Source organism: Rhodoferax sp. (assembly GCF_018780565.1).
Classification (GTDB): Bacteria; Pseudomonadota; Gammaproteobacteria; order Burkholderiales; family Burkholderiaceae_C; genus Rhodoferax.
The window spans coordinates 1-230,686 of record NZ_JADMJN010000005.1 but is presented as its reverse complement, the minus strand read 5'-3'; the positions used below and the strand labels follow the sequence as shown (position 1 = coordinate 230,686).

Below are 230,686 nucleotides of genomic sequence, written 5' to 3'. Positions count from 1 at the left end.
ACCGCCATCGTGATCACGCACAATGCGGCCATCGCCGGCATGGCCGATCGAGTGCTGCATCTGGGCGGTGGCCGCATCCAACGTATTGAGCGCAATGCCCAAAAGCTGAAGCCCTCCGAGCTCTCGTGGTGAAGGTACCTTGTGAAAGCCCTTGACCGCAAACTGCTGCGCGATCTTCGCCTGATGTGGAGTCAAGCCATTACCATCGCTTTGGTGGTAGGCAGTGGTGTGGCAGGTTTTATCACCTGCTTCAGCGCATACGATGCCCTGTCGTGGTCACGCGACCTGTATTACGCCGACGCCCGCTTCGCTGATGTTTTTGCCACCCTCAAACGCGCACCACTGTCGCTGGAACGTCAGCTGGAAACGATTCCCGGTGCCGCCCACGTACAGACATCGCTGTCCCACATCGTGCCGATCACCATACCCAATGTGGCCGACCCGATTGTCGGACGGCTGATCGGACTGGACGTTCGCTTGCCTCAGCGGCTGAATATAGTCAATTTACGCAGCGGACGAATGGTGGCTCCGCACCACAATGGCGCGATTGAGACGCTGGTATCCGAGGGATTTGCGCTTGCGCGCCAACTCAAGCCTGGCGACCGGATCAACGCGCTGATCAACGGCAAGCGCGAGGATCTTCTGATCGTGGGGATCGCACTTTCGCCAGAATACATCTTCGCAGGCATGGGCGGATCCCCAGACCAACAGGGCTTCGGCGTGTTCTGGCTGGACCGGCGCGCGTTGGCAGCCGCATACAACATGGACGGCGCTTTCAATCAGGTGGCCGTTCGCTTGGGTCCCGGCGCTACAGAAGGGCCTGTGATCGACCAGCTGAATCGGATGCTGGAGCCCTACGGCGGGATCAGCGCACATGGTCGGGATCTGCAGATGTCCCACATGATTCTGAATTCGGAAATCAAGGAGCAACGTGTGCTGGGAACGGTGCTGCCCAGCATTTTTCTGGCCGTGGCCGGCTTTCTCCTGAACGTGGTGCTAAGCCGGCAGATTGCCACACAACGCGAACAAATCGCTGCGTTGAAAGCTCTAGGCTACGACAACCGGGCAATTGGTCTGCACTATTTGAAGCTTGTGCTGGTGATTGTCGTGGTGGGTGTGGCCATTGGCCTGGGTCTGGGTGCCGCGCTGGGACACTGGTTCGTAGGTATCTATGCTGATGTATTTCGCTTTCCCGAGCTGCGCTACCGCCTTGACCCGGCGCTGATTTGGGCCGCCGTCGGTGTCGCCATGGCCGCTGCCGTACTGGCCACCCTCAATGCCATTCGTGCCACCGTGAAACTCTCGCCCGCAGACGCCATGCGCCCGCCATCGCCGGGTGTTTACAAGCCGATGCTGATTGAGCGCTTGGGCTTGCGCCATTGGTTCTCACCCGCAGTACGCATGATTTTGCGGACCATGGAGCGCCGCCCCCTGCGCACAACGCTCACCGTATTTGGCGTCGCAGTGGCCATGGCTATTGTGATCACCGGCGCATTCTGGCGCGACGCCATTGCTCTCTTGATGGACACCCAGTTCAATCAGGTTCTGCGGGGCGATGTGTCGATCGCGCTCCTGGAAGCCACGCCCGCACGGGTCCAGCATGAGATCGCCAAGCTGCCCCACGTGAGTGCTGTTGAGGGTGCCCGAAGCGTGCCAGTCCGACTGGTTCATGCCAACCATGCGTGGCGCGGCGCAGTCCAGGGCAAAGCTGCGCAACCCGAGCTGCATCGTATCGTCGATCTGGGGCACCAGGTTTTCACTCCGCCGCGTGACGGCCTGCTTCTAACCGACCGGCTGGCTGAACGTCTGCGGGTAAGACCTGGCGACACCCTGCGCCTGGAATTTCTGGAAGGACGCCGGGAGGTAGTTCACCTGACCGTGGCTGGCACAGTTGCGGAGATGATGGGCATGAACGCCTACATCGAACGCAACGCCCTCAACAGGCTGCTGCGCGAGGGTGACATGGTGAACCAGATTACCGTTGCCGTGGATCGAGGCTACGAACCCGCGCTGCTGAACAGGATCAAGGAGCTCCCACGGGTGGCGGCCGCGGTAAGCAAGTCCGTGATGGCCAGAAATATCGAGGAAATTACCGCACGCAACGTATTGGTGTTCAGCGCCATTCTGACCGGGTTTGCCACAATCATCGCGATCGGCGTGGTCTACAACAACGCCCGCATCGCCTTGGCTGAAAGAGCCTGGGAGCTCGCCAGCCTTCGCGTGCTGGGATTCACCCGCGGTGAAGTCTCCGCTTTTCTATTGGGGGAGCTGGCCATTGAAATTGTATTGGCTCTGCCCCTGGGCATGATCTTTGGCTATTTTTTGGCGTCGGTCATTGTTACGATGATTGAAACAGATGAGTTCTATTTTCCCTTTGTCATTCAGCCAGCGACCTATGCCTTTGCGGCCTTGTGTGTACTGGCGGCAGGGGCCATGAGCGCGCTAATTGTTCGTCGACGGGTAGATACGCTGGATCTGGTGGGTGTCCTCAAGACACGCGAATAGAGAATAAGGAAGACCGAATGAAAATGAAGCTGTTGATTGGACTGCTCGTGCTATTGGGGCTTGCACTGATCGCATGGGCATTCATGCCAGCCCCAACTGATGTGGAAGTTGCCACCGTGGAACAGGGCTTGTTTGAACGCGCCGTGCAAGAGGACGGCAAGACACGGGTGCGCGATAGGTATGTGGTCTCAACACCACTGACGGGCCGCGTGGCGCGGATTCACCTGAAACAGGGCGATGCTGTGCAAAAAGATGCCGCCGTGGCGACCCTGTGGCCAGTTGCGCCAGCCTTGCTGGATGAACGAACCCGTGCCGAGCAGGCGGCGCGGATGGGCGCCATGCAGGCCACCGTGGGGCGCGCGCGGGCCAATGTGGAGCGGGCCGCGGCAGCACTGGACCAGTCAAGAGCCGAACTCAAGCGCAGCGAAGCTTTGGCCCAACAAGGCTTTGTTTCACCGACTCAGAATGAAACCGGAAGACTCAGCGTTCGCCTGCGTGAGAAAGAACTGGAAAGTGCCCGCCAGGAAGAAGATGCTGCACGCCATGAGCTGGAGCAATCACGCGTTGCCTTGAAGCAGTTTTTCCAAACCACCCCCGGGGTCCAGCAGCGGGAGTACCAGGTCAAGGCGCCAGTCTCGGGCAGGGTCCTCAAAGTACTGCAGCAAAGCGAAGGCCTCGTGATGGCCGGCACGCCGTTGATGGAACTGGGCGACCCTACGCAACTTGAAGTGGTGGTGGACGTTCTGACCGAAGACGCCGCGCAGATCCGCCCAGGCACCAGGGTTGAACTCTCCAATTGGGGGGGGCCCGATACCCTGACCGGACAGGTACGCTTGATCGAGCCGGCAGCGTTTACCAAAGTTTCCGCTCTGGGGGTGGAGGAACAACGGGTCAATGCCATCATTGATATCACGACGTCACCCGAGAAATGGCAGACCTTGGGTGATGGGTTCAAGTTGGATATACGGGTGCTGGTCCAGGTCGTCGAAAACGCCATCAAGGTTCCTGTCAGCGCCTTGTTTCCGGTTGGCGCGCGCTCGGGACTGTTCGTACTGGACAAGGGGCATGCACGTTTGCAGGAAGTCGAAGTTGCAGCGCGCAACGGGGTGCAAGCCTGGATCAAGGCCGGTCTGGACAAAGGTACACAAGTGATTGTGTACCCTGATACGAAATTGAAAGATGGTGCCGCGGTCCGGCCGCGTTAAGGAACGAAAACTGCAGCGTCTCCCAAATGCACTACGCAGTTTCGTCCTTTGCGCTTCGCCTCATACAAGGCCCTGTCGGCCCGCTCCACCAGATTCATGGTGCCATTCGCTGAAGTGGTGGTAGCCACGCCCACACTGATCGTGATGGGCCTGTGACGCCAGTCAAATTCCTGAACCGCCCGGCGAATTCGCTCAGCAACCACCATACAGGCATCGATTCGGGTATCGGGCAGAATCACGGCAAACTCTTCGCCGCCATAGCGGGCTGCATGATCGTAGGCACGCGCATGCGATTGCAACATCAACGACACCTGTTGCAGTGCTTCATCGCCCGCCACGTGACCAAATTCGTCATTGAACGACTTGAAATGGTCCACGTCAATGATGGCCAGTGCCAGGGATGAATGAGAGCGCTCGGTTCGAGAGGATTCCTCATTCAGGATGCGATCAAACGCACGGCGATTCTTCAGGCCCGTCAATGGATCCGTTGTGTTCTGCTCCACCAGCACCAGGTTCAAATCTTCCAAGCGCTTTTGATAACCCTCCAGTTGCTTCTGACGGTGTTGCTGTGCGTCGGAGAGAAGTTTCAATTCCGCCAGAGAATGGCGAAGCTGAAGCAATGACACCACCTGACGGGAGAGTGCCTTCAGTGCATCCACCATCCGTGGCTCCAGCGTTCTGGGCACCCGGTCCGCCACACAAACAGTTCCCAATGCTGCACCGGACGAGGTCACCAGAGGCGCACCAGCATAAAAGCGTATGTTTGGATCAGCGGTGACCAGGGGGTTTTCGGAAAAACGTGGGTCCAGTGAGGTGTCCTGGACCTGCATCACCTCATGGGGATCGAGAATTGCATGGGCACAAAAGGCATCTCCGCGGGGCGTCTGCAATATATCCACACCCACCCTCGCCTTGAACCACTGGCGATCTTCGTCAATCAGGGTAATCAACGCCATGGGGGCATCGCAGATGTAAGAGGCCAAGTTGACAATGTCATCGTAAGCCTGCTCTGCAGCCGAGTCCAGGATGACATAGGAGTGCAACGCTTCCAGGCGCTTGGCTTCGTTGCGAGGTTTGCGAGCATCCATGGCGAGTACTCCTGCCGGTTCCAATCTGCCGAATGATAGCCGCTTGTCCGGCGTTCAAGGGCTCACGCACCACGGCGCAGCATTATGGAAAAAGCCCATCCAAAGCGCCCATGCCGAACTGGCAGCCAAAGCGATGCCGGCAAGACGCACACCCCAGTCACCGGTATCTGCGCCACGCAAACGCAGCCAGAGCCAGGGACCGGCCATCATGGACACGCTGGTCCCCAGGGCAAACAAGGCCATGACATAGGCCCCTTCCGTCGCCCTGCCCGTCAAGGCCGCGACCAGCAGGGCCGAATACAAAAGTCCACAGGGCAGGAACGTCCAGAAAATGCCGATCACCAAGGGTGCACCCCTGCCCCATGCCGAAGCCAGTGAGCGTGCGCCAGACCAAATTCGTCGCCCCGCCTGCTCCAGCCAGACCGGTTGCCTCGCATTCCATAAAAGCAACATGCCAAGGACCAAGGTGGCGACATGAAATAGCGTCCATACGGGCCGCAAGGCAGCCGACTGGACCGTCAGCCAACCCAAGCCCTGCATCGAGGCAGCAGCCAGGGCACCCAGGGCCGAATAGCCCACAACCCGCCCCGCCTGGAAGCTCCATAGGGCAGAATTTTTTCGTGGACCTGCGGCCTGTCCGATGCCGGCACAGGCTGCACCGCACATGGCGACACAGTGCGGGCCACCCGCCAAGCCCATGAGAAGCGCCGTCACGGCGAGAGAGGTTTGCATCGAACGATGCTAAATGATCTTCGAAAACTTGGCGCGCGTACGGTCAGTTTGCAAGTAACGATCAAAAACCATGGCCACCGCCCTGACAAAAAACCAGCCCATGGCAGTGACCTGAATGCCCGATTCATCCACGGTGACCAATCCCTGCTCAGCCAGCTGGTGCAAGGACTCGATCTCGGTAGCAAAGTACCTCTGAAAATCGACGAGATAAGCCAGTTCAATGGACTCGAACAGCACCTGCCCCTGGCACATCAAGGCCATGATGACTGCGCGCCGGACCAGATCGTCACGTGACAAACCCAAACCACGAACGACAGGAAAACGGCCCTGATCCAGGAAATCGTAATACTCTTCCAGCGTCTTGGCGTTCTGGCTGTAGGTGGCCCCAATGCGACCAATCGACGACACCCCCAGGCCAATCAGATCGCAATCCGGCTGCGTGCTGTAACCCTGAAAATTTCGATGCAAACGCCCCTGGCGCTTGGCCACTGCCAGCGCATCTGTGGGCAAAGCAAAGTGATCCATCCCCACATACACGTAAGACGCCCCCATGAACGCGGCCATAGAGCGTGCAAGCATCGCGACTTTGGCCGCCCCGCTGGGCAATTCGACGGTATTGATGCGGCGCTGGGGTTTGAAGCGCTCGGGCAAGTGAGCATAGGCGTACAAGGCAATCCGGTCTGGCCGCAAGGCCACGACCTGCGCCAGCGTGCGGTCGAAGGACTCCGGATTCTGCTGCGGCAGGCCATAAATCAGATCAACGTTGATCGACTCAAATCCACGTTGGCGGGCCGCCTCGACCAGGGCAAAAACCTGCTCAGCCGGCTGCACGCGATGGACAGCCTTTTGCACCGCAGGGTCAAAATCCTGCACCCCAAAACTCAATCGGTTGAACCCCAACTCGGCCAGCGTATCCAGCCGTTTGGCATCAATGGTGCGCGGATCAACTTCAATCGAGTATTCACCACCCGGAGTGAAAGTGAAGTTGCGCCGTAGCATGCCCATCAGTTCACGGAGTTCGTCATCCGACAGGAATGTGGGAGTGCCTCCGCCCAAGTGCAACTGTGTAACAGTCTGCCCGACACCCAGATGCTCGGTATGCAAATCAACTTCACGACTCAAGTAGCGTAGATAAGGTGTTGCGCGATCATGGTGTTTGGTGATGATCTTGTTGCAGGCACAGTAATAACACAGGGATTCACAAAACGGGATGTGCACATACAAGGACAGCGGCAAGGTCATGGCCGCAGCCCCGGAGCGCCGCTGTTTCAGCGCCTGGGTGTAATCCTCGACAGAAAAGGCCTCAACAAAGCGATCCGCTGTCGGATAGGAGGTATAGCGCGGACCGGACACGTCAAATCGACGTAACAGGTCTTCGGAAATGGGGGCGGCAACAGCGGCATTCATGAATAATCCTTCGCAAGCTTGCCGAATATGCCTCAAAGGATCAGAATATTGCTTGATCTCAGTCAAATGAGTGCTGAATCCACATCAGGAAGATTTGATCAACATCAGGGCTGCCACCTAATCAGTGCCAAAATCTACATCATGACCCCTCAATCCATCAAAGTCGCCTGCTCCAACTGCAATATGCGAGAGCTCTGCATGCCCATGGGCCTGAGTTCGGACGAACTCGATCGCATTGACGAGGTGGTGGCAACCCGACGCAAAGTGAAGCGTGGCACGACGCTTTTTCGAAATGGCGAAAAATTCACGAGTCTGTATGCCATTCGAACCGGGTTCTTCAAAACCTGTGTGGCCTCGGAAGACGGCAGGGATCAAGTCACCGGCTTTCAGATGGCCGGCGAAGTCATTGGCCTTGATGGCATCGTGAATGACCATCACACCTGCGATGCCGTGGCATTGGAGGATGCCGAGGTCTGTGTCATGCCCTTTGACCGCATAGAAGAGCTTTCTCGCGAGGTCAATGTACTGCAACGTCATGTGCACAAAATCATGAGTCGCGAAATTGTGAGGGAGCACGGCGTGATGCTTCTGCTGGGCAGCATGCGGGCAGAAGAGCGGCTTGCGGCCTTCCTGCTGAACCTGGTTCAGCGACTGCATGCCCGTGGCTTCTCCCAATCGGAATTGGTGCTTCGGATGACCCGTGAAGAAATTGGCAGCTATCTGGGTTTGAAACTGGAGACCGTCAGCCGCACATTCTCAAAATTTGTTGAGGATGGCATTGTGGAGGTCAAGCAACGTCACGTCCGGATCCTCAATACGGACGCGCTCAGGGATATCGTCAACCCCAAAGCCTGTACCGAGTAAGTCGACTGCATGAAACAGTGCTGTTAGCAGGGTCCTTGCTTGGGGCAACCGTCCGGTCGGGCATCTGGAGGCAAAGGGCAACGATTGACTTCAAACGGCGACATCGACAGCAAAGTCGTCAAGCCACTTGATAGCATTGCGATCAGCCAAAACACAAAAAATGCGAGGGTATAAACACCTTGTCGAGAAATAGCCACCGGTTGCCCGAACCAGTGCAGATCTTGCGGATCAACCATCGCAAAAACCAGCACTTCAAGGATGCCGGCAACCAGAAAGGCCGGCCAGACAATCCACATCCATCGTTGTGATGCCATAGTAAGGCCTCCTGTTTATTGAAGCAAAAAGTCAGGGCTGAGTGGTAACAGTTTTTGACCTTGGCACAACCCCGGTCTGAGCGTGGTTGCGAGCCTGTATGGCGGGCGCGAGACTGGCATCCGTTTCCAGGGTTTTGTTGATTTCAATTCCCTTGCGGTAATAGTCTTCCGTAACGACCGGATCAGGCCTTGTAACGGCAAGATAAAGCGTTACGAAACCGGCGACGACAACGATGGCAGGGCCCGACAAAACCAGCCAGACATGTCCAAATTTCCACCAAGGCGCGCTTGAACCAAGATTACTTTGTGACATAAATATCCTTATCGGGGTATCAAAAATGCTGACTTCTCGGTCAAATGACCGGGTGAATCCACTGAATCAATTTGGAACTGAATGGTGTGCGAGCCCGGCGCTGCCGTATCAAAAGGAGCCTGCACACGCACCGCAACCCAACGCGACTGAGTAGACTCCACCATGACGAGACTGTCGGACGCCACCACCAAACCTGGCAAGCCGGTCACTGCAATTTTGTACCGCTGATTTGATTCCGTAGCATTCATCACTTGCAAGCGGTACACATTTTCGATTTTGCCGCCCGGCACAATGCGCGCCATGACACCACGGTCGCGCACCACGTCGACCTTGAACGGGACTCGCAGCGACAGACTGACCAGCATGGCAATCACGATCACACCCAGAATTGCGGTGTAAATCAAAACCCTCGGCCGTAACACATGACGCCACGTCTGCGCCCGACTCCAGTGCTGACTCATCGCGTTTTCTGTGGTGTATTTGACAAGGCCCCGCGCGTAACCCATTTTGTCCATCACGGTGTCGCAGACATCAGCACAAGCGCCACAGCCAATGCATTCATACTGCAAGCCCTTGCGGATATCAATCCCGGTGGGGCAAACCTGCACACACAAGCTGCAATCCACGCAAGCACCCAGATTCAGGCTTGCCGGGTCGGCCTTGCGCGATCTGGCGCCGCGCGGCTCACCCCGTTCAGCGTCATAGGTAACGATCAACGTGTCCTTGTCAAACATGGCGCTCTGAAAGCGCGCATATGGGCACATGTGTTTGCAGACCTGCTCACGCATGAAACCGGCATTGCCATAGGTGGCAAAACCGTAGAAAAAGGTCCAGAAAACTTCCCATGAACTCATGCTCATCTGCAAAAATTCCAAGCCAAGGTCCTTGATTGGCGTGAAATATCCCACGAAAGTGAAGCCGGTCCAAAGTGCCAGGGAAATCCACAGAAAATGCTTCAGGGCTTTGCGAGTCAGCTTATCTGCCGACATCGGCTTGGCATCACGCCGCATTCGCGCCGAGCGATCACCCTCCACCTTCTTCTCAATCCAGAGAAAAATCTCCGTATAAACCGTTTGGGGGCACGCATAACCACACCAAAGGCGCCCCGCTACTGCCGTGAACAGGAACAACGACAGGGCAGAAATAACCAGAATACCAGTGAGATAGATGAAATCCTGCGGATACAGCACCAATCCGAAGATATAGAAACGCCTGGAGCCGAGATCAAACAACACGGCCTGACGCTGGCCCCACTCCAGCCAGGGCAAACCATAAAACACCAACTGGGTCAAAACAACCATGCCCCAGCGCCAATTGGAGAAAAATCCAGAAACGCTGCGCGGATAAATTTTTTCGTGCGACGCGTACAGGGAGACCATAACCTCATCCGTCTCTTGCGGGACGATGGGAATGATCTTTCTGTGACTGGACTCCTGATTGTTCAAACTTATTCTTTCGATTACTTGGAAACAGCACCAGTTTTGACTTTATTGGAAAGTCCCCATACATAGGACGCAAGAACGTGAATTTGCGGTTCAGTCAATTTGTCCGCTTGGGCGGGCATCTGGTTGACTTTGCCGCCATTGATCATGGCAATAATGGCCGCCTCACCATAACCGTGCAGCCATACGTCGTCGGTAAGATTGGGGGCACCCAAAGCCTGATTGCCTTTGCCATCCATGCCATGACACGCAGCACAGCTCGCAAATTTTGACTTGCCAAGCGAGGCTTGCAGGGAGTCGTGAGGACTGCCGGACAGGCTCAACACGTACTGGGCCAAATTCTTGACATCATCGGCAGAACCGACTGCCGCACCCATGGGCGGCATATTGCCCACACGGCCTTTGGTCAGGGTTTCCTTAATGGTCGCTGGCGCACCACCATGCAACCAGTCGCCATCGTTCAAATTGGGAATGCCTTTGCTTCCTCCTGCATCGGAGCCGTGACACTGGGCGCAATTGTTCATGAACAATCGCTCACCAATGGCCATTGCCTGTGCGTCGCCCGCGACTTCTTCAGGTTTCATGTTGGAAAATTTGGCATAGAGCGGTGCGACATCTGCATTGCCCTTGTCCACCTCGGTCTGGTGCTGCCCCGTCGATGACCAACCGAGCTTGCCGGCATAAGTACCCAAACCAGGATACAGAGCAAGGTAGACGAAGGCAAAAACGATCGTAATGACGAACAACCAGGCCCACCAACGCGGCAAGGGATTGTTCATTTCCCGTAAATCGCCATCCCAGACATGCCCGGTGGTGTTGTCGCTGGCTGTCATGGCCTTGGCTTTGCCACTGAACCACAGCAACAGAAGACAGGCCAAGATGCTGACCAAGGTGACCCCGGCTACGAACAGTGACCAAAAATTACTTGTGAAGTCGCTCATTTTTTTTCCTTGTGTTGCGGTTCGTCAGTCTTGTTCAAAGGGCAGCTTGGCAGCCTCATCGAAATCGGCGGCATTTCGGCGGGAATAGGCCCACACGATGATGCCAATAAACGTGATGAAGCTGGCCACCGTGGCCAAAGAACGAAGGGTGTTGATATCGAGTTCCATCCGAGACTCCTTCCGCTTAACGAACCAGCGTACCTAAAACCTGCAGATACGCAATCACCGCGTCCACTTCCAATTTGCCCTTCACCTCTTCGGCAGATTTTGCAATCTGCTCATCGGTATAGGGCACGCCCACTGTGCGCAGTGCCTTCATGTGCGCCGGCATGGAGGTCGCATCCACCGTGTCCTTGAGCAACCAGGGGTAGGCTGGCATATTGGATTCCGGCACCAGATCGCGTGGATTGTTGAGGTGATCACGGTGCCACTGATCACTGTACTTTCCACCCACCCGGTGCAGGTCAGGGCCTGTGCGCTTGCTGCCCCACTGGAAGGGATGGTCATAGACGAATTCGCCAGCGACCGAATAGTGGCCATAACGCAGCGTCTCGGCACGGAAGGGACGGATCATCTGCGAATGGCAGTTGTAGCATCCTTCACGGATGTAAACGTCGCGACCCGCCAGTTGCAGCGCCGTCAGGGGCTGCAAGCCTTTGACGGGCTCGGTCGTGGACTTCTGGAAGAACAGAGGAACGATTTCCACCAGACCACCAACCAGCAACACCAGAAGGATCAAAACGATCATCAAGAAGTTGTTGGTCTCGATTTTTTCATGCGACAGTCCGCCGCTTGTCTTGTTGTTTGCCATGTTATTTTTCCTTCTCAGGCGTGGGCGACAGCGGCCGGGATGGTCACGGTGACGGAGCGGCCATTGGTTGCCGTCTTGAGTACATTCCAGAGCATGATCAACATGCCACCGAGATAGAGCAAACCACCCAGCAAGCGCAATACATAGAACGGGAATGTTGCTTTGACAGACTCAACAAAGGTGTAGGTCAGTGTGCCGTCGGTATTGATCGCGCGCCACATCAAACCCTGCATCACACCGGCAATCCACATGGCAGCGATATAGATAACGATACCAATCGTTGCTGCCCAGAAATGAATCTCAATAGCTTTGACGCTGTACATCTGCTTCTGACCAAACAAACGGGGGATCAGGTAGTACATGCTGCCCATGGTCACCAGACCAACCCAACCCAAAGCACCTGAGTGGACATGGCCCACGGTCCAATCGGTGTAATGGGACAATGCATTCACGGTTTTGATGGACATCATTGGACCTTCGAACGTGGACATGCCATAGAACGACAGGGACACGATCAGGAAACGCAGGATCGGATCGTCGCGCAGCTTGTGCCATGCACCCGACAAGGTCATGATGCCGTTGATCATGCCACCCCAGCTTGGCGCCAGCAGAATCAGCGAGAAGACCATACCCACCGACTGGGTCCAGTCAGGCAAGGCCGTGTAATGCAAATGGTGCGGACCCGCCCACATGTAAGTGAAAATCAGCGCCCAGAAGTGAACGATGGACAGGCGATAAGAATAAACCGGACGTTCAGCCTGCTTGGGAATGAAGTAATACATCATGCCCAGGAAACCGGCCGTCAGGAAGAATCCCACGGCATTGTGACCATACCACCATTGCACCATGGCATCCTGCACACCGGCATAGGCGGAATAGGATTTCATGTACCCGGCGGGAATCGCAGCGCTGTTGACCAGATGCAACAAGGCAACGGCAAGAATGAAGGCTCCGAAAAACCAGTTGGCCACATAAATATGGCGCACTTTGCGGGTACCGATCGTGCCGAAGAACACCACGGCAAATGCCACCCAGACCAGCGTAATCAGAATGTCAATTGGCCACTCCAACTCGGCGTATTCCTTGCCCTGGGTGTATCCCAAGGGCAGCGAAATAGCGGCGGCCAAAATAACAAGCTGCCAACCCCAGAAGGTGAAAGCGGCCAGCTTGTCGCCGAAGAGGCGCACCTGGCAGGTTCGCTGGACAACGTAATAGGCACTGGCGAACAAACCACATCCACCAAACGCAAAAATCACCGCATTGGTGTGCAGGGGTCGCAATCGACCATAACTCAACCAGGGGATACCCAAATTCAACTCGGGCCAAGTCAACTGCGCGGCAATGATGACGCCGACCAGCATACCGACCACACCCCAAACCACGGTCATGATGGCAAACTGCCTGACGACCTTGTCGTTATAGGTGCTTGCTTGCGCATTGGGAAATATCATTTTCACCTCTTCTAAGTTTGTTTGAGTCGAGTTTCCTATGGAAAACCCGAGTATCGTTTGACGAAGGTCAACCCTGGCCAAAAATTCTTATGAATCCTTAAGAATTCGCTCTCCTTCGGACTCCACATCCTCAAATTGGCCACGGTATACCGCCCACCATAGTCCTCCAAGAATGAAAAAAACCAGGATAACGGACAGCGGAATAAGCAAATACAGGACATCCATTACGTTTTCTCCAATGATGGAATACTTTTTGACAGGCGCAATGCATTGAGCACAACCAAGAGGGAGCTGAGCGCCATGCCCAAACCAGCCAACCAGGCCGGTAACCAGCCAACAACGGCCAAAGGTACACATACCGCGTTGTAGATTGCCGCCCACCACAGATTCTGGCGCACAACCCGCAGGGTCTGACGGGCCAGTTGAACACTTTTTGCCACATCGCCAAGCTGATCGCCCAGCACCACGAAATCTGCCTGGGCTTGCGCCAATGGTACGGCCCGGCCAAAAGCGAATGAAACATGGGCACCCGCCAGTACCGGACCGTCATTGAGCCCATCCCCCACCACAGCCACCTTATGCCCCTGTGCCTGGGCGTTTTGCAGGAAATCGAGCTTGTCCTGCGGAGAGCAGTCCCCTTTCCACTGCGCTATGCCCACCCGGGCGGCCACACCTGCGGCCGCCCGGGCGCCATCGCCAGACAACAGATGCACCTTGATGCCCGCCCCCTGTAGGTTCGCGATCGTGTCCAACGCATCCGGACGCACATCTTCATACAACTCAAAAGTGGCCAGCCAGCCCAGACTGTCAGCCAGGCAAGCCTGCACTGAATCTGTTTGGGCGTGCGTCACCCCGCAGAAGGTTGCCGATCCAAGGCGCAGTTCATGGGTCTCATGCGGTGCATCCTCACGCTGCACTTGACCCGACACCCCGGCGCCCGCGACCTCCTTCACGGAATCAGCTTTCCATAAACCGGTTAGACCGCCCTCTGCCGCCGCAGCAGCCAGCGCTTTGGACACCGGATGCAATGAATGCGCCGCCAGGCCAGCAGCCATCGCCAATGCCTGCTTGGCGGTAATCCCCTCGCGCAGACGGGAGACACCCAGAACCAGGGCATCGCGTGTCAATGTCCCTGTCTTGTCAAACACAATCGTGTCGATGGCAGCCAAAGCCTCGAAGGCTTCCAGCCGACGCACCAGTACGCCGCTTCGCGCCAAGGCACCCGCTGCAGCCAGCATGGCCGCCGGCGTGGCCAGGGACAAGGCGCAGGGACATGTGACGACCAGCACCGCCACGGCAACCATCAAGGCGTGGCCGGGGTCTCGACCCCACCAAAAGGCGCAGGCCAGGCCAGCCGCCAGCAGGACGCCCATCAGAAACGGCTTGGCAATTTGATCGGCCAGCCGAGCCAATGGCGGCTTGCTGGTGGAGGCGCTTTCCATCAGCGTCACGATCTGGGCGAATCGGGTTTGATCGCCAGTTCGCTCCACCCGAACCAGGACCGCATTGGTGAGGTTATGGCTACCCGCGATCACCACGCCGCCAACCCCGCGCGCAACCGGGCGGGACTCGCCCGTGAGCAAGGCCTCGTCAACCGCCGTATCGCCATGCTGCACGACGCCATCAGCGGGAAAACTTTCGCCAGGCAAGATGCGTATCACATCACCCGGCTGCAAACGACGCACCGGAACCCGCTCAAATTGATCATCCTGCCCGCGCCGCAATACGCTGTCGGGCAATCGGTTCATCAGGGCTTCAAGAGCGCCTGCTGTTCGATCGCGCAGTCGCAATTCCAGCCAACGCCCCGCCAGCAGGAAAAAAACAAACATCGTGAGCGAATCGAAATACACCTCGCGACCAAAATTCCCTTGGGGATCAAAGGTGCCGACAGAGCTCACTGCAAAGGTAATCAACATGCCCAGCGCGACGGGCAAGTCCATGCTGACACGACGATGCATCACATCACGCAAGGCACTACTGAAAAATGGACCGCATGAAAACAGGATGACCGGCAAGGTCAATACCCAGGAGGCCCAGCGTAAAAGTTGCTCCATCTCGGCGGACAGATCCCCTGGCACCGCCACATAAGCCGGGTAGGCGTACATCATGACCTGCATCATGCACAGCCCGGCCACCAGCAAACGCCAGAGGGCCTTGCGGGCCTCGCCCTTGCGACGCTCCCGGGCAAACGCATCATTGGCAGGCACGGCACGGTAACCCGCTATTTCAACTGCACGCATCCAGGTCGAAGGGAGGACCGTGTTTGGCGACCAGACGACACGGGCACGGTGGCTACCGGCACTGACCTCGGCACTGACGATTCCTGGCACGCCCAGCAGAGCATCCTCCAGAGTCAGCGCACAAGCCGCACAATGCATGCCCTCAATCAACAGGTTGGATTCCCAACAGTCGGCGCGGCGGGGATCAGGCCGGCTGAAGACCGGCCACTCTTGCGGGTCGTCCAGCAGGTGCAGCAAGTCCTTTGCCCCACCCGTATCCGGTGAATTCATTGGGTCCCTGCCGGTCGTTTCACCCTGCTTTTGGTGCAACGCGACGAAGACTGGCGGGCTTGGCAATGACATAGGCCTTGAGCTTACCCTTCGATGAGACGTGTTTAATTGACAAAGATCAAGATAGCCTGGAGGGACAAGCGTAAGCTCAAGCGTCTCAATCAACCGGAGAAATACATGTACCAAAGAATTTTAGTGGCCACCGATGGATCTACCTTGTCAAAAAAGGCTGTTGCCAGTGCCATTGGCCTGGCAGTCCTGACAGGGGCAGAGCTGGTGGCCCTGAAGGTCATTCCTCGTTACCCACAAAGCTATTTTGAAGGTGGATTGGCCCTGCAGGCAGCAGAGGTGAGCCGGGTCGAAAAGCAGTGGGCACAGGACGGACAGGCTATCGTCGATGCGGTGCAAAAATCGGCCCTGGCCAAAGGTGTCAAAACCAAGGCTGTCACGGTCAAGTCCGATCTGGTGTCCGAAGCCATCATTTCTGCGGCGAAGAAACAGAAATGCGACCTGATTGTGATGGCGTCCCATGGCCGCCGTGGCATCAAACGCCTGTTACTGGGCAGCGAAACTCAGCAGGTTCTGACGCACTCCCACATTCCGGTTCTGGTCCTGCGCTAACACCTGGAACAACCTGGGAAGGCCTGTAACGGGGGATACGTCACTGGGTGCGTGGTCATTCCATGTCATCCTGGAAGCGCTGGCGTATTTCCAGCACTTCATCCCAATGCGCCATGAAAACGGCCACGCAAGCCGGATCGAAGTGACTGCCAGCGTTGGACTCCAGGTGCTCCACGGCCTGCTCCAGCGTCCATGCCTTCTTGTATGGACGCTCGGATGTGAGTGCATCAAACACGTCCGCCACGGCAACGATTCGACTGAATATGGGTATATCCTGGCCCGCCAGGCCTCCCGGATAGCCGGTACCGTCAAACTTTTCATGATGCGCCCTGGCAATCGCCGCACCCGCCTGCAGCACCTTGGATGAACTGCCCTTGAGAATTTCATAGCCAAAAATGGCGTGCTGTTTCATGATCTCAAACTCGTCCGGTGTCAGCCGTCCAGGCTTGAGAAGGATGTTGTCGGCAATGCCCACTTTGCCAATGTCATGCATGGGCGCAGCCTCCAGCAGAAGCTCCTGATCGGCCACGGACAAGCCAAGCCCTCTCGCGATCAACTCCGAGTAGTGGGCCATACGCAAAATGTGCGCACCGGTTTCAGGGTCGCGGTACTCTGCAGCCTTGGACAGGCGGATCACCGTCTCACGCTCACGCTGAACAATCTCTGAGGTCGCTTTACGTACTTCTTCGGCCAGCCACTCGGCCCGGTCGGCCAGTTTTTTCCTGGCGTCGCTCAAGACAAGCATATTGCTGGCTCGGGCCAGGAATTCAATCTTGTCCACGGGTTTGGTGAGAAAGTCCGTGGCACCCGCGTCAAGCGCACGGTAACGAACCTGCTTTTGATCATTGGCGGTGATCATCAGAATAGGGACACTCTCCTTGCCGGGTGTCTGCCTAAGGCGGCGAATGAACTCGATGCCGTCGAGCTCCGGCATCATGTAGTCAACGATCACGAGATCCGGATCATTGCCCTGCGCCCAGGCCAATCCATCAGCCGAACGGGAGAATGTCTTGGACTCAGTTTCCGCCATCTTCTTGACCAGGGCCTCAAACAGGATCAGATTGATTTCGGTGTCGTCAACAATGAGTACCTGGTGTGTCATGGCTTCTCCATTCTTGATCTGGCATTCATCGTATCGCAATAACCCGCTGCAATACTGCGACCAGTTGATTGCCCTCAGTCGCAAGTGCGTCAACCAGATCCGCCAGGCCTGCTGTGTCGCCCCGGGTTGCCAGGATCTCTACCCTGAGTGCCAGCTCTACTGCGGGCCGGGCACCAAACATGGCCAGTGTGCCTTTCAGAGCGTGCGCAATATGCAACATGGGCTTGAGATCGTGCTCATCCAATGCCTGTTTCATGACCTGCAGATCGCGCGGCCACTGTCCGACGAAGGCTTCTGCAATGATGTCAACAAGCTCTTGATCCATGCCCGCCAGCGCATCTTGATAGTCGAAACCGCCCGCGCCAGAGGCCGCAGTGTCACGAACTGCGCCGTCAAATGAGAATTCCGCATCGCCGTGATCCGACGCATACTGCTGTAACAGCTGCTGCAACACGGCTGGTTCGATCGGCTTGGAGATGTAGTCGTCCATGCCAGCGGCGATGCAACTGTCGCGGTCACCCTCCATCGCATTGGCCGTCATGGCGATGATGGGTGTGTGCCGCTGCGTCGACTCGGTTGCTCGAAAACGTCGCGTAGCCTCCAACCCATCCATGACAGGCATCATCATGTCCATCAAAACCACGTCAAAACTTTGCCTTCCCAATAGATCGAGTGCAAGCTGGCCATCTTCGGCCAAAGTCACCCGATGACCCCATCGGTTCAGCAAGGTGATGGCAAGTCGTTGATTCACCATGTTGTCTTCAACCAGCAAAATGCTCAGAGACACCTGCTCGTCCTTGATGGAATGACGTGTAACGAGCTTGGCAGATACAGACACAGCAACATTCATGACGCGTAGCAGGATTTGCAGCAATTCATCGCGGGTGAAAGGCTTTGACAGGTAGGCGGCGAAGCCCAAGTCACGCGACCGTTGAGCGTCACCCTTGAGTCCTCCCGAAGACAACATCACCAGGGGAATCCTGGCACACTGGGGCAGCTCGGCAATCCGTTGAGCCGTGGTGAAACCATCGAGCCCCGGCATATGGGCATCCAGCAGGACCAAATCCCAGGCACCCTCGTCAATAGACTGCGATAACAAGATAAGGGCCGCTTCACCGGAGTCAGTCTCCCGCACATTGGCGCCCACGCTCTTCAACAGGCGCATCAAGACTGCGCGATTGACCTGATTGTCATCAACCACCAGTACCTGCATGCCTGTCAAATCCAGCGCACCGGGCACGTCATCATCGCCTTGATCATCGACAGACAGTCGTATGGCGAAATAAAACTCGCTTCCACGCCCCACCGCGCTCTTGACCTGAAGGCGGCCTCCGAGTGCTTCAACCAATCGGCCGGAGATGCTCAGACCCAAGCCGGTTCCACCATACCTGCGCGTGATTGAACTGTCTTCCTGCGAAAAAGCATCAAAAATGGAGGCAAGCTTGGTCTCGGGGATGCCAATGCCTGTGTCGGACACGGTGAACTGAAAAGCAATCTCTCTGTCATTGACGGGCGTAACCTCAACCCGCAGGACAACCTCGCCCTTTTCGGTAAATTTGATAGCGTTGCCCACCAAATTCATCAAAACTTGTCGCAAACGCCCTGGATCACCCAACACCGGCATAGGTACATCAGGCGCAATGTCACAAACCAGTTCAAGACCTTTGGCCTGTGCCTGCACGGACAGCACTTTGAGCATGTCGCCTATGGTGCGCCCAAGGTGGAACGGTACGGTTTCGATCAGAAGATGCCCGGCTTCAATCTTGGAGAAATCAAGAATGTCATTGATCACCCGAAGCAGGGATTCCGCCGATGACTTCACAACGGTCATGTACTCGCGCTGCTCATCGTCCAAATCAGTATCCAGCGCGAGTTCCGTCATGCCAATAACGCCATTCATGGGAGTGCGGATCTCGTGGCTCATGTTCGCCAGGAAGTCGGACTTGGCCCGGTTGGCAGCCTCGGCATCTTCTTTGGCTCGGCGCAACTCCTCCGAAACCCTCATGGATTCGGTGATATCTGCAAAATAGCCATTCCACAAACGACGACCGTCTGCCATCTGTTTCAGCTGCGACTCGCCGTGGATCCAAACCGCTTCACCCGTCACTTTATGCATGAGACGGAAATCGGCACTCCAGGCCGTCTTTCGTTCGACGGAGGTAGCCAATGCTGCCAGCACAATGGGCAGGTCCTCTGGATGGATCAGTCCGAAAATCGCCTGCGCATCGGCCATGATCGCATCAGCCCCCACGCCACATATGCGTTGAATCGCAGGGCTGCAGAATGGAAACGATTGATGACCGTCTGGCGACAGGCAATATTGATAGACGGCAACCGGAATATTCTCGGTAACTTCGCGCAGGCGCGCTCCGGCTTCTTTCAAGACAGTGACATCCTGCCAAATGCCGGTAAAGATGGTCGCGCCATCCTCTGCAAGTTCCGGCTCGGGGCGGATTTCCCCTCTAAGCCAGCGCAAGGAGCCATCCGGCATCACGATTTGATAATCGTCGGTCCAGCGCTCGCGGCGCTCAGCAGCCGCCAGCACGTCCTGCACACAGCGCTCGCGGTCTTGAGGAACGATTTGGAGCGCGGAAATACTGCTATCGGCCAGCAATGCGGCAGGGTCAAGACCTCGAATTTCCTTGAGTCGATCACTGACAAATGTGTAGCGTGTCTTTTGCTTACCAACCTCACATCGGTAAACCACCCCTGGCACCGTATTGGCGATCTGACGCAGGCGGGCTTCGGCTGCCTTGATCTCGGCTTCCATGAGCTTGCGCGCCGTGATGTCGGTACGAATCGCGATGAATTGAGTGGGCGCCCCGGTTTCGTCGCGAAGCGGCACGATGGTGGACTGCATCCAGTACAGGCTCCCGCTGCTGGCTCGGTTGCATATTTCGCCATGCCATACCTTGCCAGCCAGCAATGTCTGCCACAACTCGGTAAAGAACGCCTTGGAGTGAACGCTGGATTTGACAATCCGGTGGTTCACCCCCAGGAGCTTTTCACGCGGGTAGCCACTGATTTCACAAAATTTGTCATTGGCGTAAATAATTCGCCCACCCACATCGGTAATGCTGACGATGCCATGTTGATCGAGGGCAAATTTCTGATTGGCGAGGTCCACCAGGGCCGCTTGCAGATCTTTTTGACTTTCTTCACGTTGCTGCACCAGATCTGACATCAATCGCGACAAGGATTCCAGGTTGTCATCCAGCAGCGGCGGAAGATCCACATCCATCGTCTCCATCAGTGCACTGGCTGTTGCACGCAAGGAATCCATGGCCCGGGTTCGGCTGGCGAGCTCGGTTCGGATGTGATCGTTGGTGTGGGTCAGTTCAATCGAACTGAGTTGCAGGCTTCGGGTTTTTAGATCCAGGTCACGATCGCTTTGCTCATAGGCGCCATCAACCCGCTCGAGAAAATCGCCAAGTCCGCTCAACACGGAGGCAGCCTGCGGCGACAGGCCATGGAAGCTCGATATTCTTTTCAGCTCATCAAGCACGGCGGACAGCGGTGCCTCACCCGTGCCAAGCAAGCGTTTCGTCTGACGGGCAAGAAGCTTATGCATACGCAGGCTCAATCCAAGGTGTCGAAATTGCAGAGGTATCGGATTTAAACCTCCGAAATATGGGTGATCGTCATGGTCTGATTGTGCAATTTGCACTCGGCGTTGTGCGTAAAGGGGCTGATCTCGCCATTGGAATAAAAACCGGTCAGCGTGGCGCCCTGTCCAAAAACTTCGCCCACCGCCTCAACCTCCTCGTCCACGCGGCCACCCATTACCAGTTTGCGCCCCACACAACTCACCAGCAAGGCCAGGCCCGTTCCATCTCCCGTTCCCATGGTTTTGGCCGCCTGCGCAGCCGCCTCGGCGCCATCGATCAAAGCGTCGGAACTGGCGTGCATCAGCCGAAGGTAGCCGTCAGGATCAATGTCACCGGCCAGGGTCAAGCTGCCGGCCTGCCCGTCCACGCCCAAAATGGTTCGAATCAGGCCCACTTCGGTGTGATCGCTTCCCAGCATGGCAAAGGGGAACAGCAGACCGGACGCGGGAAGGTCTTTGGCATGATCGCCCAAGTAACGCTTGTAGATGTCGAGGGCTGGCTCGCCATCGAGCTCAAAGAGAACATTGTTGTCGCAACGTGTCACTTTTCTGGTCGGGCCAAACGGCGACCAGCCGCCAAAAGAACCATGCGAAAAGCTCAATGCTTCGCCATAAAAACCCAGGCACACCAGGCTATCGTTATGAACGCCAGTGTTGTCCAGAACCCATGTTTCCCTGAATGCGGCGGCGTCTCCGGCAAGGCCGCCAGTGATGGGAACCGAAGACCCAAGTACCTCTGCCATCCCCGCTATGAGCGAACTGCCATTGATCGCCACGCCCTGTCCCAGAACCAGCACCGCGCGCAGGCCTTCTTTGGGCAATTGCTTACCCAGACGCTGGCCGGCAGAATGCGAATCCTCCATGCCCATCAGGCGCGTCGATGACGCCATCATCCTGGTCTTGTCAAAGCGAACCGCCGTGACAACGCATGTGCCGTCACTTACACCCGCCCGGGAAATTTCTCCTGCGGTGGAGCAACCGGCCCGCGTGGCCGAAGGAAACAGTGTCGCCAAGGGAGCCACCACACTTTTTAGCAAGTCAATGGACGAGAAAACCAGCACCAAGTTGGGCGCCAGTGCCTTGAGCGATTCAAGCTCCGCCGACATGTTCTGACTGCTGCTCAAGGTAACTTGCGCGACTTGCATGGCGTGTGTCCTTTAACGACAGTTCTTTGGGAGGGCGTGAATACAAAAGATATTACATCGGCTGCCCTGCACTGTACTGTGCACGCAGCACATTTTTTTGAACCTTGCCCATGGTATTGCGCGGCAAGGCCTCCACTACAAAACATTGCTTGGGTACCTTGAAGTTCGCCAGCTGTGACTTCATGCTTGCAATGATCTGAGCAGGATCGAGCGTGGCACCCGGCTTGGCAATGACCACCGCTACCCCAACTTCACCGAAATCAGCATGAGGAATACCGACCACGGCACTTTCCGCGACGCCGGGCAATTCGTTGATATAGCCTTCAATCTCCGCGGGGTAAACGTTGTAGCCGCCACTGATGATGAGGTCCTTGCTGCGGCCCACAATCGTCACATAGCCCAGAGTATCAATTCTGCCCACATCGCCAGTCTTGAAGTAGCCATCGGCGGTGAACTCTTCCGCTGTTTTTTCCGGCATGCGCCAATAGCCCTTGAACACATTGGGTCCCTTGACCTGGATGCCACCGATTTCGCCCACGGGTACAGGATTCCCGTCGTCATCCTGCACTCTCAAACTGACACCTGGCAGCGGATAGCCGACCGTGCCACCACGCCGCTCGCCCTGATCCGGAAAATAAGGATTGGAGGTGAGCATGGCCGTCTCGCTCATGCCGTAGCGCTCCAGAATAGTGTGGCCGGTTCGGTTCTGCCACTCGGTGAAAGTTTCAATCAGCAGCGGTGCCGACCCGGCGATGAACAGGCGCATATGGCGTGCCGCCTCCCGGGTCAGCCCGGGCTCGGCCAGCAGGCGCACGTAGAGCGTGGGCACACCCATGAATACCGTGGCCTCAAGCATCTTCCGAATCACCAGTTTGGGGTCAAACCTGGACAGCCAGATCATTTTGCTGCCGTTGATCAGCGCGCCGTGAATCGCCACGAACAGGCCATGCACGTGAAAGATGGGCAATGCATGAATCAGCACATCATCGGCTCGCCATCCCCAATACTCTTTCAATACCAGGGCGTTGCTCAGCATGTTGCCATGGGTGAGCATGGCACCCTTGGACCGACCAGTGGTGCCGCTGGTATACAAAATGGCGGCCAGGTCATCGGCGTGCCTGGTGGCCACCGCATGCTGGTCGGAACAGTGTGCGGCACGATCAAGCAGTGAGCCAGTGCGATCGTCGTCGAGCGTGAACACATGCAGCGTGCCAGCCTTGAAAGCAATTTTGCTGACCCATCCGAAATTCTTGGCTGTGCACACGACCACGGCCGGTTCGGCATTGCCAATGAAATACTCGATTTCAGCGCTCTGATACGCCGTGTTGAGTGGCAAAAAAACAAAACCGGCGCGCAAGGTCGCCAAATAGAGCACCATGGCCTCGACGGATTTTTCCACTTGCACCGCAATGCGGGAGCCTTCCGGCAGACCCAGGGATTCCAGCAAGTTGGCCATCATAGCGGTGGCACGGTCCAGATCGCGCCATGAGTAATACAGGCCGTTGTCGGTTTCAACCGCAACAGCATCCAGGTTCTGTGGAAAGGCTGCGCGCAACGCCGCAAAAAGATTGCCGTTGCTCGGGCTGATGGTGGTGTTCTGTGTGCGCATATCAATATCAGTATGTGAGGGAAATGAATCAATGACGCCGAAGGTTCAGAATGCGGGTTTTCTCTTCTGCAAGAAAGCCAGAATACCCTCGCGGTGCTCCGCACTGTCCGCATAAGCGTAGGCGTTGGCAACGTGATTTGCTGTTAAATCCGTAGCTAAAGCAGAACTATCAATGGGGGGGGTGGAGCCAATTATTGCCCGAAGTGTCTGTTTGTTGAGTCGGGCCGCCTGGGGCGCCAAGGCAGCGATGCGCGAGGCGGTGGCCTGCGTCTCGGTGGCCAGGTTTCCCGGCGCCAGCACCTGACTCAAAAAGCCGGCGGCCTTCATGTCGGTTGCGCTGAAAATTGCGGCCTCCAACAGCATGCGGCGCGCCGTGACCAATCCAGCTTCACGCGCCACCAACTCGGCCTCACGCGGCGCCATGGGAAAACCAAGCTTTGCAATGGGTGCGCCAAATTTCGCAGTGTCGCTGGCCAGACGAATGTCACAGCAGCTGGCAATCTCAACGCCTGCCCCCATGCAATTGCCCTCAATCCGGGCAAGGATCGGTACATCGCAGTTCAGCATGGCCTGCAAGCCACCCCAGACATCGTTTTCATGGAAGTCACGCAAGCTGGATTCGTGAAACCGAAAGTCGGTGTATTCGGAGATATCACCACCGGAACAAAAGTTGCCTCCGTCCCCGGCAATTACCACGCAACGCAGGTCTGCGCTGCTTTGTACGCTGTCGAAGACCTTGCGCAATTCGCGCCACATGGCGCGCGACATGGCGTTGAAACGGGATGCATGGCAAATGGTCACCTGCCCCACACCCGCCATTTTTTCAAATTGAATACTGCCGCCCATGCGCGCCCTCAATCCAGTTTGGCACCAGAGGCCTTGACCACCACGGCCCAGCGCTTGACCTCCGAACTGACAAAGCTGCCAAACTGCGTCGGGGTCAGGCTGCCAAACTCGGCGCCATTGCTGGCCCAGATGGCCTTCAGCTCCTCGGTGGCCGCAGCACGACGCATCTCGTCAACAATGCGGGCCTGCACATCAGCCGGTGTTCCCTTGGGCGCCCACAGGCCATACCAGGTGGACACGGTGTAGTCGGGCAAGCCCAGCTCAGCGGCGCAGGGCACGTTGGGGAAAGCTGGATTGCGCTTGCCGCCGGACACCATCAACGCCTTGATGCGACCACTCTTGATGTGGACGGCGGACGAACCGAGTCCGTCAAACATCATGTCCACGTTGCCGGCAATCAGATCCTGCAACGCCGGACCGGCTCCGCGGTAGGGAATATGGGTGATGAAGGTTTTGGTCTGCAATTTGAACAGCTCCCCCGCCAAATGGTGCGAGGTACCGCCACCCGCAGAACCGTAGTTCATGCGGCCCGGATTTTTTTGCACCTGCGCCATAAAGTCCTTGAACTCACCTGGCACCAGCCTCGGGTTGACAACCAGCACCTGCGGCACATTGGCCATCAGGGCCAGTGGCACGAAGTCCTTTTCGATGTCGTAGTCCAGTTTGGGGTACATCGAAGGTGCAATCGCGTGATGCACGGCACCCATGAAAAGCGTGTAACCATCGGCTGGCGCCTTGGCCGCGATGCTGGCACCAACGGTGCCGCCGGCGCCGCCACGGTTGTCGATGATGAGTTGCTTGCCGGTCAATTTGGAAAATTGCGCAGACAATGGCCGCGCGAACGCGTCGGTGCCTCCCCCAGCCGGAAAAGGCACCACCAAGGTCACAGGCTTGGTCGGCCAGGTCGCCTGAGCCAAGCCCGGCAAAGAACTGCCGGCGACGCTGGCTGCGGCAAGGCGCAAAAGATCGCGGCGCGTGTTGAATGTCTGTCGTGTGAATGTCATGTCTGTCTCCTGTTGTTCATTCTGCTGAAAATCAAAGTGGCCGGTCAAAAACGCAAGTCCTCGATATCGCCTGAAACCGGAATTTTTCCCAAGGCCAACTGCGCCCGGTATTTGTTCAACCGTTTCAGGTCATAGAGGTAGTTGACCATCATTCCGTAAGACTGCTTGAGTCCCTTGGATGAAGGATCGCCTCCCCAGTTCAGGCGCTCTATGCGCGCGCCGTTGCCCAAATGAAAGCGGGCCACTGCATCAAGCGGCTTGCCGTCCACCAGCTCATGGCCAAGATACTGAGCCGCACATTGCAAAAGCATGTGACGCACGGGCGATTTTCCATCCAGGTCCAACGCCCGTTCTGCCGCACTCAGCAAATGCGTGGCGGTCACAGGCTCAAAGCCGACGGCACGTCCAAGCTCTGCACGGGCTTTGTCGTCAAGCTGCTCAATCATGGCTTGGGCATTTTTGCCAAGCCAGGCGCGAAAACCGGGGATTGGCGAGAGCGTGGCAAAGATCTTGAGGCGAGGAAATTCGGCCTTGAGGGTTTCAACCACACGCTTGATCAGCGAGTCGCCAAAACTCACACCACGCAGACCGGTCTGCGTGTTGCTGATGGAATAGAAAATGGCGGTGGTGGCTTTGTTGAGATCCTCCACGGCGGCCGACTCGTCAAGCAGGGGCGTGATGCCCTGCGCCATCTCGTGCAGCAATGCCACCTCGACGAAGATCAGTGGCTCATCCGGCAGACGGGGATGAAAGAAGCCATAACAGCGCCGGTCCGAGTCGAGCCGGTTCTTCACGTCGTTCCAGCTCTTGATGTCATGCACGGCCTCGTACCGGATCAGCTTCTCGATCAGGGACGCGGGGGAATCCCAGCTGATGCGGCGCAGGTCCAGAAAACCCACATCGAACCAGGTTGAGAACATGTACTCCATCTCGACATCCAGCGCCTGCAATCGCTTGTCGGATTTCAGGAAAGGCAGCATCTCGGCACGCAGGTCCACCAGAAAGCGTATGCCCAGGGGAAAGGCGCTGAATCGTTGCAACAAACGCCTGCGCGGCGATACGGTTGCACGGCGGTAGTGAACCTCGGCCGCGGCCTCGTCGGGCGTGCCCACTGCTGTTGCGTACTGAGCCTGCGCCCGCTTGACGACCTGCGGATCGGCTACGAACTGCTCGCTCATCAACAGCCACACGTCACGTCGCTGCTCCAGCGTGGCGCGGGCATACCACTGGGCAAGCGCACTGGCGCGACGCCCCCCTTCCACTTCGCTGACATGGTTGTCCACCACGGCCTGCAACTCCGCCAGCGCACGGCGCAGTACGCGGGGCGAAAGAGCCTCATCCTGCTGACGCAGCGTGGCGGCCAGACGCTCCCGGGTGGAACGCGTGGGCTGGCGGACGCTCTTCGATGCAGGCGCCACACCTGGCCGAGCTGCCATCCGGGCGGGCGCCGATACTTCGCTTTTTGCTATTTTTTGAATAGCAAAATCTGCAACATCGGCAGGGGCTACATCGATGTTTTTTGCCAAACCTTTGGTAGGCAACAACCTCGACACCTTGCTACTGATCCAGTCCGAGGTATTCATGCCAGCAAGCTGCTTTTCTTGTCACGCGCCAATGCGCGCAAGGCTTCACGCTGGCGCGTGAGGTGGGTGCGCATGGCCGCATCGGCCCCTTCGCAATCGCGCGCACGCAAGGCGGCATACACCGCCAGATGCTCGCCCAGGCTTTGTTCAAGCCGCCCCGGCGCATGAAGTTGTTGCAGGCGCGCCAGCTTCAGGATCTTGCGCAGGTCGGAGATCACCTGAGCCAGCCAACGGTTGTTGGCCAGGGTAATGATGGCCTCATGGATGGCGAAATTGGTTGCGTAGTAATCGTTGATGCGCCTGGCCTTGGCATGCTTTTCCAGCCGTTCATGGAGCACATCCAGCGCAGCGATATCGGCATCACTGGCGTTGCGCGCCGCCTCGTAGGCGCAACGCCCTTCCAGCAAGGCAATCACAGGAAAGATTTCATCCAGGTCCTGCTCGGTCACCTCGCTGACGAAACTGCCCCGGCGCGGCTCATGGCGCACCAGACCTTCCGCGCTGAGCACCTTGAGCGCCTCTCGCAGTGGTGTGCGGGAGATTTTCAGGCTGGCGCACATCGCAGCTTCGTCAATGAAGCTGCCGGGCGTCAGCGTGCCGGCGAAGATCTGGTCTCGCAACAATACGGCAACTTCGTCGTGCAGGGAATTGTGAACCAGGCGCATGGTGCTGTTGAGTTTCTTGTTCGGGTGACGTTGAGGTGGCGCTGTGATTTTCAATAATTACCGGTAATTATTGAAAATTTCAAACAACTGCGCAAGACGTATCACCCCCGTACTAACCCGAGGGTGATGGCTCCATGGCTCATTCAGGACGCTATCGGGCGTTGAGCCCAGCGCCACAGCATGACGCCGCCCAGGATCATGGGGACGCAAAGCCACTGCCCCATGCTCATGCCCAGTGACAGGATCCCCAGATGCGCATCCGGCTCGCGGAAAAATTCGGCGATGAAACGGAAAAACCCGTAGCCAAGCAAGAAGGCTGACGCCACCTCGCCCTGTTTGCGAGGCTTGCGGGCGTAAAGCCACAGCAGAACAAACAACAACAGCCCTTCCAGCAGAAACTGGTAAACCTGCGATGGATGACGCGGCAGGTCCCCCGCCCCACGGAACACCATGCCCCAAGGCAGGTCCGAGCTGCTCACACGACCCCATAACTCACCGTTGATGAAGTTACCCACCCGACCTGCTGCGAGACCCGTCGGCACGCAGGGCGCTACAAAGTCAGCCACCTGCAGCCAGGGCTTGCCCCGCGAGCGGGCAAACCAGATCATGGCCACGATCACACCCAGCATGCCGCCGTGAAAACTCATGCCACCTTGCCAGACCGCGAAGATTTCCAGCGGATGGGCGAAGTAGTACAGCGGCTTGTAAAACAAACAGTAGCCGATGCGCCCACCCAGCACCACGCCCATCACACCCATGAAAAGAATATCTTCCACATCCCGGCGCGACCAGGCACCCGTGCCTGTGATGGAGGCAAAGGGCTGATGCCGCAAGCGGCGAACGCCCAAAAACATGAACAGACCAAAAGCGGCCAAATAGGTCAAGCCATACCAATGAATGGCCAGGGGACCGAGCTGCAGCGCAACGGGATTGATTTGAGGATGAATCAGCATGGGCGCCATTGTGCACGCAAGCGCCAGCGCAGGGCGCCAGACCTCACTCCAGTTGCGCCCTGGCGAAAGTGACGAACCGCTCCAGTGTCGGACTCGCATGGTCCGGGCGCCATACCAGACTGGTCTCGCACCCCGGCATGGCACCGCCCTGCGCCCGGGCTGCAAGCACTTCGCGGTAAACCACCCCGGATCGCTGGAACTGGCGGACGCTGGCGGGCACCCAGGCCACACCCAGACCCGCCGAGACCAGGTTGATGATCGTCTGCATCTGGATGGCCTCCTGCGCCACCTGGGGTGAACTTCCGGCCGCATGGTACAGGGCAAAAATAGCATCAAACAGAGACGGCACAATGCGCCGCGGAAAGATGACCATGGGTTCGGCCAGGACATCCTTCAACGCTAGCGTCCCGGATTTCGCCAGGGCATGCTGCTCGGGCAACGCCAGCACCAGCGGTTCCTGCGCGATCAGCAAGTGCGCCAATCCTGGTGAGACAAACCCGGGGGCGTGCAGCATGAAGCCAGCGTCGATCTCACCGCGCTCGAACCCCTGCAATTGGACGTCGCCCGTGGCTTCCAGCAGGTCCAACTGCACCTTCGGGTACCGCACCCGAAACGCCCTCACCCACTGCGGCAACAAGTCAAAACCCACGGTAGACACAAAGGCCAGCCTCAGGCGCCCTGCCTCGCCCTGGGCTGCAGCGCGGGCCTGTGCTGGCAAAGCCTGCGCGCGGGCCAGCAGATCCTGTACCGCGGGCACAAGGGCCTGCCCTGTGGTGGTGAGCTGCACACTGCGTTTGGTACGGTCAAAGAGGCGCACCCCCAGCATCCTTTCGAGTTGGGCAATCGCCTGCGTCAAGGGTGGCTGGGTCATGTGAAGGCGTACGGCGGCATGACCAAAATGCAGTTCTTCTGCAACGGTCAGAAACTGACGCCAAAGCCGCAACTCAATCAAATGCGAACGCTGGGGCGACGCGGAAGATGCATCAGGCAAGCCTGGATTGAATTCACTCATATGAAAAATATATTAATTAGTACTTAAAAATATATTGGAACAACATAATAGCCCGGCGCATACTCCGATCTGAAAAAATCCAACCCTCTTCACGAAAAAGCTCTTATGGACACCAAACCCGTCATCCTGAACCCGCGTAGCAAGAACATCACCGAGGGCAAGTCCCGCGCGCCCAATCGCTCCATGTACTACGCGATGGGCTACAAAGAAGAAGACTTCAAAAAACCCATGATCGGGGTTGCCAATGGTCACAGCACGATCACGCCGTGCAACAGCGGCCTGCAAAAGCTGGCGGATGCGGCCATTGCCGCGATTGAAGAGGCAGGTGGCAACGCCCAAGTGTTCGGCACGCCCACCATCTCGGACGGCATGGCGATGGGCACCGAGGGCATGAAGTACTCGCTGGTCTCCAGAGAGGTGATTTCCGACTGTATTGAAACCAGTGTGCAGGGCCAGTGGATGGATGGCGTGCTGGTGGTGGGCGGCTGCGACAAAAACATGCCCGGCGGCCTGATGGGCATGCTGCGCGCCAATGTGCCAGCCATCTTTGTTTACGGCGGCACCATCCTGCCCGGCCATTACAAAGGCAAGGACCTCAATATCGTGAGCGTGTTCGAAGCCGTGGGCGAAAATGCAGCCGGCCGTATGAGCGACGAAGATCTGCTGGAAATTGAACGCCGCGCCATCCCCGGCACGGGCTCCTGCGGTGGTATGTACACCGCCAACACCATGTCGTCTGCGTTTGAAGCTCTTGGCATCTCGCTGGCTTATTCCTCCACCATGGCCAACCCGCATGACGAGAAGGTGAACTCGGCCAAGGAATCGGCACGGGTACTGGTTGAGGCGATCAAAAAGGACCTGAAACCCCGTGACATCGTCACCCGCAAGTCGATTGAAAACGCCGTCGCCGTCATCATGGCCACCGGTGGCTCCACCAATGCCGTGCTGCACTTTTTAGCCATTGCCCACGCGGCCGGGGTGGATTGGACCATTGAAGACTTTGAGCGCGTGCGCGTCAAAACCCCCGTGCTGTGCGACCTCAAGCCCAGCGGCCAGTACCTCGCGGTGGACCTGCATCGCGCAGGCGGCATTCCCCAAGTCATGAAAACCCTGCTGTCAGCAGGACTGCTGCATGGCGACTGCATCACCATCACCGGCCAGACCATCGCCGAAGTGCTGAAGGATGTTCCGGATACCCCGCGTGCCGATCAGGATGTAATCCGCCCCTTGAGCAACCCGATGTACGCCCAGGGACATTTGGCCATTCTGAAAGGCAACTTGTCGCCCGAAGGCTGCGTGGCCAAAATCACGGGCTTGAAGAATCCTGTGATGACCGGCCCGGCCCGTGTGTTTGACGACGAACAGTCAGCCCTGGCCGCCATTCTGGCGAACAAAATCGTGGCCGGTGACGTGATGGTGCTGCGCTATCTGGGCCCCAAAGGCGGACCCGGCATGCCCGAAATGCTGGCGCCAACCGGTGCGCTGGTAGGACAAGGTCTGGGCGAGTCTGTGGGACTGATTACGGATGGCCGCTTTTCTGGTGGCACCTGGGGCATGGTGGTGGGACACGTGGCGCCCGAAGCTGCTGCCGGTGGCACCATTGCCTTCATCCATGAGGGCGACTCGATCACCATCGACGCGCACAAGTTGCTGCTGCAACTCAATGTCAGCGACGAAGAAATTGCCAAGCGGCGTGCGGCATGGACCGCCCCCAAACCACGCTACACCCGTGGTGTGCAGGCCAAGTTTGCGTTCAACGCATCAACCGCCAGCAAGGGCGCCGTGCTGGATAACTACTGATCCAGCAGAGCCTCATGAAAAAAGCCCACCGGATTGACCCGGTGGGCTTTTTTTTGGATTCAGCGGCGTTTCTTCTTGTTCAGCGTGCCGATGGCCTCGCGATTGCTGTCAATGCGTGCCTGCCGACGGGCATCTTCCCGCTCCATTGCTTTCCTCTTGGTATAACCTGATGAATCAGCCCAGGCCCACCAGGCAACGGCCAAGCCAAACGGCATCAGGACGACCCACCAGTCCCAGGCGGCTACCGGACCGATTTCCAGATACTTCATCGCCAGCAAAACCAATCCCAGTCCCAAAAAATACATACCGTTCTCCTGATATTTCCAATTCACCTTATTCTGACCCGTGTCAACCGCAGTCATTACAATGACGTTTAGTGAATGTAACTCAACCCACGAGGAAAAATGATGAAACGTGCTCTCTTTGCTTTGGTTGCCGCGGTCTCCGTAACTGCTCCTGCGTTTGCCGATCTGGCCTTGGCGACTTCCAAGAACTGCATGGCTTGCCACGCGGTTGACAAAAAGCTGGTTGGCCCGGCTTACAAAGACGTCGCCGCCAAATACGCTGGTCAAAAAGACGCTGCTGACAAGCTGGCCGTCAAAATTATCAAGGGTGGTTCTGGTGTTTGGGGTGCCATTCCCATGCCGGCGAATGCGCAAGTGAACGAAGCTGAAGCCAAGAAACTGGCGGCCTGGATTTTGGCAGCCAAGTGATCCACTGACCTGATTCCAAAAATCAAAAAGCCCGCATCAGCGGGCTTTTTTCATTGGCGCATCCTACCGATCAATAGGTCTGACCCAACTGACCCAAAATCGCCGGATTTTCCAGCGTCGAAGTGTCCTGGGTAATGGTTTCACCCTTGGCAAGTGAGCGAAGCAGGCGACGCATGATCTTGCCGGAACGGGTTTTGGGCAGGTTTTCACCAAAGCGAATGTCTTTCGGCTTGGCAATGGGACCGATTTCCTTCGCCACCCAGTCACGCAATTCCTTGGCAATGGCTTTGGCTTCATCGCCCGTCGGGCAAGGACGCTTAAGCACAACAAACGCGCAAATGGCCTCGCCGGTCAGGTCATCCGGACGCCCCACCACAGCCGCCTCGGCCACCAGATCCGTCTTGGCCACCAGTGCCGACTCGATCTCCATGGTGCCCATGCGATGGCCGGACACATTGAGCACATCGTCGATACGTCCGGTGATACGGAAATAACCGCGATCGGCACTGCGCACAGCGCCGTCGCCCGCCAGGTAAATCTTGCCACCCATTTCTTCCGGGAAATAACTCTTCTTGAAGCGATCCGGATCGTTCCAGATGGTGCGAATCATAGAGGGCCAGGGCCGCTTCACCACCAGCATGCCGCCGGAACCGTTGGGCACATCGTTACCGACTTCGTCCACGATGGCGGCCATGATGCCTGGCAATGGCAAAGTGCAGCTACCTGGAACCAGTGGCGTCGCACCCGGCAAAGGGGTAATCATGTGGCCGCCGGTTTCGGTCTGCCAGAAGGTGTCCACAATCGGGCAGCGCTCACCACCCACGTGTTTGTAGTACCACATCCAGGCTTCCGGGTTGATGGGCTCACCCACCGACCCGAGAATGCGCAGGCTGCTCAGGTCAGAACGGGCTGGATGGACTTTCTCATCACTCTCGGCCGCCTTGATCAGCGAACGAATGGCGGTCGGCGCCGTGTAGAAGATAGTGCACTTGTGGCGCTCAATCATCTGCCAGAAACGACCGGCGTTCGGGTAGGTCGGAATGCCTTCAAAAATGATCTGGGTGGCCCCTGCCGCCAGCGGACCGTAGGCCACATAGGAGTGGCCGGTAATCCAGCCAATGTCAGCCGTGCACCAGAACACATCGCTGGGCTGGAGGTCAAAAGTCCAGTCCATGGTCAGCTTGGCCCACAGGAGGAATCCCCCTGTCGAATGCTGCACACCCTTTGGCTTTCCAGTGGAACCCGAGGTGAACAAAATGAAGAGCGGATGCTCGGCCCCCACTGACACGGGCGCGCAAACAGTGCTCTGACCGGCCAGTGCGTCGGCAAAAGTCTTGTCCCGACCCGCCACCATGTTGCAGGCAGTCGCCGTACGCTGATAAACGAAAACTGTCTTGATCGACTCGCAGCCGCCCATCGCCAGGCCCTCGTCCACAATCCCCTTCAAAGGCAACTCTTTACCGCCGCGCATCTGATAATTTGCAGTGATGACGGCCACCGCGCCTGCGTCAATGATGCGCTCCTGCAGTGCCTTGGCCGAGAAACCGCCAAACACCACGCTGTGGGTGGCGCCAATGCGGGCGCAGGCCTGCATCGCGATCACACCTTCCAGTGTCATGGGCATGTAAACCAGAACCCGGTCGCCCTTCTGGATGCCATTGGCTTTCAGCGCATTGGCAAACTGGCTGACCTTGGCCAGCAGTTCCTTGTAGCTGGTTTTGGTCACCACGCCGTCATCCGCTTCGAAGATAACAGCGGCTTTATTCTCCACGGGCGTGCCCATGTGCTTGTCCAGGCAGTTGGCAGAGGCGTTCAACTCGCCGTCGTCGAACCATTTGTAAAAAGGTGCATTGGACTCGTCCAGCGTCCGGGTAAAGGGCTTGGTCCAGGTCACGTTCTCACGCGCGAGTCGAGCCCAGAAGCCCTCGAAGTCCTTTTCGGCTTCTGCGCACAGGGCGTTGTAGCCATCCATTCCGGAAATACGCGCGGCCTTCACAGTTGCCGCACTCGGTGGGAAAACGCGGTTTTCCACCAACACGGACTCGATGGCGGACGATGGTGCACTCATGGTTCAGTCTCCTCAAATAGATAAAAGCTGCCCGCGACTGTCAAGGTTCGCACTTACAAGCCACTGACTGCCCTCAAACGCCGCCCATGCACCCTCCAGTGTCAGCGCCAAGGCTTCGAGCCCTACAATATTCCAACCCTACAACACGCTTCGGCACCAGCATGACAACCCCTACTCCCGAAAACCAGCCCAAACTTCGCCCGCTGCCAAAATTTATTTTTGCCAGCCGTTGGCTGCAGTTACCTCTTTACCTGGGCCTGATCGCCGCACAAGGCGTGTATGTATTCCACTTCTGGATTGAGTTGGTACACCTGCTGGAAGCGGCCTTTGGCAACCAGACGGCCCTGCAGGCGCTGATTACCAGTATTGGCTACAAGGAAACCGGTCCGACCGCAGCCCTGAACGAAACCATCATCATGCTGGTGGTGCTGGCGCTGATCGATGTGGTCATGATTTCCAACCTGCTGATCATGGTGATCGTGGGTGGCTACGAGACCTTCGTGAGCCGCATGGACCTGGAAGGCCACCCCGACCAGCCCGAGTGGTTGAGCCATGTGAATGCCTCGGTTCTCAAGGTCAAACTGGCAACCGCCATCATTGGCATCAGCTCCATCCACCTCCTTAAAACCTTTATCAATGCAGCGAATTACGACGAAAAAGTGCTGATCGCCCAAACCGCCATTCACATCACGTTCCTGCTCTCCGCCATGGCCATTGCCTACACCGACCGTTTGATGGCGCGGACCCAAAACGAAGCGCATTGATTTTTAACCCTCTGACATTTCATAGCACCATGACCTCCATTCGCCAAGCCGACCTGATCGAGTCCGTTGCCGCCGCCCTGCAGTACATCAGCTACTACCACCCAACCGACTACATTGCCCACCTGGCCCGCGCCTACGAGCGCGAGAAAAGCCCGGCGGCCAAGGATGCCATTGCGCAAATTCTGACCAACAGCAAGATGAGCGCCATCGGACACCGCCCCATCTGTCAGGACACCGGCATCGTCAACGTCTTCCTCAAGGTCGGCATGGATGTGCGCTGGGAAGGATTCACCGGCAGCCTGGACGACGCCGTCAACGAAGGCGTACGCCGCGCCTACAACCACCCCGACAACACCCTGCGCGCCAGCGTGGTGGCCGACCCGCAGTTCGAGCGCAAGAACACCAAAGACAACACACCCGCAGTGATCTTCACTGAAATCGTGCCGGGCAACACCGTGGAAGTGACTGTGGCCGCCAAAGGCGGTGGCAGTGAAAACAAGAGCAAGATGGTCATGCTCAACCCCGGCGACTCGGTGGTGGACTGGGTGCTGAAAACCGTACCGACCATGGGCGCGGGCTGGTGCCCACCCGGCATGCTGGGTATTGGCATTGGTGGTACCGCAGAGAAAGCCGTGCTCATGGCCAAAGAAAGCCTGATGGACGACCTGGATATGTACGAGTTGCAGGCCAAAGCAGGCAGCGGCGCCGAATTGACCAAAACCGAGGCATTGCGCCTGGAGTTGTTCGAAAAGGTCAACGCCCTGGGTATTGGTGCGCAAGGCCTGGGTGGCTTGACGACCGTGCTGGACATCAAGATCAAGATGTACCCCACCCATGCAGCCAGCAAACCGGTCGCGATGATTCCCAACTGCGCCGCCACCCGCCACGCGCACTTCTGTCTGGACGGCAGTGGCCCGGTGTACCTCGACCCACCGTCGCTGGACCTGTGGCCGGATGTGCAGTGGACCCCCGACTATGTCAAGAGCAAAAAGGTGGACCTCAACACGCTAACCAAGGAAGAAGTCGCCAGCTGGAAACCGGGCGACACGCTGCTGCTCAATGGCAAGATGCTGACGGGCCGGGACGCAGCGCACAAGCGCATCCAGACCATGCTGGCCAAAGGCGAAAAACTGCCTGTGGACTTCACCAACCGGGTGATTTACTACGTGGGCCCGGTCGATCCGGTCAAAGGCGAGGCGGTCGGTCCGGCTGGCCCCACCACCGCCACGCGGATGGACGATTTCACCGAGATGATGCTGAGCCAAACCGGCTTGATCTCCATGATCGGCAAGGCCGAACGCGGCCCGGTGGCGATTGAGGCGATCAAAAAGCACAAGAGCGCCTATTTGATGGCGGTGGGCGGTGCAGCCTATTTGGTGAGCAAGGCTATCAAATCGGCCAAGGTCGTCGGGTTTGCCGACCTCGGCATGGAAGCCATTTATGAATTTGACGTAATCGACATGCCCGTGACGGTGGCCGTGGACTCCGGCGGTACCAGTGCCCACATCACTGGCCCTGCCGAGTGGCAAAAGAAAATTGCCACGGGCGAGTTCAAAGGGATTTCCGTCGCAGCAGTGTGAAACACGCACCGGTTGGCGTCTTTGACAGCGGCATCGGCGGCCTGAGCATTCTCAGGGCCCTGCGTGCCGAACTGCCGCATGAAGATTTTGTCTACATCGCGGACAGCGGTCATGCGCCCTATGGTGAGCGCGATGATGTACATGTGATCGAGCGCTCGCGCGCGATCACTGCGCACCTGCGTGCTCAATACGGCATCAAGGCACTGGTCATTGCCTGCAACACCGCCACAGCGGCAGCCATCCATCTGCTGCGCGCCGAACACCCGGACCTTCCCATCATCGGGGTTGAGCCCGCGCTCAAACCGGCCGTTACGCACAGCCACACCGGGCGCATTGGGGTCATGGCCACCCGCGGTACCTTGAGCAGTGCGAAATTCCGCAGTCTGGTTGAATCGCTAGCCGGTCAAGCCGATTTCGTTTGCCAACCCTGCGATGGTCTGGCTGATGCCATCGAGCGCGAAGACACTACAAAAATAATAGCACTGTGCGCAGATTACACCAAGGCCATTGGTCAATTTGGCACTGAAATTGGGCAAATCGACACGCTGGTGTTGGGCTGCACCCACTACCCGTTTATCGGCGAACACTTGCGCAAACAGGTGGGGCCCGATGTTCAATTGATCGACAACGGCGAACCGGTCGCACGTCAGACGCGCCGGATGCTCAAAAGCCTGTCTGCCACTGACGCGCCGGGGCAATGCACACTGCTCACCACCGGGGATCCCACCGTTCTCCAGCAAGTCGCCCGACACTGGCTGGCATTTGAACGCCCGGTGAAGTTGCTTGCGATCTAGGGGCACGCCCCTTTTTAAGTCATGGATTACGGCGTGGAGCCGGCGCATACTGGGCACTCCCGCTTCAGGCGCTCAACAGGAATACCCATGACACTTTGCCCCATCGCCGTCGTCGCCGGCTGCCAGAAATGCCCTGCCTTCAAGATCTGCCCGCTCAAGGGTGTGATTGGCGATGCGCCCAAGGCCAGCGCAGAGAAACCGGTGTCCAAGCCGGCATCCCCCCGTAAAAAGACAAAAAAATAACCCGCCACTGCTGACCTGAGAGCTGTTTTCGCGGCCAGGCTGTCGCCCAGGCGGGATAATCCCTAGCCATGAACCCCTTGCTTTCCCGTTTACAGCCCTACCCCTTCGAGCGGCTGCGCCAGCTTTTTGCCGGCATCACCCCCAACCCCGACCTGCGGCCCATCAGCCTGGGCATGGGTGAACCGAAACACCCAACGCCTGCCTTCATTCAACAGGCCATGATGGATGCCATCGTGAGCACGCCCAGTGGCCTGGCGGCCTATCCCGCCACGGCGGGCGAACCCGGACTGCGCAACGCCTTTGCGTACTGGCTCAAACAGCGCTATGAGCTGGACGTCGACCCGGCCACCCAGATGCTGCCGGTGAACGGATCACGCGAGGCCCTCTTTGCGCTGACCCAGACCATCGTCAACCCCGGGCCAGGCGGTCCCCTTGCAGCGGCGGATCAGGCTCCGGTGGTGGTCTGCCCTAATCCCTTCTACCAAATCTACGAAGGCGCAGCCCTGCTGGCTGGCGCCCAACCCTACTTCGTGCCCAGCGATCCTGCCCGCAACTTCGCCCAGGACTGGGACAGCGTGCCCGACGCCGTATGGGCTCGTACGCAATTGCTGTTTGTCTGCTCGCCGGGCAACCCCACTGGCGCGGTGATGCCGCTGTCCGAGTGGCAGAAACTGTTTGACTTGAGTGACCGCCACGGCTTTGTCATCGCGTCCGACGAGTGCTACAGCGAAATTTACTTCCGAGACGAGCCGCCGCTGGGTGGCATGGAAGCGGCCGCCAAACTGGGCCGGGCCGACTTCAAGAACCTGATCTCGTTCACAAGCCTGTCCAAGCGCAGCAATGTCCCGGGCATGCGCAGCGGCTTCGTGTCTGGTGACGCGGCCATCATCAAGCAGTTTCTGCTCTACCGCACCTACCATGGCAGCGCCATGAGCCCGGTGGTGCAGGCTGCCAGCACGGCGGCTTGGCGTGACGAGCAACATGTGATCGAAAACCGGGCCATGTACCGCAGCAAATTCGCCCAGGTGACGCCTTTGCTGGCCGAAGTCCTGGACGTGGCACTGCCCGATGCCGGCTTTTACCTCTGGGCCAAAGTGACCGGCAATGACACCGATTTCGCGCGTGAATTGTTCGCTCTTTACAATGTGACTGTTTTGCCCGGTTCCTATCTGGCCCGTGATGGCCAGGGTTTCAATCCGGGTGCACAGCGAATCCGCATGGCCCTGGTGGCCGAAACCGCCGAATGTGTTGAAGCCGCCCAGCGCATTGTCCATTTTGTCAAATCCAGAAACTGAAACTGAGAGAAGCCTTTCCATGACACAACAACTGCAAAAAATCATTGATGCCGCGTGGGAAGACCGCGCCAATATTTCCGTCAAATCAGCGCCCAAAGAAGTGGCAGATGCCGTTGAGCAGGTGATTTCCCAGCTCAACACCGGACATTTGCGCGTGGCCACCCGCGAAGCCATGGGCCAGTGGACGACCCACCAGTGGATCAAGAAAGCTGTGTTGCTGAGCTTTCGACTCAAAGACAACATGATCATGAAGGCCGGTGACCTGGGCTTTTACGACAAGGTTCAGACCAAGTTCGCCCATCTGGACGAAGAAGGCATGAAAGCCACTGGCGTTCGGGTGGTGCCCCCTGCCGTGGCGCGCCGCGGCAGCTACCTGGCCAAAGGTGTGATCCTGATGCCGTCCTTCGTGAACATCGGCGCCTTTGTGGACGAAGGCACCATGGTGGACGCCTGGGCTACCGTGGGCTCCTGCGCACAGATCGGTAAAAACGTGCATTTGAGCGGCGGCGTTGGTATCGGCGGCGTGCTGGAGCCGATGCAGGCCGGCCCCACCATCATCGAAGACAACTGTTTTATCGGTGCCCGCTCCGAAGTGGTCGAAGGCGTGATTGTTGAAGAAAATTCGGTGCTGGGCATGGGCGTGTACCTGGGCCAGAGCACCCCCATCTACAACCGCGACACCGACGAGGTGAGCTACGGCCGCGTGCCCAGCGGCTCGGTGGTGGTCAGCGGCAGCCTGCCCAAAGCCGGTGGCAAGTACAACCTGTACTGCGCCGTCATCGTCAAGCGGGTCGATGCGCAAACACGCTCCAAGACCAGCATCAACGACCTGCTGCGCGACTGATCATTTTTTCCGCACTACAAGGGCTGAACCATGGCAACGACGAACGGCACATCGGGCACGATGGAACGAATTCTTCGCTTGATGAGCGAAAAGAAGGCCTCTGACGTCTATCTGTCGGCCCATTCGCCGGCCCTGATCCGGATCAACGGACAGTGTGTGCCCATCAACAGCCAGATACTGCCACCGGACGCACCGCGCAATTTGCTGGCCGAGGTGCTGCCACCCGAACGCATCGAAGAACTTGAGGAGCTCAACGAGCTGAACATGGGCTTCCCCCTGCCGGGTGTTGGCCGATTCCGTATCAGCGCCATGCGCCAGCGCGGGACCATTGCAGCGGTCATTCGCTTCATTTCGATGGACATTCCTGCCTTGTCCACCTTGTCGGTGCCCATGAATCTGGGGGACCTGATCATGGAAAAGCGGGGTTTGCTGCTGATGGTGGGCGCCACCGGCGCCGGTAAAAGCACAACGCTGGCCTCCATGCTGGACTACCGCAACGAGAATGCATCGGGCCACATTCTCACCATCGAAGATCCCGTCGAGTTCCTGTTCAAGAACAAGCGTTCGGTGGTCAACCAGCGCGAAGTCGGCACCGATACCCAGTCGACCCAGACCGCACTCAAGAACGCATTGCGACAGGCCCCCGACGTGATCCTGATTGGCGAGATCCGTGACCGGGAAACCATGTCGGCGGCGATTGCCTATGCCCAGTCAGGCCACCTGTGCCTGGCCACCATGCACGCCAACAACAGCTACCAGGCGCTCAACCGAATTTTGAGCTTCTACCCGGTCGAAGTGCGCCAGACCATGCTGGGCGACCTGGCTGCGGCCATGAAGGCCATCGTGTCGCAACGGCTGTTGCGCACCATGGCCGGTGGCCGGGTTCCTGCCGTGGAAATCATGCTCAACACCAAGCTGGTGTCTGAGCTGATTGAAAAAGGCGACTTCTCCGGCATCAAGGAAGCGATGGAGAAATCCATGGCCGACGGTGGACAAACCTTCGAGCAGGACATTGCCCGCTTGATCAGCGAAGAAATCGTCGAGCGCAAGGAAGGCCTGGCCAATGCGGACTCGCCCACCAACTTGATGTGGCGTCTGCAGAACGACTTCACCGCCCGCGCCAAGCCGCAGGAGCAGGCCGAGGACCCGGATGACCAGCCCTCTTTCACGGAAATCACCCTGGACGTGAAACACTGATGTCGCGCACGCTTCGCCTTACTGAACAACTGATTTCACGCCCCTCGGTCACACCAGACGATGCCGGCTGTCAGGAAATCATTGCCGCCCGCCTGGCCCCTCTGGGGTTCATCTGCGAAACCATCAGCAGCGGGCCAGACACCTTCCGCGTCACAAATTTATGGGCAAAACGACCGGCAGCCCCCTCGAAACATGGTCTTTCAGCTACTGAATTGATAGTATTTGCGGGCCACACCGATGTCGTGCCAACCGGCCCGCTGGATCAATGGTCCAGCGCCCCTTTCACGCCCACGCATCGCGACGGCAAGCTGTATGGTCGCGGGGCCAGCGACATGAAGACCTCGCTGGCAGCCTTTGTCGTGGCCACTGAAGAATTTGTAGCGGCTCACCCCGACACTGCGTTGCAAATCGGTTTTTTGCTGACCAGCGACGAGGAAGGACCCGCCACCGACGGCACGGTGGTGGTGTGCGAAGCCCTCAGGCAGCGCGGCGAAAAGCTGGACTATTGCATCGTTGGCGAGCCCACCTCGGTTGAACGCACCGGCGACATGATCAAGAATGGCCGGCGCGGCACCATGAGCGGCAAGCTCACGGTCAAAGGCATACAAGGCCATATCGCCTACCCGGACATGGCCAAAAATCCGATCCACTTGGCAGCACCAGCGCTGGCCGAACTCATCACCGTCGAGTGGGACAAGGGCAACGACTTCTTCCCGCCCACCAGCTGGCAAATCAGCAATATTCACGGTGGCACGGGTGCCAGCAATGTGATCCCCGGCCATGTGGTGATCGATTTCAACTTCCGTTTTTCCACCGAGTCCACCCCGCAAGGCCTGCAAACCCGCCTGGAGTTGATTCTCAAGAAGCACGGGCTTGACTTCGATCTGGCATGGACGGTGGGTGGCCTGCCTTTTCTCACGCAGCCTGGCACGCTGGTCGATGCGGTGTGCGCTGCGATTCGGTCAGAGACCGGCATTGACACCGTGCTGTCCACCACCGGTGGCACCAGCGATGCCCGCTTCATTGCCAAAATCTGCCCCCAGGTGGTCGAAGTGGGCCCACCCAATGCCACCATCCACAAGATTGACGAGCACCTGCAGGTGACGGATATCGAACCACTGAAAAACATCTACCGTCGTGTGCTGGAAAACCTCCATGCACGCCTGGCCGCATGAAGCTGCTGGAACTGATCCATGAAAGTGCCCGGCAACTGACCGACGCTGGCGTGGCGTTTGGCCATGGCACGACCAACGCCTTTGACGAAGCCGCGTGGCTGGTCTTGTGGCAACTCGGCCTGCCGCTTGACACCCCGCTGGAGGGTCCGGATTCACTGGGAAATGAACCTGTGCCCCCAGAAAAACAAGTCCAGGTAGCTACACTTTTACTAGCAAGAATCAACACCCGAAGACCCGCGGCTTACCTGACCCGGGAAGCCTGGCTGCAGGGACTGGCGTTTTACGTGGACGAGCGCGTCATCGTGCCACGCTCATTGATTGCCGAGTTGCTGGTCGATGGCGGCTTCGACTACTGGCTGAGTGAGAACACGCATCGGGTGCTGGACCTGTGCACCGGCAATGGCAGCCTGGCTGTTCTGGCGGCACTGAGTTACCCGGATGTCGAGGTCACAGCGTCCGACATCTCGGATGATGCTTTGGCCGTAGCGCGCATCAACGTCGACAAGCATGGCCTGCAGGATCGCATCACGCTGCTGCACTCCGATGGCCTGGCGTCAGTGGGCGGACCTTTTGACCTGATTGTGTGCAATCCGCCCTACGTCAATGCACAAAGCATGGCGACCCTGCCCGCTGAATACCAGGCCGAGCCGGCGCTGGCACTGGACGGCAACATGCACGGCGGCAGCGATGGCATGGACTTCATTCGCCAGCTGTTCACAGCGGCACCCCAGCACATGAGCGAAAACGCCGTAATGGTGCTGGAGATCGGCAACGAACGTCCCAACTTTGAAGAAGCTTTTCCGAACCTGGAGGTGGTCTGGCTGGCGACCAGCGCAGGCGAGGACCAGGTACTTCTCGTGAGCCGGACTGCGCTGCTGAACAACATTATTCCAACTTGATCGATTCCCTTGATAACTCTTAAAAATGTCACCCTGCGCCGCAGCGCGAAGGTACTTCTCGACGGCGCCTCAGTCACTCTCAACCCCGGCGAAAAAGTAGGCTTGGTGGGGCGCAATGGTGCGGGCAAGTCTTCCCTGTTCGCGCTGCTCAACGGCAGCTTGCACGAAGACCAGGGTGAGTACTACATTCCGACCCAATGGCGCATGGGCCAGGTGGCCCAGGACATGCCGGAAACCGATCAAAGTGCCACTGACTTCGTGGTGGAGGGCGACACATCCCTGCTGGCCGCCCAGCAGGAAGTAACGGCGTCCGAAGCTACCGAAGACTACGAACGCATGGCCAACGCCTACATGGCGTTGCAGGACGCAGGTGCCCACGATGCACCGGCGCGCGCGCAAGCCCTGATTCTGGGTCTGGGCTTCAAGACCACCGAGCTGACCAACCCCGTCAACAGCTTTTCCGGCGGCTGGCGCATGCGCCTGCAACTGGCCCGCGCGCTCATGTGCCCTTCGGACCTGCTGCTGTTGGATGAACCCACCAATCACCTGGATCTGGACGCCTTGGTGTGGCTGGAGGCCTGGCTCAAGAAATATGAAGGCACCATGGTCGTCATCAGCCACGACCGGGAATTTCTGGACGCCGTGACCAACGTGACCCTGCACATTGACGCCGGAAAGCTGGTGCGTTACGGCGGCAATTACAGCAAGTTTGAAGACATGCGCGCCGAACAAATGGCGCTGCAGCAAAACGCCTTCGCCAAGCAGCAGGACAAGATTGCGCATCTGCAAAAATTCATTGCCCGCTTCAAGGCCAAGGCCAGCAAAGCCAAGCAGGCCCAAAGCCGGGTCAAGGCCCTGGACCGCATGGAGAAGATCGCTCCGCTGCTGGCGGACGCCGACTTCACCTTCGAATTCAAGGAACCGGCCAATCTGCCCAACCCCATGTTGTCCATGACCGGCGTGAGCTTTGGCTACCCGCCACCCGAAGGCTCTCCCGCGGGCACACCGCCCACCGTGATCGTGCAAAACGTCAGCCGCTCGGTGCTGGCAGGTCAGCGCATTGGTATCCTGGGTGCCAACGGCCAGGGCAAGTCAACATTGGTGAAAACTGTTGCCCGCGATCTGCAAGCCATTGGTGGCGAAGTCACCGAGGGCAAGGGCCTGAATATTGGCTATTTCGCCCAACAAGAGCTGGACGTTCTGCGTCCGGCCGATACCCCGCTGGAACACATGATTCGCCTGGTCAAGGACATGACTGCCGCCGGAAAAATAGCGGGTCAGGCCACACGCGAACAGGACTTGCGCAGTTTCCTGGGCACCTTCAACTTTGGTGGCGACATGGTCAAGCAGGCCGTGGGCAGCATGAGCGGCGGTGAAAAGGCGCGCTTGGTGCTGTGCATGATCGTCTGGCAACGCCCCAACCTCTTGCTGCTGGATGAGCCCACCAATCACCTGGACCTGGCCACCCGCGAAGCACTGGCCATGGCCCTGAACGAGTTTGAAGGCACCGTGATGCTGGTCAGCCACGACCGCGCCCTGCTCCGCTCGGTGTGCGACGAATTCTGGATGGTCTCACGCGGTGGGGTTGCCCCCTTTGACGGTGATCTGGACGACTACCAGCGCTACTTGCTGGACGAGGCCAAGCGTCAGCGCGAAGCCATCAAGGAAGCCAGTAGTGCCGCAGCCAAGGCCGAGCGCAAGGCCCTGGCCGCAGCCCCCGTGCCGGCCAAGACCAAACCAGCGCCTGTGGGTTCGCTCAAACGTCAGCTCGACGATATCGAGGCGCAAATGGCCGTGCTCAACACGGAAGGCACCGCCTTGGAAGCCCAACTGGCAAAGTCAACGCACCCGACTGAAATCGCCGACATTGGCAAGCGCCTGAAAGCGGTGAACGATGAACTGCAGAGCCTGGAAGAACAATGGTTGACGGTGTCAGGCAAGCTTGAAGAACACGCGGCGTGAAAACCGCGTGACGCCAGGCTGAAAGGAACTACTTTTTAGCGCCGGCCATATGGGCCACTTTTTGGTCCAGCAACACCTCGGGCGCTTCAGCCTCGATCCAGCTCTCGTTGTTCAAGCCAGCTTCCAGACGCTTGGTATCCAGTTCGCCAGTCCACTTGGCCACCACGATGGTGGCCACACCGTTGCCCACCAGGTTGGTCAGTGCACGCGCCTCGGACATGAAACGGTCGATGCCCAGCACGACAAAGACAAATATCAGGCAGGTCAAATAGAAAGTGCCCATCAGCTTGCCCAGCGAGAACAGGGAGCCAATACCGTACTTGCCAATGGTGAACGCCATCGCGCCAAACGCGCCCACAGGGGCCACCTTCATGATGATGCCCACGATGTCAAACAGCACATGGGATGTTTTCTCGATGAAATCAAACACCATGGTGCCGCGACCGCCGAAACGGTGCAATGCGAAGCCAAACAAAACTGAGAACAACAGGACTTGCAGAATTTCGCCCTTGGCAAAGGCATCAACCACTGAGGTCGGAATCACATTCAGCAAGAAATCGACTGTACCCTCCATCTTGCCGGAGCCGGTGTAGGCTGCAATGCTTTTGGTGCCCAGGGTTGCCACATTGACATTCATGCCAGCACCTGGTTCAACCAGGTTGACAATCACGAGACCCACAATCAGCGCCAGCGAACTGACCACTTCAAAGTAAAGCAAGGCCAGCCCGCCAGTCTTGCCGACCTTCTTCATGTCTTTCATGCCGGCAATGCCAATCACCACGTACAGAAGATGATCGGGGCAATGATCATCTTGATCAGTTTTTATGAAACCGTCGCCCAAAGGTTTCATGTCCGCACCCACTTGCGGATAGAAATGTCCGAGTAACACGCCGATGGCCACCGCCGTCAGCACTTGAACGTACAGTGATTTATAAAGTGGGCGCTTTGGCACTGATTGGGAAGAACTCATGAGCCAGTCCCGTTAGCTTGGTAAAAAATCCTACTGTCATCCTGTCTCCGTGTCGCCGCAATTGTGGGAAACCACAATCCTCGCCTGAGGGGTCGTCTGGCCCAAGCACTCGCTTAGCGAGGAACATTGAAAGTCGACTTTTCCTCCGTGCTGATGATTCGACCGTCGATAGTGGTTTCAACCACGAAGCTGATCGGATGGACGCGGCCACGATAGTTCTGTGCGACTTGCGGCGGCAAACGAAGTCGGACGGGGAGAGAACCGATCTCCGTGGGTCCCACGGTGACTTCCGGGTTTGTGTCGAGAATGAGATCCGGAATACCGTGCACGCTCGCGCGGTATTTTTGCGTCTGCTCCGTGCCATTCATAATTTGAAGGCGGTAAACGTTTTCAATGTAACCCTTGCCGCTTTCTCGGGCCATTGCACCTCTGTCCTTCAACACATCGACAGAAAATCCCTTTCGCACAGACAAGTTGAGGATGAAAATCATGCTTAAGGTGAGTAGCAAAAATCCATAGATCCATACCCGTGGCCGCCATACCCGCTTGACCATTTGCCTGGTCGTCAATTCTTTGGCGATGCCGTTGCCAGATGAGTAGCGAATCAATCCCGGCGGGTAGCCCATTTTCCCCATGACATCGTCGCAGACATCAATGCAAGCCGCGCAGGCAATGCATTCATTTTGAAGTCCGTCACGAATATCGATGCCTGTCGGGCAAACCTGTACACAGAGTGTGCAGTCGATGCAATCCCCCAGGCCCAAAGCATTCGGGTCTGCAGAGCGTGGCCGGGAGCCTCTGGATTCTCCGCGCTTGGCGTCATAGGCAATGACCATGGAGTCCATATCGATGAGCGCGCTTTGAAACCGCGCGTAGGGGCACATGTATTTGCAGACCTGCTCGCGCATATAGCCCGCATTGCCATAGGTTGCAAACCCATAGAAAAGCACCCAGAACCATTCCCATGGCGAAAACGACAGCGTGATCAGCTCGCCCATCAGCACCCGGATCGGTGTGAAATAACCGACAAAGGTAAAGCCGGTAATGAGGCCAATCCCAATCCATAGAGCTTGTTTGGAGCCCTTGCGAGCAAGCTTTTTCAAAGTCCATCGAGATGCATCCAGGCGCATGCGAGCAATACGGTCACCTTCGGTATGCCGCTCCACCCACATGAAAATCTCGGTGTACACCGTCTGCGGACATGCGTAGCCGCACCACAAGCGACCGACCACTGCGGTCACGAAGAAAAGCGCCAATGCCGAAAGAACAAGCAGGGCTGTCAGATAGATCAAGTCCTGCGGATGCAAGACCAGCCCCAGTACAAAGAAGCGCCGCTCCGAAAGATCAAAAAGTACAGCCTGCCGACCATTCCATTGCAGCCATGGCAAACCATAGAAAAACAGTTGCGTGGCCCAGACTGTGACCCAGCGCCAATTGGCAAACCATCCCTTTACCGAGCGCGGATAGATCTTGATTTGTTTCTCATACGCAGAAAACAAGTCATCCGGATTTGCATCAACCGGAACTGAGTGAATGGGAATAGTTTTCTTCGAAGCCAATTTACACACTACCAATAACAATGGTGACCAGGGCGGACGAGTCCTTGAGCGCGTGAAGCGCATGCGGAGCTGCAGCTTCGAGATGTACGAAATCACCCGGTTCCAGTACATGCAAGGTCTGCGGCGTCTGGAACTCAATGCAGCCTTCCAGGCAATGCACAGTCATCTCACCGGGCACATGGTGTTCTTTCATCCGCTTGCCCGCCAGCAGAACAATTCGCACGACTTCCAGTTGGCGCCCCTTCACGACGGCAGTAGTACGTGCCGCCCCCAGGGCTATGCCAAGAGGGGAAAGATTCATTTTGGTGCCGGGTTCCAGGTGTTTTTGTGCCATGAGATGCTCCAGGTGAAGAATCAATAAAGCAGGCGGCAGCGAATCGTTTCCGGGACAGCGCTGAGCGCCTCCAGTGCCGTCTGGCTGGCTGCACGGTCCACGTCAATAACCACATAACCAATGGTGTCGCGGGTGCCCAAATATTGGGCCGTGATATTGATGCCGCCAGCCGACAGACGCTCATTGACCTGAGCCAGCACACCGGGCACGTTCTTGTGAATATGCAGGATGCGGCTGTCACCGGTGTGCTCGGGCAGTGCGACCTCCGGAAAATTGACCGCCGAGGTGGTGGAGCCGTTGTTGCTGTAACGAATCAATTTGGCAGTGACCTCTTTGCCGATATTGACCTGCGCCTCCAGCGTGGAACCACCAATGTGGGGCGTGAGGATGACATTGTCAAACTGGATAAGGGGCGAGGTGAACGTCGCATCGTTGCCCTGCGGCTCCACCGGAAACACATCAATCGCAGCACCATGCAGGTGCCTGCTCTGCAGCGCAGCGGCCAGCGCATCAATGTCCACGACGGTACCGCGCGATGCGTTGATCAGATGACTGCCCGGCTTCATCATGGCTATCTGCGCAGGCCCTATCAGGTTGTCGGTTTGCGGCGTCTGTGGCACATGCAGGGTGACGACATCTGAGACTGCCAGCAGGGCTTCCAGACTGTCCAGCTCGGCTGCATTGCCAATGGGCAACTGGGCCGCGATGTCATGAAAGACAACCGACATGCCCAGTTGCTCGGCCAGCACGCCGATTTGTGTGCCGATGTGTCCGTAGCCGACGATGCCCAGGGTCTTCCCGCGCACCTCATAAGAATCAGCGGCACTTTTGGTCCATCCACCCCGGTGCAGTATGGCGTTCTTCTGCGGTATGCCCCGAACCAGCATGATGATCTGCGCCAGTACCAGCTCTGCCACGCTGCGGGTATTGGAGAAGGGTGCATTGAATACAGGGATACCCAGACGCATGGCTTCGTTCAGGTCAACTTGGTTGGTCCCAATGCAATAGCAGCCAACAGCCGTCAGCAGCCCGGCATTTTGAAGCACCTCGGCGGTAAGTTGGGTGCGCGAGCGCACGCCCAGAAAATGGGCTTCGCGCACGGCATCGCGCAATTCCGCGCCGGACAGTGCTTTCTCGTGCGTCACGATACGGGTGTATCCGTCACGCTTGAGCGCCTCCACTGCCGAGGGGTGAATGCCTTCAAGCAACACAGCCAGGCGCTCTGCCTTGGGTTTTTGAGGATAGTTTGCACTCTGAACCATGATGCCCTTGTAACTTTCAATTTGAATGACTCATCTTGTGGAACGCATGCCCTGAGGTTCTTGACCCGTAAGTACCCTGGCCACATAACCGCACCAAAAGATTCATTTAATATGCATATTATAAAAAATATGACTTCAGTCAACGAAAAATGCACTATTGACCACGCCGATGACGTGGGTAGAGGAAACCCGGGCCGCAAGCCCGCCTCTGTCAACCGGCCGAAGCCTCGGACAGGGCAATGCGCTTGTACAGTGCGGCCAGCATGTCTGACTGGGTCACGATGCCGACCACCTTGCGCTTGGCATCCACCACGGGAATGTGAGGAAGTCCTTTCTCGGACATTTGACGCACCAGTTCGGAAATGGGGGTGTCCGGGTTCGCATGGAACACATCGGCGGTCATGATCTGTCCCACAACTTCTGCCTTGTCCGAGTTGATCCCGGGTGTGCGTCTGAGCAAGCCCTGCAGACGCACAGCCAGACCCGCAGCCGTGGTGGCATCCAACTGCCGCAGAAAATCAGCAACGGTCACGATGCCAATAAGGCGTTGGAAATGGTCCACCACTGGAAGCGACTTGACCTTGTGAAATCGCAATTCATTCCACGCGACATCCAGATCGGTGTCAAAGTGCGCAGTCACCACGTCGCGCGACATGACATCCGAGCATGTCAATCCGACATGCCGACCAAAAGCATGGTCGACCGCGAGGTTATAGATTTCAACCAGCTCTTCCTCCTGTACGTCGACAAAGGTATTCAATGCTTTCACAGCGCTTTCAAGATCCGCATGCACCAAGCCGGTCCGGTTGATCGGCGTCGCGTCATTGGTCTTGTGCATGTTCCTCCCCGTGGTCAGGGTGCTGTAGGGGTAGCGGCGACGCAGAATCAGGTTATTGACCACCAGCGCGGCCGCCAGCAAAGCCGCGACATTGACAGCCACAAGTGCGGCAGTCTGCACGATTCCCCCGGGAGATTGCGGACCATTCAAAACAAGTAACAGGGCCACGGCGCCCCCAGGCGGATGAATGCAGTTCAATCGGGCCATGAGCCAGATACTCATTGCCACAGCCAGCGCCGCCGCAACCTGAGGCATGGGAATCCATTGCACACACATCAGGCCGACCGCAGTGGACGCCGCGTAGCTTCCAATGACTGACCAGGGCTGCGCCAATGGACTATGGGACTGCACAAACAGAATAACAACGCTCGCACCAATAGGGGCCAGCAGCCAATGGGTATGCAGCGGCATGGCATGCAGCAGAAAGCCGCACAGCCCTAAACCCAGGAAGGCACCCAGGCTGGAGCGCATCCGCTCGGCCGGCGACAGGGTGAGGATATTGGACAACAGGGCCTGGCGTATCCAGTTCACAACGCGTTCAGACATATTTCCAGCTCAAGTAACAAATTTTCAAAGCTCTGGGCCAAACAAAAAACCCGCCGAGGCGGGTTTTTTGTTTTTATCACACGAATGAACTCAGCCCATGTGCAAGCCGCCGTTGACCGAAAAGTCAGCGCCGGTAGAGTAGCCGCCTTCGTCCGACGCCAGCCACGCAATGATGGAGGCAATTTCGCTGGGCTCGCCCAAACGCTTGACCGGTACCGTGGCAATGATCTTGTCCAGCACATCCTGGCGGATTGCCTTGACCATGTCGGTGCCAATGTAGCCCGGGCTCACGGTGTTGACCGTCACGCCCTTGGTGGCCAGTTCCTGCGCCAGCGCCATGGTGAATCCATGCATGCCGGCCTTCGCGGCGGAGTAGTTGGTCTGGCCCGCCTGACCCTTCTCACCATTCACTGAGGAAATGTTGATGATGCGGCCCCAGCCTTTTTCAACCATGTCAGCCACCACTTGCTTGGTGACATTGAACATGGAGTTCAGGTTGGTTTCGATCACGGCATCCCAGTCTTCGCGGGACATCTTCAGAAACATGCGGTCACGGGTAATGCCGGCGTTGTTCACCAGCACATCAATGCTGCCATGCTCGGCCTTGGTCTTGCTGAAGGCCTCCACGGTGGAATCCCAGTTACCCACATTGCCCACTGATGCGTAGAACGTGTAACCCAGCGCCTTCTGTTCAGCCAGCCATTTGGCATGATCCCGGGTAGGACCTGAGCCCGCGATGACTTTGAAACCTTCCTTGTGCAGGCGCTGGCAAATAGCGGTACCGATACCACCCATACCGCCGGTGACGTAGGCTACTTTTTGATTCATTGTGATTTCCTCGTTGTTAAATTGCGCCAATTTCCATTGTGAACGCTAAATCAGCGCTCGATAGTTAGGGCAACCCCCATACCGCCACCGATACAGAGGCTGGCAATGCCCTTTTTGGCATCGCGACGCTGCATCTCGTGCAGGAGTGTCACAAGAATGCGGCAACCGGACGCACCAATGGGGTGCCCGATGGCAATCGCTCCACCGTTGACGTTGACTTTGGACGTATCCCAGCCCATTTGCTGGTTGACCGCGCAGGCCTGAGCGGCAAAAGCTTCGTTGATTTCCAGCAGATCCAGGTCTGCAGCCTTCCAGCCGGCACGGGCCAGGGCTTTTTGCGATGCCGGCACCGGCCCCATCCCCATCAATGCGGGATCGAGTCCACTGGTGGCAAAGCTGGCAATACGACCCAGGGGCTTGAGGCCCAAGGCGGCCGCCTTCTTCGCGGTCATCACCATCACAGCAGCGGCACCGTCGTTCAGGCCCGACGCATTGCCAGCCGTCACACCGCCGGCTTTGTCGAATGCGGGACGCAAGCCTGCCAAAGCTTCGGCATTGGTCTTGCGGTTGAGGTACTCGTCAACCGAGAAAACAAGCGGATCGCCCTTTTTCTGGGCGATGCTGAAGGGCACGATTTCGTCCTTGAACTTGCCCGCATCCTGGGCCGCGGCTGCCTTTTGCTGGCTGGCCAGGGCCAATGCGTCCTGCATCTCGCGGGTGATGCCATATTGCTTGGCCACGTTCTCGGCAGTGATGCCCATGTGATACTGGTTGTAGACGTCCCACAGGCCGTCCACGATCATGGTGTCAACCATTTTCCAGTCGCCCATGCGCTGGCCGTCACGTGAGCCCTGCAGCACGTGCGGCGAACCACTCATGCTTTCCTGGCCACCGGCAATCACAATCTCGCTGTCGCCGTAGGCCACTGCCTGCGCCGCCAGCATGACGGCCTTCAGGCCCGAGCCGCATACGGCATTGATGGTGAGTGCCGGGGTCTCCTTGGCCAGACCACTCTTGATCAGCGACTGGCGTGCAGGGTTTTGTCCCACACCGGCGGCCAGAACCTGGCCCATGATGACTTCTCCGATCTGGTCGGCACCGACACCGGTGCGGGCCAGCAGGTCCTTGATAACCGCAGCACCCAACTCGGTGGCCGGCGTCTTGGCCAGGGTTCCGCCAAATTTTCCAACAGCGGTGCGTGCCGCAGAAACGATAACGATGTCTTCCATTTTTCTCTCCTGAGTAAGTAACTAAGCTTTTGCCTTCACGTAGCGGCCAGGGGCTGCTTCGATCGATTTGTATTTGCCTTTGCCGTAGGTCTTGGGCGCAGGCATCTGCTTGCCGGCCTGGGCCTTGAGCCAATCGGACCAGTCGGTCCACCAGCTCCCGGGATGCTCCCTAGCACCTGCCAGCCATTCGGTCTGCGTCTTGGGCAACTTGCCATCCTCGCGAATCCAGTGGCTGCGCTTGCCTTTGGCTGGCGGGTTGATCACACCGGCAATATGACCTGAGGCTCCCATGACAAAACGCTTTTTGCCAGGCAAAACCTGGGTGGACGCGTAGGCACCGCCAATCGGAACGATATGGTCTTCACGCGAGCCGTAAATATAGACCGGCATGTCGACATTGCGCAGATCCACCTTCTCGCCACACACCGTCGTCTTCCCCGGTTTGACCAGGTTGTTTTCCAGATAGGTGTTGCGCAAGTACCAGGCGTAGAACGGTCCCGGCAGGTTGGTGGAATCGCTGTTCCAGTAAAGCAGATCAAATGGTGGCGGTGTTTCGCCCTTGAGGTAGTTGCCCACCACGTAGTTCCACACCAGATCATTCGGGCGCAAGAAGCTGAAGGTGCTCGACAGATCCTGCCCCTTCATCAAACCGCCCTGGCCCATTTCCTGTTCCCGGTATTTGACAAAGGCTTCATCGATGAAGACGTCCAGGATGCCGGTATCGGTGAAGTCAAGCAAGGACGTGAGGAAGGTGGCACTGGCCACGGGCTTTTGACCGCGCGCCGCCAGCACAGCGATGGCGGTGCCCAAAATGGTGCCGCCCACGCAGAATCCCAGGGCATTGATGGTCTTGGCCCCCGTGATTTCCTGGGTTACAGCTATCGCTTTGATAGCAGCGTCTTCAATGTAATCATCCCAGGTTCTATGGGCCAGCGAGGCATCCGGGTTACGCCAGCTCACCACAAAGGTACGGTGACCCTGTGCCACCACATAACGAATGAGGGAATTGTCCGGCTGCAGGTCCAGGATGTAGAACTTGTTGATGCATGGCGGAATGAGAAGAAAGGGCTTCTCATAGACCTTGCCCGTGAGCGGCTTGTATTCGATCAGCTGGAACAGTTCATTCTCGAACACCACGGCGCCTTCGGTAGTCGCCACGTTCTTGCCCACTTCAAAGACGCTTTCATCCGTCATGGACACATGGCCCTGGCGCATGTCGTGAAGCAGGTTTTGCACGCCCTTGGCAATGCTCTCGCCCTTGGTCTCGATTGCCTTCTTCTGAGCTTCGGCGTTGAAGGCCATGAAGTTGCTGGGTGCCGCTGCAGCCGTCATCTGCTCCACGGCAAAGCGGATCCGGGCACGCGTCTTGGCATCGGCCTCCACAGCATCGGCCATGCCCATCAATGTGCGCGTGTTGAGCAGGTAAGCGGCTGCCGAGAAGGCCGCTACCGGGTTGGAGCCCCAAGCCTCGGCAGAAAAGCGCTTGTCACCGGTTGGGGACGTGCCACCCAGACCCTGGGTCCAGAGCGCCGCCGCCTCCTTGATGTACTGCTGTTGCAGTGCCTGCAGTTTGTCTGACGAGAAGCTGATGGCCGGCGGCATGCTCACCGGCCCCGCCTTGGCACCGGTCACGCCGCCCAGATCCATATTCTGGAAAGACTGAAAGGCCTTGGACCAACTTTCCCCCAAAGTTTGTTGCAATTGCTGGGCAGACTGAGCCCAAAATTCAGGAGAATTTGTTGTCATTCGGTGTCCTCTTTATACTTGCCTATCAGTACAAACCCCAGTATCTCAGGTCTAGACCTTCGGAAAACTGACATTTGCCAAAACACTACTGCGCCCATCAACTATGTACATTGTGCCCATTGCCTGGCTCTACGTCGCCCTCATGATGGCGGTGGCCGAAGCCACCAACTCCAATGGCACGCTGCTGGGTGCCATCATCACCTTTTTGCTGTATGGCTTGGGGCCCGTGGCCTTGGTGGTCTACCTGATGGGCGCACCCGCACGACGCCGCGTCATCAAGGCCAGAGAAGCAAGGGAGATTGCTCAAGCTGCATCACTCCAGCCAGACAGTGGCAGCCATACGGCCGCAGGCCCCGTCGCGCCGGAAAGAAAAGAAGCGTGACGGGTTGCTGACGGTGCACCAGACCTGGCCACCGTCGTTGCCATAAATCTCGGTGACACCCAGAGCGTCCAAACGCAAGCGAGCCAGTCCGTTCAGGTTGGCCAGCCATTTCCCACTATCAGCCGGCGCGAACATCGCCAGGGCGGCAGGGTCGTGCATCGCAAACGCATCGCGCACATCATCGCCCACTTCAAATGCATGCGGGCCGATGCACGGACCGAGCCACGCTATGATTTCAGAAGCATCCTGCGCTTTATCCACGAGGGCTTTATCCCTGAATTCATCCACAACGGCCTCCAGCACGCCATAGCCGCCCACCCCGGCCAGGCCACGCCAGCCAGCATGCGCAGCGGCCACCAGACTACCCTGAACGTTGGTGAACAGCACCGGCAGACAATCCGCCACCATGATGGTGCAGGCCACGCCCGACTGCGCCGTCAGGCAGCCATCGGCAGGCGTCCCATGCGGCGTTTTCTCGGAAAGCCACACCACATCGGCACCGTGCACCTGGGACAGAAAAACCGGACGGGCATGGATGGCCTGGTGCAGGATGGCGCGATTGACCCCCACATCCAGCGGATGATCTCCAACGTGATCGCCCAGATTCAGCGAGTCGTAGGGAGCGACGGATTTGCCTCCCAAGCGCGTTGTGCACACCGCCCGCACATGCGCTGGCGCTGGCCAATGGGGAACAAGCCAGTCGGGGTTCATGGTCAGTCCGCCTTATGCCTCAAAGTCCGGGCAAGCAGAGGGTTGCGCTTTCTGGAATGCGGGCAAGGCCATGCAGGCATCAAACGCCGCCAGGGTACGCGGCAAGCCCTCCAGATTGGCATCAAAGCGGCGGGCGTTGAATATCTGCGGTACAAGGCAACAATCAGCCAGCGTGGGGGTGTTGCCATGGCAATAGATCGACGCCGGCGACTGGGCCAGCTGACGCTCGAAGCTCTCCAGTCCCTCGCGGACCCAGTGCCGGTACCAGGTGTTCTTGGTTTCCTCATCCACCTTGAGCACATTGCTCAGGTACTTGAGTACACGCAGGTTGTTCAGCGGATGAATCTCGCACGCAATCGACTGAGCCAGTGCCCGCACCTTGGCCCGGCCCACCGCGTCACGGGGCAACAAAGCGGGTTCCGGGTGCGTTTCATCCAGATATTCGATGATGGCCATCGATTGGGACAGGCGTTGCCCGTCGATTTCCAGCATGGGAACCAGTGCATCGGCAGCGATCGAAGCATAGGGCTCCTTCTTGTGTTCGCCCCGGGCCAGGTGAACCGGCAGGTATTCGTAGGACAGCCCCTTGAGTTCCAGCGCGATGCGCACACGGAAGGAGGCGGAAGAACGGAAGAAGTTGTGTAGTTTCATGAAACGTAGGATAAACCGGAAATAGGCCCACGAAATCCCAGTCGATAAGATCGGCCTACTAATTTGAAAATCGATTGACATGAATTCCTCAGAAGCGCCATCCACAACTCCGATGACCTCCTTTGGGCAGATGCTATTGCTGAGCGCCGCCGTATTGGTGCTGATCTGGAGCGCAGTGATCTGGGAGGCAAGCCGCATCCAGCATGAGCGCCTGACGGACTTCCGGCAGAACCTGTTGCATCTGACGGAAGTGCTCGACGAAACCCTGGTGCGCCAGTTGCACAACATCGATAACGCGCTGCTGGTGATTCGTACCGAATATGTTGACGACAAACAGCATTTGATGCACGCGGTCCAGTTGCTGCGGCAAGGTCCTTTGAAAAATATGGATGTGCATGTGACCGTCATCGGCCGCGATGGCTACCCCGAAATATCGGACGTTCCCGGCAACACGGCACCGGTTTATCTGGGTGATCGGGCGCATTTCCGCTTTTTTTCCGAGGGTGGTGCGGATCAGCTCTATATCAGCGATCCGGTCATTGGTCGCATCACCCAACGCCAAGGCATCCAGTTGGCACGGTCTATTCTTGATCGCGACGGAAAATTCCTCGGTGTTGTGGTCATTTTCCTGCCGCCAGAGGAATTGACCCGCTTCATGCAGCCACTCGATATCGGCACCGACACCATCATGACCATCATCTCGACCTCCGGGACGCTGTTGAGTCGCTCCAGGGATTTGTCCCAATTTCTAGGTACGCGAATGACGCTTGAGCAAATCGCGGAGTACCGGACTCAGGCCAAAGGCTTCGTCCTGCGCCACTCCACACTGGACCATGTGGAGCGCGGCATAGCTCATCGCTGGATCACCGCTTACCCCTTGCTGCTGGTGGTTGCGCGTACGCCCGATGCGGTCTACGCCGAAATCAGCGAAGTGAAAAAGCTGCTGGTGGTTTTTGGTGGCGGCGCAAGCCTGATCGTTCTGGCAGCCCTGGCGCTGGTGCACAAATCATGGCGGCGGCGAGACAAGGCAGAGTTGCTTTTGCAGCAGCAACATGCCCATCTCGCGGACGCTCAGCGCATCGCCCAGCTTGGCAGTTGGGAGTTGGACATCACATCGGGCAGACTGTTCTGGTCAGACGAGGTTTTACGTATCTTCGAGATTGACAAGCGCCAGATCCATGCATCTCTTGACGCTTTCCACAACGCGACTCACCCGGATGACCGCGAGGCCGTGAGCCGGACCTATGCCGATGCACTGGCACGACGCGAGTCTTACAGCATCGTCCATCGCCTGCTCATGAGCGATGGACGCATCAAATGGGTACGTCAGCAAGGCACTTCGAAATTCGATGACCATGGCAAGCCTGTGCAGTCCTCTGGCACGGTGCAGGACATCACCGAACGCGTGAACGAGGAAACTGAGCGTGAGGCACTATCGAGAGAAAGAATGCTGCTGCTCGAATCCACCGGCGAAGGCATTTACGGCATAGACATTCAGGGAAACTGCACCTTCATCAACCAGGCTGCCGCCAGGATCCTGGGCTACAGCGTACAGGAAATTATCGGGAAAAACATCCATAGCCTGATTCACTATCAACATGCTGATGGCTCTCAATATCCCATGACCGACTGCCCCGTCTATCAAGCCTCTCTTTCCGGACAATCCTGCAAAAAGGAGAATGAAGTTTTCTGGCGCAAGGATGGAACGCCCGTTCCTGTGGAGTACGCTGCACACCCCATTTGGGACGTGAACAGAATCATCGGCACCGTCACGACCTTCTCGGACATCACCCAGCGCAAGCATGCCGAGGTGGAGCTTCGTGTCGCTGAAACCGCTTTCCAGACGCAGGAAGGCATGTTTGTTACCGATGGGGACGGTGTGATCCTGCGTGTCAATGAGGCTTTCACCGCTATTACCGGCTACACACCGGCTGAAGTCGTTGGCAAGAACCCTCGCATGCGCAGTTCGGGACGCCACGATGCCGCGTTCTATGTCTCCATGTGGTCGCACATCAAAAGCACCGGCGCCTGGAAAGGCGAAATTTGGAACCGGCGCAAAAATGGCGAGGTGTACCCGGAATCCATCACCATCACTGCGGTGAAGGGAGACGACACAACGGTCACCCACTATGTTGCCACCATGCACGACATTACCGCCCGCAAGGCAGCAGAGGAACAGATTCACAACCTGGCGTTTTTTGACCCACTTACCAAGTTGCCCAACCGGCGTCTGCTGCATGACCGGCTGCAGCAGATCAGAGTCGCCAGCCATCGCAGCAACGGCCACGGTGCTCTGCTGTTCATTGACCTGGACAAATTCAAGGCACTCAACGACACCCTGGGCCACGATATGGGAGACCTCCTGTTGCAACAAGTCGCCCAGCGTTTGCAGGGCTGTGTACGCGAAGTTGACACGGTCGCCCGCCTTGGCGGCGACGAGTTTGTCGTGCTGCTCGTAGACCTGAGTGAACAAGCGGATGAGGCCCGCACCCAGGCCGAGACTATCGGGCTCAAAATCCTCGCCGCCTTGAACCAGACCTACCAGCTGGGCGAGCACAGGCACGACAGCACGCCTAGCATCGGTGCCACGCTCTTTGGTGCTCAGTCGGACTCAGCGGAAGAACTGCTCAAACAAGCCGATATGGCCATGTACCACGTCAAGGCAGCAGGCCGCAACGCCCTGCGCTTCTTCGATCCGGCGATGCGGGTCGCCACCGGCACCGGCCCACAATAGGCACCCAGCAGGAGCTGACCCTTAGTGGCTTGACCCTGGCCAAACAGATAAAGCGCCAGCAGCTTGACCGGCAACAGCAGCATAGGCACACCAAAGGCCAGCAAGGCCCACAGCGGAATCCGGGCCAGGCGCGCAAATGCTGCGGCCAGAGGTGCCCACCCCCACTCCTCAAACAGCAATACGGCAGCAATCAGCGGCAGGAAGATAGGCCGCAGTATTCTCTTGACAGTGTGCATGCTTCCCGGAAGCAGGCCTGCCAACGCTCAGTTGCTGCGGGCGTGCACCTTGTCATACGCCTGCAACAGTTTCTGGTGCATTTCACACCCCTGCAGCATCAGCCCAGGTGCCGAGAGGCCCATGAACCGGTCGGTTTGCATGATGAGCGCATGGGCCTGCGCCACTGCGCCGGCGCCGTACAGTTGCCGCAGGGCATCCAGGTAAGGCCCGGTGTCGCCCATGTCAGCGAGATTGATCAGGCTTTCAATACAGGCATAAACACGCCGACGCTGGGGGTTGATCTGGTCAAAATGTTTGACCCACTCACAGCCCTCCAGGGTGGCCGCTTCATCGCCAATGGCCAGAGCCAGCAGGGTTTTGAGTTCCCCCACGCGCAGGTCGCTCCAAAACGACCCGGCATCTGCCGCCATGCCGATCACGGCAGCCACCGGTCGCTGGTCCGCCAGGGCGGATTCGTTCAGCGTCTCAAGCAACTCCGAGCACTCTTCGTTGTCCAGATCCGTCAGGTTCAGAATGGCCTCACGAATGTGGTTGCCCACGCTGTTGTTCTCAAACTCCAGGTCATCCACAGGATAAATCTCGGACATGCCCGGCACCAGGATGCGACAGGCGTAAACACCCAGATGGGTAAAGTCTGAAATGTAGATGTCAAAGCCATCCTTGTGGATGCGGTCCACCGCCCAGGCGTAGTCTTCGGCCGTGGTATTGCTGAAGTTCCAGTCGCAAAACTCGTAGTCGGGCACATCCCCGAGAAACTTCCAGTGGATGACACCGCTACTGTCCACAAAGTGAATTTCGATGTTGGTTGAGCTGGCCGTTTCTTCCAGGTCAAACCCGGGCGAGGGGAAGCCAGCCAGCGAATCCAGCGCACGACCCTGCAACAACTCGGTCAGGGCGCGCTCCAAAGCGATTTCAAAGCGCGGGTGAGCGCCAAAGCTGGCAAAGCAACCCTGATCTTCCGGATGCAGCAAGGTCACATTCATCACCGGGTACTGCCCGCCCAGAGAAGCGTCTTTGACCAGAATGCCAAAGCCTGCCTCGCGCAAAGCCTTGATACCCGCAGCGATACGCGGATAGCGCGCAATCACGGCCTCAGGCACATCCGGCAGGCAAATGCCCTCGCTGATGATGCGGCCCTTGATATGGCGCTCGAATATCTCGGACAGCGCTTGTGTTCGTGCTTCGGCCTGGGTATTGCCGGCAGACATGCCGTTGCTCACATAGAGGTTGCCGATGATATTGACCGGAATATAGGCCACAGAACCATCACGCTGGCGCACATAGGGAATGGCGCAAATGCCGCGTTCGACATTGCCGGAATTGAATTCAATCAGGTTGCTGGCATCGATGCTGCCTTCCGGGTTGTAGAACTTGTGCAGCTCCGGGTCCAGGATCTCTTGGGGCCAGCTGCCGTTTTCACCGGGTTCAAACCAACGCTCCTGCGGGTAATGAACATGGTGGCGGTTGGCCACCTGGGGGCCAAGGTAATAGTGAGTCCAGAAATAGTTGGTCGACAGGCGCTCAAAAAACTCGCCCAAAGCACTGGCCAGGCAGGCCAGGCGCGTGGCGCCCTTGCCGTTCGTGAACAGAAGCGGGCAATCGCGGTCGCGGATATGCACCGACCAGATGCCATCCACGGGGTTCAGCCAGGATTTTTCTTCAATGTGAAAGCCACGCGCCTGCAGCTTGGCCTGCATGGTGTTGATGGTGGACTCAAGCGAGGCATCTTTGCCGGGGATGAAGTTTTCGTTTTGCATACGGCCCAGCATACCCCACCAAGACCGCCGTGCTGCGTCGGCGCGACCTCGACACGAGGGCGTCCCTGCTGCCAATGCCGGGCCAGTTTTGAAATTGGTTTTTATTTTTACCCGGGTTTTATTGACTTTATTGTTTTACCCGGATAAAATTTACTTTACTTTGACAATCAGAAAAGGCCAATCCCGTGATCGACTGGAACAACACCCCCTGCAGCGCCTTCGAAGGCAGTCACTGCATCGCCACCGGCGAGCTTCGAGCCGTCGCTCTGGCAGCCAAAGCTGCCATTGACAAGGCCTCTGACTCACAAAACGCCTTGCCGGTTCTCATCTTCAGTGATGCCACCAGCGAAGTCATCGAGCTGGACTGGCGTGGCTCGCTCGCCGAATTTCAGTTGCGATTCGAGCAACTGCTTGCCAAACTCCCACGCAAATCTGGTGGCGACGAAGCCGCTGACATGCCCGATGCATCTGCAGGAGCCCCAGCCGCCGCCGTGGCCGCAGATACGGCGCGCGGCCCCGGGCGACCCAAGCTGGGCGTCGTGGCGCGCGAAGTAACCCTGCTGCCGCGCCACTGGCAATGGCTGGCCAGTCAACCCGGCGGCGCTTCCGTGGCGCTGCGCAAGTTGGTGGAGCAGGCGCGACGCGCATCGGAAGTGACAGACCGTGTGCGCCACGCCAGTGCCGTGGGCTACAAATTCATGTCCACCATGGCAGGGCACGAACCCGGCTTTGAAGAAGCCAGCCGCGCCCTGTTTGCCGGCGACCAGGCGGGCTTCGAAGCCCAAATCGCTGACTGGCCCGCAGATGTGCAAACCCATCTCAAAAAAATACTGCTTGACGCTTTTGCGGCGCCAACACCGAACGAACCCTGAACTTGCCATGAACCCAACAACGACCCATGCAGCCAAAGCACTGGACAACCCCGCATTTCCCACACGCCTGTGGAAAAGCTATCTGACATTTTTAATCCCGCTGATCATTGGCAACATCCTGCAGGCCCTCTCGGGCACGGCCAACAACATCTATCTGGGCCAGATGCTGGGCGTGAGCGCGATGGCGTCGGTATCGGCATTCTTCCCGGTGCTGTTTTTCCTGATTGCCTTCATGATCGGCCTGGGCTCGGGAGCTGCCATATTGATTGGTCAGGCGTGGGGCGCCAGGGAACTGGATCGGGTCAAAGCCATTGCGGGCACAACCTTGATGGTGGGCCTGTATGCCGGCCTGGCGGTAGCCGTGTTTGGCGGCACCTTCACAGAGATGATGCTGCGCGCGCTGGGCACACCTGCCGACATCCTGCCCGGCGCCACCGCCTACGCCCGCATCATGCTGATCGCCGCACCAGGGGTGTTTGTCTTCATTCTGATCACATCCATGCTTCGCGGTGTCAGCGACACCACCACGCCACTGCGCACCCTGCTGATTTCCACCGGGGTGGGGTTGCTGCTGACCCCGGCCTTGATCCGGGGCTGGGCGGGTCTGCCCACCATGGGCGTGACCAGCGGCGCTTACGCGGCCGTGGTGTCCTACCTGGTGGCCCTCGGATGGCTGGCCTGGTATTTGCGGCGCCAGAAACAACACCCCTTGCGACCCAACGCCGCGTTCGCGAAACATCTCACCATCGATCGCGCCCTGCTGGCCAAGGTATTGCGCGTGGGCCTGCCCACCGCCTTGTCCATGATCACCATTTCGATGGCTGAAATTGCAGTGCTCTTTCTGGTCAACCGCTACGGCTCGCAAGCGACTGCCGCCTACGGCGCAGTCAACCAGATCGTGTCTTACGTGCAGTTTCCCGCCATGTCGATCGCGATGACCGCCTCCATCCTGGGCGCGCAGGCCATCGGTGCGGGGCGCGGCCATAGCCTTGGCAAGATTGCACGCACCGGCATCCTGATGAACCTGGTGCTGACCGGCGCCCTTGTGTTGCTGGGCTATCTGTTTTCACGCAGCATACTGGGACTGTTCATCACCGATGCCGCCGTCGTGGAAATGGCTCAAACACTGCTGCACATCATGCTGTGGAGCATCGTCATCATGGGCATGTCCATGGTGTTGTCAGGCCTGATGCGCGCCAGCGGCAACGTGGTGATGCCCACCGCGATTGCCATGCTGGCCATTGGCGGCATTGAAATCCCTGTGGCCTGGGTCTTGAGCGGTCACTACGGTTTGAACGGCATCTGGGCGGCTTACCCGGTGGCATTCCTGGCCATGCTGACCATGCAAACGATTTATTACCGCTTGGTCTGGCGCAAGAAACCAATCCGTCGGCTTTAAGAACAGCGGCCGCGAACGCGCGAATGCATTAGCGCCCGACCACCAGGCGCAACGCAGGCAACTGCTCACTGCGACCCTCGCGCTGCTCCAGGGCCTGGCGCATGTTCATCTGTGCGACCTCGGTATGTTCGATCGCCAGGGCCTGCGCCCTGGCGCCCTCCCCCCGCTTGAGCGCGTCAAACAGCATGTGATGCTGCCGATGGGCATACCGCATCCATTCATGGTCATGCGTCTGGTTGGACTGCATGGGCAACGTGGCCGAGGCGGGAGCAAATGGCAATTTGTCGTTGAGCGACACGGCACGGCACAGTGCACTGTTACCGCTGGCTTGAAGAACCAGACTGTGAAAGCGGTCATTCATGGCGGCATAGCCCGCATAGCTTTCGTAGGTCAACACATCGGCCCCCAGCAAATGGTCACCCTCTTCCAGGCAGGCCTGCAGATCCATTTGCAACTGGCGCGATACACCATGCTCGGCCACCAGCCGTGCCGCCATGCCTTCCAGATGACCGCGCACGGCAATGGCATCGGCCACCTCACGCGGCGTGAACTGGCGCACCAGGTAGCCGCCGGTCTCATTCACCTGCACCAGACATTCCTGCTCCAGCGTGACCAGTGCGGCACGCACCGGCGTTCGCGAGGCCCCCAAACGCTCGGCCAATTGCTGCTCGGCCAGGCGCTGACCCGGGGCAAATTCACCGCGCAGGATCAGATCACGCAGTTGCATCAAAACAGTCTCTTGCAAGTTCATGGCATGAACTGTACACTGAATATTAATTTTGGTATACCGTTTTGCCGCAACCCACATTCACACCACACAGGGAGGCCCATGAAAGCCGAACAGAATGAACTGATCACACGCATTGGACCCCATACACCCTGCGGCAATTTGATGCGCCACTATTGGCAGCCCGTGGCGCTGGTGGACGAGTTCAACCCCGAGCTGGCCCCGGCGATGGCGGTGCGCCCGGTGAAAGCGGTTCAACTGCTGGGGCAGAACCTGGTGCTTTTCAGGAATCGCCCCACGCAAGCCGGTGAAGCCACTGAAGCGGAGTGGGCGCTGCTGGACCGGGACTGCCCCCACCGCGGCGCCGACCTGTCCTTTGGTCGCCTTGAAGAAACCACCAGCGGCAGCGGCCTGCGCTGCCCGTTTCACGGCTGGAAATTCGATGCAAAGGGCCAGTGCGTGGACACACCCGCAGAGCCCTCTGGCAGCAAGCTGTGCGAGCGCGTCAAGCAGCGCAGCTACCCGGTTATCGAGAAAAGTGGCGTCCTGTTCGCCTGGATGGGCCCAGAAGGATCAACACCACCGCCTTTTGCCCCGTTTGACTGTTTCACCGCACCCGGCACACACACTTTTGCCTTCAAGGGCCTTTGGGCCTGCAACTGGCTGCAGGCCTTTGAAGTTGGCATCGACCCGGCACACGCCTCATTTCTGCATCGTTTTTTCAAGGACGAATCATTGGACGAAGCCTATGGGCGCCAATTTCGCGGTGCCAGCGCAGGCAGTATCGATGGCAAGCGCTGGCCCATGACCCGTGTGATGCGCGAGTTTGATCAGCCCGAGATCAGTTTTGAAAGCACCGACTACGGCATGCAGATCACCGCCCTGCGCGCCCTCACCCCCGAGCTCACCCATGTGCGCGTGACCAACGCGATTTTTCCACATGCCTTTGTGATTCCGCTGTCAGAGCACATCACCATCACCCAGTTCCATGTGCCGGTGGACGACACGCATACCTACTGGTATGCCATCTTCACCAGCTTCACCGAGCCGCTGAACAAGGAAGCCATGCGCAACCAGCGCCTCAAAGCCGTCACCCTGCCCGACTACATTCCCATCTCGGGACGGCACAACAACTGGGGCTTTGATCCACAGGAGCAGATCGAGCGCACCTACCTCGGCATGGGCGAAGACGATATCAACGTCCACGACCAATGGGCTTGCGAAAGCATGGGCGCAATTGCCGACCGCACACGCGAACATCTTGGCACCACCGACAAGGTCATCATGGCCAACCGGCGGGTGCTGCTCAAGGCGATTGAAACGGTGCAGGCCGCAGGCATTCCCCCAGGCGTGGCCAATGCCGCCATTGCCACCACCCTGACCGGCCCTGACACGGTGGACGGCATTGCCCCGGCCGCTGGCTGGGATGCCTTCTGGCGGGATACCGCTGCGGCCAAACGGGCCGGCGCACCCTGGCTGGCAAGCCATGCCCCGGCACCGGTGAGCGCCAAAGTGGTCGGTGCCGCTACCGACTACTCGCCACATACCGAAGCCTCATGAGTTCGTTTGCCGAACAATGTGGCGTACACGACAGCACGCGACAAAGTGCACTGGCACACACCACCCGGCTGATCGAAGCCAGTGGCATTGAACTGGTGCGTTTCGCCTGGTGCGACCTGCACGGAGTACTGCGCGGAAAATCCCTGATGGCCAGCGCCGCCGCCAAGGCCATGCAAAACGGTGTTGGCATGGTCAGCACCCTGATGCTCAAGGACACCTCGGACCGCACCGCCTACAAGGTGTTCGAGGCGGGCGGTACATCTGATTTGCCGGGCTTCGAATACGCCAGCAACCTGATGCTGCTGGCCGATCCGGGCAGCTTCAAACCACTGCCCTGGGCCACGAAGACCGGATGGATGCAAGGCCAGCTGCGGTTCCTGGACGGCCGCCCTGTGGAACTCGATACCCGCCATGTGCTCCAGCTTGCCCTGCAGCGCCTGAAGCAGGCCGGGTATGGCATGAAGTGCGGCCTGGAGATCGAGCTGCACGTCTATCGCCTGGACCAGGACTCGCCCGACCAAGCCCTCGATCCGGAGCAAGCGGCCTGGCCAGGACTGCCCCCCAGGGTTTCCATGATCCACCCGGGCTACAGCCTGCTGAACGAGACCTGGTTCGACATGTCGGAGGAACCGCTTCGCATCATCAGGGACACGGCCCTGGCGCTGGGCCTGCCTCTGCATTCCCTAGAGGTGGAGTTTGGCCCCAGCCAGGTCGAAGCCGTATTCGACGCCACCGACGCGCTGACGGCGGCCGACAACATGGTGCTGTTTCGCAATGGCGTCAAGCAGGCGTTGCGCCGCGCCGGCTTTCATGCCACCTTCATGTGCCGCCCGCCTTTTCCCAACATCATGTCCAGTGGCTGGCACCTGCACCAGTCTCTGTTCGAGCTGAACGATGCCGCCTCCAACGCGCCGGATCACGCGCCCCGGCGCAACGCCTTCATGCGGGACCAACCCGGTGCCGGCACGCTGCCGAACGACGCGCAGTACACCTTGTCGGAAATTGGCGAACACTACCTGGCGGGGCTCCTGGCCCACGCGCGCGCCATGACGGTGTTTTGCACACCGACCGTCAACGGGTTTGGGCGCTTTCAGCCCAACGCCCTGGCGCCGCAATCGGTGCTGTGGGGCCGGGACAACCGTGGCGCCATGTTGCGTGTGGTCGGCGGCAGTGGCGACCCCGCCACCCGCATTGAAAACCGCATCGGCGAACCCGCCGCCAATCCCTACCTGTACCTGGCCTCGCAGATTCACGCGGGTCTGGACGGTATACAGCGCCGACTCAAGGCACCGCCTGCCACGGATGCCCCTTACGGTTCGCTTGACACCCGGCTGCCCACCTCGCTGAATGAAGCACTGGACGCACTGCTGGCCGATCAAGTGCTGGTCGATGCCTTTGGCAGCGCCTTTGTCAACTACCTGGTTCGGGTCAAACGATCCGAAGCCAGTCGCTACGAGGAAGCTGTCGACAAGATTGACTTCCAACGGCGCGAATACTTCAGCCGAATCTAAGTTCAGCAATCCATGATCACTATCAAATTCATAGCTAATAGCCAAGAAAAATCAAGGGCCAGTGCCACAATGACCCACACAATTCAGGCCCCAACAGGTCAAAGCCTGATGCAGGCCGCCATCGGCGCCGGGATTCCCGGCATCGAGGCTGATTGTGGCGGCATGCTGACCTGCGCCACCTGCCACGTGCATGTGCATGAACCCTTTGCCAGTCTGATACCGCCAGCGGATACGGAAGAACTTGGCATGCTGGAGTTCACCGCGGAGGCTGCCCAAGCCAACAGCCGGCTCAGTTGCCAGATCCAGTTAAGCGATGCCCTGGATGGCTTGACGGTAGACTTGCCAGCCAGTCAGCATTAACCCCACACTTGGAGACCCCCATGATTCTCGAACTCGCCGACATCCGCATTCATCCCGGTCAGAACGCCGCTTTCGAAGAGGCCATTCAGCGCGGTTTGAAAAGCGTGATCCATGAAGCCAAAGGATTCCAGGGCTACAAGGTCAACCGGGGCATTGAAAGCAGCGAGCGCTATATCCTGCAAATTTTCTGGGACACACTGGAAGACCACACCGTGGGCTTTCGCCAGTCAGAAGCTTTCACGAAATGGCGTGCGATTGTGGGTCCGTTCTTCGCCAGCGCCCCCGTGGTCGAACACTTTGAGTTGGTGAGCAAGTCGGCCTGAGCGCCATCGCCCCCAGCGGTTCGATCTACTGTGCCGCCTCGTGTCCGGCCACCAGCTTGTCCAGCAAGGACATCAGCTGCTCTCGCTCGGTGGCAGTGAGCGGACTCATGATGCGGGTCTGCACCCGGTTGACGGCTTGCTTCATCTGCTGGGCAAGCTGCGCGCCTTCAGGCGTGATCCACAAAAGCTTGCGGCGCTTGTCCAGCTGATCGGCCTCACGCCTGACCCAGCCCTTGGCCTCCAGCCGCCCTATGGCCGAGCCTGATGTGGCCGCATCCAGCGCCACCCGCCCCGCCAGCGTGATCTGATCTGCACCAGGCGTCTCGATCAGCGCGTTCAGTATCGCAAACTGCACGGGGGTGACGTCAAAACCAGTGGTCTCCTCCATGAAGATGCCGACAGATATCTGGTGCGAGCGCCGGATCAAGTGTCCGGGTGCTTGCAGAAAATTGAAACTTTTGGCCATGGCAGGAGTTTAAGCGAGCAAGGGTAAATACTCATCCTCAAAATGATATGTATACTTATCATTATTGAACTGCATCAAGGCAGAAAACCGGAATCCGTTCTATTCACACAAACTTGCCAATCACGCCATGAACTCACAACACATTGTTATCGCCGGCGGCGGCATTGGTGGCCTTGCCGCCGCGCTGGTTCTGGGCCGTCAGGGCTATCAGATCACGGTACTGGAACAGTCAGATGCCTTTGGCGAAATCGGCGCCGGCATTCAGATCGGCCCCAACGCCTTTCGCATGTTCGAGCATCTCGGGCTTACCGATGCCATCGACAAGGTGGCCTATTTCCCGCCTGCACTGCAGATGCGCGATGTGCGCACCGGCGAGCTCGTGGTTCGGGCACCGGTGGGCGACGTCGCGCAGGCAGCCTACGGATTTCGCTACGGGGTGATCTACCGGGTTGACATCCACAATGTATTTTTGAACGCCTGTGCGGCCCTGCCCAACATCACACTGCGCACCAATGCCAAGTTAGCCAGCTACGTGCAGGATTCCGCTGGCGTCCGGGTCAGCCTGGCGGCTGGCGAGACGATACAGGCCGATGCGCTGATCGGTGCCGACGGCCTGTGGAGCAGCGTGCGCCAATCCATCGTCGCCGACGGCAAGCCCAGGGTGTCAGGCCACATTGCCTACCGTGCGGTCTTGCCGGTGGCCGATGTGCCGGAACATCTCTACAGCCCCGATGTGGTGCTATGGGGCGGTGAAAAAACGCACCTGGTGCACTACCCACTGCGCCGGGGCGAGCTGTTCAATCTGGTGGCGGTATTTCACAGCAGCCAATTTGACGAAGGCTGGAACACCTTTGGCGACCCGGCCGAGCTGACCGATCGCTTTGCCAAGGCCGCGCCGCAAGTCAAAGAGCTGCTGGCCAAAATCGATACCTGGAAGATGTGGGTGCTGTGCGACCGCGAGCCGGTCAGCAACTGGTCCGACAATCGGGTCACCCTGCTGGGCGACGCGGCGCACCCCATGCTGCAGTATCTGGCGCAAGGCGCCTGCATGGCAATTGAAGATGCGGTGGTACTGGGCGCAGTACTGAAGCAACACAAGGGAAACTTCGCCACCGCATTCCAGAAATACCAGCAAGCCCGCTACCTGCGCACCGGTCGCGTGCAGTTGACCGCCCGTTTCTATGGCGACATTTACCATGCATCGGGCGTGCAACGCGAGTTGCGCAACCAGATGTTCCAGAGTGGCACCGAAAGCGCCGGTTTTGCCGGGCTATCGTGGCTGTACCAGGGCATTGACCCCCATCAGACTTTTGCATGAGACCCGCCATGAGCCCTATTTCATCCGTGCGTCAACAGCTCTACCAGGACATGGCGCCCCTGAACATGACCCCGCTGTGGGAGGTGCTTCACGCGCTGGTACCACCCCAGCCCTCGTCCCCCTGTGTTCCATCGCTATGGAAATATGAGCAAATCAAGCCCTTTCTGAAGCGTGCCGGAGAAGCCATCACCGCCGAAGAAGCGGTGCGCCGCGTGCTGATTCTGGAAAACCCTGCACTGCGAGGCCAGTCGGCCGTGACCCAGTCACTGTATGCCGGCTTGCAACTCATCCTGCCCGGTGAAGTGGCGCCCTGTCACCGCCATACCCAGAGCGCGCTGCGCTTCATTGTGGAAGGCGAAGGCGCCTACACGGCGGTGGATGGCGAACGCACAACCATGCATCCCGGTGATTTCATCATCACGCCCAGCTGGACCTGGCATGACCATGGCAATCAGGCCAGCGAGCCCGTGGTCTGGCTGGACGGCCTGGACATCCCCATGATCCGTTTCTTCGATGCCGGCTTTGCCGAAAACGACACCGCCCAATCCCAAACCGTCCAACGCGCCGAAGGCAACAGCTTTGCGCGTTATGGCCACAATATGGCGCCGGTTCGGGGTGATGCGCCCTTCGGCGCCACATCGCCGATTTTCAGCTACCCCTATGAGCGCAGCCGGGAAGCGCTGCACCATCTGGAAAGCAACGCCCCGATCGATGACTGGGACGGCATCAAACTGCGCTACATCAATCCGGCCACAGGCGGCTCGCCCATGCCGACCATGGCCACCTTCATGCAACGGTTGCCCGCCGGATTTGAAGGCAAAGCCTCGCGGCAGACCGACGGCGCCGTCTACAGCGTGGTGGAGGGTGCGGGTACTGCGTATATCGAGGGCCCCAACGGGCCGGTACGATTCGACTTCGAGACTCGCGACCATTTTGTTGTTCCGTCCTGGCAGGCCTTGCGCCTGGCATCCGTCAAAGGATGTGTGCTGTTCAGCTATTCCGACCGCCCCGTGCATCAGGCACTGGGCATTCACAAAGAAGAGAGGATTTCATGAGCTACGTTTTCAATCCCGCCCCTGTTGTCTCGGTGCCCGTTCTTGGCATCGCCGAGCGCTTTCCGGTACACCGCATTTACTGCGTCGGCCGCAACTACGAGGAACACGCCAAAGAAATGGGCTTTACCGGTCGAGAGCCGCCCTTTTTCTTTCTCAAGCCCACCGATTCACTGATCGTTGTTCCCGAAGGCGAGACCGGCGCGATGCCCTACCCCAGCCTGACGCACAACCTGCATCATGAAATTGAGTTGGTCGTGGCCATCGGCACAGGTGGCAAAAACATCAAGGCCGCCGACGCCTACAAACACATCTACGGTTATGCCGTGGGTCTGGACATGACTCGCCGCGATCTGCAAAACGACATGAAGAAGCAGGGTCGCCCCTGGTGCATTGGCAAAGCCTTCGACCAGTCAGCCCCGATCGGCCCCATCACACCGGCGGCTGCAGTCAGCGATATCGCCCATGCAGAGATCTCCCTGCAGGTCAATGGACAGGATCGCCAGCGTAGCAACGTGTCCAAGCTGATCTGGAACATTGCCGAGACCATTGAGCATTTGTCCGCCGCCTGGGAATTGCAGCCTGGCGATCTGATCTACACCGGCACACCCGAAGGCGTCGCAGCCGTGGTGGCTGGCGATACGCTGGTTGGCAAGGTAAACACTTTGTGCGAACTGCGGGTCCAGATATACTGAAATGAGATAGCAGCTTGTGGCCCTCCCGTTTCCGAACGCGGCCACAATCCTGCCATGATCTGCCGGGACACGCCGCACAATCTTCATGTGTGGTATTCCGATAACCTGCACTGGAGACGTCGCCTTGCTTTTGCTTGCCAGACTGGCGCGGTATTGCGCCATCACCGCCGGATTACTGCTAACCCTCATCACTTTGGCTACTTGTGCCAGCCTGATTGGTCGCAACACGACAGGCGCTACTTTGGTTGGCGATTTTGAGTTAACCGGCGTTGTCGCCGGAGCCGCCATCGCACTTTTCCTGCCTTGGTGCCAGCTCAAACGCGGCAACATCATTGTCGACTTCTTCACCGCCAAAGCCAGCGACAAGACCAACGCCCGTCTTGACCAATTCGGGACCTTGTTGATGGGCCTCGTCATGGCATTGCTGGCATGGCGAACCGGCGTGGGCGGACTCAACGCCTTTGATACCCGATCGGGCACGATGATGCTGGGATTCCCTGAGTGGATTGTTTACGCAAGCATGGTTCCGCCGCTGCTGTTGACGGCCGTGATCAGTATCTGGCAGGCTTTGAGCGGCAACACCGACGAGGTGCAAGCATGAGCCCGCTGATGCTGACACTGATGATCTTTGCCATCATGCTGGTCCTGATGGCCATTCGAGTCCCCATTGCCGTGTCCATGTTTGTGGCGGGTGGTGTGGGCTACGTTGCCCAGGCGGGCTGGGGGCCTTTGAGCAACTTTCTCAACACCCACGCTTTTGCCCGCTTCGCCAGCTATGACTTGTCTGTCATTCCGCTGTTCATCCTGATGGGGCACTTCGCTACCCAGGGCGGCATTTCCAAGGCTCTGTTTGGTTTCGCCAGTGCGGTGATGTCGCGCTTCAAGGGGGGCTTGGCCATGGCGGCGGTGCTGGCCAGTGCAGCCTTCGGCGCTATCTGCGGATCGTCGGTTGCCACAGCGGCCACCATCACGTCTGTGGCACTCCCGGAAATGAAGCGCCACGGCTATTCCGGGCGACTGTCCACCGGCACACTGGCCGCAGGCGGCACACTGGGTATTCTGATTCCGCCATCCGTTCCGCTGGTTATTTACGCCATTCTGGCCGAGCAGAACATCGCCAAGCTGTTTGCCGCAGCCATGGTGCCGGGCATCATCGCCATGGTGGGCTACATGATTGCCATTGCCATCTACGTCCGTCTCGTCCCGGGGCAGGCCCCTGACAACGACACAGTCCGGGAAAAAATCACCGGGCAGACTCTGATGGGCATCATGCCGATTGCCATCGTTTTCCTGATTGTCTTTGGCGGTATCTACGGCGGTCTGTTCACCCCGACCGAGGGCGCAGCTGTCGGCGCGGCGGCCACTTTTGTGGCGGCACTGCTCAAGCGCGAACTGACCATCAAGAAGCTCAAGTACTGTTTCTACGCAACAGCCGAAGGCTCGGCCATGATCTTCATGATCTTCATCGGCGCTGACCTGATGAACTCTGCGCTGGCCCTGACCCAAGTCCCCAACCAGCTGGCAGGTGTGGTTCAGGGCTGGGGGCTTGCACCGCTGATGGTGGTATCTGCCATCCTGCTGTTCTATGTGGTGCTCGGCGCTGTGATGGACGAGCTCTCGATGATTCTGCTGACCATTCCGATTTTCTTCCCCATGATCATGGGTCTTGACTTCGGCATGCCCAAGGACTCTGTGGCCATCTGGTTTGGCATCATGGTGCTGATGACCGTCGGCTTTGGCCTGCTGGCGCCACCCGTCGGGTTGAACGTATACGTCGTCAACGGCATGGCGAAAGACGTACCGATCTCGGAAAGCTACAAAGGCGTCATGCCGTTCCTGATCAGTGACGTGTTCCGTACGCTGCTGTTGCTTTTCTTCCCCGGAATTTCCTTGTGGCTGGTGAAATTTGTCACGTGAGGGTAAATCCCGTCAACCCTCAAGCCTGATTTCAGTTACCTTCATTGTCAGCAACCTTTTTTGGAGCCCTCATGATTCAACGACGCACCCTACTCAAGTCCACCGCAGCGGCAGCGGCCTTGGGCGTACCAGCCTTCAGCAGCCATGCGCAACAAACTGTCACACTGAAGTTCCATACCTTCATGTCACCGATGTCCAATGTGTGGCTGAACATGCACAAGGCCTGGATGAACAAGGTGGAAAAAGAATCTGGCGGACGCATCAAATTTGAAGCCTATCCGGCCATGCAGCTGGGTGGCACACCCGTGCAACTGTATGACCAGGCCAAAGACGGTGTTGTGGACATCGTGTGGACCCTGCCAGGCAATACGGCCGGACGTTTCCCGCGCATTGAAGTGTTTGAACTGCCCTTCATGATGAACAATGCCGAGGCAACATCCAAGGCCTATTGGGAATATGTGCAAACCGTGGCCCAGGATGAGTTCAAGGACACCCATGTGATCGCATTGCAGGTACATGGCCCCGGCATGTTCCATACCAAGGACAAGCAGATCAAAACCGCCGCCGATCTGAAGGGCCTCAAAATGCGGGGTCCAACACGCCAAATTACCAAGATGCTGGGCTACCTCGGTGCCACCCCGGTGGGCATGCCGCTGCCGGGAATTCCTGACGCCCTGTCCAAAGGCACGATTGACGGCGCGGTGATCCCATGGGAAGTCGTCCCCTCGGTCAAGGTGCACGAGCTCACCAAGTTCCACAGCGAGTTCGACCCCTCAGGTGGCGCCCTGTACACCACCACATTTGTCATGGCAATGAACAAGGCCAAGTACAACTCGCTGCCTGCAGACCTGAAGAAAGTCATCGACGACAACTCCGGCTTGGAAACCTCAGGCTGGCTGGGCAAGGTTCAACAGAACGGCGATATTGCGGGCCGTCAATCGGCCGTCGATCGCAAGAACACCATCTATACCATCCCCTCGTCAGATGCCCAGGAATTCCGCCGTAAAGCCAACCTGGTTGAAGTGGAGTGGATGGAAGACATGAACAAGCGCGGCTTCGACGGTCGCAAGCTGCTCGATACCGCACGGGCTTTGATTGAGAAACACGGCAAGGCAGCAGCGGCCCCCGCCAAGGCTACGCCCGCCAAAGCCGCACCGAAAAAGCCCTGAGTCTTAGGTCAATTTCCGTAAAAGGACTCCAATGGAGTCCTTTTTTTTGATTTCAAATTACACTGCGGGTATATGTTTCGTCAACCCATCAAGCACTGTAAAAACTGTGGCGTAACCGTTGTCTACCGTATTCCGGATGACGGTGACACCAAAGAACGCGCAGTTTGCCAGGCCTGCCTCACCATCCACTACGAAAACCCGCTCAACGTGGTCGGCACCATCCCCTATTGGGGCGACAAGGTGCTGCTGTGCAAACGCAATATTGAGCCGCGCTGGGGCAAATGGACGCTTCCGGCGGGTTTCATGGAACTCAATGAAACCGTGGCCGAAGGCGCTGCGCGCGAGACGGTCGAAGAGGCAGGGGCACAATTCGAGCTGGAAGGATTTTTTTCACTCGTCAACGTCGCCCGCGTTGGGCAGGTCCATATGTTTTACCGGGCACGCCTGCTCAGCGACACTTTTGATCCCGGCGTTGAAACCATCGAGGCCCGCCTTTTCGCCGAGGACGAAATCCCCTGGGACGAGATCGCATTCAGAACCGTCAAGGAAACGCTGGAGCGCTATTTTGCTGATCGCCGTGCCGGCCACTTCGCCATTCATGCCATTGATATTGCCTGACCTTTTTGGCGAACAGTTAACGGACATCAGGGATCGCCTGGAACTGTGGCTCTATCGTATCGGCGCCTACCTGATCATCAACGTGATGGATGATCCTGCCTGGTTGGCGCTGATGTTTTGCTAGTGCCTGTAGCACAAACCCCATGCTGCCCTGCTTCGTCCTGCTTGACCTCGAAACCACAGGCGGCAATCCGGTTCACGACCGTATCACCGAAATTGCGGCCGTGCGCATCGAGAACGGACAGGAAGTAGCGCGCTGGAGCACCCTGGTGCATCCCGGCACCAGCATTCCATCTTTCATCCAGAATCTGACCGGCATCACCGACGACATGGTGGCCGATGCGCCACGCTTCCCTGAAGTAGCGCCCCAATTGCTGGAAATCCTTGAGGGCGCCGTACTGGTAGCCCATAACGTGCGCTTTGATCACGGCTTCCTGCTCAATGAATTCGCACGGCTGGAATGCACGCTGCAAGTCAAAACCCTGTGCACCGTTCGTTTGTCACGCAAGCTCTACCCGCAGTATCGTGGTCATGGACTGGATGCAATCATGCAGCGCCACGGCTTGCGGACCCAGGCACGGCATCGCGCCATGGGCGATGTGGACGTGGTGCAAGCATGGCTGCAGATCGCCTCGAAAGAACTGGGGACAGATCTGATCCGCAGCCAGGCGCAAGCACTTCTGCAAAGCAGCGCCGCCCTGCCCCCACAATTGGAAACCCCGATCAATGACCTGCCCGCGTCGGTCGGGGTGTACCTGTTCTATGGCGAAAGTCCACTGCCTTTGTACATTGGCAAAAGCGTCAACCTGCGCAGCCGGGTGATGTCGCATTTTCAGGCCACGTCCAAACAGTCGCGCGAGATGCGCATCGCGCTGGAGATTCGCCGCATTGAGTGGATTGAAACAGCCGGCGAGCTGGGCGCACTGCTGCTGGAAGCCCGGCTGGTCAAGGAAATGCAGCCGATCCACAACCGCCAGTTGAGACGTGAAAGGACTCTGTGTGCCTGGCGATTGGCCGAGGATTCGCTTACCCAACCCTTATTGAGCATGGTTCGCGGTGACGCGTTGCAGCCGACGGAGTTTGCCCGCATGTATGGGGTTTACCGCTCCAGACGTCAGGCACTGGACAGCCTGCGCGAATTGGCCGACGCCCATGCGCTATGTCCTCAAGCCTTGGGGCTTGAGTCTGGCAAGGGACCATGCTTCGCCCGCCAGATTGGGCGTTGCAAGGGCGTGTGCTGCGGGCAGGAAAAGCCCCAGCTGCATCACCTGCGTCTCCAACTGGCACTGGCTCAGCAGAGGCTACAGGTGTGGCCCTACCCCGGAAAAATTGGCCTGCGCGAACACAACCCGCAGACGGGTCGCACCGACATTCACATTTTTGACCAATGGTGCCATCTGGCTACGGTGCATGACGAGCTCGAACTGGAAGACGCGCTGGGTGCCAATAAAACGCTGTCGTTTGACCTGGATACTTACCGCTTGCTGCTCAAACAGCTTCAGGGCGCGCATTTTGGCGCTGAATTACTCCAGCTGGCAGACAAGCATCGGGCCCACGTAGGAAAAACCACTTGACCCGTCTATGGCTGCGTCAGATACTGATCCACAGGTGCACCACATTTGCTTAAGGCTGATCCATGAATGCTGATAGCAGTTTGAAAATTACGACCAAAGACGTCGCCCCCACCCGGTTCGCGGCGCATGGGATTGTTGAAATATTTTTCGAAAACGACATCCTCTTTTACGAGTGTTTTGGACCTTTCAACAAGGAATTGGTCGACGCAATGGCTGTTGCCCAAATGGAGTTCCTCCAAACCACAGACCGTGATGCAGGTCCTTGGGGCAGCATTTGCCTGATGCGCGGCAGCGCCCTCGCATCGCCGGACGCGATGGTCCGCTATTCGGAAATGATGCACGCCAGCAAGCCCCCGCAATTCACGCCTGTTGCCACTGCATTTTCGGTGGCACCTGAAGTTGAGGGCGGCAGTCTGATGATGCCGCTTTACGCGGACATCTATGCCAGCATCGCCCGCCCTTTCAAGAGCTTCGATGCACTGGACGATGCCAGGCGCTGGGTTCAATCCATGATTGACGCCGAAAAAACGAGATAGGTTGAAAGCGGCCTACTGGCCGATACCCAGTTCTTTCTCATGCATCCACGCAGCATGCTTGGGCGCGCGCTTGGTACGAGACCACTCGGCCAGCATGTCCCACTTGACGTCATCCAGTTTTTTCATCATCTCAGGCGTGGCGGTGTTCGCGGCGAGTTCGAGTCTGTGGCCATTGGGATCGAAGAAATAGATGGACTTGAAGATGGTGTGATCCGTCACGCCAATCACATCGATGCCGCCAGCTTGCAGGCGCGCCTTGGCCGCCTCCAGTTCGTCCACGCTGTCCACTTCCAGCGCAATGTGCTGCACCCAGTCTGGCGTATTCGGGTCGCGTCCCATGACAGGTGAATTGGGCAGTTCAAAAAACGCCAGTACGTTGCCGCCACCGGCATCCATGAACAAATGCATATAGGGGTCGGGCGCATGGGTGGAGGGAACCTGGTCCTCGGCGATGGCCAGCACAAACTTCATGTTCAGGTGCTTGGTGTACCAGTCCACGGTTTCCTTGGCGTCCTTGCAACGGTAGGCCACATGGTGAATTTTCTTGATCGGCATACAAGTCTCCTTGAAAAATATGAAAAAGCGTCAGACGCCCTCGCGGGCCAATTGCATGGCTTCGCGCAACACGGAAATATCGCCAATGTGATTGGCCAGAAGCAAGATCAGCTTGGCATTCACCAGTTCGCTTTGTTCATCAGTGAGATCGCGGTGCGTCTGCAGCAAGGCTTCATAGAAATCATCGCCCGGTGAAAAGTCGCGGAAATAGCGTTTGCCAGGCTCGGCCAGATGGGGTTGCAGTTGCAAAGGCATGAAAGACTCCCTGAGTTTTTAAACGTTGCAGGTGGCTTGCGCCACAGCGGCCTGAATACGCGCCACATCCAGAGTGCGCCAGCGGGCTGCCACGTGCTGGTCAGGACGAATCAGGTAGCAGGTTCCGGCTTGGGCGTCATAACGCCGGGCAACAAGCCCTTCGTCATCGATCACCGCCTCCGCCGCTGCGGTTAGCGTGCCGCCTGCGGCTGAGGCGCAAACCAGCAAGGTCCGCACAGGCAGGGATCCGCTCGCCAGTGTTGCCAATTGCGTTGCCATGGCTTGCGACAGAGCTGGCTCTGCCACGAAACACAACAACTGGAATTTACCGCCCACCTGGTCCAATAGCCAGCCCGCCTCACCCTTGACCTGCACCGGGGCATCGTCCATCGGAGCCCCTGGCACCATATTGCCCGCAAACACATCGCTGTCAGGCGTGTTCAGCGCAGACTCCGTCAGGTAGGACGGCACGCTCAATCGCCCTGAATTCACCAGCTTGCGCGCAAAAGCATGGTGACCCGCCAGCGCCAGGGTGGCATCGCGGAAGGTCTTGCTCACACGGCTCTTGGGTGTGATGAAATCCGTCGAGCGGGTGGAATTCAACAGGTTTTCGTCGGCCGCGAACATACGGTCCTGGCTGTAGGTGTCCAGCAGGCGCTCGGGCGCCTTGCCATCCATGACCAGCTTGAGCTTCCAGATGAGATCGTCCGTATCCTGAATGCCCGAGTTGGCACCCCGCGCGCCAAACGGCGACACCTGGTGCGCGGCGTCTCCCACGAAAAGCAGCCGCCCATGGCGGAACTCCTTCATGCGCCGGCACTGGAAGGTATAGATGCTGATCCACTCCAGCTCAAATGGCCGCTCATCACCCAACATGGCCTTGAGGCGTGGAATCACGTTCTCGGGCTTTTTCTCTTCCTCCGGGTCGGCGTCCCAGCCCAGCTGGAAGTCAATGCGCCACACGTTGTGGCTCTGCTTGTGCAGCAACACCGATTGGCCCGGATGGAACGGTGGGTCGAACCAGAACCAGCGCTCGGCCGGGTAGTCGGCCTTCATCACCACATCGGCGATCAGAAAGCGGTCCATGAAAACCCGACCTTCAATGTCCAGCCCCAGTGAGCGGCGAATAGGGCTGCGTGCGCCATCGGCCACCACCAGCCAGTCGGCCTCGATGTCAAACACACCGTCCGGCGTCTCGACCCGCAGCAAGGTGTAGTCCGGCTTAGGTTGAACCGAGATGACCTTGTGCTTCCAGCGCAGGTCCACGTCCAGCGCCTGGGCGCGGGTCACCAGGTCTTCCTCCAGGTAATACTGCTGGAGGTTGATCATCCCAGGGCGTTTGTGACCTGAATCAGGTACCAGATTGAACTGATAGACCTCATCCTTGCGCACAAAGGTGCGGCCCACGTTCCAGCCTACGCCCTTTTTAACCACCGTGTCGCCCACACCCAGGCGATCCAGTATTTCCAGTGCACGCTTGGCGTAGCAAACCGCGCGGGAGCCGACCGACACGCTGTCATCCTCGTCAAACAGCAGCACGGGAATGCCGTGCAGGCGGGCATCTATCGCGGCGGCCAATCCCACCGGGCCAGCACCCACGATCACCAATGGACGGCGCTGCGGCGCATTCGCCATCAAGTCATCAGGTCGGCGGTAAGCGTATTGCGGATAGACGTAAACACCCATCGGTTTGATCTCCTGGTTTTTTTGGAATTGTAATTCACCATTGTGAAATCAGTTTAACTAAACGAAATCAAATCAACATCATCCGAAAAGTGATCCGCAGCGCTTGCCGCGACATAATGAAACACCATGTCCAAAAAAGCGATTGCCACGGTGAGTGGAGAGCAAGGCCATCCCGGCAAGGTCGGCGATGCCATCCTGGCGCTGGTGCTGCAGGTGCCAGCCTCCGCAGAAACTGCAGTGGAACATCCCGCCGTGCGGGCCAAGGCACTGGGCCGCGCGGCGGCCAGGCAGGCCGGAGTGATGGCCGGCACCCTGGCCTTGCCAGTCGGCTTTCTGGGCTGGTTGACCATCCTGCCAGAACTGCTGGGGGTATGGAAGCTGCAGGCGCAAATGGTGTCGGACATCGCAGCGGTCTATGGCAAGAGCGCATCCCTGGGACGTGAGCAAATGGTCTATTGCCTGTTCAAGCACGTCTCGGCACAGCTTTTTCGCGATGTCGTGGTGCGCGTGGGCGAACGTTACTTGATTCAGCGCGCATCATTGGGCTTTATCCAGTCTGTGGCGCAGGCGCTGGGCGTCAAGGTAACGCAGAGCATCCTTGGCAAAAGCGTGTCCCGATTTGTTCCGTTGATTGGCGCGGTTGGGGTCAGCGCATACGCCTACTTCGACACCACGCAAGTGGCAAAAACCGCCATCGAACTGTTCTCCAAAGAAATCGTCCTGACCCCAGAATCGCCGCAGCCCTGACAGCCCTGAATCCGGATCACGAGGCCGAAGTCACCTCTCCCGGCTGCCCGTCTTCGATCACATCGGTCTGGCTGTACAACAGGTGTGAAATTTCGCGAGTGGCATCAATCATCCGCTGCAAACCCGTCTGCTGCGCATCCAGCACCATCAGGTCACGGTAGGAGCGCAGGCTGGTGAGCACCACATTGTTGAGCTTCTGGGCCGACAGCTCCGACTTTTCCTTGTAATCGTTGATGTCGTACAGGCGCGTCACCGAGCCCTCGGGGGCTTGGCCCGGCTGCCCAGTACGCAGCACCAGCCGGATCATCCGGTTTTTCTGCTGTTCCCTGATGACACGAATCAGGTCCAGGCCGGCGTGGTCGTTTTCCATCACGACATCGACCAGCGCCACCGCAGTGTCCGGATGCGCCAGCAGCAGACGGGCGCCTTCGGCTGCGGAAAAAGCGCTGACCAGGACCAGCCGCCGACCTTCAAAGGAAAACCCGGCCAGTGTGAGCCGGGTCACTTCATGCACGGTTTCGTCATCGTCAATGATCATGACCTTCCAGCTTGCCTGTTCCGGCTCAAGCGCGGCGGGCGTCTCAATCTCTCGGGCGAAGATCATGTTGCCGTCATCACTGCTTGTCGTTTCCATGGTTCTTCCTTCTGCGGTTGCAATGGAATCCTAACTCCAAACCAGTGCCCGTGGCCATATTCTTCACGCGATTGAAAGCCCGATCATTCGACGGGAACTATCCCTGCAGGTATTTCAAAGCCCCCTCGCCTGCCGTTTTTCCGCTTGCAAGGCATGCCGTGAGCAGGTAGCCGCCCGTCGGAGCCTCCCAGTCCAGCATCTCCCCGGCGCAAAACACACCCGGCAATTGCTCCAGCATCAGATGCCGATCAATGGCCTCAAACAACACACCACCGGCGGTACTGATGGCTTCATCCATCGGGCGCGCGGCTACCAGCGTGATCGGCAGCGCCTTGATGGCGACGGCCAGTTGAGCCGGATCGTTCATTTGCTCTTTGCCGAGCAATTCGTACAGGATGCCCGCCTTGATACCCTCTATGTTCAGACGGCTCTTCAGGTGGCTGGACAAGGAACGTGTGCCGCGCGGGTGGCGCACCTCGGCAAGCACCTTTTCTGCCGACATATCGGGCAGTAAATCCAGGTGCAGTGTCACCTGGCCATTTCGAATGATGTCATCGCGCAGCAGGCTGGAGGCGGCGTAGATCAAACTGCCCTCCAGACCGGTGGCGGTGGCCACAAATTCGCCTTTCCGCTGAAAACTCACCCCTTGTGACGTGGCAACACTGATCGCCACGGACTTGAAAGGCTGCCCGGCAAACCGGCTGGAAAAATGCTCGCTCCAGCCGCTTCGCACATCAAAACCACAGTTGGCGGGCAACAAGGGCGCCACGGCCACACCACGCGCTTGCAGCAAGGGCACCCAAGCTCCGTTGGAGCCCAGTCGCGCCCAACTGCCGCCGCCCAGGGCCAGCACAACGGCATCCGCTTGCGCCTGCAAGGGACCTTGTGGCGTGTCAAAGTCGAGATGGGTGCCGCCGGTGCTGCCGGCACTCCAACCAGTCCAGCGGTGGCGCATATGAAACTGCACGCCCGGCCCCTGAACCGGATGGCGCAAGCGGTGCAGCCAGGCACGCAACAAAGGCGCAGCCTTCATGTCAGCTGGAAACACTCGCCCCGAGGTACCCACAAAAGTATCCACCCCCAGCGCTTGCGCCCAAGCGCGCACCCGGGTGGCATCGAAACCCTGCAACAAGGTTTCAATTTGCTGGCGCCGCGCACCGTAGCGTGACGCGAAAATGTCCACCGGCTCCGAATGCGTCAGATTCAAGCCGCCCTTGCCTGCGAGCAAAAACTTGCGCCCCACCGAGGGCATGGCGTCATAGACATGAACCGCCACGCCCGCACTGGACAACACTTGCGCCGCCATCAGACCCGCCGGCCCGGCGCCGATCACTATTGCTGATTTCATGAATTTCCAACTTACTTTGATATGAATGGCCTGCAGTGTAGTTGGCGACACTGCCTGGGGGCTTCGGTGGTAAGTCAGGTATCAGAACGGGAACGGTCACTCTGCTGCGGGGAAGACCAGGAGTGGCAGGGAGCAATAGCAGGGTTGCTATTCAATGGCTACCTTGGCGTCTTTGACAAGTTTCGCGTACTTTTCGGTGTCGTCCTTGATCTGTTTGGCCATCTGCTCCGACGTATTGCCAATGGGCTCCGCGCCAATTTCTTCCATTTTTTTCCTGAAATCCGGAGAGTTCACAATGCGAACAACTTCTGCATTGAGTTTTGCCACAATCTCCCTGGGGGTAGCCGCTGGGGCCAGAATTCCGAACCAGGTCCCCAGATTGAAACCTTTCATTCCGGACTCATCCAGCGTCGGTACATCTGGCAGGGCTGAAGATCGCCTGGCAGTCGTGACCGCCAATGCGCGCAATTTTCCTGCCTTGATGTGAGGCAAGACCGGGGTCATCGTGTCGAAGGACATCGCAATTTGCCCACCCAGCAAATCTGTCGTCAGCGGGCCGCTTCCTTTGTAAGGCACATGCAGGATGTTGACGCCCCCCATGACCTCAAACTGTGAGCCGATCAGGTGTTGTGCCGTTCCGTTGCCGTTGGAGCCAAACGCCAATTTTCCGGGATGGGCTTTGGCGTACGCTACCAGTTCCTGGGCGGATTTCACTGGAGTGACTGTGGGGTTGATCACCAAAACATTGGGGACCAGTGCCACGGTAGAGACCGGTGCGAAGTCCTTCTGAAAATCGTAGGGCAGCTTTTTGTACACGCTGCTTGCAATCGTGTGATGGACGGCACCCATCAAAAGGATGTGGCCGTCGGCCTTTGACTTGGCAACGAAGTCGGCACCCAGAGTTGCCCCTGCGCCTGGCTTGCTTTCAACGATCACCGGCTGGCCCAAGCTCTTGGACAACTCAAGCCCGATAGCCCTGGCCAGGACGTCGGTGGTGCCGCCTGCCGGAAATGGCACCACAAGGCTGATGGCCCGTGACGGCCAGGATTGCGCCATCGCCGCCCCACTGCTTAACCCGAGCGCCAGAACTGAAAGTTGAGCGAACTTTGCGAATCCTTTTACCACCTTGTGCATGTTTGTCTCCAATTATTGGTTTCTGTGGAGCTGAACTATAAAGAGCGGCAAATTTTATGGATGGTCTAAAAGTAACACCATTATTCACTTCAGATTAACAATAATTGCTTATTCTTTTGACGATGTGGAGGCTGAAAACGCCTCGATGACATGGTCAACAAACGCTTTCACACGTGCCGCTGTTTGCAGTCTTTGGGGGTAAACGGCATAGATGTCTGCCGGCGGTGTTTGCCAGTTATCCAGCACCGTTGTCAAACGTCCGCTATGGAGGTATTTGGCAATGTCCCATTCGGCACGCATCAGCAAACCATGTCCGGCCAGCGCCCAATTCACTGCAATCTCGCCGTCGTTGGTGCTCAAGGTGCCGCGAACTTTGACGGTTTCGGTCTTCTGGCCGGCCGTAAGGTGCCAGATACCGTAAGCCTCGTCCCCCTGGCGAATGCCGATGCAGTTGTGTTGCGCAAGGTCATTGGGGGTTCTGGGTGTCCCATATTTTTTCAGGTAGGCCGCTGATGCACAAATCAAGCGCCGGTTTGCGGCGATGCGGCGGGCAATCACGCGTGCATCCGGCGGCTCCCCAAAGCGGATACAGACATCAAAGGCATCCTCGGTCAATGCGGGGGGATTGACCGTTAGTTGAAGCTGCACCTGGACCTCCGGAAACTTCTTGGCGAAGCTGGATATCAACGGGGCAATGTGGGTTCGCCCAAACCCGAGAGTGGCGTTGACACGCAGCAGGCCCTTGGGTGCGGCAATCGAGCTGCTGATGAGCCGCTCCATGTCGTCGATGTCGGTCAGGATGCGCCGCGCGTGTTCAAGATACACCTCACCCTCCGCGGTAAGGCTGATCCGGCGGGTGGTGCGGTTCAGTAGTTGGACTCCCAGCCTGGATTCCATTTGGCTCAAGCGTTTGCTTACGGCAGGCGTCGTGATGTTGAGTTCGCGCGCTGCGGCGGAGAAGCTGCCCAGCCTTGCCAAAAGACTGAAGAAAGCCATCTCGGACGGCGCGGTTGAAGGTGAGGACATTGTTGATTCAAAGTAAACAATGATGTCACTTTAATGCGATCCATAAAACCAGGCAATAGGTACATTTCGTTTCCACCACAACCCACATACGAGACCTTATGAAGACCTACAAGATTGCCTGCATCCCCGGCGACGGTATCGGGAAAGAAGTCGTGCCCGCAGGACAAACTGTTCTGGAAGCGCTGGCCACTGCCGACAGCACTTTCAAATTCGACTTCGAAAACTTTGGCTGGGGCGGTGACTGGTATCGCGCCCATGGCGAAATGATGCCCACCAACGGCTTGGACGCATTGCGCAGCAAAGATGCCATCCTGTTTGGTTCTGCAGGCGACCCGGCTATACCTGACCACATTACCCTGTGGGGCTTGCGTCTGAAGATATGCCAGGGCTTTGATCAATACGCCAACGTGCGTCCCACCCGCATCTTGCCCGGCATCGATGCTCCGCTGAAGCGTTGCAAGCCAGAAGACCTGAACTGGGTGATCGTTCGCGAAAATTCCGAAGGTGAATATTCCGGTGTGGGTGGCCGTGTTCACCAGGGTCACCCCATTGAAGCCGCTTGCGACGTCACCATGATGACCCGTGTTGGCGTCGAGCGCGTGATCCGTTTCGCTTTCAAACTCGCGCAATCCCGCCCTCGCAAGCAACTGACCGTGGTCACCAAGAGCAACGCCCAACGCCATGCCATGGTGATGTGGGATGAAATCGCCCTGCAAGTCTCCAAAGACTTCCCCGATGTGAAGTGGGACAAGGAAATCGTGGACGCCGCCACAGCCCGCATGGTGAACCGTCCTGCCACACTGGATACCATTGTTGCCACCAACCTCCACGCTGACATTCTGAGCGATTTGGCAGCTGCGCTGGCCGGCAGTCTGGGTATCGCCCCTACGGGCAACATCGATCCAGAACGCCGTTATCCCTCCATGTTCGAGCCCATCCATGGTTCGGCGTTCGACATCATGGGCAAGGGCTTGGCCAATCCGGTAGGTACTTTTTGGAGTTGCGTGATGCTGCTCGAGCATCTGGGCGAGTTGGGGGCTGCCAGGAAGTTGATGAGCGCCATCGAACGGGTTACCGCAGACACGTCCCTGCACACAGGTGATTTGGGTGGCAAGGCCACCACTGCACAGGTCACCGCAGCCGTCTGCGCGCGCATTGCGGGATAGGGCACGCCGCCGTCACGCCTACAACGCCACCACAGTTCCCCGCCCGGTCAGAAATGCCGCTTTGACTACGGCACCAGGGTAAATGGTCTGCACCGCAGCGCGGTAGCTGCTCAGTTGCGCAATCAAGGCGGGCTGTTCCTGAGGCGCATGCGCCGACTTGTAATCGAGCACCCACCATTGGCCCGCATGAGCCGCATCCTTGCGTTGCACCAGGCGGTCCAGGCGCAGCGTTTCGCCCTGGACCATCAGATCAACTTCATTGCCCTGCCAACCGACCACCGCCGGGTCCCAAGCCCAGGCGCCGTCTCCCTGCAGGATGCATTGCGCCATGGCTGCGGCTTGTTGGCCTTGTTCAGGCGTCAACTCAAACTCCCGCGCTGCTGCCGCGATATTGGTCGCGCTGGTTTCACCCCATTCCAGCAGGCGGTGCATGGCCTTGCCAATGCGGGCTGTAGGTGAGTCTTCGTCAACTTGCAGCTCAGCTGGCTTCTCGAATGCTTCATTTTTGATAGCATCATCGAAATATTTAATAAGGGCCTGAGGCAGTTCTTTGATATAAAAAGCCGAACTCTCCGTCGCCAGCGCGGGCAAGTATTCATCCGCCTGGACGGCGGGCGCAACATCTGTCGCCTTGCTGGCCAGACGCTGCCACCAGCTGCGCTCGGCCGTGCGGTAGGGCTCGATGCTGGAGATGGCCAGCGTGCTGCGGGCTCGCGTGAGGGCGACATACAAGGCGTTGAGCTCTTCGCGCTGGCGCTCCAGCCGTTCGGCCTCCAGCGTGGGCACGGCACAGGCAGGCGGTGTGCTTTCGCTGGCCAGAAAAACAAACTTTTGCGGCCAGGCGTCTTCGCCCGGCCAGTCCACCAGCACGCCCATGGTGTCCGCGTTGCGCTCGGGGGTGTCGGTGTCCAGCAGCAACACGGTGTGCGCCTCCAAGCCCTTGGCGCCATGGATGGTCAGCAAGCGCACGGCCAGGGGGTTGACGGCGGCCGGCGCCAGCACGCCACCGGCTTTGAGAGCCCGCACAAAGGCGTAGGGTGTGGCGAATCGCCCTCCACCCAGTTGCAGCGACACGCCCAGCAAGGCGGTCAGGTTGGCCAGCACGGCATCACGCTGATTGGCCGGGGCAACAGCCGCAAAACGGGCCAGCAGATCACCGTCAAAGTAAATGGCCTGCAGCGCATCGTGTGGCGGGAGTTGGTCGAGCCAGCCTTTCCACCGTATCAAACAGGCTGAAACCCCACGTTGATCCTGCGTCATTAGCTCTGTTTTTTGTAGCAGATGAAACCAGGGCACCTTGGACTCGCGCTGCTGCAGCGCGAGTTGCACCAGGGCCTCATCGGTCATACCAAACACCGGCGATTTGAGCACCCGCGCCAGTGACAGGTCATGTTGCGGGGACACCAGCACGTCAAGCAGGGCAACCACGTCCTGCACTTCGCAGCAGTCGATGAGGTCGGTTTTTTCGCCAATTTGCGCGGCGATGTGCAGCTTGCGCAATTCGTCCTTCAGGGGCATCAGTCCAGCACGCTTGCGCGACAAGACCATGACATCGGCCGCCTGCAGGCCCGCGCCTTGCCCATGCAGGTGTGACTGCGTGAGCTGCCGGGCAATCCAGTGCGCAGCCTGGCGTGCTTCGAGCGTGCGCAGGGTTTCTTCGGGCACTTCACGCGGGGTGGTAAGGCTGTCGCGCCAATTTTCATCGGCGGTATCCGTCTCAGGGCGTGCCGACCTTGCAATGGGTGGCAGCTTGCACACCCTGCCCGCCTCCACCGCACTGGTGGTGTGGGCGCGAAAACCCTCGTAACCGTCGTCTTGCACCGCTTGTGCCATAGTCTCGTTCACGGTAGCAATCACCCCGGTGGCATTGCGCCGGGTGTGGTCGCAGCTGAGCAGATCACCGCCCAGACCATCGCGCACAAAGGCCTTGGCCGCTTTGAACACCTGCGGCTCCGCGCGACGAAAGCGGTAGATGCTTTGCTTGGGATCGCCCACAATGAACACGCTGGGTGCCCGGCCACCGGCGCCCGCATAGCCACTCAGCCACGAGCGCAGCGCCTGCCATTGCAGCGGATTGGTATCCTGAAACTCGTCGATCAGCAGGTGCTTGATGCGGGCGTCCAGGCGCTCTTGCACCCAGCCTGCCAACACCGGGTCGCTCAGCATGACCAGGGCTGCGCGCTCCACATCGTTCATATCCACCCAGCGGCACTCGCGCTTGAGCGCTGCAAACTCCTGCAGCAGCACGCGGGTGAGCCGCGCCATGCGTTGCTGATAGGTCCAGGCTGCGTGTTGCAGGCGCGCTGCCACCACACGCAGCACCAGGTCCTGCGCCTCACGCACCCGCTCAATGCCGGCAATCTTCTCGCCAAATTTGCGCGGGCTGCCCGTGTTGGTGAGCAAGGCAGCGAACGCTGCATCGATGTCCCCACTGGTGAGGGCTGTTTCCAGCTCCACACCTTTGGCGGCAAACGTTTTGGCACTGGCGCCACCTAATGCCTTGGCCGCATCGAGCAGGGTTTGCCAGCGCAGCGGCTGGGCACTCAAATAATCGTCGGGCGACTCCAGCCAGGCAAAGTCGGGGTACTGGTCGCAAAAGTGCTGTACCGACTGCTCCACCACACCGTGGGCATCGGCCAAGGCAAATTCGGTGCGCTTGTCCAGCGCGGTCTGCAGGGCCTTCTCGGTTTGCGCTCGGCCGTGCGCCAGCACCACCGCTTCGAAGTCAGCGCGCCATCCGGCATAGGGCTCGCCCTCAGTCACGAGCGCTTCATAGAAGCGCCGCCACACCAGGGCTTTGGCGGGCGCGTCGTCTTCCAGCAGTTCGTAGTTGGCCGGCAACTCCATCTGTTGCAACACCGCCAGTGGCGCGCTGCGCAGGAGGGACGCAAACCAGCTGTGAAAAGTGCGCACCTGCACCTGGCGCCCGCAGGCCAGAATGCTTTGGTATAACTTTGATAGCTGCTCAGGCAACAAGGACAAGGGCTGGGAGCCATTTTCCATAGAAACACCGCGATCCTGCAGTTCCTTGACCAGGGTCGCGTGATCCGCGCTTGCGAAATCAGCCAGCCATTTGTACAGGCGCTCGCGCATTTCACTGGCCGCACGTTTGGTGAAGGTGATGGCCAGAATCTCGTGCGGCTGCACTTGAAGGGCGCCGTCCTTCGCGTCGACACCGTCAAGCAAGGCGCGCAAGATGCGCGACACCAGCATCCAGGTTTTGCCGGCTCCGGCGCAGGCCTCCACCGCCACACTGCGGCGCGGGTCACAGGCGATTTTGTAAAACGCCTCGGCACTGACAAGCTTGCCGTTGTGCTCGTAAGCCGGCGCCAGGGCTGAAGACAAACCAGGTGAATCTGAAATCACACGACATCCCAAAAATCTTTGCGGCAAAGCCCGCGCGCAGCGCAAAAATCGCAGGCCTTGCCTTCACCCAAAGCGGGCATCGGCTCACCGTCAGCGATGCGTGCCATGTCGCCCACAATGCCTTCGAGCAACAAATCACGCAAGCCCACGATGTCGGACTGCGGGTAACTCTTGGTGCCGTCTTTCTCACCCACGTTCACATAGGCAGCAGCCAGGGTGTCGTCGGTCAGCAACGCTGCATAAAACGCCAGCTGCGTATCCTCCAGCGGCGCCTTGAGGCGCTGGGCCGTTGTTGCCGGTGCTTCGGTCTTGTAATCCATCACCAAAGCGCTGCCATCGGCCAGGCGGTCAATGCGATCGATCTTGCCGATCAGGGTCAGACTGCCCAAGGGGGTTTCTTTCCAGGCCTCGGCCTGGCTGAAAGTGGCCCCTTGCGCCTCATGGCCGGCGAGCCAGTCCAGATAACCGGTCCGCACGCGAGGCCAGACGGAGGCAAACGGCAAGAATTCACTGCGGGACAAGCCCATTTCCTGCGTTGCCTGCTCCGACGCTATATTCATCATAGCTATCCGATCAATCGGGCTGGCGGATGGCGCCTTCTCCAGCGCTTCATGAAAGAGCTTGAGGACCAGATGCAGCCAGTTACCAAAATCCCGCTTGTCCAGCTCGGCGTCCAGCTCATCCGACTCTTGCAGCTTGAGCTGACGCAAGGCAAAAAACCGGTACGGGCAGCGGCGCAGGTCCTCGTAAGTTGTGCTGGACAAACGGGTCAGCGTCAGCGCATCGCCCTTGGGTGCGGGCATGCGGCCCGGCTGGGGCGTCAGCGCACGCAACACACTGGGGTCGCCCGCCAGCGCAGTAGCACCTTGCAGCTGCAACTCCTGCACAAAGCCACTGGGCATCACGTGCTCGCCACCTTCGCTTTGGCGCCACAACACATCCACATGCGCAAAACGCAAGGCGTAGTCCCAGGATGCACGGGCAACAGCCGCCAGGTCGGCGCGCGAGGGCAGCCCCAGCAAAGCGCGTTGTTCAGGCGTCCACATGCCGGACGGCTCGGGCGACACCGGCAGACGCACCTCGTCACAGCCCGGCAGCACCACTGCCGCCAGCGGACGACCCAGCAGCTGGCTCAATGGCAGCACGACCACTTGGCCAGGTGTTGTTTTTGCCGGGTGTTCCGGCGTGAAACTGGTTCCCTCCAGAGTTTGCGTGACCCACGCAACAAACTCGCTCAGACTCATCTTCGCCAAGGCGTCGGCAAACTCCAGCTCGGCCCCCTCGCGCAAGCGCAAAGTGTTCAGCACAGATTGACCCGCCAGGTCTTCGAGCAAGCCCGGCCATTGCCCGGCACTTTGCAGGGCAGCGCGCAGCGCCCCCAACCAGCGGCTCAAAGGCCGGCCTGATTGCAGGGTTTCACGTACTGCTTGAACCTGAATCGCGATGGCATCGCTCTCGGGCACCGCGCGCCATTCGCGCACGCCCAGCCGACGCCAACTGAGTTCCGCCTGCATGACCTGCGCGGCGTCAAAGGCCGGAGCATTCTTGAGCCAGTCCAGCACCGCATCGGTCGAAGTGCTCCACATCTGGGCGCGCAGCAGACTCATCAGCGAGGCCGCCGCCCGCGTGGTCGAGAGTTTCCAGCCCGTCTCGTCGCGCACGGCAACACCGCGCTCGCCCAGCATGGCGCACACGCGGCGTGTCAGCACCCGGTCTTGCGCCACCAGGCCAATCGGACTGCGACCTGCCGCCAGATGCACCAGCACGCACGCCGCAGCCCGATGCGCCTCGTCTTCGGCATCCTGCGCGGCGTGCAGGGCCGGTGCCGCAGGGCCAGTGCCGGTAGCACGACCCAGGGTCAACACCACTGCCTTGTCGCCCAAGCCCTGCTTCAAAGCCAGATCCATGGCCTCGGTCTGAAAGCCTTCCAATAAAACCAGCAAGTCGGGATTGGCCGAGAAAACACGGTCAGTCGGGTAGCTCGAGTTTGCAGCCCATGCAAGTGCAATGCGTGCCACCGCCGTCTCGAAAGCGAACACCGACGCCTCCATGCCAGAAGCCAGCAGCTCACCGATTCGAACGCCCCACTGCGCGCGCTGTGCCGGCGGCACCGCCGCTGCGGTACGTGCCAGGCTCCAGACGGCTTCCATGAGGCGCTCGGACAGCACGTTTTGATGCGCGCCCAGTCCCGCGCGTGACAACAAGGAAGCCGCCGTCAGGATGTCGCGGGCTGCATCCAGCCGCACATCGTCCCCGCTGGGAGCAAAGCCGCCAAGACTGCGCGTCCAGTTCATGGTGGTCTCGAACCGGGGAACAAAATGCGCTTGCGCCTGTGCATGGCCACTGCCCCGCAGCCAGGCGCTACGGGCCTGCTGCATCAATTGTGCGTAAGGCACGAGGACCACGGTACTGGATGGGTGCACTTGCCGGCGGTCCATCTCGGCGCGAATCCGGGCCATGACCTGATCCCACGCACTGTCGATATCATGGTTTTTTGCTATTTCATTCATAGCTGACGGGCAATGGGTGAAGGGGCTTGGTTTCTGTCACAATTTCCCCACTTTACCTGTACCGATCATTCTTTTAGGAAAACACCATGGCCAGCGAACTCATCAAACACGTCACCGACACGTCTTTCGAAGCGGACGTGCTGCAATCTGCCCAGCCCGTGCTGGTGGACTACTGGGCCGAATGGTGCGGCCCCTGCAAGATGATTGCGCCCATTCTGGACGAAGTCTCCGCCACCTACGAAGGCAAGCTGCAAGTGGCCAAGATGAACGTGGACGAAAACCGCGACATCCCTGCCAAGTTCGGCATTCGTGGCATCCCCACGCTCATGCTGTTCAAGGACGGCCAACTGGCAGCCACCAAGGTTGGTGCCATGAGCAAGGCCCAGATGACCGCCTTCATCGACCAGCAACTCGCCTGATCGGTTCAGCTGACACGGCGTCACTTGCCCCCGCAGCCTTGACATCGCGCCAAGGCTGCATTTTTTCCTGTCATAATCCCATCAGTTCACCAGTTCCTACCCTGAGCTGGTTCGAGTTCCCGGTTTAGAACCTTGAGGTTGAGGATGCCAGTCCGCCTCACCCCAAACCTCCCCTGTATTTCGATCAACTCCCCGTCAAGGGCCAATCCATGCACTTAAACGAACTCAAGGCACTGCACGTGTCGGAAGTACTCAAACAGGCCGAAGAGCTTGAAATTGAAAACACTGGCCGCATGCGCAAGCAAGAGCTGATGTTCGCCATCATCAAAAAGCGCGCCCGCACCGGCGAGCAGATCATTGCCGATGGCGTGCTGGAAATCCTGCCCGATGGCTTTGGCTTCCTGCGCAGCCCCGACACCAGCTACACCGCCTCGACTGACGACATCTACATCAGCCCCAGCCAGGTGCGCCGTTTCAACCTGCACACCGGCGACATGATCGAAGGCGAAGTGCGCACACCCAAAGACGGCGAGCGCTACTTTGCCCTGAACAAGCTGGACAAGGTCAACGGCGGCGGCCCCGAAGAGAACAAGCACAAGGTGATGTTCGAAAACCTGACGCCACTGTTCCCCAAGGAGCAGATGCGGCTGGAACGCGATATCAAGGGTGAGGAAAACATCACCGGGCGCGTGATCGACATCATTGCCCCCATCGGCAAAGGCCAGCGCGCCCTGATCGTGGCCCAGCCCAAGAGCGGCAAGACGGTGATGATGCAGCACATTGCACATGCCATTTCCGCCAACTACCCCGACAGCTACCTGATGGTGCTGCTGATTGACGAGCGTCCTGAAGAAGTGACCGAGATGCAGCGCACCGTCAAGGGCGAGGTGATTGCCTCCACCTTCGACGAGCCCGCTGCGCGTCACGTGCACGTGGCCGAAATGGTCATCGAGCGCGCCAAGCGTTTGGTTGAACTGAAAAAAGACGTGGTGATTCTGCTGGACTCCATCACCCGTCTGGCCCGTGCCTACAACAACGTGGTGCCATCGTCGGGCAAGGTTTTGACCGGCGGCGTGGATTCCAACGCCCTGCAGCGGCCCAAGCGTTTCCTGGGTGCAGCACGCAACGTGGAAGAAGGCGGTTCACTGACCATCATCGCCACGGCACTGGTCGATACCGGCAGCCGCATGGACGAGGTGATCTTTGAAGAATTCAAGGGCACCGGCAACTCCGAAATCCACCTTGATCGCCGTCTTTATGAGAAGCGCGTGTTCCCATCGATTCAGCTCAACCGCAGCGGTACCCGGCGCGAAGAGTTGCTGTTGCAGCCCGAAATTCTGCAGAAAACCCGCATCCTGCGCCAGTTCCTCTACAACATGGACGAAGTCGAAGCCATGGAGATGGTGCTCAAGCAAATGCGCGCCACCAAGACCAACAGCGAATTCTTCGACATGATGCGTCGCGGCGGCTAGGCTATAATCTAGGGTTTTCGCGACAAGTACGCCCGGCTTTGAATTGCACAATGGTTTGTGCGAGGGCCCGACGCGGCTAGCGCAACTGATGGAGAAGATATGAAAGACGGCATTCACCCCAACTACCGCGAAGTTTGCTTCCAGGACATGTCCAACGGCTTCAAGTTCGTGACACGTTCTTGCGCCAACACCAAAGAAATGATCAAGATGGAAGACGGCCGCGAGCTGCCTTTGTACAAGCTGGATACCACCAGCGAATCCCATCCTTTCTATACCGGCACACAAAAATCCGTGGATAACATGGGTGGCCGCGTTGAGCGCTTCCGTAACCGTTTCGGCAAGACTGCAGCCAAATAAGCTGACAGACGCTTCCTGCAAAAGGCAGCCCGGGTTTCCGCGCTGCCTTTTTTCATAGCAAATCCAGTCGTGAATCACCCCACCCCCGCCATCGTCGCCCAAGGCGCAGTGCGCCGCTTGCCGCGCGCAGTGCTGCTGATGTTCTGCATCGCCTATGTGCTGCCGGGCTTTCTCGGTCGCATGCCCTGGAAGGGGGGCGACATGGCGGCCTTTGGCTACATGGTCGAACTGGCCCGCGGGGCAACAGACTGGCTTTCACCCCGAATGATGGGGCTGCCGGCCGACGTTGACGCGCTGCTTCCCTACTGGCTGGGCGCCTGGGCCATGCAGCTTGCCCCCGGATGGATGGCATCCGACTTCGCTGCACGCATTCCTTTCGTCCTGCTGCTGACACTCACTTTGTTTGCCACCTGGTATGGCACGTACTACCTGGCGCGCAATCCCGAGGCACAACCCGTGGCGTTTGCCTTTGGGGGGGAGGCATCGCCGCCTGACTATGCGCGCGCCATGGCCGACGGCGGTTTACTGGCATTCATCGCCTGCCTGGGCCTGGCTCAGTTATCCCACGAAACAACGCCGGCGCAAGTCCAGCTGTGCTTCGCCGCCCTGACCTTTTATGCACTCGCTGCGCTACCCTACCGCACACTGACCCCGGTAGTGGCCGGCGTCGTCGGGCTGAGCGGGCTGGCCCTGTCAGGTGCACCCACCATGGCCATCCTGTTTGGTGCTGGCAGTGCCCTGATTCACCTGCTGGATCGCTCATCCGAACCCCAAAACAACCCGGGCAAGGTTTGGGGGGCCACGGGCATCGCCTTGGTAACCGTGCTTGTGGCCATGCTGGCTCTTTCGCTCAATTTGTGGCGCTGGCGCATTGACCTGCCCGAGGCAAGCTGGCGAGAATGGCGCAGCCTGGGCCGCTTGCTGCTGTGGTTCACCTGGCCAGCTTGGCCCCTGGCACTTTGGACTCTTTGGCGCTGGCGCCGGCAACTCATCCGCGGTGCGGCCCCAAGCCGGCACCTGGCACTGCCACTTTGGTTCATTGGCGTTGCGGTGGGTGCCACACTGACCACAGCATCGGCAGACCGCTCACTGCTGCTGGCCCTGCCCGCCCTGGCAGCGCTTGCCGCATTTGCCCTGCCCACACTGGGTCGAAGTGTGGCAGCGCTCATCGACTGGTTCACCTTGATATTTTTTTCGGGCTGCGCCTTCATCATCTGGGTTGTATGGATCGCCATGCAGACCGGCGTACCCCGGCAACCCGCAGCCAACGTCGCTCGACTGGTGCCGGGCTTTGAACACAGCTTCTCTTACACTCCTTTTTTGATAGCAATTTCGGCAACATTGGCGTGGGCTTGGCTGGTGAAATGGCGAGTAGGCCGGCATCGCGCCGCCATCTGGAAGAGCTTGGTCTTGCCCGCTGGCGGCGCAGCACTGTGCTGGTTGCTCCTGATGACCCTTTGGCTACCCCTGCTTGATTTCGCACGAAGCTACGCACCGCTGGTGCAACGCGCCATCAAAGTCGTGCAGAAACCTGCCTGTGTTCAGGCCCATGGCCTGAGTCGGGGGCAAATTGCCGCCTTTCAATTTCACGGTCATCTGGCGATCAAGCCTGCCAGCACACAAGCGCGTTGTCCCTGGCTGATTGTGGACAAAGATGCCTCATCCACACTGCGTACCACTGTCGACATGACGCAATGGACCTTGCACAGCAGCTTGCCGCGCCCCTCTGATCGGGACGAGGACATCCTGATCTATAAGCGAACCCAACAAGCCGGGCGATAAGACCTTGTCCGAACTGAAAGTCATCTCCAGACATGCGGCAACCGTGCTGGTGGGGCAATTGGCTGTCATGGCGTATGGCGTAACCGATACCATCGTCGCGGGACGCTATGCCGAAGCTTCTCTGGCAGCCCTCTCGGTTGGATCGGCCGTCTATATCAGCGTGTTCGTCACATTGATGGGCATGTTGCAGGCCTTGATGCCAGTCTGGGCACGACTGCGCGGCGGCAAGCAGCACCTGCAACTCGGGCGCTCATTCCGTCAAGCGCTCTATTTGTGTGCCGCAACCATGGTGATCGGCATAGGCCTGCTCCTGTCGCCCGGCCCCGTGCTTCGCCTGACCGAGGTGCCGGTCGCCTTGCAGGGCGAAGTGGAACACTACCTCGCTGTGCTGGCAATCGCCCTGCCACCGTCGCTGCTGTTTCGCATGTTCAGCACGCTTAATCAGAGCCTGGGCCGCCCCCAGCTGGTCACATGGCTGCAAATTGCATCCCTCTTCGTCAAGGTGCCTCTGTCCATCTGGTTTGCATTTGGAGGGCTTGGGCTGGAGCCGCAAGGCCTTGTGGGTTGCGCCTGGGCCACACTGCTTGTGAACTACGCCATGCTGGGTGTCGCCTTGTGGCTGCTCAGAACCCAGGATTTGTACCAGCCCTATGCCATCTGGCATGCGCTTGAGCGTCCTGACTGGAAAGCAATCGCTGCATTTGCCCGCCTGGGTATTCCCGGCGGACTTGCCATCATGGTGGAGGTCACCTCGTTCACGCTGATGGCCCTGTTCATCGCCCGAATGGGAACGGTCGCAGCAGCCAGCCATCAGATTGCCGCCAACATCACAACCGTGCTTTACATGGTGCCTCTGTCGATCTCCATTGCCGCCAGTTCACGGGCCAGCTACTGGCTGGGCAGTGGCGATGCCCGCAAAGCCCGTGCCGCCATCCGCAACGGGTTTCAAATGACCGTGTCTGCCGCGCTATTGATGTCCGCCGCACTTGTTCTGCTCCAGACAAGCATCGCCAACATCTACGCCCGAAGTCCGGACGTCGTCGCCATGACGGTGCCGCTCTTGGGCTGGGTGGCCCTCTACCACTTGGCAGATGCAGTACAGGTTATTTGTGTGTTTCTCCTGCGCTGCTTTGGCGTGACGATTGCCCCGCTGCTGGTGTATTGCTTCTTGCTTTGGGGCGTGGGTCTGGCGGGCGGCTACGTACTCGCCTATCACGGCCTGCCTGGCTGGTCAGCGATGAGCACACCCAACGCCTTCTGGGCCACCAGTGCAGCAGCGCTTGGCCTGACGGCCCTCATTTTTACGCTGATCCTGTCGCGGGCCAGCAGACAAACACGCTAAACGCTGTACCCAAGCGCATGTTCCGAAGCCATCCTGACCCGGCTGGAGGGAAAAATAATCGTGAAAACAGAGCCCTTGCCTGGCGTGCTGTCGATTTTCAGCTCCGCACCATGGCGCTGCAGAACATGCTTGACGATGGCCAGACCCAGTCCCGTGCCGCCAGTGTCCCGTGATCGACTTCGGTCAACCCGGTAGAAACGCTCGGTCAAGCGCGGAATATGTTCGGGCGCGATGCCAGGGCCCGTGTCCGCCACAGAGAAGGCCACGCGTCCGTCAGGCAACAACAAGGCCTGCACGTGTATCTCGCCTCGCGCAGGCGTATAGCGAATGGCATTGCCCACCAGGTTGCCCATCGCACTGAGCAACTCATTGGGTGCCCCTGCAATCTCCACACCCGTCACGGAATCAAACACCAGTTTGTGCAAGCCGTCGGATCGTGGATTCAACACCGCCGACAAAGCGCTTGCATCCTGCTCCAACTGATTGATGAGCGACGACATGGGCATCCAGTCGAAACTACCTGGCGACGGACTCCCCTCCAGACGTGACAGCATCAGCAGATCGCTGACCAGTGCCTGCATGCGATCTGCCTGCTGGGCCATCAATGCCAAATAACGCTCGCGTTCATCGTCGACCAGGGGCAAGGTCTGCAAGGTCTCTACAAAACCGGCCAACACCGTGAGCGGCGTACGAATTTCATGGGACACATTGGCCACAAAATCGCGACGCATGGCTTCTGCCTGCTCCACTGCCGTGACATCGCGCGACAGCAACAACAATCGCCCCTCGCCATACGGGTGAAGATGAACCGACAGCTTGACCGGTCGTGCTGGTGTGCTCTCGCGCCCCGGCATGACGAGTTCGCTTAAAAAATTGTGACTCGCAAAATACGCCGCAAAGCCAGGATCCCGAACCAGGTTGGCAAAATGCTGCAACATGTCGCGCTGGGCATCGAGACCAAAGTGCATCCCGGCCATCTGGTTGAACCATTCAATCCGCCCCTCGGAGTCCAGCAATACCACGCCGTTGGGCGATGCCTGCAGTGCCGCCAGGAAATCCTGCAAACGACTCTGACTTTCACGCGTCATCTGCTCCCTGGCCCGGATCAATCGCCGTGCACGGTCCGACACCTCCCCCCATAAGCCGGACCGAACGGCCACATCCGAGGCATCGCCCACCCGCAACCATCGCAGCAATCGAACACCCCGTGACAGATCAAAAAGGAACCACGCGCTCCCACCCGACACAGCACCGATCAGCGCACCCATTGCACCGCGGCCCGGCGGAGCCAAAAACCAGCCCGCCAGCCCTGCCGCCAGCTGAAAGCAGACGAATGAGAAAAAACGCCAGAACATGGTCACGACAAAAACTCCGGCCGGCGACGCATCAATGCAACAGGCATCAAGCGGTGGTCTGCGTCGCCACAACCCGTGTCGATTGACTCGTCAGGCGATACCCGGCACCCCGTACGGTCTCAACCATGTGACCCGCATCGGCCCCCAGGGCTTCGCGCAAACGTTTGACGTGAACATCCACAGTGCGCTCCTCAATAAACACATGATCACCCCAGACTTTGTCCAGCAACTGCGATCGACTGTGCACGCGCTCGGCATGATTCATCAGGTAGTGCAAGAGCTTGAATTCGGTAGGACCCAGTTTCAACATCTGGTCATTGAAGGAAACCCGGTGCGTCGAAGCATCCAGCGACAAGGCACCGATTGAAACAAGTCCACCAACCTGCTCGGGAGCGCGTCGCCGCAAAACGGCGCGGATCCGGGCCAGCAATTCCTTGGTCGAGAACGGTTTGGCGATGTAATCGTCCGCACCAGCATCCAGCCCCGCCACGCGATCGGACTCGTCACCGCGAGCCGTCAGCATGATGATGGGAACCCCTTTGGTGCGCGGGTTGGCACGCCATCGCTTGGCCAGCGCCAAACCTGTTTCACCCGGCAGCATCCAGTCCAGCAGGATGACATCGGGCAACACGGCATCCAGTTCACGCTGCGCCGACGCACTGTCCATAGCCCAGGTGGGCCGAAACCCGTTGTGACGCAAATTGACCGCTATGAGTTCGGCAATCGCTGACTCATCCTCAACAATCAGCACGCCCGGCATGTGCTTCATTTCACCACCGACTCAATTTGTTCCATGGACGAATGGCGAATGTCCGCGCCCTTGACGACATAGATGATGAACTCGGCAATGTTCTTGGCATGGTCACCAATGCGCTCAATCGCCTTGGCCAGGAACAGCAGGTCCAGGCTGGGCGAAATCATGCGCGGGTCTTCCATCATGTAAGTGATCAGCTTGCGCACAAAGCCGTCAAATTCCTTGTCGATCAAATCATCCTCTTTCAGAATTGAAACCGCCGCTGCGGTATCGAGTCGTGCAAAGGCATCCAGTGCCTTGCGCAGCAAGCCTGAGGCCATATCGGCAGCCACTCGCAATTCCAGAGAGGGCAAGGAACGGGGTGAACCGCTGTTGATGATGGAGCGCACCATGCGGGCAATCTTTTCAGCTTCGTCCCCCACGCGCTCCAGGTTGGCGGTGGTTTTCGAAATCGCAATCAGCAAGCGCAGATCACGTGCTGTCGGCTGACGCCGGGCAATGATGCTCGACAACTCGCGGTCGATATCAACTTCCATGGCATTCACGCGGGCCTCAGTGGCTGTGACCTCGTTCGCAACATCCACGCTGAACTGGGACAGCGCATAAATCGCCTGGCGAATCTGCGACTCAACCAGACCGCCAAGCTCCATGACGCGGGTCGAAACCGCGCTGAGTTCGCTGTCAAACTGGGTAGAAAGGTGTTTTTCAGGCATGTCGATTCCTTAGCCGAAACGGCCGGTAATGTAATCTTCTGTTTCCTTGCGCGTGGGCTTGAAAAACATCTGCTCGGTCGAGCCAAACTCCATCAAGTCGCCAAGGTACATGTACGCGGTGTAGTCGCTGCAGCGCGCAGCCTGCTGCATATTGTGGGTCACGATGACAACCGTGTAATCGCTCTTGAGCTCCGTGATCAATTCCTCGACTTTGGCTGTGGAAATCGGGTCCAACGCCGAGCAGGGCTCATCCAAAAGCAGCACCTCAGGCTTGATGGCGATGCCACGCGCGATACAAAGGCGCTGCTGCTGTCCACCCGACAGACTGGAGCCGCTCTGGTTCAGCTTGTCCTTCACCTCACTCCACAAGGCAGCCTTGCGCAAGGCCCATTCAACGCGCTCTTCCATGTCAGTGGCGTTGAGCGACTCGAACAGTTTGACGCCAAACGCAATGTTGTCATAGATCGACATCGGAAACGGTGTTGGCTTTTGAAAAACCATGCCAACTTTGGCACGCAGCAAAGCCACGTCCTTTTTACTGGTCAGCAGGTTCTCACCGTCCAGCAGTATTTCACCTTCAGCGCGTTGTTCAGGGTACAACTCGAACATGCGATTGAAAACACGCAGCAGGGTCGATTTTCCACAGCCGGAAGGGCCGATGAAGGCAGTCACTTTTTTCTCCGGGATTTCCAGATTGATGCCCTTGAGCGCATGAAACTTGCCGTAATAAAAATCCAGATTTCTCACCGAAATTTTTGATCTCTCGGAGATTGCATTAGCAGTATTCATCTCTAACCTTTTCTTGTGTCTTTGGCAGTGAATCCATCAGGTCTTGCTTCTGGTCAAGACTCTGGCCAGAATGTTGAGACCCAGAACCGATACCGTGATGAGAAACACCCCGGCCCAGGCCAGCTTTTGCCAGTTCTCGTACGGACTCATGGCAAACTTGAAAATTGTGACGGGCAAACTCGCCATGGGTTCACTCAGACTGGAGGTCCAGAACTGATTGCTCAGGGCGGTAAACAACAGGGGCGCCGTCTCACCCGCTATGCGGGCCACCGCCAGCAATACCCCGGTGACCACCCCCGAGCGTGCGGCCCGCAAGGTAATACTCAGAATGACCTTCCATTTTGGCGCCCCCAATGCATAGGCAGCCTCACGCAAACCAGAAGGCACTAGCTGCAACATGTTCTCGGTGGTACGAATCACCACCGGAATAACGATCAAGGCCAAGGCCATGACACCGGCGTAGCCTGAGAACGATTTGAAACGCGTCACAACGACCGCATACACAAACAGACCAATCACGATGGACGGCGCCGACAGCAGGATGTCATTAACAAACCGCGTCGTGGAAGCGAGCCAGCTTTTGGTATCGAACTCAGCCAGGTAGATACCGGCCATGACACCTATCGGTGTGCCCACAAAAGTGGCCAACAGCACCATTAAAAAAGAGCCGTAAAGCGCGTTGGCCAGACCACCCACGTCATTGGGTGGCGGGGTCATCTGAGTCAGGGTATCGAGGGTAAGTCCACCCACCCCCAGCCGGACAGTCTCAAACAAAATCCAGAACAGCCAAAACAGGCCAAAGCCCATGGCCAGCAAGGACAGAACCAGTGCAATGCGATTGACGAACTTTCGCTTTGCATACCGGGCCTGGCGAGTCGCATCCAGAGCTGCCGCATGCAGCAGGGAATCGCCCGTGGTCATGACTTGGCTCCTTCGCTCTTTTTAAGCTGTGACAGCAGAATTTTTGACAGGGTCAGCACAACGAAGGTGATAAAGAACAAAACCAGCCCCAGGTACATCAGGGCCGCCTGGTGCAAGCCATCTCCGGCTTCAGCAAACTCATTCGCCAGTGCCGAAGTGATGCTGTTGGCCGCTTGAAAAAGGCTCAGTGAATCGAGTTGATTGAAGTTGCCGATCACAAACGTGACCGCCATGGTCTCCCCGATGGCACGGCCCAGTCCCAACATGATGCCACCGACAACACCCGCCTTGGTGTAAGGCAATACCACTTTGGAGACCACTTCCCACGTCGTGGCGCCCAGGCCATACGCGGATTCTTTCAGCAACGGCGGCGTGACTTCAAACACATCACGCATCACCGCCGCAATGAACGGAATGATCATGATCGCCAAAATAATGCCGGCCGACAATATGCCGATACCCACTGGCGGGCCGGAAAAAAAGGCGCCCAGGTAAGGTACGCCGCCGAACACCGACTGCAAGGGCTGCTGCACATAAGTTGACAGCAAAGGGCTGAACACCAGCAAGCCCCACATGCCATACACGATCGAGGGAATGGCCGCCAGCAATTCAATGGCCGTACCCAGCGGACGTTTGAGCCAGGCCGGTGACAGTTCTGTCAAAAACAAGGCAATACCAAAGCTGACCGGAACAGCAATCAGCAAGGCAATGAACGAGGTCATCAAGGTGCCATAGATCATGACCAGGCCACCAAACTCCTCTTTGACCGGATCCCAGCTCGTGCTGGTGAGGAAACTCAAACCATACTTGCTGATCGCAGGCCAGGCACCCACCGTCAGCGACGCCAAAATGGCAATCAACATAGCCAGCGTAAAAAGGGCCGCCCCTTTGGCCACCCAGCCAAAGATGCGGTCCGCCATGGGCCCTGAACGGGCCGACTTGAGAGGAGAAGGATTGGTCATGACACGTCCGGAAGATCTTGCAGACTGGTTGTAAGGCATCTCACCTGCCGGGAGTGTAGTGGACACGTGCCGTCTCCTTCGAATCGGAATTGAAAAATGGCAGGTGAATTACTTCAACGCAACGGGCTTGCCGGCTGCATCGGTAACGTGACTCCACGCCTTTTCAATTGCACCAATCACGTTGGCAGGCATAGGAACATAGTCAAGATCGGTCGCACTTTTCCCGCCATTTTTATAGGCCCATGTGAAGAACTTGAAGGCTTCGGTGGCGTTGGCCGGCTTGTCCTGCTTGACATGCATCAGGATGAAAGTGGCCGTTGAAATGGGCCATGCATTCTTGCCCGGCTGATTCGTGATGAGTTGATAAAAAGACTTGTTCCAATCGGCACCGGCTGCTGCCGCCTTGAAAGTTTCATCGTCCGGTGCAACAAACACACCGTCCTTGTTCTTCATGAGCGTATAGGTCATTTTGTTCTGCTTGACATACGAATACTCAACATAACCAATGGAATTAGGCAAGCGATTCACGAATGCTGCAACGCCTTCGTTGCCCTTTCCGCCCGCACCCACCGGCCAATTCACGGCGGCGCCCTCACCCACTTTGGTCTTCCACTCGGGGTGGACGCTGCTCAGGTAGTTGGTGAAATTGAACGTTGTGCCGGAACCATCGGCACGGCGCACCGGCGCGATCGTTGCATCCGGCAGAGCCAGACCAGGGTTCAGCGCCTTGATGGCAGCATCATCCCACTTGGTGATCTTGCCCAGGTAAATATCACCCAGAACCTGGCCATCGAGCTTCATCTGACCGGGGGCGATGCCCTTGATGTTGATCACGGGCACAGTGCCACCAATCACGGTGGGAAACTGAAACTGCCCCTTGGCCTTCAGAACCTCATCGGTTTGCGGCATGTCTGAAGCGCCGAAATCGACCGTCTTGGAGTCGATCTGCTTGATGCCCGCACCTGAACCCACCGATTGGTAGTTGACTTTGACGCCGGTAGCCTTGTTGTATTCTGCTGCCCACTTCGAATAAAGGGGTGCCGGGAAGCTGGCACCAGCGCCGGTGATTTCCTGGGCGCCAGCCACGCCCACATGGGCCATGGACACCATGCCTGCCACGCTGATCAGGGCAATTTTGAAACTCTTTTTCATGTCGATACCTTGTGAATTGAAGGAAAGGAAACTCTTGGCAACGAAGTGAATATAAGAAGATTGTGTGACAGCTATATGACAGTTCGCAAGTTCGACAAACCGGCGTCGCAGCGAATTTCCTTGATTTCATTGCACCGTCATTTGTCACAAACATGTCACAAAAACTACTTATCGTTGACAAACTGTATGAAACGTCACCGCTGGAGTGCAATTTGAACGCAAATGAAGACGATCTGGTCCAGCGCATAAGACGCGATCTGGTGGACAGCTACGATGAAGAGCTTGAACTGGAGCTGGAGGACTGCAGACTTGAGCAACTGACACAAGACAGCGGGGGCGACACGCCAGGGCACTATCAGGCGAGCCGCCGCCAGTACTTCCGTGAATTGTTCCGAATGCAGGCCGAACTGGTCAAACTGCAGGACTGGGTGGTCAAAACAGGCCACAAGGTGGTCATCCTGTTTGAAGGTCGCGATGCTGCCGGCAAGGGCGGTGTGATCAAACGCATCACGCAGCGGCTCAATCCACGTGTGTGCCGGGTCGCGGCACTGCCAGCGCCCAATGACCGTGAAAAAACCCAGTGGTATTTTCAGCGCTATGTATCTCACCTGCCGGGTGCCGGAGAAATCGTACTTTTTGACAGGAGCTGGTACAACCGCGCTGGCGTTGAACGGGTCATGGGATTTTGCTCAGATGAGGAATACGAAGAATTCTTCCGGTCTGTTCCGGAGTTTGAAAGAATGCTGGTGCGCTCTGGCATCCAGTTGATCAAGTACTGGTTTTCCATCTCCGACGAGGAACAGCACCTGCGCTTCCTGGGCCGAATCCATGACCCGCTCAAACAGTGGAAGCTCAGCCCCATGGATCTTGAATCGCGCCGCCGGTGGGAGGAGTACACCAAGGCCAAAGAAGTCATGCTGGAGCGAACCCATACCCCGGATGCACCATGGTGGGTTGTACAAGCCGTTGACAAGAAGAAAGCCCGGCTCAACTGCATTCACCACCTTCTGGGCCAGATCCCTTACGGCGAAATCGAACACCCGGCCATTGTGCTGCCGCCACGCGAACGCAATGAGGATTACGTTCGCCATCCCGTGCCCCAGGAAATATTGGTGCCGGATATCTATTGAATCAATTTTGCAAACAAATGACACGATTCCCGTCAACTCCAAGCCGTCGCAACATTTTGCAAAGCGCCGTCGGCCTCGCCGCGAGCGCATCGTTGCCGGTATGGGCCCAGACTGCACGCTCCCACGGCGGCGAGCGCACTGCAGTGGTCGCCCAGATCATTGACACCAGTACCGGGCAACTCGATGTCTCCAGGGACTTCCTGGTTGGGTCCCGCGTGGCCTGGCAGGACATGAATGCCAAGGGTGGCGTCAACAGCAGCCACATCAAACACATGGTTCTGGAAGTCGACGGCAGCGCAGAAAGCCTGCGCAGAGCCCTTGAGGCCGTGAAGCGAACGCCAAACTGCATTGCACTGTCCGGCACTGCGGGCGACCGCGCTACAAATCAGTTGCTGCCCCTGCTTCGCCAGGAGTCCATCAATCTGGCACACGTTGCGCCCTGGCTACAAGACTCGGACCTCGAAGGGGATGAGTCCACTTTTCCGATCTTTGCATCCCGCCAGACACAGATTGCCCAGGCGCTGAAATCGCTGTCCGTGATGAGCGTGTCGGAAGTTGGCGCCGTCTACGCATCCGAGCAGGAATACGCTCTTTACAAAGATGAGCTTGAACGCACCGGTTTGGCCTTGAAGATCAAGCTGAAGTCTTTCAAGACAACGAATGACTTGGCTCAACTTGGCAGAAAGCTAAGCCCCGATACCCCGCGTATCCTTCTGTTTCTGGGCGGCACACCTGAACTGGTGCTGTTTCTTCAGGGCCTTGAAGCACAGGCCCAACAACGCTTCGTCATTGCCATGGCTGAGGTTAACCTGCAAACAGTGACACAAATGGCCGTGACGCGTCATACATCCATCACGGCGACGCAGTTTGTGCCCTTGGTGAACTCGCCCATTTTGCTGGTGAAGACGTTTCGCGAAGCACTGGCCCGCTATTTTGACGAACCCCCCACACCTCAAAGTCTGGCCGGCTACATTGCCGCGCAGTACACAGGTGCAGTGCTCCATACCATCGAAGGCCCTTTAACGCGGCAAAGCGCACTGAAAAAATTCCAGCAGCGCCAATCTGTTGATCTAAATGGATTTCGTGTCAGCTTCAATGGGCAAAGACGCAGTGGCTCCTATGTGACCTCAAGCATGATCGGCCGCGATGGACGGCTTGTGGGATGAAAGAAACATGCGACTTTACGAATCGCCGCCGAATGCTATGCTGAACCACGAACAACAAAAAAATACAGCAATGGAAAATGGAACTCGCCTGGCCGCCGTCGATTTGGGCTCAAACAGTTTTCGTCTTGAAATTGGACGCATTGATCACGGCCAGTACTACCGTACGGAATACCTGAAGGAAACTGTTCGCCAGGGCAGTGGACTCGACGAGGATCGCAATCTGACACCCGAAGCAATGCAGCGTGGTTGGGAATGCCTGGCCAGGTTTGGCGAACGTCTGGCTGGATTCAATAGCGTCGAAGTCCGTGCCGTGGCAACCCAGACCTTGAGGGAGGCACGCAATCGCGATGAATTTCTGGCGCGGGCCAATGACATGCTGGGATTTCCAATCGATGTCATTTCCGGGCTGGAAGAGGCGCGGCTGATCTACCAGGGAGTGGCCCGCGCGTTGCCCAATGGCAATGAACGGCGCCTGGTGATTGACATCGGTGGTCGATCGACCGAGCTCATCCTGGGCCAGGGCTTTGAACCCAAGCTGATGGAGTCCTTTCGCGTGGGCAGCATTGCCTGGTCGACCCGCTATTTTCCCGACCGTCAATTCACTGCGAACGCATTTCAAATGGCGGAGATCGCGGCCAAAGCGGTTCTGGATGAAGCGCTCCAGGCCTATCGACGCGATGCCTGGGATGTCGCTTACGGCTCAGCGGGTACGGTGGGTGCAGTCGGCGATGTGCTGGCCGCAGCCGGCTGGCCCGCGGGCTCTGTGAGCCGGGAAGGCCTGGATTGGCTACTCGATAAACTGCTCGCCGCGCAAAGTGCCGATCGCATTCGCCTTGCAGGCATGCGGGACGACCGACGCGCCATCATCGGTGGTGGCTTGAGCGTCTTGCGTGCGATTTTTGATCTGCTTCAAATAGACCACATGCAACAGGCCACAGGTGGCTTGCGACACGGCCTGATCTTTGATCTGATGGGCAGTACGCATGACCAAACCGACGTTCGCTCCAAATCAGTGCAAGGTCTCGTCGCCAAATTCGGCGCTGACCCGGCTCATGGCACACGCGTCGGCAAAGTCGCCACCTTGCTGTTTGCCCAGCTTCAGACCACGGTACCAATGTCGCGGAAGGCAGAGAACGAACAGTTGAGCCGCAAATTGAACTGGGCTGCGCAATTGCATGAAATCGGCAGCCAAATCTCACACGACAGTTACCATAAACACGGCGCCTATATTCTGGACAATGCCGACACCTTGGGCTTTGCCCTGACCGAAACCCACAGGCTAAGCCAACTGGTGTTGGGTCACCGGGGGAAGTTGCGCAAGCTGGAAGCGCAGTTCGGGGACAAGGCATTTTTTCAACAATTGCTGGCTCTGCGACTGGCGGTCATTTTTTGCCATGCTCGACAAGAGCCTGATTTACGTGGCATTCAGTTGGGCTGCGACATCAAAGGCGAAAGCAATTTCGTCCTGAGCTGTCGTCCCGGATGGGCTCAGACATTCCCACAATCGGCCCACCTATTGCAGGAAGAGGTTCTTGCCTGGCAAAAGACCCCATGGTCCCTGACTCTTTCGGGATTTTGAATTTCAAGGCTACGGTGATTCGTAGACCGTCATAACGGCGTCACAGAGTCCTCGTACGCTAGTGGTTGTCATCGTCAACACAACCAGTTCTACCAAGACTGCCACGCCATGAGTATTCAATTTCGACTGCCGTTCGATACAAACCGTCATGCCGGCTTCACGACCCCCTTGCGCCTGATACTGGCAACCACAGCGTCGTTGTGGATGGGTGCAGCGCAGGCACAGGCGTTTGCACCCGTCGCACCACGAGCCGCCATGGAATTGCGTTTTCGAGATTTCTTCCAGACACCTTCGGGTTCAACAGAACTGGAAATCAGCGATACGCTGAAAAAGGCAAATGGACAGAACGTTCGGCTGGTCGGCTACATGGTCCAGGAGGATGCTCCCACGCCGGGTCGCTTCAGACTGGCGTCACGCCCACTGAAAATGCATGCAAACGCTGCAGAGCGGCTTGAGACCGCGCTCCCATCCATGGTGGTGATTTACCTGGATGGTACTCAGGAGAACGCTGCCATACCGCATGTCCACGGACTGGTCACGGTACATGGAACTCTTAGCGTGAGTCGCCAGAATGGGCATGAGCGGGGTCAGGTTTTTCTGACCCTGAAATTACCGACAGCTGAAATCTGAGACATCCCGGATAAGCAAGCCTGCGCCATGAATCTTGGCATCATGTTTGGCCCGCGCAGCCGCTGACGCCACCTGCTCAGCGTTGAAATAGTCATCACGATTGATCTTGACGGCGCCGATTGAAATCGTCGTCAAGGGGAAGAATCTCGATACACCGTGGCGGTCCTCGGCATGGATACCCCCGGCCTCCCGAGCTGAACTGTCAAAGAGATCGATCGCACAACTGGCGAACTCATTGACAATCTTCTCGCACTGCAGTTGCCAATCGTCACTCTGGTACAGGATGATGAAGTCATCACCGCCAACATGCCCCACGAAATCGCGCTGCGGGTCACAGTGGGACAAGGCCAGCCTTGCCACGAGACGAATCATTTCATCTCCGCGCCAGTAACCGTATTGGTCATTGAACGGTTTGAAATTGTTCAAATCAGCGTAACAGGCGACAAATTCAACACCGCTTTTGAGGAGTCGCTCAATATGAAGACTGATGGGAACATTGCCAGGAAGGAAGGTCAACGGGTTGGCATGACGCGCTGCCTCCACACGTTTTTCGGTCACCGAACGGACGAGTTGGTCCCCGGTTCCCAATCCTATGTATCGGCCGTTGTGCGTCACAATGAAACCATCTGTCAGGTAGCGTTGATCATCTGACGTGAGAATACCGATCAGCTCCTCCACGTTGTGTTCACGTTCTACCAATCTTGGTTCAAAATTGACATGTTTTAAACAGGTTTTCCGACCTGAAACTTCGCGGTAATACAACTTGCTGTACTCGTTCATGAACCGTGAGCGATTGATGATTCCCACAGGCCGGGTTCCGTCCACAACAGCCAGGCCATGCAAATCCTTGTGATTCAAAAAGAGTGCGGCCAATTCATTGTTGGTGGTGGTCAAGCCCACACAAGGCGCCTCAATCACCGCAGAGCGACGGATTTGGCCGATTTGACTGGCACGGGTCAATTCAGGAAACACCGCGACACGAGGATCCCGCATGACATTCAGGGCAACTGTCTCGATCTGCTCGCGTGGTTGCGCAGCCGGACGCCCAAGCAGATAGCCTTGCCCATAGGTAATGCCCAGGTCGCGTAAAACACGCAAATCGGCCTCTGTTTCAATGCCCTCTGCCACCAGTTCCGTATTAAAAATGCTGGCAATTTGCTGCAGCGCTTGTATCGTTTTGAGTTTGTCAGCGTGCTGACTGATGTCCTTCGTAAAGTACTTGTCGATTTTGACGATCTCAGGTTTGAGCTGCGCCCAGAGTCGCAGGCTAGAGCGACCGTCTCCAAAATCATCCAATGCGAGAGCCACACCCGCACTGCGAATATCGCTCACAACGTTCGCCAAAGCATCCATGTCTTCGACCCGCTCATACTCGGTAATCTCCAAGACCAACATGCGGGGCAATACGCCAAAGCCAAGGACAAGCTGGAGCAGTGCATCACGCCCGAAGTGGGTCAGACATTGAACCAGCACAGCCGCACTGACATTCACGAACAGACGCCCGGACTGACCCAAATTTCCCCAGCGTTTAAGCGCTACGGCAACACAAACGTTTTCAAACTCAAAATTCATACCCTCACGTGCTGCGGCCGACAACAGGGCATCCGGCCCCGCAAGTGCCGTGCCCATAGGCCCCCGAATCAATGCCTCATGCGAATAAATTGAGCCATCACACAACGCCACAATGGGCTGAAACACCGGATACAAACCATCGCCACGCATCAGGTTGGCAAGTGGCCCCTTTCCATTCTGAACCGCCATCGAGCCCCGGCCAATTGGCATAACACCGGCATGCATCACGCTGCATTTTTTAATATCAACTGGGGAAGGCTTGGTTCCAAAATCTTCCATCACCGTCTTCCGCCCAACTATATGCATGAATGTAAATACTCCAAAAAAAATTGATTCAAACCTCTTCGTCGCCCCCTTGATTGCCCACTCATGGCCATTCAACGAGTGGCAGCGGCAGCGGTATCAACATTTCCCCGTGATTCGGAGAACGATGCCCACTGCACGAGCTCCAGCCGGCCATCCACATGTTCGACCAGGGCTGTGCGACTTTCAACCCAGTCACCATCGTTGCAGTACAACGTTCCGTTGATGTCACGCATTTCGGCACGATGAATATGTCCACACACAACGCCGTGATGACCTCGGCGCCTTGCTTCATTCGCAACGGCGACCTCGAAATCAGTCACATAGTTCAGCGCCTTCTTGACCTTGTGCTTCAAGTAAGCCGAAAACGACCAATACGGCAAGCCGAAGCGGGCACGCAAGTGATTGAGGTATCTATTGAGCTTCAATGTGAACTCGTACAAGTTGTCGCCCAGGTACGCCAGCCACTTGGCACACTGGATGACACCATCAAAATAGTCACCATGCGTTACCCACAGCTCGCGGCCGTCAGCCGTGGTGTGAACCGCGTCTTCGACCACCTCGACGCCACCAAACTGGTGCCCAATGAATCCACGTGCGAATTCATCGTGATTGCCTGGCACATAAATGATGCGGCAGCCCTTGCGCGCTCGACGCAGCAGCTTTTGAACCACATCATTGTGGGACTGAGGCCAGAACCACCTTCGGCGAAGCTGCCAGCCATCCACAATATCACCCACCAGATACAAGTAATCACTCGGATGTGATTTCAGGAAATCCAGCAAGGCACTTGCTTGGCAACCGGGTGTGCCCAGATGCAAATCAGAAATGAAAATGGCGCGGAATCGATTGCCATCAGAATCATCATCGTTGACCTCATCGGCCACAGCACTGCCTGGCCACGAACCTATGGCATCAAAGACCGCACGCATGAAGCACCCGGATTTTTTTCATTGAAATCACCTTTGATGTTGGAGCGGCGTTGATAGGTCGAATCACCGCAAGGCAAGGGCCAGATGCGGCAGGCGAAACCGACTGGTCATATCGCGCAGCTCACCCGCCTGCGCCTGCAGCGTTTGCGCCGTAGCTGCCGATTGCTCAACCACAGCGGAATTTTCCTGCGTCATCTCATCCAGACGATTCACAGCCGCATTGATGCTTGAGATCCCCGTGCTGGTTCCACTGGTGTCTGCTGTAATTTCGCCAATGGCGTGAACCACACGATCCACCGAGTCAACAATGGCAGACATGGCGTGGCGCGCCTGGTCGACCTTGATGAACCCCTGGTCCACCTTCTCTGCAGAGGCCCCTATCAACTTCTTTATTTGCATGGCCGCTGCTGCCGAGCGACCGGCCAGCATCCGAACTTCCGCCGCAACAACGGCAAAGCCTTGTCCATGAGTCCCTGCGTGAGCGGCTTCAATGGCTGCATTCAACGCCAGGATATTGGTCTGAAAGGCAATCCCGTCAATCACAGCCGTGATGTCCACCACCCGTCGTGACGCCTCGCTCATGTCTCTCATCATTTGCATGACATCGAACATCGCCGAACTGCCACTGGCAGCATCCTGGGCTGCGGTCTTGGCCAGGGCCTCCCCACGGGATGCGGCATCCAGCGAATGGTGCATGGTCACCGCAATCTCTTCCACGGCAGCAGCCGTCTGCTGCAGAAAAGAGGCCGTCAGCTCGGTTCGGCTTGACGTATCGAGATTGCCCTGCGCGATTTCCTTGGCACCGTTAGCCACATTGTGGCTGGCACCCTGTACCTGGGACACCATGGCATGCAAGGACTCCTGCATCCGCCCCAATGCGCCCAGCAAGCGTCCAGCCTCGTCGCGTTCATGGCCTTCGATTTGTTCCGTCAGGTCCAGTGCCGCCACCCGATTTGCCGTGTCCACCGCCTTCTGTATGGGTCGCGTAATGCCACGAACAAGCCAGATCGACAACACACCACCCAGCAGCAATGCGCACATGCCAAATGCAATCAGCCCCTGCCGCGCCGACAAACTCAATTCATTGATCTGAACTGCGGCGGCATCAATCTTGGCTCGCTGGGAATCACCCAGCCGCGTGACGGTCGTCAACAAGAGCTGCGCCGCCGGCGCAAAGCGGCTTGCGTAGACGCGTTCAATATTCGATGTCAAGCCACCGTCGCGGGCGATCGTCAATTCCTGTCTTGCCTTCAAGAACTCGTTGTTGGCCTCCAACATATTGCGAAAGATCGCCTGCTCCTCGGGCGTGGTCAGCATTGATCCCAGCTTACGCAAAAGCTGGTCTACCAGCACGGTGGTTTGATTGATCTCTGGTAAGAGCGCATCCCCAACCTGGGGCTCTGAACTCAACGCAAACGCTTTGGAACGGGCCACATTGACCGAAATATGACGATACAAATCACCTGCGACCCGTTCATTCACCATCGTTTCATCAACCATCCGGCCGGTCTCATCCGACACACGCAGCAGAGATAGAACGCCCAGTGCAGATCCGATGAGCGCAACCCCAAGCACCAATAAAAATACGCCCAGAATCCGTTGCGAAAAGGAGCCGCTTGTCCTGGAACCTGTCCACCGTCTCATGTATGTCATTGCCTTTGCTCCGCACGAAAAATGTATGTTTGAAATACCAAGGGAAAACCCGAGGTATCGTAGAAGTTCGATATGTCCGCGCCATGACAAACACAGCGCGCTCAGTACCAATCCTGCAAAGCCTGCGCGTGGTAGCCGGCACGAGCCTCGACGCCGGGCAGCCAGAGATGATGACCACTGGCAGCGCGCGACAAAAAATCCAGAAGCAGCTGATGCTGACGAAGCACGCGCTGCTGCCGGTGCTCAATCAGGGGATTGAAGATTCCATGGCGAGAGAAAAGCTGGCGCGGGTTTTTCTTCACCCAAAGCCAGGAGCCCATCTCCAGCGTCAGTGGCAAAAATGTGCGTTGTGGCTGCGCACAAGACTTCAGATACAAGTAGTCCCATAAATCGCCATGGGCCAGGTATTGAAGACTCTGCGGCTCAATGGTGTAGCGGTGATAGCTGTGCGACTGCGTGAAGATGTTCTTGAGCGCATGCATTTCTGCAAGGTGCGTAATAGGCGCACGGGTATGGGCATAGGGAAACCAGATGCGATCACTTGCGCCAAAGCCTGAATGGCAGTCCAGACACATGCTGAACCTCCTCGATAGCAGCTCCTTTGTCACCACATCGCATACCGCCTGGCTCTCTGTCTCCATGGGTGCACCTTCTACCCCCCGGTACCAGGGCAGCACGGCACTCAAGCGCTGTCCACCAATCAGAAAAGGGACGGACTCACGCGCCTCCACCGGCGCATTGCGCATCAAATCGACCCCATTGGGATTGGCCCGCGTGCCCACCGCCATACCACCCGGATTCACGATGGGCATGAAGACCATTCGCAAGGACTCCAGTTGCTTGCGAAGCGTGCTGTCCCATTGAAGGCGCATAACCAGACTTTGCAGATAGGCAATGACGACGCCCGCCCCGATTCGCTCAAGGCCATGGACTCCGCCGAAATATCCCACCGCCGGCACGTCCATATCCGGATTTCCAAGGGTGATGACATACACAGGGCATGAGCTGCCGTCCGCAAGATTGACATTGCAGGCGACACGTGTTTCAAGCTGGTCAGCGCCTAACTCAATAATGCGTTGCAAGGCAAGCAACTCTGGAAGCTTGGCGTGCATCTGCCTGGATCCGCGTGGATCAGCTCCCCAGAAAGTGTTTGCGATAACGCATTGGCAAATCGCCGATGCGCATCATCATGGGAAGGTCGGCTGTATTGAAATCCGGGTCCCAAGCCGGTGCGCCCAGAATCTTGGCACCCAGTCGCAAATAGCCTTTGATCAGTGCCGGAGCCTCCACCACCAGGCTGCCGTCGAGTTGCTCTACCGGTAGAGGCAAACGCGGATGCACATGGTGCTCGATGGGCGCCAGATGGTTTGCCTTGAGTTGCTGCCAGATGCTGGCCGCCACGTCGCCGCTGACAATGCCGTTGTGCAGCATGGGAATGCTGGCACAGCCAATCATGGTGTCGAGCTTGTTGCGCACCATGAACTCGGCAAGCGCCCCCCACAACGCCATGATGACCCCACCATTGCGGTAGTCCGGGTGCACGCAGCTTCGTCCCAGTTCCACCATGCGCTCACGCAGACTGCGCAAGCGCGTCAGGTCAAACTCAAGGTCACTGTAGGTGCTGCCCACGCGCTTGGCCTGCACCGGCGTGAGCACGCGGTAGGTGCCCACCACCTCTTTGGAGATGGCATCCCGCACCAGCAAGTGCTCGCAGTAGTTGTCAAACAAATCAACATCGTGCCCGGGTGAAGTGGTGTCCAATCGGGCACCCATTTCTTCGGCGAACACCTTGAACCTCAGGCGCTGCGCCTGGCGCACTTCGTCGGTATGGCGGGCCCAGGAGACGGTCAATCCACCTCGCTCAAGCTTGGGTGCAAGCGGTTGGGCAGCACTACCAAGGGCCGGGTGGTGGCCATGCTCAGGCCTCTTGCGCAAGGAAACGAGTGACAGGGGGAATGTGGGGTTGGGCAGTTCTTTCATGGCTTTCTCCTTTTGTTGTCTGCCCGAATGGTCGCAATCTTTCATGACGACGACGTTGCACTCCCATGAAGTTTTTGTGACACGCAGCATCGCCGTATGACGGCGATGCTGAAGAAAATTGGCAAACTCTCAATATATTTTAATATTTCATGTATTATTGAAATATGAATACGGATTTGATTCAAATTGACGAAAGCGTGGCGGTGAAGTCCCTGGCCGCACTGGCCCAGGCCCAACGCCTTCGAACCTTCCGGGCCTTGGTGGTTGCCGGTCCCGACGGCCTGACACCCGGGATCATTGCAGAGCAGTTGAGGACGTCTCCAAGCGCGCTGTCATTTCACCTCAAGGAGCTCATGCACGCGGGTCTGGTCAGTTGTGAACCCCGGGGACGCAACCTGATTTACCGGGCCAGCTTTGCGCAGATGTCCCACCTGATGAATTATCTGACGCAGCACTGCTGCGAGGGCACGACCTGTAGCATACAAAACGATGGAAACTTCTGAATGAACTACGCCGAAACCCTGAACAAGGCTTGCATCTGCCGCACGCTCGATTCGCAACGTCTGTACGCGCAACTCGAGAGTGATCCGACATTGGTCGGCTTGGCACAAAGCATTTCGCAGACCCGTCCCCACCTGTTTTCCTCTACGGTTGTATTCATCTCCCGCGCCACCTACGATGCCATCGTGGCCGCCGTGTCAGCCATTGAACGGGTAGCACACCTGCACCTCTACCAGGCGAAGGCATTGGAGCGGGCACCGGCCATCGCACAGCATCCATTCGGCCCCGCAGGGGTCCACATGGGGTACGACTTTCACGTCAATGCGGACGGACCGCGGTTGATCGAAATCAATACCAATGCGGGCGGAGCCCTGCTCAATTCGATACTGGCGCGCGCACAGCACTCGTGCTGCGAGTTAATGGGCAAGACTTTCACAGCCAACACCCTCGAACTGGCACCACTGGCCACACTGGAACAAACCTTCTTCGAGATGTTTCTGACCGAGTGGCGTACTCAGCGCGGTGAACAAACGCTGCGGACGGTTGCAATCGTGGACGATGACCCACAGTCCCAATACCTGGCACCTGAATTCGAACTCTTTCGGAACATGTTCGTCAGTCGAGGCATCCACGCTTTCATTGCCGACCCGCAAGAACTTGCGTGGCGCGATGGCAGTCTGTGGCACGGCGATCAGGCTGTTGACATGGTTTACAACCGCCTCACCGATTTCTACCTGAGTGATACGGCCCATGAGGCCCTGCGCCACGCCTATACCGCCGGCGCAACCGTGCTCACACCCCATCCCCGAGCACATGCCTTGCTGGCGGACAAACGCAATCTGGTGACTTTGAGCAACGATCCCTTGCTCGCGACATGGGGAGTCAGCGCTGCGGATCGTAACGTCCTGGCAAACGCCGTGCCGGCAACCCAACTTGTCACCCGCGAAAACGCAGAAGCCCTTTGGGCGCAGCGCCGCCATTTCTTTTTCAAACCGATGGCTGGTTTCGGTGCCCGTGCGGTTTACCGCGGAGACAAGCTGACACGCCGTGTATGGGACGAGATTCTGGCGGGCGACTATATCGCCCAGGCACTGGTACCGCCATCCACGCGCATGGTGATGGTGGATGGCGTACAAACCGATCTGAAATTTGACATCCGCGCCTACACCTACGCCGGGCAGATTCAATTGCTGGCGGCTCGCACCTACCAGGGGCAAACCACCAACTTCCGGACGTCCGGTGGCGGGTTTTCGCCCGTCGTCGTAGTGCCGCAAATCGACGATGTGGCCAATTTCCTCTCAGAGATGGACGTCACCCGGCCACTCTGACGACAACAGCCTTCCCGCGTCTTCGCATCGATCTCTCAAGGACTTTCACAATGAATCACCCACGTACGAGCTCAATCGCAACCATCGCAGTCTCCCTGCTCCAAGCCTGTTCGGTTGGCCTTGCTTTGACCTCAGTTGGCCAGGCGAGTGAACTGCTGGCATTGGAAAAAGGTTGTTATTCATGCCATGGCAGTGCGCAGAAAACAGGCCTTCCAACCTTTGAACACCTGGCTGCAAAGTATGCCAAATACCAGGGTCAAACGGATGCTGCTTCCAAGCTCGCAAGCAAGCTGCGCGAAGGCCATCTCGTAGGTGGAATCAACGCGCACGAGCAACTGAGCCAGGAAAGCGCCCTCCTCCTGATTCACTGGATCATTGATGGGGCGAAATAAGACAGATGGCATCCAGTACGGATATCAGGCAAGCAATGTGTCCGCAATCCGCTGGGCACAGGCCCGGGCCTGGTCTGCATCACGTGCCTCTACCATGACCCGCACCAGCGGCTCGGTGCCGCTGGCACGGATCAACACGCGGCCGGTTTCGCCCAGTTCGACTTCCACGGCCTTCGTGGCATCGGCCAGGTTGGGGCTGGCCTTCCAGTCCTGACCCGGCTGCAGGCGAACGTTGATCAGTATCTGCGGGAACAGCGTGACATCTGCCAGCAGTTCAGCCAGCGTCAGACGGCTACGCATGCAGGCCTGTAACACCTGAAGCGCCGACACCAGGCCATCGCCGGTAGTGTGCTTGTCCAATGCCAGCAAGTGGCCCGATCCTTCGCCGCCCAACAGCCAACCGCGTTGCTCCAGTTCTTCCAGGACATAGCGGTCACCCACCTTGGCACGCACCAGCTCAACACCTTTGGCCTTGAGTGCAAGCTCTATCGCCATATTGGTCATGAGCGTGCCCACGACGCCGGGAACCGCTTCCCCGTTGCGCTTGCTGACAGCCGCGCCGCCACGTGACAAACGCTCTTTCACCATCAGGTACAGGATCTCATCGCCATTGAATAAACGGCCTTGCGCATCGACCAGCTGCAACCGATCCGCATCGCCATCCAATGCAATGCCGTAGTCGGCGCCATGCGCCTTAACGGCCGCCACCAGGGCCTGCGGGTGTGTAGCACCTACCTCGTGATTGATATTCAGACCATCGGGAGCACAGCCAATGGAGATCACCTCTGCGCCCAGTTCATGAAACACCTTGGGAGCCACCTGGTAAGCCGCACCATGGGCACCATCGACCACGATCTTCACACCCTTGAGAGTGAGGTCATTGGCAAATGTGCTTTTGCAGAACTCAATGTACCGGCCTGCTGCATCCTCAAGGCGACGGGTTCGGCCCAAGCTGGCGGAGTCCGCCCACACTGGCGCCTCGTCCAGAGCGGCTTCCACATCACGCTCCCAGGCATCGGGCAGCTTGGTGCCGTTGGCACTGAAGAACTTGATCCCGTTGTCAGCAAACGGGTTGTGACTGGCGCTGATAACCACACCAAGCGAGGCTCGCTGTGCACGCGTGAGGTAGGCCACACCCGGCGTTGGCAGCGGGCCAAGCAACACCACGTCCACACCGGCAGAATTAAACCCACTCTCCAGCGCACTCTCAAGCATGTAACCGGAGATTCGCGTGTCCTTGCCGATGAGAACGGTTGGACGGGTTTCGACTTTTTTGAGCACCCGCCCCACGGCATGCGCCAGACGCAACACGAAATCCGGTGTGATGGGCGCCTGCCCCACGGTGCCGCGAATGCCATCAGTGCCAAAATATTTTCTACTCATATTGATCCCTTGCCCTTCCTGTATTTAACTTATATGCTATTTATTTTATAGCGCTCAGCACTTTGATGGCCTGCACGGTCTCACGGACATCATGCACACGCACGATCATCGCGCCGCGCTCAATCGCCAGCACTGCGGCCACCACACTGGGAACCATACGCTCATGAACATCGAGCGTTGCCACACTTGCCAGTGATGTACCCGCAACGGCTGCCAGCGATGATTTCCGCGACCAACCCGCCAACAGCGGATAGCCACTGTTGATCAGCTCCTGCTGTCGGGCCAGCAAGGCGAAGTTCTGCGCCACGGTTTTACCAAAGCCGATGCCAGGGTCAATGACGATACGACTCTTCTCAACTCCGAGCCCCAGCAACTCATCGGCAATGCGCTCCAGCAGGTGACGCACTTGAGGGAGTACATCACCTTCCATGGGTGCCATCTGCATCGTCTGCGGCTCGCGGTGCATATGCATCAGGCAGATACCGCACGACGGATGCTGCGACACCACTTGCATGCCACTGAGCTGGATTGGCGCGGGGCTGCTCTCTCGCCATCGCAGGGCCCAGATGTCATTGATGATGTCTGCCCCGAGGTCCAATACGGCCTGCATGACTTGCGGCTTGTAGGTATCGACAGATAACGGCACCCCGAGCTTGACCGCTTCGCGAACAAGGGGCAAGACGCGGGCCAATTCATCCGCCAGGGGCAAAGACAAAGCGCCGGGCCGTGAGGACTCGCCACCAATGTCGAGAATGTCAGCACCCTCTGCAAGCAGCTTTTCGCAATGCCGCATAGCAGCCAATGTGGAGGCGTGCTGCCCTCCATCCGAAAATGAATCAGGTGTGACGTTCACAATTCCCATCACCTTGGGGACGGTCAAGTCAATCGAAAATCGGCTGGTGGTCCATTGCATGAGAAACCTGCTCTGATCAAAACAAAACGGGGCTTATAGCCCCGTTTTGATCAAGTGATACGACTTAAGCGACGGTAGGCGCAGCATCAGGCTTGACGGCCGGTGCACCACCACTGCTATTGTCACTGCCAGAGGACGGCACGCGGGGTGTCCAATCCTTTGGTGGACGGGGCTCTTTGCCCGCCATGATGTCGTCCAGCTGGTCGCTGTCAATGGTTTCCCACTCCAGCAAAGCCTTGGCCATGGCGTGCATCTTGTCCTGGTTGTCCTCAATGAGCTTACGCGCCAGACTGTACTGCTGGTCAATAATGCGACGAACCTCAGCATCCACCTTCTGCATGGTCTGTTCGCTCATATTGGTGGTTTTGGTCACTGAACGTCCCAAAAACACCTCACCCTCGTTTTCCGCATAAACCATCGGGCCCAAGGCGTCCGTCATGCCGTAACGAGTCACCATGTCACGCGCAATGTGGGTTGCACGTTCGAAGTCATTGCTGGCTCCAGTGGTCATTTGCTTCATGAACACCTCTTCAGCAATACGACCACCAAACAGCATGCTGATCTGGTGCAACATGTATTCGCTGTCATAGCTGTAACGGTCCTGGGAAGGCAGGCTCATGGTCACTCCCAAGGCACGACCACGCGGGATGATGGTGACCTTGTGAACCGGATCGCACTTGGACAACAACTTGCCAATCAGCGCATGGCCCGACTCGTGGTAAGCCGTGTTCTGGCGCTCGGCCTCCGGCATGACCATGCTTTTGCGCTCAGGACCCATCAGGATTTTGTCTTTGGCCTTCTCAAAGTCCTGCATTTCCACGGTACGGGCATTGCGACGAGCCGCCATCAGGGCAGCTTCATTGCACAAATTGGCAAGATCGGCACCCGACATACCCGGTGTCCCGCGTGCAATCACGGCTGCATTCACATCCTGCCCCAAGGGCACCTTACGCATGTGGACGTTGAGAATCTGTTCGCGCCCGCGAATGTCCGGCAAGGTGACATACACCTGGCGGTCAAAACGGCCGGGACGCAGCAGTGCGGCATCCAGAATGTCAGGACGATTGGTCGCGGCGACCACGATGACGCCTACGTTGGTCTCAAAACCGTCCATTTCGACCAGCATCTGATTCAGCGTTTGTTCACGCTCATCATTGCCGCCACCCAGACCGGCGCCGCGCTGACGTCCGACCGCATCAATCTCATCGATGAAGATAATGCAAGGCGCATTTTTCTTGGCGTTATCAAACATGTCGCGCACTCGGGACGCACCCACACCGACAAACATTTCAACAAAATCGGAACCGGAGATTGAGAAGAAAGGTACCTTGGCCTCGCCTGCAATACTTTTGGCCAACAAGGTCTTGCCGGTACCCGGGGGGCCAACCAACAACAGACCGCGTGGAATCCGTCCGCCCAGCTTCTGAAATTTTGCCGGGTCTTTCAGGAAGTCCACGACCTCTTTAACTTCTTCCTTGGCCTCGTCGCACCCGGCCACATCGGCAAAAGTCACCTGGTTGGTGTTTTCATCCAGCAAGCGTGCCTTGCTTTTGCCAAAGCTGAAGGCACCACCCTTGCCGCCACCCTGCATCTGACGCATGAAGTAAACCCAGACACCGATCAGCAAAAGCATCGGACCCCAGCTGACCAGCAGCGTCATGAGCAAAGAACCTTCTTCGCGGGGCTTGACGTCGAATTTCACGCCATTGGCGATAAGGTCTCCAACCAGACCGCGGTCAAGGTAGGTGGCAGTAGTTCTGACTTTGCGATCGTCGGTGGTGACGGCAATAATCTCAGTGCCACCCTGACCTTCCTGAATGAGAGCACTCTTGATGCGCTTGCCACGAACCTCTTCCAGGAAATCGGAATAGCCCAGGTTTCCGGCGCTTGATCCCCCTCGTGTATCAAACTGCTTGAACACGGTGAAAAGCACAAGGGCAATAACAAGCCATACGGCAATTTTCGAGAACCACTGATTATTCAAGCGAGGCTCCAATAGGGAAGCGAATTAGAAGACTAAGCACAGTTGGGCTTCATTTTAGGCGTTTCAAGGCGTGCGGGGCAGGATTTTCACGTATTCAGCCACATCGCCGACAGGGAATTCAGCCTGGTTTCAAGCCAAGGCCCACCAGAAAGGTTTCTGAAGATTTGTCGCGGGAAGCCTTGGGCTTGATACGCTTGACCACAAGGAATGTTTCGCTGAACCGCTTGAACAGCTGATCGTAGACACCGCCATGAAAGACCTTGGCCACCAGGGCACCACTGGGCTTCATATGGCTCTGGGCGAATTCAAGCGCCAATTCCACCAGATTTTCAATCCGTGCTGCGTCGGCCGATGCAATACCTGACAAATTGGGCGCCATGTCGGAGACGACCACATCCGCGAGTCGCCCCTGCATTTCGTCCGACAAACGCTGCAAAACAGCATCTTCCCGGAAATCACCCAACAAGAAGGTAACTCCTTCAATCGGCTCCATGGGCAGGATATCCAGTGCAATGATGGTGCCATTGAGTTCCCCCGCCGCGGCACCGCCGCTGGTCGCGGTTTTGGGCGACATCTTGCGCCGAACGTACTGGCTCCATGCCCCCGGCGTAGAGCCCAAGTCCACCACCAATTGACCCGGCTTGATCAAGCCCAGTGTTTCATCAATTTCCTTGAGTTTGTAAGCCGCACGGGCACGATAGCCTTCAAGCTTGGCCAACTTGACGTAGGTGTCGTTGACGTGATCATTGATCCACGCCCGGTTAACTTTGCTGCTTTTCGTTTTGGTTTTCATTTTGACCTTCGTAACCGATAATACTGGCATGCCCCAAATTCAACTAACACCCGCCCAACGCAAAGAACACCGCTCCGAAGCCCACCACCTGGATCCCGTGGTGATGGTCGGTGGCGATGGCCTCACGGATTCCGTCAAAAAAGAAGTGAATGCCGCGTTGAACGCCCACGGCCTGATCAAGGTTCGCGTATTTTCCGATGATCGCGCGGCCCGGGAAGCCATGTTTCAAACGCTGGCAGACGAGCTCAGTGCAGCGCCCATTCAACATATCGGCAAACTTCTGGTGCTCTGGCGCCCCATGCCTGAGCGGGAAAAGGTTGTTGACGAAAATCGCATGCCCGGCCCACGCGATTTCAAGGTACTGAAATACAGCAAACAGTCAGGCCAGCGGCCCGAAGTCAAGACCTTGCGCGTTCTGGGCAATCAGCGCCTCACGGCTGGCGGACAGGTCAAACGCGCCAAGCCCAAACAAACCAGCGTCAAGAAACGCAGTCAAACCTGACGCACGCGGGTTAAACCGCGCTTTGGCGCGGTGCCGTCAGCTTCCAGAATATCGTCGCGGCGCATACCCACTGCAGCACGTACATCCCACTTCCAACACTGTGCCATAAGCGCAGGTTCTCACGCGCCATGATGTGGGGCGCCACCCCAAACTCCGCCAACAAGGCCAGCAACATACCCAAAACAATGAAAACCATGGCCGCCTGAACAGAGGCTGCGGCTGAGGAAGACCTGGTATTGCGGGATTGCAGCAACAGAAAAAATCCACACAGACTCGACACCCATGTTTGGGCTGTAAACAACTTGGCCGCCATACCGCCTGCGAGCGACGGCGTCGGCAGATAAACGAACAGCATGGGGACCACCAAAAACCCGACGGTGCCCAGACTCGCCCACCAGAAGCCTGCGACGCAGATCGAAAGCCTTGACGTCATCTCAGACGTAACTCACCGCGACAACTTCGTAATGCTTGACGCCACCAGGCGCCTGAACTTCTGCGGTGTCGCCCTCCTCCTTGCCGATCAAGGCACGAGCAATCGGGCTACCAATGTTGACCAAGCCCAATTTGATATCGGCCTCGTCTTCGCCCACGATTTGATACGTCACCACATCGCCAGAATCCTCGTCTTCGAGCTTCACGGTTGCACCGAACACGACCTTGCCACCGGCATCCAGTTCGGCGGGATCAATGATCTGGCATACAGACAGCTTGCCCTCGACTTCCTGAATACGGCCTTCGATAAAACCCTGCCGGTCCTTGGCCACCTCGTACTCTGCGTTTTCACTCAGGTCGCCCTGCGCACGGGCCTCGGCAATCGCATTGATGACCCACGGACGATCCACGGTTTTCAGCTTGTGCAACTCGACCCTGAGCTTTTCAGCGCCGCGCTTGGTAATGGGAATGGTAGCCACGTACTGCTCCGTTAGAGAATAAAGGGATTGCACAAAAGGAAACCGCCGAGCGTTGCCGTTCGGCGGTATCTTGATGCGTCAATTATGCCGCGATTATGAGCCTTGAATCAAGCTGCGGTCAGCTGTGCGTGCATTTCCTGAATCGAAATCACACCCAGGTGGTCCATGTGTCTCATGCCCTGCACTGCAGCCTCGGCACCAGCGATCGTAGTGAACGTGGTGACCCGCGCCAGCAAAGCCGATGTGCGAATCTGACGTGAGTCTGCAATGGCATTGCGACGCTCCTCCACGGTATTGATGACCATCGAGATTTCTTCGTTCTTGATCATGTCCACAATGTGGGGACGACCCTCGGTCACCTTATTGACCACTGCGCACGGCACACCCGCAGCATTGATGGCCGCAGCAGTTCCCTTGGTCGCCAACACTTGGAAGCCCATGGACACCAAGGCTCGCGCCACTTCAATAGCACGTGGCTTGTCGTTGTTCTTCACGGTGAGGAACACCTTGCCTTCGCGTGGCAACTTGGTTCCGGCACCCATTTGTGATTTGACAAATGCTTCGCCAAAAGTCCTGCCCACACCCATCACCTCGCCGGTGGACTTCATCTCCGGGCCAAGGATCGTGTCCACGCCGGGGAACTTGACGAAGGGAAACACCGCCTCTTTCACACTGAAATACGGCGGGGTTACTTCTTTGGTGATACCTTGCGACGCCAGCGACTGGCCAACCATGCAACGTGCCGCTACCTTGGCCAACTGAATACCTGTGGCTTTGGAAACAAAAGGCACCGTACGTGAGGCACGGGGGTTGACTTCCAGCACGTAGATAACGTCTTTGCCTTCGATATTCTGAATGGCGAACTGCACATTCATCAGGCCCACCACATTCAGGGCTTTGGCCATGGCAGCGGTTTGACGCTTGATCTCGGTCACCGTCTCGGCGCTCAGGCTGTAAGGTGGCAACGAGCAGGCTGAATCACCACTGTGCACACCCGCTTGCTCGATGTGTTCCATCACACCGCCAATGAAAGTAGCACCATCAAGTCCATCCGAACCCGCATCACGGATGCAATCGACATCGCATTCGATAGCGTCGTTCAGGAAGCGGTCCAGCAGAACGGGGGAGTCGTGACTGACCTTGACCGCCTCGCGCATGTAGCGCTCCAGGTCACGCTGCTCGTGCACGATTTCCATGGCACGGCCACCCAGCACGTAACTGGGGCGCACGACCAACGGATATCCCAAGGCCGCAGCTTTCTCCAGTGCTTCGGGCTCGGTACGGGCCGTGGCATTCGGGGGTTGGCGCAGCTTCAACTCGTGCAACAACTTTTGAAAGCGCTCGCGGTCTTCCGCTGCATCAATCATGTCGGGGCTGGTGCCGATGATGGGCACGCCATTGGCTTCCAGGTCCAGCGCAAGCTTCAAAGGCGTCTGACCGCCGTATTGCACGATCACGCCAACAGGCTTTTCCTTGTCAACGATCTCCAGCACATCTTCCAGAGTGAGCGGCTCGAAATAGAGGCGGTCGCTGGTGTCGTAGTCGGTGGACACGGTCTCAGGATTGCAGTTGACCATGATGGTTTCATAACCATCTTCACGCATGGCCAGGGCCGCATGCACACAGCAGTAATCAAACTCGATGCCCTGACCGATGCGGTTGGGGCCACCGCCCAACACCATGATTTTTTTCTTGGTCGTTGGTGCCGCCTCGCACTCGGAACCCTCGGCCTCGTAGGTCGAGTACATGTAGGCTGTGTTGGTCGAAAACTCTGCCGCACAGGTATCTACACGCTTGAACACCGGTCGAACCCCCAATGTTCGACGCGCGTTTCTGATGGCGGTATCGGTCGTTTTGAGCTGTTTGGCCAGGCGACGATCGGAAAAACCCTTCTGCTTGAGCGCACGCAAAGTGGGTGCGTCAATGGCGTCCAGCGTGGTCGTCTCCAACTCCAGTTCGATCTTCACGATCTGCTCGATCTGAACCAGGAACCAGGGGTCGATCTTGGTCAGCGCGAACACTTCATCCACACTCATACCCTGAGCGAAGGCATCGCCCACGTACCAGATGCGCTCCGGGCCAGGCGCGCCCAGTTCTTTTTCCAGAACCTCACGGTCCTGGGTTTTTTCATTCATGCCGTCCACGCCAACTTCCAGACCGCGCAGGGCTTTCTGGAACGATTCCTGGAAGGTACGACCCATGGCCATCACTTCACCCACCGACTTCATCTGGGTCGTCAGGCGGCTGTCGGCTGCCGGGAATTTCTCGAAAGCAAAACGCGGGATCTTGGTGACCACATAGTCGATACTAGGCTCAAAGCTCGCAGGCGTGGCGCCACCGGTGATGTCGTTGCGCAGTTCGTCCAGTGTGTAACCCACGGCCAGCTTGGCGGCGACCTTGGCGATCGGGAAACCCGTGGCCTTGGAAGCCAGCGCCGAGGAGCGGCTCACGCGCGGGTTCATCTCGATCACGACCATGCGGCCATCCACCGGGTTGATGGAAAACTGCACATTGGAGCCACCGGTGTCCACGCCAATTTCGCGCAGCACGGCCAGCGAAGCATTGCGCAGAATCTGGTATTCCTTGTCGGTCAGTGTTTGCGCCGGTGCCACGGTGATGGAGTCACCGGTGTGTACACCCATGGGGTCCAGGTTTTCGATTGAGCAGACAATGATGCAGTTGTCCGCCTTGTCGCGCACCACTTCCATCTCATACTCTTTCCAGCCCAGGAGCGACTCTTCAATCAGCAGCTCGTTGGTCGGCGAGGCTTCCAGACCGCGCTTGCAGATAATTTCAAACTCTTCCGAGTTGTAGGCAATACCGCCACCTGTGCCGCCGAGCGTGAAGCTGGGACGAATCACCGTAGGAAAGCCCAGGGTTTTTTGTACTGCCCAGGCTTCTTCCATCGAATGGGCAATGCCCGAGCGAGCGGAGCCCAGACCAATCTTGGTCATGGCGTCCTTGAACTTCAGGCGGTCTTCCGCCTTGTCGATGGCCTCAGGGCTGGCGCCAATGAGCTCCACCTTGTACTTTTCCAGTACGCCGTGGTGCCACAGGTCCAGCGCGCAGTTCAGCGCAGTCTGACCACCCATGGTGGGCAAAATCGCATCGGGACGCTCTTTGGCAATGATCTTCTCAACCGTCTGCCAGGTGATGGGCTCGATATAAGTGACGTCCGCCGTAGCGGGGTCGGTCATGATCGTGGCCGGGTTGCTATTGATCAAAATAACCTTGTAACCCTCTTCCCGCAAGGCCTTGCAGGCTTGCACACCGGAGTAGTCGAACTCACAGGCCTGACCAATGATGATCGGACCCGCGCCGATAATCAGAATACTTTTTAGATCTGTGCGCTTAGGCATTCTTCTTCTCCTGAGCCTTCTCCATCAGCGCAACGAAGCGCTCAAACAAATAGGCAATATCGTGCGGTCCAGGCGATGCCTCTGGGTGGCCCTGAAAACAAAATGCGGGCTTGTCGGTGCGGGCCAGGCCCTGCAAGGTGCCGTCAAACAAGCTGATGTGCGTTGCACGCAGATTGGCCGGCAATGTTTTTTCGTCGACCGCAAAGCCGTGGTTCTGGCTGGTGATGCTGACGCGACCGCTGTCCAGGTCTTTGACCGGGTGGTTGGCGCCATGGTGGCCAAACTTCATCTTGAAGGTCTTGGCACCCGAGGCCAAAGCCATGATTTGGTGCCCCAGGCAGATACCGAACGTGGGAATCCCCGTCTCAATCAACTCAGACACTGCGGCAATAGCGTAGTCACAAGGTTGTGGATCGCCAGGGCCATTGCTCAAGAATATGCCATCCGGCTTGTGCTTGAGAACATCGGCTGCGCTGGTTTGCGCAGGAACGACCGTGATTTTGCAGCCCCGCTCGGCCAGCATGCGCAGAATATTGAACTTGACTCCAAAGTCATAGGCCAGCACATGAAACTTTGGCTTCAATTGCTCGCCATAGCCAGGCTTGCCCTGCAACTGCGGGTGGCTCAACTGCCATTCGGTCTGTGTCCAGTCAAAAGCCACCCTGGCCGACACCACCTTGGCCAGGTCCGTGCCTGCCATGCTGGGTGCGGCTTTCGCCAACGCAAGCGCCTTGTCGATGGCCGTCTGCGTAACAGTTTCCCCGGCGGCCAAACCCAGAATGCAGCCGTTTTGCGCACCCTTGGTCCGCAAATGGCGCGTCAACTGACGGGTGTCGAGATTGGCAATGGCAACCGTTTTTTGCTGAATCAGGTACTGGGACAGCGTCATGCTGGACCGAAAATTGGACGCAACCAGCGGCAAATCCTTGATGACCAGACCGGCAGCATGCACGCGCGAGGCCTCGACATCCTGCGCATTGACACCATAGTTGCCAATATGCGGGTAGGTTAACGTAACGATTTGCTGGCAGTAGCTCGGGTCTGTGAGGATTTCCTGGTAGCCGGTCATGGCGGTGTTGAACACCACCTCGCCAACGGTGGAGCCAGCGGCTCCAATGGAATTTCCAACAAACACCGTGCCGTCTGCGAGCGCCAGAATGGCGGGGGGATAGGTTCCCTGTAAAGACAAAAGCACTGGGTTCTCCGGATTGGTTTTCGGGTACGCCCAAACGCGCTCAAGATACAACTCTTGGCTTGCTGCTTAAAGGGAATTGGCTTGGAACGGCTCTGGGCGTACGGGGTGCGGTGAAGCCTCTCATTATAGCCGAGGAGACGATGCCCCCGGCTTACACGACAGCACTGGCATGCAGGCAAATCGCTGCTGCTGCCGCGACATTGAGCGACTCCTCGCCCCCCGGCTGGGCAATGCGGACGTGAAGGCTCGCAAGCGCCTCCAACTCCGCACTCACGCCCTGCCCTTCGTGCCCGAGCGCCCAGATACAGGGCTTGGGCAACTCATGATTAAGCAGTGCCTGATGCAAAAAGGCGCCGCGATGCGAACTGGTTACGATGATCGGCAACGCCAGCGAGGCCAATCCAGCCAGTTCCACCCCCTCCATCAGGTGCAGACCCCAGTGGGCTCCCATGCCGGCACGCAGAACTTTGGGGCTCCAAAGCGCTGCGCTGCCTTTGAGGGCAATGATCTGCTTGAAACCGAAGGCTGAAGCACTGCGCAGGATGGAGCCGACGTTGCCCGCATCCTGCACCCGATCCAGAATAACGGAGGCTACGCCGGACTGCAACGCTGTAGCCACTGGCAAATCGATCACAAAACCCATGCTGGCGGGAGACTCCAATCCGCTGATATCGGCAAAAAAGGCATCTGGAATCACTACCGTTTTAATAGCTGCCTGCGCCCATTCGGCGGGGGCCAGCGGCCAAAAAGACTCTGAAAAAACGCCCACGGCAGGCTGCACGCCGCGTGCCAGTGCGGCTCGGCAGAGGTGATCGCCCTCCACCCAGAATCGTCCCTGCTTGCGATATGCGGTGTTGTCTTGGGACAATCTGCGCAGATCCCTGAGCAAGGCATTGTCCCGTGAGCTGATGTGCTGGGCTTGAGGGGCAGTCACTGCAATGCTCCCAATACATCGGTCACCGGACGAAAAGTCTTGCGATGTTGCGGGCACGCACCATGCTCGCGCAAGGCGGCCAGATGGGCTGCGGTGCCATAACCCTTGTGCTTGGCAAAACCATATTGCGGGAATTGCTGGTCGTACTCAGCACACCAGCGGTCGCGATGAACCTTGGCCAGGATAGAAGCGGCCGAAATAGCCGGCACCAGTGCATCGCCTTGCACAATCGCTTCGGCCTGCATGGCCAATACCGGCAAGCGGTTGCCATCGACCAAAACCAATTGCGGCTTCAGCCGCAAGCCTTCCACCGCCCGGCGCATGGCCAGCAACGTGGCCTGCAAGATATTGAGCTTCTCGATTTCTTCAACGCTGGCCTCGGCTATGGAGCAGCACAAGGCTTTGGCGCGGATTTCATCAAACAGCTTTTCACGGCGCAATTCAGTGAGCTTTTTGGAATCCGCCAAACCCTTGATCGGCCGCAAATCATCCAGAATGACTGCTGCCGCCACCACCGGACCCGCCAATGGGCCGCGCCCCGCCTCGTCCACACCAGCGGTCAAACCCGGGGCATGCCAAACCAGGCTGGCTTGCCTGTCAGGGATTTTGTTAGCTTTCGAGGACTTGCTGGATGGCATGGGCGGCTAAATGAGAGGTGTCCCGTTGCAACTCAAGGTGCAAGTCGGAGAATTTTTTCTGAAGGCTCGCTATTCTCGCAGCCGCAGCGGCGCTGTCATCCAACCAGGACAAAACAGCATCTGCCAGCGCCCTGGGTGTGGCGGCATCCTGCAACAACTCAGGAACGACGAAGTCCCGGCACAGAATATTGGGCAAGCCGACCCAGGGTTGCAGCCTTTTGCGTCGCATGATTTGCCAGGAGAGCCACCCCATGCGGTAGGCAATCACCATCGGCCGCTTGAACAATGCCGCCTCCAGCGTGGCGGTACCGCTGGCAATCAATGTGACATCACACGCGGCTAAAACCGTATGAGACTGCCCCGCCACGATCTGCAGGTGATTCAGCATACCGCTGGCGCGGGCTGCCTCTTCAATTTGTGCCTTGAGCGCGGGTACTGCCGGAACTATGAATTTGATAGCTTTTTTGACTTGTTTAACGAGGGCTGCAGCCTGGAAAAACCGCAAGGCGAGGTGCTTGATTTCAGATTCCCGGCTACCGGGAAGGATGGCAATCACCTGGTCATCAGCCTCCATACCCAGCCGTTCCCGCGCCGCCGCCCGATCCGCAACGATGGGAATGACATTCGCCAGCGGATGACCAACGTAAGTGGCCTGGATGCCATGCTGAGCCAACAAGGCTGGTTCAAACGGAAAGATACAAAGGACATGATCGACGCTTCGGCGAATCTTCTCTATGCGCTCGGGTCGCCAGGCCCACACCGAGGGCGACACAAAATGCACCGTCTTGATTCCTTGGGCTTTGAGGGCCGCCTCAAGATCCAGATTGAAATCAGGCGCGTCAATACCTACGAATACATGGGGATGCTGCTGTAACAGGCGGGCTTTGAGCTGATTCCGGATTCCGACAATCTCGCGGTAACGACGCAGTACCTCCCAACCATAGCCATGGACTGACAACTTATCGTGCGGCCACCAAGCGTCAAATCCGCGAAGTCGCATCTGCGGACCACCGATGCCGGCACAACTCATGTCGGGCCAGCGTTCGCGCAGACCATCGAGCAACAGGCCCGCCAGCAAATCACCCGAAGTTTCGCCCGCCACCATGGCGAATGCCGGACTCACGCCCTGCCCCTCGCGCGCGACGTCACCCACAACGAGAGAGGTGTTCACGCAGGGTCCAGATCAGCGAACGATGCCGCGCTGAGGTGCCACTTGCTCTAAAAATGAGAGCATCATCTGCACATCAGGTGAAGACTCCGGGCTTGACTTACTCAACTCGGAGATTCGCAGACGAGCCGCCTCCAAAGTCAGGTCATCCCGATAAAGCGCCTTGTGCATGGCCTTGACGGCGGAAACCCGTTCCGGAGAAAAACCACGGCGACGCAAGCCTTCATAGTTCATGGAGCGGGCCTGCGCCGGCTGCCCCTGGCACATGACGAAAGGAGGAAGATCCGCGAAAAGCAAAGTACACATGGCGGTCATGCTGTGTGCACCAATCCTCACAAACTGGTGAACCACAGTAAAACCACCCAGAATTGCCCAGTCTCCCACGTGCACATGGCCCGCCAATTGGGCGTTGTTGGCGAAAATCGTGTTGTTGCCCACGATGCAATCGTGCGCGAGATGGACATAGGCCATCAACCAGTTGTCATCGCCCACGCGGGTTACCCCGGAATCCCCTGGTGAGCCGATATTGAAGGTACAAAACTCGCGGATGGTATTGCGATCGCCAATGATCAATTCGCAGGGCTCACCGGCGTACTTTTTGTCCTGCGGAATGGCCCCAAGTGAATTGAACTGAAAAATCCGGTTATCGCGCCCGATGGTGGTATGTCCTTCGATCACACAGTGAGGGCCAATGGTGGTGCCGGCACCCACTTTGACATGGGGACCAATCAGGGTGTAAGCCCCCACCGTCACCGACTCGTCGAGCTCGGCCCCGGGGTCAACAATGGCCGTAGCATGGATCGCGGTCACCTTGAAATCCTTATTTGATGGTGCGCATGGCACAGGTCAATTCCGCTTCCACGGCAAGTTCGTCGGCCACCAGGGCGCGGCCTTTGAATTTGAATATGCCGGCCTTCATGCGCAGCAGTTCAACTTCGAGAATCAACTGATCACCAGGCTCCACCGGACGCTTGAAACGGGCGCCATCAATACCCGCAAAATAATAGACCATTTCGTCATTGGGCGAAGTATCCAGAGCATCGAACGCCAACAGGGCTGCCGCCTGCGCCAGGGCTTCAAGCATCAGTACACCGGGCATCACCGGTCGGTGGGGGAAGTGACCTTCAAAAAAGGGCTCGTTGATCGTGACGTTCTTCAGCGCCTTGATGGTCTTGCCCTTGTCCAGCTCCAGAACCCGGTCTACCAAGAGAAATGGATAGCGATGCGGCAGTTGCTTGAGAATCTTGTGAATATCCATCATGGTTGTTCCAATTTTTTTAGTTGATCTTCCAAGGCCCGAATGCGATCACGCAGGCTGTGCAATTGTTTGAGCGAAGCCGCATTTTTTTCCCAGCTCGCATTGTCGTCAATCGGAAACATGCCCGTGAAATGACCCGGACTTCGAATCGAGCGCGTGACAACAGTCGCTGCAGAGATATTGACATGATCGGCCAGGGCCAGGTGACCCAACACAATCGCACCACCGCCAATCGTGCAATGGGCTCCAATCGTGGCGCTACCTGCCACACCCACGCAGCCGGCCATGGCCGTATGCTTGCCTACCCGTACGTTATGACCAATCTGTATCAGATTGTCCAGCTTCACACCGTCTTCAATGACGGTGTTCTGCAGTGCACCACGGTCAATACAGGTGTTGGCACCGATCTCCACATCGTTCCCAATGGAAACTGCGCCAAGCTGCTCAATCTTTTCCCACGCGCCAGCGTTGGGGGCAAAGCCGAAGCCATCGGCGCCGATGACCACGCCCGGATGCAGCAGGCATCGATCACCGATGACACAATCCTCCCCCACCGTTACACGCGACCTGAGTTCGGTGTTGGCACCAATGCGGGCCCCACGCTCGATCACGCACAAGGCTCCAATCCGGGCATCGGGATGAACAAAGGCCAGTGGATCAATGACCGCGCTGGCATGAACCCGAGGTCGCGCTGAATGCGGCAGATTCCTCTTCCAGAGTTGCGTCAAGCGCGCGAAATACAAATACGGCTGCTCGGTGACAATACAGGCACCACGCAACTGTGCAAGCGACTGCATTTGGGGACTTACGATCACGCATGCAGCCTTTGACGCTGCCAATTGGGTCTGGTACTTGGGATGACTGAGAAAACTCACATGCTGGGGACCTGCGGCCTCCAGGGTGGACAAGCCTTCAATCAAGAGTGCAGCATCACCATGCAGCTCACCGCCGAGCTCTTCAACAATCGAACCTAAACTCAAGCTCACGCTTCGCAGGCCTCGACAGCAATTATTTGGCGCCGCCGGAATTCAAAACCTTGAGAACTTTGTCAGTGATGTCCAGTCTGGGATTGACATAGACCGCATCCTGCAGAATCAGATCAAACTTTTCCGCCTCGGCCACTTGCTTCACAACCTTGTTGGCACGTTCAAGCACCTGCTGTAACTCTTCATTTTTGCGAGAGTTCAGATCTTCCTGAAATTCGCGGCGTTTGCGCTGAAAATCACGATCCTGCTCAACCAGTTGCTTTTGCCGACTGACTCGCTGCCCTTCGGGCAAAGTTGGCGCATCGCGCTCCAATTTTTCCGCCGTTGATTTCAACGAGGCGCCCAGATCGACAAGCTCTTTCTCACGCTTGGAAAATTCCTGCTCAAGCTTGACCTGCGCCGCCTTGGCGGTACTTGCCTCCTTGAATATCCGGTCTGTGCTGACAAAGCCGATACGGGCATCCTGTGCCTGAACATGTACGGAAACAAGCAAACTGCCAAGCCACAAGCCGGCAGCGCATCGACGTAAAAAGTAGTTCATTAGAAAGAAGTCCCGATCTGAAATTGCATAGTCTGTATTTTATCGCCATCAAACTTTTTGATGGGCTTGCCAAATGCCATACGCAGAGGTCCCACAGGCGATATCCAACTAATGCCAACCCCGACCGACGCACGCAAGCTGTTCGCATTTTCATTGATCGCCAAGCCGCCATCCGAACCCGCCACATTGCCGACATCAAGAAAGCCATACATTCTCAAGGTTCGGTCATTGCCCGCACCAGGAAACGGAGTAAGCACCTCAGCGTTCAAATTCAGCTTTCTGGAGCCCCCGACGACCGATCCACTCGAATCCCGGGGGCCCAGGGTGCCCTGTTCGAAACCACGCACAGAACCCAAACCGCCACCAAAGAAATTCTTGAACACCGGATAGGTGCGACCACCTGTTGCAGCACCCCAACCCGCCTCACCATTGAAAGCCAGCGTGAACTGCTTGTTGAGAGGTATGAATTCCTGATATTGGTAAGTGGCTCGCACATACCGCGCTTCACCCGCTGGCGACCATTCGGCATTGACCCGCTGATAACGGCCGGAGTTTGGCGCAAGCGTGCTGTCACGGCCATCACGCGACCACCCCAGGGTCAAGGGTAGCGCCTTGCTGTCATACCCAAACTGGTTGGCGTAATTCTGGTATGACGTCGGCAACGAAGTACCCGGCACAATCGTCGTCTTCTCAATGCCGGCACCAAAATACACCGTATCAATTTCTGTGAAAGGCACACCAAATCGCAAACTGCCCCCTGACGTCACGAGCTGGTAGGCCGTTTGATCTTGGTAAGGACTACTGGTCTTGTGGTAAACGTCGATGGTTCGGGAAACGCCATCGTCTGTGAAATAGGGGTCTGTCGTATTGAAGAGAACAAGGCGGTTCACCTTGCTGGTATTGAGCTGTATCCCCAGTGAGTTTCCGGAACCGAATGCATTGTCCTGCTTCAGTCCCATGGAAAGTCCGAGTCCCTCGCCGCTTGAAAATCCAGCCCCCAAACTCAAGCTTCCAGTGGGCTTTTCGGACACGCTGATGGTCAGATCAACCTGGTCTGGGGAACCTGGCACCTCCTGCGTCTCGATACCGACTTCCTTGAAATAGCCCAAACGATCAACCCGATCGCGAGACAATTTGATTTTGTCGCCGTCGTACCATGCAGCCTCAAACTGCCGGAACTCACGCCGGATAACCATATCGCGGGTTCGGCTGTTGCCGGCCACATTGATTTTTCGGACATACGCCCTGCGGGAGGGATCCGCCTGCAATACCAGGGCAACACGGTTGTTGGCACGGTCGATTTCAGGGCGAGCCTCCACGCGGGCGAAGGCAAATCCAAAATTTCCGAAGTAGTCCGTGAACGCCTTGGTGGTCTTGGCCACTTCATCGGCGTTATAGGCTTGCCCGGGTCGAATCGTCACCAGCGATTTGAATTCATCGTCTTTTCCAAGAAAATTACCCGCCAGCTTGACGCCGCTCACGACAAAACGCTCGCCTTCCGTGATGTTGATGGTGATAGCGATATCAGTTTTGTTCGGCAGAATTGCGACCTGGGTTGAATCCACCCGGAACTCCAGATAACCGCGGGTCAAATAGTAGGAACGCAAAGTCTCAATGTCGGCATTCAACTTGGCCCGCGAGTAGCGATCCGATTTGGTATACCAGCTCATCCAACCACCGGTATCCAGGTCAAACAGTCCGCGCAAGGTTGATTCACTGAAAACCTTGCTGCCAACGATCCGGATTTCACTGATCTTGGCGGGTTCCCCCTCTATCACCGTGAAGGTCAGGTTGACCCGGTTACGCTCAATCGGCGTGACCGTGGTGACGACTTCTGCACCGTAGAGACTGCGGTTGATGTACTGTCGTTTCAACTCCTGTTCAGCACGGTCCAGTTGTGCCTTGTCATAGGGCCGCCCATCGGTCAGCCCGACATCGCGCAATGCCTTCTTCAGCACATCCTTGTCAAACTCTTTCGTTCCGACAAAGTCGATGTCTGCGACGGTCGGTCGTTCCTCAACCACGACCACCAGCACGTCACCGTTGACTTCAATTCGAACATCTTTGAACAATCCCAAACCAAAGAGTGCCCGAATCGCAGCCGACCCTTTATCGTCGTTATAAACCTCACCGACCTGAACCGGCAGCGACACAAAGACGGTTCCCGGCTCCACCCGCTGCAAGCCCTCAATGCGAATATCGCGCACAGTGAAAGGTGCGACGGCCCAAGCCGAATTGGCGACGAAGATCAGGGATGCCACGGCAGATACGGCGCGCAGGCGGAAGCTGTTGATTTGCATTTTTAGTATTGAGAAGTCAAGCCAGCGTCGATAGTCGACACCCAAAATTTAACCAAATAAGCGGTTGATATCGTTGAAAAGCGCAATCGACATCATGACCAGAAGAATTGCAACGCCACCCCGTTGCAGGCGCTCCATCCAGACGTCTGAGACGGGTTTACCCGTAGCGCCCTCCCAAAGATAATACATCAGGTGTCCCCCATCCAGAACCGGCAGAGGCAGCAAGTTCAGTACACCCAGGCTAACGCTGATCAATGCCAGAAACAACAGGTATTGCGTCAAGCCCATACCCGCCGACTTGCCAGCGTAGTCGGCAATCGTCAGCGGACCACTGAGATTCTTGAGTGAAGCGTCGCCCACCAGCATTTTCGCCATCATCTTGAGCGTCAAGGCAGACACCTCCCACGTGCGAACCATGCCGCGCCACAAGCCATCAATGGGTCCATAGCTAACCATGACAAATTCAGGCATTGCGCCTACATAGGCACCGATCCTGCCGATCACAAGCTTACCGTCCTGATGAATTTCGGGTTTGACCAAAAATTCCAGTTCTGTACCAGCGCGAATGACTTTCCACACAGCGGGAACAGCGTCCCCATTCACGACTGAACTTCGAATCAGTTGACGCAACTGCTGCCCGTCAACCACCCGAACCACACCCACCTGGCGCACCAGGTCACCATCACGCAAACCCGCCTTGTCAGCCGCCGCACCGGGCATTACTTCACCAATGACCGGCGGGCTGAACGGACCTGCAATACCGATCCTGCGGAACAACTGAGCATCGGCATCCTTGGCATCCATAGTACTGAGTTTCAACAGTACTTCGCCATTTGCTCCCTGTGTTGGCCCGGTAACCTCCAAGCGCAGGTCCTGTCCCTCCAGAGCCCCCCGCGTCAGATACCAGCGAACATCTTCGAAGGATTCAACAGCCTGCAACTCGCCTCCGGCGAACCCGGCTCGCAGCACTTTTTCTCCTCCCTGCAAACCCGCGCGCTCGGCCATAGAGCCCGCTTCAGGGCTGGCCAGAATCGGGGCAGGAAGCTGAACACCGCTCCAGTTGACGGCCGCGTAGAGCAATATCGCCAGCAACAAATTGGCGATCGGACCGGCAGCCACAATCGCAACACGTGAACGCAAGGGCTGTGTGTTGAACGCGAGGTGTCGCTCCTCCTGCGCCACCGGCGACTCCCGCTCATCAAGCATCTTCACGTAGCCACCCAAGGGAAAGGCGCCAACAACAAACTCTGTCGGCGAGCCCTTGGGCTGCCAACGAAACAGCGTTTTCCCGAACCCGATGGAAAAACGCAGCACTTTGACACCGCAAGCCACAGCCATCCGGTAGTGCCCGTATTCATGCACGGCAATCAACAGCCCCAGCGCAAGTACAAATGCAGCAATGGTCAGCATGGTTGGTCCCAAGTGGCCTCAGACGCCAACGCGGCGCACAATTTCAAGAGCGGCATCCCGGGACAAAGCATCCAGCGCCAGAATATCCTCCAGTGACTGGGGGCTGGCAGGCTGGACCGCCTCGATGGTCTCCAGATTGACGATATGGATTTGATCAAAGCGAATTTTGCGTTCAAGAAACGCAGCTACCGCCACTTCATTGGCTGCATTCAACACAGCCGTCGAACCAGACGGTGCATTCAGGGTTGACCACGCCAGCTTCAAACCGGGGAAGCGCTGTTCGTGTCCATTTGAATCCAGTGATTCAAAGGTCATATCAGCCATTGATCTGAAATCCAGCGCAGCCGCACCCGACGCCATGCGGTCGGGCCAGGAAAGTCCATAAGCGATCGGTACTTTCATATCCGGCGTGCCGAGCTGAGCCACGACGGAATTATCCCGGTACTGCACCATCGAATGAATAACGCTTTGAGGATGGATCACGACTTCAATCTGATCGGGTCTGACGCCAAACAGGAATCTGGCTTCAATGACTTCCAGCGCCTTGTTCATCATGGTGGCGGAGTCAACGGAAATCTTGCGGCCCATCACCCAGTTCGGATGGGCGCAAGCCTGCTCCGGCGTTACGTCGCGCAGCGTTTGGGAATCGCGTTGTCTGAACGGTCCGCCCGAAGCGGTCAGAATGATCTTGTCAATTTGACTTGCCCATGCCGAGGCATCGTCCGGCAAGGACTGAAAAACTGCGGAATGCTCGCTGTCAATGGGAAGCAATTTGGCACCGCCCGTCGCGACAGCCTGCATGAAGTAGTCACCCCCCACCACAAGCGCTTCCTTATTGGCCAGCAGCAGACGCTTTCCCGCCCGAGCCGCGCCAAGACAAGACGCCAGTCCGGCAGCTCCAACGATTGCAGCCATGACCGAATCGACGAGTTCATGCGATGCAATCATTGTGATGGCCTCTGGCCCCCACAGGACCCGCGTCGACAGGCCAAGCGTACGGCATTGCTGTTCGAGTTCACGGCCATGCTGTTCGCTGGCCATAACCGCAAACATCGGTTTGAATTGCACGCACTGTTGCAACAACATTTGAGTCTGTGTGGATGCACTCAAAGCAAACACTTCAAACCGATCTGGATGACGAGCGATCACCCCCAGCGTGCTGACGCCGATAGATCCGGTGGACCCCAAAACAGTGACTCGCTGCTTCGGCTTGCTTCTCAAATCAATCATCAGGGCTTCCACATCGAGTAAAGCATCATGGCCAAGGGCAGCGTTGGCAACAGAGCATCCACGCGGTCCAGGACACCGCCATGTCCGGGCAACAAGCCACTGCTGTCCTTGGCACCGGCGCTCCGTTTGACGAGCGACTCAAATAAATCACCCACCACGCTCATGGCGGCCATGAACACGGCAGCAATCAGCAGCAACCATCCGCCTTGTTGACCGAGGTGGCTGTAAAAACTTGGCGGTGTGATGGCCCATTGGACATCGGCCCAGCGCCAGGCAAACGCCAGCACGATAACACCTGCCATCCCCCCCCAGACACCTTCCCAGCTTTTACCCGGGCTGATTGAGGGGGCCAGCTTGCTCCGGCTAAAACGGCCGCCCAATGCCCGGCCTGCAAAATAGGCAAAGATGTCAGCCACCCAGACCAACACCAGGATCGAAAGCAGAAAGTTGATGCCAATCACCCGGGCTTGAGCCACAGCAAGCCAGGCCAGCCATAGCGCGAACAGACCCAAAACCAATCGCATCGTTCGTGGATGATCCGCCCAGGCAGAGACGCCACTGTGCAGCACCCAGGCGCCCGCAAGCACCCAGGTCGCACCTGCCAGCAACCACAACAGGCTCAGCGATTGCTCCAGCCAACCGAACCACCACGCAGCAGTGCATGCAAGAACACAGACAAGTCCACACATCAGCGATGACATCTGGCCATAGCCATTGAGACGCGCCCACTCCCATGCGCCAGCCGCTATCAGTACAAGGGCAACCGCACAAAACGGCACCGGCGAGTGATAAAACAATGCAGGCAGAAGAATGAGCAGAAGAACCAAGGCGGTGATGACGCGTTGCTTTAGCATTTATTCCTCACGTTTCTGCCGAAAAGGCTGCTTGGGATGCCAGTTGCTCTGATGTTTTGCCAAACCGTCGTTCGCGCTGATTGAAGACGGCGATTGCCGCATCAAGCGCCGCATCATCAAACTCGGGCCAGAGTTTGTCGCTGAAATAAAACTCCGAGTAAGCCGACTGCCATAGCAAGAAATTGCTTATGCGCTGCTCGCCACCGGTGCGAATGACCAAATCAGGATCAGGCACATGGGCCAGAGCCATGGCCCGGCCCAACTCAAGCTCGGTGACCGGTTTGCCCTCAGCTGCCACTTTTGCGGCCGCCTGGACGATATCCCAGCGCCCCCCATAATTGAAGCAAACATTCAGAATGAGACGTGTGTTCGCAGCGGTCGCGCGTTCCGCCTGCTCAATACCTGCAATCACCTTCGATGACAAACCGGCGCGCTCGCCAACAAAATGCAATTGAACGCCATCGGCCTTGAGCTGCGGGACTTCCCTGGTCAAGGCCATCGCGAAAAGGTCCATCAGACCGGACACCTCCTCGACGGGCCGATTCCAGTTCTCGGAGGAAAAGGCAAAGACAGTCAACACGCCAACGCCGCGTTGCGCACATGTCTTCACGCATCGACGAAGTGTGTCGACACCCTGCTTGTGGCCAGCAACCCGGGGAAGAAAACGCTTTGACGCCCATCGTCCATTGCCATCCATCACGATGGCGATATGGTGAGGTACCGGGCTCATGACTTTTGTCAAAGGAAACACCAGCGCAGTGAACGCTGATCGGAGCGTTGCCCGATTCGGGGAAGCAAGCGTCGTAGTGGCGACAACTTAGACCGCCATGATTTCTTGTTCTTTGGCCGTGACCAACTGGTCAATCACCTGAATGTGGCGATCTGTTACTTTCTGGATATCACTCTCAGATCGCTTTTGATCATCTTCAGAGGCCAACTTGTCCTTGACTGCCTTCTTCACCGACTCATTGGCATCACGGCGCAGATTGCGCACCGCAATCTTGGCGCTCTCGCCTTCATTCCTCACCACTTTGGTGAGTTCCTTACGGCGCTCTTCGGACATGGCAGGCATGGGAACACGAATCAACTCTCCCATTGACGAGGGGTTCAGGCCCAGATCGCTGTCGCGAATGGCTTTCTCAATCTTGGCCCCCATACCCTTTTCCCAGGGTTGCACGCTGATGGTGCGGGCGTCGAGCAATGACACATTAGCCACCTGGCTAATCGGCAACATGGAGCCGTAATAGTCGACCTGCACAGCATCCAGCAGTGCGGGATTCGCTCGACCGGTGCGAATTTTGGTCAGATTATTCTTGAATGCGGCAATGGACTGATCCATCTTGGCTTCAATCGTGCTTTTGATATCGGCAATGGGCATTTTTCTCTCCTCACTCAACTGTTGACTGGCGTCCCGATTCAGAGCGCAATTTTGACATGATCAGGCGTAGACCAAGGTGCCTTCATCTTCTCCCATCACCACGCGCTTGAGGGCACCGTGCTTGAATATGGAGAACACCTTGACGGGCAACCTCTGGTCACGGCACAAGGCAAAAGCGGTCGCGTCCATGATGCCCAGGTTTTGAGCCATGGCCTCATCAAACGAGATCTTGCTATAGCGGGTAGCGCTGGGGTCTTTCTTGGGGTCAGCGGTGTAGACCCCATCGACTTTGGTTGCCTTCAAGACGATTTGAGCGCCAATTTCGGCTCCGCGCAAGGCTGCAGCGGTATCCGTCGTGAAGAATGGATTGCCTGTGCCTGCGGCAAAAATCACCACTTTACCCTCTTCGAGGTATTGCAGTGCCTTGGGCCTGACGTAGGGTTCAACCACCTGCTCAATGGCAATAGCCGACATGACGCGAGCGGTCAAACCGGCCTTGTTCATGGTGTCGCCCAGCGCCAGAGAATTCATGACCGTGGCCAGCATGCCCATGTAATCAGCCGTGGCCCGATCCATACCCACCGAACCCCCGGCGACGCCGCGGAAAATATTGCCACCACCAATCACAACCGCCACTTCCACACCAAGGCGGGTAACCTCGGCAACCTCATCCACCATCCGAACAATGGTGTCTCGGTTAATGCCAAACTGGTCGTCCCCCATCAGAGCCTCGCCTGACAGCTTGAGCAATATGCGCTTATAGGCTGGTTTGGCGACGGACATGATGGACTCCTTGATGCGATGACTGATGTGGGCGAATTAGATCCAAATTCAGCCCGGTATTTTCGATCTGAATTGGAACATGGAAAACCGAATGACGAACGGCTGTATAGCTATCAGCTTGCCTGCTGTGCAGCAGCCACTTGGGCAGCGACCTCGGCGGCAAAGTCGTCAACCTTCTTCTCGATGCCTTCACCCACGACGTAAAGAGTGAAACTCTTGACGGTGGTGCTGGCAGCCTTGAGCATTTGCTCAACTGTCAGCTTGTCGTTCTTAACGAATGCCTGGTTGAACAAGGACACTTCCTTGAGGTATTTCTGGACACCGCCCTCGATGCGCTTGGCAACGATCTCTGCGGACTGAACCGGCTTGCCTGCAGCCGTTGCGACTGCTGCGTCTTCTGCCGCCTTGGCGGCCGCAACGGAACGCTCCCTGGCAACCAACTCAGCAGGCACATCGGCGCTGGACAGAGCAACCGGCTTCATGGCAGCAATGTGCATGGCAACGTCTTTGGCGGCTGTTTCATCACCATCAAACTCTACGACCACGCCAATGCGTGTGCCGTGCAGATAAGAGGCCAGCTTGTTGCCAGCGGCAAAGCGGGCGAAACGGCGGAAGCTCATGTTCTCGCCAATCTTGCCGATCAAACCCTTGCGCACATCTTCCAGTGTTGGACCAAAACCGTCTTGAGCATAGGGCAAAGCACCCAGAGCTGCCACGTCAGCCGGATTGTTCTTGGCGATCAGCTCGGCGGCAGCCTTGGCGAGAGCCAGGAAGCTGTCGTTCTTGGTCACGAAGTCGGTTTCGCAGTTGACTTCAAGCAAGGCACCCACGCCGTTGTCAATGAAGCTGGTCACCACGCCTTCGGCGGTGATACGGCCGGCAGCCTTGCCAGCTTTGCTACCCAGCTTGACACGCAGCAACTCTTCGGCTTTGGCCATGTCGCCATCGGCCTCCGTCAAAGCGCGTTTGCATTCCATCATGGGCGCATCAGTTTTGCCACGCAGTTCTGCGACCATGCTTGCGGTAATTGCAGCCATTTTGTTTCTCCGTACTCAGTTCAGTTATTTAAAAAGGGACTAAAAAAAAGGGGCATCGAAGCCCCCTTTTTTGGGGTCGCGAGCAAACTCAGGCAGCAGCCTCGTTCACTTCGACAAATTCGTCAGCGCTCTCAGCGGCAACAGCCTTGACAACATCATCCACCGCATTGGAACGACCTTCGATGATCGCGTCAGCGATACCACGGGCGTACAGAATGACAGCCTTGGAGGAGTCATCGTTGCCAGGAATGACATAGTCGATGCCTTCCGGGGAGTGGTTTGAATCCACCACGGCGATCAGGGGAATGCCCAGTTTTTTGGCTTCGGCAATGGCAATCTTGTGGAAACCCACGTCGATCACGAAAATGGCATCCGGCAGAACGGTCATATCCTGAATGCCGCCGATGTCTTTTTCCAGCTTGATCAGTTCGCGAGCAAACATCAGTTGCTCTTTCTTGTTCATGCTGTCCAGACCAGCTTCCTGCTGGATCTTCATTTCTTTGAGACGCTTGATGGAGGTCTTGACCGTTTTGAAGTTGGTCAACATGCCGCCCAACCAGCGCTGGTCAACGTAAGGCACGCCAGCGCGCTGGGCTTCCATCGCCACGGTTTCGCGGGCTTGGCGCTTGGTGCCAACCATCAGCACGGTGCCGCGCTTGGCAGAAATCTGGCGCACGAACTTGGCGGCCTCCTGGAACATCGGCAGCGATTTTTCCAGGTTGATGATGTGAATTTTGTTGCGATGGCCGAAGATGAACGGTGCCATCTTGGGATTCCAGAAACGGGTCTGGTGACCGAAGTGGACGCCGGCGTCCAACATTTCGCGCATAGTAACTGCCATGATTTAACTCCAAAGGTTAGGTCTAAAATCCAGTTCGTTTTTGCACCCCATGAAGACAATTTCAAATTCACTTTGAAATTGCCCGCAAAAGCCGCAACACCTTGATTAAACTGGTTTGCTGATTTGTTTCCCCAAATGGCCAACCGGCCACTCGGCAAAACCCAAGGACTATAGCACATCGCTGCGCAAATCCATGATTCCAGACCTTCACACCACGCTAGACCTGCTGCGCAGCGGACAGAGCAGTCCACAACTCGAGATTGAAAAAGCCATTGCGGCGGCTCAATCAAATCGCTGCAGCCACGTTTTTCTGACCACCCTGTTTGACCAGGCCCGTGCCACCGCCGACACGCCCGGCATCGTGAGCCGCCCGCTGGCAGGCCTTGCCGTATCGGTCAAAGATCTGTTTGACATGGCCGGACAAACCACGTGTGCCGGCTCGATCGTGCTCCAGAACGCACCGCCGGCTGCACAGGATTGCGCGGCTGTAAGCCGACTGAAACAGGCAGGCGCCAGCATCATCGGGCGTACCAACATGAGTGAGTTTGCCTTTTCTGGCGTTGGAATCAACCCTCACTACGGCACGCCGTCAAACGCCTGTGACACCGATGTAGCGCGTATCCCGGGCGGTTCCTCATCAGGGGCTGCGATTTCGGTGGCCACGGGCGCCGCCTTCATCGGACTGGGATCGGACACGGGTGGCTCAATTCGCATTCCGGCAGCACTCAATGGCCTGGTTGGCTTCAAGAACACGGCGAGACTTGTGCCCAATACCGGCGTCCTGCCCCTCTCCACCACCATGGACACGGTGTGCGCCCTCACCCGCTCCGTGCGCGACGCAGTTTATGCCCATGAACTGCTGTCCCAGCAGCGAGTGACTCGCAGCCCCGCCCCCCTCTGCGCCTACCGCCTGGGCGTACCCCGTACATGGATGCTCGACGGTCTTGACGCCACCGTGTCCCGTGCCTGGCAGCGCACGCTCAAAACCTTGCGCGATGCGGGCGCTCGCATTGATGAAATCCCGCTCGCGGAGATCCACGAACTGCAACAGATCCAGGCCACTGGTGGCTTCTCCGCAGCCGAAAGCTACGCCTGGCATCATCGCTTGCTGAAACACAAAGCCCACCTCTACGACCCTCGCGTGGTCGCTCGCATCCAGCGCGGTGCGACAATGCGCGCTTGTGACTACATAGAGCTTCAGGATGCACGGCGCAGCTGGATAGAACGAATGGAAACCGCCATGCAAGGCTTTGACGCCTTTCTTTCGCCCACCGTGCCCATCGTGGCCCCCCCAATTGCAGATATTGCCCCCGGATCCCAACGCGACGAGGCCTTTTTCCGGGTCAACACCTTGCTGCTTCGAAACACCAGTGTGATCAATATGCTCGATGGTTGCGCGATTTCGATTCCGTGCCATGAGCTTGGCGAACTGCCTGTTGGCTTGATGATCTGGGCGGGCGCCATGCGCGACGACCCTGTGCTCAACATAGCGCAGAAAATTGAGTCAATACTACAAAAATGATAGCTGACCACGCTTTTTATGCGTGGGTTATCGGCCCAAAAGGCCTAGAAAAAAGGGATTCATGAAGATTGCAGTTATCGGCGCCGGCATCATTGGCGTCACCACGGCCTACGAACTGGCCTGCGACGGCCACGAAGTGACAGTGATGGAGCGACGCGCCGCCGCCGCCGAGGAAACCAGTTTTGCGAATGCCGGCATCGTGGCCCCGGGTTACGTCACGCCTTGGGCAGCCCCGGGTATGCCTTCTAAAGTCATCCAGCATTTATTCAGCCGCTACGCGCCGGTCAAGGTGGGCTTGCCCTTGTCCTTGCGCGAACTGGCGTGGATGTGGCGGTGGTACCGCGCCTGCCAACCCGAAACCTATCTGGCCAACCGGGCCCAATTGCAAAGTCTGGCGCTCTACAGCAGAGATCGGCTGCACCACATCACGGCCGATTTGAAGCTGGAATATGACCGCAGCGACGGCTACATGGTGCTTCTGCGCAGCGAAAAAGACAGCAAGCTGGCCCAGCCAGGGCTTCAACTGTTGCGCGACGCGGGACTGACTTTCAAGGAACTCAGCCCGGTTGAGGCTCGCAAGGCCGAGTCGGCACTCAACCCGGATACCTCATTTTTCAGTGCCATCTACCTGCCCGATGATGAAGTGGGAAACTGCCGCCAGTTCGCCCTCATGCTGAAAAATGAGGCGCTGCGAATGGGTGTCAAATTTGCATTCAACACCACGGTCACTCAAATCAACACGTCGGCCGGCGCCACGGTGAGCATTGCCGGCGAACAGGTGCCACGCCCATTTGACGCGGTCGTCATGTGTGCCGGACTGGATTCGACCCGATTGCTGGGACCGCTGGGCCTGAAAATTCCGATGGTGGCCGTTCATGGCTACTCGCTCAGCGCGCCCATTCGCGAGCCGCTGAACGCGCCACGCAGTGCAGTCATGGACGAGCACTACAAAGTGGCCATTTCACGACTGGGCAACCGGGTGCGCGTGGCCGGCGGCGCTGAAATCGGCGGTGCCAGCGACAAAAAACGCGCCAGCTCCGTAGCCACCCTGTACAAGGTCTTGCATGACTGGTTCCCTGGTGCGGCCAATTTGGCAAGTGGCGTCCAACAGTGGAAAGGGGCACGCCCCATGTTGCCCGACGGCCCGCCCATTCTTGGCGCCAGCGGACTCAGTGGACTCTGGCTGAATCTGGGCCATGGCTCCAGCGGCTGGGCACTGAGTTGTGGCTCGGCCAGAGTGCTCGCAGACCTCATTGGCGGACGGACTCCTGGCATGGATGTCGCCGGCTTGGGGGTGGACCGCCTTCGCGCTTAAAGTAGGGTATTGCACAGATTGACACAATGCGCGGTTAACAGACAATCCAAACCATGAATCCAGAACTGTCCCAAAAGCTGGCCGCCGCCGTTGACGGCATGCCGGCGTTTCCCAAAAGCGTCCAGAAAATCCTGGAGTTGACCCGCGATGTCAATTGCACGCCCAAGGATCTGGTGCAGGTCATCGACAAAGACCCCGTGGTCACGGTGAAGATTCTGAAGGTGGTCAATTCGGCGTACTACAGCTTGCCCAAGCAGATCACATCCATCAACCACGCGGTGGTCTACCTGGGCTTCAACACCATCAAGAACCTGGCTCTGAGCATCGCCGCTATTGGCATGCTGCCCAAGGACAACGCAGCCGGCTTCGACGCCCAGCAATACCTGCTGCACTCGCTGGCTACCGCCAGCATTGCCAAGCAACTGGCGCTGCGCCTGGACGATGCCGACCCGATGGACTGCTTTATTGCAGGTTTGCTGCATGACTTTGGCAAGGTGGTTTTTGCCCAGTTCATGCCCAACGAATTTCGCAAGGCCCTGCAAGCCAGTCAGGCCAATGGCAGCTCCCTGCATCTGGCCCTGCAGGAGGTCATTGGCGTTGACCATGCGGTGGTCGGCGCGATGCTGGTCGAGAAGTGGCGCTTTGCCCCCAACCTGATCCAGACCATCCGCCACCAGTACGGTGCGGACCTGATGGACACCGACATGATTGCCTGCGTTTTTGCAGCCAATCAGATCAGCAAGAAGCTCGAGTTTGGCTTTGGTGGCAATCCCTGCATCGAAGAACTCCCCCCCCCATTGGCCAAGCGACTGGGCGGCACGCTGGAGGAAGTCATGGCGTCATTGGGTGATCTGGCACCCGTGTTTGAAGAAGCCAAAATATTTTCAAAAGTTTGAGGACATGGCATGAAAGTCAGATTCTGGGGAGTACGAGGTTCCATCGCTTCACCTGGTCCGAGCACCGTGCGCTATGGCGGCAACACCACCTGTATCGAGATCCGCACCGACAACAACGAGTTGATCATCATTGACGCGGGTACCGGCATCTTCCCGCTGTCCCAAACACTGCTGGCTGAGTTGCCGGTAACAGCCAACGTGCTGATTTCCCATTCGCACTGGGATCACATCCAGGGTTTGCCCTTTTTCATTCCCAACTTCATTCCAGGCAATCTGCTGCGTCTGCACGGGGCATTTGACCCCGTGTCGGGCAAAGGCATCGAACAGGTCATGTCGGTGCAACTGCAATACAGCTATTTCCCCGTGCGCGAGGCGGAGATGAAGGCCCGCATTGAATACGTGACACTGGCGCCGGAGCAAAGCGTCCAGATCGGCTGCGCCACAGTAACGCCCTACCTGATGAACCACCCGGTCATCGATTTCGGCTACCGCATTGAAGCCAATGGCAAATCAGTGTTTTTCACCGGCGACCATGAGCCGCCCCTCAATATTTATGAGCCAGGCGACGAGGGCTATGCCGAGTATCAGACCTTTGTGGATGAAAAGGCCGAAAGCATCCTGCGCGCCATGCAGAATGTCGACGTACTGATTGCCGACTCCTCCTACACCGAGCAGGAATACCCTGCCAAAAAAGGCTGGGGGCATGGCACTTTCAACACCAGCATCCGCTATGCCAAAGAAGCCGGTGCCAAGGTCCTGTTTTGCACACACCATGAACCCACGCGAAGCGACGATGCGTTGGAGGAAGCGTTCCGGCAAGTCATGGCCGAGCATCCTCGGCAAGCCGGGGACCCTGACTATCGCTTGGCCCGCGAAGGCGAAACCTACGAGTTTTGAAGCTCGGCGGCTGGCACCATGCTGAAAATCGACTTCCGCTCGCGCCAGCCCCTGCACAGCATTGAGGCGACCCGCCGTATTGAACAGGCCGCCCCGGCAAAGCTTGCACCCCACACCCTGATGCAACGCGCCGGACTGGCCGTCGCACGATTGGCGCTAGCAACCACACCCCACGCCGAAACCATCTGGGTGGCCTGCGGACCCGGCAACAACGGTGGAGACGGTATGGAAGCGGCCGGGCACCTTCAACGTTGGGGAAAACAGGTGGTGGTGACCTGGCTCGGCAGTCTTGACAAAGCGCCACCGGATGCAGCGAGCTCCTGCCAGCGCGCAATGGAAGCCTGTGTCATGTTTGCCGACGAGCCGCCCCAGAACTACGACTTATGCATCGATGCCTTGCTGGGAATCGGTGCCAGCAACCGCGCACCTGAGGGCCGTATGGCGGCCTGGATTGCACTCATGAACTCGACAAGTGCCCCGGTACTGGCGGTGGACATCCCAACCGGGCTGCATGCCGATACCGGCGCACTCTGGCACCCCTGCGTGAACGCTCGGCACACCTTGAGTCTGCTGACGCTCAAACCCGGCCTGTTCACGGCCCATGGCCGTGACACCTCGGGAACCGTGTGGCTGGACGCGCTGGGCGCTGGACATGACGCAGCGGACACGCCAATCCCACGCGACCCACCCACCGCCTGGCTGTCGGGTGCACCAAAGGACTTGAAACGCGCTCACGCTTCACACAAAGGCAGCTTCGGCGATGTGGCGGTGGTCGGCGGCGCCATAGGCATGACGGGCGCAGCACTGCTGGCCGCATCGGCCGCCTTGCACGGAGGTGCTGGCCGGGTGTTTGTGGGCTTGCTCGATGGCGGCAGCATGAGCGTGGACACCAGCCAGCCCGAGTTGATGTTCAGGCCGGTCAATGCCTTGGACTTCAAGGGCATGACGGTGGTGTGTGGTTGTGGCGGCGGCGAATCCGTTGGAGCCCTCCTTCCACGGATATTTTCAACCCTGTCCCCCGTGGTCATTGACGCAGATGCGCTTAATCTGGTAGCAAACGACGTCCAACTTCAAACCTTGCTGGTCAACCGGAACAAGCGCCTTGCGAACACGGTGCTGACGCCGCATCCGCTGGAAGCGGCCCGCCTGCTGGGCAACTCCACCGCCCAGGTACAGCATGACCGGCTGTCGGCCGCGCAGCAATTGGCACAACGGTTTGGATGCACTGTGGTGCTCAAGGGGTCGGGAACCGTCCTCGCGGCCCCCGACGAAGTTCCTGTGATCAACCCCAGCGGCAACGCACGACTGGCCACTGCGGGCACAGGCGATGTGCTGGCCGGCATGATTGGGGCCCAGCTGGCAGCGGGCAAATCGACTTTTCAGGCAGCTTGCGACGCGGTGTACCAGCATGGGCTGCTGGCCGACAAATGGCCTGAAGATCAGCCTTTGACGGCCGGGTTACTTTCTCGATCGCTATCGTAAATATAGCAAACAATGCTTATTCAACGAGGGGAAGGGCCCCCTGTCTTCAATAAATTTGTCAGCCGCGACCGACAAAAGGCATCTTGGTCGCCATGACTGTGTGAAACATCACATTGGCCTCCAGAGGCAGGCTGGCCATGTACACCACGGATTGCCCTACGATGTTCACATCCATGGTCGGCTCACTGACAACGTTCCCATTGGCCTGCATGATGCCGGCCGACATACGCTGAGTCATGTCGGTCGCAGCATTGCCAATGTCGATCTGGCCCACCGCAATGTCGTACTTGCGGCCATCCAGCGAGGCCGCCTTGGTCAAGCCGGTAACGGCGTGCTTTGTGGCGGTATAGGCAATCGAATTCGGACGCGGCGTGGTGGCTGCAATGGAGCCGTTGTTGATAATGCGCCCCCCCTGCGGTATCTGCGCCTTCATCACCCTGAACGCCTGCTGAAGACACAAAAACATGCCAGTGAGGTTGATGTCCACCACGTTTTTCCAATGCGCCAGCTCAAGGTCTTCAAGGGGAACGGCAGGCGCACCGACGCCGGCATTGTTGAACAGCACATCGACACGGCCAAAGGCTTGCACGGTCTTCTCAAAAAGCACCTGCACCGAGACGGGGTCCGACACATCGGTCGCTATGGCCAGCCCCCGCTCGCCCATACCGCTTTGCGCCAGCACAGCCTGCAGCGGCTCTATCCTGCGCCCGCCAAGCGCGACCCGGTACCCTGCCTGCAGCAAGGCCAGCGTCACAGCCTTCCCTATGCCGGTGCCGGCACCAGTGACAATCGCCACTTTTGAAACTGAAGTCATATGAATTGATATTGGAGTTGTTCGGCTTGCACAGAATCACTTAGCTGCGACGACGCGGCTTGTGACCTCTGCTCTTGTCGGGTGTCTGTTTGGCCGCGGCTTTTGACTTGCGGGCCGATGGACTTCCTTCACGGGCCAGCGGTTCGGATATCTTGCGTACCGCGCGCTTGCCTGATGCCTTGCGGCCCGGGCCGTTGTCCGGCGCGCTGCGCCCCGGACCTTCGCGTACAACGCCCTTGTCTTTCATGGCCCGGTTTTGAAACTCCTCGCCCTCATGCACCAGTCGGAAATCAATCTTGCGTCCATCCAGATCGACCCGGCTGACCTGCACCCGAACGCGTGTACCAATGGCGTAACGCATGCCGGTGCGCTCACCACGCAACTCCTGACGCGCCTCGTCAAAGCGGAAATACTCACCGCCCAGTTCGGTGATATGAACCAGTCCTTCCACATACATGGCATCCAGCGTCACAAAAATACCGAAGCTCGTCGCTGAACTGACCACGCCGCCGTATTCTTCGCCCAGATGCTCGCGCATGTACTTGCATTTGAGCCAGGCCTCCACATCGCGGCTCGCTTCATCCGCACGACGTTCGTTGGCACTGCAGTGCAGCCCGGCTGCTTGCCAGGCCTGGCTTTCCGCGCTGAGCTTCTTGGGCTTTTGTCCAGGCTCGGCAACCTTGGAAGCCAACCCTTTTTCAAGCCGGCGTGACAGCTTCGCATGCGCCTCGCCGGGAGTGGGCAGTGTAGGCAATTGGTAACGCGTTTTGGCCAGGATGGCCTTGATGACCCGGTGCACCAGCAGATCGGGGTAACGCCGGATCGGACTGGTGAAATGCGTGTACGCATCAAATGCCAAACCAAAGTGGCCACTGTTGATCGGCGTATAGATCGCCTGTTGCATGGAACGCAACAGCATGGAGTGAATCTGCTGCGCATCCGGCCGGTCTTTGGTGGCCGCCGCAATGGCCTGAAATTCGCCCGGTGACGGATCATCGCTGATCGACATGCCCACGCCCGTAGCCTTAAGGTAGTTGCGCAAAATCTCCTGCTTCTCGGGCGTTGGCCCCTCATGCACGCGGAACAAACCAGCATGTTTGCTTTGCGCAATGAAGTCGGCACTGCACACGTTGGCCGCCAGCATGGCTTCTTCAATCAACTTGTGCGCATCGTTGCGGGTACGTGGCACGATTTTTTCGATGCGCCCGCTCTCGTCACAGATGATCTGGGTTTCAACCGTTTCGAAATCGACGGCGCCGCGCCGCTGGCGTGATTTGAGCAGGGCACGGTACACATCGTGCAGATTCATCAAATCAGCAATCCTGTCTTTGCGTTTGATCGCCTCGGGACCGCGTGTATTGGCCAGAATGGCCGCCACTTCGGTGTAGGTAAAGCGCGCATGACTCCACATCACCGCCGGGTAAAACTGGTAGGCATCGACCTCACCGTCTTCAGTCACCATCATGTCGCACACCATGCACAGGCGCTCGACTTCCGGATTGAGCGAACACAGCCCGTTGGACAGTTTTTCCGGCAGCATGGGAATCACGCGGCGCGGAAAATACACGCTGGTGGCGCGGTCGTACGCATCAATGTCTATGGCAGAACCGGTTTCCACGTAATGACTGACATCCGCAATGGCCACCAGCAGACGCCAGCCCTTGGCAGCAGATTTACCTTTGCCAATTTTTGCCGGCTCGCAGTACACGGCGTCATCAAAATCCCGGGCGTCCTCGCCATCTATTGTGACCAAGGGCACATCGGTGAGATCAACACGACGTCTCTTGTCCTGCGGACCGACCTTGTCCGGCAGGGTTCGCGCCAATGCGATGCAGGCCTCCGAAAATTCATGGGGCACGCTGTACTTGCGCACGGCGATTTCGATCTCCATGCCAGGATCATCAATCTCGCCAAGTATTTCTTTAACGCGTCCCACGGGTTGGCCGTACAAGGCGGGAGGCTCGGTCAGCTCCACCACAACCACCTGGCCGGGCTTGGCCATGCCGGTGGCGGCCTTGGGAATCATCACGTCCTGCCCGTAACGTTTATCTTCTGGGGCGACGATCCAGATGCCGCTTTCGTGCAACAGGCGACCAATGATGGGCTGCTTGGGCCGCTCAACGATTTCGACCACGCGCCCCTCGGGACGCCCCTTGCGATCGCTGCGCACAATACGCACCTTGACGCGGTCTTTGTGCAGCACGGCCCGCATTTCATTGGGGGGTAAATAGATGTCGGATTCACCGTCGTCACGGGACACAAACCCGTGTCCATCACGGTGACCTTGAACAGTTCCTTCAACTTCGTCCAGCAAGCCGCTGGTTTGGCTAATATTTTTGATACAATAACTCTCTTTCCTGAAATGCCCAGGTGGCGGAATTGGTAGACGCACTAGTTTCAGGTACTAGCGAGTAACTTCGTGGGGGTTCGAGTCCCTTCCTGGGCACCAATATAAATGAAATCCGGGAATCTTTTATGAAGATTTCCGGGTGTTTTTTAGCAAAAAGCCGCTGTACTTCCAGCGGCTTTTTTGTTGTCCTGAAATAGTTCAAATGGCGTGAATCAATAAGGCTGAGCCACGAGATCGTGCCCCTGCGTGCCCACAATGCGGGCCTTGGTGAACTCACCAACCTTCAAGGTCTTGCTGATCTTTTCAGGCGGCAGCAACTTCACCACGCCATCAATCTCGGGCGCATCGGCATAAGAGCGTCCGACACCGCCCTTCTTGCCCATCGCCGGCGCTGAATCGATCAACACCTGCATAGTGGCGCCGATGCGCTGCTGCAACTTGGCCGCAGACACCGCTTCAGCAACCGCCATGAAGCGCGCGCGCCGCTCTTCCCGCAGTTCAATCGGCAACATGCCGGGAATGTCATTGGCCGCAGCGCCATCTACCGGGCTGTAGGCAAAGCAACCTGCTCGATCAATTTGAGCTTCCTTCATGAAATCCAGCAGATGAGAAAACTCTTCTTCGGTTTCACCGGGGAATCCCGCAATGAACGTACTGCGCACCACTATCTCGGGACATATCTCACGCCAGCGCTGAATGCGTTCCAGATTTCTTTCGCCACTGGCCGGGCGCTTCATGCGCCTGAGTACATCCGGGTGGCTGTGTTGCAAAGGCACATCCAGATACGGCAGCACCGCACCGGTGGCCATCAGGGGCAGGACCTCATCGACACTTGGATACGGGTACACATAATGCAATCGCACCCAGGCGCCATAGGGCAAAGCCATCTCGCCCAGAGCCTGCACCAGTTCAAGCATGCGTGTCTTGATCGGCTTGCCGTCCCAGAATCCGGTGCGGTATTTGACGTCAACGCCGTAGGCCGAGGTATCCTGGCTGATCACCAGCAACTCCTTGACGCCGCCTTCAAACAGGGCGCGCGCTTCCTTCAGCACATCACCTATGGGCCGGGACACGAGATCACCGCGCATCGACGGAATGATGCAAAACGTGCAACGGTGGTTACAGCCTTCGCTGATCTTGATGTAGGCATAGTGCCGAGGCGTGAGCTTCACACCCGCCACACCAAATGCGTTGGGCACCAGATCAATGAACGGATCGTGCGGCTTGGGCAGATTGGCATGCACCGCGTCCATCACCTCTTGCGTGGCCTGCGGACCGGTCACAGCCAACACGCTGGGGTGCATTTGCCGCACCAGATTGCCACCGCCCTCGGCGGATTTGGCACCCAGGCAACCCGTGACGATGACTTTGCCGTTTTCGGCCAGCGCCTCGCCAATGGTGTCCAGGCTTTCCCTGACCGCATCGTCGATAAAGCCGCAGGTGTTGACGATCACCAGGTCGGCGCCCTGAAATGTCTTGGAGGTTTGATAACCCTCAGCGCTGAGTTGCGTAAGGATCAGTTCGGAATCGGTCAGCGCCTTGGCGCAGCCGAGGCTGACGAATCCGACTTTGGGAGGGGTGTTGATTTTGGTAATTACTTCGCTCATGTATCGATTGTCCCAGCATTCGCGCCGGTCAGCGTTTGATCCCGAAAGCTCCCAGCATCTGATCGGTCTGCTTTTGCATCTGCTCCTGCATTTGCGCAAACATGTTCTGGGCTTGCTCCAGGTTGCCGCCCATCATTCCCTGCAATGCCGGAGATTGCAGAGCCGAGAACTGTGACCACATTTCAGGCGTGAAACCTTTGGATTGCTCGCCAAATTTGGCATTGATATCACTCAAGGTCTGAATATTTTTTTCAAGGTACTTGCCCATGAACCCTTGCATGGCATGCCCATAAAAGCGGATCACACTGGCCAGCACAGGCGCCGTGAACATCGGCGATCCATTGGCCTCTTCCTCAAGAATGATTTGAAGCAAAATGCTGCGCGTCAGGTCTTCACCGGTTTTGGCATCCCGCACCACGAAGGGCTCGCTGTCCATCACCAGCTGTTTAACCTCGCTCAATGTGATGTAGCTTGACGTATCCGTATCGTAAAGCCGTCGGTTGGGGTATTTCTTGATAACACGCTGAGTAACTTTCGACTCAGCGGTATTCTTGCTCTGCATGGAAGCTCCTCTGGCTCAGGCTGGGCCTGATGTAATGTATTGCACTGCAACACATTCTAAAGAGTGCCCCCCAACCCGGTCCCAAGGTTTACCCTGAGGCTTCGTTAAAAGCAAGACAAAATATTCAGTGATTTCCAGACTTAATTCAAATTAGGACTGAAGTCTGCCTTTCACGAAGCTGACATTATAGCCCGCAGTAGCGCGACGCGGGAATCGCCACAGGTTCAGGACATGAACCGTATACCGGGAATGCCTATGCATGCCGTCGCATAGATTGCGGCTTGACAGGTCGCCATAGTCAGCACTGTGTCGCTCGCTACCCACGCAAGCAGAACCCATGATGGCAGCGTCCAGAGAGAAATACTCTGGCAACTCTGCGCGCAAATAATCCGGCGTGACTGCTTGAACGCGGGTAAAATCCACCAGTTGCTGTGATTTGCTTCCCTTTGCAGTAGCTGTAGTCTGACACGGTCAGTAGCGCTTTACTTGCTGCTCCCGCACCTTTTTGGTCGATAGTTTCGACCCTCCCGGGCGTCAAACTCCCCCAGCGGCGAGCTTTACCTCCGGTCTCAATTTTTCTCCCCGACCGAACCCAAGACCTGTGTCCACGAACTGAATTCAGTTTCAGCTCATGGAGTTCCGGTACTCCTGGACGCTTGGCCATGGCCAAGCGTCATTCCCCCGCGTAGCGCGGTACCTTGAAACTGCGCTCGCATATTTGAAAGATCCCAAAATGGGTAAGAAACTTTACGTCGGCAACCTCTCCTACTCGGTAGATGACCAATCCCTGAACCAAAATTTCTCTGACTTCGGCACCGTATCGTCTGCCAAGGTCATGATGGACCGTGACAGCGGCCGCTCCAAGGGCTTCGGCTTTGTGGAAATGTCGAGCGACGCGGAAGCCCAGGCGGCCATCAGCGGCATGAACGGCAAATCGGTCGATGGCCGTGATATGGTGGTCAATGAAGCCCGCCCAATGGAACCACGTACCGGCGGCTTCGGTGGTGGTGGCGGTGGCCGTCGCGAAGGCGGCGGTGGCGGCTATGGTGGTGGCGGCAACCGCTACTGAAGTCTGCACCTCAGTTGAGAAAACCGGCCAGAAGGCCGGTTTTTTTTGCTTGGATGAATGATGCCAGGTCGCGAAAAACACCGTTGAAAACCAAAAAACCCTTGTAACTCACTGAATTACAAGGGTTTAAATTTGGTAGGCGCAATTGGACTCGAACCAACGACCCCCACCATGTCAAGGTGGTGCTCTAACCAGCTGAGCTATGCGCCTGAATATATCCGAAGCCTCAGATTATAGCGGGAATATTCAGTCAGTCGATTCACGAGCAAAAGAAAAATGAGCCTGGTGTGAATGGGCCATAATTTCCGTTTACGTCAACGTCAATTGTTTTTGGAGATCACATGGACATCGCAGGCAAAGTATTCATCGTCACAGGTGGCGCATCGGGTTTGGGTGAAGGCACAGCGCGTATGCTGGCAGACAAAGGCGGCAAAGTGGTTATTGCCGACATGCAGGTTGAAAAAGGCGAAGCCATCGCCAAGGAAATTGGCGGTGCATTCGTCAAATGCGATGTCAGCAACGAGGCTGATGGCCAGGCCGTGGTTGCCAAGGCAGTCTCCATGGGCAAGCTGATGGGTTTGGTCAACTGCGCAGGTATTGCACCGGCCGAAAAAACCGTGGGCAAAAACGGAGCACACAACCTGGGCGTGTTCACCAAGTGCATTACCGTCAACCTGGTGGGCAGCTTCAACATGATTCGCCTGGCCGCTGACGCGATGTGCAAGAACGACCCCGAAGCCACCGGCGAGCGCGGTGTGATGATCTCCACCGCGTCGGTTGCGGCCTATGACGGCCAGATTGGTCAAGCGGCCTACAGCGCATCCAAGGGCGGCATCGTCGGCATGACGCTGCCCATCGCACGTGATCTGTCACGCAACGGCATCCGCAACATGACCATTGCGCCCGGCATTTTTGGCACACCCATGATGTTCGGCATGCCCAAGGAAGTGCAAGACTCCCTGGCGTCCAGCGTACCCTTCCCCTCGCGCCTGGGTACGCCACAAGACTACGCCAAACTGGCGCAGCACATTTTTGAGAACGACATGCTCAATGGCGAAGTGATTCGCCTGGATGGTGCGATTCGCCTGGCACCACGCTGATCCCGCGAAAACGCATCACGGTCTGATGGCACGGGTTCGCTATCAGACCTGCAGAACACCCATGATGCACACCCTGGCCCTGACGACCCATCTCCAACGCGATGGAGGCAAGCTTGCCTCCATCGCGTTGTTGTTGCTGGCAGGCTGTGCCAGCACGGCAGAGTTCACGTACAGCGTGCCGGTGCAGTCTGAGGCGTCTTCGGTCTATACCGACAAGCCCGGATGGACAACTTCAAAGTTTGCCGTCGCAGCGGCGAATCCACTCGCCACCGATGCGGGCTACCAGATTCTCAAAGCCGGTGGCAGTGCAGTTGACGCCGCCATCGCCGTGCAAATGGTCCTGACCCTGGTGGAGCCGCAAAACAGCGGCATTGGTGGCGGTGCGTTTCTTCTGCATTTCAACGGCCAGGCCGTCGAAGCCTTTGACGGACGCGAAACCGCCCCCGCCGCCGCTGACGAAAATCTGCTGACCGGCAGTGACGGAAAACCCGTGGCGTTTTACGACGCCGTGGTGGGTGGTCGCGCCGTTGGTACCCCAGGCACGGTGGCCATGCTGACGATGGCGCACAAAGAGTACGGCAAATTGCCCTGGGCCCGGTTGTTCGAGCCTGCGATTCGCCTGGCTACGGACGGATTCAAGGTCAGCCCCCGCCTGAGCTCACTGCTGGGTGCGGACAAGCATCTGAGAAAGGACCCTGTTGCCTTTGCCTATTTCTACAAAACCGATGGCTCACCCCATGACGTGGGCCATGTGCTGCGCAACCCCGCGCTGGCAGAAGTTTTGAAGCGGATCGCAACCCATGGCGCCCAAGCGCTGCATGAGGGCGAAGTGGCGCAAGCAGTTGTGGACAAGGTGCAAAAACACCCCGGCAATCCCGGAAAATTGAGCTTGTCTGACCTGGCCTCTTACAAGGCAATCAAGCGTGTACCTCTGTGCCACGACTACCTGACCCATGCACGCGAATACCGGATGTGTGGCTTCCCGCCGCCGAGTTCAGGCGCGATTGCGCTGGGGCAGATCCTGGGCCTGCTCAATCACACCAACGCCGCCGCCCACCCTTTGGAAAGTGCCTTGCCGTCGACGCAGTGGCTACACCTGTACACCGAAGCATCGCGTCTGGCTTTTGCAGATCGAGCGCAATACGTGGCTGACCCGGATTTTGTACAGCCGCCCGCAGGCAACTGGATGAGCCTGCTGGACCCCGCCTATTTGGCGGAGCGCGCCAGGCTGATTGGGCAAACCCCGGATTCAATGAGCATGAAAGCCGCGAAGGCCGGCCTGCCCCATGACGCAAAGATGGCCTTTGGGCCTATGACCGAGCAGGTCGAGTACGGCACCTCCCACATTTCCATCGTTGACGCCTATGGCAACGCCCTGGCCATGACCACAACCATTGAAGACGGCTTCGGCTCGCGCCAAATGGTGAATGTGTGGCCCGGTTTGTCCGGCGGATTTCTGCTGAACAACGAACTCACTGATTTCAGTTTTGCGCCGCGCGATGCGGCTGGTCTTCCCATTGCCAATCGCATTCAGCCAGGCAAACGACCCCGCTCGTCTATGGCACCAACTTTGATCTTTGACAAGGCCAACGGCGCGCTGGTCATGAGTGCGGGCAGCCCGGGCGGGGCACAGATCATTCACTACACAGCCAAAACAATCTATGGCATTCTGAATTGGGGCCTGTCGCCGCAGCAGGCCATCAACCTGCCCAATTTTTCTTCGCTCAATGGCCCGACCATTCTTGAAGAGAAGCGTTTTCCCGTCGCCACCGTTGAGGCGCTTAAAAAACGTGGCCACGAGGTTCGGGAGGTCAATATGACCAGCGGCCTGCAGGCCATTGCCCGCAGCCGGGTGGATGGCGCAACACAATGGCTGGGCGGTGCTGACCCACGGCGCGAAGGCGTGGTCATGGGTGACTGACGCAGAACCTCAATAGACCGTAGACTTGTCCTTTCCCGCGGCCCTTTTGCCTCGATCCTTGTCCCAGGAATCCGGAGATTCATTCATGTCGCTGCTTGCCCGTTTTTTCCTGATCAGTCTGCTGTCCATTTCATTTGTCTCCAGCGGTTGGGCGCAAGACAGTGCCACGGTGAACCGTGGGCAGGAACTGGTCGCCTTTGCTTCGGAGGAAGGCATGACACGCCTTGCGCGGGCGGCGGCGAAAGTTGACTTTCCCGCGCTGGCCAATCAGTTTGAGGCGCAGTCCAATGCCGCTTTCTGCGGACCGACCACGGCGGCCATCGTACTGAACACGGTCTACGCAAGCGCCAGGGAATTGCCGCGCGATCGCAGCCGCTTGCGGGCCGAAGACCTGCAGCATCTGCCCAGCGGATTCGACCTGACCGTTGCGCGCTACACGCAGGACAACGTCATTGGCAAAGGACAAAAGACCCGTTCGCGGGTGCTGGGCGAGCCCGAAACCGTCAATGGCAAGCAGGTCAGGGACACCGGTTACCAGCTGCGCCAGCTTGATGAGCTGCTGCGGGCACATGGTCTGGGCACCCGGGCCGTCATCGTTGATAACCAAAAGCCCGAGGACGAGATTCGCACCGATCTGGCCGACAACCTCAAACGTGGCGGGGACTATGTGATCGTCAACTACCGGCGCGAGGCCGTGGGCCAGCGTGGCGGCGGGCATATTTCGCCCGTAGGCGCCTATGACGCGCAATCCGACTCCTTTTTGGTGATGGACGTCAATCCCGCCAGCGCAGGCTGGGTCTGGATGCCCATAGCCACCCTGGTCCGAGGCATGCGCACCTTCGACACGGTGGAAAACCGCGGCTACATCTTGGTGCAGGCCCGCTAGGCTGCCAGCGCGCCTGGGTCACAATACCGTCCGTGTCAATCCCTCAAACCTTCATTCAGGAACTGCTCGCGCGCGCTGACGTGGTGGAGATCGTCGGGCGCTATGTGCAGCTCAAAAAGGGCGGCGCCAACTTCATGGGCCTGTGCCCATTTCATGGCGAGAAATCACCGTCGTTCTCCGTCAGCCCGGCCAAACAGTTCTACCACTGCTTTGGTTGTGGCAAAAATGGCAATGCGATCAGCTTTCTGATGGACCACGCCGGCATGACCTTCGTGGAAGCCGTGAAGGATCTGGCCCAGCAGTATGGCCTGCAAGTGCCCGAGGACGACGCCAGCCCGCAGGACCGGGCACAAGCCGCGCAGCAGCGGGAAAAACAGGCCACCCTGACGGACGTGCTGGAGAAAGCTGGCGACGCCTACCGAAAACAACTCAAAATTTCGCCCCGCGCGGTGGAATACCTCAAAGGCCGCGGTCTGTCGGGTGAGGTGGCGCGGCAATACGGCCTGGGTTATGCCCCGGAAGGCTGGCGTAGTCTGGCCAGCGTGTTCCCAAGCTACGACGAACCCCTGCTGGTGGAAAGCGGCCTGGTGATCCTGAACGTCGAAGACGGCGAAGACGAAAAGCGCTACGACCGGTTTCGTGACCGCATCATGTTCCCCATCCGCAACATCAAGGGCGAGTGCATCGGCTTTGGTGGACGCGTGCTGGGCGATGAAAAGCCCAAGTACCTGAACTCCCCGGAAACACCGGTCTTCAGCAAGGGCCGCGAACTGTATGGCCTGTTCGAGGCGCGCAACGCCTTGCGCGACCTGGGCTATGCGCTGGTGACTGAGGGCTATATGGACGTGGTGGCACTGGCCCAGCTGGGTTTTCCCAACGCGGTGGCCACGCTAGGCACCGCCTGCACCACCGATCATGTGCAAAAACTCTTTCGTTTTACCGACTCGGTGGTGTTCAGCTTCGATGGCGACGCGGCAGGTCGGCGCGCGGCGCGCAAGGCACTGGACGGCGCCCTGCCCTTCGCCACCGATGTGCGCAGCGTCAAGTTCCTGTTCTTGCCCGCCGAACACGATCCCGACAGCTTTATCCGTGAATTTGGCCGCGAAGCCTTTGCGCGCTATGTGAGCGAAGCGGTGCCGTTAAGCCGCTTCCTGATCGACGCGGCCCGCGATGGCTGCGACCTCAACACCGCTGAAGGCCGCGCCCATATGGCCAGCAACGCCAAGCCTTTGTGGATGCAGTTGCCCGAGGGCGCCCTGAAGCTGCAATTGCTGAGCGAGATTGCCGACCTGGTGCAATTGTCCAGCCGCGAGTTGACGGATTTGTGGAACCCCAAGCCAGTCAGCCACCACACGGAAAAAACCAAATACTATAAAAAAGATAGTGAATCAGGCAATGAATACGGTGGCTACAGGTCAAATTCTCGTGAAAAGAGAACCGAACGACCGCGTATGGGCAGTCGCGCCCGGCCAGCCACCCGGGCCGACCACGCGGCACGGATTCTGCTGGGCAACATGGCCGGGCTCGAGGGCCTCTCAGCCGAAGACCACGCCATGCTGTGTGAGCTGCCAGCGCCGCACGGGCCCTTGTTCGTCTGGCTGGAGAGCCAGTTGCATGAGCATGGTCCGCAACTCTGGATCGCCCTGCGCGAGGGCCTTCGCGGACATGAAGGCGAAGACCTTGCGCTTCGCCTGATGGCGGATTTCGAGCTGGTTGAACCGGATGAAGCCGGGGAATCGGCCAGTGAGTTGCGCAACCTGCTCAACCGCATGCTGGTGGAGCGGCTCAAAGAGCAGGAAACCGAAGCCATTCAGGCGGCCAAGGCCGATCCAAGCGCCCTGAACCGTTACCGTGAACTGCAAACGCGCCGGCGCCAGCTTGAATCCCTGCCCCTCGATTCTGATTGAATTTCGGAAAATTCGAGGTATAATCCTCTGTTGATTGTCGGCAAGAGCGACAGCAGTACCTCCGGGCCCAGCCAAACGATGACACTCACTGTTCACGACCGGCTACCTTACCGCAAGGGCTGCACACCAAATGTTCGCCCATACATCTTGCCACTGAGGGATTTTTTTCCTCTGTCACACAAACTGCGCCGGTCTCCTTTGAGGCGCCTGTTCATTCTGTCTTTTCTTTTTTGAAGTCCTGAGGTTTTTACATGCCTGTTCAAAAGTCCAAGAAGCCTGTCCAGCCCGCTGCAAAGCCCGTTACCAAGGTTGCCCCCAAACCGGCACCCAAAGCCGCCGCCCCCAAGGTTGCGGCCAAGGTAACGGTCAAGACCGCTACCAAGAAGCCCGATACGAAAGTCATAACAGTGCCCGCATCCAAGTCTCCCGCCAAAGCGCCCGTCGTTGAATCCGCTGAAGTTGTTGTTAAAAAGAAGCCTGGGCGCCCGCCCAAAGTCGTGTCCGCCGAGTCGGACGCACCGCCCAAAACCGGTGCCAAGCGTGGCCGCAAGCCCAAAAGTGCCTCCGAATCCTCTGGTTCGGACGACATGGACATGGCCGACATTGAGGCTGATCTGGTTGGCGAGCCGGTAGTCACCGGGGAAAAAGTCAAACCCCTGCGCATGAAAATCAGCAAGGCCAAAGAACGCGCCTTGATGAAAGAGTTTGGTCTGGACGAAACCGTCCTGTCCGAAGAAGACATGGCCAAGCGCCGTCTGCGCCTGAAAGCCCTGATCAAGCTGGGCAAGACCCGCGGCTACCTGACACACGGCGAGATTTCCGACCACCTGCCCGACAAGCTGGTCGATGCCGAGACCCTTGAAGTCGTGATCTCCATGCTCAACGACATGGGCGTGGCCGTCTACGAACAAACCCCTGACGCTGAAACACTGTTGCTTAACAACAATGTCTCCACTGCCGCCACCGAAGAAGAGGCCGAGGAAGAAGCGGAAGCCGCCCTGTCCACCGTGGACAGCGAGTTTGGCCGCACCACCGACCCGGTGCGCATGTACATGCGTGAAATGGGCACGGTTGAACTGCTGACCCGTGAAGGCGAAATCGAGATCGCCAAGCGCATCGAAGGCGGGCTGATGTTCATGATGGAGGCGATTTCCGCCTCCCCTGCCACCATCGCCGAAATTCTGCGTCTGGGTGAAGACATCCGTGAAGGCAAGGTCGTCATCACGACCATCGTGGACGGCTTCTCCAACCCCAATGAGGCCGACGACTACGTGGCCGAGGAAGACTTCGACGAGTTCGACGAAGCCGACGATGACGACGGCAAAGGCGGCTCCAAGGCGTTGACCAAAAAGCTGGAGGAACTCAAGCGTGAAGCGCTGACCCGCTTTGACAAGCTGCGCGAGTACTTCGAAAAAATCCACAAAATCTACGACAAGGAAGGCTACGGCACGCCCAACTACGTCAAAGCCCAGAAGGCCTTGTCGGAAGAGTTGATGTCCATTCGTTTCACCGCCAAAGCCATTGAGAAGCTGTGCGACATGGTGCGTGGCCAGGTGGACGATGTGCGCAAGAAAGAACGCGAGCTGCGCCGCATCATCGTGGACAAGTGCGGCTACCCGCAAGAGAACTTCATTGCCGATTTCAGCGGCCGCGACAAGCACGGCAACAAGGTTGCCAGCCAGTTGCTGAACCTGAAATGGATCGAAAAACAAGCTGCTGCTGGCAAGCCCTGGAGCGCCATCATGGGGCGCAACATTCCCCCGGTGCAGGACCTGCAGCAAAAGCTGACCGACCTGCAATCCCGCGTGGTGGTGCCGCTGGACCAGCTCAAGGACATCAACAAGCGCATGAACGAAGGCGAGTACTCGTCACGTGCCGCCAAGAAGGAAATGATCGAGGCCAACTTGCGTCTGGTGATCTCGATTGCCAAGAAGTACACCAACCGCGGCCTGCAGTTCCTGGATTTGATCCAGGAAGGCAACATCGGTTTGATGAAGGCCGTGGACAAGTTCGAATACCGCCGCGGCTACAAGTTCTCGACCTACGCCACCTGGTGGATTCGCCAGGCCATTACCCGCTCCATCGCGGACCAGGCGCGCACCATCCGTATTCCGGTGCACATGATCGAAACCATCAACAAGATGAACCGCATCAGCCGTCAGCACCTGCAGGAGTTCGGCTTCGAGCCCGATGCTTCCGTGCTGGCCGAGCGCATGGAGATTCCGGAAGACAAGATCCGCAAGATCATGAAAATCGCCAAAGAGCCGATTTCCATGGAAACACCCATCGGTGACGATGACGACAGCCACCTGGGCGATTTCATCGAAGACGGTGCCAACACCGCCCCGATGGAAGCCGCGATGCAGGCCGGCCTGCGCGATGTGGTCAAAGACATTCTGGACAGCCTGACACCACGCGAAGCCAAGGTGCTGCGCATGCGCTTCGGTATCGAGATGACTTCCGATCACACCCTGGAAGAGGTGGGCAAACAGTTTGACGTGACGCGCGAACGCATTCGCCAGATCGAAGCCAAGGCCTTGCGCAAGCTCAAGCACCCCAGCCGCTCCGACAAGCTGCGCAGCTTTACCGATACCCTGTAAACGCCACTTAGTCCGTCAAAAAGCGCCTTAGGCCCTCGTATACAGGGCGTAAGGCGCTATTTTTTTGGTAGCAATAAAATCTTTTGAATCTTTCCGCCGTGACAGATCATTCACCCAAAGCCCACGTGCCTGACTGCTTTGTGCTGCTGGACGACTGCAAGGCCAGTGCCGGGCACCCCAGCAGCCGCCTCTACACAGGCTTTGTCAAAGCGCACGTCTGCGCAGACCCTGGCGCCCTGGTGGCACTGTGGCCAAGCATTCAGGCAGACATCGCCTCCGGCCTGCACGCTGCCGTGCTCGCTGACTATGAATGGGGCAGCGCACTGCCCGTGCCCGGAAACAGCAGGTTGAGCATCCTGCTGTTTCGTGACTTGGCCTTCCTGTCTGAAGCGCAGGTCACACACTGGCTTGCCCGCATGGACGACGCCGAGTCCGCCACGCCGGCCGGTGTTGCAGGATGGACCGCGAGCGTGAGCCGGGCGCAATTCAATACAGCCATCGCCGCCATCCATGCACGCGTTGCCGCAGGCGAAACCTACCAGGTCAACTACACCTACCGGCTGCATGGCCAGCAGTACGGCACACCTCTAGGGCTGTACCGGCGCCTGCGAGACCGCCAGGCGGTACCGTTTGGGGCGCTGATCGCCTTGCCATCGTCACCCCACCTGAACGCCTTGAGCGACCTGCCCGAGGAAAGCCGCTGGGTTTTGTCCTGTTCGCCTGAACTCTTTATTCGCCATGACGCGGGACAACTGCTGGCTCGCCCCATGAAAGGCACGGCGGCGCGTGGTGACTCGCCCGAACAAGACCAGAAGAATGCGCAATGGCTCGCCAACGACCCCAAGAACCGGGCCGAGAACGTGATGATCGTCGACCTGCTGCGCAACGATCTGGGACGGATATCGGCTGTGGGCTCAGTCAAAGTGCCTGCGCTTTTCGCCATCGAAAGCTATCGCACCGCGCACCAGATGACCTCGACCATCACCTCGGTGCTTGCACCCGGCATGGACTTTGCCAAGGTGCTGGCAGCGCTGCACCCCTGCGGCTCCATCACCGGCGCGCCCAAGCTCAACACCATGAAGCTGATCGCGGGTCTGGAGTCCACACCGCGCGGGCTCTACACCGGCGCCATTGGTTGGCTGGATGCCCCACAGGCCGATCAATCCTGCGGCAACTTCTGCCTGTCTGTGGCGATCCGCACCCTGACCCTGGGTAACGAGCAACAAGGCCTGCGCCCCGCCACGCTGGGCGTGGGCGGCGGCATCGTCATGGACTCGACGGCCGACAGCGAGTATGCGGAATCGCGCCTGAAAGCATCCTTTCTGACCGGGCTGGACCCGGGCTTTACCCTGTTTGAGACCCTGCGTTTACAGGGTGGCAGACTCGCGCGTCTTGATCTGCACCTGGCCCGGCTGGCAAGCAGTGCAAAGCTCCTGGGCTTCAGGTTCAATGAGGCCGAGGTGCGTGCGCAATTGGCGCACTATTTGACACACACGTCGGCACAACACCCACCCGACACAAGCTGCCGCCTGCGCCTGGACCTGGCACATGACGGCAGCGTGCAAATAGCGCACAGTGTGCTGGCGCCACTGGCTCCTGGTCCAGTCAAGCTGGTGCTGTCTGCAAGCCGCGTACCTGCCTTTGAGTTGGCTTTACTGGCGCACAAGACATCGCTGCGCAGCGGCTACGACCAGGCCATTCGCCATGCCACGGCGCACGGTGCGTTTGATGAAATTTTTGTCAATGACAGACAGGAAATAACGGAAGGCGCCCGCAGCAACCTCTTTGTTCAGCTTGAGGGGAAGTGGTGGACCCCGCCCTTGACCTGTGGCCTGCTGCCTGGCGTCATGCGCGGGCGCTTGCTCTCACGTTGGCCCGCTCTCGGGCAACGAGCCTTGACCTTGCCCGATCTGCAGCAGGCCCAGGCTCTGGCCATTTGCAGTTCATTGCGCGGCTTGGTCCGTGCGGAGCTGAGTGAAGACTAAGCCTGCAGGTACAGCGCTTCCAGCCGGGCCTGCTCGGTGGGGCCGACACCCAGTTGCTTCACCAGATACTGCTGCACCCCACCATAGTCGTGCTCCACCACCTGCAGCGCGGCGTCCAGAAAATCCTCTTGCACGCGCCAGAGCACGTCCAGCACCTCTTGCGGCGCTAAACCGGGCGGCGAGTGCGGCATGCGAAAAAAATCATTGGTCAGCAGGTAGTCCTGCATCACCACCGGACGTGACACGCCCAGGGCCAGCAATATGAGCGCGGCGGCAAAACCGGTTCGATCCTTGCCTGCCGTGCAATGAAAAACCAACGGGGTATCGTTGTCCAGAAGTTGCGCAAAGAGTTCGGCAAAGCGATGCGAGTTGTCATGCACAAATGCACGGTAGGTTTGCTGCATCAGACCCACCGTTTCCTGGGCTGTCAACTTGTGGCCCGCCTCCAGCAGGTCCTTCATGCGCTGCACCACGGTGGGCTCAATCGACAAGGAATACGAGGCCACGCCTGGCAACGCATAGGGCACCGCTGCACGCTCGGCGACACCGCGAAAGTCGTAAGCGCGTGACAGGCCCAGTTTGGCAAGCGTCGCCAGATCCTCCGGGGTCAGCGCGGCCAAATGGTCCGAACGGAAAAGCTTGCGCCAGCGCACCGCGCGTCCGCCCTGCGCGGCGTAACCGCCAAGATCACGAAAATTGGTGGCACCAATGAGATTTAACGAGCGAGTGGGTGTTTGCATAGCCTTCCATTTTGCCTTTTTCCGCGGCCCGATTGCGCCGGCCATGGCAGCAGGCTCGTCACAGACAAATTTGATTTATTTTCTATTTTTGGATGAAATGTGACTTTTCAAGCCCTTGCCTATAGGGAGGTACCCATGAACAAATGGAAGAAATGGACTCTGCGCGCCGCCCTTGCGTTGGCCGCGCTTGTTGTCCTGGCAGGCGCAGCCCTCCTGGCTGGCACTTTGCTGGCCGAACGCAAGATGAACCGCCAGATTCAGGTCAACGTCAAGGGCGTGGCCCTGCGCAGCGATGCGGCGGCACTGGCGCGTGGCCGCTATCTGTACGCCTCCCGCGGCTGCGTGGACTGCCATGGCAAAAACGGCGCCGGCCGCATGTTTCTGGACGACGGCAAAGGTCTGCGCATCGCGGGGCCCAACATCACCTCAGGCCCCGGCAGCGTCACGGTGCGCTACACCGCGCAAGACTGGGAGCGCAGCATCCGCCATGGCATCAGCCCCACTGGACGAGCGCTGATGATCATGCCCAGCGAAGACTACAACCGCCTCACCGATGACGACCTCGCGTCGCTGGTGGCCTGGGTACGCAACCTGGCAGCGGCGTCCGGCGGTGGGCCGGTAGTGGACCTTCCACCACCCGTCAAGGCGCTCTACGGCATTGGCCTGATACCCGATGCAGCCGAAAAAATCAACCACGCGCTGGCGCCCGCCCAGCCTGTGGCCGAAGGTGTGAACCTCGCGCATGGCGCCTATGTGGCCCATATGTGCATAGGCTGCCACGGCGCCAATCTGGCTGGCGGCAAGATACCGGGTGGTCCGCCGGAATGGCCCGCCGCTGCCGACCTGCGCCCGGGCGCCGTCATGGCGCGCTATGCGAATGCCGATGCATTCATGAAAATGTTCAAAACCGGCAAACGCGCTGACGGCAGCGCAGTGCAGGTCATGCCCTTTACCTCCTTGAGTGAAATGAGCGACACCGACGTGCGCGCGCTGCATCTTTACCTGAGCAACCTGCCAGCAAAGTCAGGCAAACCTTAAAGACAGGGAACGCGGCGCTATCATCCGATCATGCTGATCGAGACTTTGGGCGCTGCCCGTGACATGGGCCGCCTCAATGAAATTGTGGGTGTGTTGATTCGCCACGGCTTTGGCGACAGCGTACGCCGCCTGGGCCTTGCCGACCGGCTGGAGCGGGCGGGTCACGCCCTGCACTGGGAGCACGCGGCCGATCTCGCGCGCATTGAGCCCCCGGTTCAGGTGCGGCTGGCCATGGAAGAGCTGGGCCCCACCTTCGTCAAACTCGGGCAAATCCTGGCGGGCCGTGCCGACCTGTTTGGCCCCGAGTGGATTACCGAGTTTGAAAAACTTCACAGCCACGTGCCGGCGATCGCGCTCGATGTGCTGCTACCCCAATTGCGCGAAGACCTGGGCGGTGAACCGCAAGACATTTTTGCCCGCTTTGACGTGGAGCCGCTGGCGGCAGCGTCCATCGCACAGGTACATCGCGCACAACTCAAGGACGGCACCGAAGTCATCGTCAAGATCCGCCGCCCCGGCATCACAGACGTGATCGAAGCCGACTTGCGCCTGCTGGGGCGCCTGGCAGCGCTGGCAGAGTCCGAAATGCCCGCGCTCAAACCCTATCGCCCACAACTGCTGGTGCGCGAGTTTGCCAAATCACTGCGCCGCGAGCTGGACCTGGCCGCCGAATGCCGCCACGCTGAACGCATTGCCGCCAACATGGCGCTGCTGCCCCATATCGTGATTCCACGTGTGCACTGGGCTCACACTGGCGAACGCGTCAATGTACAGGACTATGTGGGCGGTATTCCCGGCGACAAGCTGGACCAGCTCACCCCGCAGGCCGGTTTCAACCGCACCCTGCTGGCACAGCGCGGCGCCCACGCGGTACTCAAGATGATTGTGCAGGATGGCTTCTTTCATGCCGATCCGCACCCCGGTAACGTGTTTTACCTGAGCGACAACCGCATTGCCTTCATTGATTTCGGCATGATCGGCCGCCTGTCGGAGCGGCGGCGCGAAGAGCTGCTGCAACTGCTGCTGGGCCTGGTGGAGCGCCATCCACAAACCGTGGCCGACGTACTGCTGGACTGGACCGGTGACGACCATGGCGTGAACCTGTCGCAGCTTGAAACCGAGATTGAGGCGTTTGTAGACCAGTACCACGGCACACCGCTGGCCCAACTCAGCCTGGGCCAGATGCTCGGCGATGTGACCGCCATCCTGCGCGACCACCACCTGGGTCTGCCGTCGGATCTGGCGCTGCTGATCAAGGCCTTTATCTCGCTTGAAGGCATGGGGCGTGGGCTGGACCCCGACTTTCACATGGCCACGCAGGCCACCCCCATGCTACGCCAGATGGTGCGAACAAATTACCAGCCCAAGGTCCTTGCCACGCGCGCCTGGAAAACACTGCGCCGCACACTGGCGCTGGCCGAACAACTGCCACACGATGTGTCGCGCCTGCTGCGCAATGCGCGGCGCGGACGGGTGCACGTGGGCATCGAACTGGCGCATCTCAAGCGCGTGGGCGACCAGATCGACCGCGCCGCCAACCGCCTGGCGATGGCACTGGTGATTGCAGCACTGATCATTGGCTCGTCCATCGTCATGAACGTGCAGGGTGGCCCCAGTCTGTTCGGCCTGCCCGCGTTCGGCTTCCTGGGTTTCAGCGGCGCCGTGGTTGGCGGCCTGTGGCTGGTGCGCTCGATCTGGCGCAGCAGCCGGGGGCGCAATCTGGATGATGAGGCCTGACTAGACGGGCCGTGCTTGCAAAAGTTCGAGTCGGAGATGGCCTCTTCAGCTGTTTATATTGCCTGCGTCGGCAGCCGTTCCAGGGCCTCGGTCAAAGCGAACGAATTTTAGAGAAAAAACGGCCTGTAGCCCTCGTATCTATTGCACAAAGAGCTATTAATTAAATAGCATCTATCCTGGGCAACAGCACACTCACCTCCAGCCCCGGCTGCGCATTGCGCACCGTGAAGCTGCCGCCATGGGCCTGGGCCACCAGCTTGCACAGGTACAGGCCCAAACCCACGCCGCCTTCGGCGCGGGTGCGGGCGGCGTCAGGGCGGTAGAAGGGTTGGGCCAAGTGGGGCAAGGCGGCTTCGTCGACGCCGGGGCCGAAGTCGCGCACAGTGATGCGCACGCCCGGCCCTGCTTTGCCCTGCCCAACGTTACCCGGCTCGGTGTGCACGGCAATGCTGGGCGGCTGCGCGGCATTGCCGCTGTGGCGCAATGCGTTGTCCAGCAGGTTGCGCAGCAGCAGGCGTATGCGGGTGCGGTCCAGCGCCATGGGCGGCAAGTCGGCGGGCAGTAGCTGCGTGACGGCGGGCGCGCCGTCCAGCCCGGCCACCACCTCGGCCACCAGCGCGGCCAGGTCGGTGGGTTCGCGGTGCAACGCAGCGTGCGGGCTGGCCAGGCGTTCGCTTTCCAACAGGTCGGTGATGAGGTCGCGCATTTGGGCCAGGTCGCGCAGCAGGGCTTCGCGGCTGGGTTGCACCTCCGGGGTTTCGGGCAACAGCTCGGTGTTCAGGCGCGCGCGGGTCAGCGGGCTGCGCAGCTCATGGCTGATGGCCAGCAGAAGTGCGCGCTTGGCCTCCAGCATTTGGTGAATATCACCACCCATGGTGTTGATGGTGGCAGCGAGCTCGCCCAGTTCATCGGGCCGGGCCGGATGGCGCACGGGTATGGGCTGGGCAAAGTCGCCCTGGCCAAAGCGCAAGGCACCGGCGCGAATGTCATCCAGCGGGCGCAGCAGGCGGCGCACGCGGGCGTAGGCCAGCGCAGTGAGCAGCAGCAGCCCGGCCAGGGTGGCCCAGCCGACATAGCGCGGGCGGTCTTGCCACACCTGCACGTTCAGGCCAAAGTGGATGCGGTGACCATCGGCGGTGGTGCGCTCCAGCAGGCGCGGCTCGTCGCGGTTCCAGCGGTTGTCGTCGTTCAAGCGATGCTCGCGCTCGGGCGTGCTGGGGTGGCTGCGCCAGTTGACTTGCGGGCCGCTGATGCGCACGGTTACCGGCAGGCGCTGCACCAGGGCTTGAGCGCGCTCCACGCTGGGCGGGCTGCCCAGCTCGGTAGCCAGGCGGTCCACATAGTCGCTCACCAGCGGGCGGGCCGCCTCGCGCCAGCCGCTAGACAAAGCATGCTGCATGCCAAACAAAAACGTTGCCGCCATGGCCAGGGCCAGCAGCAAAAACAGGGCCACCAGTCGCACACGCAGCGAGTGGGCCAGCGCGTGGCGGGCACGGCGGTGCCAACGCGGGTGCTGGGCAGTTTGCGGCTTGTTCATGGCTGGACGCGGCCTACCGCGAGTGAGTAGCCGGCGTTGCGCAGGGTTTTAATGCAATCCAATGGTTCAAGCTTTTTGCGCAGGCGGCTCACTACGATGTCGACCGCGCGGGTGTAGAGCTCGGCCTCGTGGCCGCGCAGGTGGTTGAGGATGTCGTCGCGGGTAAACACCTTGCCGGCGTCACGCGCCAGCAGGTGCAGCAGGTCAAATTCGGTGCTGGTCAGCTCCACTGGCTCGCTGTTGCGCAGCACGGTGCGGGTGCTCGGGTCAATCACCAGGCCTTCAAATGTGAGCCGCGCTGCCGCCGGAGCGCTGGTGCTGCGACGGCGCAGCACGGTTTGCACACGGGCCACCAGTTCGCGCGGTTCAAAGGGTTTGGGCACGTAGTCGTCGGCACCCAGCTCCAGGCCAACCACACGGTCCATCACGTCGCCACGGGCGGTGAGCATGATGATGGGAATGTCGCTCTCTTTGCGGATGGTGCGGCAGAGTTCAAAGCCGTCCATCTCAGGCAGCATCACATCCAGGATGGCGGCGTCGAAGCCGTTTTGGTGGCCGCTCTGGCGCAAGAGCGCAAGCCCTGCGCTGGGGCGCAGGGCGCACTCCAGGGTCATGTCAAAGCGCTGAAAATAGGCCGCCAGGGGCGGCCCGAGTTGAGCGTCGTCGTCGATCAGCAGGATGCGGGTCATGCTGACATTGTCACCGCTTATCCGCGGCTGAACCAGCGGCCGCGGTGCTCCATGAAGTCGCGCACCTTTTGCTGCTGGGCCGGGTTCAGGCTGTCGTAAAAGTCAGCCAGGGCGGCAATGACTTCAGGGCTTTTGGCTTGCAGAGCGGTGGTTTTTTCAGTGACCAGGGTTTGGGCGCGGGCCTTGTCAAATTTGTCGCCAGCCACCAGCGCCTTCATTTCGGCTCGCGGGTCTTTGGTTTGGCCCATCAAAGCAATGCGCTGATCGTGCAGCTTGTTGCCCAGCACGGTCAGGCGGGCTTTCTGGTCGACATTGAGGTCGAGCTTGCTGGCGACACGGTCCACCATTTTGCTGCGGTACTGGGCCGATTCTTCGGCGCTCATGTTGGCGCCCCAGCCGTGGTGGCGATGACCGCAGGCGCTGAGGCCGCCCACGAGAATGGTGGCGCCCAAGAGGCCGAACAGGGTGCGTTTGATCCAGAGTTTCATGACAGTGTTTCCTTGTTGAAGAAGGGGTTGAACATGGTGCCAATCATGGGGGCGGCCGGCTGCGCTGTGCTGTCTGGGCGGTATCGGTTTGTTTCGGTTTATTTCAGCCGCAGGGCTTTCTTGCTATTCTTGAAACATGAACTCGAATACCCACACCCAACCGGCCCAGCCTTCCCTGCCCCGCTCTGCGGGCGTTAACCTGGCCTTGCAGGGTGGCGGCTCGCACGGGGCCTTCACGTGGGGCGTGCTGGACGCACTGCTGGAAGACGGGCGCATTGCATTGGAAGGCATCAGCGGCACCAGCGCCGGGGCCATGAACGCGGTGGCGCTGGCGCATGGCTTTGCCCAGGTGCAGACCAAGGGTCAGGGCGACCCGCGAGAGGCTGCGCGCCAGGCGCTGGCGAGCTTCTGGAATGGCATTGTGACCATGGGTGCCTTGTCAGAAGCGCAGCGCGGGCCGTTTGAGGTGCTGTTTGGCCGCGCCGCTGGCAGCGACTCGCCTGCGGCCGCCTGGGCCAACGCCATGACCAATTTCTGGAGCAGCACCGTGTCGCCCTACCAGAGCAACCCGTTTGACATCAACCCGCTGCGCAAGTTTCTGGAGCAGCAGATTGATTTTGAAGCGCTGGAGCGGCTGGACTCGCTCAAGGTGTTTGTGGTGGCCACCCGCGTGTCCACCGGCAAGGCCGAAGTGTTCTCGGGCAAGCGCCTGACCGCCAAAGCGGTGATGGCCTCGGCCTGCCTGCCCCTGGCGTTTCATGCGGTGGAGATAGAGGGCGACCACTTTTGGGATGGTGGCTACTCGGGCAACCCCGCCATCCACCCCTTGATTTACAACTGCGCGGGGCGCGACATCCTGCTGGTGCAGATCAACCCGATCAAGCGCAGCCAGTTGCCCACCACCAGTGCGCAAATCATGGACCGCATCAACGAGGTGACCTTCAACGCGGGCCTGATTGCCGAGATGCGCGCGATTGATTTCGTCAAACGCCTGCTGGCCGAGGGCAAGCTGGACCCGGCGCACTACAAGGATGTGCTGATGCACCGCATTGACGGCGGCGAGGCGTTGGAAGCGTTTGCAGCGTCTACCAAGACGTCGATCAGCGCCAGCCTGATTCAGTCTTTGCACGAGCTGGGCCGCACCCACGCCAAGGCCTGGTTGATTGAACACTTCAGTTCGCTGGGTGTGCAGAGCACGGTGAACATCAAACAGGATTACCTGGATGATTTGCGTGTGCCGGTGAAACCTGGCCCTTGACGCTAAGCTACACGCCTGCGCCGGGAGAGTCATCCCCGCGCCCCCATTCAAACAGGAACCATGAGCATGAAAGAATTCAAGGGAAAAGTTGCAGTGATCACCGGGGCCGCAAGCGGCATTGGCAAAGCCATTGCCGAGCGGGCCGCCCAGGCCGGCATGAAACTGGTATTGGCCGATGTGGATGCCGCTGGGCTGGACAAGGTGGTGGCGGAGTTCTCTCAAAAGGGCTGTGAGGCCGTTGGCCTGCGCACCGATGTCTCCAGGGAGTCAGAGGTGATGGCCTTGGCCGATCTTGCGTTTGAGCGGTTTGGCAAAGTGCATTTGCTGGTGAACAACGCCGGTGTGGCAGCCACCAACACCGCCTGGACGGCACCCCAGTCGGAATGGGACCGCGTGATGGGCATCAATTTGTACGGAGTCACCAACGGCCTGCGGGCGTTTGTGCCACGCATGCTGGAAGCGAACGAAGAAGGCCATATCGTCAACACCGCATCGGCTGCGGGTTTGATACCGGCCCCCTCGTTTGCCAGCTACAACGCCAGCAAGTTTGCGGTGGTGGCGGTGTCAGAAGGCTTGCATCACGATTTGAGCCTGCGTAAAACGAAGCTGGGCGTGTCGGTGTTGTGCCCTGAGTGGGTCAAAACATCCATCCATACCAGCGTTCAGCACGAACCGGATGCGAAGCTGACGGCGGCCCGCCAGGCCGACCCGGTACTGATGTCGATTACCTCGACCGTCAGCAGCGCGGTGGAAACAGGTATCTCACCGGACGAAGTGGCCGACAAGGTCTTCGCCGCAGTACAGGCCAAGCAGTTTTACATCATCACCCACCAGAAGACCACCTTGCCAGCCGTCGAAAAGCGGATGCAGGACATGCTTCAAGGCCGCAACCCGAGCATGATGAAGTTCAACTGAGCCCAGCGTTTACGCGGCCTCTACCGCAAAGGTCAAGCCCGCATGGGCTTGCAAGCGCTGAATCAAAGGCACGCCCATGGCGGCGGCTGGCGTCCAGATGCCGCCCGGCGTTTGGCTGGCGTCCTTGAGCAGGCAAATGGCCGCCTGGGTGATCATTTTGGAGGTGGAGCCATAGCCGGGGTCCCGGTCGCCCCGCACGCTCACGCGCAGGGTGTCGCCGCGTTCGTTGTTGCCGACAAAAAGCACGTCGTAGTAGCCGGCTTCACGCTCGGCGCGTGAGGGGCCTTCGCCGGGCTTGGGGCCATCACTGGAGCCCATGGACTTGTCCGCCGCCACGGCCTTGGCAATGGCCTCGCCTTTGTCGCCCGGGCCGGTTATCAGCATTTCGTCGTAGACAAAATCTGCGCCATAGGCTTGGCCCAGCAAGAAGTTGGAACGGTGCACATTGCGCGTGTTGATCGCCGCCATGATGAACGGTGCCACCCACACACCCAGCGCTTCATCCAGCATGGGTTTGGTGCCTGACGGCTGGCGCGGTCCTTCAAAACCGGGGGTCAAGGCAAACGGGTCGCGAAGCAGATTCAACACGCTGGGGTCGGTCGCGGCAGCCGCCATGGTGGCTTGCAAGCTGGCAGCCGTGCCCCCGGAAAACGTGCCTTTCATCTTGCGCACCCTCCCGCGCACGCGTGACGCCGGGCCACCAAAGCGCGCCTTCATCTCGTTTTGCAGCATCAACACGCCGAGATCGAAGGGGATGGAATCAAACCCGCAGGAGAACACGATGCGGGCACCGCTGGCCTGGGCTTGCGCGTGGTGGGCATCGATCATCTTGCGCATCCAGGCGGGCTCGCCGCACAGATCCACATAATCCACGCCCGATGTCGCGCAAGCCTGCACCAGCTCATTACCATACAGCTGGTAGGGGCCTACCGTGGTCAACACCAGCCGCGTGCGGTCCATCAGCGCCTGCAGGCTGGCGGCATCGGCACTGTCGGTGACCACCAAAGGGGTATCCGCCGGGGCACCCAGCTCATCGCGCACAGCGGCCAGCTTTTCGGCGCTGCGCCCGCCCATGGCCCAGCGCAGGCTTTTATCAGACTGCGTCAACAAGTACTCAACCACAAGGCGCCCCGTAAAACCAGTTGCGCCATGGACGACGATGTCAAATTCTTTGCTCACAGAATGCCTCTTGATTGGTTGAAAAAACAGCTATTTTGCCCCGGGCATGGGCTTGATGGAGTCCCCTCAAAGACTGGACGATTAACGCTTGGCAGTGTTGTGTCCGCTATTGAATGAGGTCAAGGAACGGTGTCTTGGGGTCACTGGTGTAGAAAATTACAACGCGGAGCGGGTCGGTGGTGCTGCGGTTATAGCCCGTCATCTTGACGTTGGGTGGTTCTACGAATGCTTCGCCGGCCTTGACGACAACCGGCGAACGTCCGGCCATCTCCAGGGTGAATGCGCCTTCCAATACGAATACAGTCACCGGAAAACGATGCGAATGAAAGACGGTTTTATCGCCCGGTTTGAAACTAGCGGTGAGCACCCGTATCTCCTGCTTGTCGCCTCTGGGCATACCGGATATGACTTCGCTCAGGATTGTTTCGGGTTTGGCTGTGCCCTGCGCTTGCACCATCAGCGGCAAAGTGAGCAACAGCGATGCAAACAACCGGGTAGCGCGAATGGAGATCTTCATGAGAGCATCCTTTCTTACCTGTCACAAGGGATCTTGATTACACATCAAAGTGGCACACAGCGAAAGAGGGATGCCCGCGGCATCACAATCCGAGTGCTCACCCGTCAGTGCACTAGTCGCGCCTCTCGCATTCAGGCGGTGGACCGTAGCCAGTTGAACGTACTTGCTGCTCCTGTGTCAACTCAACCTGGAACCAGTTGCACTGGTAGTTGTCGTAACGGTAGCTCCACACCTCACCGCGCGCGCGCCCGAGTACCTGCACCTCACTGGGTTGCCCCAACAACAAGTGCACATCACCCTTCGCCATGCCGACGGCGATGCGACTGAAATTTTGCTCGGTCAAAACCTGCTCTGCGCGGCTGGCCCGGCCAGTGCCATCCAAATAGACGAACCAGGTCTGCGTACCACGCGGTCCACGTGGAAATTCCAGGCGCGTATTTCCATCAACTTTTCGCTCCATGGCAGGAGGCCCCATGCGGGCCACAAGGTCCTCGCGACCCATGCCGTTGAGCGCGGTGGGCGGTGCATAAGTGCTGCACGCCGTCAGCAGCGACAAACACAAGCACAGGGAACTCCGGGGAAAGAAAAGATACTTCATCAAAGCCTTTCATCACAAAGGTATGGTGCGCGTTTCGCCATGGCGCATCAGCCACACAAGTTCATCCCTCAGTCCACGCTGGCGCAATGCGGCGGCAAGGTCCCGCGGGGGATGGTCGAAAGACTCCTGCGTCAGCATGAAAGTTCCCCAGTGCACACCCATCGATTGCCGGGCGTCCAGATCCAGCATGAGCTGCACCGCGTCGGCAGGGTTGACGTGCATATTCTTCATGAAATCCCGTGGCAGGTAGGCGCCAATCGGCAACGCCAGAAAATCCACAGCCCCCAGGCGCTTGCGTATCGCTTTGAAGTCGGCTGAGTAACCGGTGTCGCCAGGAAACAAAAAACGCCAGGGTTCAGCGCCGCCACGGTGCCACTCCACCATATAGCCACCCCAGAGTGAGGCATTGGTATCGAAAGGCGTACGCCGGCTCCAGTGCTGCGCGGGGGTGAAGTGAAGCCGTACCGGGTCTTTAAGGGCAGCACCCTGGGCGTTGGCATGGATCTCGGCATGGCTCCACCAGTCCAATTCGGTCACATTGGCGATCTGGCGTGCATCGAACCAGGGCTTCAGGCCCAGGGGCACAAAAATCTGCGGCCGTTGACCGGCAGCCATCAGACCGGCGATCGTGGCATCACACAGGTGATCGTAGTGGTTGTGCGAGACCAGCAGCACATCAATCGGCGGCAGATCCTGGGGTTGCAGAGGTGCGGGTACGCGGCGCGGCGCGCCGTAGCGGCCATACGGCCCGGCAAAGCCGGCCAGCGTGGGATCGGTAAGGATATTGAGCCCACCCACTTGCAGCAAGACGGTAACGTGCCCGAGCCAGGTCACCACAGGATCGTGCTGACGCTTGGCGAGACGGGCGTGATCGACTGCGGTGCTCCATTCGCGGGCAAAGGCCTCGTAGCCGCCCGTGGGTGCGGCCAGTGGTTTGAAATCACCACGCAAGCCACGCCACACCATCTCGTACCAGGGAAAGTTGCCAATCTGAATGTGAGAATCACTATTGCGAAAGCCGCTGCTGAGGTGGTGAGATGGCGTCATGGATAGGGTAAATGGCTATCGGCGGAGCCGAGTTACAACATTGTTCCATCTTTACATACCCTTCACCGAACTCCAATAAAGAATGAACCTCAAAGAAGCATGATTCAAATTGCCATACCGCCATGCAGGCTTACGAAGGTGAATATCATGAAAAAACTGCTTCTTTTGTCAGCCGCGATGCTTGCCAGCGGCCTGTGCGGCGCGCAGGAGATGGGGCGCGTCATTTCCGCAACGCCGATTGTTGAACAAGTCGGAGTGCCCCGGCAGGTGTGTTCCACGGAGCAGATTGCAGTGCAACAACCCAAGAGCGGCGCAGGCGCGGTCATGGGTGCCGTGGCTGGCGGGGCGATGGGCAACGCGGTGGGTGGTGGTACGGGCAAAGCAGCTGCGACCATGATTGGCATCATCGGTGGTGCCATCGTTGGCGACCGCGTCGAAGGCGCTCCACAGCAGCAGCTCCAAAACGTGCAGCGCTGTGGCACCCAAACGTTTTACGAGAGTCGGCCCGTGGCCTATAACGTCGTGTACGAATACGCTGGCAAGCAGTATTCGGTGCAAATGCCAAATGACCCGGGGCCCACCATACGGCTTCAGGTATCACCCATCGGTGCTGCAGCGCAGGCAGCGCCGCCCACCTATACCGCGCAGGCACCGCAGACGACATATGCGCAATCACCCAACGTGGTTATGGCTGCGCCCACCGTTATTTATCCGGGCTATTACGTACAGCCCTACTACCCACCAGTGGCGGTTCAGTTGGGCTTTGGCTACTGGGGTGGCTATCGCGGTCATCACCACTGGCGTTGATGCGATACCCTGCCCTGCTTAGAAATTTTCGGTATCGACTTCGCTGTTGCCCTGGGCGTTGTAGCGGCTACCCGTCACCTTGTTCTGGTTGATCAGGGTGTCGAGCCGCGCCATGGTGGCCGGGCTTAGTTGCACTTGTTCTGCTTCCAGGTCTTGCGCCAGATGTGCCACGCTGGTGGTGCCGGGAATGGGGATGATGTGCTCGCCCTGGTGCAGCAGCCAGGCAATGGCCAACTGCGATGGGGTGCACCCCACCTCTTTGGCAACAGCGTTGTAGGCCGGTAGCAACATCAGGTTGGCCGCATAGTTGGCTGGCTCGAAACGTGGCATGGTACGACGGATGTCTTTGGCATCCAGCGTACTCACGTCTTTCAGATCGCCACACAAAAAGCCCCGCGCCACCGGGCTGAAGGCCACAAAGGCCACGCCAAGTTGTTTGCAGGCATCCAGCACAGCTATCTCCGGGTTGCGCGTCCACAAGGAATACTCGGTTTGAAGGGCTGCAATCGGATGCACGGCATGCGCGCGACGCAAGGTCGCGGCGGACACTTCGCTCAGGCCAATGCAGCGGATGTGGCCTTTGCGCACCAGATCGCTCAGGGCTCCCACACTGTCTTCAATGGGAACTCTTTTATCCCAACGGTGCAGGTAGTACAAGTCAATCACGTCGGTTTGCAGGCGACGCAGGCTGTCCTCGCAGGTCTTGCGAATGGTGTCGGGGCGTCCGTCGATCACACGCACGGGTTTGCCGTCGCCAAGATCCACACCCTGCATGCCGCACTTGCTGGCCAGGGTGAATTTCTGGCGGTGCGGTTTCATGACCTTGCCCACCAAGGTTTCATTGGCACCAAAGCCGTAAAGGGCAGCGGTGTCAAACAGCGTAACGCCCGCGTCCAGAGCACCGAGCAGCACACGTTCGCCCTGCTCTGCCGACACGGCCGGACCGTAGGCGTGGCTGAGGTTCATACATCCCAGGCCGATGGCACTGACCGTGAATTCACCCAGTTTTCTTTGCTGCATGCTGGCTCCGCTCAGGCCTTGAGCTGCTGCTCGAGATCGTGCAGCACCTGGTAGCACGGCAACACCTGCGCCACACTGCTGTTGGGCTGGCGGCCCTCACGGATGGCGGCAAAGAACTCGCGGTCCTGCAACTCGATGCCGTTCATGGACACATCCACCTTGCTCACATCGATTTTTTCTTCCTTGCCATTGAACAGATCGTCATAGCGGGCGATGTAGGTCGCACTGTCGCCGATGTAGCGAAAGAAGGTGCCCAAGGGGCCGTCGTTGTTGAAACTCAGACTCAGCGTGCAAATGGCACCGTTGGCAGCCTTGAGCTGGATGCTCATGTCCATCGCAATGCCCAGTGTGGGATGGATCGGCCCCTGCACCGCATTGGCTTTCACGATCGGACTGCCGCACTGGTAGGCAAACAAATCCACCGTGTGCGCAGCGTGGTGCCACAGCAGGTGATCGGTCCAGCTACGCGCCTGACCCAGCGCATTCATGTTGGTACGGCGAAAGAAGTAGGTTTGCACATCCATTTGCTGAATGTTGAACTTGCCCGCCGCAATCTGCTTGTGCACATACTGGTGGCTGGGGTTGAAGCGACGCGTGTGGCCACACATCGCCACCAGGCCGGTCTCTTCCTGGGTAGCAGCAACCTCGAGGGCGCCTCGCAGACTGTCAGCCAGGGGAATCTCCACCTGCACGTGTTTGCCCGCCCGCATGCAGGCGATCGACTGCTCGGCGTGCATTTGCGTGGGCGTGCACAGAATGACGGCGTCCACCTCCTTCAACGCCAGGCTATCCGCCAGATGGGTGCTGACATGGCCGATGCCATATTTGGCTGCGACCTCTTTGGTTTTTTCCAGATCACGACTGATCAAGGAGATGACTTCAACGCCCTCGATATTTTTGATGCCATCGAGATGCTTGATGCCAAAGGCACCCGCTCCTGCCAGGGCAACTTTGATGGTTTTGCTCATTTAGGGATTCTCCAGAATCAGATGGCCAACCGCGGTGTTGCTGGCAGGCACATGGTAGAAGCGATGCGCCACTTTGGGCGGCTTGCCGCCAGCCTGATCGCCCATGGCACCGCGTGCCACCAGCCACATGACCAGTTCAATGCCTTCAGAACCGGCTTCGCGCACGTAGTCGATGTGAGGAATCGCCGCAGCGGCAGCCGGATCGGCAATCAGCTTATCAAGGAAATCGTTGTCGAACTCTTTGTTGATCAAACCTGCGCGCGGACCTTGAAGCTGGTGGCTCATACCGCCCGTGCCCCAGATTTGCACGTTGAGAGGTTCATCATACGACTCGACAGCACGGCGAATCGCCTTGCCCAGTTCGAAGCAACGACGCCCCGACGGAACCGGGTACTGCACCACATTGACGGCAAACGGAATGACTGCGCAAGGCCAGGCTTGCGGCTGGCCGCACATCAGGGACAGCGGCACCGTAAGGCCATGGTCCACATCCATCTTGTTGACAATGGTCAGGTCAAAGTCCTGCTGGATAACAGATTGCGCAATGTGCCCCGCCAGCTCCGGATGGCCCATGACCTTGGGCACCGGGCGCGGACCCCAGCCTTCATCCGCCGGGGTGAACTCGGCCGCCGTGCCAATGGCAAAGGTGGGAATCATGTCCAGGCTGAAGGCATTGGCATGGTCGTTGTAGACCAGAAAGATGACATCGGGCTTGTTGTCCTTCAGCCATTGTTTGGAAAAGTCGTAACCCTTGAACACGGGCTGCCAATAGGGCTCGTTGCTTTTGCCCAGATCGAGTGCAGCACCAATGGCGGGTACATGCGAGGTGTACACGGAGGCGGTAATTCTGGCCATGATCAGGCGCTCGCTTTCTGACCTGCACGGCCTTGGGGTTGTCGATGGGCCTGGGCATCGCCGTCTTCACCGATCACGCGGTTGCCCTCGGCCGAGCGGCCGCCACTGACCATCATGTCGCGGTATTCCTCTTCGGTCATGCCGGTCATGCTGCCCGCCATCTGCTGGAAGCTTTTGCCATCGGTGGCGCCGATTTTGGCGAGGAAATAGATATTGCCCCCCAATGCGATGCAGCGGTTGAGATCGCGGGCCAGAACGGCCAGTTTCTGGTCTTCGCTCATCATCCACTCATCCAGATAAGCCCGCTCATTGGCCTTGAATCGCTCGCGGTTCGCCGCCTTCATGAGCGACATGCAGAACTGGTTCAGGTGGTAGCCCTTGCGGCCTTGCTCGGCATCGAAAATGGTGGTGCCGGGAACATCCAGGTAAGGTTTATCGAGTGACATCATCAGCCTTTCACAAGTTCAGGCCAGTACAGGCGGGTTGGGTTGTCTACCAGCAGTTGATGCTGCAGAGCTGGCGTGGTGGCGATGTGGGGAATGTAGTCCACCAGCAGGCCATCGTCCGGCATGTGGTTCTTCAGGTTGGGATGCGGCCAGTCGGTGCCCCATAGCACACGGTCGGAAAAGGTTTCCACCAGTCGCCGGGCAAACGGCACCACATCGCGGTAAGCATTTTGCTCGCCGTTCAGGGCCGGCGGGCCGCCCACGCTCAGGCGCTCGGGACAGCTCACCTTGCTCCAGATATTGCGGTGCTCACGCATCATCTTGACGAACAACTCGAACTCGGGGCCGCTCACCGGTTTACTCACATCGGGGCGCCCCATGTGGTCCACCACCACCGTGGTAGGCAAGGCGGTGAAGAAGTCGTACAACTCGGGCAGGTCCTGCGCCTCAAAGTACACCACCACATGCCAGCCCAGCGGCGCAATGCGGTTGGCAATTTCCAGCAACACTTCACGCGGCGTGAAGTCGGCCAGGCGTTTGACGAAATTGAAGCGGGTACCGCGCACACCGGCGGCATGCATGTCCTGCAGCTCGGCATCCGTCACGCTGCGGTTGACGGTGGCCACGCCGCGGGCCCTGTTGTTGGAGGCCTTCAGGGCATCGACCAGCGCGCGATTGTCCGAGCCATGGCAGGTAGCCTGCACGATCACATTCTTGTCGAACCCCAGATGGTCGCGCAGGGCGAACAGTTGGTCCTTGGACGCATCGCACGGTGTGTACTTGCGCTCGGGGGCATAGGGAAACTGGTCGCCTGGACCAAACACATGGCAGTGCGCATCGACCGCACCCGCTGGCAGCTTGAAGCGGGGCTTGCTGGGACCGGCATACCAGTCGAGCCAGCCTGGCGTTTTGGTGAATTCCATGGTTTTCCTTCTTCTCAATCTGGCTTGATATTGGCCTCACGCACCAGCTTTTCGTAACGCTGGCGCTCGGAATGGATCAGGGCTGAGAACATCTCGGAGCTTCCGGGCAAAACCTCGCCGCCAACCTGCGTCATACGCTCACGCACTTCCTTGGTCTGCAGGGCTTTTTGCACTTCAGCGTGCAGCTTGGCTACCGTAGCCTTGGGCGTGGCGGCAGGCGCGACCAGGCCGTACCAGACCGAGGCCTCGAAGCCAGGGAAGCCGGATTCGGCAATGGTGGGCGCGTCCGGAAAGATCGCCGAGCGGTTGGTGCTGAGCACTGCCAGCACCTTGAGCTTGCCGCTTTTCACATGGGGTTGCACCTCCAGGGCATTCACTGCCACCAGCGGCACCTGACCGCCAATCACATCCGTAATAGCCTGGGCGCCACCACGGTAAGGCACATGCTGCAGCGTGATGCCGGCGGCACGTTCGAACAACTCCACGGCCATGTGCGGCGTGGAACCATTGCCAGGCGTGGCGAAGGCAATGCCGCCGGGCTTGGCCTTGGCGGATGCAATCAGACTGGCAATGCTCGCATACGACGCACTGGCATTGGCGGCAATCACCACCGGCACGCGGCCCACCAGCGACACGGCAACCAGGTCGCGTTCAGCATCAAATGGAGCCGGCTGGTACAGCGCCATATTGGCGGCCAGTGCATTGGCCGCCATCAACAGGGTGTAGCCATCGGGCGCGGCATCGATGACCGACTTGACTGCGATATTGGTACCAGCACCGGGTTTGTTTTCCACGATCACGGGCTGGCCCAGGCTGCTTGAAAGCGCCTGGCCTATGGTGCGCGCCACGGCATCGACAGCGCCACCCGCCGAGTAGCCCACCACGACCTTGACCGGCTTGCTCGGGAACGGCTGCGACTGGGCCCACAGCGGGCAAGCCAATGTCAACGCAGCGAGGCCGGCAAGCAGCCGGGATGAGGTTCTGTTGAATGAGTTGAACATGGTTGGCTCGTCGTTATGGTTAGATCATCACAAGCCGTATCAGTCGATGTACTTGAGACCGGCCTTTTCCAGACCTTCACGCATCTTGTAGTAATCCAGACCCAGCACGCCCGAGGCAAAGACGGCACGCTTGGCACCTTCATTGGCTTCGCGGGCTTCAGCGGCATCGGCCACCTGCATGGCAATAGCCGCAGGCACCACCACCACGCCGTCAATGTCGGCAATCACCACATCGCCCGGGTTGACGGCGGCACCCGCACACACCACGGGGACGTTGACCGAGCCCAGTGTGGCCTTGATGGTGCCCTTGGCATGGATGGCGCGACTGAACACGGGGAAGTTCATCTCGGTGAGGTCCTTCACATCGCGCACGCCGCCATCGATGATCAAACCCATCGCGCCACGCGCCTGAAAGGATGTTGCCAGCAGGTCGCCAAAGAACCCATCTTCGTTGTCCGTGGTGCAGGCGGCCACTACCACGTCACCCGGCTGGAGTTGCTCGGCGGCCACGTGCATCATCCAGTTGTCACCGGGCTGCAGCAGTACAGTGACTGCTGTGCCGCAGATATGCGCGCTGGTGTAGATGGGCCGCATGTAAGGCTTCATCAGGCCCACGCGACCCATGGCCTCGTGAATGGTGGCCACGCCAAAACGCGAGAGTTTGTCAACTGCTGCCTTGTCGGCACGGGTGATATGGCGTTTGACGATGCCGAGATTGTTCATGGGGGTGCTCATGCTTTCACCTGCTTGCTTTCTTTGGCTTTCAATGCAGCATCCAGGCGCGGGAACACGCGCCGTGCATTGCCCTCATAGACTTTGTAGCGTTGCTCGTCATTGAGGATGGTGGATGCCTGGATATAACGCTTGGTGTCATCAAAGTAATTGCCGGTCTCAGGATCGATGCCACGCACGGCGCCGATCATCTCGCTGGCAAACAGAATGTTGTCGACCGGGATGACCTTGGTCAGCAGGTCGATGCCGGGCTGGTGGTAGACGCAGGTGTCAAAGAAGATGTTGTTCAGCAGGTGATCCTTCAGCAGCGGCTTTTTCAGCTCCTGCGCCAGACCGCGAAAACGACCCCAGTGGTAAGGCACCGCGCCGCCGCCGTGCGGAATGATGAACTTCAATGTCGGAAAGTCCTTGAACAAGTCCGAGGTCAGGCACTGCATGAAGGCGGTGGTGTCGGCGTTCAGATAGTGGGCACCGGTGGTGTGAAAGCACGCGTTGCAGCTGGTGGACACGTGAATCATCGCGGGGATGTCGTACTCGACCATCTTCTCGTAGATCGGGTACCAGTGCCGGTCGCTCAAGGGTGGCGAGGTCCAGTGGCCGCCACTGGGGTCGGGATTGAGGTTGATGCCCACATTGCCGTATTCCTTGACGCATTTTTCCAGCTCGGGAATGCTGGTGCGGGGGTCCACGCCCGGGCTTTGAGGCAGCATGGCAGCGGGGATGAAGTTGTCGGGGAACAGCTGGCTCACGCGGTAGCACAGCTCATTGCAGATGGCCGCCCAGGTCGAGCTGACATTGAAGTCGCCGATGTGGTGTGCCATGAAACTGGCGCGCGGGCTGAAGATGGTGAGGTCGGAGCCGCGCTCTTTCATCAACTTGAGCTGATTGGTCTCAATCGACTCGCGCAGCTCATCGTCGCTGATCTTGAGGTCTGCGACTTTGGGCATGAGGGCCGGGTCCTTGATGCCGGCAATCTGCTGGTTGCGCCAGTTCTCCAGCGCCTTGGGCGCGGTGGTGTAGTGGCCGTGACAGTCAATGATCATGGGGTTCTTCACGAAGGTCTCCTGATGTATACAAAAATTGGGCGAAAGCGACAGCCGTCAGGCAGGCTCCATACCCTGGCGCCGCTTGGCCTCTGCAGCCTGCGCAGAGGCCATGAATTCAAGCAGATCGTGCGCGGCCGCAGCCTGGGTCGAGCCGCTGCCTATGCCGGCAGAAAAAGTGGTTGTGATCTGGATCTCTGGCGGCAAGGATCCCACGAGGGTGATGCCGGGCACGTGGATCAATTCACTGAGCTGCTGAAAGCCCAATTCAACCTCACCCCGCGCCACAAGCGCCCCCACCGGAACACCGGGAGGCGCCTGCACAATGCGTTCTCGAATGAGGTCTGCAATGCCCCAACGTTCGAACAGTTTGACCAAGGCCACGCCGCTGGGTCCGGTGGAATAACTGATGCTGCGCGCCGCCAGCACAGCCTGCCGTACGGCGTTTTCCGAAGCAATATCAGGCTGCGGCGTACCGGCGCGCACCGCGACTGCGACGCCGGAGTGCACCAGATCAACCTTGCTGCTCGCATCGATGTGACCCGTTGCAATCAGCTTGTCAATCGCGTCGGAAGCCAGAATGACCAGATCAAAAGGTTCCCCCGCTTGCACACGTTTGGCAGCATCCACGCCGCCGACCGATTCGATGGCGATTTCACCGTCCGAACGCTGTGCATACATCTGCACCAGTTCTGCCAGCAACTGGCGGGTGGCCATGGACGAAATACCCCGCAGGGTGGGTCGCGATGAAGAAACGGCGTTTTGCATGAACTGCATTTTGGCGGGATCAGTGCTGCTTGCTAAGACAGGCGGACCACTAGCAGCTATATCCAATTGGCATAATAAGGCATCAGTTATTCCCCAGCAGCACCCATGGATCTGAAACAACTCGAGTACTTTGTGCGCGTAGCCGAACTCGGCAGCTTCACCCGCGCCTCCATCGCGCTGGACGTGGCACAACCCGCGCTCAGCCGCCAGGTACGCCTGCTGGAAGTAGAACTGCGGCAGAACCTGTTAACCCGCAATGGGCGTGGTGCCATACCCACCGAAGCCGGACGCCTTCTGCTGGCCCATGGCCGTGGCATCTTGCATCAGGTGGAGCGAGCGCGCGAGGAATTGGGCCGGGTGCGCGGAGCCTTGGCCGGCCGCGTGGCAGTGGGATTACCCAGCAGCCTGGCACGGGTGCTGACGGTACCACTGACGCGGGCTTTTCGCCAGCAAATGCCCGACGCCAGCATTTCAATCAGCGAAGGCCTGTCCGTGGCCATGCAGGAGTCCTTGGTGAATGGGCGACTGGACATTGCCGTGCTGTACAACGCTCAGCCAAGCACCGACATAGACATCTCCCCACTGCTCGAGGAAGACCTGGCATTGGTCCAGGCCCGCCCGCCGGGCCTGCAGGAAGACCCCTCCCCCGGTCCCATTTCATTGAAAGCGGTCGCGGAGTTGCCCCTGGTGATTCCAAGCCGACCCAATGCCATTCGCATGCACGTGGAATCGGAACTGGCCAACATTGGCTGCCGCCTGAAAATCGCCTTGGAGATTGACGGCGTGTCGGCCATTCTCGATCTGGTGGCCGACGGCGCAGGCTGCGCCGTGCTGTCGCGCAACGCAGTGGCGAATTCGGTCAGGCCCTCTGCCTTCACCGTGCGCAAGATCCGTGATCCAGCACTGCGCACCAAGGTTTCGCTGGCAACCAGCTCACTGCGACCCGCCACGCTGACGCAGCAGGCCACGCTCACCCTGATACGCCAGATCGTGGACCAGCTGCCCAAGCCTGATTGATCGGGCTTGAGGCCCTTACTCGACGCGTGTGATCGAGGTGGGCTTGAAGCCCAGATCGGCAGCCTTGCCCTTGCGGGCGCGGGCCGTACGGGCGTTGTTGAGACTTCGGATCTCCAGCGTCTCTTCCCTGGCTTTTCCGCCCCGGCCAATACCTTCGATGCGAATGCTGCGCGTGTAGGCAGCAGCACCGGCCAGGGCATCCTTGGGTTCAAGGTCAATCAGCATCAGTCCCCGACCGCCGTTGGCCATGGATTTGAGTTCGTTGATCTCAAACGTCAGGATCCGGCCTCCGGTGGAAGCACAGGCCACGTGGGTAGCAGGTGTCAGCGGCACGGCGCCTGAGCTACCCGCCACTGGCGAGGGCTGGCACAAGGACTCGCCGTCACTGCAACTCACAAAGGCCTTGCCGCCTTTGAGTCGGGAAGTCATGTTCTCCACCGAGGCCAGGAACCCATAACCACCTGAACTGCTGAGCAAAAGGGTGGCGCTGGCTGGGCCCGCGTAGTAATACAGCAATTGGGTGCCGGCTTCCAGCTCCAGCAGGGTTGTCAGTGGTTGTCCATCGCCACGGGCGCCAGGCAACAGCGAAACGGCCACCGAGTAAACGCGGCCGTTGTTACCAAAGGCCAGCAAGGTGTCCACCGTGCGGCACTCAAAAGTGCCATACAAGCCGTCGCCCGACTTGAAGGCGAAGCTGGATGCATCATGCCCATGCCCGCTGCGCGCACGAACCCAGCCTTTTTGGCTCACCACCACGGTCACGGGTTCGTCCACCACCTTGACTTCCAGGACCGCTTTTTTCTCGGCCTGGATCAGGGTACGGCGCGGATCGGCGAAGGTTTTGGCATCGGCCTCGATTTCCTTGATCATCAATTTGCGCAGCGCCGTGGGGCTGCCCAAAATTTCTTCAAGCTTCTTCTGCTCATCGCGCAACTCTTTGAGCTCTTGCTCAATCTTGATGGCTTCCAGACGAGCCAACTGGCGCAGGCGAATTTCAAGAATGTCTTCGGCCTGACGCTCCGACAAATTGAAGCGTGCAATGAGCGCGGCCTTGGGGTCGTCTGCCTGACGAATGATGGCAATCACTTCATCAATATTGAGCAGCACCAGCTGACGGCCTTCCAGAATATGGATGCGGGACAGAACCTTGTCCAGGCGATACTGCGAGCGGCGTTCGATCGTGACCTGGCGGAACTCGATCCACTCGTTGAGCATCTGCCGCAGGGACTTCTGGGTGGGCCGGCCATCGAGTCCGACCATGGTCAGATTGATCGGCGAGGAAGTCTCCAGGCTGGTGTGCGCCAGCAAGGTGGTAATGAGTTCCTGCTGCTGGATCCGGCTGGTCTTGGGTTCGCACACCAGACGCACTGCCGCATCCTTGCTGGACTCGTCACGCACCACATCCAACACCGACAGCACGGTGGCCTTGAGCTGGGTTTGCTCCAGCGATAGCGCCTTCTTGCCGGCCTTGATTTTGGGGTTGCTCAACTCCTCAATTTCTTCCAGCACGCGCTGGGTACTGACGCCTGGCGGCAGCTCAGTGACAACCAGTTGCCATTGGCCGCGCGCCAGTTCCTCGATCTTCCAGCGCGCCCGCACCTTGAGCGAACCACGCCCGCTGCGGTAGGTATCGGCAATGTCGCCAGCGCTACTGATGATCTGACCGCCCCCCGGATAGTCGGGGCCCGGAACAATGGCAAACAATTCGTCATCGCCGAGCTTGGGGGACTTGATGAGTGCCACACAGGCATCGGCAATTTCCCGCAAATTGTGACTGGGGATTTCAGTGGCCAAGCCCACGGCGATGCCACTGGCGCCATTCAGCAAGGCAAACGGCAAGCGGGCCGGCAACTGGCGCGGCTCCTCAGTGGAGCCATCGTAGTTGGGCGTGAAATCAACAGTACCTTCGTCGATTTCATCCAGCAGCAAGCTGGTGATCTTGGCCAGCCGCGCCTCGGTGTAGCGCATCGCAGCGGCGCCATCGCCGTCCCGTGAGCCAAAGTTGCCCTGGCCGTCAATCAACGGGTAACGCAAGGAAAAGTCCTGCGCCATACGCACCGCAGCGTCATACACCGACGAGTCACCGTGCGGATGAAAACGACCCAGCACATCACCCACGACCCGGGCAGATTTAACAGGTTTGGCGCCAGTGTTGCCGTTGGCACCGCCAAAGCCCAAGCCCATGCGCGACATGGAATACAGAATGCGCCGTTGCACCGGCTTCTGACCATCGCACACGTCGGGCAAGGCGCGACCCTTGACCACGCTCAGAGCGTATTCAAGGTAGGCGCGTTGCGCGTACGAAGCAAGGCTGGGAGCGTCGTCGCCGTCGGTGGGCTCTGGACTCTGGGAAAAATCGAGTATCGGTTGGTCAGTCATGAAAACTAGTCAGTCTCGGTCTTGAAGTTGGCATTGGGGATCGGCGGTGGAGCCGATGAAATCATGTTGCCGCGGCTCAAAGCGCCCCCCTGCATTTCCATGCGCACCCGGGTCGGCGCCTGGCGTGGGTTCTGGCTCAAGGCGGAAGGCTTGAGCAGGGTGTAGAGCTGCATCACGGTTTTGACGTAGTTCTGCGTCTCTTTGTAATTGGGGATCTTGTTGCCCGCACGCTGCACGGCCCCCTCGCCCGCGTTGTAAGCGGCCAAAGCCAGTTCAAGCTGCCCGGGGAAAAGATTGAGCAGATCCCGCAAATAGCGACTGCCGGTTCTGACATTGGTCCTGGGGTCAGAAAGCTTTTTCTCGATGGATGTGCGCTTGTCCCCTTCAAGGCCATAGCGCGCCGCTGTGGCGGGCATGATCTGCATCAATCCAATGGCGCCCTTGGGTGACACCGCCATGGCGTCAAAGCCGGACTCGGTCGCAATCAGGGCCTGCAGCAACTCAAAATCGATACTGTGAAAGGTGGACGCTTCGCGCAGGTAGGTCTTGACGACTCGGAAGCTGGGCGAGACTTCAAAAAAACCAAGCATCCGGGCCCCTGCCGCCGACAAGACTGCCGGCGCTACCACCGGACTGCCAGAAGCGCCTGCACCCCTCTGGCCCGTGGCGGTATCGAAGTTTTCGCCACCTCGGGAAAAGATTTCATACCGCTCGTCCAAGCGTTCTGTTGCAAAGTGGGCAACGCCCTTGTCGTCCACATAAGCCCAGATATCCGCATGCGCCGATTGCTGCAAAAATAATAGCAATAAGCCTATATAAAACGAGGGCATCAGGCCAAAAAAACCTGAAGCAACCCGACGACAACGAAGCAGCAGGTGCATCAAATATCGATCTCGACAGAGTCTCCGTGAAGCTCCATCAGCTCACGGCGCGCCGCAGCCTCACCTTTGCCCATCAGTTTGGTGATCAGCCCTTCGGTTTGCGCAAAATCCATGCTGCCCAGTTGTACCGGCAGCAAACGCCGGGTGTCCGGATTGAGTGTGGTGTCCCACAGCTGCTCGGCGTTCATCTCGCCCAGACCCTTGAAGCGGCTGATGCTCCAGGCCCCTTCCCGCACGCCTTCTTTGCGCAGCTTGTCGAGGATGGCGGTCAACTCGCCGTCATCGAGCGCGTAGGCTTTGGAAGCAGGCTTCTTGCCGCGGGCCGGGGCGTCGACGCGAAACAGCGGCGGGCGTGCCACAAACACATGGCCCGTTTCAATCAGCTTGGGAAAGTGCCTGAAGAACAGGGTGAGCAGCAAGACCTGAATATGCGAGCCATCCACATCGGCGTCCGACAAGATACACACCTTGCCGTAGCGCAACCCACTCAGGTCAGGGCTGTCATTGGGACCATGCGGATCGACACCGATCGCCACCGCAATGTCGTGGATTTCAGTATTGGCAAACAGGCGATCGCGTTCGACTTCCCAGGTATTGAGCACCTTGCCGCGCAAAGGCAGGATGGCCTGGCTTTCCTTGTCGCGGCCCATCTTGGCGCTGCCCCCGGCGGAGTCTCCTTCCACCAGAAACACTTCATTGTGGGCCAGGTCCCGGCTTTCGCAGTCGGTCAGCTTGCCTGGCAATACGGCCACGCCAGAGCCCTTTCGTTTCTCGACTTTCTGACCGGCCTTCTGCCGGGTCTGGGCCGCCTTGATGGCGAGTTCGGCAAGCTTCTTGCCGTATTCAACGTGCTGGTTCAGCCAGAGCTCCAGCGTCGGGCGTACAAAACTCGATACCAGGCGCACCGCATCGCGCGAGTTCAGGCGCTCCTTGATCTGCCCCTGAAACTGCGGGTCCAGAACTTTGGCGGACAGCACATAACTGGCACGGGCAAACACATCTTCCGGCAGCAGTTTGACGCCTTTGGGCAGCAGGGAATGCAACTCGATGAAGCTCTTGACCGCCGTGAACAGGCCGTCGCGCAAGCCGCTTTCATGGGTCCCGCCAGCGCTGGTGGGGATCAGATTGACGTAACTCTCACGCACCGGCTGACCATCCTCCGTGAACGCAACGCACCAGGAAGCGCCCTCGCCTTCAGCAAAACTGTCGTGCTGCGCGTCGGCAAAGCCCTCGCCCTCGAACAGAGGAATAACGGGTTCGCCACCCAGCGTCTGCATCAAGTAGTCGCGCAAGCCGCCCTTGTAAATCCAGGTTTGGGTTTCACCGGCTTTCTCGTTGATGAGACTGACCGTCACGCCTGGCATCAGGACAGCCTTGCTGCGCAGCAGATGCGTCAGCTGCCCCATGGGGAGTGCCAATGCCTCGAAATATTTGCCATCGGGCCACACGCGCACAGTCGTGCCCGACTTCCGGTCACCTTCGCCAGCCTTGCGTGCCTGCAAGGCTTCCGCCACGTCGCCATTTTCAAAAACCAGGCGCGCCACCATGCCTTCGCGGTAGGTTGTGGCTTCCAGACGCTTGGCCAAGGCATTGGTCACGCTGACACCCACGCCGTGCAGACCGCCCGAAAAGCTGTAAGCGCCGCCCTTGCCTTTGTCAAACTTGCCGCCCGCATGCAAACGTGTGAAAACCAGTTCGATCACGGGTGCATTTTCTTCGGGATGCAGGCCAAAGGGGATGCCCCGGCCATCATCTTCAATGCTGACGGATCCGTCCGTATGCAACAAAACCTTGATTTTCTTGCCATGCCCCGCCAGCGCCTCGTCGGCCGCGTTGTCCAGCACTTCCTGGATCACATGAAGCGGATTGTCGGTGCGGGTGTACATCCCGGGCCGCTGCTTGACCGGCTCCAGGCCCTTGAGCACGCGGATGGAACCCTCTGAATATTCGGATATTGGTTTAACTGCCATAGCCTTGAATTGTAGTCGCTTGCCATCAAACAACTGGATGAAAATACAGGCCTCATGCCGCAAGCCCAATTTGGCGACAGAGCGGCCGCTGCCGAGAGCGACTATATTTGGCTCATGACAACACCCTCCAGACCGCTCTCGATCACACAGGTTCTCATTTGCGGCGCAGCCATCGTGACCCTGTCCATGGGCATCCGCCACGGCTTCGGCCTGTGGCTGCAACCCATCACCCAAACCCAGAACTGGAGCCGTGAGACCTTTGCGCTGGCCATTGCCATCCAGAACCTCACTTGGGGCTTCGCCGGTATTTTTGCCGGCATGGCTGCCGACAAATTTGGCGCCTTTAAGGTCATTGTGCTGGGTGCAGTGCTTTACGCGCTGGGTTTGGTCGGGATGGCCAACTCGTCCACGCCATTCTGGTTTGCCATGACGGCTGGCGTGCTTATCGGCATGGCCCAGGCGGGAACCACCTATGCTGTGGTCTACGGGGTGATCGGGCGCAACGTCAGTCTGGATAAGCGCTCCTGGGCCATGGGCGTGGCCGCCGCTGCGGGTTCTTTCGGCCAGTTCCTGATGGTGCCGACGGAAGGCTTTCTGATTGACAGCCTGGGCTGGAAAGAGGCCCTGGTGGCCTTGGGTCTTGCAGCACTGCTGATCGCGCCACTGGCCTGGGGATTGCGTGAGCCTGGATTTTCTGCTGGCACCGCTTCAAAGCGCGATCAAAGCATCGTTCAGGCACTGAAAGAAGCATTCCAATACCGCAGCTTTCAGTTGCTCATGGCGGGCTATTTCGTTTGCGGCTTCCAGGTGGTTTTCATTGGGGTGCACATGCCCAGTTACCTGAAGGACCACGGTTTGTCACCCCAGGTCGCCAGCTATGCCCTGGCGCTGATTGGCCTGTTCAACGTCTTTGGCACTTATGCGGCCGGCTCACTGGGGCAAAGAATGCCCAAGAAGAACATCCTGGTCTTCATCTACCTCGCAAGAACGGTGGCAATCTCCCTGTTTCTGCTGGTCCCCCTGTCGCCGCTGAGCGTCTATGTTTTTTCGGCCGTGATGGGACTGTTGTGGCTCTCCACAGTGCCTCCCACCAACGCCACGGTGGCGCAGATCTTCGGCGTTGCACACCTGTCCATGCTCAGTGGCTTTGTGTTTTTCAGCCATCAGATCGGCTCTTTTCTGGGCGTGTGGCTGGGCGGCTACCTGTACGATCGCACCGGCAGTTATGACGTGGTCTGGTACATCGCCATTGCGCTGGGGGTATTGGCGGCCCTGGCAAATATGCCGGTGAAGGAAGCATCCATCGTTCGCAGAACTGCGCCGCAGGGTGGCCTGACATCAACATCATGAAGCATGGCTACAAGGCACTCCTCTATGCGGGTGCTTTGACCCTCCTCCTGGCGGTGTTCTCCTTGTACACACGCCCTGACTTCCTGCTCAAGCTGGCAGATCAGATTTGGGCCTGTTTCTGAGACCAAGCAACTCCTCTACTGTGGATAAATCACCAAGTTCTCCCGCTCACGGCAGGGAACCAGCATCCAGCTGGGTTCGACGCTGGAGCCACCTCGCCCCGCGCCCAGGCTCGGTGCTGGACATTGCCTGCGGCCATGGTCGGCACATGAAATGGTTTTCAGAACTGGGCCACCGCGTCACGGGCATTGACCGCTCGCCTGAAGCCATCAACGCGGCAGCCGCTTACGGCGAAGCCGTTCTGGCAGACATCGAACAGGGTCCCTGGCCCCTCGGGAACGGCGACCAACTGCGTCAGTTTGACGCCGTGATCGTCACCAACTACCTGTGGCGAGCACTATTTCCGGTCATTGCCCAAAGCGTTGCACCCGGAGGTCTGCTGATTTACGAAACCTTTGCCACAGGCAATGAAACGGTGGGAAAGCCGTCAAGACCCGATTTCCTGCTGCAGCCTGCTGAATTGCTCACCACGTTCCGGGGTATGCGCTTGATCGCCTTTGAAGACGGTTTTCTGGACAATCCCCCCCGTTTCGTACAACGCATTGCTGCGGTTCGCGATGATTTGACGGGCTCGGACCACCGAGTACCCAAGCGATATCCGCTTTGATTTTCTCACTCTAGTTAAAATGCTGATTTACCGTTTAATTACTCGGACATGACATCCTCAACCGGCCAAATCTCGGGCAGCATCGTCGCACTTGTCACCCCTATGCATGAGGATGGTAGTGTTGACTACCCCACGCTGCGTAAACTGATCGACTGGCACATCACAGAGGGCACCGACTGCATTGGCGTCGTTGGCACCACTGGTGAATCGCCCACGGTCAATGTGCAGGAACATTGCGAAATCATCCGCGTATCGGTGGAGCAAGCCGCAGGCCGGGTACCGGTGATGGCGGGTTGTGGCGCCAACTCGACAGCCGAGGCCATCGAATTGGCCAAATTTGCCAAAGCAGTCGGTGCAGATTGCCAATTGCAGGTCGTTCCCTATTACAACAAGCCAACCCAGGAAGGGCAGTTTTTGCACTTCAAGGCGATCGCCGAAGCCGTTGAACTTCCCATGGTCCTGTACAACGTCCCTGGCCGTTCAGTTGCAGATATGGCACATGACACGGTTCTGCGTCTGGCCAAAGTGCCAGGAATCGTTGGCATCAAGGAAGCGACAGGCAACATCGAGCGCGCCCAGTGGTTGATCCGTGAAGCGCCCAAGGGCTTTGCCATTTACTCGGGTGATGATCCGACTGCCGTCGCCCTCATGCTGTGCGGTGGGCATGGCAACGTCAGCGTCACCGCCAACGTAGCGCCCCGGCTCATGCACGAACTGTGCGTTGCCGCCATGGCAGGTAACACGAAGCGCGCCATGGAAATCCAGTTTGAACTGATGCCCCTGCACAAAAACCTCTTTGTCGAGGCCAACCCCATCCCCGTGAAATGGGCGATGGCCAGAATGAAGCTGTGTGGTGCCACAATGCGGCTGCCCATGACACCTCTGACCTCCGTCAACGAAGTGGTCGTTGAAAGCGCTTTGCTGGCATGCGGCCTGGTCTGATCGATCCGGTCAGACCTCTCTCATTACCCCTAGGGACACTCTTGTGAATCATTTTTCCAGAATTGCGCTGCTGAGCCTTTCCATGACGCTTGGTGCGTGCTCCGTTCTCGAGAGCGACAAAATTGACTACAAAAGCTCAGGCAAGGCGCCTACGCTGGAAGTCCCGCCCGACCTGACACAACTGTCCCGCGAAACCCGGTACGCCGTTCCTGGCGGTCCGGTGACGGCATCAAGCTTCAAGCTTGGACAAGCGACCGACACGGTGCCTACGGCCGTCACCTCCATTGGCGACGTTCGCATTGAACGTGCGGGCACCCAGCGCTGGCTGGTCATCAATCGGCCGGCCGACAAACTGTGGGAGCCCGTGCGTGACTTCTGGCAAGAAAATGGCTTCCTGCTCGCTCTCGATCAGGCCAATCTGGGCATCATGGAAACAGACTGGGCGGAAAACCGCGCCAAACTGCCGCAAGACATCATTCGCGGAACGCTGGGAAAAGTATTTGACTCGCTGTACTCGACAGGTGAACGCGACAAGTTTCGCACCCGCCTGGAACGAAATGCAACCGGCGGAACCGACATCTTTATCAGCCATCGCGGCATGCTGGAGGTGTATGACAGCGCACAAAAGGACCGGACGGTGTGGCAGCCTCGTGCCGTGGACCCCGAACTCGAAGCAGAGTTTCTGCGCCGCCTGATGGTCAAGCTGGGCGTCACCCATGAGCAATCCAAGGCGCTGATTTCTGCAGGTGCCCTCAAAAACACCTCTCGCGTGGCGACCGTGAACGGACAACCCGTGGTTCAAATTGACGAGGGATTCGACCGCGCTTGGCGGCGTGTTGGTTTGTCGCTGGATCGCACCGGCTTCACAGTTGAAGACCGGGATCGCAGCAAAGGCATCTATTTTGTCCGCTATGTGGAACCCAATGCAGACAAAGCCGAGCCCGGCTTCTTCAGCAAACTCTTTGGCCCTTCCAAAGCGGACGCCAAACCTTTGAAATACCGGATCGCTGTCGTCAGCCAGGGGGACTCCACCGTCGTCTCGGTACTTGACAATGCGGGCGCACCTGACACAACGGGTACGGCTCAGCGAATCGTCAAAGTGATTGCCGAAGACCTCAAATAAACGAATCGCGGGATGCTGCGATTCAAGATCCTGGGCAGTGGCAGTTCGGGAAACGCTATGGTGGTTGAAGCCGGCAGTGCAAACGGCTTTACACGGGTGCTGGTAGATTGCGGACTGCCCCTCAGGCAACTGGACGAGCGTTTGGCGCTGGCGGGATTATCAGCCGACGCGATTGATGCTGTTTTCATCACACATGAGCACAGTGATCACATCGGCCATGCCCGTCAATTTGCCCTGCGATGGCGAACGCCCGTGTGGATGAGTCATGGCACCCATGCCGCTATGGGTTCTCCCGATTTCGACGGATTGCTGATGCGAGCCTGCGACTGCACCAGCATCCAGATCAAAGACCTGCAGATCATGCCCTTCACTGTGCCCCACGATGCGCAGGAGCCACTCCAGTTGGTGATCTCGGATACCTCGAAACGGCTCGGCATTCTGACCGATTTGGGACACGCCACACCCCATGTAATCGAGCAATTGGCGGGTTGCCACGCGCTGATCCTTGAATGCAACCACGACCCGGATCTCCTCGCAAGTTCAAGCTATCCCGAGTTTCTCAAACGACGCGTCGGGGGACGATTCGGCCACTTGTCCAATGATCAAGCAGCAGGCATTGCCACTGCGGTTTGCCACGACGGCCTGAAGCATCTCATTGCGGCTCATTTAAGCGAACGCAACAATCATCCCGAACTTGCCATACAAACCCTGGCCCGCGCAACAGGTCGGGACCCGTCAGAAATTGTGGCCGCACATCCAGCATCCGGCACGGTGTGGCTACAACTCTAAATTCTTTCAGGCAATAAAAAAGCCACCTGACGGTGGCTTTTTCATCAACAAAGTTGAGAAAGCAAAAGCTTACTTCTTCGCTGGGGCAGCAACTTCAGCAGCCTTCTTGGCAGCATCGTTAGCAGCGCCTTTGGCAGCGTCGGCAGCAGCGCCAACAGCAACAGCAGCACCCTTGGCAGCATCAGCAGCAGCGCCGGTAACAGCAGCAGCGCCGGCAGCAGCACCAGAAGCAGCAGCTTCAGGAGCGGGAGCAGCAGCAGGTGCTGGAGCAGCAGCAGGTGCTGGAGCAGCAACAGGAGCAGGAGCAGGAGCGGCTGCAGGAGCAGGAGCTTCTTCTTTTTTACCACAAGCAGCCAGAGCAGCGGCAGCGATAACAGCAGCCAAAACGAGCGATTTATTCATTTGAAAAATACCTAGTGAGTTAACGAAACAATTTCCGGAAATTGTCAGTGCAGCGAACTGCAAGGACCAAGCAAAAGGACTCGAGCTCTTTTTGCTTAGCCCCAAATTATATCGCAATATTTTCTTCTATTCACTTGAAACTTCAACAAGTGTGAATCACAAACCCAGTGTGGATGCCGGGAATCCGGGTGAGCTGTTCCGGATATGTTCATCCAGCATCTCGCGCAGCTTCACCCAATACTCTCGCCCATCGCCGCAAATTCCGCGGCTCTGCGATGGGTCCAGTCGGTGCATGAACCAGGCCGGACTCAAAATGACGCTGGGAAAATCAAGCGCAGACGCCGTGCGACACACCCGGCAGTCGAGAATATGTCCCCATGTTTTCCGCCATGCGACAAAACGGGGCTGATGACGCATTACCTCGTCATAGCGGGTGGCAAGCATGGTCAGGCGGCGCCCCGATGACGACCACGCCTGCAATGACGCCACGACCTCACGCTCGCGCAAAGGCCAATCCTCGAAAGTGGCGTCGCACAGGATGATCTCCCGCCAACCCTCTCTGGCAGCGCGAGCCAGAGCGTCCCGAACCAGTTGCTCAAAGTCACTGCGACCGGAAAATCTGCCGCTGAGCAGTCCTTCCGATGGCTCGCCGGCTGGTTTGGCCGGCTGTTCAGAGTCCATGTAACCACCCCGCATCGCACCAGTCCTGCAACAATGCCCTGGCTTCAGCGCTGGCACGGCCCAAGTCCCGATGACTCAGACTGCGCTGGTCCGACAGTTGCTGCATCAATGTCGCATCGCGCCCGGCGGCCCGAAAGCTCTCGCCATTGATAAAAATATGACGGGCATCAAACATCATTTTGGTGCGACGGTCCAGCTGTACACAAGTATTTGGTTCCGCAGCCCCCCGCTCACCATCCTCGAACCAGACATTGGCCTTTGGTTCAGTCAGGTACTCGCCCAGCGCCCGTGCCAACGCATCCGGATCACGCAAGGCTTTTTCAAGCGCATCGCGCGCAAATTCGACCATTTGCGCTGGAATTTCCCCAGGTTGCGTTACCGCGACCTGCCGGGGGTCCTTGTACAAGGCCACGCCCACCATATCCTCCGCATCCTCGGCCAGGCGCGACAACATCTCGCGGGCCAACTCGCCCTGGCTCGGCGAACGAAATCCAATGGAGTACGTCATGCACTCCCCTTCTGCTCCACCGTCGTGCGCATACCGGGGCGGGAGATACAACATGTCGCCGGGCTCCAGGACGAACTCCTCTTCAGGCACAAAGTTAGCCAGGATTTTCAACGGAACGCCCTCCTGCAAGGACAGGTCTTTCTGACGGCCGATACGCCAGCGCCTGCGACCGTGCGCCTGCAGCAAAAACACGTCATAGCTGTCAAAGTGCGGGCCAACACCACCACCGTCCGTGGCGTAGCTGATCATCAGATCGTCCAGTCGAGCGTCCGGAACAAAACGAAACTTGTTCATCAGGTCATGCACCGCCTGATGCTGCAAATCAACTCCCTGCAACAAAAGCGTCCAACCCGGCTGCTTCAGAGCCGGCAGGGCGCGCCGCTCAAACGGCCCCTGCCTGAAACGCCAGCCCGGAGCATGCTTGCCCTGCTGCTGGATCACCATGCGCGCCTGCACATCCTCGCGGGATGCAAGCTCAAACAACTCGCCGCGGTCCAGCAAAGGCTTGAAACCGGGAATGGCCTGGCGAACCAGCAAGGGTTTTTTTTGCCAATGCCGCTTCATGAACAGCTGGGGACTCAAACCGCCCAGCAGTTGCAGTGGCTGATCTACATCCATAAAAATCTCCGGTGACGTTGGGGGAAAAGACATTGTCAATTCAAACTGCGACAATTCTCATATGGAAATTAAACAACAATGTGTGGTCGCTCTGACCTGGACGCTGAAAGACACCCTGGGCGAGGAACTTGATGTACTCGATGAGCCCGTTGAATTTCTGGTCGGCGGCGAAGATCTTTTCGATGCGATTGAAGAAGCGCTGCAAGGCCATGAAGTTGGCGCCAGACTGGATCTGCAAATCGAACCCGAACAGGGTTTTGGCGATTTCAATGATCAGCTCATCTTCCTTGAAGCGCGGGGACTTTTCCCGCCCGAACTCGAAGAAGGCATGACGATTGAGGGAAGCGCATTGCCGGTTGGCTGCAACCCTGATGCCCCCAAAGACGTTATTTACACCGTCACCGAAATCTACCCCGAGCACATCGTGCTGGACGGAAATCACCCCCTTGCGGGAATTGCACTTCGTCTGAATCTGAAGGTTGAGGGCATTCGCGAAGCCACCGAAGAGGAAATTGGACGCGGCTCAGCAGGCACCGGGTTTTTCAAGGTCCACGCGCTGCACGCAACACCGCCCGGCAACGACACCCTGCACTGACTCAGGACTTGCCAGTAGAACCATAACCCCCCTCGCCACGCTCGCTGGCGGGGAATTCAGTCACCACGTTGAATTGCGCCTGGACCACGGGAACAATAACGAGTTGGGCAATGCGCTCCATCGGGGCTATCGTGAAAGCGACATCACTGCGATTCCAGGCGCTGACCATCAACTGGCCCTGGTAATCACTGTCAATCAACCCCACCAGGTTTCCAAGCACGATGCCGTGCTTGTGACCCAGGCCCGAGCGGGGCAGGATGAGCGCTGCAAAATTCGGATCATTCAGATAAATGGCGATGCCGGTGGGCACGAGTTGCCAGGCATTGGGCTCCAAGGTCAAGGGCTCACTCAGGCAAGCGCGCAAATCAAGCCCGGCGCTGCCTGGCGTCGCATACGCCGGCAACTGCTCTGCCATGCGTGAATCCATGATCTTGACATCTATTTTCATCATTTCTGGCCTCTAGCCTTCATTCTTATTGCAATGTTTGCTATCAATTTACGAGCAAGCGACAACTTGCTGTCGCGCTCCATTTCCTGGGTACCGGACTCGTCCACCAAAAGTAGTGCGTTGTCGTCCTGCCCAAAGGTGGCGGGACCGATGTTTCCCACCAGCAAGGGAACGCCCTTGCGCAGGCGCTTGGCCTGCGCGTTGGCCAGCAGATCCTGACTCTCCGCCGCAAAGCCCACGCAATACAAGTCCCCGGCTTGGGCGCGGGTGGACTGCGCAACGGCAGCCAGAATGTCCGGATTCTCGACAAAACTCAATTCCGGCGTTTTGCCCGAGCCGTCCTTTTTGATTTTTTGATCCGCCGCATGGGCCGGCCGCCAATCAGCCACCGCAGCCGTCGCAATAAACACGGTCGCAGCAGCAACCTTGTCCTGAACCGCCTGGAACATGTCTCTTGCGGACCGCACATCCACACGATTGACACCGCGGGGCGTTGCCAGACTGACCGGACCAGCGACCAGCGTCACGACGGCCCCGGCTTCACGCGCCGCCCGGGCAATAGAAAACCCCATTTTCCCGCTGGACAGGTTGGTAATACCCCGCACCGGGTCAATCGCTTCGTAGGTCGGCCCTGCCGTCACCAGCACATGCTGCCCCGCCAGCGTTTTGGGCTGGAAAAAGGCAATCACCTCTTCCAGCAACTCATGGGACTCCAACATGCGACCATCACCCGTTTCGCCACAGGCCTGATCTCCGTTTCCCACATCAAAAATCGTTGCCCCATCCGATACCAGTTGGGCCCGGTTGCGTTGGGTGGCAGGATGCGCCCACATTTCACGGTTCATGGCGGGCGCAATCAGCAAAGGCACACTCTGCAGGGGGCGTGCCAGGCACATCAGGCTCAGGAGATCGTCTGCACGGCCATGCAGGAGCTTGGCCATGAAATCGGCACTGCAGGGCGCAATCAGGATGGCATCAGCCTCCCGGCTCAGATTGATGTGCGGCATGTTGTTGGGTTCACGCGGATCCCATTGCGAACCATAAACCGTGCGATTGCTCAAGGCCTGCATGGTCACAGGCGTCATGAACTGCTGCGCGGCTTCCGTCATCACCACCTGTACCGTCGCACCCTCCTTGACCAGGGCCCGGCACAAGTCGGCCGCCTTGTAGCAGGCAATGCCACCCGTCAGCCCAAGAACAATATGTTTTCCAGCAAGCTCATTCATGCCGGCAATGTAGCAGAGCTTGAAGCGGCCTACCCGTTCCTTGCCGACGCCTCATGGTGCAACAGGTCTGAAGCTGGTGGCCTGTATAATTTCGCTTTACCACCTCCCCGAGCGTGCAGCTCCCTCTGACATGACCAAATTTGTCTTCGTCACCGGCGGTGTGGTGTCTTCCCTTGGCAAGGGAATCGCCTCAGCCTCCTTAGCAGCGATTTTGGAATCGCGAGGCCTCAAAGTCACTTTAATCAAGCTTGACCCCTACCTGAACGTCGATCCTGGCACCATGTCGCCCATGCAGCATGGTGAGGTGTTCGTCACCGACGATGGCGCCGAAACCGATCTCGACCTGGGCCACTATGAACGCTTTGTGGAAACACGGATGCGTAAGGCCAACAACTTCACCACGGGTCAGATCTATAAAAGCGTGCTGGAAAAGGAGCGCCGTGGCGACTACCTGGGCAAGACCGTGCAGGTCATCCCCCACGTGACCAATGAAATTCAGGATTTCATCAAGCGCGGCGCGCGCTTCGGCACCCCCGAAGCGGTGGATGTGGCCATTGTCGAAATCGGCGGCACTGTGGGTGACATAGAGTCCCTGCCCTTTCTGGAAGCCGTGCGCCAGATGAGCCTCAAGCTCGGCCCCAACAACAGCGCCTTCGTGCATCTGAGCTACGTGCCATGGATCGCGGCGGCCGGCGAACTCAAAACCAAACCAACCCAGCACACCGCCAAGCAGTTGCGGGAAATCGGCATTCAGGCCGATGCCCTTCTGTGCCGTGCCGACCGGCCCATCCCGGACGAAGAGCGGCAAAAAATCTCGCTGTTTTCCAACGTACCGGACTGGGGCGTCATCTCCATGTGGGACGTGGACACCATCTACAAGGTGCCGCGCATGTTGCATGAACAGGGACTGGATGGCCTGATCTGCGACAAGCTGCGTCTGAACACGCCGCCCGCCAATTTGAAGCGCTGGGACGATTTGGTTTACGAAACAGCGCACCCGCAAGGCGACGTCAACATCGCCATGGTTGGCAAATATGTGGACTTGAGCGACAGCTACAAGTCGCTCAATGAAGCCCTGCGGCACGCAGGCATGAAGAACCACGTGCGGGTAAAAATTGATTACATCGATTCAGAAACCATCACGCCGGACAGCGTGAAGCAACTCGCCAAGTTTGATGCCATTCTGGTGCCAGGTGGTTTTGGCGTTCGCGGCGTTGAAGGCAAAATTTGCGCCGCCCGTTTTGCCCGTGAAAACAGGGTTCCGTACCTCGGCATCTGCCTGGGCATGCAGGTGGCCACCATCGAATTCGCCCGCCACGTTGCGGGTTTGAAAGACGCCAACAGCACCGAATTTGAGCCCCATGGTCCAAACCCCGTGATTGCCCTGATCACCGAGTGGAAAGACGAAGACGGCACCATCAAAACCCGTGACGCCAATTCTGATCTGGGCGGCACCATGCGCCTGGGTGCGCAGAGTTCTGATGTGGCCAAAGGCACTTTGGCTCACAAGATCTACGGCGACGTCGTCACAGAGCGCCACCGCCATCGCTACGAAGCCAATGTCAATTACCTGGACACGCTGCGCAAGGCTGGCCTGGTGATCTCCGCCCTGACACAGCGCGAACACCTGACGGAAATAGTCGAACTCCCGCAAGCTGTTCACCCGTGGTTCATGGGTGTTCAGTTCCACCCTGAATTCAAGTCAACCCCCTGGGATGGGCACCCGCTGTTCAATGCGTTTGTCAAGGCGGCTTTGGACCACCAGACCGAAGGCAAGAACTTGAAGGCAGTCGCCTGATGAAGCTGTGCGGCTTTGATATTGGACTGCAGCACCGGTTTTTTCTGATCGCGGGTCCCTGCGTCATCGAGTCGGAACAATTGCAGATGGATACGGCCGGCACGCTGAAGGAAATCACTTCGAGTCTGGGTATTCCATTCATCTTCAAAAGCAGCTTTGACAAGGCCAACCGCTCCAGCGGCAGTACCTTTCGCGGGCCCGGTATCGACAAGGGATTGGAAATTCTGGCCAAGGTGAAACGTGAACTGGGTTTGCCCGTTTTGACGGACATTCATTCGGAAGACCAGATTGCACAGGTTGCCTCGGTGGTGGATGTGCTGCAGACCCCTGCTTTTTTGTGTCGCCAGACTGACTTTATCCGGGCGGTCGCGCAATCAGGCTTGCCGGTGAATATAAAAAAAGGCCAGTTTCTGGCCCCTAGCGACATGAAGAACGTGATCGACAAGGCACGCGCCGCGGCACGGGAAAAAGGTTTGGAAGAAGACAATTTCATGGCCTGCGAGCGTGGTGCCAGTTTTGGCTACAACAACCTGGTCAGTGACATGCGTTCGCTGGCCATCATGCGCGAAACCGGCGCGCCAGTCGTTTTTGATGCCACCCACTCGGTGCAACTGCCCGGCGGACAAGGCACCAGCAGCGGCGGGCAACGTGAAATGGTTCCGGTGCTGGCGCGTGCGGCCGTTGCGGTTGGCGTCGCCGGTTTGTTCATGGAAACCCACCCCGACCCGGCCAAGGCAATGAGTGATGGGCCCAACGCGGTACCACTCAAGCACATGAAAGCCCTGCTGGAGACTTTGGTGGCGCTGGACAGCGTGACCAAGAAAAATGGTTTCCTTGAAAACAATTTCGACGCCTGACCATGACCCGTGCCTGCATTATCGCCAACGTGACCGAGATCAAGCCTTCGCGCTACAAAGGGCACAAAAATGGTCGAAGGCGTATTCGTTTTTTATTGTCTATTTCCTAATTTCAGTTTTGTTTTTTGTTTTTGAAAGAAATCAATGAGTGCAATTGTTGACATCGTCGGTCGCGAAATTCTTGATTCACGGGGCAATCCCACCGTGGAATGTGATGTGCTGCTGGAATCCGGCACCATGGGCCGCGCCGCAGTGCCGTCGGGCGCCTCTACAGGCAGCCGTGAAGCCATTGAACTGCGCGACGGTGACAAGAGCCGTTACCTGGGCAAGGGGGTTCTCAAAGCCGTCGAGTACATCAACACCGAGATTTCCGAAGCGGTTCTGGGTCTGGACGCATCGGAGCAGGCGTTCCTGGACAAGACGCTGATCGACCTGGATGGCACGGAAAACAAATCCCGCCTGGGTGCCAACGCGATGCTGGCCGTTTCCATGGCAGTTGCACGCGCAGCCGCCGAGGAGTCCGGCCTGCCGCTGTACCGCTATTTTGGTGGCATGGGCTCCATGCAGATGCCTGTGCCCATGATGAATGTGGTCAACGGCGGCGCACACGCCAACAACAATCTTGACTTGCAGGAACTGATGATCATTCCGGTGGGTGCACCCAGCTTCCGCGAAGCGGTCCGCTACGGCGCAGAAGTGTTCCACGCCCTCAAGAAAATCCTGCACGACAAAGGCATGAGCGTTGCGGTGGGCGATGAAGGTGGCTTTGCACCGAACGTGGCCAGCCATGAAGCGGCCATCCAGTTAATTCTGGAAGCTATCGACAAGGCCGGGTTCGTTGCAGGCGAACAAATTGCGCTGGGTCTGGACTGCGCGGCCAGCGAGTTTTACAAAGACGGCAAATACCACCTGGAAGGCGAAGGCCTGGTCCTCAGCTCGGAAGAATGGATCAACATCATGTCCACATGGGTGGAAAAGTACCCGATCATCAGCATCGAAGACGGCATGGCCGAAAACGACTGGGATGGATGGAAACTGCTGACCGACCGCTTGGGCAAAAAAGTTCAAATCGTCGGTGACGATCTGTTTGTCACCAACACCAAAATCCTGAAGGAAGGCATCGACAAAGGCATTGCCAATTCGATCCTGATCAAGATCAACCAGATCGGCACCTTGACTGAAACCTTCGCCGCCATCGAAATGGCCAAGCGCGCCGGCTATACCGCCGTGATCAGCCATCGCTCCGGCGAGACCGAGGACTCCACCATCGCCGACATCGCGGTGGGCACAAATGCTGGCCAGATCAAAACTGGCAGCTTGAGCCGTTCGGACCGCATGGCCAAGTACAACCAGTTGCTGCGCATCGAAGAAGACCTGGGCGACATCGCCAGCTACCCCGGCCGCGCGGCCTTTTACAACCTGCGCTGAACCGATGCATGGGTAATCGCGTTGTCCCGGCCATTCTCATCGCCCTGCTCGTAATTCTTCACGCGCAGTTGTGGTTTGGCCGTGGCAGCGTACCCACTGTGGCGCGCATGACTGAACAGCTCCATGCACAGAACCAGCAGAACCAGCAGGCGCTGCTGGCCAACAATCGATTGGCTGCGGAAGTTCGCGATCTGAAGGAAGGCCTGGAAATGGTCGAGGAAAAAGCGCGTCTTGAACTCGGCATGGTCAAGACCAACGAAATTTACGTCCAGATCGCGAAGTAGTCGTCCATACGCTTCATCTTGATGAAAATTGCAATTCTGGGCGCGGAAGGCACAGGCAAAACCCTGTTGTCGCAGGCCTTGGTACAGGCACTACGCAGCATTGAAAACAGTTCGCTTCTTGTGCCAGATGTGTTGCATGAGTGGTGCACACTGCATGGCCGCACACCCAACAGCCACGATCACGCCGCGATGGCCACCGAGCAGACACGCCGGGTCCACGCATCCTTGCCAACGGACGCGCTGGTGGTCGATTCACCATCCCTGATGACCGCCGTCTACAGCGACCTGCTGTTCCATGATGATTCCCTCTACGCCGACGCGCTTCAACATCAACGCCGCTTCGATCTGACCCTGCTCACTGGCCTGGACCTTGACTGGGTACCTGACAGGCCGGAGCGGCCAGGACTTCCATGGCGCGAACCTTTCGATGCGCGCTTGCGCCAGGTACTTCTCGCCAACGCATTGAGCCATACCGTGGTGTACGGCGCAGGACAGGTACGGGTTCAACGCGCGCTACAGGCCATCGCCCATCACAGGGACTCCCAGATTGCGCCACTGGACGCAGACCAGCCACCATGGCAATGGTCGTGTGAAAAGTGCAGCGATGCGACCTGTGAACACCACATATTCACAGGTCGTCTCAAAATTGGTAATACGTAATAAACAGGCGGATGGCAAGGCCGAATATATCAACCGTACAAATTATTGAACGATATCGCTCGATGGTGGCAAAGCACCGGCCACCGTGAATATCTGGGCCACGTCGATCGGGTCGAACTGGTATTGCACACCGCAAAATTCGCACCCGACTTCGATGCCACCGCGCTCGGCCAAAATACTTTGTGCTTCCTCAAGGCCCAGCCCGGCAATCATCCGGCTCACACGCTCGCGGCTGCAAGTACACTCAAAACGTGGCGCGGCATCACCTGTCAAAGGTTCAAAGCGCAACAATTTTTCTTCCCAGAACAAGCGCCGGAGAATGGTTTCTACATCCAGCGTCAGAAGCTCTTCGCGCTTCAGGGTGGATGCCAGGATGGCGATCCGGTTGTAGTGCTCGTTGAGGCCAATTTCATCCTCGTTGGCCTGGCTCACGGCGCTACCGGCAAGGTTGCCCACACCCTCCATGGGCAAACGCTGAATGAGCAGACCTGCTGCAACCTTGTCGTCAGCCGCGAGCACCAGGGTTGTATCCAGTTGCTCGCTTTGCAGCATGTAGTGCTGCAGGACATCGCTCAGGCTCTCAAGCTTTTCGCGCTGGTCTCCAAACAAGGGCACAACGCCCTGGTAGGGCTGCTGACCAGGGAAACGGGTCTTGGGGTCCAGCGTGATGGCGCATTTTCCCTCGTTGTTCACGTTGACCATCGTGCTCAGGCTTGCCTCAGCGGCGACGTCTCCCGAAACAGTCGCCGTGGCGCGCAAACCCAAATCGGGCTGTACCTCAACCACGGCCAGCTTCACAGGTCCATCGCCAAATATCTGCAAAATGAGCGAGCCATTGAACTTGATGTTGGACTGCATCAGCGTTGCCGCAGCCACCATCTCCCCCAACAAGTTTTGCACGGGCAAAGGGTAAGCGGCGGTGGGATGCGCGGAGGCCCGACGGCGCAGAATTTCAACCCATGCATCGGTCAGGCGCACCACCATGCCGCGCACCGGCAGACCGTCAAATAAAAACTTGTGAAGTTCAGACACGCGCTTGCTCTTTCAAATTCAATGCCTCATCCCAAACCGGGATCAGGCGACTTTTTTAAGGCTTTTGCGAAAGCGGTTGGCATTCTCGACATAGTGCAAGGCGCTGAGTCGCAAACCTTCCAGTTGCTCGGGTGTGAGCTGACGCACCGCCTTGGCCGGACTGCCCAGAATCATGGAGCCATCGGGAAATTCCTTGCCTTCGGTGACCAGGGAACCGGCCCCGACCAGGCAACCCTTGCCGATTTTCGCGCCATTCAGAACGACTGCACCGATGCCGATCAGAGAACCATCGCCAATGGTGCATCCATGCAGCATGACCTTGTGGCCCACGGTCACATCGTCACCCACCGTCAGGGGCATGCCGACATCAGCGTGCAAGACGCTCATATCCTGAATATTGGAGCGTTTCCCTATCCGGATGGTCTCGGTGTCGCCACGGATCACGGCACCAAACCATACGCTGGCGCCATCGGCCAACTCTACATTGCCCATCACCTGGGCACTGTCGGCCACCCAGGTCGATTCAGCCATTCGGGGAGTCACACCGTCAAGTTCATAGATCGCCATGTTTATTCCAATTGTTCAATATGCCTAGAATTGTAAAGATGGAAACCCAAGCATGACCAACTCAGCCCGGCGACTGGCCCAGCAGCTCCTTCTGATCTCATCGCCTCAGGAGAAAGCTGCGGCCGTGCTCTTGCTTGAGCCGGCCTCCTTGAGCATCGATCCTGCCGAATTGATTGAGGAGCCAGCCAACCTTCCGGGTCGCCCCTTGAAGCCGGTTCTGGTGCATCCCGGGCAACTCAAACACCGGGCCGTGGGCACGCGCGAAGGCCGGGGCGCCCTGATCCACGCGCTCACGCACATTGAAGCCAACGCCGTCAATCTGGCCTTGGACGTGATTTGGCGATTTCCCGGCATGCCGGAGCGCTTCTACCGGGACTGGCTCAAAGTCGCACAGGAAGAAGCCCTGCACTTTCAATTGCTCGCTGGCCATCTGGCAGGCATCGGCTATGAGTATGGAGACTTGCCAGCCCACGATGGCCTGTGGGAAATGGCCGAGAAGACCCGCGGCGATCTGCTGGCGCGTCTGGCTTTGGTACCCCGAACGCTGGAAGCCAGGGGTCTGGACGCCTCCCTCCCCATCCGCAACAAGCTCATCTCGGTGGGCGATAAAAAGGGTGCGGACATTCTTGACATTATTCTGCGCGACGAGATCGGGCATGTGGCCATCGGGAACCATTGGTACAGGCATCTTTGTACCTTGCGGGAGTTGGACCCTGTCAGCACCTATGCGAACCTGGCCAAAGCCTACGGCGCGAGAAAGCTCAGCGGACCCTTCAACATGGAGGCACGCCGGGCTGCGGGCTTTGATGAGGCCGAACTGGCACAACTCTGCGCCTGAGGGCCCGTGGCGTGTCCGCCCAACTTGAATGCTGCCTAAAATAGGTGCTTACGCATTCGTGGCACCTCATGTCAAACCACTCTGAAACCGAAACCCTGCCGCAGCCCAACCCGAGCGACTCTGGCGCTATCGCGCGCCAGGCCATCCTGGATGCAAACCGCGCCGTTTTTGGCTATGAGCTATTTGATCGTTCGCGCGACTCACAGTCGCATACTGCCGCCAGCGATGCCGCCCTGCTGTTCAACGTACTGTCCCATGCAGACAGCGAAGTGCTGATTGACCGAAAAACCATTTTCATCAACTGCACCCATGAAACCCTGGCTGGCGGCCATCTGGAGTTGATTCAGCCCGACCGGGTGGTACTGGAGATTCCGCCATTGGCCATGGCCAATGGGGAGGACATCGACGCCCACCGGCAAACCCTGTCGGAGATTGCGAAGCGCGGCTTTCGGTTCGCCTTCAATGAAAGCGTGTTGACCGATGACTATGCCAGCTGGCTGCCACTGGCTTCGTTCATCAAGCTGGACATTTCCCATCTGTCGGCTGACCTCCTGCGCTCGCTCACCCAGCGCGCCAGGCAAAGTCCGGGTGCCCGCCTCGTGGCGGAAAAGGTCGAAACCGCCGAGCAATATGAGCTGGCGGCCAGCCTGGGCATCAAGTTATTCCAGGGCTATTGGTTTGCCCAACCGGTGCTCATCACCGGGCAGACCCTGCGGCCCGCGCAAGCGGCCATCATTCAGCTCATCAACCTGGTTCGCAAACAGGCCAGCACCGTCGAGATCGAGGAAGTCCTCAAGAGAGACCCGACCCTGTCGTTCAACCTGCTGCGCTTCATCAATTCATCGGGCTTTGGCCTGAGCTGCGAGATCACCTCCTTTCGGCATGCCGTGATGATTCTCGGTCTCAAGAAATTGTTTCGATGGGCTGCGCTATTGATGACAACCTCCCGCCCCGGGGGCTCGCCGCCTGCAGTAGGCAGCATGGCCGTGGTGCGCGGGCGCTTGATGGAACTGCTGGCGGCTGAACTGCTGCCCCCCGAAGAATGTGACAACGCTTTCGTGGTGGGTGTTTTTTCCCTGCTCGACACCATGCTGGGCATGTCCCTGACCAAGGCACTGGAGTCGATTTCATTGCCCGAGACCGTGGTCAATGCCCTGCTGCATGACACCGGCGTTCTGGCTCCGTTCCTGGACCTGGCCAAGGCCTGCGAAAGCGCCGATGATGCGGCTTTCTCCAAGGCGGCTGACGCCCTGCAATTGACCAACCAGCAGGTGAACTGGGCCCATCTGCAGGCACTGGCCTGGGCTGAAACACTGTCAGACTGAACCGCTTCGCCTTTGTGCGGCAAGTGCCCTAGCCTCGGGGGTGGTGCCGGGCATGCAAGGCATTCAAGCGCTCGCGTGCGATATGGGTGTAGATGGTGGTGGTGGATATATCCGCGTGACCGAGCAGCATCTGCACCGCACGCAGATCGGCCCCATGGTTCAGCAGATGGGTCGCGAAAGCATGCCGCAGCGTGTGCGGTGACAGGGGTGCGGTGATGCCCGCGCTCAGTGCGTGCTTCTTCACAATCATCCAGAACATCACGCGGCTCATGGCGCTTCCGGCTTTCACACCCCGATGAGTCACGAACAAGTCTGGCGTCTGTTTGCCCGCCAGCAATTCAGCGCGTGCGCCGCTCAGGTAGCGCCCCAGCCAGACACTGGCCACCTCACCAAAAGGCACCAGCCGCTCCTTGTTGCCCTTGCCGAAAACCCGGATCACGTTTTCCGACAGGCTGATATTGAACACTTTGAGCGTCACCAGCTCGCTGACCCGCAAACCGCTGGCGTACATCAGTTCCAGCATGGTGCGATCACGCACACCCAGCGCCATGGAGGTGTCAGGCGCTGCGAGCAAGGCTTCCACTTGCGCCTCAGACAGGGTCTTGGGCACGCGCAAGGCCTGCTTGGCCGCCTGCAACTTCAGCGTGGGGTCGGATTCAATCAGTCGCTCGCGCAACGCCCACCGAAAGTAGCGCTTGAAAACCGTGAGTCGCCGGTTGGCGGTGGTCGCCTTGCTGGTACTGTGCTGAGCGGCAAAGTAGCCGTTCAGGTCGTTCTCCACTGTGTCAATCAGCGCCTTGTTGCGGGCCTGAAGCCAGACCGAATACAGCGTCAGGTCACGCCGGTAGGCGCCCAGCGTGTTTTTGGACAAGCCCTCCTCCAGCCACAACGCATCTATGAATGCGTCGATGGGCGCCTCAAGGGCAGCTGTCGCCTTCAATCGAGCTTGAGTTTGGCTGAGTCAACCACCTTTTTGTAGACCTCGTATTCAGCCTTCATCTGGGCGGCGAATTGCTCGGGCGTATTGGCCACAATGAAGGAGCCGGTTTCTTCGATTCGCTTTTTCACTGCCGGATCTTCCAGCGCCTTGCGAACGCCAGCATTGATCTTGTCAACAATGTCTTTGGGCAAACCCTTGGGTCCGTAGATGCCGTAATAAGCCATGCGGTTCACTGGTTCCAGTCCAACCTCCTTGAAAGTTGGCACATTGGGCAATTGGGCCAGGCGCTGGGGCGCGGCCACCACGATCGGCACCAGCCGGCCAGACTGGATGAAGGGCATGGAGGACGGCAGGTTGTCAAAGGTCATGGGCACCTGGCCCGCCACTGTGTCATTCAGGGCCGGACCGGCACCCCGGTAGGGAATGTGGGTCACGAAAGTACCACTCAAATTCTTGTACAACTCCATCTGCAAATGCCCAATACCACCCGTGCCCGACGACGAGTAGGAGTATTTGCCAGGGTTCTTTTTCAGTTCGGCGACAAAGCTCTTGTAGTCCTTCGCGGGGAAGCTGGGGTGCACGGCAATCACATTGGGTGTGGCCGCAATGTTGATGATGGCGGTGAAATCAGTCAGTGGGTTGTAGGGTATGCGGGCATTGATGGCAGGATTGGCCGCTGTTGTAGACACGGTTGCCATACCCAGCGAATAGCCATCAGGCGGCGCCTTGGCGGTCTCATTGGCGCCAATAACGCCGCCCCCACCAGCTTTGTTCTCCACCACCACGGTTTGGCCCAGGGCCTTGCCCAGCGCGTCCGAGATCGTACGGGCAATGATGTCGGTGGTCCCGCCCGGCGCAAATGGAACCTGCAGCTTGATGACCTTGCTCGGGTAGGCCTGAGCCATGGCGGTGCCAGCAACAGCCAACAGGCTGAGGGCGACTAGGGAACGACGATGCAGCATGGTTGATATCCTTGAGTTTCAGATAAGAAATACGTTTACAGAACATGGTAACCGCGCGCCCCCAGGTTTTGGCTGCGGCAATCACTTACGGGCAAACCCGCGGCACAGGCAGTTCGCCGCTGGTTTGGCTGGTATTCTCAAAGGGTGAATTACGCTCAACTTCTTTTTCCCGACTTTTCCCTGATCCTGTGCGGCTACCTGGTGTGCCGCTACACCGCTCTCAACCGCACTGTGTGGGAACAAGTTGAAACCCTGGTTTATTACCTGTTCTTCCCGGTTCTGCTTTTTCATTCCATTGTCAAAAGTCCGCTGGACCTGGGCTCCGCGTCCAGCCTGATTGGAGCGGGCTGGGCCATGGGACTCACGGGAATCGCCCTGGCCTATGCCATCCCGCATCTGCCTTGGCTCAAGCGCTACATCCCCACCCGCGACCACGCGGCCAGCGCACAGGTGGCCTTTCGCTTCAACTCGTTCATCGGGCTGGCCCTGGCAGACCGCCTGGCAGGTCCCCAGGGCCTGCTGCTGATTGCCGTGCTGATCGGTGTATGCGTGCCGCTGTTCAACGTGGGTGCCGTTTGGCCCATGGCTCGCCATGCCCAGCGTGGTTTTCTGCGTGAACTGGTACGCAATCCCCTCATCATCGGTACCGCTTCGGGGCTGATCGCCAACCTGCTCGGATTCACGTTGCCAATCTGGCTCGAACCGACGGTCAGCCGCATTGGAGCGGCCTCATTGGCACTGGGGCTCATGGCCGCGGGCGCCGGCATGCAGTTCGGCGCCCTGACCCGGGCCAAAACCCTGGCGGTGGCGGTGCTCTCGATCAAGCATTTTTTCCTGCCGCTGATGGCGCTGGGTTTCTCGCACCTGTTTCGCCTGGACCCGGTACAAACCACCGTGCTGTTGGCTTTCTCTGCCCTGCCCACTGCGTCGAGTTGCTATGTGCTGGCGGCGCGCATGGGCTACGACGGCGCGTATGTGGCAGGTCTGGTCACGCTGTCGACGCTGCTTGGCATGCTGAGTCTGCCCTTTGCGCTGGGCGTGCTGCGATCGCTATAGTTTGAATAGCTAGAAGTGGATATCCGATGAGGGGCAGAGGCCAAAATCGCCTATAAATCGAGCGCCCAGGCCACATGCTCGCGCACCAGATCACTAGGATGCAAGGCACGCAGCGCCAGCGCTGTACGCAAGCTGGCATCAGGATCGCCAGCACGCAGTGCGTTGCCCATGGCCACTGCAATGTTGCGCAGCCAGCGCTCATGCCCAATGCGCCGGATGGGGCTGCCTTCGGTAAAACGCAAAAATTCCTCCTCGCTCCAGCCCAGCAGGGTCACCAACTGGCTGCCCACCAGACCCTTGCGTTCGTCAAAATCCGGCAACACGCTACGCTGCGCGAACTTGTTCCAGGGGCAAATCAGCTGACAGTCGTCACAGCCGTAGATGCGGTTGCCCATCAGTGGGCGCAGTTCCAGCGGAATCGGCCCCGCGTGCTCAATGGTGAGGTAAGAGATGCAACGTCGCGCATCCAGCCTGTGCGGCGCCACGATGGCCTGGGTCGGGCAGATGTCGATACAGGCACTGCAACTACCGCAATGACCGGTCACCGCTGCTGACGGCGGCAAGGCCAGATCCACGTAAATTTCGCCCAGAAAAAACATCGAACCCGCCTCACGACTGAGCAGCAGCGTGTGCTTGCCACGCCAGCCCTGCCCGCTGCGCGCAGCCAGCTCGGCCTCCAGCACGGGCGCCGAATCGGTGAATACGCGGTGCCCAAATGGCCCCAGGTGCTCTGCAATGCGGTCACTGAGACTTTGCAAACGCTGGCGCAACACCTTGTGGTAATCCCGTCCACGGGCGTAAACCGACACAATGCCCTCATGGGGTCGCCTCAAGCGGTCGAACTCAAGTGCCTGCCAGCCATCCGGAGTAGCGGCAGGCAGATAGTCCATGCGGGCAGTGATGACACTCACGGTGCCGGGCACCAGCTCGGCAGGCCGGGCGCGCTTGAGGCCATGCGCAGCCATATAAGCCATGTCGCCGTGAAAGCCGCGCGCCAGCCAGGCTGATAATCCAGCCTCAGATGAAGACAAATCAACACCCGCCACGCCAATTTGGGAGAATCCAAGTTCCCGGGCCCAAGCCTGAATTTTGGACAACAATTGGCTGCTGTTGATATGAGTGCTGGAGATGGTCACATCCCCATTGTAAAAAGTCTGCTCTGGCCGGACGAAACGGCCACGCAACTGTTCGCCTCGGCGCTTGCTGCGCAGCCGGCCCTGCGCAACGCGTTCATTGAGTTGCATGGCGATTTGGGTGCCGGCAAAACCACCCTGGTACGCCACCTGTTGCGGGCCTTGGGTGTGCAGGGCCGCATCAAAAGCCCCACCTACGCCGTGGTCGAACCCTATGAGCTGCCAGAACTTGCTGTCTGGCACTTTGATTTTTACCGTTTCAGCGATCCACGCGAATGGGAAGACGCCGGTTTTCGCGACATCTTTGCCAGCCCCGGCCTCAAGCTGGCCGAATGGCCTGAGAAGGCTGCCGGATTCATACCGCGCGCTGACTTGGTGATCCATCTCGTCGCACTGGACAACGACACGCGCGAGGTCACGCTGACGGCGCAAACCCCCAACGGCGCCACCCTGCTCCGGGCCGCCAACCATGGCCTGCCGCAGCGCAGCCAGGAAGGCCCGCCATGAAGCGCCGCAGCGTTCTGCAATCCGGTGCTTTGGTGCTGCTGCTGGGCGCACAGCATATTGCACGTGGCGCCACCATCCTGGCGGTGCGCGTGTGGCCGGCGCCCGACTACTCGCGCGTCACCATCGAATCAGACACCGCACTCACCACCAAACACATCTTTGTGGCCAGCCCGCCGCGCCTGGCGGTGGACATTGAAGGCATTGACCTCAACCCCGCCTTGAAAGAACTGGTAGCCAAGGTGCGTGCGGACGACCCGAACATTGCCGGTATTCGCGTCGGCCAATTTGCGCCGGGCATTGTTCGGCTGGTGCTGGATCTGAAGCAACCCATTGCACCGCAGGTGTTCACCCTGTCGCCGGTCGCGGCCTACCAGCACCGGCTGGTGTTTGATCTCTACCCCACGCAGGCGACCGACCCGCTGGAGGCGCTGATAGCCGAGCGTCTGCAAGACGCACAAACCGCCCAAGGCAGCAAGCCGGGCAGCACATCGGGGCATGACCCGCTGGGTGACCTGATCGCCCAGAGCACCAAAAAGCCGGTTGCATTGGCCAAGGGCAGCGAGCCTGCCGGCGCGGGCGCACCCGCCGCACGGACAGACCGCCTGATCATCGTCGCCCTGGACCCCGGCCACGGCGGCGAAGACCCCGGCGCAGTCGGCCCCGGTGGAACCCGCGAAAAAGATGTTGTGCTGCGCCTGGCCCACCTGCTGCGCGACCGTATCAACGCCGCCAGCATCAACGGTAACACCATGCGCGCTTACCTGACTCGCGATGCCGACTTCTTTGTGCCACTGCATGTGCGCGTGCAAAAAGCCCGCAGGGTGCAAGCCGACTTGTTCGTGAGTTTGCATGCCGACGCATTTTTTACACCCCAGCCGCAAGGCGCCAGTGTGTTTGCGCTGAGCCAGGGCGGTGCCTCCAGCAGCGCTGCGCGCTGGATGGCCGCCAAGGAAAACAAGGCCGATCTGATTGGCGGCCTGAATGTGAAAAGCAAAGACGCCACCGTGCAGCGCGCCCTGCTGGATATGAGCACCACCGCCCAAATCAACGACAGCCTGAAGTTGGGCAAAAATCTGCTGGGCGAAATCGGTCGCGTGGGCAAGCTGCACAAAGGCAAGGTGGAACAAGCCGGCTTTGCCGTGCTCAAGGCCCCCGACATTCCCAGTGTGCTGGTCGAAGCCGCCTTCATCAGCAACCCGGCGGAAGAAATCAAGCTCAACAGCGAGGAATACCAGACCCAGCTGGCCGATGCCCTGATGCGCGGCATTGAATCCTACTTTGCGAAGAATCCCCCGCTGGCACGCAACCGCAGTGTTTGAAACTGGCGAACAAGCCAGCGGTGCACTGACCCATCAAACGGGCTTCTCGCCCTCATTCAACGGATACAAATTGCTATCGATTAAATAGCAAATCATGTCACCTAAACGGCAGTTGCGTGGGGTCGCCAGCTGCTTTCACCGGCTTGGCTTCCACGTCAATCACATCCGACTGATCACCCGCTGCAGCCTGCCCGCCGCCCTGCGCTTGATGGAAACGGTTCCACATCGCCTGCCGGTTGATCTGAAACGTCCAGGGTTGCACCGGCTTGCCGGTGAGGCGTGCCCACAGGGCGCGCAGCAGCCAAACCACCAGCACCAGCAATGCGGCGGCCAGCAAACTGGCCAGAAACACCAGCCCGGCCAGCAACAGAACAACACGCAGTACCAGGCCCAGAATCGATCTCATCACACGGCTCAACATTCAAATCCTTCTTTCAAACTTTGCGTCAACCCTGACTCCAGCAGGTGGCGACCATTGAACGCAATTGCAAGAGCCACCACGGCGCCCTGGCTAAACCGCCAATGCCACACCACGGACGCGACGCGACACGGCATAGGGCGGCAAGCCCTGCAGCATACGCCGGCCAAAGCTTTGACGCAGCAGACGCCGGTCGTAACAAATCACGGTGGCGTGGTCGTCTTCGGTGCGGATGGCGCGGCCAGTCCATTGCAGCAGCTTGATGCCGGTCGCCGGCACCACCAGTTCGGCAAACGGGTCGCGCCCCACGCTCTTGAGCCATTCGGAGCGAGCCTCTTCAACCGGGTCGGAGGGCGGGCTGAAGGGTAGCTTGGCGATGAACACGGTTTCGCACAGCTGACCGGGCAGGTCCAGCCCTTCGCCGAAGGACTGCAAGCCAAAGATCACTGAAGGCAGCCCGGCCTCCACCCGCGCCTGGTGCGCGCCCAGCAAGCGAGTGCGTGCCATTTGCCCCTGCACCAGCACGGCCTCCTGCAGGCTCGCATCCAGCGCATCCACCGCCGCCTTCATCTGCACGCGCGAAGTGAACAATACCAGCGCACCATGTGCCACCTGGGCCAGGTCCGCCATCAATTCAAGCACCATCTCCTGGGTGTAGGCGTCGGCATTCTTGGGGTCGGCCTCGGTCTCCACCACCACCATGCGGCCCTGAGTTCGGTAATTGAACGGGCTCTCCACTTCCAGGGTTGAGACGTTGGGGTTGTTGACCAGGCCTGCTTCTTTCAGAAAGTAATCAAAACTGCCGCAACTGGTGAGCGATGCCGAAGTAATGACAACACCGCGTACCTGGCTCCAAAGGCTTTGGCGCAGCAAGTCACCCGGCACGATGGGGCAGGCATGCGCCGTCAAAAAAACCAGCCCGGAACTGGTGTCGGACTTGAGCCACTTGGCCAGCGGCTGCGGGCCATGGGTCAGCAACAGGCCGCTGGTTTCGACCACGCTGCCCAATTTGGGCGCCAGTTGTCCCAGCCTGGCGTACAGCAGGGAGCAGCTCACCGCTTGCGAGGGGTCTTCCTTGGCCAGCAACTTGACCTCTGCACCCAGGGCTTCCAGCGCTTTGGACAAGCCGCCGGCATGGCCCTGGATCAGCGTCATGGGGTCAACCAGCGCTTCGGGCAGAACCCCGTTTTTGAAGCGGTGCACTGCGTCATAGCCGGTACTGTTGACCTTGAGCAGGTCCATCAAAATACGGCCAACGTCATGCAGGGCGCCTTTGAGCTGCTGCGCCAGCGTGGTCACGTCCTGCGCCAGGGTCATGTGGATTTTTTCGCTGACCTCCTGCAGGGTTCTGGGCAATTTGTCCAGCCAGCGCAGGTTGGACAAATCCATGCTGCTGGAGAACTGGTCCAGCGCCACGGCGGGCAGGTGGTGGCCTTCGTCAAACACCACCAGGCAGTTGTCCAACTCCGGCAAAGCCTTGCGCCCGAGGGACGCCAGCACCAGGTCGTGGTTGGCCACTATCACCTGAGCCTCCGCCAGCTTGGTGCGAGCGTTGTAGTAGCTGCACTCCCGAAAACGGGGGCAATGCCGGGCCGTGCAGGTGTGGCGCTCGGCGGCCACGGCCGACCAGTCACGCGGTTCGGGCTGCTCGGCCAGGGTGTCGCGGTCGCCGTCCCATTTGCCACCGGCCAGCGCCACCGCCAGGGATTCGTAGAGTTTGATGCGGCGCTCTTCGGGGTCGTCACCTTCCAGTTGTCTGGCAAACGCGTTACGCGGCGGGGGCTGGTCTTCGTCGGGCTCGAACATGTCATCGGTTGCATCGCCCAGCCCTACCAGCCGCTCCAGCTTGAGCTTGCACACGTAGCGGCCCCGCCCTTTGGCCAGGGCATACACAAAAGGCGTGTCCAGTGCAGCGGCCAGTGCGGGCAGGTCCTTGGTCATGAGCTGCTCTTGCAGCGCTACCGTGGCAGTAGACACGACCACCCGCGTCTTCAGGGCCAGCGCCAGGGCTACGGTAGTGGAAAGGTAAGCCGCCGACTTGCCGACCCCGGTACCCGCTTGAATCACGGTAATGGCCTTGCCAGGGTTGGGGTGCTCGCCCAGCGTCACCTCCGACAAAGCCGTGGCGATGCGCTGCGCCATCTCGCGCTGCCCAGGGCGAGAACGAAAGCCGGAGGTGGCACTCACCACCCGGTCAAAGGCGGACAGGGACTGCCTGGCCAGTGAATCAGTGCTCAAAAGAAATACCCCTGGCTTGGTTTTATCGGATTTGTTGTTTTTTGATGCATACGACTTCTATTACACCGCGAGACGGGACATATTCCTCAAGCAAAATAGCAATATGAAGCCTGATGCCCGCGATCTGCCCGAAGCCCGCCTGGATACCCTCCTGAAAAGCGCCCATGCGGCCTTGGACGAGGGCGACGTACAGAGCGGGCGGGAGTTGTCACACAAGGTGCTCAAGGCGGCCGAGGCTTCGGGCAGCAAGCGCTATGAGGCCCGGGCCTTGTTATGCCTGGCCCATTGCGACCGCATGCTGTCGCGCTACCGGCGCGCCCACCGTGCCAGCCAGCGCGCCGCCCAGGGTTTTCAGGTGCTGGGGGATACCTCGGGCGAGGTGATGGCCTTGACCACGCACGCCTTTGTGTCCATCAACCTGGGACGCAACGAAGAAGCGGTGGAAGCCGCGCTGCTGAGCGTGCGCCTGAGTGAATTTCTGGAAAAGGATGAGCACAGTGTGCTGTCCTACAACGCCCTGGGTGTGGCTTATTTCTGGAGCCACAACTTTGACAAGGCGGACCAGGCACTGGCCACAGCCATCGAGTTTGCCGAACGCGCCAAGCCACCCCTGAGCGTTTTCCAGCCCAAAATCAACCAGTGGTGGACCCAGCTGATCCGCGTTTTTCATGATCGCTATTACGAGGGTGCCCTGCCCTCGCTGGCCTTGTTGCGGGTGCACCGGGAGTCGGTCATGCGGCTGGTGCCGCCACCCCAGGGCGGCAGCACAGCCGCCAGCGCCAACGTCACCACCGAGGCCGTTTTGCTCTTCGGCGCCAGTCTGGAAGCCTGTTGGCACGGGCAGTTGGACCAGGCGTCGGACGATGCAGATGCCCTGAGCGGCTGGGCCCAAAGATATGGCACGCTGACCTGGCTGTCCGCACTGGAGGCATGGGTCCGCACCGAGATTGCCTGGGCCCGGCACGACTGGCCTGTGGCCACCCTGCAGGCCGCCAAAATGATCGAGATCGCAGTCACTGTAGAGCACGAGCAACTCGCCTGCCTGGGCCACTTGCTGGCCTCGCAGCTATTCACCGCCCAGGGCATGGATGGCCGGGCGCTGGATGAACTGCGCCGCCTGCGCCTGCGCGAGCAGCTGATCCGCAGCGACTGCATGGAAACGCGCGAGAACGTGATCGACTGGCAGCTGAGTCTGCGCCTGGGCCAGCAAAGCATTGAGCGGCTGGAGCTGACGGCGCGCCAGCTGGAAAAGCTGTCCCTTGAGGACACCCTCACCGGCATTCCCAACCGGCGCAACTTTGAACGCTATGCCGCTGAGCTGCTGCGGACCGGTCTGGAGCGTGGCCAGCCACCCTGCATGGCACTGGTGGATGTAGATAAATTCAAACAGATCAACGATAACTTCTCGCACCATGTGGGCGACGAGGTTCTCAAGCGCATTGCCCATATTCTGAAATCCCATTTGCGAGAGGAAGATATGGCGGCTCGCCTTGGGGGTGACGAATTCGTCATCGTCTTCAAACACACCGATATCCAGGTGGTGCGGCAGGTGTGCAGGCGCATCACCCTGGCAGTGCGCGAGTTCGACTGGTCTGGCATCAGTGCCGGCTTGCAATGCAGTATCAGCATGGGCATGGCGCGCGCACAAGCGGGAGACACGGTGGTTTCGCTGAGCCAGCGCAGCGACAGCGCCATGTATGACGAGAAAAAAGCCGGCAAGGCCCTAGCCTGAGGATATCCGCCTCCGGCAGCAGCCGACGCAGTGGGAAGCGCACCCATTTGCTACAATAATGATAGCTAATTGTGCAGTATTGACAAGGGCCTGTGCGGCATTTTGTTACAAATTTTGCACGCCTTAAGCGGGATACCCATCGCATCCACCCCTACACTCAGGCCGAAAATTCAGTCCACAAAACAAGTCAACAGGGGGGAATGCTTCATGCGTCTTTATATGGCTGCGCGCAGCGTCATCGCTACCACCGTCATGGCCTTTGCCGCTTCCGGTTGCAGTATCTTGCAACCCGACGCGCATCTGGCGGCGTTCAGCACACAGATGACCGGTATGAACCAGGTGCCGCCCGTAGCCACACCGGCCACCGGGCGGGTCGATGCCGTGCTGAACAAGAATACCCTGCTGCTGCGCTGGAAGGTTTCGTTTTCCGGCCTGAGTGGTCCGGCCACGGCTGGCCACTTTCATGGCCCGGCCGCCATTGGCACCAAAGCCGCCATCGCCCTGCCTCTGAAAGTCCCCGTCAAAAGCCCACTGGAAGGCCAGGCCACGCTGACAGCCGCACAGGCTGCCGATCTGCTGGCGGGCAAGTGGTACCTGGCCATTCACACCGCCGCCCACCCTGGCGGTGAGATTCGCGGTCAGATGATTCTTCGGGAATGAATTGAACTTAGGTTAATAAATTTAAACATTGTTTAAATTTATTAACATTTGATCGAATTATTGAATAACAGCTTTATCGCGAAAAATCGAGACTCTGAGATAATCAGACGTTTGCGGCCGTCGCACGCATCGCGTCGGCCCCCAAGCCAACCGCGGCCAACTGCCCCGGCGTCGCCGATGCCCGTCCCCAGGGGTCACCTGAACCCACCCCAGCCTTGATACGCCAACAGCTTACGACACATGAAAGACTATTACGCAGACCTCGGGTTGGCCAGTAGTGCATCGCTGGCCGATGTTAAAAAGGCGTTTCGCCAGAAGGCCTCGTTCTACCACCCTGACCGCAACCACGCACCGGATGCGCCGGCGCGGTTTCGGGCCGTACAGGAGGCCTACGAAGTGCTATCCGATGACAGCAAGCGCCAGGCCTACGACGACAACCGCCGGCGCAACCTGCTGGACAACCCCCTTGAGACCGCACGGGACATCTGGCAAAACTACTTCAACCCCTTACTTTGAAACCCCTGCGACATGAGCATTTCCCCCTTTTTCCTCCATCTGCGTTCGGCTTACCAGGCCGAGCTGGATGATTTGACTTTTGACTCCGAAGGGCGGGATGTACTGCGCCAGCGACTGGCCGAGCGACGCAAAGAAGTCGGCTTTTTGCTCCAGATGATGGAGCTCAGCCCCGAGATGGTGGCCGTGGTGTTTCACCAGGGCTTTCGCTTCAAGTTGCCAGGCGCCATGGAACACCTTATCAGCCATGAATCGGATGAACTGCCAGACTGGAGCAGTCTGGTGGGGGCGGTTCAGCTGGCCCCATGGGCACAGGATGTGGCTCAGCTGATACTCAAAGAGCCACAAGGCGAATGGTTTCTGGCCGTGGCGGCCGGGCTGGAATACATGTACGGCAAACTGGAGGCCCCCGCTGCCGCCAGCCATGACGACAACGCCGATGACGACGAAGGCGAAGGTGGCGATACAGATCGCCTGGACGACTACGACGCCGACGAGGAAGACGAAGCCCGCGCCCGTGAAGATGCCGGCGCCGACTGGATGGTTGAACAAGGTTTCGACCGCAAAGATTGATTGCTTGAACTGGAAGTCCTGATGAACCACCTTGCCCTCATCGCAAAAACACAAAGCCTGATCGCTGCCGGCGATATCGTGGGCGCCGAGTCCGCACTGGTCGAACTGGCCGACATCGAGGGCGACGGGGCATTGCTGGTCGTACTGGACCAGTTGCCACCCAAGGACATCCTGGCTGTGATCCGCGAATACGACAACTCCAAGGAATCGGTCATCAACCTGCTGGTCACGCCCGCCCAGTTCGCCCGCGCCGTGGTGATTGAAAAGCAATACCGCGACCTGACCCGCACCCACCTGCGCGGCATGGTCAATTCGATCATCTTCCGCGAAGACGCGAATCCAGTCGATTTTTTGAACGCGATGGGCGATCTCGAAGGCGGCAGCGAAGCACTGGCAGACTACTTTTCCGAAAAATGGAGCAGGATCGAAGCGTTTGCCCGCTGCGGAACCTTTGACCCCATGGAAGACGACGGCGAGATGCTGTCCGAGACCGCCCTGCTCGCCTCCGCCTACGTGAAACCCCGCGTGGAACAGGATGAAGTGGCCGACCAGGACTGGATGGAACTGGCCTGGCTGCTGCGCCATGAGTGCCCGGACCTGTTCATTGAAATGCTGATCGTGCTGCGTGCCAAGGCACGCGCCCACGACATGGGACTGGGCGAAGAGGAAGAGTTCGAAGAGGACGACGGCAAGGTTGAAACTGGCGACACCGATCGCGGCAAGGCCACGCCCGCCGCCCGCGAGTCGGACGAGGAATCGGCGATCTAGGGCCCCACGAGGTCGCCCCCACCCAACGATCCGTTCCAATGGCCACCCCGCACACTGCTCCACCGAGCGCCATCTCGCTGTACGACGCACGCCCCTTCTTCGAGAAGGCATTGCTGTTTGGCGTGCAAAACGGCATCATCAACCAGGAAAAGCTGGACGCAATTGGCGTCGAGGCCCCAAAGGGCATGGTGCAAATCGCGCGCTACTTTGGCAGCGAATTCCTGCGTCCGGAACTGGAAAGGGCCAAAGACCGCATGGTCAACCTGGTCAGCCTGTACCTTGAAAACGCCAGTGGCGGCGACCTGCGGCACGCGGCCGAATCACTGCGTGACAACTCATTTTTGTCCCGATCCAAGGGCGGCTCGGATCTGCTCAAAAGCCTGATTGCCATGCCGCAAAACAGTCACTTCGGCATGAACGAACACGCCGGCTTCACTGACGACCACATCCCCCAACTCGCCAAATGGTCGCTGAGAAGCCTCGCCGACTACCAGGCCGAGTTCGCCAAACGCAGCCAGGTCATGCAAGTCATCAAGGCCGCGATCTGGATGGCGGACCAACTGGGCATGGACGCCACGGAACTGGAGGACGCAGGACGCGACGCTGAAGCCGTGATTCGCACCGCACTGCTGGTCTTTGCCACCGGTCGCACCGAGATGCCCGACTGGGCTTCGTTTGACAAAATGATGGCCGCTCTGCGCAAGAAATATGGCGCCTCCAAGCAGGCAACCAGCACCGACAAAGCCCCGGCGGCGCCCGGCAAGCGCACCCGCCCGCCGATGCTGCCGATTGCCATTCCCAAAGACTTGCCCGAACAGTTCAAAAACGTCGTTCAGACAGTGCGCAAATCGGTCATCGCGGACCTGCCCAAAATCGTCGATGCGAGCTTGAACAACCGGAAACTGTTTGACCAAACCCCCGCTTTCATGGGTCGCTATTTCTGGGTGGAAGATGGCCTGACCGAGGTGGACCACTACGACCGCACCACATCTCTTGCCTGGAGCAAAGCCACCGCAGGCCACAGCGATGACAGCTCCCTGCTCACCCTGTTCGTCTGCGTGGCCGCCGGAGCCACACCCAAAACGCTGCTGACCGAAAAAGCCGCAGTGACCTTGATTCGCAAGATCCGGAAAACCGGCATTCAGGCAGCCCTGGCCAGCCAATACATCCGCGATCACGCCCCGGAACTGCACCAGGACGATTACGCCCGCATGTGGGACGACTTCATCGAGGAAGCCCAAGCCACCCTGGAAAGCGATAGGGACTACACGCTCCAGGACGCATTGGCCCTGCTGCGGCGGGAATGCAATGTGAAATAGACGGGCGCACTCGCACCATCGAGTCGCTTATTTGATTTACCAATGAAAAAGGCCTCTGAGTATCGCTACTTAGAGGCCTTTATCGTTCGTCTTGGTCGGTGTGAAAGGATTCGAACCTTCGACCCCTTGCACCCCATGCAAGTGCGCTACCAGGCTGCGCCACACACCGAATCAGCCTCAGATTATACCCGGTAGAAGCTGAAAATTCAGTTGGACAGCGAGAGGAGATCGCGAATTTCGTTCAACTCGCGCCGGACAAAGAGCAAGTCGTCGGATGCAGTCTCGGTCAAGGCGTCGCTCTGGCTGTCTTCAAAGTCCTGCAGTTCGGAATCGCTCATCTCAATAACCTCCACGCCATCAAGCATGACCTCTCCGTTGCGCTTCTTGTCGCGCTCGGCCTGGAGGATTTCCTGCATTTTGTTACGGGCGCCGCTGATGGTGAAGCCCTGGTCGTAGAGCAAATCCCGGATTCGGCGGATCATCAGCACTTCATGATGCTGGTAGTAGCGTCGGTTGCCACGGCGCTTCATCGGGCGTAGCTGCGTGAATTCCTGCTCCCAATACCGTAGCACGTGAGGTTTTACGCCGCACAAATCCCCCACCTCACCGATGGTGAAATAACGCTTGGCAGGAATGGGAGGGAGAGCTTTCTCCATTGAAATCAATGCTGTAGGAGAGAAAGCTTCGAGATTACTCTAAGTCAACACGATGTGTAAAGCCGCAATTGACCCCCAAACCCCAAATAAACAAAAGTCGGTATTAAATCACCGAGGGCGGACGCCCTTCTTCCTGAATTTGCTCTTTGAGTTTATGACTGGCATGGAAGGTCACGACACGGCGAGCCTCAATCGGGATGGCCTCGCCGGTGCGCGGGTTACGCCCAGGCCGGGGTGCCTTGGTGCGGATCTGGAAGTTGCCAAAGCCCGATATCTTGACGTCTTCGCCTTCGACCAAGCCATCCGAGACGAGGTCAAAAAACGCATCGATCATGTCCTTGGATTCGCGCTTGTTCAGGCCGATCTGTTCAAACAACAATTCCGCCAGCTGCGCTTTCGTCAGCGCCGGGGTTTCCAGACTTTCAACCGAAATGTCCATGCAGTCCTCGTTTCTTGTTTGAGCAAATGATAGCGTTTCAGGCGCGCTGCCGGGCGCCCAGTGTATTCACCAGTGAATTCACTACGGCCTGAACCGCGCCGTCGATTTGATCTTCGGTCAAAGTAGCCTCTTCGCTGTTGAGCGTTAAACGCACTGCCATGCTTTTTTCCTGACTTGGCACCGGCGCACCATCGGGGTCTTTGGCCGGTTTGGGGCGATAGATATCAAACAGGGTGGCATCGCGCAGAAGCCCGGCAGTAGGCGCGGCCCACACCGCACCCATCAAGGCCGCATGACCAATTTTTTCATCGACCATCACCGCAATGTCACGCTCCACGGCCTGGTGCTTGGTCACGGCCTTGAAGGCCGGCACATCACGCTGCAACACGGCATCCAGATCCAGCTCAAACATGACAGGCGCCTGCGCCAGATCGTAGGCCTGGCGCCAACGCGGGTGCAACTCACCCACAAACCCGATAGCAACGCCATTGAGCATGACGCGCGCACAACGCCCCGGGTGCATGGCCGGATACTCGGCGGGCTCAAACACAGGCTGGCGCGGTGCCAGCAAAGCCTCTACATCGCCTTTGACATCAAAGAAGTCAGCACCCTGCTCTTTGCGCCCCCACTGCAGGGCATCGGCACTGCCGCATACCATGCCAGACAAACGCATAGGTTGATGAAATCCCTCCACCGTGGTGTCGGTACTCTTGACGGATGCATCGCGCAGGAACACACGCCCCAGCTCAAACACGCGCACGCGCTGCGCCTTGCGATCCAGGTTGAACTTCAAAACTTGTAGCAGGGACCCCAGTAAGGACGAGCGCATCACACTCATCTGGCTCGCAATGGGATTGATCAACCTGATCGGGTTCGGATTGCCCGCAAGCTCATGCTCCCAGCGCTCTTCCACGAAACTGAAGTTGATGGTTTCCTGATAACCCAGGGCCGCAATGGCACGACGCACGGCGAATGGACTGCGCTCGGCTTCGGTACGAATCTTGGCAGTAATAGGTGCAAGCGGCGGCGTTTGCGGCAGATTGTTGTAGCCCACCATGCGTGCCACTTCCTCGATCAGGTCTTCTTCAATCTGCAGGTCAAAACGGTAGGGCGGCGGCATGACCGTGATCACGCCATCACCTTCGGTCAACGGCAACCCCAAACGCGCCAGCGCGTCGGCACATTGCGCCTGCGTGAGCGGCATGCCGATCACCTTGCTGGCCCGGGCAACGCGCAGCGTGACCGCAGGGGCCGCCGGAACGTTGACTTTCAGATCATCCACAGGACCGCATACCGTGGCATCGGTGCCGCAGATGTCAAGGATCAGTTGCGTGATGCGCTCGATATGCTCCACGGTCTGGCTCGGATCGACACCACGCTCAAACCGGTGACCCGCATCGGTGGCGAAGTTGAAACGCCGTGAACGGCCCGCAATCGCCTTGGGCCACCAGAAGGCGGCCTCCAGGTAAACGTGTTGCGTGTCATCGGACACGGCCGTGGCATCCCCACCCATGATGCCTGCGAGAGACTCCACCTGTTGCTGGTCGGCAATGACACCGACCTTCTCGTCAACGCTCACGGTGCTGCCATTGAGCAGTTTGATCTGCTCGCCGGGCTTGCCCCAGCGCACGTCGAGTCCACCATGGATCTTGTCCAGGTCAAAAATGTGCGACGGACGGCCCAACTCGAACATGACGTAGTTCGAAATGTCCACCAGTGCCGTGACACTGCGCTGGCCGCAACGGGCCAGACGGTCCACCATCCATTGCGGCGTGGTGGCACGGGTGTTGACGTTGCGCACAATGCGACCCGAGAAGCGACCGCACAAATCGGGGGCGCTGATCTTCACCGGCAACTGGTCTGCGCTGCCCGTCTTGACAGCGGGAAAACCGGGTGCCATCAAAGGCGCGCCGGTCAGTGCGGCCACTTCACGGGCAACGCCGTAGACGCTCAGGCAATGCGCCAGATTGGGCGTCAGCTTGAGGGTGAACAAGGTGTCGTCCAGATTCAAGTGCTGGCGGATGTTTTGTCCCAGAGGGGCGTCCAGCGCAAGCTCCAGCAGACCACCATGGTCTTCGGACAACTTGAGTTCGCGTGCCGAGCACAACATGCCCTGACTCTCCACGCCACGCAGTTTCCCGACCTTGATCAGGAAAGGCTTGCCATCCTCGCCCGGAGGCAACTCTGCCCCCACCAGCGCCACCGGCACACGTATGCCTGCGCGGGCATTGGGTGCACCACACACAATGTCGAGCCAATCGGCTTGGCCCACGTCGACCTTGCACACACGCAAACGGTCTGCGTTGGGGTGCTGGACGGCTTCCTTGATTTCACCCACCACAATTTGGGAGAAAGGGGGCGCTACGGTACTGAGTTCTTCAACTTCAAGCCCAGCCATGGTGAGCGTTTCAGCCAGTTGCTCGGTAGTCAGTGAAGGGTTGCAAAACTCGCGCAACCAGGATTCAGGGAATTGCATGACGATGAGGTGTTCTGTGGGTTACTGAAATTGCGACAGGAAACGAATATCACCGTCAAAAAACAGGCGCAAGTCATTGACGCCGTAGCGCAGCATGGTGAGCCGGTCCATCCCCATGCCAAAGGCAAAGCCGATGTATTTTTCGGGGTCCAGCCCCATATTGCGGATCACGTTGGGATGCACCTGGCCCGAGCCTGCCACTTCCAGCCAACGGCCGGCCAGAGTGCCGGCCTGGAATTGAATATCAATTTCAGCACTAGGCTCTGTGAATGGAAAGAAGCTGGGACGAAATCGCAAAACCAGGTCATTGGACTCGAAGAAGGTGCGACACAAATCGGTGAACACGTACTTGAGGTCTTTGAAACTGACGTTCTCCCCGACCCACAAACCTTCGCACTGATGGAACATGGGCGAATGGGTGGCGTCGCTGTCCACACGGTAGGTACGCCCTGGCGCAATGACTCGAATTTCCGGCATGCTCTGCCCCGCATCGAGCCTGGCGCGGTAGCGTTTAACGTGCTGCACGGCATGACGAATCTGCATCGGGCTGGTGTGGGTGCGCAAAAGATTGGGCGCAGTTTCGGAACCGCCTTCAACGTAGAACGTATCGTGCATGGAGCGCGCCGGATGATCTTCGGGCGTGTTCAAGGCTGTGAAGTTGAACCAGTCCGACTCAATCTCGGGACCCTGCGCGACCTCAAACCCCATGGAGCCAAAGATGGCTTCAATGCGCTCCATCGTGAGCGACACCGGATGCAAACCGCCCTGCCCGCGCTGGCGACCCGGCAGGGTTACGTCCAGCGCTTCTGCCTGTAACTGTGCCTGCAGTTCGGCATCAGCCAGTGCCTGGCGGCGGTTGTTCAATGCGGCCTCAATGGCCTGCTTGGCAAGATTGATGGCGGCACCGAGCGTTTTTTTCTCGTCTACCGACAAGGCGGCCATGCCTTTCATCAATTCAGTGATGCGGCCCGACTTGCCCAAATATAGCGCCTTGGCGTTTTCCAGATCGGCAGGCGTAAGGGCCTGGCCAAAGGCGGCTTTGGCGCTGTCAACAACGATGTTCAACTCGTTCATAAATTCTCTTGTAGTTCCGACACAACCTGGGATCAGGCCCGTCTGCTCTGAAACTGCGTTTTCAATGAAAAAGGGCTAGTGCTCTTTCAAGCTCTAGCCCTTGTTTCTGATGCATGGACCGCTATTCAATGAATAGCGAACTGCCGTGAACTCAAGCAGCCAGCTTGGCCTTGACTTGCTCCACGATGCCGGCAAATGCGGCCATGTCATGCACAGCGATATCGGACAGCACTTTGCGGTCGATCTCGATGTTGGCTTTCTTCAGGCCATTGGCGAACTGGCTGTAAGTCATGCCACACTGACGAGCAGCGGCATTGATACGGGCAATCCACAACTGACGGAAAACACGCTTTTTGGTACGACGGTCACGGTAGGCATATTGCCCAGCCTTCATCACCGCTTCTTTGGCGATACGGAAGACATTACCGCGGCGACCACGGAAACCTTTTGCAAGGGCTAAGACTTTTTTGTGGCGGGCGCGAGCCGTTACACCACGTTTGACGCGAGGCATGTGATTACTCCTTGTTCGTCGTTAATTAAATACCACGGCCTGGCAACATCTGTGCCATGTGACCCATATTGGTCTCATGAACAGCTGTAGCACCACGCAACTGGCGTTTATTTTTGGTGGTCTTCTTGGTCAGAATGTGACGTTTGAAGGCTTGACCGCGCTTGACGGTGCCACCTGGACGGACGCGGAAGCGTTTCTTCGCCGCGCTCTTGGTCTTCATTTTGGGCATATTCATGCTCCTTCTTCATTGTGCTCGTGAGGCGTCTGCAAACTACTTGCAGCCTTGTTGGCCCCGAGCCACTTTTAAGTGGTGCCTTTTAGCTCACCACTTCTCGCAGCGCATTGATTCCTGCGAACCAATACACCGCAAATTCGTTTTTACGATGCAGAAACCGGTGCAGTGTCTGCCACCGGCTTTGCCGCAACCTTCTTTTTACCGGGCGCGATCATCATGATCATCTGGCGCCCTTCAAGCTTGGGAAACTGCTCGATCACGATCGAATCACCCAACTCCGCCCGAATACGGTTCAACAAAGCCATGCCGATTTCCTGGTGCGTGATCTCGCGCCCCCGAAACCGCAGGGTAATCTTGCACTTATCGCCTTCAGCCAGAAAGCGCTTGATATTGCGCATCTTGATGTTGTAGTCACCGTCATCGGTTCCTGGACGGAACTTGATTTCCTTGATCTCGATAACCGTTTGCTTGGCCTTCGCTTCTGCCGCCTTCTTCTGCTCCTGGTACTTGAACTTGCCGTAGTCCATCAAGCGACACAC

Annotated in this window: 216 protein-coding genes and 3 tRNA genes (1 of these 219 cut by a window edge); 91 read left to right on the top strand and 128 right to left on the bottom strand. The window is 58.4% G+C overall.

Annotated elements, in window-relative coordinates; translation table 11 throughout:
• The 3 genes in view from IV109_RS08580 to IV109_RS08570 are tightly spaced (at most 17 nt apart) and all read left to right on the top strand, a layout consistent with a single transcriptional unit that may run on beyond the window.
• Window positions 1-132, top strand: partial view of an ABC transporter ATP-binding protein gene (locus IV109_RS08580; RefSeq protein ID WP_296695724.1) — the end only. 558 nt of this gene lie to the left of the window's left edge; 132 of the gene's 690 nt are visible here — the last part of the coding sequence; its start codon lies off the left edge, out of view; the stop codon is at window positions 130-132.
• 9 nt (window positions 133-141) lie between these two features.
• Complete coding sequence (locus tag IV109_RS08575; RefSeq protein WP_296694898.1) at window positions 142-2,505, top strand: ABC transporter permease; 2,364 nt, start codon at window positions 142-144, stop codon at window positions 2,503-2,505.
• Window positions 2,506-2,522: 17 nt separating this feature from the next.
• On the top strand, window positions 2,523-3,710 hold the full coding sequence (locus IV109_RS08570) for an HlyD family efflux transporter periplasmic adaptor subunit (protein ID WP_296694897.1): 1,188 nt from the start codon (window positions 2,523-2,525) through the stop codon (window positions 3,708-3,710).
• On the opposite strand, the gene IV109_RS08565 is transcribed toward IV109_RS08570, so the two are convergent.
• The 3 genes from IV109_RS08565 to hemN are packed head-to-tail and all read right to left on the bottom strand — an operon-like array spanning window position 3,707 to window position 6,937.
• Entirely contained in the window at window positions 3,707-4,798 is a 1,092-nt protein-coding gene (locus IV109_RS08565) for a sensor domain-containing diguanylate cyclase (protein WP_296694896.1), read from the bottom strand. The genes IV109_RS08570 and IV109_RS08565 overlap by 4 nt on opposite strands.
• Window positions 4,799-4,852: 54 nt before the next feature.
• Window positions 4,853-5,530 carry a sulfite exporter TauE/SafE family protein gene (locus IV109_RS08560; protein ID WP_296694894.1) on the bottom strand — a complete coding sequence of 226 codons (678 nt, stop codon included), beginning with the start codon at window positions 5,528-5,530 and terminating at the stop codon, window positions 4,853-4,855.
• A gap of 9 nt (window positions 5,531-5,539) precedes the next feature.
• Complete coding sequence (gene hemN, locus IV109_RS08555; RefSeq protein WP_296694892.1) at window positions 5,540-6,937, bottom strand: oxygen-independent coproporphyrinogen III oxidase; 1,398 nt, start codon at window positions 6,935-6,937, stop codon at window positions 5,540-5,542.
• A 141-nt stretch (window positions 6,938-7,078) separates the two neighbouring features.
• Here hemN and fnr point away from each other — a divergent pair, with 141 nt between their 5' ends.
• Window positions 7,079-7,801: a fumarate/nitrate reduction transcriptional regulator Fnr gene (fnr, locus tag IV109_RS08550; RefSeq protein ID WP_296694891.1), complete on the top strand. Its 723-nt coding sequence runs from the start codon at window positions 7,079-7,081 to the stop codon at window positions 7,799-7,801.
• 23 nt (window positions 7,802-7,824) lie between these two features.
• Here fnr and IV109_RS08545 read toward each other — a convergent pair whose 3' ends face one another.
• The 9 genes from IV109_RS08545 to IV109_RS08505 all read right to left on the bottom strand — a co-directional run bounded on the left by IV109_RS08545 (window position 7,825) and on the right by IV109_RS08505 (window position 15,583).
• The gene (locus IV109_RS08545; RefSeq protein ID WP_296694889.1) at window positions 7,825-8,115 is read right to left on the bottom strand and encodes a hypothetical protein; all 291 of its coding nucleotides are present in this window, start codon (window positions 8,113-8,115) and stop codon (window positions 7,825-7,827) included.
• Window positions 8,116-8,146: 31 nt separating this feature from the next.
• Complete coding sequence (locus IV109_RS08540; protein WP_296694887.1) at window positions 8,147-8,428, bottom strand: FixH family protein; 282 nt, start codon at window positions 8,426-8,428, stop codon at window positions 8,147-8,149.
• An 8-nt stretch (window positions 8,429-8,436) separates the two neighbouring features.
• On the bottom strand, window positions 8,437-9,873 hold the full coding sequence (ccoG, locus tag IV109_RS08535; RefSeq protein WP_296694885.1) for a cytochrome c oxidase accessory protein CcoG: 1,437 nt from the start codon (window positions 9,871-9,873) through the stop codon (window positions 8,437-8,439).
• Window positions 9,874-9,887: 14 nt separating this feature from the next.
• On the bottom strand, window positions 9,888-10,811 hold the full coding sequence (gene ccoP / locus IV109_RS08530; protein ID WP_296694883.1) for a cytochrome-c oxidase, cbb3-type subunit III: 924 nt from the start codon (window positions 10,809-10,811) through the stop codon (window positions 9,888-9,890).
• 24 nt (window positions 10,812-10,835) lie between these two features.
• Window positions 10,836-10,979: a cbb3-type cytochrome c oxidase subunit 3 gene (locus IV109_RS08525; protein ID WP_296694882.1), complete on the bottom strand. Its 144-nt coding sequence runs from the start codon at window positions 10,977-10,979 to the stop codon at window positions 10,836-10,838.
• A 16-nt stretch (window positions 10,980-10,995) separates the two neighbouring features.
• On the bottom strand, window positions 10,996-11,622 hold the full coding sequence (gene ccoO / locus IV109_RS08520; protein WP_296694880.1) for a cytochrome-c oxidase, cbb3-type subunit II: 627 nt from the start codon (window positions 11,620-11,622) through the stop codon (window positions 10,996-10,998).
• A gap of 14 nt (window positions 11,623-11,636) precedes the next feature.
• Window positions 11,637-13,073, bottom strand: coding sequence for a cytochrome-c oxidase, cbb3-type subunit I (ccoN, locus tag IV109_RS08515; protein WP_296694879.1), 1,437 nt, complete (start codon window positions 13,071-13,073; stop codon window positions 11,637-11,639).
• Window positions 13,074-13,160: 87 nt separating this feature from the next.
• Window positions 13,161-13,298 (bottom strand): cbb3-type cytochrome oxidase assembly protein CcoS, encoded by a 138-nt coding sequence (gene ccoS, locus IV109_RS08510; protein ID WP_296694876.1) that lies wholly within the window; start codon window positions 13,296-13,298, stop codon window positions 13,161-13,163.
• On the bottom strand, window positions 13,298-15,583 hold the full coding sequence (locus IV109_RS08505) for a cation-translocating P-type ATPase (protein WP_296694873.1): 2,286 nt from the start codon (window positions 15,581-15,583) through the stop codon (window positions 13,298-13,300). Before IV109_RS08505 ends, ccoS begins: the two co-directional genes overlap by 1 nt.
• 177 nt (window positions 15,584-15,760) lie before the next feature.
• Here IV109_RS08505 and IV109_RS08500 point away from each other — a divergent pair, with 177 nt between their 5' ends.
• Window positions 15,761-16,204: a universal stress protein gene (locus IV109_RS08500; RefSeq protein ID WP_296694871.1), complete on the top strand. Its 444-nt coding sequence runs from the start codon at window positions 15,761-15,763 to the stop codon at window positions 16,202-16,204.
• A gap of 55 nt (window positions 16,205-16,259) precedes the next feature.
• Here the strand turns inward: IV109_RS08500 and IV109_RS08495 are convergent, their stop codons facing one another.
• From IV109_RS08495 to IV109_RS08450, 10 genes are all read right to left on the bottom strand, one after another.
• Window positions 16,260-17,306, bottom strand: a complete 1,047-nt coding sequence (locus IV109_RS08495) for an HD domain-containing phosphohydrolase (protein ID WP_296694869.1) — start codon at window positions 17,304-17,306, stop codon at window positions 16,260-16,262.
• Between the two features lie 25 nt (window positions 17,307-17,331).
• Window positions 17,332-20,877: a response regulator gene (locus IV109_RS08490; RefSeq protein ID WP_296694867.1), complete on the bottom strand. Its 3,546-nt coding sequence runs from the start codon at window positions 20,875-20,877 to the stop codon at window positions 17,332-17,334.
• A gap of 44 nt (window positions 20,878-20,921) precedes the next feature.
• The gene (locus IV109_RS08485) at window positions 20,922-22,058 is read right to left on the bottom strand and encodes an FIST N-terminal domain-containing protein (protein ID WP_296694863.1); all 1,137 of its coding nucleotides are present in this window, start codon (window positions 22,056-22,058) and stop codon (window positions 20,922-20,924) included.
• A gap of 52 nt (window positions 22,059-22,110) precedes the next feature.
• A complete protein-coding gene (locus tag IV109_RS08480; RefSeq protein ID WP_296694861.1) occupies window positions 22,111-23,667 on the bottom strand; it encodes a malonyl-CoA synthase in 1,557 nt (518 codons plus the stop codon).
• A gap of 45 nt (window positions 23,668-23,712) precedes the next feature.
• On the bottom strand, window positions 23,713-24,513 hold the full coding sequence (locus IV109_RS08475; RefSeq protein WP_296694860.1) for an enoyl-CoA hydratase/isomerase family protein: 801 nt from the start codon (window positions 24,511-24,513) through the stop codon (window positions 23,713-23,715).
• Window positions 24,514-24,521: 8 nt separating this feature from the next.
• Complete coding sequence (locus IV109_RS08470; protein WP_296694857.1) at window positions 24,522-25,517, bottom strand: tripartite tricarboxylate transporter substrate binding protein; 996 nt, start codon at window positions 25,515-25,517, stop codon at window positions 24,522-24,524.
• 44 nt (window positions 25,518-25,561) lie between these two features.
• A complete protein-coding gene (locus IV109_RS08465; protein WP_296694856.1) occupies window positions 25,562-27,100 on the bottom strand; it encodes a malonyl-CoA decarboxylase in 1,539 nt (512 codons plus the stop codon).
• Window positions 27,097-27,765: a GntR family transcriptional regulator gene (locus IV109_RS08460; protein WP_296694855.1), complete on the bottom strand. Its 669-nt coding sequence runs from the start codon at window positions 27,763-27,765 to the stop codon at window positions 27,097-27,099. The genes IV109_RS08465 and IV109_RS08460 overlap by 4 nt, the downstream gene beginning before the upstream one ends.
• A 143-nt stretch (window positions 27,766-27,908) precedes the next feature.
• Window positions 27,909-28,718, bottom strand: coding sequence for a prolipoprotein diacylglyceryl transferase (gene lgt, locus IV109_RS08455; RefSeq protein ID WP_296694853.1), 810 nt, complete (start codon window positions 28,716-28,718; stop codon window positions 27,909-27,911).
• A gap of 43 nt (window positions 28,719-28,761) precedes the next feature.
• On the bottom strand, window positions 28,762-29,730 hold the full coding sequence (locus tag IV109_RS08450) for a LysR family transcriptional regulator (RefSeq protein ID WP_296694851.1): 969 nt from the start codon (window positions 29,728-29,730) through the stop codon (window positions 28,762-28,764).
• Window positions 29,731-29,835: 105 nt separating this feature from the next.
• Between IV109_RS08450 and ilvD the strand changes: the two genes are divergently transcribed.
• On the top strand, window positions 29,836-31,530 hold the full coding sequence (ilvD, locus tag IV109_RS08445; protein WP_296694849.1) for a dihydroxy-acid dehydratase: 1,695 nt from the start codon (window positions 29,836-29,838) through the stop codon (window positions 31,528-31,530).
• 59 nt (window positions 31,531-31,589) lie between these two features.
• Here the strand turns inward: ilvD and IV109_RS08440 are convergent, their stop codons facing one another.
• Window positions 31,590-31,835, bottom strand: coding sequence for a TIGR04438 family Trp-rich protein (locus IV109_RS08440; protein ID WP_296695723.1), 246 nt, complete (start codon window positions 31,833-31,835; stop codon window positions 31,590-31,592).
• 102 nt (window positions 31,836-31,937) lie between these two features.
• Here IV109_RS08440 and IV109_RS08435 point away from each other — a divergent pair, with 102 nt between their 5' ends.
• A complete protein-coding gene (locus IV109_RS08435; RefSeq protein WP_296694846.1) occupies window positions 31,938-32,243 on the top strand; it encodes a c-type cytochrome in 306 nt (101 codons plus the stop codon).
• Between the two features lie 70 nt (window positions 32,244-32,313).
• Here IV109_RS08435 and acs read toward each other — a convergent pair whose 3' ends face one another.
• Window positions 32,314-34,311 carry an acetate--CoA ligase gene (gene acs, locus IV109_RS08430; protein ID WP_296694844.1) on the bottom strand — a complete coding sequence of 666 codons (1,998 nt, stop codon included), beginning with the start codon at window positions 34,309-34,311 and terminating at the stop codon, window positions 32,314-32,316.
• A gap of 161 nt (window positions 34,312-34,472) precedes the next feature.
• Between acs and IV109_RS08425 the strand changes: the two genes are divergently transcribed.
• The 10 genes from IV109_RS08425 (at window position 34,473) to IV109_RS08380 (ending at window position 45,064) form a co-directional block, all read left to right on the top strand.
• On the top strand, window positions 34,473-35,075 hold the full coding sequence (locus IV109_RS08425; protein ID WP_296694842.1) for a TIGR00645 family protein: 603 nt from the start codon (window positions 34,473-34,475) through the stop codon (window positions 35,073-35,075).
• 29 nt (window positions 35,076-35,104) lie between these two features.
• Window positions 35,105-36,655: a fumarate hydratase gene (locus IV109_RS08420; RefSeq protein ID WP_296694840.1), complete on the top strand. Its 1,551-nt coding sequence runs from the start codon at window positions 35,105-35,107 to the stop codon at window positions 36,653-36,655.
• Window positions 36,652-37,449 (top strand): glutamate racemase, encoded by a 798-nt coding sequence (gene murI, locus IV109_RS08415; protein WP_296694838.1) that lies wholly within the window; start codon window positions 36,652-36,654, stop codon window positions 37,447-37,449. Before IV109_RS08420 ends, murI begins: the two co-directional genes overlap by 4 nt.
• 87 nt (window positions 37,450-37,536) lie before the next feature.
• The gene (locus IV109_RS08410; protein ID WP_296694836.1) at window positions 37,537-37,692 is read left to right on the top strand and encodes a hypothetical protein; all 156 of its coding nucleotides are present in this window, start codon (window positions 37,537-37,539) and stop codon (window positions 37,690-37,692) included.
• A 68-nt stretch (window positions 37,693-37,760) separates the two neighbouring features.
• Complete coding sequence (gene dapC, locus IV109_RS08405; RefSeq protein WP_296694834.1) at window positions 37,761-38,987, top strand: succinyldiaminopimelate transaminase; 1,227 nt, start codon at window positions 37,761-37,763, stop codon at window positions 38,985-38,987.
• Between the two features lie 19 nt (window positions 38,988-39,006).
• The gene (gene dapD, locus IV109_RS08400; protein WP_296694832.1) at window positions 39,007-39,831 is read left to right on the top strand and encodes a 2,3,4,5-tetrahydropyridine-2,6-dicarboxylate N-succinyltransferase; all 825 of its coding nucleotides are present in this window, start codon (window positions 39,007-39,009) and stop codon (window positions 39,829-39,831) included.
• A gap of 30 nt (window positions 39,832-39,861) precedes the next feature.
• Window positions 39,862-41,028, top strand: coding sequence for a PilT/PilU family type 4a pilus ATPase (locus IV109_RS08395; protein WP_296694830.1), 1,167 nt, complete (start codon window positions 39,862-39,864; stop codon window positions 41,026-41,028).
• A complete protein-coding gene (gene dapE, locus IV109_RS08390) occupies window positions 41,028-42,203 on the top strand; it encodes a succinyl-diaminopimelate desuccinylase (protein WP_296694829.1) in 1,176 nt (391 codons plus the stop codon). The genes IV109_RS08395 and dapE overlap by 1 nt, the downstream gene beginning before the upstream one ends.
• Window positions 42,200-43,102, top strand: a complete 903-nt coding sequence (gene prmB, locus IV109_RS08385; protein WP_296694827.1) for a 50S ribosomal protein L3 N(5)-glutamine methyltransferase — start codon at window positions 42,200-42,202, stop codon at window positions 43,100-43,102. The genes dapE and prmB overlap by 4 nt, the downstream gene beginning before the upstream one ends.
• Window positions 43,103-43,111: 9 nt before the next feature.
• Window positions 43,112-45,064 (top strand): ATP-binding cassette domain-containing protein, encoded by a 1,953-nt coding sequence (locus IV109_RS08380; protein WP_296694826.1) that lies wholly within the window; start codon window positions 43,112-43,114, stop codon window positions 45,062-45,064.
• Window positions 45,065-45,092: 28 nt separating this feature from the next.
• On the opposite strand, the gene IV109_RS08375 is transcribed toward IV109_RS08380, so the two are convergent.
• From IV109_RS08375 to phaC, 8 genes are all read right to left on the bottom strand, one after another.
• Complete coding sequence (locus IV109_RS08375) at window positions 45,093-46,034, bottom strand: cation:dicarboxylase symporter family transporter (protein ID WP_296694825.1); 942 nt, start codon at window positions 46,032-46,034, stop codon at window positions 45,093-45,095.
• A 113-nt stretch (window positions 46,035-46,147) separates the two neighbouring features.
• A complete protein-coding gene (ccoG, locus tag IV109_RS08370; RefSeq protein WP_296694823.1) occupies window positions 46,148-47,656 on the bottom strand; it encodes a cytochrome c oxidase accessory protein CcoG in 1,509 nt (502 codons plus the stop codon).
• Window positions 47,595-47,927: a cupin domain-containing protein gene (locus tag IV109_RS08365; protein ID WP_296694821.1), complete on the bottom strand. Its 333-nt coding sequence runs from the start codon at window positions 47,925-47,927 to the stop codon at window positions 47,595-47,597. Before IV109_RS08365 ends, ccoG (IV109_RS08370) begins: the two co-directional genes overlap by 62 nt.
• Window positions 47,928-47,947: 20 nt before the next feature.
• The gene (gene serA / locus IV109_RS08360) at window positions 47,948-49,189 is read right to left on the bottom strand and encodes a phosphoglycerate dehydrogenase (RefSeq protein ID WP_296694819.1); all 1,242 of its coding nucleotides are present in this window, start codon (window positions 49,187-49,189) and stop codon (window positions 47,948-47,950) included.
• 211 nt (window positions 49,190-49,400) lie between these two features.
• A complete protein-coding gene (locus IV109_RS08355) occupies window positions 49,401-50,573 on the bottom strand; it encodes a CBS domain-containing protein (RefSeq protein ID WP_296694817.1) in 1,173 nt (390 codons plus the stop codon).
• A 90-nt stretch (window positions 50,574-50,663) separates the two neighbouring features.
• A complete protein-coding gene (gene phbB / locus IV109_RS08350) occupies window positions 50,664-51,401 on the bottom strand; it encodes an acetoacetyl-CoA reductase (RefSeq protein ID WP_296694815.1) in 738 nt (245 codons plus the stop codon).
• Between the two features lie 50 nt (window positions 51,402-51,451).
• Window positions 51,452-52,630: an acetyl-CoA C-acetyltransferase gene (locus tag IV109_RS08345; RefSeq protein ID WP_296694814.1), complete on the bottom strand. Its 1,179-nt coding sequence runs from the start codon at window positions 52,628-52,630 to the stop codon at window positions 51,452-51,454.
• Window positions 52,631-52,651: 21 nt separating this feature from the next.
• Complete coding sequence (gene phaC / locus IV109_RS08340) at window positions 52,652-54,376, bottom strand: class I poly(R)-hydroxyalkanoic acid synthase (protein ID WP_296694813.1); 1,725 nt, start codon at window positions 54,374-54,376, stop codon at window positions 52,652-52,654.
• 103 nt (window positions 54,377-54,479) lie between these two features.
• Between phaC and IV109_RS08335 the strand changes: the two genes are divergently transcribed.
• Window positions 54,480-54,758, top strand: coding sequence for a hypothetical protein (locus tag IV109_RS08335; protein WP_296694812.1), 279 nt, complete (start codon window positions 54,480-54,482; stop codon window positions 54,756-54,758).
• On the opposite strand, the gene pgeF is transcribed toward IV109_RS08335, so the two are convergent.
• Both pgeF and maiA read right to left on the bottom strand, forming a co-directional pair.
• Window positions 54,690-55,469 carry a peptidoglycan editing factor PgeF gene (pgeF, locus tag IV109_RS08330; RefSeq protein ID WP_296694811.1) on the bottom strand — a complete coding sequence of 260 codons (780 nt, stop codon included), beginning with the start codon at window positions 55,467-55,469 and terminating at the stop codon, window positions 54,690-54,692. The genes IV109_RS08335 and pgeF overlap by 69 nt on opposite strands.
• 12 nt (window positions 55,470-55,481) lie before the next feature.
• The gene (gene maiA, locus IV109_RS08325; RefSeq protein ID WP_296694809.1) at window positions 55,482-56,120 is read right to left on the bottom strand and encodes a maleylacetoacetate isomerase; all 639 of its coding nucleotides are present in this window, start codon (window positions 56,118-56,120) and stop codon (window positions 55,482-55,484) included.
• A 79-nt stretch (window positions 56,121-56,199) separates the two neighbouring features.
• Between maiA and IV109_RS08320 the strand changes: the two genes are divergently transcribed.
• On the top strand, window positions 56,200-58,854 hold the full coding sequence (locus IV109_RS08320; protein WP_296694806.1) for a PAS domain S-box protein: 2,655 nt from the start codon (window positions 56,200-56,202) through the stop codon (window positions 58,852-58,854).
• A 263-nt stretch (window positions 58,855-59,117) separates the two neighbouring features.
• On the opposite strand, the gene ycaO is transcribed toward IV109_RS08320, so the two are convergent.
• Window positions 59,118-60,848 carry a 30S ribosomal protein S12 methylthiotransferase accessory factor YcaO gene (gene ycaO, locus IV109_RS08315; RefSeq protein WP_296694805.1) on the bottom strand — a complete coding sequence of 577 codons (1,731 nt, stop codon included), beginning with the start codon at window positions 60,846-60,848 and terminating at the stop codon, window positions 59,118-59,120.
• A gap of 185 nt (window positions 60,849-61,033) precedes the next feature.
• Here ycaO and IV109_RS08310 point away from each other — a divergent pair, with 185 nt between their 5' ends.
• Both IV109_RS08310 and IV109_RS08305 read left to right on the top strand, forming a co-directional pair.
• On the top strand, window positions 61,034-61,720 hold the full coding sequence (locus tag IV109_RS08310) for a DUF2239 family protein (RefSeq protein WP_296694803.1): 687 nt from the start codon (window positions 61,034-61,036) through the stop codon (window positions 61,718-61,720).
• Between the two features lie 7 nt (window positions 61,721-61,727).
• Window positions 61,728-63,119 carry an MATE family efflux transporter gene (locus tag IV109_RS08305; RefSeq protein WP_296694802.1) on the top strand — a complete coding sequence of 464 codons (1,392 nt, stop codon included), beginning with the start codon at window positions 61,728-61,730 and terminating at the stop codon, window positions 63,117-63,119.
• 28 nt (window positions 63,120-63,147) lie between these two features.
• On the opposite strand, the gene IV109_RS08300 is transcribed toward IV109_RS08305, so the two are convergent.
• Window positions 63,148-63,870 (bottom strand): GntR family transcriptional regulator, encoded by a 723-nt coding sequence (locus IV109_RS08300; protein ID WP_296694799.1) that lies wholly within the window; start codon window positions 63,868-63,870, stop codon window positions 63,148-63,150.
• Window positions 63,871-63,948: 78 nt separating this feature from the next.
• Between IV109_RS08300 and IV109_RS08295 the strand changes: the two genes are divergently transcribed.
• The 4 genes from IV109_RS08295 to IV109_RS08280 all read left to right on the top strand — a co-directional run bounded on the left by IV109_RS08295 (window position 63,949) and on the right by IV109_RS08280 (window position 67,600).
• The gene (locus tag IV109_RS08295) at window positions 63,949-65,406 is read left to right on the top strand and encodes an aromatic ring-hydroxylating dioxygenase subunit alpha (protein WP_296694797.1); all 1,458 of its coding nucleotides are present in this window, start codon (window positions 63,949-63,951) and stop codon (window positions 65,404-65,406) included.
• On the top strand, window positions 65,403-66,917 hold the full coding sequence (locus tag IV109_RS08290; RefSeq protein ID WP_296694795.1) for a glutamine synthetase family protein: 1,515 nt from the start codon (window positions 65,403-65,405) through the stop codon (window positions 66,915-66,917). Before IV109_RS08295 ends, IV109_RS08290 begins: the two co-directional genes overlap by 4 nt.
• Before the next feature lie 69 nt (window positions 66,918-66,986).
• On the top strand, window positions 66,987-67,277 hold the full coding sequence (locus tag IV109_RS08285) for a 2Fe-2S iron-sulfur cluster-binding protein (RefSeq protein ID WP_296694793.1): 291 nt from the start codon (window positions 66,987-66,989) through the stop codon (window positions 67,275-67,277).
• 20 nt (window positions 67,278-67,297) lie between these two features.
• A complete protein-coding gene (locus IV109_RS08280) occupies window positions 67,298-67,600 on the top strand; it encodes an antibiotic biosynthesis monooxygenase (protein WP_296694791.1) in 303 nt (100 codons plus the stop codon).
• Between the two features lie 25 nt (window positions 67,601-67,625).
• Here IV109_RS08280 and IV109_RS08275 read toward each other — a convergent pair whose 3' ends face one another.
• Window positions 67,626-68,066: a MarR family transcriptional regulator gene (locus IV109_RS08275; RefSeq protein ID WP_296694788.1), complete on the bottom strand. Its 441-nt coding sequence runs from the start codon at window positions 68,064-68,066 to the stop codon at window positions 67,626-67,628.
• Between the two features lie 127 nt (window positions 68,067-68,193).
• Here IV109_RS08275 and IV109_RS08270 point away from each other — a divergent pair, with 127 nt between their 5' ends.
• The 10 genes from IV109_RS08270 to IV109_RS08225 all read left to right on the top strand — a co-directional run bounded on the left by IV109_RS08270 (window position 68,194) and on the right by IV109_RS08225 (window position 76,945).
• On the top strand, window positions 68,194-69,384 hold the full coding sequence (locus IV109_RS08270; protein ID WP_296694786.1) for a 3-hydroxybenzoate 6-monooxygenase: 1,191 nt from the start codon (window positions 68,194-68,196) through the stop codon (window positions 69,382-69,384).
• Window positions 69,385-69,392: 8 nt separating this feature from the next.
• Window positions 69,393-70,439 (top strand): gentisate 1,2-dioxygenase, encoded by a 1,047-nt coding sequence (gene gtdA / locus IV109_RS08265; RefSeq protein WP_296694784.1) that lies wholly within the window; start codon window positions 69,393-69,395, stop codon window positions 70,437-70,439.
• Complete coding sequence (locus IV109_RS08260; protein WP_296694782.1) at window positions 70,436-71,131, top strand: fumarylacetoacetate hydrolase family protein; 696 nt, start codon at window positions 70,436-70,438, stop codon at window positions 71,129-71,131. Before gtdA ends, IV109_RS08260 begins: the two co-directional genes overlap by 4 nt.
• 124 nt (window positions 71,132-71,255) lie before the next feature.
• A complete protein-coding gene (locus IV109_RS08255; protein WP_296694779.1) occupies window positions 71,256-71,732 on the top strand; it encodes a TRAP transporter small permease in 477 nt (158 codons plus the stop codon).
• Window positions 71,729-73,048 carry a TRAP transporter large permease gene (locus tag IV109_RS08250; RefSeq protein WP_296694777.1) on the top strand — a complete coding sequence of 440 codons (1,320 nt, stop codon included), beginning with the start codon at window positions 71,729-71,731 and terminating at the stop codon, window positions 73,046-73,048. Before IV109_RS08255 ends, IV109_RS08250 begins: the two co-directional genes overlap by 4 nt.
• A gap of 71 nt (window positions 73,049-73,119) precedes the next feature.
• Window positions 73,120-74,217 (top strand): TRAP transporter substrate-binding protein, encoded by a 1,098-nt coding sequence (locus tag IV109_RS08245; protein ID WP_296694774.1) that lies wholly within the window; start codon window positions 73,120-73,122, stop codon window positions 74,215-74,217.
• Window positions 74,218-74,289: 72 nt separating this feature from the next.
• Window positions 74,290-74,835, top strand: coding sequence for an NUDIX hydrolase (locus tag IV109_RS08240; protein ID WP_296694771.1), 546 nt, complete (start codon window positions 74,290-74,292; stop codon window positions 74,833-74,835).
• Window positions 74,828-74,959: a hypothetical protein gene (locus IV109_RS08235; protein WP_296694769.1), complete on the top strand. Its 132-nt coding sequence runs from the start codon at window positions 74,828-74,830 to the stop codon at window positions 74,957-74,959. Before IV109_RS08240 ends, IV109_RS08235 begins: the two co-directional genes overlap by 8 nt.
• Window positions 74,960-74,978: 19 nt before the next feature.
• Window positions 74,979-76,409: an exonuclease domain-containing protein gene (locus IV109_RS08230; protein ID WP_296694767.1), complete on the top strand. Its 1,431-nt coding sequence runs from the start codon at window positions 74,979-74,981 to the stop codon at window positions 76,407-76,409.
• A 62-nt stretch (window positions 76,410-76,471) separates the two neighbouring features.
• Window positions 76,472-76,945 carry a hypothetical protein gene (locus tag IV109_RS08225; protein WP_296694765.1) on the top strand — a complete coding sequence of 158 codons (474 nt, stop codon included), beginning with the start codon at window positions 76,472-76,474 and terminating at the stop codon, window positions 76,943-76,945.
• Window positions 76,946-76,957: 12 nt separating this feature from the next.
• Here IV109_RS08225 and IV109_RS08220 read toward each other — a convergent pair whose 3' ends face one another.
• The 3 genes from IV109_RS08220 to IV109_RS08210 are packed head-to-tail and all read right to left on the bottom strand — an operon-like array spanning window position 76,958 to window position 79,441.
• Window positions 76,958-77,500: a VOC family protein gene (locus IV109_RS08220; protein WP_296694762.1), complete on the bottom strand. Its 543-nt coding sequence runs from the start codon at window positions 77,498-77,500 to the stop codon at window positions 76,958-76,960.
• A 30-nt stretch (window positions 77,501-77,530) separates the two neighbouring features.
• Window positions 77,531-77,755, bottom strand: a complete 225-nt coding sequence (locus IV109_RS08215; protein ID WP_296694760.1) for a DUF2783 domain-containing protein — start codon at window positions 77,753-77,755, stop codon at window positions 77,531-77,533.
• Window positions 77,756-77,773: 18 nt separating this feature from the next.
• A complete protein-coding gene (locus IV109_RS08210) occupies window positions 77,774-79,441 on the bottom strand; it encodes an FAD-dependent oxidoreductase (RefSeq protein WP_296694759.1) in 1,668 nt (555 codons plus the stop codon).
• A gap of 126 nt (window positions 79,442-79,567) precedes the next feature.
• On the opposite strand from IV109_RS08210, the gene IV109_RS08205 reads away from it, so the two are divergent.
• Window positions 79,568-80,188 (top strand): hypothetical protein, encoded by a 621-nt coding sequence (locus IV109_RS08205; protein ID WP_296694757.1) that lies wholly within the window; start codon window positions 79,568-79,570, stop codon window positions 80,186-80,188.
• Window positions 80,189-80,204: 16 nt separating this feature from the next.
• On the opposite strand, the gene IV109_RS08200 is transcribed toward IV109_RS08205, so the two are convergent.
• The 4 genes from IV109_RS08200 to IV109_RS08185 all read right to left on the bottom strand — a co-directional run bounded on the left by IV109_RS08200 (window position 80,205) and on the right by IV109_RS08185 (window position 84,330).
• Window positions 80,205-80,822: a DUF3369 domain-containing protein gene (locus IV109_RS08200; protein ID WP_296694756.1), complete on the bottom strand. Its 618-nt coding sequence runs from the start codon at window positions 80,820-80,822 to the stop codon at window positions 80,205-80,207.
• A gap of 97 nt (window positions 80,823-80,919) precedes the next feature.
• The gene (locus IV109_RS08195; RefSeq protein WP_296694754.1) at window positions 80,920-82,170 is read right to left on the bottom strand and encodes a TIGR03862 family flavoprotein; all 1,251 of its coding nucleotides are present in this window, start codon (window positions 82,168-82,170) and stop codon (window positions 80,920-80,922) included.
• Window positions 82,171-82,317: 147 nt separating this feature from the next.
• Window positions 82,318-83,304, bottom strand: a complete 987-nt coding sequence (locus tag IV109_RS08190; protein ID WP_296694752.1) for a tripartite tricarboxylate transporter substrate binding protein — start codon at window positions 83,302-83,304, stop codon at window positions 82,318-82,320.
• A 108-nt stretch (window positions 83,305-83,412) separates the two neighbouring features.
• Window positions 83,413-84,330 carry a LysR family transcriptional regulator gene (locus tag IV109_RS08185; protein ID WP_296694750.1) on the bottom strand — a complete coding sequence of 306 codons (918 nt, stop codon included), beginning with the start codon at window positions 84,328-84,330 and terminating at the stop codon, window positions 83,413-83,415.
• A gap of 98 nt (window positions 84,331-84,428) precedes the next feature.
• Between IV109_RS08185 and IV109_RS08180 the strand changes: the two genes are divergently transcribed.
• A complete protein-coding gene (locus tag IV109_RS08180) occupies window positions 84,429-85,496 on the top strand; it encodes a tartrate dehydrogenase (protein ID WP_296694749.1) in 1,068 nt (355 codons plus the stop codon).
• 18 nt (window positions 85,497-85,514) lie between these two features.
• Here IV109_RS08180 and IV109_RS08175 read toward each other — a convergent pair whose 3' ends face one another.
• Window positions 85,515-88,841 (bottom strand): exodeoxyribonuclease V subunit beta, encoded by a 3,327-nt coding sequence (locus IV109_RS08175; RefSeq protein ID WP_296694746.1) that lies wholly within the window; start codon window positions 88,839-88,841, stop codon window positions 85,515-85,517.
• Between the two features lie 17 nt (window positions 88,842-88,858).
• Complete coding sequence (locus tag IV109_RS08170) at window positions 88,859-91,372, bottom strand: PD-(D/E)XK nuclease family protein (protein ID WP_296694744.1); 2,514 nt, start codon at window positions 91,370-91,372, stop codon at window positions 88,859-88,861.
• 86 nt (window positions 91,373-91,458) lie between these two features.
• Here IV109_RS08170 and trxA point away from each other — a divergent pair, with 86 nt between their 5' ends.
• The 5 genes from trxA (at window position 91,459) to IV109_RS08145 (ending at window position 96,744) form a co-directional block, all read left to right on the top strand.
• Window positions 91,459-91,791: a thioredoxin TrxA gene (gene trxA / locus IV109_RS08165; protein WP_296694742.1), complete on the top strand. Its 333-nt coding sequence runs from the start codon at window positions 91,459-91,461 to the stop codon at window positions 91,789-91,791.
• 209 nt (window positions 91,792-92,000) lie between these two features.
• Window positions 92,001-93,263: a transcription termination factor Rho gene (rho, locus tag IV109_RS08160; RefSeq protein ID WP_296694740.1), complete on the top strand. Its 1,263-nt coding sequence runs from the start codon at window positions 92,001-92,003 to the stop codon at window positions 93,261-93,263.
• A 99-nt stretch (window positions 93,264-93,362) separates the two neighbouring features.
• Window positions 93,363-93,620 (top strand): type B 50S ribosomal protein L31, encoded by a 258-nt coding sequence (locus tag IV109_RS08155; protein ID WP_296694737.1) that lies wholly within the window; start codon window positions 93,363-93,365, stop codon window positions 93,618-93,620.
• A 69-nt stretch (window positions 93,621-93,689) separates the two neighbouring features.
• The gene (locus tag IV109_RS08150) at window positions 93,690-95,402 is read left to right on the top strand and encodes a hypothetical protein (RefSeq protein ID WP_296694735.1); all 1,713 of its coding nucleotides are present in this window, start codon (window positions 93,690-93,692) and stop codon (window positions 95,400-95,402) included.
• A 4-nt stretch (window positions 95,403-95,406) separates the two neighbouring features.
• A complete protein-coding gene (locus tag IV109_RS08145; protein ID WP_296694733.1) occupies window positions 95,407-96,744 on the top strand; it encodes an MATE family efflux transporter in 1,338 nt (445 codons plus the stop codon).
• Here IV109_RS08145 and phoR read toward each other — a convergent pair.
• The 7 genes from phoR to pstS all read right to left on the bottom strand — a co-directional run bounded on the left by phoR (window position 96,741) and on the right by pstS (window position 103,390).
• A complete protein-coding gene (phoR, locus tag IV109_RS08140; RefSeq protein ID WP_296695721.1) occupies window positions 96,741-98,099 on the bottom strand; it encodes a phosphate regulon sensor histidine kinase PhoR in 1,359 nt (452 codons plus the stop codon). The two genes, IV109_RS08145 and phoR, sit on opposite strands and share 4 nt — an antisense overlap.
• A gap of 46 nt (window positions 98,100-98,145) precedes the next feature.
• Window positions 98,146-98,868, bottom strand: coding sequence for a phosphate regulon transcriptional regulator PhoB (gene phoB / locus IV109_RS08135; RefSeq protein WP_296694730.1), 723 nt, complete (start codon window positions 98,866-98,868; stop codon window positions 98,146-98,148).
• Entirely contained in the window at window positions 98,865-99,566 is a 702-nt protein-coding gene (gene phoU / locus IV109_RS08130; protein WP_296694728.1) for a phosphate signaling complex protein PhoU, read from the bottom strand. Before phoU ends, phoB begins: the two co-directional genes overlap by 4 nt.
• Before the next feature lie 9 nt (window positions 99,567-99,575).
• Window positions 99,576-100,355, bottom strand: coding sequence for a phosphate ABC transporter ATP-binding protein PstB (gene pstB, locus IV109_RS08125; RefSeq protein WP_296694726.1), 780 nt, complete (start codon window positions 100,353-100,355; stop codon window positions 99,576-99,578).
• A gap of 36 nt (window positions 100,356-100,391) precedes the next feature.
• Window positions 100,392-101,276, bottom strand: coding sequence for a phosphate ABC transporter permease PstA (gene pstA / locus IV109_RS08120; protein WP_296694724.1), 885 nt, complete (start codon window positions 101,274-101,276; stop codon window positions 100,392-100,394).
• Window positions 101,273-102,238: a phosphate ABC transporter permease subunit PstC gene (gene pstC / locus IV109_RS08115; RefSeq protein ID WP_296694721.1), complete on the bottom strand. Its 966-nt coding sequence runs from the start codon at window positions 102,236-102,238 to the stop codon at window positions 101,273-101,275. The genes pstA and pstC overlap by 4 nt, the downstream gene beginning before the upstream one ends.
• Before the next feature lie 108 nt (window positions 102,239-102,346).
• The gene (gene pstS / locus IV109_RS08110; RefSeq protein ID WP_296694719.1) at window positions 102,347-103,390 is read right to left on the bottom strand and encodes a phosphate ABC transporter substrate-binding protein PstS; all 1,044 of its coding nucleotides are present in this window, start codon (window positions 103,388-103,390) and stop codon (window positions 102,347-102,349) included.
• A 212-nt stretch (window positions 103,391-103,602) separates the two neighbouring features.
• On the opposite strand from pstS, the gene ppk2 reads away from it, so the two are divergent.
• The 4 genes from ppk2 to IV109_RS08090 all read left to right on the top strand — a co-directional run bounded on the left by ppk2 (window position 103,603) and on the right by IV109_RS08090 (window position 107,895).
• Window positions 103,603-104,520 carry a polyphosphate kinase 2 gene (gene ppk2, locus IV109_RS08105; protein ID WP_296694717.1) on the top strand — a complete coding sequence of 306 codons (918 nt, stop codon included), beginning with the start codon at window positions 103,603-103,605 and terminating at the stop codon, window positions 104,518-104,520.
• A gap of 17 nt (window positions 104,521-104,537) precedes the next feature.
• A complete protein-coding gene (locus IV109_RS08100; protein ID WP_296694715.1) occupies window positions 104,538-105,686 on the top strand; it encodes an ABC transporter substrate-binding protein in 1,149 nt (382 codons plus the stop codon).
• Between the two features lie 70 nt (window positions 105,687-105,756).
• Complete coding sequence (gene ppx, locus IV109_RS08095) at window positions 105,757-107,265, top strand: exopolyphosphatase (protein WP_296694714.1); 1,509 nt, start codon at window positions 105,757-105,759, stop codon at window positions 107,263-107,265.
• A gap of 108 nt (window positions 107,266-107,373) precedes the next feature.
• The gene (locus IV109_RS08090; protein WP_296694712.1) at window positions 107,374-107,895 is read left to right on the top strand and encodes a hypothetical protein; all 522 of its coding nucleotides are present in this window, start codon (window positions 107,374-107,376) and stop codon (window positions 107,893-107,895) included.
• Here the strand turns inward: IV109_RS08090 and IV109_RS08085 are convergent.
• The 5 genes from IV109_RS08085 to IV109_RS08065 all read right to left on the bottom strand — a co-directional run bounded on the left by IV109_RS08085 (window position 107,875) and on the right by IV109_RS08065 (window position 114,335).
• On the bottom strand, window positions 107,875-109,848 hold the full coding sequence (locus IV109_RS08085; RefSeq protein ID WP_366834229.1) for a phosphodiesterase: 1,974 nt from the start codon (window positions 109,846-109,848) through the stop codon (window positions 107,875-107,877). The genes IV109_RS08090 and IV109_RS08085 overlap by 21 nt on opposite strands.
• Entirely contained in the window at window positions 109,845-110,702 is an 858-nt protein-coding gene (locus IV109_RS08080; RefSeq protein ID WP_296694709.1) for a UDP-2,3-diacylglucosamine diphosphatase, read from the bottom strand. Before IV109_RS08080 ends, IV109_RS08085 begins: the two co-directional genes overlap by 4 nt.
• Window positions 110,703-110,765: 63 nt before the next feature.
• Window positions 110,766-112,346, bottom strand: coding sequence for a methyl-accepting chemotaxis protein (locus tag IV109_RS08075; protein WP_296694707.1), 1,581 nt, complete (start codon window positions 112,344-112,346; stop codon window positions 110,766-110,768).
• A 110-nt stretch (window positions 112,347-112,456) separates the two neighbouring features.
• Window positions 112,457-113,467, bottom strand: coding sequence for a M14 family zinc carboxypeptidase (locus tag IV109_RS08070; RefSeq protein WP_296694705.1), 1,011 nt, complete (start codon window positions 113,465-113,467; stop codon window positions 112,457-112,459).
• Between the two features lie 19 nt (window positions 113,468-113,486).
• Window positions 113,487-114,335 (bottom strand): GNAT family N-acyltransferase, encoded by an 849-nt coding sequence (locus IV109_RS08065; RefSeq protein ID WP_296694703.1) that lies wholly within the window; start codon window positions 114,333-114,335, stop codon window positions 113,487-113,489.
• A gap of 164 nt (window positions 114,336-114,499) precedes the next feature.
• Between IV109_RS08065 and IV109_RS08060 the strand changes: the two genes are divergently transcribed.
• Both IV109_RS08060 and IV109_RS08055 read left to right on the top strand, forming a co-directional pair.
• Entirely contained in the window at window positions 114,500-114,838 is a 339-nt protein-coding gene (locus tag IV109_RS08060) for a helix-turn-helix domain-containing protein (protein ID WP_296694701.1), read from the top strand.
• On the top strand, window positions 114,839-116,164 hold the full coding sequence (locus IV109_RS08055; RefSeq protein WP_296694699.1) for a hypothetical protein: 1,326 nt from the start codon (window positions 114,839-114,841) through the stop codon (window positions 116,162-116,164).
• Between the two features lie 179 nt (window positions 116,165-116,343).
• On the opposite strand, the gene IV109_RS08050 is transcribed toward IV109_RS08055, so the two are convergent.
• The 5 genes from IV109_RS08050 to IV109_RS08030 form a co-directional block, all read right to left on the bottom strand.
• A complete protein-coding gene (locus IV109_RS08050; protein ID WP_296694698.1) occupies window positions 116,344-116,568 on the bottom strand; it encodes a hypothetical protein in 225 nt (74 codons plus the stop codon).
• 12 nt (window positions 116,569-116,580) lie between these two features.
• Window positions 116,581-117,939, bottom strand: coding sequence for a phosphoglucosamine mutase (glmM, locus tag IV109_RS08045; protein WP_296694696.1), 1,359 nt, complete (start codon window positions 117,937-117,939; stop codon window positions 116,581-116,583).
• Window positions 117,940-117,979: 40 nt separating this feature from the next.
• Entirely contained in the window at window positions 117,980-118,852 is an 873-nt protein-coding gene (gene folP / locus IV109_RS08040; protein ID WP_296694695.1) for a dihydropteroate synthase, read from the bottom strand.
• Between the two features lie 64 nt (window positions 118,853-118,916).
• Entirely contained in the window at window positions 118,917-120,836 is a 1,920-nt protein-coding gene (ftsH, locus tag IV109_RS08035; protein ID WP_296694692.1) for an ATP-dependent zinc metalloprotease FtsH, read from the bottom strand.
• A 118-nt stretch (window positions 120,837-120,954) separates the two neighbouring features.
• Window positions 120,955-121,629, bottom strand: coding sequence for an RlmE family RNA methyltransferase (locus tag IV109_RS08030; protein WP_296694690.1), 675 nt, complete (start codon window positions 121,627-121,629; stop codon window positions 120,955-120,957).
• 28 nt (window positions 121,630-121,657) lie between these two features.
• On the opposite strand from IV109_RS08030, the gene IV109_RS08025 reads away from it, so the two are divergent.
• Window positions 121,658-122,131, top strand: a complete 474-nt coding sequence (locus tag IV109_RS08025; protein ID WP_296694687.1) for a YhbY family RNA-binding protein — start codon at window positions 121,658-121,660, stop codon at window positions 122,129-122,131.
• A 10-nt stretch (window positions 122,132-122,141) separates the two neighbouring features.
• Here the strand turns inward: IV109_RS08025 and IV109_RS08020 are convergent, their stop codons facing one another.
• From IV109_RS08020 to rpsB, 20 genes are all read right to left on the bottom strand, one after another.
• Window positions 122,142-122,564, bottom strand: a complete 423-nt coding sequence (locus IV109_RS08020; RefSeq protein ID WP_296694684.1) for a DUF4149 domain-containing protein — start codon at window positions 122,562-122,564, stop codon at window positions 122,142-122,144.
• Between the two features lies 1 nt (window position 122,565).
• The gene (greA, locus tag IV109_RS08015; protein ID WP_296694682.1) at window positions 122,566-123,042 is read right to left on the bottom strand and encodes a transcription elongation factor GreA; all 477 of its coding nucleotides are present in this window, start codon (window positions 123,040-123,042) and stop codon (window positions 122,566-122,568) included.
• Between the two features lie 107 nt (window positions 123,043-123,149).
• Window positions 123,150-126,401 carry a carbamoyl-phosphate synthase large subunit gene (gene carB / locus IV109_RS08010; RefSeq protein WP_296694680.1) on the bottom strand — a complete coding sequence of 1,084 codons (3,252 nt, stop codon included), beginning with the start codon at window positions 126,399-126,401 and terminating at the stop codon, window positions 123,150-123,152.
• Window positions 126,394-127,596, bottom strand: coding sequence for a glutamine-hydrolyzing carbamoyl-phosphate synthase small subunit (gene carA / locus IV109_RS08005; protein WP_296694678.1), 1,203 nt, complete (start codon window positions 127,594-127,596; stop codon window positions 126,394-126,396). Before carA ends, carB begins: the two co-directional genes overlap by 8 nt.
• Window positions 127,597-127,747: 151 nt before the next feature.
• Entirely contained in the window at window positions 127,748-128,530 is a 783-nt protein-coding gene (locus IV109_RS08000) for an RNA methyltransferase (RefSeq protein ID WP_296694676.1), read from the bottom strand.
• Window positions 128,527-129,168, bottom strand: coding sequence for a ribonuclease HII (rnhB, locus tag IV109_RS07995; RefSeq protein ID WP_296694673.1), 642 nt, complete (start codon window positions 129,166-129,168; stop codon window positions 128,527-128,529). The genes IV109_RS08000 and rnhB overlap by 4 nt, the downstream gene beginning before the upstream one ends.
• A complete protein-coding gene (gene lpxB / locus IV109_RS07990; protein ID WP_296695714.1) occupies window positions 129,140-130,273 on the bottom strand; it encodes a lipid-A-disaccharide synthase in 1,134 nt (377 codons plus the stop codon). Before lpxB ends, rnhB begins: the two co-directional genes overlap by 29 nt.
• Window positions 130,274-130,351: 78 nt before the next feature.
• Window positions 130,352-131,146, bottom strand: coding sequence for an acyl-ACP--UDP-N-acetylglucosamine O-acyltransferase (lpxA, locus tag IV109_RS07985; RefSeq protein ID WP_296694671.1), 795 nt, complete (start codon window positions 131,144-131,146; stop codon window positions 130,352-130,354).
• A 10-nt stretch (window positions 131,147-131,156) separates the two neighbouring features.
• Complete coding sequence (gene fabZ / locus IV109_RS07980; RefSeq protein ID WP_296694669.1) at window positions 131,157-131,597, bottom strand: 3-hydroxyacyl-ACP dehydratase FabZ; 441 nt, start codon at window positions 131,595-131,597, stop codon at window positions 131,157-131,159.
• Complete coding sequence (gene lpxD, locus IV109_RS07975; RefSeq protein ID WP_296694666.1) at window positions 131,594-132,580, bottom strand: UDP-3-O-(3-hydroxymyristoyl)glucosamine N-acyltransferase; 987 nt, start codon at window positions 132,578-132,580, stop codon at window positions 131,594-131,596. Before lpxD ends, fabZ begins: the two co-directional genes overlap by 4 nt.
• A gap of 22 nt (window positions 132,581-132,602) precedes the next feature.
• Window positions 132,603-133,121 (bottom strand): OmpH family outer membrane protein, encoded by a 519-nt coding sequence (locus IV109_RS07970; RefSeq protein WP_296694665.1) that lies wholly within the window; start codon window positions 133,119-133,121, stop codon window positions 132,603-132,605.
• The gene (bamA, locus tag IV109_RS07965; RefSeq protein WP_296694664.1) at window positions 133,121-135,421 is read right to left on the bottom strand and encodes an outer membrane protein assembly factor BamA; all 2,301 of its coding nucleotides are present in this window, start codon (window positions 135,419-135,421) and stop codon (window positions 133,121-133,123) included. Before bamA ends, IV109_RS07970 begins: the two co-directional genes overlap by 1 nt.
• Before the next feature lie 48 nt (window positions 135,422-135,469).
• Window positions 135,470-136,831, bottom strand: a complete 1,362-nt coding sequence (rseP, locus tag IV109_RS07960; RefSeq protein ID WP_296694662.1) for an RIP metalloprotease RseP — start codon at window positions 136,829-136,831, stop codon at window positions 135,470-135,472.
• Window positions 136,832-136,849: 18 nt separating this feature from the next.
• On the bottom strand, window positions 136,850-138,061 hold the full coding sequence (ispC, locus tag IV109_RS07955; protein WP_296694661.1) for a 1-deoxy-D-xylulose-5-phosphate reductoisomerase: 1,212 nt from the start codon (window positions 138,059-138,061) through the stop codon (window positions 136,850-136,852).
• A complete protein-coding gene (locus tag IV109_RS07950; RefSeq protein WP_296694660.1) occupies window positions 138,061-138,915 on the bottom strand; it encodes a phosphatidate cytidylyltransferase in 855 nt (284 codons plus the stop codon). Before IV109_RS07950 ends, ispC begins: the two co-directional genes overlap by 1 nt.
• 7 nt (window positions 138,916-138,922) lie before the next feature.
• Complete coding sequence (uppS, locus tag IV109_RS07945; RefSeq protein ID WP_296694658.1) at window positions 138,923-139,645, bottom strand: polyprenyl diphosphate synthase; 723 nt, start codon at window positions 139,643-139,645, stop codon at window positions 138,923-138,925.
• 87 nt (window positions 139,646-139,732) lie between these two features.
• Complete coding sequence (gene frr / locus IV109_RS07940) at window positions 139,733-140,293, bottom strand: ribosome recycling factor (protein ID WP_296694657.1); 561 nt, start codon at window positions 140,291-140,293, stop codon at window positions 139,733-139,735.
• Between the two features lie 60 nt (window positions 140,294-140,353).
• A complete protein-coding gene (gene pyrH, locus IV109_RS07935) occupies window positions 140,354-141,076 on the bottom strand; it encodes a UMP kinase (protein ID WP_296694656.1) in 723 nt (240 codons plus the stop codon).
• Between the two features lie 113 nt (window positions 141,077-141,189).
• On the bottom strand, window positions 141,190-142,113 hold the full coding sequence (gene tsf, locus IV109_RS07930; RefSeq protein WP_296694654.1) for a translation elongation factor Ts: 924 nt from the start codon (window positions 142,111-142,113) through the stop codon (window positions 141,190-141,192).
• Between the two features lie 88 nt (window positions 142,114-142,201).
• Complete coding sequence (gene rpsB, locus IV109_RS07925) at window positions 142,202-142,954, bottom strand: 30S ribosomal protein S2 (protein ID WP_296694651.1); 753 nt, start codon at window positions 142,952-142,954, stop codon at window positions 142,202-142,204.
• A 193-nt stretch (window positions 142,955-143,147) separates the two neighbouring features.
• On the opposite strand from rpsB, the gene IV109_RS07920 reads away from it, so the two are divergent.
• The 5 genes from IV109_RS07920 (at window position 143,148) to IV109_RS07900 (ending at window position 149,066) form a co-directional block, all read left to right on the top strand.
• Window positions 143,148-144,476, top strand: a complete 1,329-nt coding sequence (locus IV109_RS07920) for an amidase (RefSeq protein WP_296694648.1) — start codon at window positions 143,148-143,150, stop codon at window positions 144,474-144,476.
• 61 nt (window positions 144,477-144,537) lie between these two features.
• Window positions 144,538-145,791: a D-amino acid dehydrogenase gene (locus tag IV109_RS07915; RefSeq protein ID WP_296694647.1), complete on the top strand. Its 1,254-nt coding sequence runs from the start codon at window positions 144,538-144,540 to the stop codon at window positions 145,789-145,791.
• 53 nt (window positions 145,792-145,844) lie between these two features.
• Complete coding sequence (locus tag IV109_RS07910) at window positions 145,845-146,687, top strand: HDOD domain-containing protein (protein ID WP_296694645.1); 843 nt, start codon at window positions 145,845-145,847, stop codon at window positions 146,685-146,687.
• Between the two features lie 9 nt (window positions 146,688-146,696).
• Complete coding sequence (locus IV109_RS07905) at window positions 146,697-147,584, top strand: MBL fold metallo-hydrolase (protein ID WP_296694644.1); 888 nt, start codon at window positions 146,697-146,699, stop codon at window positions 147,582-147,584.
• An 18-nt stretch (window positions 147,585-147,602) separates the two neighbouring features.
• Window positions 147,603-149,066 carry an NAD(P)H-hydrate dehydratase gene (locus tag IV109_RS07900; RefSeq protein ID WP_296694642.1) on the top strand — a complete coding sequence of 488 codons (1,464 nt, stop codon included), beginning with the start codon at window positions 147,603-147,605 and terminating at the stop codon, window positions 149,064-149,066.
• 58 nt (window positions 149,067-149,124) lie between these two features.
• Here the strand turns inward: IV109_RS07900 and IV109_RS07895 are convergent, their stop codons facing one another.
• Window positions 149,125-149,880, bottom strand: coding sequence for an SDR family oxidoreductase (locus tag IV109_RS07895; RefSeq protein WP_296694640.1), 756 nt, complete (start codon window positions 149,878-149,880; stop codon window positions 149,125-149,127).
• Between the two features lie 40 nt (window positions 149,881-149,920).
• Window positions 149,921-152,194: a ribonuclease R gene (gene rnr, locus IV109_RS07890; protein ID WP_296694639.1), complete on the bottom strand. Its 2,274-nt coding sequence runs from the start codon at window positions 152,192-152,194 to the stop codon at window positions 149,921-149,923.
• Window positions 152,195-152,244: 50 nt separating this feature from the next.
• On the opposite strand from rnr, the gene IV109_RS07885 reads away from it, so the two are divergent.
• Window positions 152,245-152,329 (top strand) — tRNA-Leu (locus tag IV109_RS07885).
• 113 nt (window positions 152,330-152,442) lie between these two features.
• Here IV109_RS07885 and rimO read toward each other — a convergent pair.
• Both rimO and phaR read right to left on the bottom strand, forming a co-directional pair.
• Entirely contained in the window at window positions 152,443-153,837 is a 1,395-nt protein-coding gene (rimO, locus tag IV109_RS07880; RefSeq protein WP_296694637.1) for a 30S ribosomal protein S12 methylthiotransferase RimO, read from the bottom strand.
• Window positions 153,838-153,865: 28 nt separating this feature from the next.
• Window positions 153,866-154,399: a polyhydroxyalkanoate synthesis repressor PhaR gene (phaR, locus tag IV109_RS07875; RefSeq protein ID WP_296694634.1), complete on the bottom strand. Its 534-nt coding sequence runs from the start codon at window positions 154,397-154,399 to the stop codon at window positions 153,866-153,868.
• Window positions 154,400-155,132: 733 nt separating this feature from the next.
• Here phaR and IV109_RS07870 point away from each other — a divergent pair.
• Window positions 155,133-155,468 carry an RNA-binding protein gene (locus IV109_RS07870; RefSeq protein WP_296694632.1) on the top strand — a complete coding sequence of 112 codons (336 nt, stop codon included), beginning with the start codon at window positions 155,133-155,135 and terminating at the stop codon, window positions 155,466-155,468.
• 133 nt (window positions 155,469-155,601) lie between these two features.
• Here IV109_RS07870 and IV109_RS07865 read toward each other — a convergent pair.
• A tRNA-Val gene (locus IV109_RS07865) sits at window positions 155,602-155,678 on the bottom strand.
• Between the two features lie 131 nt (window positions 155,679-155,809).
• On the opposite strand from IV109_RS07865, the gene IV109_RS07860 reads away from it, so the two are divergent.
• The 6 genes from IV109_RS07860 (at window position 155,810) to IV109_RS07835 (ending at window position 165,867) form a co-directional block, all read left to right on the top strand.
• Window positions 155,810-156,568: a 3-hydroxyacyl-CoA dehydrogenase gene (locus tag IV109_RS07860; protein ID WP_296694631.1), complete on the top strand. Its 759-nt coding sequence runs from the start codon at window positions 155,810-155,812 to the stop codon at window positions 156,566-156,568.
• Between the two features lie 61 nt (window positions 156,569-156,629).
• Entirely contained in the window at window positions 156,630-158,489 is a 1,860-nt protein-coding gene (locus IV109_RS07855; RefSeq protein ID WP_296694628.1) for a gamma-glutamyltransferase family protein, read from the top strand.
• 85 nt (window positions 158,490-158,574) lie between these two features.
• Window positions 158,575-159,375, top strand: a complete 801-nt coding sequence (locus tag IV109_RS07850; RefSeq protein ID WP_296694626.1) for a phytochelatin synthase family protein — start codon at window positions 158,575-158,577, stop codon at window positions 159,373-159,375.
• A 32-nt stretch (window positions 159,376-159,407) separates the two neighbouring features.
• Window positions 159,408-161,282: a DNA primase gene (dnaG, locus tag IV109_RS07845; protein WP_296694624.1), complete on the top strand. Its 1,875-nt coding sequence runs from the start codon at window positions 159,408-159,410 to the stop codon at window positions 161,280-161,282.
• A 251-nt stretch (window positions 161,283-161,533) separates the two neighbouring features.
• Window positions 161,534-163,882: an RNA polymerase sigma factor RpoD gene (gene rpoD, locus IV109_RS07840; protein ID WP_296694622.1), complete on the top strand. Its 2,349-nt coding sequence runs from the start codon at window positions 161,534-161,536 to the stop codon at window positions 163,880-163,882.
• Between the two features lie 98 nt (window positions 163,883-163,980).
• Entirely contained in the window at window positions 163,981-165,867 is a 1,887-nt protein-coding gene (locus IV109_RS07835) for a chorismate-binding protein (protein WP_296694619.1), read from the top strand.
• Here IV109_RS07835 and IV109_RS07830 read toward each other — a convergent pair.
• On the bottom strand, window positions 165,864-166,607 hold the full coding sequence (locus tag IV109_RS07830; RefSeq protein WP_296694617.1) for a tyrosine-protein phosphatase: 744 nt from the start codon (window positions 166,605-166,607) through the stop codon (window positions 165,864-165,866). The two genes, IV109_RS07835 and IV109_RS07830, sit on opposite strands and share 4 nt — an antisense overlap.
• Window positions 166,608-166,742: 135 nt before the next feature.
• On the opposite strand from IV109_RS07830, the gene IV109_RS07825 reads away from it, so the two are divergent.
• Window positions 166,743-167,645 carry a cytochrome c gene (locus IV109_RS07825; protein ID WP_296694615.1) on the top strand — a complete coding sequence of 301 codons (903 nt, stop codon included), beginning with the start codon at window positions 166,743-166,745 and terminating at the stop codon, window positions 167,643-167,645.
• A gap of 30 nt (window positions 167,646-167,675) precedes the next feature.
• Window positions 167,676-169,382: an AarF/UbiB family protein gene (locus IV109_RS07820; RefSeq protein WP_296694612.1), complete on the top strand. Its 1,707-nt coding sequence runs from the start codon at window positions 167,676-167,678 to the stop codon at window positions 169,380-169,382.
• Between the two features lie 160 nt (window positions 169,383-169,542).
• On the opposite strand, the gene IV109_RS07815 is transcribed toward IV109_RS07820, so the two are convergent.
• The 3 genes from IV109_RS07815 to IV109_RS07805 are packed head-to-tail and all read right to left on the bottom strand — an operon-like array spanning window position 169,543 to window position 172,096.
• Entirely contained in the window at window positions 169,543-170,919 is a 1,377-nt protein-coding gene (locus IV109_RS07815) for a HAMP domain-containing sensor histidine kinase (protein WP_296694610.1), read from the bottom strand.
• On the bottom strand, window positions 170,916-171,608 hold the full coding sequence (locus tag IV109_RS07810; protein WP_296694607.1) for a response regulator transcription factor: 693 nt from the start codon (window positions 171,606-171,608) through the stop codon (window positions 170,916-170,918). Before IV109_RS07810 ends, IV109_RS07815 begins: the two co-directional genes overlap by 4 nt.
• 17 nt (window positions 171,609-171,625) lie before the next feature.
• On the bottom strand, window positions 171,626-172,096 hold the full coding sequence (locus IV109_RS07805; RefSeq protein WP_296694605.1) for a Spy/CpxP family protein refolding chaperone: 471 nt from the start codon (window positions 172,094-172,096) through the stop codon (window positions 171,626-171,628).
• 136 nt (window positions 172,097-172,232) lie between these two features.
• On the opposite strand from IV109_RS07805, the gene IV109_RS07800 reads away from it, so the two are divergent.
• The gene (locus IV109_RS07800) at window positions 172,233-173,354 is read left to right on the top strand and encodes a patatin-like phospholipase family protein (RefSeq protein WP_296694604.1); all 1,122 of its coding nucleotides are present in this window, start codon (window positions 172,233-172,235) and stop codon (window positions 173,352-173,354) included.
• A 66-nt stretch (window positions 173,355-173,420) separates the two neighbouring features.
• A complete protein-coding gene (locus tag IV109_RS07795) occupies window positions 173,421-174,269 on the top strand; it encodes an SDR family NAD(P)-dependent oxidoreductase (protein WP_296694603.1) in 849 nt (282 codons plus the stop codon).
• A 9-nt stretch (window positions 174,270-174,278) separates the two neighbouring features.
• Here the strand turns inward: IV109_RS07795 and IV109_RS07790 are convergent, their stop codons facing one another.
• The 4 genes from IV109_RS07790 to IV109_RS07775 all read right to left on the bottom strand — a co-directional run bounded on the left by IV109_RS07790 (window position 174,279) and on the right by IV109_RS07775 (window position 177,610).
• A complete protein-coding gene (locus IV109_RS07790; RefSeq protein WP_296694602.1) occupies window positions 174,279-175,448 on the bottom strand; it encodes a saccharopine dehydrogenase NADP-binding domain-containing protein in 1,170 nt (389 codons plus the stop codon).
• Between the two features lie 106 nt (window positions 175,449-175,554).
• Window positions 175,555-175,965 (bottom strand): cupin domain-containing protein, encoded by a 411-nt coding sequence (locus IV109_RS07785; protein ID WP_296694601.1) that lies wholly within the window; start codon window positions 175,963-175,965, stop codon window positions 175,555-175,557.
• Between the two features lie 112 nt (window positions 175,966-176,077).
• Entirely contained in the window at window positions 176,078-176,563 is a 486-nt protein-coding gene (locus IV109_RS07780; RefSeq protein ID WP_296694600.1) for a hypothetical protein, read from the bottom strand.
• Between the two features lie 12 nt (window positions 176,564-176,575).
• Window positions 176,576-177,610: an MBL fold metallo-hydrolase gene (locus IV109_RS07775; protein WP_296694598.1), complete on the bottom strand. Its 1,035-nt coding sequence runs from the start codon at window positions 177,608-177,610 to the stop codon at window positions 176,576-176,578.
• A gap of 147 nt (window positions 177,611-177,757) precedes the next feature.
• On the opposite strand from IV109_RS07775, the gene IV109_RS07770 reads away from it, so the two are divergent.
• On the top strand, window positions 177,758-178,417 hold the full coding sequence (locus IV109_RS07770; RefSeq protein ID WP_296694595.1) for a hypothetical protein: 660 nt from the start codon (window positions 177,758-177,760) through the stop codon (window positions 178,415-178,417).
• Window positions 178,418-178,435: 18 nt separating this feature from the next.
• On the opposite strand, the gene IV109_RS07765 is transcribed toward IV109_RS07770, so the two are convergent.
• From IV109_RS07765 to IV109_RS07725, 9 genes are read right to left on the bottom strand one after another with little or no spacing between them, the layout of a single operon-like run.
• On the bottom strand, window positions 178,436-179,437 hold the full coding sequence (locus IV109_RS07765) for an aldo/keto reductase (protein WP_296694593.1): 1,002 nt from the start codon (window positions 179,435-179,437) through the stop codon (window positions 178,436-178,438).
• A gap of 11 nt (window positions 179,438-179,448) precedes the next feature.
• Window positions 179,449-180,405, bottom strand: a complete 957-nt coding sequence (locus tag IV109_RS07760) for a Gfo/Idh/MocA family oxidoreductase (RefSeq protein WP_296694591.1) — start codon at window positions 180,403-180,405, stop codon at window positions 179,449-179,451.
• Entirely contained in the window at window positions 180,406-181,260 is an 855-nt protein-coding gene (locus IV109_RS07755) for a class III extradiol dioxygenase subunit beta (RefSeq protein WP_296694589.1), read from the bottom strand.
• Window positions 181,261-181,262: 2 nt separating this feature from the next.
• Window positions 181,263-181,706: a protocatechuate 4,5-dioxygenase subunit alpha gene (gene ligA / locus IV109_RS07750; protein ID WP_296694587.1), complete on the bottom strand. Its 444-nt coding sequence runs from the start codon at window positions 181,704-181,706 to the stop codon at window positions 181,263-181,265.
• Between the two features lie 2 nt (window positions 181,707-181,708).
• A complete protein-coding gene (locus tag IV109_RS07745; RefSeq protein WP_296694586.1) occupies window positions 181,709-182,629 on the bottom strand; it encodes an amidohydrolase family protein in 921 nt (306 codons plus the stop codon).
• Window positions 182,630-182,643: 14 nt separating this feature from the next.
• Window positions 182,644-183,630: a tripartite tricarboxylate transporter substrate binding protein gene (locus IV109_RS07740; RefSeq protein ID WP_296694584.1), complete on the bottom strand. Its 987-nt coding sequence runs from the start codon at window positions 183,628-183,630 to the stop codon at window positions 182,644-182,646.
• Between the two features lie 39 nt (window positions 183,631-183,669).
• Window positions 183,670-184,365, bottom strand: a complete 696-nt coding sequence (gene ligK / locus IV109_RS07735) for a 4-carboxy-4-hydroxy-2-oxoadipate aldolase/oxaloacetate decarboxylase (RefSeq protein WP_296694582.1) — start codon at window positions 184,363-184,365, stop codon at window positions 183,670-183,672.
• Window positions 184,362-185,405, bottom strand: a complete 1,044-nt coding sequence (locus IV109_RS07730; protein WP_296695711.1) for an amidohydrolase family protein — start codon at window positions 185,403-185,405, stop codon at window positions 184,362-184,364. The genes ligK and IV109_RS07730 overlap by 4 nt, the downstream gene beginning before the upstream one ends.
• A gap of 57 nt (window positions 185,406-185,462) precedes the next feature.
• On the bottom strand, window positions 185,463-186,182 hold the full coding sequence (locus IV109_RS07725) for a substrate-binding domain-containing protein (protein ID WP_296694580.1): 720 nt from the start codon (window positions 186,180-186,182) through the stop codon (window positions 185,463-185,465).
• 96 nt (window positions 186,183-186,278) lie between these two features.
• Between IV109_RS07725 and IV109_RS07720 the strand changes: the two genes are divergently transcribed.
• Window positions 186,279-187,190, top strand: a complete 912-nt coding sequence (locus IV109_RS07720; RefSeq protein WP_296694578.1) for a LysR substrate-binding domain-containing protein — start codon at window positions 186,279-186,281, stop codon at window positions 187,188-187,190.
• Between the two features lie 15 nt (window positions 187,191-187,205).
• Here the strand turns inward: IV109_RS07720 and parC are convergent, their stop codons facing one another.
• From parC to IV109_RS07705, 3 genes are read right to left on the bottom strand one after another with little or no spacing between them, the layout of a single operon-like run.
• Window positions 187,206-189,569, bottom strand: coding sequence for a DNA topoisomerase IV subunit A (gene parC, locus IV109_RS07715; RefSeq protein ID WP_296694576.1), 2,364 nt, complete (start codon window positions 189,567-189,569; stop codon window positions 187,206-187,208).
• Between the two features lie 5 nt (window positions 189,570-189,574).
• Window positions 189,575-190,399: a transglycosylase SLT domain-containing protein gene (locus IV109_RS07710; protein ID WP_296695708.1), complete on the bottom strand. Its 825-nt coding sequence runs from the start codon at window positions 190,397-190,399 to the stop codon at window positions 189,575-189,577.
• A 50-nt stretch (window positions 190,400-190,449) separates the two neighbouring features.
• Window positions 190,450-192,420 carry a DNA topoisomerase IV subunit B gene (locus tag IV109_RS07705; RefSeq protein ID WP_296694573.1) on the bottom strand — a complete coding sequence of 657 codons (1,971 nt, stop codon included), beginning with the start codon at window positions 192,418-192,420 and terminating at the stop codon, window positions 190,450-190,452.
• A gap of 114 nt (window positions 192,421-192,534) precedes the next feature.
• Here IV109_RS07705 and IV109_RS07700 point away from each other — a divergent pair, with 114 nt between their 5' ends.
• From IV109_RS07700 to IV109_RS07675, 6 genes are read left to right on the top strand one after another with little or no spacing between them, the layout of a single operon-like run.
• Window positions 192,535-193,770 carry an MFS transporter gene (locus IV109_RS07700; RefSeq protein WP_296694571.1) on the top strand — a complete coding sequence of 412 codons (1,236 nt, stop codon included), beginning with the start codon at window positions 192,535-192,537 and terminating at the stop codon, window positions 193,768-193,770.
• Window positions 193,767-193,892 carry a hypothetical protein gene (locus tag IV109_RS07695; RefSeq protein WP_296694568.1) on the top strand — a complete coding sequence of 42 codons (126 nt, stop codon included), beginning with the start codon at window positions 193,767-193,769 and terminating at the stop codon, window positions 193,890-193,892. Before IV109_RS07700 ends, IV109_RS07695 begins: the two co-directional genes overlap by 4 nt.
• 20 nt (window positions 193,893-193,912) lie before the next feature.
• Window positions 193,913-194,497, top strand: a complete 585-nt coding sequence (locus IV109_RS07690) for a class I SAM-dependent methyltransferase (protein WP_296694566.1) — start codon at window positions 193,913-193,915, stop codon at window positions 194,495-194,497.
• Between the two features lie 48 nt (window positions 194,498-194,545).
• On the top strand, window positions 194,546-195,439 hold the full coding sequence (gene dapA, locus IV109_RS07685; RefSeq protein WP_296694564.1) for a 4-hydroxy-tetrahydrodipicolinate synthase: 894 nt from the start codon (window positions 194,546-194,548) through the stop codon (window positions 195,437-195,439).
• A 43-nt stretch (window positions 195,440-195,482) separates the two neighbouring features.
• Window positions 195,483-196,562 carry an outer membrane protein assembly factor BamC gene (bamC, locus tag IV109_RS07680; protein WP_296694561.1) on the top strand — a complete coding sequence of 360 codons (1,080 nt, stop codon included), beginning with the start codon at window positions 195,483-195,485 and terminating at the stop codon, window positions 196,560-196,562.
• A gap of 12 nt (window positions 196,563-196,574) precedes the next feature.
• Entirely contained in the window at window positions 196,575-197,351 is a 777-nt protein-coding gene (locus IV109_RS07675; protein WP_296694560.1) for an MBL fold metallo-hydrolase, read from the top strand.
• 44 nt (window positions 197,352-197,395) lie between these two features.
• On the opposite strand, the gene IV109_RS07670 is transcribed toward IV109_RS07675, so the two are convergent.
• The 3 genes from IV109_RS07670 to IV109_RS07660 all read right to left on the bottom strand — a co-directional run bounded on the left by IV109_RS07670 (window position 197,396) and on the right by IV109_RS07660 (window position 199,560).
• Window positions 197,396-197,698: a hypothetical protein gene (locus tag IV109_RS07670; RefSeq protein WP_296694558.1), complete on the bottom strand. Its 303-nt coding sequence runs from the start codon at window positions 197,696-197,698 to the stop codon at window positions 197,396-197,398.
• 211 nt (window positions 197,699-197,909) lie between these two features.
• On the bottom strand, window positions 197,910-198,434 hold the full coding sequence (locus IV109_RS07665; RefSeq protein ID WP_296694557.1) for a hypothetical protein: 525 nt from the start codon (window positions 198,432-198,434) through the stop codon (window positions 197,910-197,912).
• The gene (locus tag IV109_RS07660; protein ID WP_296694555.1) at window positions 198,424-199,560 is read right to left on the bottom strand and encodes a cupin domain-containing protein; all 1,137 of its coding nucleotides are present in this window, start codon (window positions 199,558-199,560) and stop codon (window positions 198,424-198,426) included. Before IV109_RS07660 ends, IV109_RS07665 begins: the two co-directional genes overlap by 11 nt.
• Before the next feature lie 61 nt (window positions 199,561-199,621).
• Between IV109_RS07660 and IV109_RS07655 the strand changes: the two genes are divergently transcribed.
• A complete protein-coding gene (locus tag IV109_RS07655; RefSeq protein ID WP_296694553.1) occupies window positions 199,622-200,155 on the top strand; it encodes an FKBP-type peptidyl-prolyl cis-trans isomerase in 534 nt (177 codons plus the stop codon).
• Between the two features lies 1 nt (window position 200,156).
• Here IV109_RS07655 and dut read toward each other — a convergent pair whose 3' ends face one another.
• Window positions 200,157-200,603 (bottom strand): dUTP diphosphatase, encoded by a 447-nt coding sequence (gene dut / locus IV109_RS07650; protein WP_296695705.1) that lies wholly within the window; start codon window positions 200,601-200,603, stop codon window positions 200,157-200,159.
• Complete coding sequence (gene coaBC, locus IV109_RS07645) at window positions 200,603-201,829, bottom strand: bifunctional phosphopantothenoylcysteine decarboxylase/phosphopantothenate--cysteine ligase CoaBC (protein WP_296694552.1); 1,227 nt, start codon at window positions 201,827-201,829, stop codon at window positions 200,603-200,605. Before coaBC ends, dut begins: the two co-directional genes overlap by 1 nt.
• A 130-nt stretch (window positions 201,830-201,959) precedes the next feature.
• Between coaBC and IV109_RS07640 the strand changes: the two genes are divergently transcribed.
• From IV109_RS07640 to IV109_RS07620, 5 genes are all read left to right on the top strand, one after another.
• Window positions 201,960-203,627, top strand: coding sequence for a CTP synthase (locus IV109_RS07640; RefSeq protein ID WP_296694551.1), 1,668 nt, complete (start codon window positions 201,960-201,962; stop codon window positions 203,625-203,627).
• A complete protein-coding gene (kdsA, locus tag IV109_RS07635; protein WP_296694550.1) occupies window positions 203,627-204,484 on the top strand; it encodes a 3-deoxy-8-phosphooctulonate synthase in 858 nt (285 codons plus the stop codon). Before IV109_RS07640 ends, kdsA begins: the two co-directional genes overlap by 1 nt.
• Window positions 204,485-204,628: 144 nt before the next feature.
• Window positions 204,629-205,912, top strand: a complete 1,284-nt coding sequence (eno, locus tag IV109_RS07630; RefSeq protein ID WP_296694549.1) for a phosphopyruvate hydratase — start codon at window positions 204,629-204,631, stop codon at window positions 205,910-205,912.
• Window positions 205,913-205,920: 8 nt separating this feature from the next.
• Entirely contained in the window at window positions 205,921-206,196 is a 276-nt protein-coding gene (locus IV109_RS07625; protein ID WP_296694548.1) for a septum formation initiator family protein, read from the top strand.
• A gap of 21 nt (window positions 206,197-206,217) precedes the next feature.
• The gene (locus IV109_RS07620) at window positions 206,218-206,856 is read left to right on the top strand and encodes an AAA family ATPase (protein WP_296694546.1); all 639 of its coding nucleotides are present in this window, start codon (window positions 206,218-206,220) and stop codon (window positions 206,854-206,856) included.
• Between the two features lie 42 nt (window positions 206,857-206,898).
• Here IV109_RS07620 and IV109_RS07615 read toward each other — a convergent pair whose 3' ends face one another.
• Complete coding sequence (locus IV109_RS07615; protein WP_296694543.1) at window positions 206,899-207,888, bottom strand: Hsp33 family molecular chaperone HslO; 990 nt, start codon at window positions 207,886-207,888, stop codon at window positions 206,899-206,901.
• A 42-nt stretch (window positions 207,889-207,930) separates the two neighbouring features.
• Window positions 207,931-208,455, bottom strand: coding sequence for a gamma carbonic anhydrase family protein (locus tag IV109_RS07610; RefSeq protein WP_296694541.1), 525 nt, complete (start codon window positions 208,453-208,455; stop codon window positions 207,931-207,933).
• A 52-nt stretch (window positions 208,456-208,507) separates the two neighbouring features.
• Here IV109_RS07610 and IV109_RS07605 point away from each other — a divergent pair, with 52 nt between their 5' ends.
• Both IV109_RS07605 and IV109_RS07600 read left to right on the top strand, forming a co-directional pair.
• On the top strand, window positions 208,508-209,293 hold the full coding sequence (locus IV109_RS07605; protein WP_296694539.1) for a ferritin-like domain-containing protein: 786 nt from the start codon (window positions 208,508-208,510) through the stop codon (window positions 209,291-209,293).
• A 68-nt stretch (window positions 209,294-209,361) separates the two neighbouring features.
• Window positions 209,362-210,618, top strand: coding sequence for an HDOD domain-containing protein (locus IV109_RS07600; RefSeq protein ID WP_296694536.1), 1,257 nt, complete (start codon window positions 209,362-209,364; stop codon window positions 210,616-210,618).
• Window positions 210,619-210,646: 28 nt separating this feature from the next.
• Here IV109_RS07600 and xerD read toward each other — a convergent pair whose 3' ends face one another.
• Both xerD and IV109_RS07590 read right to left on the bottom strand, forming a co-directional pair.
• A complete protein-coding gene (gene xerD / locus IV109_RS07595; RefSeq protein ID WP_296694534.1) occupies window positions 210,647-211,558 on the bottom strand; it encodes a site-specific tyrosine recombinase XerD in 912 nt (303 codons plus the stop codon).
• Complete coding sequence (locus IV109_RS07590) at window positions 211,555-212,517, bottom strand: tripartite tricarboxylate transporter substrate binding protein BugE (RefSeq protein WP_296695702.1); 963 nt, start codon at window positions 212,515-212,517, stop codon at window positions 211,555-211,557. Before IV109_RS07590 ends, xerD begins: the two co-directional genes overlap by 4 nt.
• Window positions 212,518-212,664: 147 nt before the next feature.
• Between IV109_RS07590 and IV109_RS07585 the strand changes: the two genes are divergently transcribed.
• A complete protein-coding gene (locus tag IV109_RS07585; protein WP_296694531.1) occupies window positions 212,665-213,576 on the top strand; it encodes an AEC family transporter in 912 nt (303 codons plus the stop codon).
• A 50-nt stretch (window positions 213,577-213,626) separates the two neighbouring features.
• Here the strand turns inward: IV109_RS07585 and queG are convergent, their stop codons facing one another.
• Window positions 213,627-214,664 carry a tRNA epoxyqueuosine(34) reductase QueG gene (gene queG, locus IV109_RS07580; RefSeq protein ID WP_296695699.1) on the bottom strand — a complete coding sequence of 346 codons (1,038 nt, stop codon included), beginning with the start codon at window positions 214,662-214,664 and terminating at the stop codon, window positions 213,627-213,629.
• A gap of 27 nt (window positions 214,665-214,691) precedes the next feature.
• Between queG and tsaE the strand changes: the two genes are divergently transcribed.
• Window positions 214,692-215,216 carry a tRNA (adenosine(37)-N6)-threonylcarbamoyltransferase complex ATPase subunit type 1 TsaE gene (gene tsaE, locus IV109_RS07575; RefSeq protein ID WP_296694529.1) on the top strand — a complete coding sequence of 175 codons (525 nt, stop codon included), beginning with the start codon at window positions 214,692-214,694 and terminating at the stop codon, window positions 215,214-215,216.
• Window positions 215,213-216,535 (top strand): N-acetylmuramoyl-L-alanine amidase, encoded by a 1,323-nt coding sequence (locus IV109_RS07570; protein ID WP_296694527.1) that lies wholly within the window; start codon window positions 215,213-215,215, stop codon window positions 216,533-216,535. Before tsaE ends, IV109_RS07570 begins: the two co-directional genes overlap by 4 nt.
• Before the next feature lie 97 nt (window positions 216,536-216,632).
• Here IV109_RS07570 and IV109_RS07565 read toward each other — a convergent pair whose 3' ends face one another.
• The gene (locus IV109_RS07565; RefSeq protein ID WP_296694525.1) at window positions 216,633-216,941 is read right to left on the bottom strand and encodes a hypothetical protein; all 309 of its coding nucleotides are present in this window, start codon (window positions 216,939-216,941) and stop codon (window positions 216,633-216,635) included.
• Window positions 216,942-217,046: 105 nt separating this feature from the next.
• Window positions 217,047-219,191, bottom strand: a complete 2,145-nt coding sequence (dinG, locus tag IV109_RS07560) for an ATP-dependent DNA helicase DinG (protein WP_296694524.1) — start codon at window positions 219,189-219,191, stop codon at window positions 217,047-217,049.
• A 103-nt stretch (window positions 219,192-219,294) separates the two neighbouring features.
• Between dinG and IV109_RS07555 the strand changes: the two genes are divergently transcribed.
• The 6 genes from IV109_RS07555 (at window position 219,295) to IV109_RS07530 (ending at window position 224,756) form a co-directional block, all read left to right on the top strand.
• Window positions 219,295-220,923: a GGDEF domain-containing protein gene (locus tag IV109_RS07555; RefSeq protein WP_296694522.1), complete on the top strand. Its 1,629-nt coding sequence runs from the start codon at window positions 219,295-219,297 to the stop codon at window positions 220,921-220,923.
• A 207-nt stretch (window positions 220,924-221,130) separates the two neighbouring features.
• Window positions 221,131-221,583 carry a CHRD domain-containing protein gene (locus tag IV109_RS07550; RefSeq protein ID WP_296694520.1) on the top strand — a complete coding sequence of 151 codons (453 nt, stop codon included), beginning with the start codon at window positions 221,131-221,133 and terminating at the stop codon, window positions 221,581-221,583.
• Window positions 221,584-221,823: 240 nt separating this feature from the next.
• Entirely contained in the window at window positions 221,824-222,099 is a 276-nt protein-coding gene (locus IV109_RS07545; RefSeq protein WP_296694518.1) for a DnaJ domain-containing protein, read from the top strand.
• Between the two features lie 12 nt (window positions 222,100-222,111).
• Window positions 222,112-222,669 carry a hypothetical protein gene (locus IV109_RS07540; RefSeq protein ID WP_296694516.1) on the top strand — a complete coding sequence of 186 codons (558 nt, stop codon included), beginning with the start codon at window positions 222,112-222,114 and terminating at the stop codon, window positions 222,667-222,669.
• A 21-nt stretch (window positions 222,670-222,690) separates the two neighbouring features.
• A complete protein-coding gene (locus tag IV109_RS07535) occupies window positions 222,691-223,437 on the top strand; it encodes a hypothetical protein (protein ID WP_296694513.1) in 747 nt (248 codons plus the stop codon).
• A 38-nt stretch (window positions 223,438-223,475) separates the two neighbouring features.
• Window positions 223,476-224,756, top strand: a complete 1,281-nt coding sequence (locus tag IV109_RS07530) for a hypothetical protein (protein WP_296694511.1) — start codon at window positions 223,476-223,478, stop codon at window positions 224,754-224,756.
• Between the two features lie 92 nt (window positions 224,757-224,848).
• Here IV109_RS07530 and IV109_RS07525 read toward each other — a convergent pair.
• From IV109_RS07525 to infC, 8 genes are all read right to left on the bottom strand, one after another.
• Window positions 224,849-224,925 (bottom strand) — tRNA-Pro (locus tag IV109_RS07525).
• 37 nt (window positions 224,926-224,962) lie between these two features.
• A complete protein-coding gene (locus IV109_RS07520) occupies window positions 224,963-225,412 on the bottom strand; it encodes a MerR family transcriptional regulator (RefSeq protein WP_296694510.1) in 450 nt (149 codons plus the stop codon).
• Window positions 225,413-225,515: 103 nt separating this feature from the next.
• Window positions 225,516-225,851: an integration host factor subunit alpha gene (locus IV109_RS07515; RefSeq protein WP_296694509.1), complete on the bottom strand. Its 336-nt coding sequence runs from the start codon at window positions 225,849-225,851 to the stop codon at window positions 225,516-225,518.
• A 37-nt stretch (window positions 225,852-225,888) separates the two neighbouring features.
• Entirely contained in the window at window positions 225,889-228,327 is a 2,439-nt protein-coding gene (gene pheT, locus IV109_RS07510) for a phenylalanine--tRNA ligase subunit beta (protein WP_296694507.1), read from the bottom strand.
• A 21-nt stretch (window positions 228,328-228,348) separates the two neighbouring features.
• Window positions 228,349-229,401 (bottom strand): phenylalanine--tRNA ligase subunit alpha, encoded by a 1,053-nt coding sequence (pheS, locus tag IV109_RS07505; protein ID WP_296694505.1) that lies wholly within the window; start codon window positions 229,399-229,401, stop codon window positions 228,349-228,351.
• Between the two features lie 151 nt (window positions 229,402-229,552).
• Window positions 229,553-229,912 carry a 50S ribosomal protein L20 gene (gene rplT / locus IV109_RS07500; RefSeq protein WP_296694503.1) on the bottom strand — a complete coding sequence of 120 codons (360 nt, stop codon included), beginning with the start codon at window positions 229,910-229,912 and terminating at the stop codon, window positions 229,553-229,555.
• 25 nt (window positions 229,913-229,937) lie between these two features.
• Window positions 229,938-230,141 carry a 50S ribosomal protein L35 gene (rpmI, locus tag IV109_RS07495; protein ID WP_223911783.1) on the bottom strand — a complete coding sequence of 68 codons (204 nt, stop codon included), beginning with the start codon at window positions 230,139-230,141 and terminating at the stop codon, window positions 229,938-229,940.
• A 149-nt stretch (window positions 230,142-230,290) separates the two neighbouring features.
• Window positions 230,291-230,686, bottom strand: a 396-nt coding sequence (gene infC, locus IV109_RS07490; RefSeq protein WP_296694500.1) for a translation initiation factor IF-3, incomplete at its 5' end; no start/stop codon positions are given.

What these genes read in the sequence shown, in the direction of transcription:
- IV109_RS08570 (WP_296694897.1), top strand. Translation starts at nt 2,523, where the DNA reads ATGAAAATGAAGCTGTTGATTGGACTGCTCGTGCTATTGGGGCTTGCA.
- IV109_RS08565 (WP_296694896.1), bottom strand. Translation starts at nt 4,798, where the DNA reads ATGGATGCTCGCAAACCTCGCAACGAAGCCAAGCGCCTGGAAGCGTTG.
- IV109_RS08560 (WP_296694894.1), bottom strand. Translation starts at nt 5,530, where the DNA reads ATGCAAACCTCTCTCGCCGTGACGGCGCTTCTCATGGGCTTGGCGGGT.
- hemN (WP_296694892.1), bottom strand. Translation starts at nt 6,937, where the DNA reads ATGAATGCCGCTGTTGCCGCCCCCATTTCCGAAGACCTGTTACGTCGA.
- fnr (WP_296694891.1), top strand. Translation starts at nt 7,079, where the DNA reads ATGACCCCTCAATCCATCAAAGTCGCCTGCTCCAACTGCAATATGCGA.
- IV109_RS08545 (WP_296694889.1), bottom strand. Translation starts at nt 8,115, where the DNA reads ATGGCATCACAACGATGGATGTGGATTGTCTGGCCGGCCTTTCTGGTT.
- IV109_RS08540 (WP_296694887.1), bottom strand. Translation starts at nt 8,428, where the DNA reads ATGTCACAAAGTAATCTTGGTTCAAGCGCGCCTTGGTGGAAATTTGGA.
- ccoP (WP_296694883.1), bottom strand. Translation starts at nt 10,811, where the DNA reads ATGAGCGACTTCACAAGTAATTTTTGGTCACTGTTCGTAGCCGGGGTC.
- IV109_RS08525 (WP_296694882.1), bottom strand. Translation starts at nt 10,979, where the DNA reads ATGGAACTCGATATCAACACCCTTCGTTCTTTGGCCACGGTGGCCAGC.
- ccoO (WP_296694880.1), bottom strand. Translation starts at nt 11,622, where the DNA reads ATGGCAAACAACAAGACAAGCGGCGGACTGTCGCATGAAAAAATCGAG.
- ccoN (WP_296694879.1), bottom strand. Translation starts at nt 13,073, where the DNA reads ATGATATTTCCCAATGCGCAAGCAAGCACCTATAACGACAAGGTCGTC.
- ccoS (WP_296694876.1), bottom strand. Translation starts at nt 13,298, where the DNA reads ATGGATGTCCTGTATTTGCTTATTCCGCTGTCCGTTATCCTGGTTTTT.
- IV109_RS08505 (WP_296694873.1), bottom strand. Translation starts at nt 15,583, where the DNA reads ATGAATTCACCGGATACGGGTGGGGCAAAGGACTTGCTGCACCTGCTG.
- IV109_RS08500 (WP_296694871.1), top strand. Translation starts at nt 15,761, where the DNA reads ATGTACCAAAGAATTTTAGTGGCCACCGATGGATCTACCTTGTCAAAA.
- IV109_RS08495 (WP_296694869.1), bottom strand. Translation starts at nt 17,306, where the DNA reads ATGACACACCAGGTACTCATTGTTGACGACACCGAAATCAATCTGATC.
- IV109_RS08490 (WP_296694867.1), bottom strand. Translation starts at nt 20,877, where the DNA reads ATGCATAAGCTTCTTGCCCGTCAGACGAAACGCTTGCTTGGCACGGGT.
- IV109_RS08485 (WP_296694863.1), bottom strand. Translation starts at nt 22,058, where the DNA reads ATGCAAGTCGCGCAAGTTACCTTGAGCAGCAGTCAGAACATGTCGGCG.
- IV109_RS08480 (WP_296694861.1), bottom strand. Translation starts at nt 23,667, where the DNA reads ATGCGCACACAGAACACCACCATCAGCCCGAGCAACGGCAATCTTTTT.
- IV109_RS08475 (WP_296694860.1), bottom strand. Translation starts at nt 24,513, where the DNA reads ATGGGCGGCAGTATTCAATTTGAAAAAATGGCGGGTGTGGGGCAGGTG.
- IV109_RS08470 (WP_296694857.1), bottom strand. Translation starts at nt 25,517, where the DNA reads ATGACATTCACACGACAGACATTCAACACGCGCCGCGATCTTTTGCGC.
- IV109_RS08465 (WP_296694856.1), bottom strand. Translation starts at nt 27,100, where the DNA reads ATGAATACCTCGGACTGGATCAGTAGCAAGGTGTCGAGGTTGTTGCCT.
- IV109_RS08460 (WP_296694855.1), bottom strand. Translation starts at nt 27,765, where the DNA reads ATGCGCCTGGTTCACAATTCCCTGCACGACGAAGTTGCCGTATTGTTG.
- lgt (WP_296694853.1), bottom strand. Translation starts at nt 28,718, where the DNA reads ATGCTGATTCATCCTCAAATCAATCCCGTTGCGCTGCAGCTCGGTCCC.
- IV109_RS08450 (WP_296694851.1), bottom strand. Translation starts at nt 29,730, where the DNA reads ATGAGTGAATTCAATCCAGGCTTGCCTGATGCATCTTCCGCGTCGCCC.
- ilvD (WP_296694849.1), top strand. Translation starts at nt 29,836, where the DNA reads ATGGACACCAAACCCGTCATCCTGAACCCGCGTAGCAAGAACATCACC.
- IV109_RS08440 (WP_296695723.1), bottom strand. Translation starts at nt 31,835, where the DNA reads ATGTATTTTTTGGGACTGGGATTGGTTTTGCTGGCGATGAAGTATCTG.
- IV109_RS08435 (WP_296694846.1), top strand. Translation starts at nt 31,938, where the DNA reads ATGAAACGTGCTCTCTTTGCTTTGGTTGCCGCGGTCTCCGTAACTGCT.
- acs (WP_296694844.1), bottom strand. Translation starts at nt 34,311, where the DNA reads ATGAGTGCACCATCGTCCGCCATCGAGTCCGTGTTGGTGGAAAACCGC.
- IV109_RS08425 (WP_296694842.1), top strand. Translation starts at nt 34,473, where the DNA reads ATGACAACCCCTACTCCCGAAAACCAGCCCAAACTTCGCCCGCTGCCA.
- IV109_RS08420 (WP_296694840.1), top strand. Translation starts at nt 35,105, where the DNA reads ATGACCTCCATTCGCCAAGCCGACCTGATCGAGTCCGTTGCCGCCGCC.
- IV109_RS08410 (WP_296694836.1), top strand. Translation starts at nt 37,537, where the DNA reads ATGACACTTTGCCCCATCGCCGTCGTCGCCGGCTGCCAGAAATGCCCT.
- dapC (WP_296694834.1), top strand. Translation starts at nt 37,761, where the DNA reads ATGAACCCCTTGCTTTCCCGTTTACAGCCCTACCCCTTCGAGCGGCTG.
- dapD (WP_296694832.1), top strand. Translation starts at nt 39,007, where the DNA reads ATGACACAACAACTGCAAAAAATCATTGATGCCGCGTGGGAAGACCGC.
- IV109_RS08395 (WP_296694830.1), top strand. Translation starts at nt 39,862, where the DNA reads ATGGCAACGACGAACGGCACATCGGGCACGATGGAACGAATTCTTCGC.
- dapE (WP_296694829.1), top strand. Translation starts at nt 41,028, where the DNA reads ATGTCGCGCACGCTTCGCCTTACTGAACAACTGATTTCACGCCCCTCG.
- prmB (WP_296694827.1), top strand. Translation starts at nt 42,200, where the DNA reads ATGAAGCTGCTGGAACTGATCCATGAAAGTGCCCGGCAACTGACCGAC.
- IV109_RS08375 (WP_296694825.1), bottom strand. Translation starts at nt 46,034, where the DNA reads ATGAGTTCTTCCCAATCAGTGCCAAAGCGCCCACTTTATAAATCACTG.
- ccoG (WP_296694823.1), bottom strand. Translation starts at nt 47,656, where the DNA reads ATGCGCTTCACGCGCTCAAGGACTCGTCCGCCCTGGTCACCATTGTTA.
- IV109_RS08365 (WP_296694821.1), bottom strand. Translation starts at nt 47,927, where the DNA reads ATGGCACAAAAACACCTGGAACCCGGCACCAAAATGAATCTTTCCCCT.
- serA (WP_296694819.1), bottom strand. Translation starts at nt 49,189, where the DNA reads ATGGTTCAGAGTGCAAACTATCCTCAAAAACCCAAGGCAGAGCGCCTG.
- IV109_RS08355 (WP_296694817.1), bottom strand. Translation starts at nt 50,573, where the DNA reads ATGTCTGAACGCGTTGTGAACTGGATACGCCAGGCCCTGTTGTCCAAT.
- phbB (WP_296694815.1), bottom strand. Translation starts at nt 51,401, where the DNA reads ATGAATCAAAAAGTAGCCTACGTCACCGGCGGTATGGGTGGTATCGGT.
- IV109_RS08345 (WP_296694814.1), bottom strand. Translation starts at nt 52,630, where the DNA reads ATGGAAGACATCGTTATCGTTTCTGCGGCACGCACCGCTGTTGGAAAA.
- phaC (WP_296694813.1), bottom strand. Translation starts at nt 54,376, where the DNA reads ATGACAACAAATTCTCCTGAATTTTGGGCTCAGTCTGCCCAGCAATTG.
- IV109_RS08335 (WP_296694812.1), top strand. Translation starts at nt 54,480, where the DNA reads ATGTACATTGTGCCCATTGCCTGGCTCTACGTCGCCCTCATGATGGCG.
- pgeF (WP_296694811.1), bottom strand. Translation starts at nt 55,469, where the DNA reads ATGAACCCCGACTGGCTTGTTCCCCATTGGCCAGCGCCAGCGCATGTG.
- maiA (WP_296694809.1), bottom strand. Translation starts at nt 56,120, where the DNA reads ATGAAACTACACAACTTCTTCCGTTCTTCCGCCTCCTTCCGTGTGCGC.
- IV109_RS08320 (WP_296694806.1), top strand. Translation starts at nt 56,200, where the DNA reads ATGAATTCCTCAGAAGCGCCATCCACAACTCCGATGACCTCCTTTGGG.
- ycaO (WP_296694805.1), bottom strand. Translation starts at nt 60,848, where the DNA reads ATGCAAAACGAAAACTTCATCCCCGGCAAAGATGCCTCGCTTGAGTCC.
- IV109_RS08305 (WP_296694802.1), top strand. Translation starts at nt 61,728, where the DNA reads ATGAACCCAACAACGACCCATGCAGCCAAAGCACTGGACAACCCCGCA.
- IV109_RS08300 (WP_296694799.1), bottom strand. Translation starts at nt 63,870, where the DNA reads ATGAACTTGCAAGAGACTGTTTTGATGCAACTGCGTGATCTGATCCTG.
- IV109_RS08295 (WP_296694797.1), top strand. Translation starts at nt 63,949, where the DNA reads ATGAAAGCCGAACAGAATGAACTGATCACACGCATTGGACCCCATACA.
- IV109_RS08290 (WP_296694795.1), top strand. Translation starts at nt 65,403, where the DNA reads ATGAGTTCGTTTGCCGAACAATGTGGCGTACACGACAGCACGCGACAA.
- IV109_RS08285 (WP_296694793.1), top strand. Translation starts at nt 66,987, where the DNA reads ATGACCCACACAATTCAGGCCCCAACAGGTCAAAGCCTGATGCAGGCC.
- IV109_RS08280 (WP_296694791.1), top strand. Translation starts at nt 67,298, where the DNA reads ATGATTCTCGAACTCGCCGACATCCGCATTCATCCCGGTCAGAACGCC.
- IV109_RS08275 (WP_296694788.1), bottom strand. Translation starts at nt 68,066, where the DNA reads ATGGCCAAAAGTTTCAATTTTCTGCAAGCACCCGGACACTTGATCCGG.
- IV109_RS08270 (WP_296694786.1), top strand. Translation starts at nt 68,194, where the DNA reads ATGAACTCACAACACATTGTTATCGCCGGCGGCGGCATTGGTGGCCTT.
- gtdA (WP_296694784.1), top strand. Translation starts at nt 69,393, where the DNA reads ATGAGCCCTATTTCATCCGTGCGTCAACAGCTCTACCAGGACATGGCG.
- IV109_RS08260 (WP_296694782.1), top strand. Translation starts at nt 70,436, where the DNA reads ATGAGCTACGTTTTCAATCCCGCCCCTGTTGTCTCGGTGCCCGTTCTT.
- IV109_RS08250 (WP_296694777.1), top strand. Translation starts at nt 71,729, where the DNA reads ATGAGCCCGCTGATGCTGACACTGATGATCTTTGCCATCATGCTGGTC.
- IV109_RS08245 (WP_296694774.1), top strand. Translation starts at nt 73,120, where the DNA reads ATGATTCAACGACGCACCCTACTCAAGTCCACCGCAGCGGCAGCGGCC.
- IV109_RS08240 (WP_296694771.1), top strand. Translation starts at nt 74,290, where the DNA reads ATGTTTCGTCAACCCATCAAGCACTGTAAAAACTGTGGCGTAACCGTT.
- IV109_RS08230 (WP_296694767.1), top strand. Translation starts at nt 74,979, where the DNA reads ATGCTGCCCTGCTTCGTCCTGCTTGACCTCGAAACCACAGGCGGCAAT.
- IV109_RS08225 (WP_296694765.1), top strand. Translation starts at nt 76,472, where the DNA reads ATGAATGCTGATAGCAGTTTGAAAATTACGACCAAAGACGTCGCCCCC.
- IV109_RS08220 (WP_296694762.1), bottom strand. Translation starts at nt 77,500, where the DNA reads ATGCCGATCAAGAAAATTCACCATGTGGCCTACCGTTGCAAGGACGCC.
- IV109_RS08215 (WP_296694760.1), bottom strand. Translation starts at nt 77,755, where the DNA reads ATGCCTTTGCAACTGCAACCCCATCTGGCCGAGCCTGGCAAACGCTAT.
- IV109_RS08210 (WP_296694759.1), bottom strand. Translation starts at nt 79,441, where the DNA reads ATGGGTGTTTACGTCTATCCGCAATACGCTTACCGCCGACCTGATGAC.
- IV109_RS08205 (WP_296694757.1), top strand. Translation starts at nt 79,568, where the DNA reads ATGTCCAAAAAAGCGATTGCCACGGTGAGTGGAGAGCAAGGCCATCCC.
- IV109_RS08200 (WP_296694756.1), bottom strand. Translation starts at nt 80,822, where the DNA reads ATGGAAACGACAAGCAGTGATGACGGCAACATGATCTTCGCCCGAGAG.
- IV109_RS08195 (WP_296694754.1), bottom strand. Translation starts at nt 82,170, where the DNA reads ATGAAATCAGCAATAGTGATCGGCGCCGGGCCGGCGGGTCTGATGGCG.
- IV109_RS08190 (WP_296694752.1), bottom strand. Translation starts at nt 83,304, where the DNA reads ATGCACAAGGTGGTAAAAGGATTCGCAAAGTTCGCTCAACTTTCAGTT.
- IV109_RS08185 (WP_296694750.1), bottom strand. Translation starts at nt 84,330, where the DNA reads ATGTCCTCACCTTCAACCGCGCCGTCCGAGATGGCTTTCTTCAGTCTT.
- IV109_RS08180 (WP_296694749.1), top strand. Translation starts at nt 84,429, where the DNA reads ATGAAGACCTACAAGATTGCCTGCATCCCCGGCGACGGTATCGGGAAA.
- IV109_RS08170 (WP_296694744.1), bottom strand. Translation starts at nt 91,372, where the DNA reads ATGAATGAAATAGCAAAAAACCATGATATCGACAGTGCGTGGGATCAG.
- trxA (WP_296694742.1), top strand. Translation starts at nt 91,459, where the DNA reads ATGGCCAGCGAACTCATCAAACACGTCACCGACACGTCTTTCGAAGCG.
- rho (WP_296694740.1), top strand. Translation starts at nt 92,001, where the DNA reads ATGCACTTAAACGAACTCAAGGCACTGCACGTGTCGGAAGTACTCAAA.
- IV109_RS08155 (WP_296694737.1), top strand. Translation starts at nt 93,363, where the DNA reads ATGAAAGACGGCATTCACCCCAACTACCGCGAAGTTTGCTTCCAGGAC.
- phoR (WP_296695721.1), bottom strand. Translation starts at nt 98,099, where the DNA reads ATGTTCTGGCGTTTTTTCTCATTCGTCTGCTTTCAGCTGGCGGCAGGG.
- phoB (WP_296694730.1), bottom strand. Translation starts at nt 98,868, where the DNA reads ATGAAGCACATGCCGGGCGTGCTGATTGTTGAGGATGAGTCAGCGATT.
- phoU (WP_296694728.1), bottom strand. Translation starts at nt 99,566, where the DNA reads ATGCCTGAAAAACACCTTTCTACCCAGTTTGACAGCGAACTCAGCGCG.
- pstB (WP_296694726.1), bottom strand. Translation starts at nt 100,355, where the DNA reads ATGAATACTGCTAATGCAATCTCCGAGAGATCAAAAATTTCGGTGAGA.
- pstA (WP_296694724.1), bottom strand. Translation starts at nt 101,276, where the DNA reads ATGACCACGGGCGATTCCCTGCTGCATGCGGCAGCTCTGGATGCGACT.
- pstC (WP_296694721.1), bottom strand. Translation starts at nt 102,238, where the DNA reads ATGACCAATCCTTCTCCTCTCAAGTCGGCCCGTTCAGGGCCCATGGCG.
- pstS (WP_296694719.1), bottom strand. Translation starts at nt 103,390, where the DNA reads ATGAAAAAGAGTTTCAAAATTGCCCTGATCAGCGTGGCAGGCATGGTG.
- IV109_RS08100 (WP_296694715.1), top strand. Translation starts at nt 104,538, where the DNA reads ATGACACGATTCCCGTCAACTCCAAGCCGTCGCAACATTTTGCAAAGC.
- ppx (WP_296694714.1), top strand. Translation starts at nt 105,757, where the DNA reads ATGGAAAATGGAACTCGCCTGGCCGCCGTCGATTTGGGCTCAAACAGT.
- IV109_RS08090 (WP_296694712.1), top strand. Translation starts at nt 107,374, where the DNA reads ATGAGTATTCAATTTCGACTGCCGTTCGATACAAACCGTCATGCCGGC.
- IV109_RS08080 (WP_296694709.1), bottom strand. Translation starts at nt 110,702, where the DNA reads ATGCGTGCGGTCTTTGATGCCATAGGTTCGTGGCCAGGCAGTGCTGTG.
- IV109_RS08075 (WP_296694707.1), bottom strand. Translation starts at nt 112,346, where the DNA reads ATGAGACGGTGGACAGGTTCCAGGACAAGCGGCTCCTTTTCGCAACGG.
- IV109_RS08070 (WP_296694705.1), bottom strand. Translation starts at nt 113,467, where the DNA reads ATGCACGCCAAGCTTCCAGAGTTGCTTGCCTTGCAACGCATTATTGAG.
- IV109_RS08065 (WP_296694703.1), bottom strand. Translation starts at nt 114,335, where the DNA reads ATGAAAGAACTGCCCAACCCCACATTCCCCCTGTCACTCGTTTCCTTG.
- IV109_RS08060 (WP_296694701.1), top strand. Translation starts at nt 114,500, where the DNA reads ATGAATACGGATTTGATTCAAATTGACGAAAGCGTGGCGGTGAAGTCC.
- IV109_RS08055 (WP_296694699.1), top strand. Translation starts at nt 114,839, where the DNA reads ATGAACTACGCCGAAACCCTGAACAAGGCTTGCATCTGCCGCACGCTC.
- IV109_RS08050 (WP_296694698.1), bottom strand. Translation starts at nt 116,568, where the DNA reads ATGCCATCTGTCTTATTTCGCCCCATCAATGATCCAGTGAATCAGGAG.
- glmM (WP_296694696.1), bottom strand. Translation starts at nt 117,939, where the DNA reads ATGAGTAGAAAATATTTTGGCACTGATGGCATTCGCGGCACCGTGGGG.
- folP (WP_296694695.1), bottom strand. Translation starts at nt 118,852, where the DNA reads ATGCAATGGACCACCAGCCGATTTTCGATTGACTTGACCGTCCCCAAG.
- IV109_RS08030 (WP_296694690.1), bottom strand. Translation starts at nt 121,629, where the DNA reads ATGAAAACCAAAACGAAAAGCAGCAAAGTTAACCGGGCGTGGATCAAT.
- IV109_RS08025 (WP_296694687.1), top strand. Translation starts at nt 121,658, where the DNA reads ATGCCCCAAATTCAACTAACACCCGCCCAACGCAAAGAACACCGCTCC.
- IV109_RS08020 (WP_296694684.1), bottom strand. Translation starts at nt 122,564, where the DNA reads ATGACGTCAAGGCTTTCGATCTGCGTCGCAGGCTTCTGGTGGGCGAGT.
- carB (WP_296694680.1), bottom strand. Translation starts at nt 126,401, where the DNA reads ATGCCTAAGCGCACAGATCTAAAAAGTATTCTGATTATCGGCGCGGGT.
- rnhB (WP_296694673.1), bottom strand. Translation starts at nt 129,168, where the DNA reads ATGCCATCCAGCAAGTCCTCGAAAGCTAACAAAATCCCTGACAGGCAA.
- lpxB (WP_296695714.1), bottom strand. Translation starts at nt 130,273, where the DNA reads ATGGTGGCGGGCGAAACTTCGGGTGATTTGCTGGCGGGCCTGTTGCTC.
- fabZ (WP_296694669.1), bottom strand. Translation starts at nt 131,597, where the DNA reads ATGATGGATATTCACAAGATTCTCAAGCAACTGCCGCATCGCTATCCA.
- IV109_RS07970 (WP_296694665.1), bottom strand. Translation starts at nt 133,121, where the DNA reads ATGAACTACTTTTTACGTCGATGCGCTGCCGGCTTGTGGCTTGGCAGT.
- bamA (WP_296694664.1), bottom strand. Translation starts at nt 135,421, where the DNA reads ATGCAAATCAACAGCTTCCGCCTGCGCGCCGTATCTGCCGTGGCATCC.
- rseP (WP_296694662.1), bottom strand. Translation starts at nt 136,831, where the DNA reads ATGCTGACCATTGCTGCATTTGTACTTGCGCTGGGGCTGTTGATTGCC.
- ispC (WP_296694661.1), bottom strand. Translation starts at nt 138,061, where the DNA reads ATGATTGATTTGAGAAGCAAGCCGAAGCAGCGAGTCACTGTTTTGGGG.
- IV109_RS07950 (WP_296694660.1), bottom strand. Translation starts at nt 138,915, where the DNA reads ATGCTAAAGCAACGCGTCATCACCGCCTTGGTTCTTCTGCTCATTCTT.
- uppS (WP_296694658.1), bottom strand. Translation starts at nt 139,645, where the DNA reads ATGAGCCCGGTACCTCACCATATCGCCATCGTGATGGATGGCAATGGA.
- frr (WP_296694657.1), bottom strand. Translation starts at nt 140,293, where the DNA reads ATGCCCATTGCCGATATCAAAAGCACGATTGAAGCCAAGATGGATCAG.
- pyrH (WP_296694656.1), bottom strand. Translation starts at nt 141,076, where the DNA reads ATGTCCGTCGCCAAACCAGCCTATAAGCGCATATTGCTCAAGCTGTCA.
- tsf (WP_296694654.1), bottom strand. Translation starts at nt 142,113, where the DNA reads ATGGCTGCAATTACCGCAAGCATGGTCGCAGAACTGCGTGGCAAAACT.
- rpsB (WP_296694651.1), bottom strand. Translation starts at nt 142,954, where the DNA reads ATGGCAGTTACTATGCGCGAAATGTTGGACGCCGGCGTCCACTTCGGT.
- IV109_RS07920 (WP_296694648.1), top strand. Translation starts at nt 143,148, where the DNA reads ATGATTCCAGACCTTCACACCACGCTAGACCTGCTGCGCAGCGGACAG.
- IV109_RS07915 (WP_296694647.1), top strand. Translation starts at nt 144,538, where the DNA reads ATGAAGATTGCAGTTATCGGCGCCGGCATCATTGGCGTCACCACGGCC.
- IV109_RS07910 (WP_296694645.1), top strand. Translation starts at nt 145,845, where the DNA reads ATGAATCCAGAACTGTCCCAAAAGCTGGCCGCCGCCGTTGACGGCATG.
- IV109_RS07905 (WP_296694644.1), top strand. Translation starts at nt 146,697, where the DNA reads ATGAAAGTCAGATTCTGGGGAGTACGAGGTTCCATCGCTTCACCTGGT.
- IV109_RS07900 (WP_296694642.1), top strand. Translation starts at nt 147,603, where the DNA reads ATGCTGAAAATCGACTTCCGCTCGCGCCAGCCCCTGCACAGCATTGAG.
- IV109_RS07895 (WP_296694640.1), bottom strand. Translation starts at nt 149,880, where the DNA reads ATGACTTCAGTTTCAAAAGTGGCGATTGTCACTGGTGCCGGCACCGGC.
- rimO (WP_296694637.1), bottom strand. Translation starts at nt 153,837, where the DNA reads ATGAGCGAAGTAATTACCAAAATCAACACCCCTCCCAAAGTCGGATTC.
- phaR (WP_296694634.1), bottom strand. Translation starts at nt 154,399, where the DNA reads ATGCAGAGCAAGAATACCGCTGAGTCGAAAGTTACTCAGCGTGTTATC.
- IV109_RS07870 (WP_296694632.1), top strand. Translation starts at nt 155,133, where the DNA reads ATGGGTAAGAAACTTTACGTCGGCAACCTCTCCTACTCGGTAGATGAC.
- IV109_RS07860 (WP_296694631.1), top strand. Translation starts at nt 155,810, where the DNA reads ATGGACATCGCAGGCAAAGTATTCATCGTCACAGGTGGCGCATCGGGT.
- IV109_RS07855 (WP_296694628.1), top strand. Translation starts at nt 156,630, where the DNA reads ATGATGCACACCCTGGCCCTGACGACCCATCTCCAACGCGATGGAGGC.
- IV109_RS07850 (WP_296694626.1), top strand. Translation starts at nt 158,575, where the DNA reads ATGTCGCTGCTTGCCCGTTTTTTCCTGATCAGTCTGCTGTCCATTTCA.
- rpoD (WP_296694622.1), top strand. Translation starts at nt 161,534, where the DNA reads ATGCCTGTTCAAAAGTCCAAGAAGCCTGTCCAGCCCGCTGCAAAGCCC.
- IV109_RS07830 (WP_296694617.1), bottom strand. Translation starts at nt 166,607, where the DNA reads ATGCAAACACCCACTCGCTCGTTAAATCTCATTGGTGCCACCAATTTT.
- IV109_RS07825 (WP_296694615.1), top strand. Translation starts at nt 166,743, where the DNA reads ATGAACAAATGGAAGAAATGGACTCTGCGCGCCGCCCTTGCGTTGGCC.
- IV109_RS07820 (WP_296694612.1), top strand. Translation starts at nt 167,676, where the DNA reads ATGCTGATCGAGACTTTGGGCGCTGCCCGTGACATGGGCCGCCTCAAT.
- IV109_RS07815 (WP_296694610.1), bottom strand. Translation starts at nt 170,919, where the DNA reads ATGAACAAGCCGCAAACTGCCCAGCACCCGCGTTGGCACCGCCGTGCC.
- IV109_RS07810 (WP_296694607.1), bottom strand. Translation starts at nt 171,608, where the DNA reads ATGACCCGCATCCTGCTGATCGACGACGACGCTCAACTCGGGCCGCCC.
- IV109_RS07805 (WP_296694605.1), bottom strand. Translation starts at nt 172,096, where the DNA reads ATGAAACTCTGGATCAAACGCACCCTGTTCGGCCTCTTGGGCGCCACC.
- IV109_RS07800 (WP_296694604.1), top strand. Translation starts at nt 172,233, where the DNA reads ATGAACTCGAATACCCACACCCAACCGGCCCAGCCTTCCCTGCCCCGC.
- IV109_RS07795 (WP_296694603.1), top strand. Translation starts at nt 173,421, where the DNA reads ATGAAAGAATTCAAGGGAAAAGTTGCAGTGATCACCGGGGCCGCAAGC.
- IV109_RS07785 (WP_296694601.1), bottom strand. Translation starts at nt 175,965, where the DNA reads ATGAAGATCTCCATTCGCGCTACCCGGTTGTTTGCATCGCTGTTGCTC.
- IV109_RS07780 (WP_296694600.1), bottom strand. Translation starts at nt 176,563, where the DNA reads ATGAAGTATCTTTTCTTTCCCCGGAGTTCCCTGTGCTTGTGTTTGTCG.
- IV109_RS07775 (WP_296694598.1), bottom strand. Translation starts at nt 177,610, where the DNA reads ATGACGCCATCTCACCACCTCAGCAGCGGCTTTCGCAATAGTGATTCT.
- IV109_RS07770 (WP_296694595.1), top strand. Translation starts at nt 177,758, where the DNA reads ATGAAAAAACTGCTTCTTTTGTCAGCCGCGATGCTTGCCAGCGGCCTG.
- IV109_RS07765 (WP_296694593.1), bottom strand. Translation starts at nt 179,437, where the DNA reads ATGCAGCAAAGAAAACTGGGTGAATTCACGGTCAGTGCCATCGGCCTG.
- IV109_RS07760 (WP_296694591.1), bottom strand. Translation starts at nt 180,405, where the DNA reads ATGAGCAAAACCATCAAAGTTGCCCTGGCAGGAGCGGGTGCCTTTGGC.
- IV109_RS07755 (WP_296694589.1), bottom strand. Translation starts at nt 181,260, where the DNA reads ATGGCCAGAATTACCGCCTCCGTGTACACCTCGCATGTACCCGCCATT.
- ligA (WP_296694587.1), bottom strand. Translation starts at nt 181,706, where the DNA reads ATGTCACTCGATAAACCTTACCTGGATGTTCCCGGCACCACCATTTTC.
- IV109_RS07745 (WP_296694586.1), bottom strand. Translation starts at nt 182,629, where the DNA reads ATGGAATTCACCAAAACGCCAGGCTGGCTCGACTGGTATGCCGGTCCC.
- IV109_RS07740 (WP_296694584.1), bottom strand. Translation starts at nt 183,630, where the DNA reads ATGTTCAACTCATTCAACAGAACCTCATCCCGGCTGCTTGCCGGCCTC.
- ligK (WP_296694582.1), bottom strand. Translation starts at nt 184,365, where the DNA reads ATGAGCACCCCCATGAACAATCTCGGCATCGTCAAACGCCATATCACC.
- IV109_RS07730 (WP_296695711.1), bottom strand. Translation starts at nt 185,405, where the DNA reads ATGATCATTGACTGTCACGGCCACTACACCACCGCGCCCAAGGCGCTG.
- IV109_RS07725 (WP_296694580.1), bottom strand. Translation starts at nt 186,182, where the DNA reads ATGCAGTTCATGCAAAACGCCGTTTCTTCATCGCGACCCACCCTGCGG.
- IV109_RS07720 (WP_296694578.1), top strand. Translation starts at nt 186,279, where the DNA reads ATGGATCTGAAACAACTCGAGTACTTTGTGCGCGTAGCCGAACTCGGC.
- parC (WP_296694576.1), bottom strand. Translation starts at nt 189,569, where the DNA reads ATGACTGACCAACCGATACTCGATTTTTCCCAGAGTCCAGAGCCCACC.
- IV109_RS07710 (WP_296695708.1), bottom strand. Translation starts at nt 190,399, where the DNA reads ATGCCCTCGTTTTATATAGGCTTATTGCTATTATTTTTGCAGCAATCG.
- IV109_RS07705 (WP_296694573.1), bottom strand. Translation starts at nt 192,420, where the DNA reads ATGGCAGTTAAACCAATATCCGAATATTCAGAGGGTTCCATCCGCGTG.
- IV109_RS07700 (WP_296694571.1), top strand. Translation starts at nt 192,535, where the DNA reads ATGACAACACCCTCCAGACCGCTCTCGATCACACAGGTTCTCATTTGC.
- IV109_RS07695 (WP_296694568.1), top strand. Translation starts at nt 193,767, where the DNA reads ATGAAGCATGGCTACAAGGCACTCCTCTATGCGGGTGCTTTGACCCTC.
- dapA (WP_296694564.1), top strand. Translation starts at nt 194,546, where the DNA reads ATGACATCCTCAACCGGCCAAATCTCGGGCAGCATCGTCGCACTTGTC.
- IV109_RS07675 (WP_296694560.1), top strand. Translation starts at nt 196,575, where the DNA reads ATGCTGCGATTCAAGATCCTGGGCAGTGGCAGTTCGGGAAACGCTATG.
- IV109_RS07665 (WP_296694557.1), bottom strand. Translation starts at nt 198,434, where the DNA reads ATGGACTCTGAACAGCCGGCCAAACCAGCCGGCGAGCCATCGGAAGGA.
- IV109_RS07660 (WP_296694555.1), bottom strand. Translation starts at nt 199,560, where the DNA reads ATGGATGTAGATCAGCCACTGCAACTGCTGGGCGGTTTGAGTCCCCAG.
- IV109_RS07655 (WP_296694553.1), top strand. Translation starts at nt 199,622, where the DNA reads ATGGAAATTAAACAACAATGTGTGGTCGCTCTGACCTGGACGCTGAAA.
- dut (WP_296695705.1), bottom strand. Translation starts at nt 200,603, where the DNA reads ATGAAAATAGATGTCAAGATCATGGATTCACGCATGGCAGAGCAGTTG.
- coaBC (WP_296694552.1), bottom strand. Translation starts at nt 201,829, where the DNA reads ATGAATGAGCTTGCTGGAAAACATATTGTTCTTGGGCTGACGGGTGGC.
- IV109_RS07640 (WP_296694551.1), top strand. Translation starts at nt 201,960, where the DNA reads ATGACCAAATTTGTCTTCGTCACCGGCGGTGTGGTGTCTTCCCTTGGC.
- kdsA (WP_296694550.1), top strand. Translation starts at nt 203,627, where the DNA reads ATGAAGCTGTGCGGCTTTGATATTGGACTGCAGCACCGGTTTTTTCTG.
- eno (WP_296694549.1), top strand. Translation starts at nt 204,629, where the DNA reads ATGAGTGCAATTGTTGACATCGTCGGTCGCGAAATTCTTGATTCACGG.
- IV109_RS07625 (WP_296694548.1), top strand. Translation starts at nt 205,921, where the DNA reads ATGGGTAATCGCGTTGTCCCGGCCATTCTCATCGCCCTGCTCGTAATT.
- IV109_RS07620 (WP_296694546.1), top strand. Translation starts at nt 206,218, where the DNA reads ATGAAAATTGCAATTCTGGGCGCGGAAGGCACAGGCAAAACCCTGTTG.
- IV109_RS07610 (WP_296694541.1), bottom strand. Translation starts at nt 208,455, where the DNA reads ATGGCGATCTATGAACTTGACGGTGTGACTCCCCGAATGGCTGAATCG.
- IV109_RS07605 (WP_296694539.1), top strand. Translation starts at nt 208,508, where the DNA reads ATGACCAACTCAGCCCGGCGACTGGCCCAGCAGCTCCTTCTGATCTCA.
- IV109_RS07600 (WP_296694536.1), top strand. Translation starts at nt 209,362, where the DNA reads ATGTCAAACCACTCTGAAACCGAAACCCTGCCGCAGCCCAACCCGAGC.
- tsaE (WP_296694529.1), top strand. Translation starts at nt 214,692, where the DNA reads ATGAGTGCTGGAGATGGTCACATCCCCATTGTAAAAAGTCTGCTCTGG.
- IV109_RS07570 (WP_296694527.1), top strand. Translation starts at nt 215,213, where the DNA reads ATGAAGCGCCGCAGCGTTCTGCAATCCGGTGCTTTGGTGCTGCTGCTG.
- IV109_RS07565 (WP_296694525.1), bottom strand. Translation starts at nt 216,941, where the DNA reads ATGAGATCGATTCTGGGCCTGGTACTGCGTGTTGTTCTGTTGCTGGCC.
- IV109_RS07555 (WP_296694522.1), top strand. Translation starts at nt 219,295, where the DNA reads ATGAAGCCTGATGCCCGCGATCTGCCCGAAGCCCGCCTGGATACCCTC.
- IV109_RS07550 (WP_296694520.1), top strand. Translation starts at nt 221,131, where the DNA reads ATGCGTCTTTATATGGCTGCGCGCAGCGTCATCGCTACCACCGTCATG.
- IV109_RS07545 (WP_296694518.1), top strand. Translation starts at nt 221,824, where the DNA reads ATGAAAGACTATTACGCAGACCTCGGGTTGGCCAGTAGTGCATCGCTG.
- IV109_RS07540 (WP_296694516.1), top strand. Translation starts at nt 222,112, where the DNA reads ATGAGCATTTCCCCCTTTTTCCTCCATCTGCGTTCGGCTTACCAGGCC.
- IV109_RS07535 (WP_296694513.1), top strand. Translation starts at nt 222,691, where the DNA reads ATGAACCACCTTGCCCTCATCGCAAAAACACAAAGCCTGATCGCTGCC.
- IV109_RS07530 (WP_296694511.1), top strand. Translation starts at nt 223,476, where the DNA reads ATGGCCACCCCGCACACTGCTCCACCGAGCGCCATCTCGCTGTACGAC.
- IV109_RS07520 (WP_296694510.1), bottom strand. Translation starts at nt 225,412, where the DNA reads ATGGAGAAAGCTCTCCCTCCCATTCCTGCCAAGCGTTATTTCACCATC.
- IV109_RS07515 (WP_296694509.1), bottom strand. Translation starts at nt 225,851, where the DNA reads ATGGACATTTCGGTTGAAAGTCTGGAAACCCCGGCGCTGACGAAAGCG.
- pheT (WP_296694507.1), bottom strand. Translation starts at nt 228,327, where the DNA reads ATGCAATTCCCTGAATCCTGGTTGCGCGAGTTTTGCAACCCTTCACTG.
- pheS (WP_296694505.1), bottom strand. Translation starts at nt 229,401, where the DNA reads ATGAACGAGTTGAACATCGTTGTTGACAGCGCCAAAGCCGCCTTTGGC.
- rplT (WP_296694503.1), bottom strand. Translation starts at nt 229,912, where the DNA reads ATGCCTCGCGTCAAACGTGGTGTAACGGCTCGCGCCCGCCACAAAAAA.
- rpmI (WP_223911783.1), bottom strand. Translation starts at nt 230,141, where the DNA reads ATGCCCAAAATGAAGACCAAGAGCGCGGCGAAGAAACGCTTCCGCGTC.